This is a genomic window from Sphingomonas sp. MMS24-J13, assembly GCF_044905095.1.
Taxonomy (GTDB): domain Bacteria; phylum Pseudomonadota; class Alphaproteobacteria; order Sphingomonadales; family Sphingomonadaceae; genus Sphingomonas_I.
In genome coordinates, this window is sequence record NZ_CP173258.1 from 57672 (window position 1) to 288357 (window position 230686).

The 230686-nt window shown below is 64.5% G+C and carries 192 protein-coding genes, 1 tRNA gene, 7 pseudogenes and 1 other annotated feature (2 of these 201 only partly in view); of the genes and pseudogenes, 110 read left to right on the top strand and 90 right to left on the bottom strand.

What is annotated here, in order from left to right; genetic code table 11:
• A protein-coding gene (locus tag AB4Z44_RS00285) for a response regulator (protein ID WP_404712096.1) crosses the window boundary here: on the bottom strand, positions 1–381 show its 5' portion. It extends 330 nt beyond the left edge of the window; the window shows 381 of its 711 coding nt (coding positions 1–381); its start codon is at positions 379–381; its stop codon lies off the left edge, out of view.
• 168 nt (positions 382–549) lie between these two features.
• Between AB4Z44_RS00285 and AB4Z44_RS00290 the strand changes: the two genes are divergently transcribed.
• Together AB4Z44_RS00290 and AB4Z44_RS00295 are read left to right on the top strand one after the other, a co-directional pair.
• Positions 550–2151 (top strand): phosphoenolpyruvate carboxykinase, encoded by a 1602-nt coding sequence (locus tag AB4Z44_RS00290; protein ID WP_404712097.1) that lies wholly within the window; start codon positions 550–552, stop codon positions 2149–2151.
• Positions 2152–2178: 27 nt separating this feature from the next.
• Positions 2179–2580, top strand: a complete 402-nt coding sequence (locus AB4Z44_RS00295) for a YybH family protein (RefSeq protein ID WP_404712098.1) — start codon at positions 2179–2181, stop codon at positions 2578–2580.
• Between the two features lie 10 nt (positions 2581–2590).
• Here AB4Z44_RS00295 and AB4Z44_RS00300 read toward each other — a convergent pair whose 3' ends face one another.
• Together AB4Z44_RS00300 and AB4Z44_RS00305 are read right to left on the bottom strand one after the other, a co-directional pair.
• Entirely contained in the window at positions 2591–3025 is a 435-nt protein-coding gene (locus AB4Z44_RS00300; protein WP_404712099.1) for an NfeD family protein, read from the bottom strand.
• A gap of 7 nt (positions 3026–3032) precedes the next feature.
• Positions 3033–3998 (bottom strand): SPFH domain-containing protein, encoded by a 966-nt coding sequence (locus AB4Z44_RS00305; RefSeq protein ID WP_404712100.1) that lies wholly within the window; start codon positions 3996–3998, stop codon positions 3033–3035.
• Between the two features lie 168 nt (positions 3999–4166).
• Between AB4Z44_RS00305 and AB4Z44_RS00310 the strand changes: the two genes are divergently transcribed.
• The gene (locus AB4Z44_RS00310; protein WP_404712101.1) at positions 4167–5132 is read left to right on the top strand and encodes a cation diffusion facilitator family transporter; all 966 of its coding nucleotides are present in this window, start codon (positions 4167–4169) and stop codon (positions 5130–5132) included.
• A gap of 35 nt (positions 5133–5167) precedes the next feature.
• Here AB4Z44_RS00310 and AB4Z44_RS00315 read toward each other — a convergent pair whose 3' ends face one another.
• The 4 genes from AB4Z44_RS00315 to AB4Z44_RS00330 all read right to left on the bottom strand — a co-directional run bounded on the left by AB4Z44_RS00315 (position 5168) and on the right by AB4Z44_RS00330 (position 10435).
• Entirely contained in the window at positions 5168–5815 is a 648-nt protein-coding gene (locus AB4Z44_RS00315) for a FliA/WhiG family RNA polymerase sigma factor (RefSeq protein WP_404714317.1), read from the bottom strand.
• Between the two features lie 185 nt (positions 5816–6000).
• The gene (locus AB4Z44_RS00320; RefSeq protein WP_404712102.1) at positions 6001–6162 is read right to left on the bottom strand and encodes a flagellar biosynthesis anti-sigma factor FlgM; all 162 of its coding nucleotides are present in this window, start codon (positions 6160–6162) and stop codon (positions 6001–6003) included.
• Between the two features lie 158 nt (positions 6163–6320).
• Positions 6321–9674, bottom strand: coding sequence for a glycosyltransferase (locus AB4Z44_RS00325; RefSeq protein ID WP_404712103.1), 3354 nt, complete (start codon positions 9672–9674; stop codon positions 6321–6323).
• Positions 9675–9745: 71 nt separating this feature from the next.
• Positions 9746–10435 (bottom strand): Crp/Fnr family transcriptional regulator, encoded by a 690-nt coding sequence (locus tag AB4Z44_RS00330; protein ID WP_404712104.1) that lies wholly within the window; start codon positions 10433–10435, stop codon positions 9746–9748.
• A 174-nt stretch (positions 10436–10609) separates the two neighbouring features.
• On the opposite strand from AB4Z44_RS00330, the gene murA reads away from it, so the two are divergent.
• Entirely contained in the window at positions 10610–11896 is a 1287-nt protein-coding gene (murA, locus tag AB4Z44_RS00335) for a UDP-N-acetylglucosamine 1-carboxyvinyltransferase (protein WP_404712105.1), read from the top strand.
• A gap of 90 nt (positions 11897–11986) precedes the next feature.
• Here the strand turns inward: murA and AB4Z44_RS00340 are convergent, their stop codons facing one another.
• Positions 11987–12892: a neutral zinc metallopeptidase gene (locus AB4Z44_RS00340; protein ID WP_404712106.1), complete on the bottom strand. Its 906-nt coding sequence runs from the start codon at positions 12890–12892 to the stop codon at positions 11987–11989.
• Between the two features lie 117 nt (positions 12893–13009).
• Between AB4Z44_RS00340 and AB4Z44_RS00345 the strand changes: the two genes are divergently transcribed.
• Positions 13010–13594 (top strand): methyltransferase family protein, encoded by a 585-nt coding sequence (locus AB4Z44_RS00345; RefSeq protein ID WP_404712107.1) that lies wholly within the window; start codon positions 13010–13012, stop codon positions 13592–13594.
• A gap of 44 nt (positions 13595–13638) precedes the next feature.
• Positions 13639–14238, top strand: coding sequence for a DUF4893 domain-containing protein (locus tag AB4Z44_RS00350; RefSeq protein ID WP_404714318.1), 600 nt, complete (start codon positions 13639–13641; stop codon positions 14236–14238).
• Between the two features lie 23 nt (positions 14239–14261).
• Here the strand turns inward: AB4Z44_RS00350 and AB4Z44_RS00355 are convergent, their stop codons facing one another.
• The 6 genes from AB4Z44_RS00355 to AB4Z44_RS00380 all read right to left on the bottom strand — a co-directional run bounded on the left by AB4Z44_RS00355 (position 14262) and on the right by AB4Z44_RS00380 (position 19498).
• The gene (locus AB4Z44_RS00355; protein ID WP_404712108.1) at positions 14262–14645 is read right to left on the bottom strand and encodes a response regulator; all 384 of its coding nucleotides are present in this window, start codon (positions 14643–14645) and stop codon (positions 14262–14264) included.
• 81 nt (positions 14646–14726) lie between these two features.
• The gene (locus tag AB4Z44_RS00360) at positions 14727–15677 is read right to left on the bottom strand and encodes an aldo/keto reductase (protein WP_404712109.1); all 951 of its coding nucleotides are present in this window, start codon (positions 15675–15677) and stop codon (positions 14727–14729) included.
• Positions 15678–15698: 21 nt separating this feature from the next.
• Complete coding sequence (locus AB4Z44_RS00365; RefSeq protein WP_404712110.1) at positions 15699–16775, bottom strand: mannose-1-phosphate guanylyltransferase/mannose-6-phosphate isomerase; 1077 nt, start codon at positions 16773–16775, stop codon at positions 15699–15701.
• A 97-nt stretch (positions 16776–16872) separates the two neighbouring features.
• Positions 16873–17358 carry a peptide-methionine (R)-S-oxide reductase MsrB gene (gene msrB, locus AB4Z44_RS00370; RefSeq protein WP_404712111.1) on the bottom strand — a complete coding sequence of 162 codons (486 nt, stop codon included), beginning with the start codon at positions 17356–17358 and terminating at the stop codon, positions 16873–16875.
• A gap of 50 nt (positions 17359–17408) precedes the next feature.
• Complete coding sequence (locus AB4Z44_RS00375) at positions 17409–18584, bottom strand: ABC transporter permease (protein WP_404712112.1); 1176 nt, start codon at positions 18582–18584, stop codon at positions 17409–17411.
• A complete protein-coding gene (locus AB4Z44_RS00380; protein ID WP_404712113.1) occupies positions 18581–19498 on the bottom strand; it encodes an ABC transporter ATP-binding protein in 918 nt (305 codons plus the stop codon). Before AB4Z44_RS00380 ends, AB4Z44_RS00375 begins: the two co-directional genes overlap by 4 nt.
• A 195-nt stretch (positions 19499–19693) precedes the next feature.
• Between AB4Z44_RS00380 and queG the strand changes: the two genes are divergently transcribed.
• Genes queG through nadB form a run of 3 tightly spaced genes read left to right on the top strand, consistent with a single transcriptional unit; the run spans position 19694 to position 23423 of the window.
• Positions 19694–20854: a tRNA epoxyqueuosine(34) reductase QueG gene (gene queG, locus AB4Z44_RS00385; protein ID WP_404712114.1), complete on the top strand. Its 1161-nt coding sequence runs from the start codon at positions 19694–19696 to the stop codon at positions 20852–20854.
• Entirely contained in the window at positions 20851–21780 is a 930-nt protein-coding gene (locus AB4Z44_RS00390) for an ABC transporter ATP-binding protein (RefSeq protein ID WP_404712115.1), read from the top strand. The genes queG and AB4Z44_RS00390 overlap by 4 nt, the downstream gene beginning before the upstream one ends.
• Before the next feature lie 47 nt (positions 21781–21827).
• A complete protein-coding gene (nadB, locus tag AB4Z44_RS00395; RefSeq protein WP_404712116.1) occupies positions 21828–23423 on the top strand; it encodes an L-aspartate oxidase in 1596 nt (531 codons plus the stop codon).
• Between the two features lie 19 nt (positions 23424–23442).
• Here the strand turns inward: nadB and AB4Z44_RS00400 are convergent, their stop codons facing one another.
• A complete protein-coding gene (locus AB4Z44_RS00400) occupies positions 23443–24249 on the bottom strand; it encodes a class I SAM-dependent methyltransferase (protein WP_404712117.1) in 807 nt (268 codons plus the stop codon).
• 157 nt (positions 24250–24406) lie between these two features.
• Between AB4Z44_RS00400 and AB4Z44_RS00405 the strand changes: the two genes are divergently transcribed.
• The 15 genes from AB4Z44_RS00405 (at position 24407) to AB4Z44_RS00475 (ending at position 38107) form a co-directional block, all read left to right on the top strand.
• Entirely contained in the window at positions 24407–26044 is a 1638-nt protein-coding gene (locus AB4Z44_RS00405; protein ID WP_404712118.1) for a response regulator, read from the top strand.
• A gap of 10 nt (positions 26045–26054) precedes the next feature.
• Complete coding sequence (locus AB4Z44_RS00410; RefSeq protein ID WP_404712119.1) at positions 26055–26852, top strand: DODA-type extradiol aromatic ring-opening family dioxygenase; 798 nt, start codon at positions 26055–26057, stop codon at positions 26850–26852.
• 63 nt (positions 26853–26915) lie between these two features.
• Entirely contained in the window at positions 26916–27371 is a 456-nt protein-coding gene (locus AB4Z44_RS00415; protein WP_404712120.1) for a GspH/FimT family pseudopilin, read from the top strand.
• A complete protein-coding gene (gene gspI / locus AB4Z44_RS00420; protein WP_404712121.1) occupies positions 27368–27733 on the top strand; it encodes a type II secretion system minor pseudopilin GspI in 366 nt (121 codons plus the stop codon). Before AB4Z44_RS00415 ends, gspI begins: the two co-directional genes overlap by 4 nt.
• On the top strand, positions 27730–28461 hold the full coding sequence (locus AB4Z44_RS00425) for a type II secretion system protein N (protein ID WP_404712122.1): 732 nt from the start codon (positions 27730–27732) through the stop codon (positions 28459–28461). Before gspI ends, AB4Z44_RS00425 begins: the two co-directional genes overlap by 4 nt.
• Positions 28458–30488: a type II secretion system secretin GspD gene (gene gspD, locus AB4Z44_RS00430; protein WP_404712123.1), complete on the top strand. Its 2031-nt coding sequence runs from the start codon at positions 28458–28460 to the stop codon at positions 30486–30488. Before AB4Z44_RS00425 ends, gspD begins: the two co-directional genes overlap by 4 nt.
• Before the next feature lie 240 nt (positions 30489–30728).
• Positions 30729–31943 (top strand): serine hydrolase domain-containing protein, encoded by a 1215-nt coding sequence (locus AB4Z44_RS00435; RefSeq protein WP_404712124.1) that lies wholly within the window; start codon positions 30729–30731, stop codon positions 31941–31943.
• Positions 31944–31954: 11 nt separating this feature from the next.
• Positions 31955–32347 (top strand): carboxymuconolactone decarboxylase family protein, encoded by a 393-nt coding sequence (locus tag AB4Z44_RS00440; RefSeq protein ID WP_404712125.1) that lies wholly within the window; start codon positions 31955–31957, stop codon positions 32345–32347.
• Positions 32347–32829 (top strand): nuclear transport factor 2 family protein, encoded by a 483-nt coding sequence (locus AB4Z44_RS00445; protein ID WP_404712126.1) that lies wholly within the window; start codon positions 32347–32349, stop codon positions 32827–32829. Before AB4Z44_RS00440 ends, AB4Z44_RS00445 begins: the two co-directional genes overlap by 1 nt.
• On the top strand, positions 32826–33242 hold the full coding sequence (locus AB4Z44_RS00450) for a nuclear transport factor 2 family protein (protein ID WP_404712127.1): 417 nt from the start codon (positions 32826–32828) through the stop codon (positions 33240–33242). The genes AB4Z44_RS00445 and AB4Z44_RS00450 overlap by 4 nt, the downstream gene beginning before the upstream one ends.
• Positions 33239–33991: an SDR family NAD(P)-dependent oxidoreductase gene (locus tag AB4Z44_RS00455; protein ID WP_404712128.1), complete on the top strand. Its 753-nt coding sequence runs from the start codon at positions 33239–33241 to the stop codon at positions 33989–33991. Before AB4Z44_RS00450 ends, AB4Z44_RS00455 begins: the two co-directional genes overlap by 4 nt.
• Positions 33992–34129: 138 nt before the next feature.
• Complete coding sequence (locus AB4Z44_RS00460) at positions 34130–35275, top strand: serine hydrolase domain-containing protein (protein WP_404712129.1); 1146 nt, start codon at positions 34130–34132, stop codon at positions 35273–35275.
• 157 nt (positions 35276–35432) lie between these two features.
• A complete protein-coding gene (locus AB4Z44_RS00465; RefSeq protein ID WP_404712130.1) occupies positions 35433–36992 on the top strand; it encodes a phytoene desaturase family protein in 1560 nt (519 codons plus the stop codon).
• Positions 36993–37116: 124 nt separating this feature from the next.
• On the top strand, positions 37117–37323 hold the full coding sequence (locus tag AB4Z44_RS00470) for a hypothetical protein (protein WP_404712131.1): 207 nt from the start codon (positions 37117–37119) through the stop codon (positions 37321–37323).
• Position 37324: 1 nt separating this feature from the next.
• Positions 37325–38107: an SDR family oxidoreductase gene (locus AB4Z44_RS00475; protein ID WP_404712132.1), complete on the top strand. Its 783-nt coding sequence runs from the start codon at positions 37325–37327 to the stop codon at positions 38105–38107.
• Between the two features lie 26 nt (positions 38108–38133).
• On the opposite strand, the gene AB4Z44_RS00480 is transcribed toward AB4Z44_RS00475, so the two are convergent.
• Positions 38134–39090 (bottom strand): AraC family transcriptional regulator, encoded by a 957-nt coding sequence (locus tag AB4Z44_RS00480; protein ID WP_404712133.1) that lies wholly within the window; start codon positions 39088–39090, stop codon positions 38134–38136.
• A gap of 224 nt (positions 39091–39314) precedes the next feature.
• On the bottom strand, positions 39315–40370 hold the full coding sequence (locus AB4Z44_RS00485) for an NAD(P)-dependent alcohol dehydrogenase (protein WP_404712134.1): 1056 nt from the start codon (positions 40368–40370) through the stop codon (positions 39315–39317).
• Positions 40371–40470: 100 nt separating this feature from the next.
• On the opposite strand from AB4Z44_RS00485, the gene AB4Z44_RS00490 reads away from it, so the two are divergent.
• Together AB4Z44_RS00490 and AB4Z44_RS00495 are read left to right on the top strand one after the other, a co-directional pair.
• Positions 40471–41373: a LysR family transcriptional regulator gene (locus AB4Z44_RS00490; RefSeq protein WP_404712135.1), complete on the top strand. Its 903-nt coding sequence runs from the start codon at positions 40471–40473 to the stop codon at positions 41371–41373.
• A 102-nt stretch (positions 41374–41475) separates the two neighbouring features.
• On the top strand, positions 41476–42210 hold the full coding sequence (locus AB4Z44_RS00495) for an SDR family oxidoreductase (RefSeq protein WP_404712136.1): 735 nt from the start codon (positions 41476–41478) through the stop codon (positions 42208–42210).
• Positions 42211–42355: 145 nt separating this feature from the next.
• On the opposite strand, the gene AB4Z44_RS00500 is transcribed toward AB4Z44_RS00495, so the two are convergent.
• From AB4Z44_RS00500 to AB4Z44_RS00525, 6 genes and pseudogenes are all read right to left on the bottom strand, one after another.
• Complete coding sequence (locus tag AB4Z44_RS00500) at positions 42356–43249, bottom strand: NAD(P)-dependent oxidoreductase (protein WP_404712137.1); 894 nt, start codon at positions 43247–43249, stop codon at positions 42356–42358.
• Positions 43250–43403: 154 nt separating this feature from the next.
• A pseudogene (locus tag AB4Z44_RS00505) lies at positions 43404–43958 on the bottom strand (N-acyl homoserine lactonase family protein); the annotation flags it as partial.
• Between the two features lie 95 nt (positions 43959–44053).
• On the bottom strand, positions 44054–45301 hold the full coding sequence (locus AB4Z44_RS00510; protein ID WP_404712138.1) for an MFS transporter: 1248 nt from the start codon (positions 45299–45301) through the stop codon (positions 44054–44056).
• Positions 45302–45388: 87 nt separating this feature from the next.
• Positions 45389–46573, bottom strand: a complete 1185-nt coding sequence (locus AB4Z44_RS00515) for a cytochrome P450 (RefSeq protein WP_404712139.1) — start codon at positions 46571–46573, stop codon at positions 45389–45391.
• On the bottom strand, positions 46570–47463 hold the full coding sequence (locus tag AB4Z44_RS00520; RefSeq protein WP_404712140.1) for an MBL fold metallo-hydrolase: 894 nt from the start codon (positions 47461–47463) through the stop codon (positions 46570–46572). The genes AB4Z44_RS00515 and AB4Z44_RS00520 overlap by 4 nt, the downstream gene beginning before the upstream one ends.
• A gap of 10 nt (positions 47464–47473) precedes the next feature.
• A complete protein-coding gene (locus AB4Z44_RS00525) occupies positions 47474–49126 on the bottom strand; it encodes a GMC family oxidoreductase (protein ID WP_404712141.1) in 1653 nt (550 codons plus the stop codon).
• A gap of 181 nt (positions 49127–49307) precedes the next feature.
• On the opposite strand from AB4Z44_RS00525, the gene AB4Z44_RS00530 reads away from it, so the two are divergent.
• Positions 49308–51395, top strand: a complete 2088-nt coding sequence (locus AB4Z44_RS00530; RefSeq protein ID WP_404712142.1) for a nuclear transport factor 2 family protein — start codon at positions 49308–49310, stop codon at positions 51393–51395.
• Positions 51396–51643: 248 nt separating this feature from the next.
• Here AB4Z44_RS00530 and AB4Z44_RS00535 read toward each other — a convergent pair whose 3' ends face one another.
• Both AB4Z44_RS00535 and AB4Z44_RS00540 read right to left on the bottom strand, forming a co-directional pair.
• Entirely contained in the window at positions 51644–52723 is a 1080-nt protein-coding gene (locus AB4Z44_RS00535) for an alpha/beta fold hydrolase (protein ID WP_404712143.1), read from the bottom strand.
• Between the two features lie 114 nt (positions 52724–52837).
• Positions 52838–53911: a hypothetical protein gene (locus AB4Z44_RS00540; protein ID WP_404712144.1), complete on the bottom strand. Its 1074-nt coding sequence runs from the start codon at positions 53909–53911 to the stop codon at positions 52838–52840.
• A gap of 237 nt (positions 53912–54148) precedes the next feature.
• Between AB4Z44_RS00540 and AB4Z44_RS00545 the strand changes: the two genes are divergently transcribed.
• A complete protein-coding gene (locus AB4Z44_RS00545) occupies positions 54149–55105 on the top strand; it encodes a hypothetical protein (RefSeq protein ID WP_404712145.1) in 957 nt (318 codons plus the stop codon).
• 156 nt (positions 55106–55261) lie between these two features.
• On the opposite strand, the gene AB4Z44_RS00550 is transcribed toward AB4Z44_RS00545, so the two are convergent.
• Positions 55262–56122 carry an SDR family NAD(P)-dependent oxidoreductase gene (locus AB4Z44_RS00550; RefSeq protein ID WP_404712146.1) on the bottom strand — a complete coding sequence of 287 codons (861 nt, stop codon included), beginning with the start codon at positions 56120–56122 and terminating at the stop codon, positions 55262–55264.
• Positions 56123–56190: 68 nt separating this feature from the next.
• Positions 56191–56814, bottom strand: a complete 624-nt coding sequence (locus AB4Z44_RS00555) for a YbhB/YbcL family Raf kinase inhibitor-like protein (protein WP_404712147.1) — start codon at positions 56812–56814, stop codon at positions 56191–56193.
• Positions 56815–56901: 87 nt separating this feature from the next.
• Between AB4Z44_RS00555 and AB4Z44_RS00560 the strand changes: the two genes are divergently transcribed.
• Positions 56902–57951: a YeiH family protein gene (locus tag AB4Z44_RS00560; protein WP_404712148.1), complete on the top strand. Its 1050-nt coding sequence runs from the start codon at positions 56902–56904 to the stop codon at positions 57949–57951.
• Between the two features lie 93 nt (positions 57952–58044).
• On the opposite strand, the gene mutL is transcribed toward AB4Z44_RS00560, so the two are convergent.
• Positions 58045–59868 (bottom strand): DNA mismatch repair endonuclease MutL, encoded by a 1824-nt coding sequence (gene mutL, locus AB4Z44_RS00565; RefSeq protein WP_404712149.1) that lies wholly within the window; start codon positions 59866–59868, stop codon positions 58045–58047.
• A 101-nt stretch (positions 59869–59969) separates the two neighbouring features.
• On the opposite strand from mutL, the gene AB4Z44_RS00570 reads away from it, so the two are divergent.
• The 10 genes from AB4Z44_RS00570 to AB4Z44_RS00615 all read left to right on the top strand — a co-directional run bounded on the left by AB4Z44_RS00570 (position 59970) and on the right by AB4Z44_RS00615 (position 71481).
• Positions 59970–61013 (top strand): rod shape-determining protein, encoded by a 1044-nt coding sequence (locus tag AB4Z44_RS00570; RefSeq protein WP_404712150.1) that lies wholly within the window; start codon positions 59970–59972, stop codon positions 61011–61013.
• A gap of 24 nt (positions 61014–61037) precedes the next feature.
• Positions 61038–61916: a rod shape-determining protein MreC gene (mreC, locus tag AB4Z44_RS00575; RefSeq protein ID WP_404712151.1), complete on the top strand. Its 879-nt coding sequence runs from the start codon at positions 61038–61040 to the stop codon at positions 61914–61916.
• Positions 61916–62431, top strand: coding sequence for a rod shape-determining protein MreD (locus tag AB4Z44_RS00580; protein WP_404712152.1), 516 nt, complete (start codon positions 61916–61918; stop codon positions 62429–62431). Before mreC ends, AB4Z44_RS00580 begins: the two co-directional genes overlap by 1 nt.
• Entirely contained in the window at positions 62428–64419 is a 1992-nt protein-coding gene (mrdA, locus tag AB4Z44_RS00585) for a penicillin-binding protein 2 (RefSeq protein WP_404712153.1), read from the top strand. The genes AB4Z44_RS00580 and mrdA overlap by 4 nt, the downstream gene beginning before the upstream one ends.
• On the top strand, positions 64416–65525 hold the full coding sequence (gene rodA / locus AB4Z44_RS00590; protein ID WP_404712154.1) for a rod shape-determining protein RodA: 1110 nt from the start codon (positions 64416–64418) through the stop codon (positions 65523–65525). The genes mrdA and rodA overlap by 4 nt, the downstream gene beginning before the upstream one ends.
• A 220-nt stretch (positions 65526–65745) precedes the next feature.
• Positions 65746–65821: transfer RNA gene (locus AB4Z44_RS00595), tRNA-Lys, on the top strand.
• Positions 65822–66625: 804 nt separating this feature from the next.
• The gene (locus AB4Z44_RS00600; protein WP_404712155.1) at positions 66626–66799 is read left to right on the top strand and encodes a hypothetical protein; all 174 of its coding nucleotides are present in this window, start codon (positions 66626–66628) and stop codon (positions 66797–66799) included.
• Positions 66796–69672, top strand: coding sequence for a class I SAM-dependent DNA methyltransferase (locus AB4Z44_RS00605; protein ID WP_404712156.1), 2877 nt, complete (start codon positions 66796–66798; stop codon positions 69670–69672). The genes AB4Z44_RS00600 and AB4Z44_RS00605 overlap by 4 nt, the downstream gene beginning before the upstream one ends.
• Positions 69672–70454, top strand: a complete 783-nt coding sequence (locus tag AB4Z44_RS00610; protein WP_404712157.1) for a hypothetical protein — start codon at positions 69672–69674, stop codon at positions 70452–70454. Before AB4Z44_RS00605 ends, AB4Z44_RS00610 begins: the two co-directional genes overlap by 1 nt.
• A gap of 142 nt (positions 70455–70596) precedes the next feature.
• Complete coding sequence (locus AB4Z44_RS00615; RefSeq protein WP_404712158.1) at positions 70597–71481, top strand: hypothetical protein; 885 nt, start codon at positions 70597–70599, stop codon at positions 71479–71481.
• 266 nt (positions 71482–71747) lie between these two features.
• Here the strand turns inward: AB4Z44_RS00615 and AB4Z44_RS00620 are convergent, their stop codons facing one another.
• Positions 71748–73595 (bottom strand): winged helix-turn-helix domain-containing protein, encoded by a 1848-nt coding sequence (locus tag AB4Z44_RS00620; protein WP_404712159.1) that lies wholly within the window; start codon positions 73593–73595, stop codon positions 71748–71750.
• Between the two features lie 209 nt (positions 73596–73804).
• Here AB4Z44_RS00620 and AB4Z44_RS00625 point away from each other — a divergent pair, with 209 nt between their 5' ends.
• Positions 73805–74872, top strand: a complete 1068-nt coding sequence (locus AB4Z44_RS00625; protein WP_404712160.1) for an alpha/beta fold hydrolase — start codon at positions 73805–73807, stop codon at positions 74870–74872.
• A 219-nt stretch (positions 74873–75091) separates the two neighbouring features.
• Positions 75092–75403: an alpha/beta fold hydrolase gene (locus AB4Z44_RS00630; protein ID WP_404714319.1), complete on the top strand. Its 312-nt coding sequence runs from the start codon at positions 75092–75094 to the stop codon at positions 75401–75403.
• Here AB4Z44_RS00630 and AB4Z44_RS00635 read toward each other — a convergent pair.
• Positions 75348–76051 (bottom strand): annotated as a pseudogene (locus AB4Z44_RS00635) (IS3 family transposase); the annotation flags it as partial. The gene AB4Z44_RS00630 and the pseudogene AB4Z44_RS00635 overlap by 56 nt on opposite strands.
• Positions 75654–75770 (bottom strand) — a sequence feature (AL1L pseudoknot). It overlaps the preceding pseudogene by 117 nt.
• 166 nt (positions 76052–76217) lie before the next feature.
• Positions 76218–78107: an HNH endonuclease gene (locus tag AB4Z44_RS00640; protein ID WP_404712161.1), complete on the bottom strand. Its 1890-nt coding sequence runs from the start codon at positions 78105–78107 to the stop codon at positions 76218–76220.
• A 419-nt stretch (positions 78108–78526) separates the two neighbouring features.
• Here AB4Z44_RS00640 and zorA point away from each other — a divergent pair, with 419 nt between their 5' ends.
• From zorA to AB4Z44_RS00675, 7 genes are all read left to right on the top strand, one after another.
• A complete protein-coding gene (gene zorA, locus AB4Z44_RS00645) occupies positions 78527–80374 on the top strand; it encodes an anti-phage ZorAB system protein ZorA (RefSeq protein WP_404712162.1) in 1848 nt (615 codons plus the stop codon).
• Positions 80375–80377: 3 nt separating this feature from the next.
• Positions 80378–81154, top strand: a complete 777-nt coding sequence (locus AB4Z44_RS00650) for a flagellar motor protein MotB (protein WP_404712163.1) — start codon at positions 80378–80380, stop codon at positions 81152–81154.
• Positions 81151–82521: an EH signature domain-containing protein gene (locus AB4Z44_RS00655; protein ID WP_404712164.1), complete on the top strand. Its 1371-nt coding sequence runs from the start codon at positions 81151–81153 to the stop codon at positions 82519–82521. Before AB4Z44_RS00650 ends, AB4Z44_RS00655 begins: the two co-directional genes overlap by 4 nt.
• The gene (locus AB4Z44_RS00660) at positions 82518–86150 is read left to right on the top strand and encodes a DEAD/DEAH box helicase (RefSeq protein ID WP_404712165.1); all 3633 of its coding nucleotides are present in this window, start codon (positions 82518–82520) and stop codon (positions 86148–86150) included. Before AB4Z44_RS00655 ends, AB4Z44_RS00660 begins: the two co-directional genes overlap by 4 nt.
• A gap of 1140 nt (positions 86151–87290) precedes the next feature.
• A complete protein-coding gene (locus tag AB4Z44_RS00665; RefSeq protein WP_404712166.1) occupies positions 87291–89945 on the top strand; it encodes a hypothetical protein in 2655 nt (884 codons plus the stop codon).
• Positions 89946–89947: 2 nt separating this feature from the next.
• Positions 89948–90355, top strand: coding sequence for a hypothetical protein (locus AB4Z44_RS00670; protein ID WP_404712167.1), 408 nt, complete (start codon positions 89948–89950; stop codon positions 90353–90355).
• 97 nt (positions 90356–90452) lie between these two features.
• Positions 90453–90938: a hypothetical protein gene (locus AB4Z44_RS00675; protein ID WP_404712168.1), complete on the top strand. Its 486-nt coding sequence runs from the start codon at positions 90453–90455 to the stop codon at positions 90936–90938.
• A 283-nt stretch (positions 90939–91221) separates the two neighbouring features.
• Here the strand turns inward: AB4Z44_RS00675 and AB4Z44_RS00680 are convergent, their stop codons facing one another.
• Positions 91222–91665 (bottom strand): RES family NAD+ phosphorylase, encoded by a 444-nt coding sequence (locus AB4Z44_RS00680; protein ID WP_404712169.1) that lies wholly within the window; start codon positions 91663–91665, stop codon positions 91222–91224.
• Between the two features lie 292 nt (positions 91666–91957).
• Entirely contained in the window at positions 91958–92389 is a 432-nt protein-coding gene (locus AB4Z44_RS00685; protein WP_404712170.1) for an RES family NAD+ phosphorylase, read from the bottom strand.
• 345 nt (positions 92390–92734) lie between these two features.
• Here AB4Z44_RS00685 and AB4Z44_RS00690 point away from each other — a divergent pair, with 345 nt between their 5' ends.
• Positions 92735–93403, top strand: coding sequence for a hypothetical protein (locus AB4Z44_RS00690; RefSeq protein ID WP_404712171.1), 669 nt, complete (start codon positions 92735–92737; stop codon positions 93401–93403).
• 1203 nt (positions 93404–94606) lie between these two features.
• Here the strand turns inward: AB4Z44_RS00690 and AB4Z44_RS00695 are convergent.
• Complete coding sequence (locus AB4Z44_RS00695; RefSeq protein ID WP_404712172.1) at positions 94607–94810, bottom strand: helix-turn-helix transcriptional regulator; 204 nt, start codon at positions 94808–94810, stop codon at positions 94607–94609.
• 414 nt (positions 94811–95224) lie between these two features.
• Between AB4Z44_RS00695 and AB4Z44_RS00700 the strand changes: the two genes are divergently transcribed.
• The 3 genes from AB4Z44_RS00700 (at position 95225) to AB4Z44_RS00710 (ending at position 97736) form a co-directional block, all read left to right on the top strand.
• Positions 95225–96148, top strand: coding sequence for an ArdC family protein (locus AB4Z44_RS00700; protein WP_404712173.1), 924 nt, complete (start codon positions 95225–95227; stop codon positions 96146–96148).
• 61 nt (positions 96149–96209) lie between these two features.
• On the top strand, positions 96210–97130 hold the full coding sequence (locus AB4Z44_RS00705; protein ID WP_404712174.1) for a HEPN domain-containing protein: 921 nt from the start codon (positions 96210–96212) through the stop codon (positions 97128–97130).
• A 282-nt stretch (positions 97131–97412) separates the two neighbouring features.
• The gene (locus tag AB4Z44_RS00710; RefSeq protein WP_404712175.1) at positions 97413–97736 is read left to right on the top strand and encodes a DUF736 domain-containing protein; all 324 of its coding nucleotides are present in this window, start codon (positions 97413–97415) and stop codon (positions 97734–97736) included.
• 38 nt (positions 97737–97774) lie between these two features.
• Here the strand turns inward: AB4Z44_RS00710 and AB4Z44_RS00715 are convergent, their stop codons facing one another.
• The 3 genes from AB4Z44_RS00715 to AB4Z44_RS00725 form a co-directional block, all read right to left on the bottom strand.
• Positions 97775–98347, bottom strand: a complete 573-nt coding sequence (locus AB4Z44_RS00715; RefSeq protein ID WP_404712176.1) for a MucR family transcriptional regulator — start codon at positions 98345–98347, stop codon at positions 97775–97777.
• 112 nt (positions 98348–98459) lie between these two features.
• Positions 98460–98726, bottom strand: coding sequence for a conjugal transfer protein TraD (locus AB4Z44_RS00720; RefSeq protein WP_404712177.1), 267 nt, complete (start codon positions 98724–98726; stop codon positions 98460–98462).
• Complete coding sequence (locus AB4Z44_RS00725) at positions 98695–99015, bottom strand: conjugal transfer protein TraD (RefSeq protein WP_404712178.1); 321 nt, start codon at positions 99013–99015, stop codon at positions 98695–98697. The genes AB4Z44_RS00720 and AB4Z44_RS00725 overlap by 32 nt, the downstream gene beginning before the upstream one ends.
• Positions 99016–99187: 172 nt before the next feature.
• Between AB4Z44_RS00725 and traA the strand changes: the two genes are divergently transcribed.
• On the top strand, positions 99188–102070 hold the full coding sequence (gene traA, locus AB4Z44_RS00730; protein WP_404712179.1) for a Ti-type conjugative transfer relaxase TraA: 2883 nt from the start codon (positions 99188–99190) through the stop codon (positions 102068–102070).
• Between the two features lie 51 nt (positions 102071–102121).
• Here the strand turns inward: traA and AB4Z44_RS00735 are convergent, their stop codons facing one another.
• The 10 genes from AB4Z44_RS00735 to AB4Z44_RS00780 form a co-directional block, all read right to left on the bottom strand.
• A complete protein-coding gene (locus tag AB4Z44_RS00735) occupies positions 102122–103711 on the bottom strand; it encodes a TolC family outer membrane protein (protein ID WP_404712180.1) in 1590 nt (529 codons plus the stop codon).
• 13 nt (positions 103712–103724) lie between these two features.
• The gene (locus AB4Z44_RS00740) at positions 103725–104228 is read right to left on the bottom strand and encodes a hypothetical protein (protein WP_404712181.1); all 504 of its coding nucleotides are present in this window, start codon (positions 104226–104228) and stop codon (positions 103725–103727) included.
• Between the two features lie 7 nt (positions 104229–104235).
• The gene (locus tag AB4Z44_RS00745) at positions 104236–104637 is read right to left on the bottom strand and encodes a toxin-activating lysine-acyltransferase (protein ID WP_404712182.1); all 402 of its coding nucleotides are present in this window, start codon (positions 104635–104637) and stop codon (positions 104236–104238) included.
• 82 nt (positions 104638–104719) lie between these two features.
• Positions 104720–108946, bottom strand: a complete 4227-nt coding sequence (locus tag AB4Z44_RS00750) for a hypothetical protein (protein ID WP_404712183.1) — start codon at positions 108944–108946, stop codon at positions 104720–104722.
• 39 nt (positions 108947–108985) lie between these two features.
• A complete protein-coding gene (locus tag AB4Z44_RS00755) occupies positions 108986–112675 on the bottom strand; it encodes a hypothetical protein (protein WP_404712184.1) in 3690 nt (1229 codons plus the stop codon).
• Between the two features lie 2 nt (positions 112676–112677).
• Positions 112678–113244 (bottom strand): hypothetical protein, encoded by a 567-nt coding sequence (locus tag AB4Z44_RS00760; protein WP_404712185.1) that lies wholly within the window; start codon positions 113242–113244, stop codon positions 112678–112680.
• Positions 113245–114639, bottom strand: coding sequence for an HlyD family type I secretion periplasmic adaptor subunit (locus AB4Z44_RS00765; protein WP_404712186.1), 1395 nt, complete (start codon positions 114637–114639; stop codon positions 113245–113247).
• The gene (locus AB4Z44_RS00770) at positions 114636–116759 is read right to left on the bottom strand and encodes a type I secretion system permease/ATPase (protein ID WP_404712187.1); all 2124 of its coding nucleotides are present in this window, start codon (positions 116757–116759) and stop codon (positions 114636–114638) included. Before AB4Z44_RS00770 ends, AB4Z44_RS00765 begins: the two co-directional genes overlap by 4 nt.
• Positions 116760–117478: 719 nt before the next feature.
• Positions 117479–118699 carry a tyrosine-type recombinase/integrase gene (locus AB4Z44_RS00775; protein ID WP_404712188.1) on the bottom strand — a complete coding sequence of 407 codons (1221 nt, stop codon included), beginning with the start codon at positions 118697–118699 and terminating at the stop codon, positions 117479–117481.
• Between the two features lie 339 nt (positions 118700–119038).
• Positions 119039–119287, bottom strand: coding sequence for a hypothetical protein (locus tag AB4Z44_RS00780; protein WP_404712189.1), 249 nt, complete (start codon positions 119285–119287; stop codon positions 119039–119041).
• A gap of 589 nt (positions 119288–119876) precedes the next feature.
• Between AB4Z44_RS00780 and AB4Z44_RS00785 the strand changes: the two genes are divergently transcribed.
• From AB4Z44_RS00785 to AB4Z44_RS00795, 3 genes are read left to right on the top strand one after another with little or no spacing between them, the layout of a single operon-like run.
• A complete protein-coding gene (locus AB4Z44_RS00785; RefSeq protein WP_404712190.1) occupies positions 119877–121547 on the top strand; it encodes a ShlB/FhaC/HecB family hemolysin secretion/activation protein in 1671 nt (556 codons plus the stop codon).
• Positions 121548–121597: 50 nt separating this feature from the next.
• Positions 121598–124234, top strand: coding sequence for a filamentous hemagglutinin N-terminal domain-containing protein (locus tag AB4Z44_RS00790; RefSeq protein ID WP_404712191.1), 2637 nt, complete (start codon positions 121598–121600; stop codon positions 124232–124234).
• Positions 124235–124236: 2 nt separating this feature from the next.
• Positions 124237–124890, top strand: a complete 654-nt coding sequence (locus tag AB4Z44_RS00795) for a L,D-transpeptidase (RefSeq protein ID WP_404712192.1) — start codon at positions 124237–124239, stop codon at positions 124888–124890.
• A gap of 60 nt (positions 124891–124950) precedes the next feature.
• Here the strand turns inward: AB4Z44_RS00795 and AB4Z44_RS00800 are convergent, their stop codons facing one another.
• The 4 genes from AB4Z44_RS00800 to AB4Z44_RS00815 are packed head-to-tail and all read right to left on the bottom strand — an operon-like array spanning position 124951 to position 127466.
• The gene (locus AB4Z44_RS00800) at positions 124951–125742 is read right to left on the bottom strand and encodes a hypothetical protein (protein ID WP_404712193.1); all 792 of its coding nucleotides are present in this window, start codon (positions 125740–125742) and stop codon (positions 124951–124953) included.
• Between the two features lie 22 nt (positions 125743–125764).
• Positions 125765–126130 (bottom strand): DUF6152 family protein, encoded by a 366-nt coding sequence (locus tag AB4Z44_RS00805; protein ID WP_404712194.1) that lies wholly within the window; start codon positions 126128–126130, stop codon positions 125765–125767.
• A 12-nt stretch (positions 126131–126142) separates the two neighbouring features.
• Entirely contained in the window at positions 126143–126559 is a 417-nt protein-coding gene (locus AB4Z44_RS00810; RefSeq protein ID WP_404712195.1) for a DUF6152 family protein, read from the bottom strand.
• A gap of 13 nt (positions 126560–126572) precedes the next feature.
• Entirely contained in the window at positions 126573–127466 is an 894-nt protein-coding gene (locus AB4Z44_RS00815) for a hypothetical protein (RefSeq protein ID WP_404712196.1), read from the bottom strand.
• Between the two features lie 224 nt (positions 127467–127690).
• On the opposite strand from AB4Z44_RS00815, the gene AB4Z44_RS00820 reads away from it, so the two are divergent.
• Genes AB4Z44_RS00820 through AB4Z44_RS00830 form a run of 3 tightly spaced genes read left to right on the top strand, consistent with a single transcriptional unit; the run spans position 127691 to position 131175 of the window.
• The gene (locus tag AB4Z44_RS00820; RefSeq protein ID WP_404712197.1) at positions 127691–130147 is read left to right on the top strand and encodes a TonB-dependent receptor; all 2457 of its coding nucleotides are present in this window, start codon (positions 127691–127693) and stop codon (positions 130145–130147) included.
• A gap of 32 nt (positions 130148–130179) precedes the next feature.
• Complete coding sequence (locus AB4Z44_RS00825) at positions 130180–130662, top strand: DUF6644 family protein (RefSeq protein WP_404712198.1); 483 nt, start codon at positions 130180–130182, stop codon at positions 130660–130662.
• 18 nt (positions 130663–130680) lie between these two features.
• Positions 130681–131175 carry a DUF6644 family protein gene (locus AB4Z44_RS00830; RefSeq protein ID WP_404712199.1) on the top strand — a complete coding sequence of 165 codons (495 nt, stop codon included), beginning with the start codon at positions 130681–130683 and terminating at the stop codon, positions 131173–131175.
• A 4-nt stretch (positions 131176–131179) separates the two neighbouring features.
• Here the strand turns inward: AB4Z44_RS00830 and AB4Z44_RS00835 are convergent, their stop codons facing one another.
• The 3 genes from AB4Z44_RS00835 to AB4Z44_RS00845 all read right to left on the bottom strand — a co-directional run bounded on the left by AB4Z44_RS00835 (position 131180) and on the right by AB4Z44_RS00845 (position 134138).
• Positions 131180–131698 (bottom strand): MarR family winged helix-turn-helix transcriptional regulator, encoded by a 519-nt coding sequence (locus AB4Z44_RS00835; protein ID WP_404712200.1) that lies wholly within the window; start codon positions 131696–131698, stop codon positions 131180–131182.
• A gap of 132 nt (positions 131699–131830) precedes the next feature.
• Positions 131831–132613: an HAD-IIA family hydrolase gene (locus AB4Z44_RS00840; protein ID WP_404712201.1), complete on the bottom strand. Its 783-nt coding sequence runs from the start codon at positions 132611–132613 to the stop codon at positions 131831–131833.
• 52 nt (positions 132614–132665) lie between these two features.
• On the bottom strand, positions 132666–134138 hold the full coding sequence (locus AB4Z44_RS00845; RefSeq protein WP_404712202.1) for an aldehyde dehydrogenase: 1473 nt from the start codon (positions 134136–134138) through the stop codon (positions 132666–132668).
• Between the two features lie 173 nt (positions 134139–134311).
• Here AB4Z44_RS00845 and AB4Z44_RS00850 point away from each other — a divergent pair, with 173 nt between their 5' ends.
• The 6 genes from AB4Z44_RS00850 (at position 134312) to AB4Z44_RS00875 (ending at position 142849) form a co-directional block, all read left to right on the top strand.
• A complete protein-coding gene (locus AB4Z44_RS00850) occupies positions 134312–135475 on the top strand; it encodes a cell wall hydrolase (protein ID WP_404712203.1) in 1164 nt (387 codons plus the stop codon).
• Positions 135476–135598: 123 nt separating this feature from the next.
• Positions 135599–135892 (top strand): MarR family winged helix-turn-helix transcriptional regulator, encoded by a 294-nt coding sequence (locus AB4Z44_RS00855; RefSeq protein ID WP_404712204.1) that lies wholly within the window; start codon positions 135599–135601, stop codon positions 135890–135892.
• 86 nt (positions 135893–135978) lie between these two features.
• Positions 135979–136536 carry an isochorismatase family protein gene (locus AB4Z44_RS00860; protein ID WP_404712205.1) on the top strand — a complete coding sequence of 186 codons (558 nt, stop codon included), beginning with the start codon at positions 135979–135981 and terminating at the stop codon, positions 136534–136536.
• 2 nt (positions 136537–136538) lie between these two features.
• Positions 136539–137783, top strand: coding sequence for an MFS transporter (locus AB4Z44_RS00865; protein ID WP_404712206.1), 1245 nt, complete (start codon positions 136539–136541; stop codon positions 137781–137783).
• Between the two features lie 113 nt (positions 137784–137896).
• Complete coding sequence (locus tag AB4Z44_RS00870; protein WP_404712207.1) at positions 137897–139816, top strand: alpha/beta fold hydrolase; 1920 nt, start codon at positions 137897–137899, stop codon at positions 139814–139816.
• A 540-nt stretch (positions 139817–140356) separates the two neighbouring features.
• Positions 140357–142849, top strand: coding sequence for a TonB-dependent receptor (locus AB4Z44_RS00875; protein ID WP_404712208.1), 2493 nt, complete (start codon positions 140357–140359; stop codon positions 142847–142849).
• Between the two features lie 244 nt (positions 142850–143093).
• Here the strand turns inward: AB4Z44_RS00875 and AB4Z44_RS00880 are convergent, their stop codons facing one another.
• Positions 143094–143900, bottom strand: coding sequence for an energy transducer TonB (locus AB4Z44_RS00880; RefSeq protein WP_404712209.1), 807 nt, complete (start codon positions 143898–143900; stop codon positions 143094–143096).
• A gap of 116 nt (positions 143901–144016) precedes the next feature.
• Here AB4Z44_RS00880 and AB4Z44_RS00885 point away from each other — a divergent pair, with 116 nt between their 5' ends.
• The 5 genes from AB4Z44_RS00885 (at position 144017) to AB4Z44_RS00905 (ending at position 148629) form a co-directional block, all read left to right on the top strand.
• Positions 144017–144913: a nickel/cobalt efflux transporter gene (locus tag AB4Z44_RS00885; RefSeq protein WP_404712210.1), complete on the top strand. Its 897-nt coding sequence runs from the start codon at positions 144017–144019 to the stop codon at positions 144911–144913.
• A complete protein-coding gene (locus tag AB4Z44_RS00890) occupies positions 144910–145176 on the top strand; it encodes a metal-sensing transcriptional repressor (RefSeq protein ID WP_404712211.1) in 267 nt (88 codons plus the stop codon). The genes AB4Z44_RS00885 and AB4Z44_RS00890 overlap by 4 nt, the downstream gene beginning before the upstream one ends.
• Before the next feature lie 129 nt (positions 145177–145305).
• The gene (locus tag AB4Z44_RS00895; protein WP_404712212.1) at positions 145306–146418 is read left to right on the top strand and encodes a phospholipase effector Tle1 domain-containing protein; all 1113 of its coding nucleotides are present in this window, start codon (positions 145306–145308) and stop codon (positions 146416–146418) included.
• Positions 146419–146551: 133 nt separating this feature from the next.
• Positions 146552–147892, top strand: coding sequence for a cytochrome P450 (locus tag AB4Z44_RS00900; protein ID WP_404712213.1), 1341 nt, complete (start codon positions 146552–146554; stop codon positions 147890–147892).
• Between the two features lie 8 nt (positions 147893–147900).
• A complete protein-coding gene (locus AB4Z44_RS00905; protein WP_404712214.1) occupies positions 147901–148629 on the top strand; it encodes an inositol monophosphatase family protein in 729 nt (242 codons plus the stop codon).
• Positions 148630–148902: 273 nt separating this feature from the next.
• On the opposite strand, the gene AB4Z44_RS00910 is transcribed toward AB4Z44_RS00905, so the two are convergent.
• The gene (locus AB4Z44_RS00910; protein WP_404712215.1) at positions 148903–149286 is read right to left on the bottom strand and encodes a hypothetical protein; all 384 of its coding nucleotides are present in this window, start codon (positions 149284–149286) and stop codon (positions 148903–148905) included.
• Positions 149287–149354: 68 nt separating this feature from the next.
• Between AB4Z44_RS00910 and AB4Z44_RS00915 the strand changes: the two genes are divergently transcribed.
• On the top strand, positions 149355–149870 hold the full coding sequence (locus tag AB4Z44_RS00915; protein WP_404712216.1) for a PadR family transcriptional regulator: 516 nt from the start codon (positions 149355–149357) through the stop codon (positions 149868–149870).
• Between the two features lie 142 nt (positions 149871–150012).
• Here the strand turns inward: AB4Z44_RS00915 and AB4Z44_RS00920 are convergent, their stop codons facing one another.
• From AB4Z44_RS00920 to AB4Z44_RS00930, 3 genes are read right to left on the bottom strand one after another with little or no spacing between them, the layout of a single operon-like run.
• Positions 150013–150720, bottom strand: a complete 708-nt coding sequence (locus tag AB4Z44_RS00920; protein WP_404712217.1) for a nuclear transport factor 2 family protein — start codon at positions 150718–150720, stop codon at positions 150013–150015.
• Positions 150720–151430 carry a nuclear transport factor 2 family protein gene (locus tag AB4Z44_RS00925; protein WP_404712218.1) on the bottom strand — a complete coding sequence of 237 codons (711 nt, stop codon included), beginning with the start codon at positions 151428–151430 and terminating at the stop codon, positions 150720–150722. The genes AB4Z44_RS00920 and AB4Z44_RS00925 overlap by 1 nt, the downstream gene beginning before the upstream one ends.
• Complete coding sequence (locus AB4Z44_RS00930; protein ID WP_404712219.1) at positions 151427–152167, bottom strand: nuclear transport factor 2 family protein; 741 nt, start codon at positions 152165–152167, stop codon at positions 151427–151429. The genes AB4Z44_RS00925 and AB4Z44_RS00930 overlap by 4 nt, the downstream gene beginning before the upstream one ends.
• Before the next feature lie 110 nt (positions 152168–152277).
• Here AB4Z44_RS00930 and AB4Z44_RS00935 point away from each other — a divergent pair, with 110 nt between their 5' ends.
• Together AB4Z44_RS00935 and AB4Z44_RS00940 are read left to right on the top strand one after the other, a co-directional pair.
• The gene (locus AB4Z44_RS00935) at positions 152278–153258 is read left to right on the top strand and encodes a helix-turn-helix domain-containing protein (protein ID WP_404712220.1); all 981 of its coding nucleotides are present in this window, start codon (positions 152278–152280) and stop codon (positions 153256–153258) included.
• Between the two features lie 147 nt (positions 153259–153405).
• Positions 153406–153711 (top strand): hypothetical protein, encoded by a 306-nt coding sequence (locus AB4Z44_RS00940; RefSeq protein ID WP_404712221.1) that lies wholly within the window; start codon positions 153406–153408, stop codon positions 153709–153711.
• 28 nt (positions 153712–153739) lie between these two features.
• On the opposite strand, the gene AB4Z44_RS00945 is transcribed toward AB4Z44_RS00940, so the two are convergent.
• The 3 genes from AB4Z44_RS00945 to AB4Z44_RS00955 form a co-directional block, all read right to left on the bottom strand.
• Positions 153740–155158 (bottom strand): CapA family protein, encoded by a 1419-nt coding sequence (locus tag AB4Z44_RS00945; protein ID WP_404712222.1) that lies wholly within the window; start codon positions 155156–155158, stop codon positions 153740–153742.
• 257 nt (positions 155159–155415) lie between these two features.
• The gene (locus tag AB4Z44_RS00950; RefSeq protein WP_404712223.1) at positions 155416–156957 is read right to left on the bottom strand and encodes a sensor histidine kinase; all 1542 of its coding nucleotides are present in this window, start codon (positions 156955–156957) and stop codon (positions 155416–155418) included.
• Positions 156954–157619: a response regulator gene (locus AB4Z44_RS00955; protein ID WP_404712224.1), complete on the bottom strand. Its 666-nt coding sequence runs from the start codon at positions 157617–157619 to the stop codon at positions 156954–156956. Before AB4Z44_RS00955 ends, AB4Z44_RS00950 begins: the two co-directional genes overlap by 4 nt.
• Positions 157620–157925: 306 nt before the next feature.
• Here AB4Z44_RS00955 and AB4Z44_RS00960 point away from each other — a divergent pair, with 306 nt between their 5' ends.
• The 7 genes from AB4Z44_RS00960 (at position 157926) to AB4Z44_RS00990 (ending at position 168648) form a co-directional block, all read left to right on the top strand.
• Positions 157926–159539: a serine hydrolase domain-containing protein gene (locus tag AB4Z44_RS00960; protein ID WP_404712225.1), complete on the top strand. Its 1614-nt coding sequence runs from the start codon at positions 157926–157928 to the stop codon at positions 159537–159539.
• Between the two features lie 85 nt (positions 159540–159624).
• The gene (locus AB4Z44_RS00965) at positions 159625–162306 is read left to right on the top strand and encodes a TonB-dependent receptor domain-containing protein (protein WP_404712226.1); all 2682 of its coding nucleotides are present in this window, start codon (positions 159625–159627) and stop codon (positions 162304–162306) included.
• Positions 162307–162665: 359 nt separating this feature from the next.
• Positions 162666–165167 (top strand): TonB-dependent receptor, encoded by a 2502-nt coding sequence (locus AB4Z44_RS00970; protein ID WP_404712227.1) that lies wholly within the window; start codon positions 162666–162668, stop codon positions 165165–165167.
• 110 nt (positions 165168–165277) lie between these two features.
• The gene (locus AB4Z44_RS00975; RefSeq protein WP_404712228.1) at positions 165278–166252 is read left to right on the top strand and encodes a hypothetical protein; all 975 of its coding nucleotides are present in this window, start codon (positions 165278–165280) and stop codon (positions 166250–166252) included.
• Positions 166249–167190 (top strand): hypothetical protein, encoded by a 942-nt coding sequence (locus tag AB4Z44_RS00980; RefSeq protein ID WP_404712229.1) that lies wholly within the window; start codon positions 166249–166251, stop codon positions 167188–167190. The genes AB4Z44_RS00975 and AB4Z44_RS00980 overlap by 4 nt, the downstream gene beginning before the upstream one ends.
• On the top strand, positions 167190–168116 hold the full coding sequence (locus AB4Z44_RS00985; RefSeq protein ID WP_404712230.1) for an SMP-30/gluconolactonase/LRE family protein: 927 nt from the start codon (positions 167190–167192) through the stop codon (positions 168114–168116). Before AB4Z44_RS00980 ends, AB4Z44_RS00985 begins: the two co-directional genes overlap by 1 nt.
• Positions 168117–168465: 349 nt before the next feature.
• The gene (locus tag AB4Z44_RS00990) at positions 168466–168648 is read left to right on the top strand and encodes a hypothetical protein (RefSeq protein WP_404712231.1); all 183 of its coding nucleotides are present in this window, start codon (positions 168466–168468) and stop codon (positions 168646–168648) included.
• Positions 168649–168924: 276 nt separating this feature from the next.
• Here the strand turns inward: AB4Z44_RS00990 and AB4Z44_RS00995 are convergent, their stop codons facing one another.
• Both AB4Z44_RS00995 and AB4Z44_RS01000 read right to left on the bottom strand, forming a co-directional pair.
• Positions 168925–169098 carry a hypothetical protein gene (locus tag AB4Z44_RS00995; RefSeq protein WP_404712232.1) on the bottom strand — a complete coding sequence of 58 codons (174 nt, stop codon included), beginning with the start codon at positions 169096–169098 and terminating at the stop codon, positions 168925–168927.
• Positions 169099–169224: 126 nt separating this feature from the next.
• The gene (locus AB4Z44_RS01000) at positions 169225–170982 is read right to left on the bottom strand and encodes a DUF885 domain-containing protein (RefSeq protein ID WP_404712233.1); all 1758 of its coding nucleotides are present in this window, start codon (positions 170980–170982) and stop codon (positions 169225–169227) included.
• Positions 170983–171218: 236 nt separating this feature from the next.
• Between AB4Z44_RS01000 and AB4Z44_RS01005 the strand changes: the two genes are divergently transcribed.
• The 6 genes and pseudogenes from AB4Z44_RS01005 to AB4Z44_RS01030 all read left to right on the top strand — a co-directional run bounded on the left by AB4Z44_RS01005 (position 171219) and on the right by AB4Z44_RS01030 (position 178743).
• The gene (locus tag AB4Z44_RS01005) at positions 171219–173783 is read left to right on the top strand and encodes a TonB-dependent receptor (protein WP_404712234.1); all 2565 of its coding nucleotides are present in this window, start codon (positions 171219–171221) and stop codon (positions 173781–173783) included.
• A 78-nt stretch (positions 173784–173861) separates the two neighbouring features.
• A complete protein-coding gene (locus AB4Z44_RS01010) occupies positions 173862–175067 on the top strand; it encodes a cobalamin-independent methionine synthase II family protein (protein WP_404712235.1) in 1206 nt (401 codons plus the stop codon).
• 186 nt (positions 175068–175253) lie between these two features.
• Complete coding sequence (locus tag AB4Z44_RS01015) at positions 175254–175988, top strand: SDR family oxidoreductase (RefSeq protein WP_404712236.1); 735 nt, start codon at positions 175254–175256, stop codon at positions 175986–175988.
• Positions 175989–176123: 135 nt separating this feature from the next.
• Positions 176124–176318, top strand: a complete 195-nt coding sequence (locus tag AB4Z44_RS01020; protein ID WP_404712237.1) for a hypothetical protein — start codon at positions 176124–176126, stop codon at positions 176316–176318.
• A gap of 69 nt (positions 176319–176387) precedes the next feature.
• Positions 176388–177072: pseudogene (locus AB4Z44_RS01025) on the top strand (extensin family protein).
• 78 nt (positions 177073–177150) lie between these two features.
• A complete protein-coding gene (locus AB4Z44_RS01030) occupies positions 177151–178743 on the top strand; it encodes a tannase/feruloyl esterase family alpha/beta hydrolase (RefSeq protein ID WP_404712238.1) in 1593 nt (530 codons plus the stop codon).
• Between the two features lie 857 nt (positions 178744–179600).
• Here the strand turns inward: AB4Z44_RS01030 and AB4Z44_RS01035 are convergent.
• Positions 179601–180458 (bottom strand): LysR family transcriptional regulator, encoded by an 858-nt coding sequence (locus tag AB4Z44_RS01035; RefSeq protein ID WP_404712239.1) that lies wholly within the window; start codon positions 180456–180458, stop codon positions 179601–179603.
• A 101-nt stretch (positions 180459–180559) separates the two neighbouring features.
• Here AB4Z44_RS01035 and AB4Z44_RS01040 point away from each other — a divergent pair, with 101 nt between their 5' ends.
• From AB4Z44_RS01040 to AB4Z44_RS01050, 3 genes and pseudogenes are all read left to right on the top strand, one after another.
• Positions 180560–181567: a zinc-dependent alcohol dehydrogenase family protein gene (locus AB4Z44_RS01040; RefSeq protein ID WP_404712240.1), complete on the top strand. Its 1008-nt coding sequence runs from the start codon at positions 180560–180562 to the stop codon at positions 181565–181567.
• A gap of 24 nt (positions 181568–181591) precedes the next feature.
• Positions 181592–181837: pseudogene (locus AB4Z44_RS01045) on the top strand (SDR family NAD(P)-dependent oxidoreductase); the annotation flags it as partial.
• Entirely contained in the window at positions 181836–182012 is a 177-nt protein-coding gene (locus AB4Z44_RS01050) for an SDR family NAD(P)-dependent oxidoreductase (protein WP_404714320.1), read from the top strand. The pseudogene AB4Z44_RS01045 and the gene AB4Z44_RS01050, both read left to right, overlap by 2 nt.
• A gap of 834 nt (positions 182013–182846) precedes the next feature.
• On the opposite strand, the gene AB4Z44_RS01055 is transcribed toward AB4Z44_RS01050, so the two are convergent.
• The 8 genes from AB4Z44_RS01055 to AB4Z44_RS01090 form a co-directional block, all read right to left on the bottom strand.
• Positions 182847–183347: an OmpA family protein gene (locus AB4Z44_RS01055; protein ID WP_404712241.1), complete on the bottom strand. Its 501-nt coding sequence runs from the start codon at positions 183345–183347 to the stop codon at positions 182847–182849.
• A gap of 13 nt (positions 183348–183360) precedes the next feature.
• The gene (locus AB4Z44_RS01060) at positions 183361–184596 is read right to left on the bottom strand and encodes a diguanylate cyclase domain-containing protein (RefSeq protein WP_404712242.1); all 1236 of its coding nucleotides are present in this window, start codon (positions 184594–184596) and stop codon (positions 183361–183363) included.
• Positions 184593–185111, bottom strand: a complete 519-nt coding sequence (locus AB4Z44_RS01065; RefSeq protein ID WP_404712243.1) for a YfiR family protein — start codon at positions 185109–185111, stop codon at positions 184593–184595. Before AB4Z44_RS01065 ends, AB4Z44_RS01060 begins: the two co-directional genes overlap by 4 nt.
• 277 nt (positions 185112–185388) lie before the next feature.
• Positions 185389–186963, bottom strand: a complete 1575-nt coding sequence (locus AB4Z44_RS01070; protein WP_404712244.1) for an alpha/beta hydrolase — start codon at positions 186961–186963, stop codon at positions 185389–185391.
• 117 nt (positions 186964–187080) lie between these two features.
• Positions 187081–187650, bottom strand: a complete 570-nt coding sequence (locus tag AB4Z44_RS01075; RefSeq protein ID WP_404712245.1) for a DUF308 domain-containing protein — start codon at positions 187648–187650, stop codon at positions 187081–187083.
• Positions 187651–187768: 118 nt separating this feature from the next.
• Positions 187769–188413 (bottom strand): NrsF family protein, encoded by a 645-nt coding sequence (locus AB4Z44_RS01080; protein WP_404712246.1) that lies wholly within the window; start codon positions 188411–188413, stop codon positions 187769–187771.
• Complete coding sequence (locus AB4Z44_RS01085) at positions 188400–188903, bottom strand: sigma-70 family RNA polymerase sigma factor (protein ID WP_404712247.1); 504 nt, start codon at positions 188901–188903, stop codon at positions 188400–188402. Before AB4Z44_RS01085 ends, AB4Z44_RS01080 begins: the two co-directional genes overlap by 14 nt.
• 189 nt (positions 188904–189092) lie before the next feature.
• Complete coding sequence (locus AB4Z44_RS01090) at positions 189093–192485, bottom strand: acyl-[ACP]--phospholipid O-acyltransferase (RefSeq protein ID WP_404712248.1); 3393 nt, start codon at positions 192483–192485, stop codon at positions 189093–189095.
• A 250-nt stretch (positions 192486–192735) separates the two neighbouring features.
• Here AB4Z44_RS01090 and AB4Z44_RS01095 point away from each other — a divergent pair, with 250 nt between their 5' ends.
• Positions 192736–193308 carry a TetR/AcrR family transcriptional regulator gene (locus AB4Z44_RS01095; RefSeq protein ID WP_404712249.1) on the top strand — a complete coding sequence of 191 codons (573 nt, stop codon included), beginning with the start codon at positions 192736–192738 and terminating at the stop codon, positions 193306–193308.
• An 80-nt stretch (positions 193309–193388) separates the two neighbouring features.
• Here the strand turns inward: AB4Z44_RS01095 and AB4Z44_RS01100 are convergent, their stop codons facing one another.
• Positions 193389–194141: a class I SAM-dependent methyltransferase gene (locus tag AB4Z44_RS01100; protein ID WP_404712250.1), complete on the bottom strand. Its 753-nt coding sequence runs from the start codon at positions 194139–194141 to the stop codon at positions 193389–193391.
• 526 nt (positions 194142–194667) lie between these two features.
• Here AB4Z44_RS01100 and AB4Z44_RS01105 point away from each other — a divergent pair.
• The gene (locus tag AB4Z44_RS01105) at positions 194668–195276 is read left to right on the top strand and encodes a hypothetical protein (protein ID WP_404712251.1); all 609 of its coding nucleotides are present in this window, start codon (positions 194668–194670) and stop codon (positions 195274–195276) included.
• A gap of 126 nt (positions 195277–195402) precedes the next feature.
• Here the strand turns inward: AB4Z44_RS01105 and AB4Z44_RS01110 are convergent, their stop codons facing one another.
• On the bottom strand, positions 195403–196125 hold the full coding sequence (locus AB4Z44_RS01110) for a Crp/Fnr family transcriptional regulator (RefSeq protein WP_404712252.1): 723 nt from the start codon (positions 196123–196125) through the stop codon (positions 195403–195405).
• A 175-nt stretch (positions 196126–196300) separates the two neighbouring features.
• Between AB4Z44_RS01110 and AB4Z44_RS01115 the strand changes: the two genes are divergently transcribed.
• Both AB4Z44_RS01115 and AB4Z44_RS01120 read left to right on the top strand, forming a co-directional pair.
• A complete protein-coding gene (locus AB4Z44_RS01115) occupies positions 196301–196615 on the top strand; it encodes a hypothetical protein (RefSeq protein ID WP_404712253.1) in 315 nt (104 codons plus the stop codon).
• Positions 196616–196749: 134 nt separating this feature from the next.
• Positions 196750–196980, top strand: coding sequence for a hypothetical protein (locus AB4Z44_RS01120; protein ID WP_404712254.1), 231 nt, complete (start codon positions 196750–196752; stop codon positions 196978–196980).
• 156 nt (positions 196981–197136) lie between these two features.
• Here AB4Z44_RS01120 and AB4Z44_RS01125 read toward each other — a convergent pair whose 3' ends face one another.
• Positions 197137–199365, bottom strand: coding sequence for a hypothetical protein (locus AB4Z44_RS01125; RefSeq protein WP_404712255.1), 2229 nt, complete (start codon positions 199363–199365; stop codon positions 197137–197139).
• A gap of 309 nt (positions 199366–199674) precedes the next feature.
• Here AB4Z44_RS01125 and AB4Z44_RS01130 point away from each other — a divergent pair, with 309 nt between their 5' ends.
• Together AB4Z44_RS01130 and AB4Z44_RS01135 are read left to right on the top strand one after the other, a co-directional pair.
• Positions 199675–201030: a spinster family MFS transporter gene (locus AB4Z44_RS01130; RefSeq protein ID WP_404712256.1), complete on the top strand. Its 1356-nt coding sequence runs from the start codon at positions 199675–199677 to the stop codon at positions 201028–201030.
• Positions 201031–201201: 171 nt separating this feature from the next.
• The gene (locus AB4Z44_RS01135) at positions 201202–202590 is read left to right on the top strand and encodes a hypothetical protein (RefSeq protein WP_404712257.1); all 1389 of its coding nucleotides are present in this window, start codon (positions 201202–201204) and stop codon (positions 202588–202590) included.
• Positions 202591–202607: 17 nt separating this feature from the next.
• Here AB4Z44_RS01135 and AB4Z44_RS01140 read toward each other — a convergent pair whose 3' ends face one another.
• Genes AB4Z44_RS01140 through AB4Z44_RS01150 form a run of 3 tightly spaced genes read right to left on the bottom strand, consistent with a single transcriptional unit; the run spans position 202608 to position 205807 of the window.
• Positions 202608–202808 carry a hypothetical protein gene (locus AB4Z44_RS01140; protein WP_404712258.1) on the bottom strand — a complete coding sequence of 67 codons (201 nt, stop codon included), beginning with the start codon at positions 202806–202808 and terminating at the stop codon, positions 202608–202610.
• A gap of 50 nt (positions 202809–202858) precedes the next feature.
• Positions 202859–204295: an MFS transporter gene (locus AB4Z44_RS01145; RefSeq protein WP_404712259.1), complete on the bottom strand. Its 1437-nt coding sequence runs from the start codon at positions 204293–204295 to the stop codon at positions 202859–202861.
• Between the two features lie 45 nt (positions 204296–204340).
• The gene (locus AB4Z44_RS01150; RefSeq protein ID WP_404712260.1) at positions 204341–205807 is read right to left on the bottom strand and encodes a sulfotransferase; all 1467 of its coding nucleotides are present in this window, start codon (positions 205805–205807) and stop codon (positions 204341–204343) included.
• A gap of 166 nt (positions 205808–205973) precedes the next feature.
• Here AB4Z44_RS01150 and AB4Z44_RS01155 point away from each other — a divergent pair.
• Both AB4Z44_RS01155 and AB4Z44_RS01160 read left to right on the top strand, forming a co-directional pair.
• A pseudogene (locus AB4Z44_RS01155) lies at positions 205974–206933 on the top strand (NF038122 family metalloprotease); the annotation flags it as partial.
• Positions 206934–207068: 135 nt separating this feature from the next.
• A pseudogene (locus AB4Z44_RS01160) lies at positions 207069–207173 on the top strand (PEPxxWA-CTERM sorting domain-containing protein); the annotation flags it as partial.
• Positions 207174–207289: 116 nt separating this feature from the next.
• Here AB4Z44_RS01160 and AB4Z44_RS01165 read toward each other — a convergent pair.
• The gene (locus AB4Z44_RS01165) at positions 207290–208180 is read right to left on the bottom strand and encodes a glyoxalase (RefSeq protein WP_404712261.1); all 891 of its coding nucleotides are present in this window, start codon (positions 208178–208180) and stop codon (positions 207290–207292) included.
• A 122-nt stretch (positions 208181–208302) separates the two neighbouring features.
• Here AB4Z44_RS01165 and AB4Z44_RS01170 point away from each other — a divergent pair, with 122 nt between their 5' ends.
• The 4 genes from AB4Z44_RS01170 (at position 208303) to AB4Z44_RS01185 (ending at position 211541) form a co-directional block, all read left to right on the top strand.
• On the top strand, positions 208303–209055 hold the full coding sequence (locus AB4Z44_RS01170) for a dienelactone hydrolase family protein (protein ID WP_404712262.1): 753 nt from the start codon (positions 208303–208305) through the stop codon (positions 209053–209055).
• A 48-nt stretch (positions 209056–209103) separates the two neighbouring features.
• On the top strand, positions 209104–209418 hold the full coding sequence (locus AB4Z44_RS01175) for a hypothetical protein (RefSeq protein ID WP_404712263.1): 315 nt from the start codon (positions 209104–209106) through the stop codon (positions 209416–209418).
• 27 nt (positions 209419–209445) lie between these two features.
• Positions 209446–209838 (top strand): nuclear transport factor 2 family protein, encoded by a 393-nt coding sequence (locus AB4Z44_RS01180; RefSeq protein WP_404712264.1) that lies wholly within the window; start codon positions 209446–209448, stop codon positions 209836–209838.
• Between the two features lie 566 nt (positions 209839–210404).
• Positions 210405–211541, top strand: a complete 1137-nt coding sequence (locus tag AB4Z44_RS01185) for a nucleoside hydrolase (protein ID WP_404712265.1) — start codon at positions 210405–210407, stop codon at positions 211539–211541.
• Positions 211542–211565: 24 nt separating this feature from the next.
• Here AB4Z44_RS01185 and AB4Z44_RS01190 read toward each other — a convergent pair whose 3' ends face one another.
• From AB4Z44_RS01190 to AB4Z44_RS01205, 4 genes are all read right to left on the bottom strand, one after another.
• Positions 211566–212321, bottom strand: a complete 756-nt coding sequence (locus AB4Z44_RS01190; RefSeq protein WP_404712266.1) for an energy transducer TonB — start codon at positions 212319–212321, stop codon at positions 211566–211568.
• A gap of 421 nt (positions 212322–212742) precedes the next feature.
• Positions 212743–214293, bottom strand: coding sequence for a phosphate ABC transporter substrate-binding/OmpA family protein (locus tag AB4Z44_RS01195; RefSeq protein ID WP_404712267.1), 1551 nt, complete (start codon positions 214291–214293; stop codon positions 212743–212745).
• 4 nt (positions 214294–214297) lie between these two features.
• Positions 214298–217252 (bottom strand): tubulin-like doman-containing protein, encoded by a 2955-nt coding sequence (locus AB4Z44_RS01200; protein ID WP_404712268.1) that lies wholly within the window; start codon positions 217250–217252, stop codon positions 214298–214300.
• Between the two features lie 163 nt (positions 217253–217415).
• Positions 217416–218291, bottom strand: a complete 876-nt coding sequence (locus AB4Z44_RS01205) for a methyltransferase domain-containing protein (protein WP_404712269.1) — start codon at positions 218289–218291, stop codon at positions 217416–217418.
• Positions 218292–218432: 141 nt separating this feature from the next.
• On the opposite strand from AB4Z44_RS01205, the gene AB4Z44_RS01210 reads away from it, so the two are divergent.
• From AB4Z44_RS01210 to AB4Z44_RS01225, 4 genes are read left to right on the top strand one after another with little or no spacing between them, the layout of a single operon-like run.
• Positions 218433–219215, top strand: coding sequence for a double zinc ribbon domain-containing protein (locus tag AB4Z44_RS01210; protein ID WP_404712270.1), 783 nt, complete (start codon positions 218433–218435; stop codon positions 219213–219215).
• A gap of 47 nt (positions 219216–219262) precedes the next feature.
• Positions 219263–219520: a glutaredoxin 3 gene (grxC, locus tag AB4Z44_RS01215; protein ID WP_404712271.1), complete on the top strand. Its 258-nt coding sequence runs from the start codon at positions 219263–219265 to the stop codon at positions 219518–219520.
• Positions 219520–220350, top strand: a complete 831-nt coding sequence (locus AB4Z44_RS01220; RefSeq protein WP_404712272.1) for a carbon-nitrogen hydrolase family protein — start codon at positions 219520–219522, stop codon at positions 220348–220350. Before grxC ends, AB4Z44_RS01220 begins: the two co-directional genes overlap by 1 nt.
• Positions 220347–220802: a DUF1178 family protein gene (locus tag AB4Z44_RS01225; protein ID WP_404712273.1), complete on the top strand. Its 456-nt coding sequence runs from the start codon at positions 220347–220349 to the stop codon at positions 220800–220802. Before AB4Z44_RS01220 ends, AB4Z44_RS01225 begins: the two co-directional genes overlap by 4 nt.
• Before the next feature lie 35 nt (positions 220803–220837).
• Here the strand turns inward: AB4Z44_RS01225 and AB4Z44_RS01230 are convergent, their stop codons facing one another.
• Together AB4Z44_RS01230 and tyrS are read right to left on the bottom strand one after the other, a co-directional pair.
• Positions 220838–221533, bottom strand: coding sequence for an EI24 domain-containing protein (locus tag AB4Z44_RS01230; protein WP_404712274.1), 696 nt, complete (start codon positions 221531–221533; stop codon positions 220838–220840).
• A gap of 81 nt (positions 221534–221614) precedes the next feature.
• Positions 221615–222847: a tyrosine--tRNA ligase gene (gene tyrS, locus AB4Z44_RS01235; protein WP_404712275.1), complete on the bottom strand. Its 1233-nt coding sequence runs from the start codon at positions 222845–222847 to the stop codon at positions 221615–221617.
• Between the two features lie 140 nt (positions 222848–222987).
• On the opposite strand from tyrS, the gene AB4Z44_RS01240 reads away from it, so the two are divergent.
• Together AB4Z44_RS01240 and AB4Z44_RS01245 are read left to right on the top strand one after the other, a co-directional pair.
• The gene (locus AB4Z44_RS01240; RefSeq protein ID WP_404712276.1) at positions 222988–223296 is read left to right on the top strand and encodes a hypothetical protein; all 309 of its coding nucleotides are present in this window, start codon (positions 222988–222990) and stop codon (positions 223294–223296) included.
• A 76-nt stretch (positions 223297–223372) separates the two neighbouring features.
• On the top strand, positions 223373–223948 hold the full coding sequence (locus AB4Z44_RS01245; protein ID WP_404712277.1) for a TMEM175 family protein: 576 nt from the start codon (positions 223373–223375) through the stop codon (positions 223946–223948).
• Between the two features lie 38 nt (positions 223949–223986).
• Here the strand turns inward: AB4Z44_RS01245 and AB4Z44_RS01250 are convergent, their stop codons facing one another.
• The 3 genes from AB4Z44_RS01250 to AB4Z44_RS01260 all read right to left on the bottom strand — a co-directional run bounded on the left by AB4Z44_RS01250 (position 223987) and on the right by AB4Z44_RS01260 (position 228067).
• On the bottom strand, positions 223987–224292 hold the full coding sequence (locus AB4Z44_RS01250; protein WP_404714321.1) for a hypothetical protein: 306 nt from the start codon (positions 224290–224292) through the stop codon (positions 223987–223989).
• Positions 224293–224409: 117 nt separating this feature from the next.
• Positions 224410–225654 (bottom strand): spinster family MFS transporter, encoded by a 1245-nt coding sequence (locus tag AB4Z44_RS01255; RefSeq protein WP_404712278.1) that lies wholly within the window; start codon positions 225652–225654, stop codon positions 224410–224412.
• A gap of 58 nt (positions 225655–225712) precedes the next feature.
• On the bottom strand, positions 225713–228067 hold the full coding sequence (locus tag AB4Z44_RS01260) for a TonB-dependent receptor (protein ID WP_404712279.1): 2355 nt from the start codon (positions 228065–228067) through the stop codon (positions 225713–225715).
• Positions 228068–228208: 141 nt separating this feature from the next.
• Here AB4Z44_RS01260 and AB4Z44_RS01265 point away from each other — a divergent pair.
• Together AB4Z44_RS01265 and AB4Z44_RS01270 are read left to right on the top strand one after the other, a co-directional pair.
• Positions 228209–228822 (top strand): annotated as a pseudogene (locus AB4Z44_RS01265) (TetR/AcrR family transcriptional regulator).
• Entirely contained in the window at positions 228822–229676 is an 855-nt protein-coding gene (locus AB4Z44_RS01270) for an alpha/beta fold hydrolase (protein WP_404712280.1), read from the top strand. The pseudogene AB4Z44_RS01265 and the gene AB4Z44_RS01270 overlap by 1 nt, the downstream one beginning before the upstream one ends.
• Before the next feature lie 24 nt (positions 229677–229700).
• On the opposite strand, the gene AB4Z44_RS01275 is transcribed toward AB4Z44_RS01270, so the two are convergent.
• Positions 229701–230138 (bottom strand): ArsR/SmtB family transcription factor, encoded by a 438-nt coding sequence (locus tag AB4Z44_RS01275; protein WP_404712281.1) that lies wholly within the window; start codon positions 230136–230138, stop codon positions 229701–229703.
• An 11-nt stretch (positions 230139–230149) separates the two neighbouring features.
• Here AB4Z44_RS01275 and AB4Z44_RS01280 point away from each other — a divergent pair, with 11 nt between their 5' ends.
• Positions 230150–230686, top strand: partial view of a glucose 1-dehydrogenase gene (locus tag AB4Z44_RS01280; RefSeq protein WP_404712282.1) — the 5' portion only. The gene runs 210 nt beyond the window's last position; 537 of the gene's 747 nt are visible here — the first part of the coding sequence; it begins with the start codon at positions 230150–230152; its stop codon lies off the right edge, out of view.

The following is a 230686-nucleotide window of genomic DNA, read 5'->3' on the forward strand; positions in this document are numbered from 1 at the left end:
GGTGCGGCCCGACATGTCGAGCCTGCGCAGGATCGCGCGAATGCGCGCGATGAGCAGACGCTGGCTGAATGGCTTGGTGATATAGTCGTCGGCCCCGAGCGCGAGGCCGAGCGCCTCGTCCAGCTCGTCGTCTTTCGATGTCAGGAAGATCGCGGGCATCATCGGAATCTTCTCGCGCAGCCGGCGGAGGAGTTCCATTCCGTCCATGCGCGGCATCTTGATGTCGAGCACGGCGAGATCGGGCGGATTATCGATCAAGGCTTTGAGTGCGAGTTCGCCATCGGTGTAAATTCGGACGACGAAGCCCTCGGCTTGAAGCGCGATCGACACCGAGGTCAGAATGTTGCGATCGTCGTCGACGAGCGCGATCGAAGCGGCCATCCCACTCGGATAGCCGCTTAGCGCTTTGCGCTCAACTGCGTGGCAGAACGGATGTTACGCGGCACATCAGTTTGACGAATTTCATCATCGCCCCTATTCGCCAGCCTACAGAGGGGCTCCAGCTTATCGGGGGGAGGCCCGGTCCCTAACCTCAACGGAGGCTGTTTGATGTCGAATCGTGTTCCTAGTCATGGTCTGGATGCTCAGGGCTTCGAGACGCCGTCCACCCTGCACTGGAACCTGGGCACGGGGCCGCTGGTCGAGGCAGCGATCCGTCGCGGCGAGGGGCACCTCGCCAAGGATGGTCCGCTGGTGGTCAAGACCGGCAAGCACACCGGCCGTTCGGCCAAGGACAAGTTCATCGTCCGCGATGCCGAAACCGAGAATACGGTCCATTGGGGCGACGTTAACCGGCCGATGACCGAAGAGGCGTTCACCGCGCTCAAGGCCGATTTCCTCGCCCATATGGCGACGAAACAGGATCTCTTCGTGCAGGATCTGTTCGGCGGCTCGCAGCCGTCGCACCGCGTCAACGTGCGGGTCATCACCGAGCTCGCCTGGCACAGCCTGTTCATCCGCACCCTGCTGGTGCGCCCCGAGATCGCCGAACTGGCGGACTTCCTGCCCGAATATACGATCATCGATCTGCCCAGCTTCCATGCCGCCGATCCCGCCAAATATGGCGTGCGTTCGGAAACCGTGATCGGCGTCAACTTCACCGAGAAACTGATCCTGATCGGCGGCACCAAATATGCCGGCGAGATGAAGAAGTCGGTCTTCTCGATCCTCAACTATGTGCTGCCGCCGGTCGGCGTGATGCCGATGCACTGCTCGGCCAATATCGGCCCCAACGGCGATACCGCGATCTTCTTCGGCCTGTCGGGCACCGGCAAGACGACGCTGTCGGCCGATGCCAGCCGCACGCTCATCGGCGATGACGAGCATGGCTGGTCGGACGAGGCGGTCTTCAATTTCGAGGGTGGCTGCTACGCCAAGATGATCAATCTCTCGGCCGAGGCCGAGCCGGAGATCTTCGCGACCACCAAGCGCTTCGGCACGGTGCTCGAGAACGTCGTGATGGATGAGGAGACGCGCGAAATCGATCTCGACGACAATTCGCTCGCCGAGAATAGCCGGGCTTCCTATCCGATCGATTTCATCCCCAACGCCAGCAAGGACAATCTTGGGCCGGTGCCCAAGAACATGATCTTTCTGACCGCGGACGCTTACGGCGTGCTGCCTCCGGTCGCGAAGCTCACCCCCGATCAGGCTATGTACCACTTCCTCTCGGGTTACACGGCGCGCGTCGCCGGCACCGAGATCGGCGTGGTCGAGCCGTCGGCGACCTTCTCGACCTGCTTCGGTGCGCCGTTCATGTCGCGCCACCCCACCGTCTACGGCAATCTGCTCAAGAAGCGCATTGCCGCCGGCGGTGTCGATTGCTGGCTGGTCAACACCGGCTGGACCGGCGGCGCCTATGGCACCGGCCGCCGCATGCCGATCAAGATCACGCGCGCGCTGCTCAACGCCGCGCTCGACGGCAGCCTCAAGACCGCCGAATTCCGCATCGACGAGAATTTCGGCTTCGAGGTTCCGGTCGCGGTGCCGGGGGTCGATGCGCAGATCCTCAACCCGCGCGAGACCTGGGCGGACAAGGACGCCTATGACGCCACCGCCAAGAAACTGGTCGGCCAGTTCATCGACAATTTCGCGCAATACGAAGATGCGGTCGATGAGGGCGTGCTCGAGGCGGCGCCCAAGGCGGCCTGATTTGATCGCCTCGTCCTGCTTTCTGTCGTGACGGAATCGGACGAGGCGCAGATTCGGGCATTGCGAGGCCGGCACAACCTCGCCCTCGCAATGCGCGATCTGGACGGCGCGATGGCGATCGTCGCTGCGGATGCCGTGCTCGTCGCCGGGAATGGCGGCATTCTCCGCAGCAAGGCCGAGATCCGCAAAGCCTGGCGCAGCGAATTCGCCCGATCGGACTATGTCCGCTACGTCCGCACACCCGAGACAATCGAAATCGGTGCGCTGCCCGATGAGGGCCGCGCTGCGGAAACCGGGCATTGGGAAGGATTGGTCCGCGGCATTGGCGGCGATGCCAGGCTGTTCGGCCGGTATCTGGTCCATTGGATCAAGACGCCGAAAGGATGGCGCACCATTGCGGATGTCTATGTGACGCTGGGCGGTTCCTAGCCGCAAAGGGTCATTCGGGCTCGTCGGCCTCGACCATCAGGCGTCCGCCACTGGCCCCTACGATCTGGACCCGATCGCCGACATCGGCGTCCGGCCCGGTTGCGATCCATTCGCTGTCGCCGACCCGCACCCGGCCCTCGCCATGCACGATCGGCGCGGTGACGATCACCTTGCGCCCGATCAGGCGCGCGGTGCGCTCGTTGAGCAAAGGGTCGTCCGAGATCATCAGCGTCCTCGCGATGAAATAGCGACCGACGAGGACCGACGCGACCGAGGAGAAAGCGAACAGGCCGAGCTCGACCGGAAGGCCAGGATCGACGGTCAATGCGACGACGGCAGTGATGAGGGCCGCAATCCCGAACCAGATCAGATAGACGCCGGGCACGACGAATTCGGCGATGATCAGCACCATTCCCGCGATCAGCCAGGCCCAGTTGGTGGTCATGGAGCGATCACCGCGCGCGTGGGTCCAGCGCCGAACCCGATCGCGGTGCGCTCGGCGGGTTGGCGCCGTCGCCGAGCGCGTCCTTGACCAGTGTACCGATGCCGCCGAGCGTGCCGATCAGCTGGGTCGCCTCGACCGGGAACAGGATCGTCTTGGCGTTCGGCGAGGTCGCGAACTGGCTGACCGCCTCGACATATTTCTGCGCGACGAAATAGTTGATCGCCTGCGATCCGCCATTGGCAATCGCGTCGCTCACCACCAGCGTCGCCTTGGCTTCCGCCTCGGCCGAGCGTTCACGTGCCTCGGCATCGCGGAACGCGGCTTCGCGACGACCCTCCGCTTCGAGGATCTGGCTCTGCTTCTGGCCCTCGGCGCGCAGGATTTCGGATGCGCGCGCACCCTCGGCCTCGAGGATGACTGCGCGTTTCTCGCGTTCTGCCTTCATCTGGCGGCCCATCGCGTTGACGATATCGGCCGGCGGCCGGATGTCCTTGACCTCGACGCGGGTGATTTTCACGCCCCACGCTTCGGTCGCCTGGTCGACCACCACCAGCAGCCGGGCATTGATCTCGTCGCGCTTCGACAATGTTTCGTCGAGATCCATCGACCCCATCACGGTGCGCAGATTGGTGGTCGTCAGCTGCATGATCGCGACGTAGATTTCGGAGACTTCATAGGCGGCCTTGGCCGCGTCGAGCACCTGGAAGAACACCACGCCATCGACCGATACCATCGCATTGTCGCGGGTGATGATCTCCTGTCCGGGTATGTCGAGCACCTGCTCCATCATGTTGATCTTGCGGCCGACGCGATCGATGAAGGGGAGGATGAAGGTGAAACCGGGGCGCGCAACGATGGTGAAGCGGCCGAAGCGCTCGATCGTATATTGGTAGCCCTGACGGACTACGGTCACGCCCGAAACGACAACGAAGATCGCCAGCAGCACGAGCGCTGCGAAGAAATATAATATCATCGAACGTCTCTCCCGGATCTTCATGGCGATAATGCGCGCGCCCCCCGGGACTTCCAACCGGAATCGGTGATCGAATCCTGCGCCGAGTTGAGCGACAGGCGCTTTCCCCCGGGCGCCAAGCGGCGCTAAGAGGCGCGCAGCGGCCGGCGCCGCCAGGACAATGCCGATATGACCGACGCCGCCCATCACCATGCTCATCACGGCCACGATCATGATCACGGTCATCACCATGGTCACGATCATGGACACGGCCATCACGATCACACCGCGGGTGCCAGCGAACGCGCGCTGAAGATCGCTTTGTGCCTGAGCGGGCTTGTGCTCGTGGTCGAGCTGATCGGCGCCTTCACCTTCAACAGTCTGGCGCTGCTGTCCGATGCGGCGCACATGATGACCGATGTCGCTGCGCTGGCGATCGCGCTGATGGCAGTGCGGATCGGCACCAAGGCGGCCGACGACCGGCGGACGTTCGGTTACAAGCGGCTCGAGATATTGGCCGCGGCGTTCAATGCGCTGCTACTCTTCGCCGCCGCCATCTACGTCACGGTCGAGGCGGTCGGGCGGCTGCGCCATCCCGAGCCCGTCGCGGCGTTCGGCATGCTCGGCGTCGCCGCGATCGGGCTGGTCGTGAATCTGGTCGCCATGCGCGTGCTGATGGGCGGGCGCGGCGAGAGCATGGCGGTCAAGGGTGCCTACCTCGAAGTCTGGGCCGATGCGATCGGATCGGTCGGCGTCATCATCGCCGCGATCCTCATCCGCGTGACCGGCCAGCTGTGGATCGATCCGCTGGTGGCGGTCGCGATCTCGCTATGGATCGTGCCGCGCACCTGGTCTTTGCTCAGCGATACCGTCAACGTGCTGCTCGAGGGCGTTCCCAAAGGCCTCGATCTCGCTGAAATACGTCGCGCGATCGGCGCGGCCGAGGGGGTGTGCGACGTGCACGATCTCCATGTCTGGTCGATGTCGACCAAGGACATCAATGGATCGGTCCATATCGCCATTCTCGAAGAGACCGATGGCGAGCAGGTCCGGATCGCGGTGGCGCAGCTGCTGGAGGAGCGCTTCGGGATCGGGCATGCCACGATTCAGGTGGAGCGCGAGGCTTGCGTCGCGGGGGCAGGGGTACACGCCTAGTTTTTGCCGTCATCCCCGCCTTCGCGGGATTACGGTCAATTTGCCCAGTCCTTGAGGGCCGTCCTCAATCGATCCAGCCCCGCTTTCTTGATCTGGCAAACCCGCGCGCCGCCGACGCCCAGCACCTCGCCAATCTCCTCGAGGTTCAATTCGTCGACGAAGTAGAGCTGGAGCACCATCGCCTCACGCTCGGGCAAAGCGGCGATGTGGGATGCCAGCGTCTCGGCCAGTTGCTCGCGCTCGATCGAGACGTCCACCCGATCCGCGATATCGGCAAACCACATCGACTGATCCGAATAGGCCTCGTCGAGCAATTCCTCCCGCGCCGGCGTCGACGAATCGACCATCGCGCGAAACTCGGCAGGGTCCATTCCGATGGCGGCGGCCAGTTCGCTCTCGCCGGGCGAGCGGCCATGCGTGCGTTCGAACTTCACAGCCGCTTCGTTAAGCGCGCGGCGCCGCGCCATCGCCGATCGGTGGAGCGTGGCGTGGCGCCGGAGATGATCGATCATATGGCCGCGGATGCGCATCGATGCATAAGTCGCGAAAGCGTGGCCGCGATCTTCATAGCCATTGGCTGCTTCGATCAGGGCGATCATGCCGATCTGGGTCAGATCCTCAACCTCGATCGCCGACGCGACATGGCCATGGACATGCCAGGCGATCCTGCGGACCAGCCCCATATGCGTGCGGACAAGCGTCTCGGCAGCGGTACGATGCTCTGCCTTGCGGCAAACATCCTCGTCGTTCGGGTCGATGGCCGAATACGGGGCCTCGAATGTCACAGCACGATCTCCCGGCTACGCTGGGCACCCGCCGATCGACGGGGTCAGCGCATGGGAATGTCAGACCTTTGTAAAAGAGTGGTTTAACCAGACGCGGTCTGGAGATCGAACGCGATCATGGCGCGGGCGATCGCGCGCGGATCGATCCGGTAAGCGCCGGTCGCGATCCGGGTGCGAAAAGCAGCCACCTTATCCCGATCGACCGGACCGCGCTGGACGCTGTCGACACTACGAATATCCTGCATTCCGTCTGCCTGCGATGTTGCCACTTTGTCGGTAACGGCACGCAGGCGAGACTATTAAATTTTTAATAACGAGATCTTTATGGGCAGTTAAGATATTGGAATAGAAAGAAACCTTCGTCCGCTGCCGCGAGGCCGGAACGAAAATCGGCCGGTTCGGCTCACGCGGACGGCGTCGCCACCCGCCCCGATCGCTCCAATTTTCCCCAGCCGACCCATGGTCCCCGGATTGCGGCGGAAACCGCGCGGACCACCACCGAATACATGATCTGGCGGTAGACGAAGCGTTGCGCCAGCAGCAGGAACAACGGGAAGCGCTTTTCGCGCGGTTCCAGCCGATAGGCGATCCAGCCGCACAGCGCGTCGATCGCGGTGAAGGCGACCCAATAAACTCCCATGCGCAGCACATCGCTCTGCGTCTGCGCCCAACCATGCTGCTGGATGCGCAGCCCGGTCGCGACGATGCTGACCGCCAGCGCCAGATCGATCAGCGGCGAGATCAGGGCAAAGCCGATCTGGAACAGCCAAGCCTGCGGAATGCCGACGAGGGCAAGCCCCGCCGGGCGGCGTTCGCGCAGGATACGACGATGCTTCCACAGGCACTGGAGCGTGCCGAACGCCCAGCGATAGCGCTGCTTGGCAAGCGATCCAAAACTTTCCGGCGCCTCGGTCCAGGCGACCGCATCGATATCATATTCGACCAGCCAGCCTTTGCGCTGGATCGCGATCGTGAGATCCTGATCCTCGGCGAGCGTGTCGTGCGGATAGCCGCCGACGCTGTCCAGCGCCTCGCGCCGCCACGCGCCGACCGCGCCCGGCACAACCGTAATCGCGTCGAACCCGCTCAATGCGCGCCGCTCCAGATTCTGCGCGGTCACATATTCCACCGCCTGCCAGCGGGTGACGATGTTGATGCGATTGCCGACCTTGGCGTTGCCCGCGACCGCGCCGATCGCCGGATCGGCGAACCAGCGCGACAGGCGGGCGATCGTGGTCGGCTCGAACTGGGTGTCGGCATCGAGCGCGACGATCACGGCGCCCGAGGCGAGTTCCAGTCCCCGATTGAGCGCACGGGCCTTGCCGCCGTTCTCCAGCGTCAGCAGCCGCACGCGCGGATCATCGGCATAAGCCGCCGTCACGATGGCGCTGGTATCGTCCTTCGATCCATCGTCGATAACAATGACCTCGATCTGGACATCGGTGCTTTCGAGCACGCGGCGCACCGACTGCTCGATCACGCGCCCCTCGTTGTAGGCCGGGATCAGGACCGAGACGAAGCGCGTCGGATCGACCGGTGGCGGCACCGGCAGGTTGCGCTTCATGTTCGATCGCAGTGCCAGGATGGCGAGCAGCACCGCGCGTGCGGTGCCGACGAAGATCGCGGTGAAGAACAGGAATTTGAGCGTCTGGTTGAGCCCCGCCAGGATCAGGAAGACCGCCACGTCGAAGCGCACCGCAACCAGATCTGATCCGCTGATCGTCGGATTGACGGTTTGCGGGGTCAGGTTCGCCAGCGTCGATACCGGCACGAACGTGTAGCCGAGCGCGCGCAGGCGATCGATGATGATCGGCAGTGCCTGGATCGTCTCCTCGCGATCGCCACCCGAATCGTGGAGCAGGATGATGTTGCCCGATTTGACGTCGTCGCCATCCTCGACCGCGGTGATCGTGTTATCGATGATCGCCTGCACGCCGGGGCGCTGCCAATCTTCCGAATCGACGTGAAGGCCGATGTTGAGATAGCCGGCCTTCTGCGCCTCGAGCACCGGACGGAGTTCGTCGTCGGTGGTCGGCTCGGCGTCGCCGAAATAGGGGATGCGCGCCATCCGCATCGCCCGGCCGGTATAGGCCTCGATCAGCCGCTGGGTGGTGTTGAGTTCGATCTGCGCACCGCGCGGCGATACCAGCGCCATGTTCGGGTGGGTGTAACTGTGATTTCCGATCTCCGACCCCTGCTTCAGGATGTCGTTGAGGATCATCGGGTGGGCGAGCGCATTCTCGCCGATCACGAAGAAGGTCGCGGGCGCATTCTTCTGGCGAAGGATGTCGAGAATGCGCGGGGTCCATTTGGGATCGGGGCCATCGTCGAAGGTCAGCGCGACCATATGCGGTTTGTACCCGGTCCGACGGACCAGATAGGGCGTCGGATATTGGTTGTAATGCTCGTCGCGGATCAGCCCGGGCGCGTCGATCGTGACGGTGCGATTGCCGTCGGTCGGCACGCTTTCGATCCGCACGATCTCACCATTGCCCTGCACGTCCACATTGCCGATCGAGCGGAGCGGCCCGAAGGCTGGTGGGCGGTTGCCGGTACGGATGGCGGCGAAATCCTGCCACGTGCCCGGATCCTCGCCGCCGAGCCGCCACAAGGCGACGCCGAACGCGCCCGACGCCTTGATCACGCGCAGCTGGTTCCACGCGCTCGCCGCATCGAGCATCCAGACATGGCGCAGCGTACCGTCATCGTCGTGATAATCGAAATGGGCGTTGCCGCTGGCCGGATCGAATGTGGTGACCGAATTGTTGTCGTGCGCGATCAGCCAGGCGTCTTCGTTGCTGAGTTCGTCGGCATCGCCGCTGCCATCGGGCCAATCGTAGGCATAATTGCCGATCGCGACGATCGCCTTGTCGCGGCCGACTGCGGCGATGCTCTGCTTGACGCGCTGGACGAACCAGGGCTGCGACGCGATCGGGCCGGCGTCTCCGCCGATCGAATGCTCGTCATAGGTCATCAGGAACAATTTGTCGGCGACCTTGGCATAGGCCTTGAGGTTCCACGAATCGTCCTCGACAGGCACCGCCAGGGTGACCAGCTGATCGGTGAAGCGCTTGTTCGCCTGGGCGATGAAGCTGCGATAGTCGGCCTGTGCGGAGGGCGGCAGTTCCTCGAAATCGAACACCACGCCGGCCGCGCGCTCGTTTGCCATCATGCTGGCGACCTGATCGAGCAGATGCGAGCGCGCCTTGGGATCGTGAAGCAGCTTGGCCGTATTGGGGCCGTCCCAATTCCCGTCGGCGATGTTCTGGACGACCGGCAGGATCAGGGGGTGATGCTGGCTGGTCGCCAATACCGCGCGCAGCCCCTTGTCGGGCTTGTAGGTGAATATGTTCTGGGGGCCGACCACGGTCGAAATCACCGGCGCGACCCAATCGAGCTGATCGATGTGGCGCGACAGGCTGGCGCGGCTGCTCTCGGTCCAGGGCACGTAGAAGCCGACTGTGACCTGGCGCCCCGCGACCGGGGCTGCGCCCTTCTTCGGGCCGGGCAGCCAGGCGGCGACCTTGGTGACGCGCCGGTCGACGACACGGCGGATATGCGCAACCTGGGCATTCAGCGAGCGCGGCTGCTGGCGTTCGATGCCGAGTTTGAGCGGATCGGGCGCGGGGACGTTGAGGATGGTCGCCCCGAATCCGATCGCCGCGAGCACGATCAGAACGATCAGGCCAAGCAATATCCGCTTCGACCAGCGCCCGCGCCGTCCGCTCGCATCATAGAAAACAGGCGCTTCGTTCACGCTCTCATCTCACCCCAGCCCACCAGGCGAGACGCCGTGGGTCGGCGGCGCTTAGCACAGGCTGAACGGCGTCAGCTACGCGTAGTGAGCCAGTTTGGCTCCAATCGTTCCTTGCGCGGGACATGATTGGCGACGCGTGAGAGCCGCGCCGTATCCAGAATGCGGATGGCGCCGGACGATCGCGCGATCAGGCCTTGCTCGACCAGAGCGCGCATCGTGCGATTGACATGGACCGCGGTGAGGCCGGTGGCATCGCCGATCTCCTCCTGGGTCATCGGCACCGGGATTCGATCGCCGGCGGCGGGATCGGCCATCTTCGCGCGATTGGCGATCCAGAGCAGCAAGGCCGCGACCCGCCCCTTGGCGGAGCTGCGGCCGAGCGACGTCAGGCGATCGGTCAGCAGCACGCGATCGACCTGCAGCATCGCGAACAGCAAGGCCGCCAGCCGCGGCTGTTCGGCGAAGAGACGGCCCAGGCGGGCCTTGTCGATCAGCTGGACCTCGCAATCGGTCAACGCCACGATCGCATCGGGCGCCTCGGCAAAGGCGAGACTGTCGCCGCCCAGCAGATCGCCGCGCAGATGGAAGCGGATGATCTGGCGACGTCCATCCTCCAGCAGCATCGAACAGAACAGCCACCCGCGCCGGACAACGAACATCTCGCCCGAACTGGCACGTTCGGCCCTTATGATCGTGCCTTTCCGGTAACTCCTCTCGCCGGCAAGAAGACCGTCGAGCGCCGTATGTTCGTCAGCAGTCAAAACACAAAAACGACCGAGATGCTCGGCCAGGCAATTTTCCGCCATTCGTACAAATTTCCCCAACCCGGACGGGGGTCTAGCGCGGTCGGCGGGTGTCCGGCTTTAACACTGGTCAAGCTGCCGTGGCTTGCGCGCCACGCTTGCGCGGCCCCGTGCAACGGATAAAGCGTGAGCATGGACAGGATCATCATTCGCGGCGGCAAACGGCTCGAGGGACGGGTGCCGATATCGGGTGCCAAGAATGCGGCGCTGACGCTTTTGCCGTGCGCCATTCTCACCGATCAGCCGCTGACCCTGTCCAACCTGCCGAGGCTGGCCGATGTCGATGGCTTCGGCCATCTGATGAACGGGCTCGGCATTTCAACCAGCATCGCCGGCGCCAAGCGCAAGGGGGTCGTCGGCCGTGCGATGACGTTGAAGGCTGAGACCATCGTCTCGACCACCGCGCCCTACGATATGGTGCGCAAGATGCGCGCGTCGATCCTGGTGCTCGGGCCGTTGCTGGCGCGCGAGGGCGAGGCGACGGTCTCGCTGCCGGGCGGCTGCGCCATCGGGAACCGGCCGATCGATCTCCACCTCAAGGCGCTCGAGGCATTGGGTGCCGATATCGAGATGACCGCCGGTTACGTTCGTGCGACCGCGCCCGGCGGCCGGCTGAGCGGCGGGCGGATCGTCTTCCCGATCGTGTCGGTCGGCGCCACCGAGAATGCGCTGATGGCGGCCGCGCTCGCCAGGGGCGAAAGCGTGATCGAGAATGCGGCGCGCGAGCCCGAAATCGCCGATCTATGCCGCTGCCTTGTCGCGATGGGGGCCGAAATCGAGGGGATCGGCACCGAACGGCTGATCGTCCAGGGCAAGGACAGCCTCCACGGCGCCGACTATCGCGTCATGCCCGATCGGATCGAGGCGGGCAGCTATGCCTGCGCGGCCGGCATCACCGGCGGCGATCTGCTGCTCGAAGGTGCGAACGCCGACGATATGGGTGCGATCCTGTCGGGCCTGAGCGAGGCCGGGTTGCAGGTGACCCACGAGGCCGGCGGTATCCGCGTGAAGGCCGATGGCCCGCTGCGCCCGCTGTCGCTCTCGACCGCGCCTTACCCGGGATTCCCGACCGATATGCAGGCGCAGTTCATGGCGATGCTGGCGCTGGCGAACGGCACCAGCGTGCTGACCGAGACGATCTTCGAAAATCGCTACATGCACGTGCCCGAGCTGGCGCGCATGGGCGCCGACATCCAGGTCCATGGCCGCACGGCGATCGTCAAGGGCGTCGAAAAGCTCACCGGCGCACCGGTGATGGCGACCGATCTGCGCGCCTCGATGAGCCTGATCCTCGCCGGCCTCGCCGCCGAGGGCACGACCGAGGTGCTGCGCGTCTATCACCTCGATCGCGGTTACGAGCGGCTCGAGGAGAAGCTTTCTGCGGTCGGAGCGGACATCGAGCGCGACGGGGAAGGGTAATTACGCCGTCATTCCCGCGCAGGCGGGAAGCCGTAATCTCCGGCGGTCGAGACTATGGATCCCCGCCTGTGCGGGGATGACGCCCGCAGCTTACCGGTCGATCGACCCCGAAAACGTGTCGCATTGCGCGGGATCGCCGCTGTCGATCCCGCGCTTCAGCCACCCCATGCGCTCGGCCGAGGTGCCATGGGTGAAGCTGTCGGGCACGGGCGTGCGTCCGGCCGAGCGCTGGAGCGTGTCGTCGCCGATCGCCTTGGCCGCGCGCAGCCCTTCCTCAACGTCGCCCGGATCGAGCCGGTCGCGATTGTTGGCCGCCCACACGCCGGCATAGCAATCCGCCTGCAATTCCATCCGGACCTGGAGCGCATTGGCGTGCGCTTCGTCGCCCGCCTGCTGCTCCTGCCGCACCTTGGCGGCGGTGCCGGTCAGATATTGAACGTGATGGCCCACTTCATGCGCGATCACATAGGCCTGCGCGAAATCGCCGCTCGCCTTGAAACGGTTCTGCAATTCGCTGAAGAATTCGGTGTCGAGATAGACGCGCTGGTCGGTCGGGCAGTAGAACGGACCCATCGCCGATTGCGCCGCACCACAGCCCGACTGGCCACGTCCGCTATAGAAGATCAGGCTGGGCGGCGTGTAACGCGCATTCTGCGCCGCGAACAATTTGGTCCAGGTATCCTCGGTCGAGGCGAGCACCTTGCACGAGAAGGTCGAGGCCGCATCGACATTGCAGGCATGTTTGGCGCCCGATTGGCCGACCTGAGTCTGCTGCTGGGGGGACAGTGCCTGCTGGCTGCCGCCGCCGAACGGGTTGAACCCGAAGATCATCATGCCGATGACGAGCAGGACGATCCCACCGATGCCGAAGCGGCTGCCGACCAGGGCGAAGAGCATGCCGATCCCGCCGCCCCCGCCGAAGCCGCCACCACCCCCGAAGCTCTGCCCGCGCTGGTCGCCGACATTGTCGCTTTCCCGATAATCGTCGAGACGCATGCGAACTCCTTCTCTTCAGGCGCGGCATATAGGCGCAACTTCCAGAATGCGTAGCGCCCCGAAACGGTTGCAGCGCCTGGCTGGACAGCGGTGTGTTATTATAGTAACACGCTAAATATGATCGGGTGTGGATCGATTTACATCCTGGCGGGGCAGGCGCTGTGGAGCCTGTGGCTGATCACGTGGGTTGCGGCGGCTTTGTGGGCGCGCCGCACCGTGTCCGCAGCGCCCGGATCGACCTTTCGCCGGCAATTGCTGATCGCCACCGCCGGCTTCATCTGTCTCTTCGTCGAATCGCGCTTTCGCTGGCATGTCCTGTGGACGGTCAGCGGCATTTTCGGCTGGCTGCTGGTGGCCTTGGTCGTGCTCGGCTTCGGCTTCGCGTGGTGGGCGCGGATCCATCTCGGTCCGCTCTGGTCGGGCGGCATCGTCCGGCGTGAGGGGCATCGCATCGTCGATACCGGGCCCTACGCTCTGGTGCGGCATCCCATTTATACCGGGCTCATGACCAGTGCGTTCGCTTTCGCCGTCATAAAGGCGACGCCGCTGGCCTTGCTCGGAGCTTGCCTGATCACGCTCGGTTTCGCGCTCAAGGCGAGGATCGAGGAGCGTTTCCTCGCGGCCGAACTCGGCGAAGCGGATTATGCCGCCTACCGCGCGCGGGTGCCGATGCTGGTGCCGTTCGCGACTGCGGGCGGCTGATTTTCAAGGCGGCATTTTGCGACTAGGGGTCGTGCGTGACAAACATGCACACTTGGCTCCGATCGCGCCCTGCGCTGCTGCTGGGAGCGCTGGCGCTCTGCTTTTCGTGCGGCGCGGCGCCGAAGGACTGGCATCGGCTGATCACCGATCATGATCGCACCCGGCTGCACAATTGGCGGACCGAATGGACCGCGGCTCTGACCCATGCGCGCAACGGCGGCGCAAGTGCGAAGATCGCCGCCGAGGGCGCGTTGCTCGATCCCGATTCGGCGATCGACGGTGCACCGCCGCCGGATGGTCTCTATCGGTGCCGCGTGGTCAAAATCGGTGCACAGGGTGCCGGCGGGCTGGAATTCGTCGATTATCCGGGGTTCCAGTGCCGCATCGCCAATGGCCGCTTCGCCAAGCTCGACGGGTCGCAGCGGCCGCGCGGGCACCTCTATCCCTATGAGGGCGGCCGACTGCTGTTTCTCGGCTCGATGGCGCTGGGGGACGAGATGCGGACCTTGCCTTACGGACGCGATCCCGATCGCGACATGGTCGGCATCATCGAACGGATCGGCCCGCAGCGCTGGCGGCTGGCGCTGCCCAGCCCGCGTTGGGAATCGATGTTCGACGTGATCGATCTGGTTCCGGCGCAATAAGCCGGCCGCCCTCCAGAAGGACTTCAGCCCAATAAAGCCGCCAGACCACGCCCGAGTTGCGACTGGATGTAAGGCTTCACCAGCAGCGGCACAGTCTCGAATCCCGCAATTCGACGCCCATCGAATCCGGTCGTGAGCAGGAACGGTTTGCCTGCTGCGGCAAGGGCCTCGGCGATCGGCGCGCTCGATCGGCCATCGAGATCGATATCGAGCAAAGCGACGTCGAAATCGCGCCGGGCGCAGGCTTGGAGCCCTTCTTCGACCGAGCTGGCGACCTCGGTGACGATGCCGCCCAGCACCTCGATCATGTCGGTCGCAGCGAAGGCGACGAATGGCTGGTCCTCGACGATCAGGACACGTGTGCCTGCAGGCAGCGACGCCCCTGTCTGGCCAAAACGCTCGTCCATACCCGATCCCGTCTCACATGCGCACCAACCGTCATCGGACGGTTCCGCGCCAGTCCCCTATCGCGGCGCCGACGGCGAGGGTCAACGTCCGGCCTGGGTCAACCGGTCGAGTTGGTCGGGCGACAGCATGAGATCGAGGGAGGCGAGGACCTCGTCCAGTTGCGCGATCGAGGTCGCACTGGCGATAGGCGCGGTAATTCCGGGTTGCTCTGCCAGCCAGGCCAAGGCGATCGCGGTCAGGCTGGCGCCGGTCTCTGCGGCAACCTCGTCCATCGCAGCCAAGACCGGCTTGCCCTTGCCTTCGAGAAACTTGATCGCCTTGGCGCCGCGCGAGCCCGCGCCGACATCGCCGGCCGAGCGGTATTTGCCGGTGAGGAACCCGCTGGCGAGGCCGAAATAGGGAACCACGCCGATATTCTCGGCGACGCACAGATCCTGCAGGATCGCGTCATATTCGGCGCGGCTGACCAGATTATATTCGGGCTCCAGCACCGTGTAGCGGGTCAGGCCGTTTGCATCGCTGACCGCCAGCGCCTGCCTGAGCCGGTCCGCCTTGATGTTAGACGCGCCGATCGAGCGGACCTTGCCCGCCTTCACCAAGGCGTCGAACGCGCCGAGGGTCTCCTCGAACGGCACCTTTTCGTCATCGAGATGCGCGAAATAGAGATCGACATGGTCGGTACCGAGCCGCTGCAGCGAATTGTCGATCGCCCTGGCGATATGACCGGCCGAAAGGCCGCCGACCCCGTCGATCGGCAGGTGGCCGACCTTGGTGGCGATCTGGACCCGATCGCGATTGCCACGCGCCTTCATCCACGCGCCGATCACGGTTTCGGATTCGCCGCCCTTCGAACCCGGGCCCCACGCCGAATAGACGTCCGCCGTATCGATCAGCGTGCCGCCCGCTTCGACGAAACGGTCGAGCAGGGCGAAGCTCGTCGCCTCGTCGGCCGTCCAGCCGAAGACGTTGCCGCCGAGCATCAACGGTATGGTTTCGATCCCGCTGCCGCCAAGCGGCCGTGCCTGCTTCATCGCGTCGTTTCCTAGCTTGGCTCAAAGCGCCCGATCGAGCGTGATATGGCCTTTTTCCTGGAGCGCGGCGACCGCGCGCTTGACCTCCTGGCTCGATCCGCGTGGCAGGATGAGGACCGCATCGGGCGTGGCGATCACGATCAGGTCCTTGACCCCCACGGCTGCGACGAGCGGCCCTTCCGAGCGGATCATGCAATCCTTCGTATCGATCGCGACGACCTCGCCATGATGGACATTGCCGTCATCGTCGCCGAGCGAGATGGTGTGGAGCGCATCCCAGCTGCCGACATCGGACCAGCCCATCTCGACCGGCACAACCATGACCTTGTCGGCCTTTTCCATCACCGCATAATCGACCGCCTGGCCCGGCGAGGCGGCGAAATCGTGCGGATCGGGGTAGAAGCAATTGCCCTCGCGTTTGCCGCCCTCGATCGATTTGGTGACGGCGGCGAGCATCTGCGGCTCGTATTGCGCCAGCGCGTCGAGATAGGCGCCCGCGCCGAACAGGAAGATGCCGCCGTTCCAGCTGTAGCCGCCCTCGTCGAGATAGGCCTGCGCCGTCGCCTGATCGGGCTTTTCGATAAAGCGATCGACCCGGAATACGCCCGGCGCCAGTTCGCCGCCACGCTTGATATAGCCATAGCCGGTCTCGGGTGCGTCGGGGGTGATGCCGAAGGTCGTCAGCCAGCCTTCCTCGGCCAGCGGCATCGCCGCCGTCACCGCGGCGCGGAAGGATTCGACGTCGCGAATGACGTGGTCGCTCGGCATCACCAGCATCAGCGCTTCGCGCGGCAGCATCAGGGCGGCGGCAGCGATGGCAGGCGCCGTGTTGCGGCCGACCGGCTCGAGAATGATCGATGCGTCTTCGATTCCGATTTCGGCCAGCTGGGATTCGATCATCGAGGCATGCGCCGCATTGGCGACCACCAAAGGTGCCGCGAACCCGGCGTCGGCCGGCATACGCCGTGCGGTCAGCTGAAGCATGGTCTCGGCATGGGTCAGGCTAAGAAGCTGCTTGGGGCGACTTGTGCGCGAGAGTGGCCACAAGCGGGTGCCGGAGCCCCCAGAGAGAATCACGGGGGTAATGAGGCGCTGCATTCTTCCTCCATGGGCGGCCGGACCGGAGCCGCAAGGAAGCGCGGCGCCTGAAGACGCAATAGACCGGCAAGGCGTTAAAGCGTGTTACAGCGCGCGATCAAGCCCGCCCGGGCGAGAAACGTAGCGCCACCCCATTCATGCAGTAGCGCAATCCTGTCGGTTTCGGACCGTCCTCGAAAACATGGCCGAGATGCCCGCCACAGCGGTGGCAATGGACCTCGGTGCGCGCCATGCCGAGCGTCGCGTCGTTTTGGGTGAGAACCGCCTTGGACAAAGGCTGCCAGAAGCTCGGCCAGCCGGTGCCGCTGTCGAACTTGGTGCGCGATGAAAAGAGGGGAAGGGCGCAACCCGCGCAGGTGAACATGCCCGCGCGATGTTCCATGTTGAGCGGGCTGCTGAAGGGCGCTTCGGTATCGGCATGGCGCAGCACCGCGTAAGCCTGCGGCGAGAGGCGCTTCTTCCATTCCGCATCGGGCAGATTGACTTCGTAGCGCGCCGCCGCCGGGCTGTTGCCGGCCCACAGGATAGCGATCGCCGCGGCCATGCCGCCAGTCCCGATCGCTTCGCGCCTCGAAATCCGCATCGTTCTTCGCCTCTACCCTCGATAGGCAATACGAATGAGACGGGGAAAAGTTACCCGCGTTTGCGACGCAACCCGCCCGATTTCAGCACGGTCAGTCGAAATAGTTGCGCGCCGATGCGGATCACGACCGCGATACAGACGATCTGCCAAAGCAAGGCGATCAGGTGCGGCCACAAGGCCGGCTGCTGCGCCGCGCGCGCGAGCATCGCGTAGGGCGAACTCCATGGCACAACCGCGGCAATGATGCCGAGCGCCCCATCCGGGTGCGGCAAGCCCACCGAGGCGAGGCCGTAGATCAGCAATTGCGCCATGGTGAGCGGCATCGACAGCGTCTGGACCTCGCGCACGCTGTTCGCCTGCGCGCCGATGCCCAGGAACAGCGCGCCGACGAGCAGATAGAGCATCGCGAAATAGAGCCCGGCCAGCACGACGAAGGCCGGCCAGCCCACCGCGGGGGTCGGGATCGCACCGGGATGGAGTGCGATCAGGCCGAAGGCGGCGCCCATGCCGGCCCAGGCCGCGATGCCGGTCAACGACACCGCCAGCATGCCGGCGAGCTTGCCGGCGAAGATGGCGTCGATCGGCGCCGCGGCAGCGAGCACCTCGATCACCTTGTTGGATTTCTCCTCTACCAGATTGGAGAGCAGCACGCCCGCCAGGATCACGATCAGGAAGAACAGGCCAAGCTGTGCTCCACGTGCGAGATCGCGCAGATCGTCCGACTTCGGTGCCGGCGCGACGGCGGACTGATGCACCGTGACCCAGACCGATGGAGGCAGGCGATCGCCCAGCATCGCCATCTGGCGCGCCTGATCGATGATCGCGGCGATCCGTCCGGCAAAAGCCTTTGCCTCGGGGCCGGTCAGGACCGGATGATCGAAACTGCCTGACAGGACCGCGACGGGTTCGTCGTCGGAATCGAGCAGCCGCTCCGGATTGGCCGGTGGAGAGGCGATCTTGAGTGAAGGCAGCCGATCGCGCCCGATCTGCGCAGCCAGCCGCTCGCGCGCCGCCAGCAGGGCGGTGCCGTCGTGCGGCTTGGCGATCGCGATCACCACCGGCGCGTGCGATGGTCTGTCGTCCTTCAGCGCCAGGGTCGTGAAGCCTGCCGTGAAGAGGGCCGGCAGCAGCGGCCCGATCAGGAACAGCAGGAATGTGCGTGAGAAGACGGTCGCGACATAATCGCGCCGGGCGATGACGAACGCCGAACGGATCAGCCGCCTCATGCGGCCTCCTCCGCGTCCGGCTCGGGCGCCGCGCCGACGATGTCCACGAAGGCGTCGTGCAGGCCGGGGCGTTCGATCGAGAGCGTCTCGATGCCGGCGTGGCCGTCGATCAGGGCCGAGAGCAACCGCTCGATCCCGTCGGGCGGCAGATCGAACCGCCAGCAGCCGTCGCTCCGCTCGGCATTGGCCGGCAAAGCGGCGCGCCAGGGCCCGTCCTCGGCGCGCGTCCGGAGCGCGACCCGCGGGGCGAGGCGGCTCCGTGCTTCCTCGACCGTGCCTTCGAAGCGCACCTGCCCGCCGGCGATGATGGCCACCCGTTCGCACAAACGCTCGGCATGCGCGATCACATGGGTCGAAAACAGGATCGTGGCGCCTGCAGCCGCTTGGGCGCGTATCAGGCTTTCGAGCTTTTCCTGGTTGATGGCATCGAGCCCAGAAAAGGGCTCGTCGAGCACGATCAGCTTCGGCTGGTGGATGATCGTGCCGAGCAATTGCACGGTCTGCGCCATGCCCTTGGAGAGCGACTTGACTGGGCGATCGGCCGGAAGATTCTGTTCTGCCAGCAACCGGCTCGCCCGGCGCCGTCCTTCCGCCAGCGGCAGGCCCCGCAACGCACCGAGAAAGGCGATCGCCTCGCGCGCGGTCATGCTCTGATAGAGGCCGCGTTCCTCGGGCAGATAGCCGATCCGGTCGGCAACGGCGAGCGGATCGGCCGATCCGAGCAGCCGGCGCTCGCCCTCGTCCGGATCGATGATGCCGAGCAGCATGCGCAACGTGGTGGTCTTGCCCGCACCGTTGGGGCCGAGAACGCCGTAGATCGATCCGGCCGGCACGGCGAGATCGACGCCGTCGACGGCAAGGCTGCCGCCGAAGCGCTTGACCAGACCTTTAGCCTCGACCGCGAACTCGCTCATCTGCTGACGCAATATTCCCCCTTACAGTCTCCGGAAGGAGGCTAACGCCGACCGGCGCTTCCGGTCGCATAGATACGCAACATTTAAAAATATGCGAGCGACCGACCGGCAGGGTTCCTGCTCGGGATGGCTCGTCGACGGATCCCAATCGGCACGGGCATGACGGCGTGGAAAACGGCCTCTATCATGCGGCCCATGTCCTCCCCCGGTCTCGAGGCCCGCATCAAGGCCGAAGCGCGTGCGCTCGGTTTCGCCGCGTGTGGGATCGCGCGAGCCGATGCGGCGCCCCAAACGCATGCCCGGCTCCAGGCGTGGCTCGCAGAGGGTGCGCATGGCGATATGCTGTGGATGGAGGAAAGGTCGCAGCAGCGCGGCAGCCCGGCGGCGCTCTGGCCCGAGGTCCAATCGGTGATCATGTTCGGCATGAGCTATGCGCCGGCTGTCGATCCGCTGGCGCTGGAGGGCGAGGCCGAAGTCGGCCGCATCTCGGTCTATGCGCAGGGACAGGACTATCACGACATCGTCAAGAAGGCGCTCAAGCATCTCGCGCGCTGGTTGGTGGCGGAAGCGCCGGGCAGCAATTTGAAGGTGTTCGTCGATACCGCCCCGGTGATGGAGAAGCCGCTGGCCGAGGCTGCCGGGATCGGCTGGCAGGGCAAGCATACCAATCTCGTCAGCCGCGACGATGGCAGCTGGCTGCTGCTCGGCGCAATCATGACGACGTTGGTGCTCGAGCCCGACAAGCCCGGCGATATGCGCTGCGGATCCTGCTCGGCCTGCCTCTCGGCCTGCCCGACCGATGCGTTCCCCGCGCCGTACCGGCTCGATGCGCGGCGCTGCATCTCGTACCTCACGATCGAGCATAAGGGGCCGATCCCCGCCGAATTCCGCACCGCGATCGGCAACCGCGTCTATGGCTGCGACGATTGCCTCGCGGTCTGCCCGTGGAACAAGTTCGCCGTTGCCGCAGCCGCCAACCGCGCCTTCGCCGCCCGCGCCGAACTGGTCGCGCCCGAACTGGCCGATCTGCTCGATCTCGACGACGCCGGCTTCCGCCAGATCTTCGCCGGCTCGCCGATCAAGCGAATCGGGCGCGACCGGATGGTGCGCAATGCCCTGATCGCCGCGGGGAACAGCGGGCTCGAAACGCTCGTGCAGCCGGTCCTCCGCCTGCTCGACGATCCCGCGCCGGTGGTACGCGGGGCCGCCGCATGGGCGCTGTCGCGGCTCGACCTCGCGCGTTTCACCGCCGAACGGGCAGTGCGGGTTGCAGGCGAGAAAGACGATATTGTCCGGTCCGAATGGCTGTCGTGCTTTGCGCCAAGCGGCTCGGCGGTCTATGCGCCCGCTCCATGAGCGATGCGGCAATCTCGATCCAGGGCCTCAACAAGACATATGCGGGCGGCAAGGTCGCGCTGACCAATGTCGATCTGGAGATACCGCGCGGGCAGATCTTCGGGCTGCTCGGCCCCAACGGCGCGGGCAAATCGACCACGATCAACATCCTCGCGGGCTTGGTGAACAAGAGTTCGGGCAAGGTCTCGATCTGGGGCTTCGATATCGATCAGCATCCGCGCAACGCCAAGCGCTCGATCGGCATCGTCCCGCAGGAGATCGTGTTCGATCCCTTCTTCGAACCCTATGAGATGCTCGAGCTCTATGCCGGCCTCTACGGGATCCCCAAGGCCGAGCGCCGATCGATGGAATTGCTGCGCGCGGTCCATCTGGAGGACAAGGCGCATGCCTGGGCGCGTTCACTGTCGGGCGGCATGAAGCGCCGCCTGCTGGTGGCGAAGGCCCTGGTCCATAATCCACCGGTGCTGGTGCTCGACGAGCCGACCGCCGGCGTCGACGTCGAACTGCGCCAGCAACTCTGGGAATATGTCCGCCAGCTCAATGACGAAGGCGTGACGGTCGTCCTCACCACCCACTATCTGGAGGAGGCCGAGGAGTTGTGCGATCGCATCGCGATCATCAATCACGGCCAGGTCGTCACCAATCTGCCGACGCGCGAGCTGCTGGCGATGGCGCAGGAGAAAGCCGTTTCGGTCACGTTCGACCGCGACATCACCGCCATTCCGCAGGCGACCTGCTTCGAGAAGATCGAACTCAAGCCCGATAATCGCACGCTCGTCATCACCTACTCGAAGGACAAGGTGAATGCGGGCGAGGTGCTGAAGGCGTTGCAGGATGCGGGCCTGATCATCGTCGACGTTTCGACGCAGGAGCCCGATCTGGAGGATGTCTTCCTCAATCTGACGCGGGCCCCCGCGACGGTCTGACGAGTTAGCCGTTCGCCACGCGACGAACGGCAAGAGGATGGATTGAGTTGGCCGATCACCGTTACGACGTCATCATCATCGGTTCGGGTGCGGCCGGGCTGACCGCGGCGCTCAACCTCGCCGACACGCGCAAGGTCGTCGTGCTGGCCAAGGGCGCCTTGTCCGAAGGCTCGACCGCTTATGCCCAGGGCGGGATCGCCGCGGTGCTGGAGCCGGGCGATACGTTCGAAAGCCATATCGAGGACACGATGGTGGCGGGCGGCGGCCTCAACAATCGCCGCACCGTCGAGTTCGTGATCGAACATGCGCCGCAGGCGATCGAGCGATTGGCAGCGCTGGGCGTCCCATTCAATCCGGGCGACGGGCCCTCGGGCGATCGCTGGCATCTGACGCGCGAGGGCGGACACAGCCATCGTCGCATCGTCCACGTCGACGATGCGACCGGATCGGCGGTGCAGCAGGCGCTGGAGAAGGCCGCTGCCGCGCATCCCAACATCACGCTGGTTACCGACATGGCGGCGATCGACCTCGTCACCGGGCGCCATGCCGAGCGTTATTCGGGCGATGGACGGGTGCGCGGCGTCTATGCGCTCCACCGGCCGAGCGGAAAGGTCGCGCTCTTCACCGCGCGTGCGACGATCCTGGCGACCGGCGGGGCAGGGCGTGTCTACCAGTTCTCGACCGCGCCGCGCGGCGCATCGGGCGACGGTATCGCGATGGCGTGGCGGGCGGGCTGCCGCGTGTCGAACATGGAATTCAACCAGTTCCACCCGACCGCGCTCTACAATCTCGAGGTCAAGAATTTCCTGATCACCGAAGCGATGCGCGGCGAGGGCGGGCAACTCAAGCTGCCGACCAACCATCGCCGCTTCATGCCGCGCTTCGATTCGCGCGCCGAACTGGCGCCGCGCGACGTGGTGGCGCGCGCGATCGATCATGAGATCAAGCGGCTCGGGCTCGATTATGTCCATCTCGACATCAGCCACAAGCCGGCCGAATTCGTGATGGAGCATTTCCCGACCATCTACGCCAAATTGCTGACCTTGGGCATCGACATCACCAAGGAGCCGATCCCGGTGGTGCCGGCGATGCACTATACGTGCGGTGGCGTGGTGATCGATCTCGACGGGCGCACCGATCTGCCCGGCCTCTATGCGGCGGGCGAAGTGACCCAATCGGGGCTGCACGGCGCCAACCGGCTTGCCTCGAACTCGTTGCTCGAATGCTTCGTGTTCGGCGAGGCGGCAGCGAAGCATATCCTCGCGCATTGGGACGAATTCCCCGATCCCGGCGTGATCCGCGAGTGGGACGAAAGCCGCGTGCGCGATTCAGACGAGGATATCGTCGTCCAGCATAATTGGCGCGAGATCCGCCGCTTCATGTGGGACTATGTCGGCATCGTCCGTACCACCAAGCGGCTGGAGCGCGCGCTCCATCGCGCGACCCTGCTTCAGCAGGAGGTCGACGATTATTACGGCAATTACCGCATCACATCGGACCTGATCGAGCTGCGCAATCTGGTAGTCGTCGCGACGTTGATCGTGCGTTCGGCGCTGGCGCGGCACGAGAGCCGCGGGCTCCATTACACGCTCGATTATCCGGAGATGCTGCCCGAGGCGGTTGATACGATCCTTGTGCCTTAGGCGGGGTCAGGACGAACATTCACTTCGGTTTCACGAACCGCAGCGTCATCCGATCGCTCTCGCCGATCGCGAGATATTTGGCCCGATCGACCTCGCCCAACTCCAGCGAGGGCGGCAGGGTCCACACGCCCTTGGGCCAATCGTGCGTGTCCTTCGGGTTCGCGTTGACCTCGCTCTCGCCGTCGAGCCGGAAGCCGGCGGCGGTGGCAAGGCGTACCACCGTGGATCTCTTGACGTAGCCGCTCGTCTTCTCGCGCTCGGCCGAGGCGTTTTCGGGCAGGCGATGGTCTTCGATACCGAGCACGCCGCCGGGCTTCAGCGCCTTGAACGCCGCCGCGAAGAAGGCCTTCGCGACGCTGTCGTCGGCGACGCCGCTATCTTCGGGCATCAACAGATTGTGGACGTTGCGGAAGGTCAGCACCGTATCCGCCACGCCGGCCGGCGCCAAGGTCGCGGTCGTGGGATCGAACGGGATGACCTGCGCGCCGGCACCGCCGGGGATCGTCGCCAGCATCTTCCTGGCCCCCTCCTGCGAGCGGGTGCTTTTGCCCACCGCTGCGATATAGGTGCCGTGGCCGCTCAACAGCGGCACCAGGATGCGCGTGAACCAGCCGCCGCCGGGCGAATATTCCACCACCGTCTGGCCGGGTGCGACCTTGAAGAAGGCGAGCGTCTCGGCGGGGTGACGGTAGGCGTCGCGCGCGCGCTCGCTTTCCAGCCGTGCCGGATTGGCGACGGCCGCGCGGATCGCTGCGCTCGGTTCGGACGACGCGGCGGACGAGATGACCGATCCGGCAATCAGAACGGCGAGGCCGATATGTTTCATGGGCGAATCCCTCCGGCGTGTTGGCTGTTGGATCCACCATGCCCGCCCGCACGATCAGGCGGAAGTGCCGCAATTTTCTCCGCAACAAAGCAGTTTCTCTTAACGCGCCATTGAGGTTAGTCTGCGGGGATTTTTCTGCCCGGGGGAAAAGGCAGCCATGTCCGGTTTCTTCAACGAGCTCCTTTCAGGGGGGTATGCGCCCCACGGTTATTGCCTGTTGTGGCAGCCCGAGCTGATCTGGACCCACGTTATCGCCGATCTGCTGATCGCGACCGCCTATTTCTCGATCCCGCTCGCCCTCATCAGCCTCGTCCGGCGACGGCAGGATATCGAATTCGGCGGGGTGCTGTGGCTGTTCGCATTGTTCATCTGCGCGTGCGGATCGACCCACGTCATGGCGGTGTGGAATCTGTGGCACGGCGATTATGGCGCGGAGGCGCTGATCAAGGCGGTGACGGCGGCCGCGTCGGTGCCGACCGCGATCCTATTGTGGCCGCTCATCCCCAAGGCGCTGGCGATCCCCTCGCCGAGCCAGCTTCAGCTTGCCAATGCCGAACTCGCCGCAACGGTACGCGAGCGGGACCGCGCGCTCGCCAATCTGACCGGTGAGATCCTCCAGCGCGAAACCGCCGAGGCGGCGCTCGTCCAGGCGCAGAAGATCGAGGCGATCGGCCTGCTGACCGGCGGCATCGCCCACGATTTCAACAATCTGCTCCAGGCGATCAGCGGCAATCTCGATCTCATCCGGCGTCGCTCGGACGCGCCCGATCGCGTCGCCCATTGGGCCGAGAATGCGATGAAGGGCGTCGCGCGCGGCACGCGGCTGACCGGCCAGCTGCTCTCTTTCTCGCGCACCCAGCGCCTCGAATTGAAGGCGATCGATCTCCACCAGCTGCTCGCCGGCATGGGCAGCCTGATCCAGAGCAGCGTCGGCCCCAAGACCGAATTGATCACCTTCCTCGATCCGCAGCCTTGCGTCGCGCTCGCCGACCAGACCCAGCTCGAACTCGCACTGCTCAACCTCACGATCAATGCGCGCGATGCCATGCCCGATGGCGGCCGCCTGATCGTCTCGACCCGTATCGTCTCGATCGAGCGCGACGAGGATCTCGAACCGGGGGATTATTGCGAAATCGCTGTCGCCGATAACGGGGCCGGCATGAGCGAGGAGGTGCTCGAACGCGCGCTCGAGCCCTTCTACACGACCAAGGGCTTGGGGCGGGGCACCGGGCTTGGGCTCAGCACGGTCTTCGGCATGGCCCGGCAATCGGGCGGCACGCTGCGGATGACATCGCAGCCGGGCAAGGGCACGACCGTCACCATCCTGTTGCGGCGGGCCGGATCGGCCGATCTTCCGGCGGATGGCGAGAGCGAAATCAGCACGATCGGTCTGCCGCGCGCGCCGCGTCACGGCATCGAGGTGATGGTCGTCGATGATGACGACGATGTCCGCCGCGTCATGACCGAGACCTTACGCGGACTGGGATATGCCGCGCCCGCTTATGCCAGCGGCGCGTCGGCGCTGCGCGCCTTGCGCGAGCGCAAGCCCGAACTGCTCGTGCTCGATTTCGCCATGCCCGATATGGACGGTGCCGAGGTGGCCCGGCAGGCGCGCGAGCTTCAGCCCAATCTCGATATCATCTTCATCAGCGGCTATGCCGACAGCGCCAAGCTGGATGCCGTGATGGACGATCCGTCCGCGCTCCTGCGCAAGCCCTTCGACGTCGCCGATCTGGCACGGATGATCGCGGAACGGCTGACGCGCGGGGCTTCACACGGGACGTCGATCACCTAAAATAGGTCCGATGGATACCGACCCAGCTCTGCCCTCGCTCTTCATCCCGCATGGCGGCGGCCCATGTTTCTTCATGGACGATCCGCAGGGGATGTGGACCCCGCTCGCCGATTACCTGCGCGGGCTGCCCGCCAGCCTGGCCAGGAAACCCAAGGCGATCCTCGTCGTCTCGGGCCATTGGGAGACGCGTGGCTTCTCCTTCACCGGCGGCGAAAATCCGCCCTTGCTGTTCGACTATTACGGCTTCCCGCCGCACACCTATGAGCTGCGCTACGATGCGCCGGGCGATCCCGATCTCGCCAAGCGTGCGGCCGCGCTGCTGGTCGATGCCGGTTTCGCCGCCGGGGTCGATTATGAGCGCGGCTGGGATCATGGCGTGTTCGTGCCGCTCAAGGTCGCCTTTCCCGACGCGGACATTCCGGTGGTGGAGATGTCGCTCGATCGTTCGCTCGATCCGGCGCTGCATATTGCCGCCGGCCGGGCGCTGGCGCCCTTGCGCGACGAGGGCGTGCTGATCGTCGGGTCGGGGATGAGCTTCCACAACATGCGCGCTTACGGCGATCCGCGCGCGCTGCCCTACAGTCAGGCGTTCGATCAGTGGCTGACCGGCGCGGCAGCCGCCGAACCCGCGGAGCGCGCCAGGCTGTTCGCGGGCTGGGCCGATGCGCCGGCAGGACGCGTCTTGCATCCGCGCGAAGAGCATCTGATCCCGCTGATGGTCGCGGCTGGCGCGTCGAGCGCACCGGGCGAGCATGATTTCGGCGGGACGGTGATGGGCACGCGGATTTCGGGCTATCGCTTCGGCTGAATCTCGCCCGGGCCGGTTCAACCTCTGGTGGCTGGAAGGGACGATCGGCGATAGACCCGAGGGATGATCGCACCAGATCCACGCGAAAGCGGCCTCACCTTGGTCGAGATGCTGGTCGTGCTTGCGATCGTCGGGGTGATGGCGGGCACGGTGGTGCTGAGCGCCGGTGCGGGCAGTGGACGCGGGGCCGAGGTCGAGGCACGGCGGCTCGCGGCGCGGCTCGAACTGGCCGCGGACGAGACGATGGTCACCGGCCGGCCGGTCGCGTTCGTGGGCGGCAGAAGCGGCTATCGTTTCCTTGTGCGACAGGCGGGGCGATGGCGGGACGAGACCGCGCCTGCCCTGGAGCCTTACACTCTCCCGTCCGGCCTGACGCTCGAAGGTGCCGGCGCCGCTCCGGTCGTGATCGGGGCCGACGGCGGTGGTAGCCCCCTCGATCTTCGGCTCGTTCCGGCCAGGGGCACGGGCTGGGCGATCGCTTTCGATGGCGTGGCAGCCTCGGCGAAGGCGGGGGGATGAGCCGTGCCGCTGAAGCGGGCTTCACTCTGCTCGAGGCGCTGGTCGCGTTGGCGATCGTCGCGATCGCCGGGGTGAGCGTGATCGCCGCAGTCGAGGGGCATGTCGATCGCGTGCATGCGCTCGAAACGCGGGCAGCCGCGCGCTGGGTGGCGGAGAATAGACTTGCGGAACTGGAGGTTGGTGGCAAGGATCGCGGCTCGGGTGAGGATCGGGTGGAAATGCTGGGGCAGCAATGGCAGGTTGCGGTTACGCACCGAGGCAGCGCCGATCCCGATCTCGATCATGTCGAGATCGCGGTGGGCCCCGTCGGCGCGAGCCCACTCTACCGGCTTGACGGCTTCCTCGATCGGGGCCGGCGATGACGCCACGGCAGGCGCGGATCGGCGCCGATATTTTCACGGGGCTGGTGGTGGTGTCGGTCGGCGTCGCGCTGGCGGGGCTCACATGGCGGTTGCTCGGCGATCCCGGCACGCGGTTCGGCGCCAGCCCGGTCGCCGCGCGCCCGACGCCCCCGGTCGATATCGCGCCCCTGATCGCGCTGGCGCCGTTCGGGGCCGCGCCGGGTACGTCGATGCAGGCGTCCGACCAGCCGCTCACGCTACGCGGCATCCTGCTTGCCGAACCGCGCAGTGCCTCGACCGTCCTGATCTCGGTCGGCGATGCCGCGCCGATCGCGTTCGGGATGGGGCAGGCGGTCGGCGGGGCGACGATCGATTCGATCGCGATCGATCATGTCGTGCTGCTGAGCGGTGGCGCACGCACGATGCTGGGCTTTCCGCGCGCGACTGGTGGTGCCGCGCCCGTGTCCACGCCGCCCGTCACGACCCCGGCGCCGCCGAGCAGCGCGCCGTTGCTCGACAGTCTCGGCGCGGTCGCCTCGGGGGCCGGGCTTGCGGTCAACAATCCCAATGCGGCGATGCGGATGGCCGGGCTGCTGCCGGGGGATCAGATCGTCGCGATCAACGGCGCGCCCGCGCTCGAACTGACGCGCAACCCGGCCCTGCTCCAGCCGATCGTCGCCGCCGGATCGGCGCGGATCGATATCGTCCGCGCCGGCCAGAAGTTGACGCTCTCGGTGCCGATCCGATGAAGGCGTTGCTCCCGATTCTCGCGCTCGCCGGCGCCGCGGTCGGGCAGGTCCCGCCGCCGACCCCATTTCAGCCTGGGGCCGATGTCGTCGTCAACATGCACGATGTCGATATCGCCGCGGTCGCCGATCAGATTTCGCGCATCACCGGACGCACCCTGATCCTCGATCCGCAGGTGCGCGGACAGGTCACGGTCACCTCGGCCGAGCCGCTCTCGAATGAAGCGGTGTGGGATCTGTTCCAATCGGTGCTGCGCGTCCATGGTTTCGCCGCCGTGCGCAGCGGGCGGGTGTGGCGGGTGGTGCCCCAGGCCAATGCGGTGCGCGACGTCGGCGGCGGTTACCCCGGCGCGCAGGTGACGACGCGGCTGATCCGCCTGCACAATGTCGCGCCCGAGACGGCGGCGCGGATCTTCCGCCCGATCGTCGCACAATTCGGCAGCGTCGAGCCGCTGACCAATCCCAACGCGATCGTCGTCACCGATTATGCCGACAATATCCGCCGGATCGAGGCGCTCGCCCGCGCGCTCGACGGCAGCGGTGGCACCGCGTTCGAGACGATCACGCTCGCCCGCGCCAGCGCCAAGGAAGTCGGCCAGGCGATCCAGAGCCTGTTCGGCACGGCCGAGAGCGCGCCCAAGGTCGCGGTCGACGAGCGCAGCAATGTCGTGCTGGTGCGCGGCGATCCGCGTTCGGTCGGCGAAGCGAAGCACATGGCCGAGCGGATGGACCGTCCCGGCGGCGCCACCCCGATCACGCGCGTCATCCGCCTCAAGAATGCCGATGCCGAAAGCGTGACCGATGTGCTGCGCGGATTGCTCGGCGGGCAGGATCAATCGCCCAACCCGATCGCGCGGACCCTCGCCAACGCCAATCCGACGATCGGCGCGGGGGCGATCGGTACCTCGATCACGAATACGCCTTCGACCCTTGCGACCAATCCGGTGACGGGGGCGACCACGACCGCGACGACCACCTCCTCGACGACGCTGCCGCTCTCCTCGTCCAGCCCGCAATCGACCGGTTTCTCGACCCCCGATCTCGCCGTCCAGTCGGCGCCCGAACTCAACGCGATCGTGGTGCGCGCGACGCCCGCCAACCTCGCCCAGATCCAGTCGATGGTCGAGCAACTCGATGTCCGCCGCCCGCAGGTGATGATCGAGGCGGCGATCGTCGAGATCACCGGCGACAAGGCGGAGGCGCTCGGCGTCCAGTTCGGGCTCGGCAAGAACCTGCCCGGTGTCACCGGTGCGACCAGCAGCTTCACCAATATCGATGTCGGCATCCGCGACGTGCTGGCCGCGCTCAACGTGCCGCTGGCGGCGGTGGCGAGTTCGAGCGGCTTCACCGGCGCGATCTCGTCCGGCGACAGCTTCCAGCTGCTCGTCCAGGCGCTCGGCACGTCGAGCAAGGCCAATCTGCTCTCGACCCCGAGCATCACCACGCTCGACAACCAGCCCGCGCAGATCGTGGTCGGCCAGAACGTGCCGTTCCGCACCGGCAGCTATACGACGCTCGCCGGCGGCACGACCGCGCCCTTCACGACGATCGAGCGGCAGGATGTCGGCCTGACCTTGCGCATTATTCCGCGCATTCATGACGGCGAGGTCGTGCGGCTCGACGTGAGCCAGGAGGTGTCGTCGCTGACCGACCCGGTCTCGGGCGCGGCCGATCTGATCACCAACCGCCGCTCGATCCAGACGACCGTGCTGGCGGACAATGCCCAGACGATCGTGCTCGGCGGCCTGATCTCGGACGATCGGATCAATTCGAAAAGCCAGGTTCCGGTGCTGGGCGACATTCCGATCATCGGCAACGCCTTCAAGAGCCGGAAATTGTCGCAGACCAAGCGGACCTTGTTCGTGTTCCTGCGGCCGACGATATTGCGCACGGCCGAACAGGCGGCGGTCGCGACCGCGGGCAAATATGCGCGGTTGCGCAGCGCCGAGGCGGATTTGTCGGATAATAGCAGCCTGTTGCTGGATCCGCCGAAGGCGCGACTGACCGTCGAGATCTGGGGCGTCTATTGAGGGCAATCGCCAGCGTCCTCCACCCGTCACCCTGAACTCGTTTCAGGGTCCACCGTGCGTGCCGCACTGCCCGTGCGGGTGCCTGGTGGATGCTGAAACGAGTTCAGCATGACGGGTAGGCGATGCGATCGCCGCTATCGTTCCGGCCCCACCCTTCGCAAGCGATCAAACCGCCTTCGCTCCCCGCCAAGCCGGTCCACCGCCCCCTTCCTAGGGGTCGGACGAAGCAAGGAGAGCGGCGTGAGCGAGCAGCTGAACGAAGAGGTCGAGGCCCGCGGTTCGCACTTTCCGGTGCGCGGCAGCTACGAGGCGGCCTTCCGGCCGGTGGTCGACGCGTTCAAGGAGAATTTCGTCCACGAGGACGAGACCGGCGCCGCCTGCTCGGTCGTGATCGACGGCAAGACCGTGGTCGACATTTGGGGCGGCTATCGCGACGGGGCGCGCACCGATCCGTGGGATGCCGCGAGCACTGTGTGCATGATGTCGGTCGCCAAGGGCGTCACCGGCATCTGCTTCAACATGGCGGTCGATCGCGGGCTGATCGATATCGACCTGCCGGTCGCGCATTACTGGCCCGAATTCGCGCAAAACGGGAAGGCCGACATCCCGGTGCGCTGGCTGCTCGATCATCGCGCGGCAATCCCGGTCCTCACCAACGATCCGATGTGGCCGGGCGGTTTCTACGATCGCGAAGCCTATGTGAAGGCGCTCGAGGTGCAGGAGCCGCTGTGGGAGCCGGGCACGCAGGCGGCCTACCACGTCCATAACCAGGGCTTTCTGCTCGGCGAAGTGCTGCGCCGCGCCACCGGCAAGACGATCGGCCCCTTCCTGCGGTCCGAGGTCACGACCCCGCTTCATGCCGAATATTATATCGGCGGCATGACGGCCGACGAGCAGAGCCATGTCGCCGAGGTGATGCCCAATCTCGGCGCGCGGCTGTTCGCGGCCAAGGATGTCGAGATGCCGAAGGATCCGGTGTGGGACGGCACGACCCTGCGCCCGCTCGCCTTCCGCCAAAATCCGGACGAGCCTTGGTACGACACGCTCAACTCCAAGATCTGGCGCGAGGTCGAGATCGCCAGCGGCAACGGCCACGGCAATGCCCGCGGCGTGGCCCGCATATACGGCGCCACGGTGGGTGAGGTCGACGGCGTTTCGCTGATGTCGCGCGGTGGCATGGAAGCCATGATCACCGAACAGCACAACCAGACCGAATTGCTGCAGGAACGCCCCTATCATCAGGCGCTCGGCGTGCTGCTCAACTCGCCGGTCGCGGTCTATATGGGCCCCAATCCGCGCTCGTTCGGGCATCACGGCATCGGCGGATCGATCGGCTTCGGCGATCCCGATGCCAAGCTCGGTTTCTCTTATGCCTGCAACAAGATGCATGCGGTCGGCGATAACGGCCCCCGCGCGCGCCGGCTGATCGACGCGCTCTACAGCGCTGTAAACTGAAGGAATTCCAAATGGGTCAGGAAACCTACGACAAGGGTCTCGAAATCCGCAAGGCCGTGCTCGGCGAGGAGTATGTCACCAAGGCGCTCGCGCGCGCCGACAGCTTCAACAAGCCGCTGCAGGATCTCGTCACCGAATATTGCTGGGGCGCGGTCTGGGGGCGTGAGGGCCTGTCGAAGCGCGATCGCTCGATGCTCAACCTGGCGATGATCTCGATCCTCAATCGCTCGCACGAGTTGAAGGCACATGTCCGCGGCGCGCTCACCAACGGGGTGACCAAGGAAGAGATCAGCGAAGTGCTGCTGCAGGTCGCGATCTACGGCGGCGTGCCGTGCGCGGTCGACAGCTTCCGCATCGCCAACGAAGCATTTGCCGAGATCGAAGCGGCGAATAAGGAGGGGTGATGGACGATATCCAGCGGCTTCTGATCGAACGCGCGTGCGAGCGGCTCGTGCTGCAGTTCGCGCAATATAACGATTACAAGGAGAATGACGCGCTCGCGGCTTTGTTCACCGATGATTGCGAATTTGCGCGGCCGCTCGATCCGACCCACCCTTATTACGGGCGCACGGCGGTGGGAAACATCTTCCGCAACCGCAAGCCGATCATGACCCAGCATGTCATGACCAACATCCTGATCGAGGTCGTGTCGGAGGACGAGGCGCGCGGCCGCAGCTACGTCACGATGATCTCGAACCCCGATCCCGATCGCAGCACGCCCAAGGAAGGCGGCGGCATCTTCTTCGGCGCGTTCGACGACGTGTTCGTGCGCACCGCGGAGGGCTGGAAATTCAAGAAGCGGATCGGCTCGGTGGCGCTGCACCAGGGCGGGCACATCCCGCAAATGCCTCCCGCGACCGACGAGGAGAGGGGCATCACGAAATGAGCGTCACCGCGAAGAACGCCAACGAGCAGCTCGTGCTCGATTTCTTCACCGGCCTTTCGACCGGCGATCTCGACAATATCCGCCCGTTCCTCAACGATAAATCGGTGTGGCAGCCGATGGTGAAGGATATTCCCGGCGCCGGCGAATATAAGGGCAATCAGATCATCGACGATTTCCTCGGCCCCGTGCGCGGGATGTTCAACGAGGGCGATCCGAAGGTGTTCGTGAAGGCGTTGATCTCGGATGGGGATATGGTCGCGGTCGAGAGCTACAGCGTCGGCGGGCTGCCCGACGGGCGCGAATATCGCAACGATTATGCCTGGATCTTCCGCCTCAAGGACGGGAAGATCGCGCGGCTGCACGAATATATGGACAGCCATTATGTCGCCCGCCTGTTCGGCATGACGTCATGACCGATCTCGCCGGCAAGCCGATCCTGATCTCGGGCGCCGGGCGCGGGCTCGGCGAGGGGCTGGCGCTGCATCTCGCCAGCCTCGGCGCGATCGTCGCGGTGTGCGATATCAACGGCGCGTCGGCCGAGAAGGTCGCCAATGCGGTGCGCGCGGCGGGCGGTACGGCGGAAAGCTATGCGGTCGATCTGTCGAAGCAGGCCAACTTCAAGGCGACCGCGGCCGATTTCGCCGGCAAGCATGGCAAGCTCTACGCGCTGATCAACAATGCGTCGGTGCTGGTCTACGAGCGGATCGAGGCTGTGACCGAGGATACGCTCCAGCGCATGCTCGATGCCGGCCTCAAAACGGTGTTCTGGGGCGTGCAGGCCTTCCTCGAAAACCACGAGGACGGCACCGACGGGCGGATCATCAATTATTCCTCGCCCGTCGCCTATCGCGGGCGGCCCAACACCGGCGCCTACACCGCGATCAAGGGCGCGGTGGCGGTGCTGACGCAGGTGCTGGCGGGCGAGCTCGGCCCGCGCGGGATTCGCGTCAATGCGATCGCGCCTGGCTCGGTGCCGACGCCGGCGACGCTCGGTTTCGTCACCGAGGAGGAATATGCCAAGCGGGCCGCCTCGATCCCGCTGCGCCGGATCGGGCGGGTGGACGACGTGACGAAGGCGGTGGCCTTCCTGCTGAGCCCGGATGCGGAATTCATCAACGGGGCGATGCTGGCGATCGACGGCGGCATCATCGCTGCGGGGTAGTTGGCGCCTGCCCTCCATCGTCACCCCAGCGAAGGCTGGAGTCTCGGGAGAGTAGCGGGCGCTCTTATCCTCCTGAGATCCCAGCTTTCGCTGGGATGACGATCAGGGGGACGGATCGGTTTTTGGGAGAGTGAAGCCATGAGCGGCTTTTCGCAGGAACGGCTCGATCACCTGAAGACGGTGATCGAACAGGATGTCGCCAAAGGCGCCTATTTCGGTGCGGTGCTGAAGGTCGCGCGCGGCGGCGCGGTCGGCTTCGACGAGGCGATCGGCGCGGGCGATTCCGAGGGGACGAAGCCGCTGGCGAAGGACAGCGTCTTCTCGATCTTCTCGACCAGCAAGGCTTTCACCAACATCCTGATCCTGCGCGCCATCGAGATGGGCCGGTTCGCGCTCACCACGCGCATCGCCGACATCATCCCCGAATTCACCGGGTCACCCCGCGACCGCGTGACCTTTTTCCACCTGCTCACCCACACTACCGGTATGCCGGGTGTGTGGATGCCGAAGCCCGGCATGTATCTCGACAATTTGCAGGAATTGCTCGAGGCGGTGGTGGAGAATGTCCATGGGCTGGTCGAGCCCGGCCAGCGTTGCGATTATTCGCCGCTCGCCAACCATGTGCTGATGGGGGAGGCGCTGCGCCGCACCGATCCCAAGGGCCGCCGCTTCCGCGATATATTGCGCGAGGATCTGTTCGAACCGCTCGGCATGACGAGCACCTCGATGGGGCTGCGCCCCGATCTGCGCGATCGCCACGTCAAGCCCGATATGCGCGGCACCGTGCCGATCAAGCATCTCAGCCGTACGCTTCCCGGCGACCATGCCTTGTTCGAGGATCCCGATGTCGAGGCGCCGCATGTCGGCTGCGCGTCGAGCGTCCCCGATCTGTCACGCTTCGCCGAAATGCTGCGCCGGGGCGGCGAGCTCGATGGCGTGCGCATCCTCTCGCCGCGCACGATCGCGGTCGCGCGCAAGGTGTGGACCGCGGACATGCCCAACGAACTCTATCGCGGCGTCGCGGTGCGTTCGGGCTGGGAGCCGGGGCCGGCTTATATGGGTCTCGGCTTCAACGTGCGCGGCACGAAGATTTTCAACCACCAGCTCGGCACGCTGACCTCGCCCGAGACGTTCGGCAATTATGGTGCTGGCAGCGCGCTCTTCTGGGTCGATCCCGAACTGGACGTGAGCTTCGCCTGCCTGACCGCAGGCGTGATGACGCAGGCGGCGAATATCGAGCGCTTCCAGAAGCTGTCGGACATCGTGGTCTCGGCGTGCGTGTGACACGAACGCGAGCGCCAACCGGACTCCCTCTCCCCGGCGGGGAGAGGGTTGGGGTGAGGGGGAGCGGCGGCGTCAGCCGACGCGTCCCACCTCACAGCCTGGAAACCCTCACCCAACCCTCTCCCACAGGGAGAGGGCTTTTCTGGAGCGCTTGAGCATGGCCGACGCCGACATCATCGCCATCGGCTCGGGCCATAACGGGCTCGTCGCCGCGGCCTATTGCGCGGTCGCGGGCAAGAAGGTGCTCGTGCTGGAGCGCAACCCCTGGTTCGGCGGCGGGGTGGTCACGCGCGAGCTGACCCGGCCCGGCTTCCGCCACGATCAGCATTCGATGAGCCACATCTTCATCCAGGGCAATCCGCTGCTGGTGCATGACGAGCTCGGGCTCAAGAGCCGCTACGGGCTCAAATATCTCTTCCCCGAAACCCCGATGATGTCGGTGTTCGAGGATGGCCGAACGCTCAAACTGTATCGCGACAGCGAGAAATCGGCCGCCGATATCGCCAAATTTTCGGCCAGGGATGCCGACGCCTTCCGCAAGGTCTCGGCGCAGGCGGCGCAATGGCTGCCGATGATCCAGGCCTCGCTCTACACGCCGCCGATGCCGGTCGGCGCGGGCAACATGATGCTCGATTCGAGCCATGAGGGGCGCGAGTTATGGCGCGTCATGCAGATGTCGAGCCACGACCATCTGTGCGAACTCTTCGAGAGTGATGAGGTGCGGATGCACTTCGCGCGCGTCGCCGGCGAAAATCTCGTCTCGCCCGACGAGAAGGCGACCGGCATCGGCATGTACGTCTTCCTGGGATTCCTCGAGAAGTTCGGCTTCGGCGTCGCGCAAGGCGGCAGCGGCAGCCTCACCAACGCGCTGATCGCCTGTATCGAGGCGCATGGCGGTCAGGTGATCGCCAACGCCGAGGTGCGCGAGGTGCTCGCCTCGGGCGGCCGCGCAACCGGGGTCGTGCTGGAAGACGGCACGCGCCATATGGCCAAGGACGCGATCATCGGCGCGATCCACCCGCATCTGCTGCCCGAGCTGGTGCCGAGCCTGCCCGCACCGGTCGCCGCCGGTGCCCTGCGCACCCAGATCACCGACGCCGCCTGCATCACCGTCCATGCAGCGCTCGACGCCCCGCTCAGGTTCAAGGCGCCCGATGTCGACGCCGTGATGATCGAGCTGATGCCCGAAAGCTACGAGACGCTCCGCCGCGCGTTCGACGATCTTCGCTATGGCGGCTTCGTCCGCACGCCGCTCGTCGGCCTCGGCTCACTCTCGCAATTCGACCCGAGCCGCGTGCCCGAGGGCAAGGCGATCCTGCACGCATGGGATTATGTGCCTTATCATCGCCCCGACGGCGCGAGCTGGGACGATACCAAGCGCGATTATGCCAAGGTGATGATCGATCGCATGGGCGTCTTCATCGAGAATATCCCCGACGCGATCCTCGATTTCCACGTCGATTCGCCGGTCGATATGGAGCGCACCTCGCCGAGCTTCCTGCGCGGCGATCTCCACGGCATCGCCACGACGACCTACCAGTCGGGCGCGCATCGCCCGACGCCCGAACTCGGCCAGTATCGCGTGCCGGGCGTCGACCGGCTGTTCCTGGTCGGCCCGTTCCAACATCCCGGCGGCGGCGTGTTCGGCGCGGGCCGCGCGACCGCGCAGGTGCTGCTTGAGGATATCGACATCGATATCGAGGATGTGCGGGTATGATGCCCAAGCTGGCCCACCTCCAGCGTCATCCCAGCGAAGGCTGGGATCTTGGGAGATTAGAGAGCGCGCTTGCCTCCCGAGATGCCAGCCTTCGCTGGCATGACGATATGGTTGGGGGTGCCTCGTGAAAATCTACTCCGCCGACAAGAGCGAGCTGATGACGATCAGCAAGATCGAGCGGAAGGGCGACGATCTGGTGCTCAAGGGCAAGGTGTTCGGCACCATGCCGATGACCGCGCGGCTGACGCCCGAGGAAGCGCGCGCCGCGCTCAAATTGCTCACGCCGAAGCTGATTTTCTTCCTGCTCACCCTCCCGTTCCGAAAGGGCTGACATGCCGAACCATCAGGACCGCGCGATCATCATCACCGGCGCCGCGGGCGCTATCGGCTTCGCCACCGCCGAGATCCTCGCGTCGCAGGGCGCCAGGCTGATGCTGGTCGACATCACCGGCGATGCGCTGGAGGCGCGCGGGGCCGAGCTGCGCGCGACCGGCGCCACCATCGAAACCTTCCGCGCCGATTGCAGCAAGGAAGAGGATGTCATCGGCTATGTCGATGCGACCGTCGCCAAATTCGGACGGATCGACGGCTTCTTCAACAATGCCGGCGTCGAAGGCGCAATCGCGCCGATCCACGAATATCCGATCGCCGAATATGATCGTATCATGTCGGTCAACCTGCGCGGCGTGTTTCTCGGCCTGCATTATGTGCTCAAGCAGATGGTCGCGCAGGGCAAAGGCGCGGTGGTCAACACGGCCTCGATCGGCTCGGAACGCGGTCTGGCGGGTGGTGGGCCCTACAATGCCGCCAAGCACGGCGTGGTCGGCCTCACCCGTACCGCCGGCAGCGACCTCGGCCCGCTCGGCATTCGCGTCAATTGCGTCGAGCCCGGCGTGATCGAGACACCTTTGCTCAACGAGATCCTGGTGCAGATGTTCAAGGGCGGGATCGAGGAGGGCCTCAGGACTCTCGGGCGCGTGGCGACGCTCGATCGCTGCGGCAAGCCGGCCGAGGTCGGCCATGTCGTGTCGTTCCTGCTGTCCGACGAGGCGTCATTCGTGAACGGATCGGCCTGGCCGGTCGACGGTGGCGCGCTATCGACGATCCGGCATTGAATAGATCCTCCCCGTGCCGGGGAGGATTAGGAATTCAGCCGCGCGGCGCGTCTCATCCCCGCCCGATAATCCCGCGGCGACACGTCGAACCGGCGCCTGAACGCCCGGCAGAAGCTGCTGAGATCGTTGAACCCCACATCGAACGCGACGTCGGTGATCGCCACCTTCGGCCCATCGCGCTCCAGCCGTTGCGCCGCCAGATCGAGGCGCTTCTCCTGGATGAACGCGCTCGGCGTGGTCGCCATCTCGGCGAACAGCATCTGCACGTAGCGCGGGCTCACCCCCATCGCGCGCGCGATCAGGCGCGAGTCCAGATCCGGGTCGCACAGATTGTCGCTCACCGCCGCGAACAAGGCGCGGCGGCGCTCGTCGCGGCGTGATACGTCGGCGGTGACGATCCGCTCGGACGAATAGGCCATGTCGAGCAACGGCCAGATCACCTCGTCGAGCGTATCGGCCCAGTCGCAATCGTCCGACTGAAGCTGCGCCCACGCATTGCGGATGAAGCTTGAAAAGAGTGCCGATGGCCCCGTGCGCCCTGGCATCTTCACCCCCGCCATCTGCCGCAGGCGGGGCATGCGCGCCTCGGTATAGGCCAGAGGTAGCCGCAGCACGAGCACCTGGGTCGGCTCGACGAAGCTGGTGTTCATCGGCATCGACGGATCGAACAGCATGAAATCGCCTTCCTCCAGAACGCTGGTGCGCCCGGCGGTGACGTTGGTGCTGCGGCCGATATGCTGGAGCTGGAGATTGAGCACTCCGGCTGCCTGATCCTCGCCCCCGATGATCTGGGCGGGGGAGGAGGTGGGGGCAAGGATTTCGAGATTCTTGAGGCGGCGCCACTGCATGCTCGCCTTGAAATCATGGCCGCCGAGCGCCTCGATCCTGACCGGCGCGACCATACGCACGGCCAGATCGTTCCAGAAAGGCAGCCGGTCGCGCGGCGCCATATTGTCGGTGCTGAGCTTCTCGAGCAGCGCCATTCCAGTCTCTCCCGCCGGCCGGTTCGGGCCGATCCTTATGCGGGGTATCGTAGGTCAAGCGGAGCGGGGGTCAAGCCGGTGCGCGGTGGCTTGTGGGAACGGGCGGGGGAGCTCCGTTCGTGTCGAGCGAAGTCGAGACACGTTAGGCAGCGATCGTGCTGTCGCTAAGCGCCCCTCGACTACGCTCGGGACGAACGGGAGGGAGTCGCTCCCTCCCGCCTACCTCACTTCAACGAAGCCATATCGATCACGAACCGATACTTCACATCGCTCTTCAGCATGCGCGCATAGGCCGCCTCGATATCCTGCATCGCGATCATCTCGATCTGCGCGGTGATGCCTTTTTCGGCGCAGAAATCGAGCATCTCCTGCGTCTCGGGGATCCCGCCGATTGCGGAGCCCGCAAGCGAGCGGCGGCCGAGCAGCATCGGGAAAACCGAGGGCGAGGGGTGCGGCTGTTCGGGCGCGCCGACCAGCACCAGGGCGCCGTCACGCCGCAGCAGGGTGATGAACGCGTCGAGGTCGTGGCTGGCGGCGACGGTATCGACGATCAGATCGAAGCTGCGCGTATGCGCGGCCATCGCCTCCGGATCCTTCGAGATCACCACCTCGTCGGCGCCGAGATCGAGTGCGTCCTGGCGCTTGCTCTCCGACGTGGTGAAGGCGACGACGTGCGCACCGAGCGCATGGGCGAGCTTGATGCCCATATGGCCGAGCCCGCCGATGCCGACGACGCCGACCTTCTTGCCCGGGCCCGCATTCCAATGGCGCAGCGGCGACCAGGTGGTGATGCCCGCGCACAGCAGAGGCGCGACGCCGGCCAGATCGGCCTCGCCATGGTTGACCTTGAGCACGAAATGCTCGTCGACCGTGATCGCCGCCGAATAGCCGCCGAGCGTATTCTCGCCATAGCCGTCGAGCCAGCCGCTATAGGTTTGCTGGAAGCCGTGCGGGCCCTCGCAATATTGTTCGAGGCCGTCGTGGCACGAGGCGCAGACGCGGCAGCTGTCGGTCATGCAGCCGACGCCGACAATATCGCCGACCGCGACCTTGCTCACCTCGCCGCCGATTTGCGTGACGCGGCCGACGATCTCGTGGCCCGGCACCGACGGGAAGCGGATGCCCTCCCACTCGCCGCGCGCAGTGTGGAGATCGGAATGGCAGACACCGCAATAGAGGATGTCGATCAGCACATCCTTCGGCCCGGGCTCGCGCCGCTCGATGACGGTTTCGGCGAGCGGGCTCTGGGGGGTCTGGGCGGCAAAGGCCTTGGTCTGCATGGGGGACTCCGTGCTGGGGGGCTTGGACGGAGGCTGAATTAGGCCGCGCGCGCTCCAGCGACTATCCCGCATAATGCGCATGCGTTAGTGGCCAAAGGCCATGAATGACCGTCCCACCCTCGTCGAACTCTCGGCCTTCACGACGATCGCACGCCATCGCAGCTTCCGCGCCGCCGCCGACGAACTCGGCGTCTCGCCCTCGACCTTGAGCCATATGATGCGCGGGCTGGAGGAACGGCTCGGCCTGCGCCTGTTCAACCGCACCACCCGCAGCGTCGCCGCGACCGAGGCGGGCAGCCGATTGCTTGGCAGCCTCAGTCCGGTCCTGACTGGGCTCGACGAGGCGCTCGCCGATATCCGCATGCTCAACGAGCGGCCCAACGGCACGGTGCGGATCAACGCCTCGGCGCGCGGCAACGAGATCCTGCTGCGGCGGATCGTCCCCGAATTCCGGCGTCTCTATCCCGACGTCCATCTCGATCTCGTCACCGATCAACGCTGGGTCAACGTGATCGCCGAAGGCTTCGATATCGGCGTGCGGCTGGGCGAGGCTGTGCCGCAGGATATGATCGCGGTGCCGTTCGGCGGCGACGAGCGCTTCATCGCCATCGCCTCGCCCGCTTATGTCGCCGCGCATGGCGCACCCAAAGTGCCCGACGATCTCGCGCGGCACGATTGCATCCGCTTCCGGCTCGGCAGCGGCAAGCTCTATCGCTGGGAGTTCGAGCATCGCGGGCAGGAATGGGCGATCGACGTGACCGGGCCGATCACGGTCGGCACGATGGAGCAGGCGGTCGCTGCCGCGGTGGCCGGCGTCGGCATCGCCTTCGTCATCGCCGCGATCGCCGAACCCGCGATCGCGCGCGGCGATCTGGTGACCCTGCTCGATGACTGGACCCCGCCTTTCCCGGGCTATCATATCTATTATCCGAGCCGCCGCTTGCTGCCGAGCGGGGTACGCGCGTTCGTCGATCTGGTGCGCGCGATCGGCGCCGACGCCTGACTGGTGGCTGGATTTCAGCAGTCTGCTGCGAAACGGGCCGATTATCCTCGTCCGGTACACCGCCCATATGCGGATGCGACGGGGCGCAGCGAAGGAAGAGACATGAAACTGGAAAACCTGACCGGCAAGACGGCGATCATCACGGGCGCATCAAGCGGGATCGGCGAGGCGACCGCGCGGCTGCTTGTGGCCGAGGGCATGAAGCTCGCGCTGGTCGCGCGGCGCGCGGATCGGATCGCGGCGCTGGCCGAGGAATTGGGTGACGCGGCGTTTGCGGTGACCGCGGATGTCGGCAATGCCGATGACGTGAAGCGGCTGTTCGGCGAAGTCGGCGAGCGGTTCGACGGGCTCGACCTGCTCGTCAACAATGCCGGGGTGGGCATCTACGGCAAGTTCGGCGAGTCCGATCCGGCCGACTGGAAGACCCAGATCGACGCCAACATCTACGGCGTGCTCCACTGTACCCATGCCGCCTTGCCGCTGTTGAAGGGGCGGCCGGGGGCGATGGTCGCGACCGTGTCTAGCATCGGCGGCCGCTACGGGATCGAAGGCTGGGGCGTCTACAACGCCACCAAGTTCGCGGTGATCGGTTTCCACGATTGCCTGCGCAAGGAATATGGTGAGGAAGGCATCCGCTTTACGGTGATCGAGCCGGGCTCGGTCTGGACCGAATGGGGCGACAAGACGCCCGACGGCATGCTGGAGAAACGCCGCGCGGCGCTGGATGCGCTGACAGCCGAGGACATCGCCAATGCGATCGGGTTCGCCTTTGCGCAGCCGGCGCGGGTGCTGGTGGAGGAGATGCTGGTACGGCCGGTCAGGCAGGTGATGCCGTAATCAAATCCTCCCCTGCTTTGCAGGGGAGGGGGACCGCGTCGCGTAGCGACGTGGTGGAGGGGCGGTCCGGCTGGGTACAACGCTCGTGGCACCGCCCCTCCACCATCGCTGCGCGATGGTTCCCCTCCCGCAAAGCGGGGAGGATCTAAGCCTTCCGCTCCGGATCCAGCCCGGCATCGACCTCGACGATCCGCGCGATCGAGGTGAAGTCCGAGCCCTCGCCATATTTCTCGGCGGTGCGCTCCAGCAGCGAGAGCGCGATGCTGCCCAGTGGGATAGGCGTCTCCAGCGCCGCCGCCTCGTCGGCGCACAGCCGCATATCCTTGAGGCTCAACCCGGTCGCGAAGCCGAAATCGAACGTGCGCGGCAGCACCGAGCGCGGCCATTTGTCCTGCGTCGCCGAGTTGCGGCCGGTCGACTGGTTGAGCACGTCGATCATCAAAGCGGGGTCGAGCCCGGCCTTGATGCCCATCGTCACGCCCTCGGCGGTGACCGCGATCGCGACCGCGCCCATCAGATTGTTGATGAGCTTCATCGTCTGCCCCGCGCCCGGCGTCTCGCCCATGTAGAAGGGCTTGCCCATGCGCAGGAACAGGGGCTCGATCTCCTCCCACTGCGCCTTGGGGCCCGCGACCATCAGCGACAGCCGCCCCTCGCGCGCGGGCTTCACCCCGCCCGAGACGGGGGCGTCGAACGAGGCGATGCCGAGCGGGCGCAACGCCGCGTCGAGCTTCTGCGCGAGCTGCGAGCCCGAGGTAGAGAGATCGACGATCACCTTCACCCGCCCACCCGAGGCGACCCCGTCGGGGCCGATCAACGTATCCTCGACGATCTTGAGGCTCGGCAGGCTCGCGAAGACCACGTCGCACGCGGCGCCGATCTCCTTCGCCGAACCGGCGGACTTGGCGCCCTGTGCGACCAGATCGGCGACCGCCGCCTCGTTCACGTCGTACACGATCAGCTCGTCGGCGGCGCCCACCAGGCGCCCCGCCATGCCCGCGCCCATCCGGCCAAGACCGATGAAGCCGATGCTCGTCATAAACACTCCTTGATTGGACGCGCAGGGGGAAGATCGACCCGCACGATATCGGTCGCGCCGGCGACCGGGGGAACTGCGAAAGCACGAGCGGATCGTGCCCGGGGATGACATGATCGAGATCGCCACCCAGATCGAGCAGCCGCTTGAGGCTGGCGAGATAGGCCGGAACGTCGATCACGATCGGGAAGGGCACCGCGCGGGTGATATTGGCATAGAGGTGCGCCGCATCCGAGGCGAGGATCACCGGCCCGCGCGCGGTCGCGACCTCGACCGCCTGCAGCCCCGCCGTATGGCCGCCGAGATGGTGGACCTTCACCCCCGGCGCGATTTGGGACGTGCCGGCGTGGAAGACGACGCGATCGCCGAACAGCATATGGATCATCTGCGCGACCGGCGCGGCATCGAACGGCGCGCGCACCACCCGCTCGGTCATCGCGCGCCCGGTGCAGAAGGCCATTTCGGCGTCCTGGATATGGAAGCGCGCCTTGGGGAACAGGGGCAGGCTGCCGGCATGATCGAAATGCATGTGGCTGACGATCACGTCCTCCACCGCCGCGATATCGATCCCTGCCTCGGCCAGCCCCTGATCGACCGGGCGGAGCAACGCGCGTCCGCGCCGCGCGGCGGTGGCGGCGTCGAAGCCGGTATCGACCACGATCGGCGCCAGGCCCTCGCGCACGATCGCCCACACATAATAATCGAGCGGCATGTCGGTCGCGTGATCGTCGCCGCCGATGAAGTTCGCCGCGGCCTTGCGCGTATGGTGCCCGTAGCGGATGGCGAGGATGCGGTGGTGGATGTCGCTCACGGCGCGGCCCTGCGGCGCGGATGGGTCTCGATCAAGCCCAGTGCGAGGATGGTTGAGATCACCGCCAACACGCCCATCAGCACCAGCGGCGCATCGAGCCCGAAGCGATCCGCCAACAGCCCGGCGGCCGGTGGCCCGAAGAAGCCACCCAGCACTTCAGCCAGTCCGCCGACCAGCCCGATCGCGGCCCCGAGCGATGAGGCGGGTACGCTCTCGGCCGGGATCGTCGCCATGAAGATCGGGAAGATGCCCGACGCGCTCCACCCGATCAGCAGCAATATGCCGGCCATCAGCGGATCGGGCGGGCCGAAGGCGACCCCCAGCGGGATGATCAGGGCGACCGCGGAGAAGAAGACGACCACCGGCTTACGCCCGATCCGATCGGACAGAGCCGGCAAAGCCAGCCCGAAGATGGCAGAGCTAACGCCGAGCGCACCGATCAGATAGCCCATCGTCTCGGGGGCGAAATGGCGGATCTGGGTGAAATAGAGAGGCAGGAACGCCCAGGCGATCACCATCCACGAGACTTCGCAGATCGCGATGCCCAGGCAGAGCATGACGTTGCGCACGCGCAGCAGCGCCATCTGCGGCATCCCCCCATGCCCTTCCGCCGCGAGCGGACGCGCGACCTTGGGCTCGCGGATGAAGCGCGCCATCAGCAGCGCCATGAGCAGTCCGGGCACGGAGGCGACGTAGAAAGCCGCGCGCCAGCCATGGCTGTCCGCGACGGTGACGAGCAGGACGGGGGCGGCGATCAGCCCGATCAGGCTGGTGATCGTCGCCTGCATCAGCCCGGCATTGAGCCCGCGACGATGCTCGGACGAGGTCGTCGCGAGCAGGGATTGGCTCAGCGGAAACACCGGCCCCTCGGCCAGCCCCATCGCCAGCCGCGCGACCAGCAGGCTGAGGAAACCCTGCGCGAAGCCCGACACCATCGCGGTCAGCGAGAAGAGCAGGACCGCCGCGATCAGAAACGGCTTGCGCCGCCCGGCCCGGTCCGAGATCGCGCCGATCGCATAGCCCGACAGCCCCCAGGTGATCGACAGGCACGCCGCCAGCAGCCCGACCTGCGTGTTACTGAGGCCGAACTCCTTCTGGATGAACGGCATCAGCGTGGTGAGCGCATTGCGGTCGATGAAGACGACACCGAACGTCACCCCGAGCAGGAGGAGGAGACCGTTTTCGTAGGTAAGGAGGGTCGGCCGCCTGCCGCCCACTTCGTCATGCTGAACTTGTTTCAGCATCCACCAAGCCTCACCACAGACAGTGCGGCACGCACGGTGGACCCTGAAACGAGTTCAGGGTGACGGTTGTTTGCGGCAACCTCAGCCTCACTCACCGAAGTGCAGCTTCACCGGCAGACGGGTCGGGCCGTGGCCGACGGTGGTCATCCACGGTTCGGGTTCGCCGGCCTTCTCGATGCTCGTCACCTCGCGCGCGATCGCGCCGAGCAAAGCCTGCGCCTCGATCTGTGCGAGGGTACGGCCGACGCAGGCGTGGACGCCATAGCCCCAGCCGACGCTGTGCTTCAGGTCGCGCTCGACCCGATATTCGTCGGGTGCGTCCCAGAAGCGCGGATCGCGGTTGGCGGCGGCGAACATCAACCCGCAGCGCGTGCCGGCGGGGATCAGATAATCGTCGATCTCGACATCCTGCGCGGTGATCCGCCCGGCCATGCGTGATGGCGAATCCCAGCGCAGGCTCTCGTCAAAGGCGTTGCGGATCAGCTTGGGATTGGCGCGCACCTTGGCATATTCGTCGGGAAACAGGCTCCATGCCTGCAGCGCATTCGCCATGGTGATGTAGGTCGTGTCCGCGCCGGCGGAGAGCACGGTCTGGAGCAGCAACTTGGCTTCGGCTTGGGTGATCTGGCCGCGATCGGCGGCGTCGAACAGCAGCACGCCGATGCCATCCGGATCGAGCGCGCCGCGATCGCAGGTGCGGTCGAGCCAGGCGATGACGGGGGTGAAATCCTCGACCATCGCCTCGTCGAACAGGGCGTTCTGCGGGCCCATCGTCGCCCACACCATGTTGCTGAAGCCGTGCATATGCTCGCGCCCCTCGTCGGGCAGGCCGAGCGCGTCGGGCAGCACCTGGAACACGAAGCGCTGGGTGATTTCGCCGACCGCATCGATCACCTCGCCGTCGCGCGCCTTCAGTTCAGCGACCAGCGCATCGGCCTCGGCATTGAAATGCTCGCGCAACCGATCGAGCACGCGCGGCGAGAGCGCACCGCCGATCACGGTGCGCACGCGCGTGTGCGCCGGCGGATCGTCGGTCAGCAGGATTTCCGGCCGCAGCGAAGTCGGATCATGCCACGGGCGCGAGGTGGACGAGAAGCTCTTCCAGTCCATCAGTCCCTTCGAGACATGCTCGTGCCGGGCGATCATCACCGTGCCGTCGGCGAGCCGCACCGCCGGCGCATGCTCGCGCAACGCATCATCGACCGCGCGCGCCTCGCGCACCGCGTCGTGGGTGAAAATGTCGTACGGATAATCGGGGACGGGCTTGCTCATGCGCTTTCCTCCGCGGCGACGCCGGTGAACTTGCAGTCGGCGCCCTTGCCGGTGATGTAGCCCGCGCTCGGATCGGCGAAGTGGCTGCCGATGACGAGCACGTTGCTGTCCGAATAGCGTTCGACGAAGCCGATCCGCGTGGCGCGCCCGGCCTCCTTGTCGAGATCGAACCGGGCGGTGCGGTGCGGCATCTTGCACTGGATCGGGTGGTGCATCAGGTCCCCGGTGATCACGCCTTCCTCGCCCTGCGAGGAGATGCGGACGTGATAATGGCCGGGCGTGTGGCCGTGGCTCGGCTCGAGCCGGATCTCGGGGGTAACCTGGATGTCCGCCTCGACGATGTCGGCGAGCCCCGCCGCGACGATCGGATCGATCGAGTCGACCAGATGGCGGATGTCATGATCGCCATGGGCGCGGAATTCCTCCCACCCTTCCTTCTCCTTGCGGCCGAACAGATAGCGCGCGTTGGGGAAGGTCGGCACCCATTGGCCGTCCTCGAACATCGTGTTCCAGCCGACATGATCGTGGTGGAGGTGGGTGCACAGCACGATGTCGACATCCTCGCGCTGGATGCCGAGCGAGGCGAGATCCTCCATGAAGCTGGTCTGGAGATTGGAGAACACGTCGAAGCCGCGCTCGCGCCCGTTGCCGATGCAGGTATCGACCATCACGACCTTGTCGGGCGTCTGCACGACGAAGCCCTGGAAGTTCATCCGCTGCTCGCCATCGGGCGAGGCGTAATGCGGGTAGAGCCACTCGGTCGCGATCACCTCCTCGGGCACCGCATCCTCGATCGTCATGTTGATATGATCGTGGAAGTCCCACAATTCGACGATCGTGGTGACGGTGACATCGCCAACCTTCCACGAACGCATATGCTCGACGGCCATATCTCTCTCCCTACGCCGCTTTTTTGCGTGCGACTGATTCCGGTGGCAGCACGGCGGCGGGCAGGGCCGGCCGGCCGAGAATGAAGTCCGCCGCGCGCTCGGCCACCATCACCGTCGGCGCGTTGGTGTTGCCGCCGACGATCGACGGAAAGACCGAGGCATCGGCCACCCGCAACCCCTCGATCCCGTGGACCTTGAGCGTATGCGGATCGGTCACCGCCTGATCGTCCAGCCCCATGCGGCACGTGCTGACCGGATGGTGGACGGTGTAGCCGGTGTTGCGGATATAGTTTTCGAGATCTGCGTCGGCGGTCACAGCCGGCCCCGGCGCGACCTCGACCCCGTGATAATGCGCGAAGGAGGGGGTGGCGAAGACGCGCCGTGCGATCTTGAGCGCGCGCACCAGCGGATCGATGTCGCTCGCTACGCTCAGCAATTGCGGATCGATGAGTGGCGCCGCGCGCGGATCGGGGCTTGCCAAAGTCAGCGTGCCCCGACTCTTGGGGTAGAGCGCGACCGGGCTCAGCGCATAGCCATGGCCGACCGGGAGCGGGAGCTTGGTCGTCAAGCGCTTGGCGGGCTGGAACACGAACTGGACGTCGGGGCGATCGAGCGACGGATCGGTGCGCAGGAAGGCGACCGATTCGAACACATTGCCCGCGAACGGGCCTTTGCGCGCGAACAGATATTGCAGCACGTTCCACATGCCGCGCGGCAGCGCCTTCCACGATACGCCGTAGGAGGTGGCAACGTCGGTCTCCATGTGGAGCGGGGAGGCGACATGGTCGTGATAATTGCGCCCCACGCCCGGCAGATCGTGCGCGACGCCGATGCCCATATCCTGCAGATGCGCACCCGGCCCGATGCCCGACAGCAGCATCAATTGCGGCGACTGGACCGTGCCGGCGGACAATATCACCTCGCCGCGCGCCATCACCCGGCGGCCGTCGACCAGCTCGATGCCGATCGCGCGGCGTCCATCCATCAGGATGCGCGCGGCCCAGGCATCGGTGAGGACGTGCAGGTTAGGGCGCTTCGCTGCCGGCGCGAGCATCGAGCGCGCGGTGCTCTCGCGGATACCGCCCCGGATCAGCCCCTGGCGGAAGCCATAGCCTTCCGAATTGGCGCCGTTGAAATCGGGGCAGAAGCGATATTGCATCGATCCCAGGGCTTCCTGGAATTCGTAGTTGAGCCGGTTGGGATTGCGCACATAGCTTACCCCGATCGGTCCACCCTTGCCGTGGAAGACCGAGGCCGGGAAATCAGCATTATTCTCGCTGCGCGTGAAGTAGGGCAGCACCTCGGCATAAGACCAGCCGGGCGCGCCATTGTCGGACCAGTCGTCGAAGTCCGTCGGATGGCCGCGAAAATAGACCATGCCGTTGATCGATCCCGATCCGCCGAGCACGCGCCCGCGCGGCACGCCGATCCGGCGTCCGTTCATGCCCGGCTGCGGCACGGTCTCGAAGCGCCAGTTGAGCTTCTTGGTGCCGATCGCGGCGGCGACGCCTGCGGGCACCTTGATGAAGGGATGGTTGTCCTTGCCGCCCGCTTCGAGCAGGCAGATCGTACGATTGCTGCCCTCGGCCAGCCGCGCCGCGAGCGCCGCGCCGGCGGTGCCGCCGCCGACGACGACATAATCGAACGTCAACGGATCAGGCATTTTTGCTGTCGCTCCCGGACCCGTTCATGTCGTTACCCTCTCGCGCAGGCGACCAGCCCACGATTTATTTCCGTTTGGGAATAGCGGGGCGGGGGCGGACCGGCTTGATAGGGAGCGAAGTGAGCTTGCCTTCAGGCGAAGGCTTGGCCCGGCGAAAGACCGGGAAGAATGGGAGAGCGCGATGGTGTCCGTGGCACGCAAGATGGCGATCCTGCTCGCGCTGGCGGGGATGCCGTTCGCGGCGCCGGCAATCGTGCAGCCCGCGCCCACGATCGACAGCCTCGCGCGCGATGTCGATCGCGCCGAAAGTCTGCGCGCGGTGAAGAACGTCCAGCGCAGTTGGGCGCAATATTCGCAATTCGGGCTGTGGACCGAACTCGGCAAGCTCTACGCCCGGGACGGCAGGATGCTGTTCGAGGGCCATACGACGATTGGCGGCGATGCGATCGCGGCGTCGCTGCGCAAGATCCATGGCGAGGGCAAGGAAGGCCTGCCGCCGGGCACGCTCCACTCGACCCTGATCGAACAGCCGCTCGCCAATCTCTCCGCCGATGGCGAGCATGCCAAGATACGCTGGTACGGCTTCTTCCTGCAGGGCGACGGCAAGGGCGCGGCGAGCATCCAGGGCGGCGTCTACGAGAACGATTATGTCCGCGAAGGCGGCAAGTGGAAGATCGCACTGAGCCACTTCACCCCGCAATATGCAGGGCCGTACGAAACCGGCTGGAGCAACTGGAAGGGGCAGGATCTGGGCTATGTGCCCTTCCACTTTACCTCCGACGAAACCGGCATCCCGATCCCGCCCGCGACCGGGCCTGCGCCGAAATCGGGCGCGACGCTTGCCTCGCTCCAGAAGCGGATCGCGGCGCTCAACGACGAGGACAAGGTCCGCAACCTGCAGAATGCCTATGGCTATTACGTCAACCGCAAGATGTGGGACGATGTCGTCGATCTTTTCGCCGACGAGAGCGCGATCGAGATCGGCGGGATCGGCGTCTATGACGGCAAGGCCGGCGTTCGGCGCGCGATGGAGCGGATGGGTCCGCAAGGGCTGACCCACGGTCAGCTCAACGATCGACCCCTGTTCGATACGGTCGTGACGATCGCGCCCGGCGGCACCGAAGCGCATGCGCGCGGGATCGAACTGGGCATGCTCGGCGAGGCCGACAAGGGCGGGGGCTATTGGGAAGTCAACGTTTTCGACAACCGTTTCGTCAAGGAAGGCGGCGTCTGGAAGATCCGCGAGATGCGCATCTTCCCGCTGATGCGCACCGATTATTATCAGGGCTGGGGCAAGAGCCGGCTGGTCGAGGCGGCGCCGACCGGCCGCCTTGCGCCCGATCATCCGGTCCCCGCTGCCGATCGCGGCCCGCAGGATCGGCTCATCCCGCATTTCGCCGGGGCGAATCCCGCGACCGGGCAGCCGATCACGACCGCGCCAGCCGGCATGACCCTGGTCGCGACCACGCCGCTTACCGGCGCGATCGCACCCGCTCCCGCCGAACGCCCGGCCTCGCTCGCCGAACTCCGGCGCCGCCTCGCCGTCTCGACCGCGTGGGACGGGGCCGAGAACGTCTCGACCGCCTACGGCATGTATGTCGACGACAGTCAGTGGCGCGACATGGGCGCGATCTTCGGCAAGCATGGCGCCAAGCAGGTGCCGTTCGCGGGCTATTATCTCGGCGTCGAGCGGATCACCAATGCGGTCATCGCCGAATATGGCGAACCCAAGACCACCCCGCGATCGGGCATCCCGTTCCACTGGCGCATCCAGCCGGTGATCAACGTCGCGTCGGACGGCCGATCGGCGAGCGTGCGCACCTACCTGTTCCACCCGAACACGTCGAAATCGCCGACCGGACCGCTGACCGGGCTGTCGGTCGGCATGTATCAGGATCAGATGGTGCTGGAGGACGGCATCTGGCGCATCTGGAACCTGACGTTGGACGAGCCCTATTTCCAGACGGCAGGCTGGAAGGGCGGCTGGTCGGGCGCGAAAGACCGCCCCGGCTACAAGGTGCCCGAACTCCCGATCCTCAAGACCTACCCGCCCGATATCCCGATCGCGATCATGGGCAAGCGCGAGGAGCATTTCCGCGGCGGCAGCGGTGAGACGATCGAATGGCCCGGCATCCTGCCGATGTGGTTTCCATATCGGAACCCGGTGAGCGGCCGCGTGCCCGAACATTACATCACGGATTGCGGCCCGTGCGAGCATGCGCCTGATCTCAGCATGACGAAGCATGGCTACCTGCTCCCGCCGAACTGAATCTCCCCTTCCGCGTGGGTATCCACGAATGTCGACTTTTATGGGAGCCCTTAGGAAGAGGCTGCGTTGATAGAACCAAATTGATCGTTTTTCTTCGTCATGCTGAACTTGTTTCAGCATCCACCGTGCCACACGCGCGGACAGGGCGAATTGCCTGGTGGATGCTGAAACAAGTTCAGCATGACGGGTAGATTACGCAACCGGCTGCGCCCAACCAGCCAAATACGATCGCCCTCTGGTGTCAGGCCCTACCGCTCCGTCCGCGCCAGCAGATCCGCCAGATCGGCCTTCCAGTTCACCGCCCACGTATGCGTGCCATGCCCGTGCGTATCCGCCGTCTCCGGCACCAACCGGAAGCGCGCGTTCGGCATCCGCTTCACCGCCTTTTGCGCATAATCGAAATTGCGCGGGTTGATGAAATCGTCGGCCGAATTGATCCACGTCATCGGCGTCGTGATCGTCTCCAGCTTCGGCCACGGATCGTAGGTGCGTGACGCATCGACCTGGTAGATCAGGTCGTTGGCGTCGAGGCTCGCCATCGCTTGCGTCACCTTGCTGCTCGCGAACGCCGCGGCGCGCTCGCGCTCGGGATAGAGCTTCTGGTAATTGAGCGGCGCGGCGCCGGCGATGAAGAGCATGCTCTCCGCCGTGCGCAGCCCCTGTTGCGGCTCGCTTTTATACTCGCCGCCGGCCCACGCCGGATCATTCTTGATTCCGTCGATCAGCAATTGCCGCCACATGCGGTTGAGCCCGGCCAGTTCGATCGGCTGGCAGGCGAGCGGCATCAGCGCGCGGGCAAAGTCGGGATGGGCCTCGCCCCAGACGAAGCCGTGCATGCACCCCATCGAGGTGCCCATGATCAGCCGCATCGTCCGAATGCCGAGCCCGTCCTTCAACAGGCGATATTGCGCCTCGACCATGTCGGCATAATCGTAGCGGGGGAAGCGCATGCGCAGCCCGTCCGACGGCTTGGACGAGGCGCCGTGGCCGATATTGTCCGGCAGGATGATCCAATATCTGGCGATGTCGAGTGGCTGGCCGGGGCCGTACAATTCATCGGCGAACTGGGGCGAGAGAAACTGCTTTCCCGTTCCGCCCGTGCCATGAAGGACCATCACCGCATTGTCGATCATGCCCGATGCGTCGCGATGGGGCTGGCCCAGGATCGTGTAGTGGATGCGCAGGCTCGGCAGCGTTTCGCCGGTCTTGAACCGGAAGTCGCGGATCGTGAAATCCGCCTCGTGCGTCGGCCATGTTTTGGCGGCGACGGGGGCGGCTGGGCCGGCGAGGGTCGCCTGGGCGGCGAGGAGCGCGAGTGCGAGCAACATGGCGCGCATTCTGCCCGGATCGGGGCGCCCGCGCCAGCAGCAGCACGCGGGCGCCCCTCACATGCAAAGCGCCGCCGCTCCGGTGGAGCGGCGGCGCCATGCTTGCCACTGCGCTTAGCGCTGGAAGGCGGTGCCGAACAGGCGGCTCGGCTTGCGCCAGCCTGGGCGGACGACGATCTGGCCGTCGTCCTTCGCGACGACGGGAGCCTTGTTCCGGGCCGCGATCGGCTGGGCTTCGGGCACGATCTCGCCGCGTTCGATCGCCTGACGCTCGCGCAGGTCGAAGAAGCGGGCATGCGCCAGCCGCTTGCGCAGCGAGTGCGACGGATTGTCCTCGGTCGGCCCGCGATAGGCGGCGCGGACGTGACGGCCGAAGCGCGACAGATCGAAGCCATTGTCGAGGACCATCCGTTCCTCGCCATCGTCCGCGCGAGCCAGAACCGGCGCGGTGGGGGCGGCGGTGACAGTGTCGGCCGCAGCCGCGTAGCTCGGGCTGTAAGCCGGGGCGACGACCGTGGTCTCGGTCGGTTCGGTGGCGAGGATCAGTTCATCCTCGTCCTCCTCGCGGCGGCGGCGACGGCCGAGCAGGAAGGCGCCCGCGCCGAGGACGATCACGCCGAGACCGATCGCACCGCCGACCTCGAGCATCTGGTCATTCTCGTTCTGCACCGAGGTGCGCGTGGTGGCCGTCGTGGCGGCGGCTGGCGGGGTCGCCGGAACCAGCGCCGGGGCTGGCGTCGGTTCGGGCGCCGGAGCAGCCTTCGCGACGGGAGCCGGTGCAGGAGCCGGGGCGGGAGTTGTCGACTTCGTGGTCGAAACCGTGCTGCGCGTCGTGGTGGCGGCATGCTTCACCGACGCGGAGCGCCTGGTGGGCTGGCTTGCGCGCGCGGACGCATCGGCATCGGGCGTATGGATGACGGGCGTGCTGCGCGTTGCCATCGGGGCGGCCACCGGCGCGCTCGGTTCCACCGGGGCAGCCGTCAGGCTGGCGGTAGGCTCGGCGGGCGCCGACGCGTCGGTGGCGGGGGCTGCGGACACGACCGGGGGCGGAGGCGCTGCGATCGTCGGCGCGGACGGATCCGGCGCGGCCTGATCGGCGCTCTGCGCGAAAGCGGCGGTGGAGGACAGAGCCAGAACCGCGGCGATGGCGGTGAGGCTCGAGCGGAGGGGTGTGTGCTGCTGTCTCATGCGCAATAAACCCGCAACATTCGGGTTAGGGCGCGCCGCGAGCGGCAAAGCGTTCCACAATTGCGATCAAATGCTGCGTTAATCTCAAATTCATGCTTGCATGTTGCCCAATTACATCATTCGTTAGTTTCTGAAGGAGCTCGGCGGGGCAAGGAGTACCCTTGCCGTACGGCCTTGCGCCGCTAGGATCATGCTCGAACGCGCCGGTGGTAGAGCGCAGCATGGAGGGGATCGGCGATGTGGAAATTGACCCTGGCTGCGCTTTCAATGCTCGGCCTCAGCCAATCCGCTCTGGCGGGCGATAAATGCGATCGGGCCTGCCTCGAAGGCTTCGTCGATCGCTATATCGCGGCGATGGTCGCGCACGATCCGGCCAAAGTGCCGTGGGCGGCGCGGGCGCGCTTCACCGAGAACGGGCAGGAACTTCGCATCGGCGATGCCTTGTGGGGCACGGCCAGCGCGCCCGGCCGATACAAGCTTTATGCCGCCGATCCGGACATGGGGCAGGTCGGCTTCTACGGCACGATTTTCGAGAATGGCACGCCGGTGCTGCTGGCGCTGCGGCTCAAGATCGAAAACCAGGTCATCAGCGAGGCCGAGACGATCGTCGCCCGGCCGACGCGCGGCAGCCCGATGGGCAATGCCGGCGAAACGCTCGAGAAAAAGGCACCCCGTCCGCAATTCCTGCGCACCGTGCCGATGAAGGAGCGTATGTCGCGCAACGATCTGATCAGGGCCGCCGACAGCTATTTTACCGGGCTCGCCGCCAATGACGGCAAGAACACCGCCGCCTTCGCTGCGTCGTGTTTGCGCTGGGAGAACGGCATTCAGACCAACAGCAACCCCACTCTGATGCCGACGCGGCCCGGTAGTATCAACTTCATCGCGATGGGCTGCGAGGAGCAGCAGAAGAGCGGCTATTTCTCGTTCGTCACCGAGATCCGCAACCGCCGCTATCCGGTGGTCGATGTCGAGCGTGGGCTGGTTTTCTCCTTCGCCTTCTTCGATCATTCGGGCCGGGTGCGCGACATCCACCTCACCAACGGCCAGACCGTTCCGGCCGGCGTCACCGCGCCGACAGCTTGGGAGATTTCGGAATTGTTCGAGGTCGACAAAGGCAGGCTCGACCAGATCGAGGCGGTGCTGAATGCGGTGCCGTACGGGATGATCTCCGACGCGTGGGATCGGAAATAGCGCAAATTCCTCCCCGAGATTTCTCGGGGAGGGAAACCACCGGCGTAGCCGGTGGTGGAGGGGCGGCGGTTGCAAACCGCCGTCTTCGCCGGCGGCCCCTCCATCATTTCTGCGAAATGGTCCCCCTCCCCGGCAAAAGCCGGGGAGAAATTCAAGTCAGTCCAGATGCGACCGCAATGACTCGATCAGCGCGGCATTCACCTTCGTCGGCGTCGCCGCCATGATCGCGGCGTGCCGCGCTTCCATCGCCTCGCGCCACTCGCCGTGGGTGATGACGTAGAGTGTGTTGGTGCGGATTGCGTCCACGATCATCGCGCCGACCTCGTCGGGCTCCATCCACAGGTCCGACACCACGCGTTTCGACAATTTTGCCTCGGATTCGCCGAAGCCGCTGCCGTCACGCAGATGCGCCGGGCGGTTCTGCCCGGTTTCGTGGATGTTGCTCTTGATCGGGCCGGGGCAGAGCACGGTCGTGCCGATTCCGAACTGCGCCAGACCGTCGCGGCTGCTCTCGGTCAGCGCGATCACGGCGGATTTGGCGGTCGCGTAGATCGCCATCGTCGACGGCATCGCCACCGTCCCTGCGAGCGAGGCGGTGTTGACGATATGGCCTTCGCCCCGCCCGCGCATGCGCGGGAAGAAGGTCTGCAGCCCGTTGATGACCCCGCCGAGATTGACGCCGATGCCGAAATCCCAATCGGCGAAGGTCGCCTTCTCGAGCGGGCCCTCCAGCCCGACACCGGCGTTCGAAACGAGGATGTCGACCGACCCGAAATGGGCCTCGGCCTCGTCCGCCGCGGCGGCATAGCCGGCACGATCGGTGACATCGAGGCGGATGCCATGGACGTTGCGCGCCTCCTGCCGCTCGGCGAAATAGTCGAGCGCGTGGTCGAGATGGTCCTGCCGCAGATCCGCCAGCACCACCTTCGCGCCGTTGGCGATCAGCTGGCGGGCGATGCCGAAGCCGATCCCGCTCGCGCCGCCGGTGACAAACGCGACCTTGCCTTCGATCTCCATGCACGCTCTCCGTTCCGATTTTATGCGTGCTTCCTAATCGCCCTTGCTTTGGCGGAAAAGGCGTGCGGTCAGGCGGTCGCCGCGCCGGTGACGCGTTCGGTCCCGATCTGGGCCGCTTCCCCACGCGAATAGGTGCCCACCAGCAGACCGGCCGCCAGGACGTGGCCGGCCATGGCCTTCAGCAATTCGGATCGACCGGGAGTGGCATCCAGATCCGGCCGGCGCGAGAGCGCGAACAACTGGAACACATAATCATGCTGGCCATGCCCGGGCGGCGGATCGGGCGGGAGCCATCCCTCGACGAAACTGCTGCGCCCGACATCGCGCCCATCCGCCTCGCCATCGCCATCGGGCCGGATCGCGCCTTCCGCCAACCGCCCCGCATCGGCGGGCAGGCCCCACACCAAAGCGTGGACCAACGGATTGATCGCCGGCGCGTCGGGATCCTCGACCAGCAAGGCGAGGCTCGCCGTGCCGGGCGGGAGCGGACCCCACACCAAAGGCGGCGACACGCCTTCGCCGTCCGCCGTGAAGCGCTCTGGCAGGCGCGCGTCGAAGGCAAAGGCCGGGCTCATCAGATCGATCGTGGCGTTTTCGATGCGCAGATCGGGATCGACGATCGCGAGCTTGGCGTGGCCCGCGCGGATGTTTCGCATCAACGCACCCAGCCAGGCTGGAACATGTTCGAGCATCTTGGTCTCCTCGGCCCTAACAACCCCCGAACCTCGGCAAATGTCCCCCAGCTTGCAGGGAATTGGCCGCACCGCCTAGGCGGTGTCATGGAGCTCAAGCCCACCCGCCTTCACGCGATCCAGGCCGCCGATCTTTACGGTGATCTGGAGGCAGCGCCGGTCAAGAGCTGGACCGATCCGCTGCCCGGGCTGGCGGTGGCGCTCGCGGCGACCTTGGCGGCAGGCTATCTCTCCGATCACTATGGCGCGCCGCTGACCCTGATGGCGCTGCTGATCGGCCTGGCGCTCAATTTCCTGAGCGCGGACAAGAGGCTGGCGCCGGGGCTCGCGCTTGCCTCGCGCACCTTGCTGCGGTTCGGGATCGTGCTGGTCGGGCTACGCGTGACGCTCGGCCAGATCGTCGGGCTGGGGCCGCTGGCTCTACTCGCCGTGATCCTGATCGCCGCGGCGACGATGGCGACAGGCGTGTTCGTCGCCCGGCGGCTGGGCTTCTCGTCCGCGTTCGGGGTGCTTGGCGGCGGCGCGGTCGCGATCTGCGGCGCGTCGGCGGCGATGGCGTTCGCCAGCCTGCTCGGCGAGCGCAAGATCAACCAGGCCGAACTCGCGCTGACCCTGGTCGGGATATCGGCGCTAAGCGCGTTCGCGATGTTCCTCTATCCGATCATCGCGCACCATATCGGCTTCGACGATACGCAGGCGGGCTTCATGCTCGGCGCTGCGATCCACGATGTCGCCCAGTCGCTCGGCGCGGGTTATTCCTTTTCGCAGGGCGCTGGCCAGACCGCGGCGATCGTCAAGCTGACTCGCGTGGCGTTGCTGGCGCCCGCGATGGCAGTGGTGGCATGGTTCTTCCGGGCCGACACCAAGGGCACCTCCACCCCGGTCCTGCCATGGTTCGTGATCGGCTTCTTCGCGCTGGCGGGGGTCAATTCGACTGGAATCGTACCTGGGGTGGTATCCGATTGGGCGCAGCGGCTGGCGACGGGGATGCTCGCGTGCGCGGTGACGGCGACGGGGATGCGATCGCCGATGAATTCGCTGCTGGGGCAGGGAGCAAAGCCGTTGCTGGTGATCGTGGTCGCGACCGCGGTGGCGCTGGTGCTGGCGACGGGGGCAGCGTTGCTGCTGATCCGCTGAACCCAACTCCGTTCATCCCGAGCGAAGTCGAGGGATGTTGCGCAACGTGTCTCGACTTCGCTCGACACGAACGGCTCCTTGCTTTGGCCGCCTCTATTTCCGCCCGAACAGCTTCTCGATATCGCCATGGCCGAGCTTGATCCAGGTCGGGCGGCCATGGTTGCACTGGCCCGAATGGGGGGTGACCTCCATTTCGCGGAGCAGAGCGTTCATTTCCGCCACCGACAGGATACGGCCCGCGCGGACCGAGCCGTGGCACGCCATCGTCGCGGCGACATGGTCGAGCCGCTCCTTGAGGCTCAGCGCCTCGTCATAGGCGCCGAGTTCGTCGGCGAGATCGGTGACGAGGCCCTGCACCTCGCTCTGGCCGAGCAGAGCGGGGACGGCGCGGACCAGCATCGCCTTGGGGCCGAAGCGTTCGAGCTCCAGCCCGAATTCGGAAAGCTCGGCCGAGCGCGCCTCGAGCCGGTCGCAGGCGGGCTCGTCGAGTTCGACCACTTCGGGCAGGAGCAGGGCCTGCGATCGAACCCCGCCCTCGCCGAGCGCCTTGCGCATCCGCTCGAGCACGAGCCGTTCGTGCGCGGCATGCTGGTCGACCAGGATCAGCCCGTCCTCGGCCTCCGCGACGATGTAGGTTGCGGCGACCTGCCCGCGGGCGACACCGAGCGGGTGGTCGATCGCGGGCGGGATCGGGGCGGTGGCGGCTTCGGCGCGAGCGAGCGGCGGGGCGTAGGCGGCGCGATCTTCGAAGACCGAGTTGGGATTGAGCTCCGCCCCTTCAGAGGAGGGGGAGGCGGTGGGGCGGTAGGGCTGGGGGAAGAGCGAGAGGTTTGAATTGGACGCACGGCCCCACCCCAACCCCTCCCCTGAGGGGGAGGGGTTTTCGGTCTGCCAGGCCCCAAGCGCGGCGACCGATGGCCGCTGGGCGCTTCTATGCCCCGCCGCATCCAGCGCGGCCCGCAGCCCGCCGACGATCAGCCCGCGCACGAGCCCGGCTTCGCGAAACCGCACCTCGGTCTTGGCCGGGTGGACGTTGACGTCGACCTCCTCGCCGGGAATGTCGATGAACAGGGCCAGCACCGGGTGGCGATCGCGCGCCAGCAGATCCTGATAGGCTGCGCGCACGCTGCCGATGAGCAGGCGGTCTTTCACCGGGCGGCCGTTGACGAACAGATATTGGTGGTCGGCCACCCCCCGGCTGAAGGTCGGCAGCCCGGCGACGCCGCCGAGCGTGATGCGCTCGCGGACATGATCGACCGCCACCGAATTGCGCACCAGCTCGCGGTCGATCAATGCCGCGACGCGCTCGGGCCGGCTCTCGCCCGGCTGGACGGCGAGCGAGCGGCGGCCATCATGCTCGAGCGTGAAGCCGATCTCGGGGCGCGCCATGGCGAGGCGGCGGACGATATCGAGGCAGCCGGCATATTCGGCGCGCGCGCTGCGCAGGAACTTGGCGCGCGCCGGCACGCGGGCGAACAGCCCCTCGACCTTGACCCTCGTGCCGGGGGGCAAAGCCGCCGGGCCTTCGGCTGCGACGAGTCCATTGTCGACCGTGCGCAGCCAGCCTTCGCTCCCGCGCACCCGGCTTTCGATCGTCAAGGTGGCGACGCTGGCGATCGAGGGCAGCGCCTCGCCGCGAAAACCGAGCGTCGTGACGCGCTCGATCGCATCGTCGGGCAGCTTGGAGGTGGCGTGGCGTTCGAGCGCGAGCGCCATTTCGGGCGGCGTCATGCCGCAGCCGTCGTCGACCACCTCGATCCCGCCGATACCCCCTTCCCACAGGCGTATCGCGACCCGCGTGGCGCCCGCGTCGATCGCGTTTTCGACCAGTTCCTTGAGCGCCGACGCGGGGCGTTCGACGACCTCGCCCGCAGCGATACGATTGACCAAATGCTCGGGGAGCCGCCGTATTGACATGGATAAGGGTCTAGCCCAAGCGAGCGCCTTCCGCGACCCGGTATCCCCTATATGGTTGACGATTCCCCCCGGTCGCGTGGGCACGGACGGACAGTTGAGATATGGGCTTCATGCGTTGGCTTAAATTCATGTCGCAGGACATGGCGATCGACCTCGGCACGGCGAACACGCTGGTTTACGTGCGCGGGCGCGGCATCGTGCTGGACGAGCCGTCGGTGGTCGCGATCGAGACGATCAACGGGGTGAAGAAGGTCCGTGCGGTCGGCGACGATGCCAAGATGATGATGGGCAAGACGCCCGAGCATATGGAGGTCATCCGTCCGCTGCGGGACGGCGTGATCGCCGACATCGACATCGCCGAGGACATGATCAAGCATTTCATCCGCAAGGTGCATGGCGGCAAGAAGCGCCCCTTCACCTGGCCGGAGATCATCATCTGCGTGCCGTCGGGATCGACCAAGGTCGAGCGCCGCGCGATCCGCGATGCCGCCTCCAATGCCGGCGCCAGCCAGGTCTTCCTGATCGAGGAGCCGATGGCGGCCGCGATCGGGGCCGACATGCCGGTGACCGAGCCGATCGGATCGATGGTGGTCGATATCGGCGGCGGCACGACCGAAGTCGCGGTGCTGTCGCTGCGCGGTCTCGCCTACACCACCAGCGTGCGCGTCGGCGGCGACAAGATGGACGAGGCGATCGTCTCGTTCGTGCGGCGCACGCACAATCTGCTGATCGGGGAATCGACCGCCGAGCGGATCAAGCAGCAGCATGGCACGGCGCGGATGCCTGCCGATGGCATCGGCGAGCGGATCCTGATCAAGGGGCGCGATCTGGTCAACGGTGTGCCTAAGGAGATCGAGATCACCCAGGCGCAGATCGCCGAGGCGCTGAGCGAGCCGGTCTCGGCGATCGTCGAGGGTGTGCGCATCGCACTCGAGAATACCGCGCCCGAACTGGCCGCCGATATCGTCGATCAGGGCATCGTGCTCACCGGCGGCGGCGCGTTGCTCCAGGGAATCGACGAGATGTTGCGTCAGGCCACCGGGCTTCCGGTCACGGTCGCGGACAATCCGCTCACCTGCGTCGCGCTCGGTACCGGGCGCGCGCTGGAGGATCCGATGTTCCGCGGCGTGCTGCATACGGCGTAAGGCCGGGAAAGGGGGGCTCGGCCCATGGCCCCGCCGCGCCATCGCGACCGCGGTTTCTCGCGGCGCATCCAATATGGTCTGTTCTTCGGCTATGTCGCCGCCGCGGTCGGGATCGTCGTCGGTCTCGCGCTGATCCTGATCGCGCGCTTCTATCCGCTCGCCTTCGAAGGCGTGCGCGGCGCGGCGCTGGATGCGTCGACCCCGGTCGCGATCCTCGGCCGCCCGATCGCGCGCGGCGCCGACGATATCGGCGGCGAGATCGGCGCCTATTTCAACGCCGCCAGCCAGAATCGGAACCTGAAGGCGCAGCTGGCGGCGGCGCAGCGCGAGCTGATCGACAGCCGCCGGCTGGCGTTCGAGAATGCGCGGCTGATCCGCCTGCTCAAGCTGATGGAGGCGGGGAGCCGGCCGGTCGTATCGGCACGGATCGTCGGATCGGGGCTGTCGGGCAGCCGCCGCTTCGCGACGCTCGCAGCGGGCAGCAGCGACGGCGCCCACCCCGGCATGCCGGTGCGGGCCGCCGAGGGACTGGTCGGGCGCATCGCCGAGACCGGCAGCCATGCCGCGCGCGTCGTGCTGCTCACCGATGGCGGCTCTTCGGTGCCGCTGCGGATCGTCCGCACCGGCGAACCCGCGCTGGCCGAAGGCCGAGGCGACGGCACGATCGAGGTCCACGCCACGATCGCCGGCACCCAGCATTTCCGCCGCGGGGACCTGCTCGTCACCTCCGGCGTGGGCGGCGTGTTCCCGCCCGATCTGCCGGTCGCGGTGGTGACCTCGATCAGTGGCGAGATCGCGCGTGCGCAGCCGCTCGCCGATCCGGCGAAGCTCGATTTCGCGATGGTGCTGCCGATCGCCGCCTCGCCCCCACCGCTCGCCTTGCCGGCGGGACGGCCGCGCTGATGGCGGTCGCCGATCCCGATCTGCTGGCACGGCGCCGCTCGGCGCGATTGTGGGTCGTGCCGGTCGTCTCGACGATCGCGGGCTCATGCGTCGGGCTGCTGCCGGTCGTCGCCACCGCGCCGACTCTGCCCTCGTTCGGGCTGCTGATGGCGCTCGGCTGGCGGCTGCTGCGGCCGGAAATGTGGGCGCCGTGGATGGCGCTGCTGCTGGGGCTTGCCGACGACCTGATCGGCGGCGCCCCGCTCGGCACCGCCGCCACGCTCTGGACGATCGCCTTCCTCGGGTTCGACATCGTCGATGCGCAGTCGATGTGGCGCGATTACTGGCTGGACTGGTGGCTGGCGAGCATCGCCATCCTGGTGTGCGGGCTGGGCGACTGGCTGATTGTCGGCTTCGTCGGGGGTCGCGCCGCGCCGGTGTGGGCGATCCTGCCGACGCTCGCGATCGGGATCATCGCCTTTCCGGCCGTGGCGTGGATCTGCACCCGGCTCGATCGCTGGCGACTGAAACGATGAGGCAATTGTTCGGGCGGCGGATCGTCACCGAGCAGGCGCTGGCCTACAGCTTCACGCGCCGCGCGATCCTGCTCGGCGGCGCGCAATTGGGCGTCGCCGGGCTCCTGTTCGGGCGGATGGCGTGGCTCGCGATCGCGCAGAAGGACAAATATGACCGGCTGGCCGAGAGCAACCGCGTCCAGAGCCAGATCCTGCCGCCGCGGCGGGGCTGGATCGTCGATCGCCACGGCAAGCCGATCGCGGTCAACCGGCCGAGCTTCCGCGTCGATCTGATCCCCGATCGCCTGCAGGATCCCGATCAGGCGATCGACGAGCTGCGCCAGATCCTCTCGCTCAGCCATGACGACGTGAAGCGCATCAAGGATGCGCTCGACAAGGCGCCCGGCTATCAGCCGGTGCCGGTGATCGAGGGGCTCGATTACGAGCGCTTCGCCCGCGTCACGCTGCGCCAGGCCGAACTGCCCGGGGTCGCGCCGACGAGCGGCTTCTCGCGTTATTACCCGCAGGGCGCCGCCGTCGGCCATCTGGTCGGTTATGTCGGCCCGGCATCGGCCGACGAATATCAGAAGACCCACGATCCCTTGCTGATCACGCCCGGCTTCAAGGTCGGCAAGGAAGGGCTCGAAAAGACGATGGAGGCGCGGCTGCGCGGCCAGCCCGGCGCCAAGCGCACCGAGGTGACCGCGCACGGCAAGCTCGTCGCCGACCTGACGACCCGGCCCGAGAAGATGGGCGGCACGCTGCCGCTCACGATCGACGCCGGGCTGCAGGAATATGCGGCGCGGCGGTTGGGGCCCAACAGCGGATCGGTGTCGGTGATCGACGTCCAGACCGGCGGGCTGCTGGCGATGTGCTCGATGCCGTCCTACGATCCGAACATCTTCTCCGACGGGATCAGCACCAGCGAATGGGCGATGCTCTCGGCCAACGATCATCTGCCGCTGATGAACAAGACCGTCCAGGCGCTCTATCCGCCCGGATCGACGGTCAAGCCGATGATGGCGCTGGCGCTCCAGCAATGGGGGGTCGATCCGGCCGAGCAGGTCCATTGCAGCGGCGCCTATCGCGTCGGCAACGGTTTGTTCCACTGCTGGCGCCATTCGGGTCATGGGCCGATCGACATGCACCGCGCGATCCAGCAGAGCTGCGACGTCTATTTCTACACGATGGGCCGGCGCATCGGCATCGACAAGATCGCCCCGATGGCGCGCGCGCTGGGGCTGGGCGAGAAGTTCGATCTGCCGCTGCCGATGCAACGCTACGGCACCGTGCCCGATAGCGCGTGGAAGCTGCGCCATTACAAATCCGCCTGGTCGACCGCCGATACGGTCAACGCCTCGATCGGGCAGGGTTATGTGCTGATCAACCCGCTCCAGCTGGCGGTGATGGCGGCGCGGATCGCCACCGGAAGCACGCTGGCCCCGCAGCTGATCGGCGGCCGCGCCGCGCGCAATGCGCCGTCGCTCAACATCCCGCCAAGCCATATGGCGGTGGTCCATGGCGGCATGCGCGACGTGATCAATTCGGGCGGCGCGGGCACCGCCGCCAGCGCGCGGCTTCAGGTCCCCGGCGTCGAGATGGCGGGCAAGACCGGCAGCGCGCAGGTGCGCCGCATCTCGATGGCGGATCGCCGCGCCGGGCGCACCAGCAGCGAGGCGCTCGCCTGGAAATTCCGCGATCATGGCCATTTCATCGGCTTCGCCCCGGTCGAGCAGCCGCTTTACGCGGTTTCGGTCACGCTGGAGCATGGCAATCACGGCGCCGCCGCGGCGCAGGTGGCGCGCGACGTGCTCACTTATCTGTTCGCCCCCGATCGCGCGATGGCGACGCTCGCGACGATGGAGCAGGGTTGGGGCGGCGATATCGCGACGCGGATGGCGGCCGATGTGCGCCACTGGCAGGAGGCGCAGGCGCCGGCTCCGGCGCCGATCGACACGGTCGACGACAGCGCGCCCGGCAACGGCCAGGATGGGGACGTACCCGAATGAGCGACCGCTCGCTGGTCCCGGCCGCCCTGGCGCGCATCCCGTGGGGGCTGCTGCTGCTCGTGATCGGGCTGACCGGCTTCGGCCTGGTGGTGCTCTATTCGGCCGCGGGCGGAAAGCTCATGCCGTGGGCGCTGCCACAGGGGATCCGCTTTGCGGGCTTCCTCGGCGGGGCGCTCGTCCTGTCGCGCATTTCGGAGGATCAGCTCAAGGCGGTGTCGCTGTGGGCCTATGTCATCCTCGTCATCATGCTGGTGGGGGTCGAGGGGCTGGGCGTGGTCGGCGGCGGCAGCCGGCGCTGGCTCGATCTCAAGATCATCCGGCTGCAGCCGTCCGAACTGATGAAGCCCGCGATCGTGCTGGTGCTGGCACGCTTCTATTCGATCCTGCCCGCGGCCGAGATTCGCGGCCTCTCCGCGATCTGGCCGGCGGCCCTGCTGGTGGGCGTGCCGTTCGCGCTCGTGCTGGTCCAGCCCGATCTCGGCACCGCGCTGATGATCGCCTTCGGCGGCGTCGCGACCATGTTCCTGGCGGGCGTGCCGGTGCGGCTGTTCGCGGTGGGGATCGCGGCGGCGATGGCCCTGACCCCGGTGGCGCTCCATTTCATGCACGATTACCAGCGCAACCGGATCGAGATCTTCCTCAATCCGGAGAGCGATCCGCTCGGCACCGGCTATCACATCATCCAGTCGAAGATCGCGATCGGATCGGGCGGGGTGGCCGGCAAGGGCTTCCTCCAGGGCACGCAGAGCCATCTCGATTACCTGCCCGAGGGGCACACCGATTTCGCCTTCGCGACGATGGCGGAGGAGTGGGGGCTGATCGGCGGCGGCGGGATCATCCTGGCCTATGTGTGCATCATCGGCTGGGGCATGAACGTGGCCTTCCGCGCGCCGACCCGCTTCGGCCGCATCGCCGCCGCGGGGCTTTCGACCACGATCTTCTTCTATGTCGCGATCAACCTGCTGATGGTGATGGGGCTGGCGCCCGTGGTGGGCATCCCGCTGCCGTTGGTGTCGTTCGGCGGATCGGCGATGATGACGGTGCTGATCTGCCTGGGCTTCCTGATGGCGATCGATCGCCAGCGGATGCGGCAGCGGTATCGGTAGGGGCGATTCGTCACCCCCGCCTCCGAGCCGGGGTCCCGCTATCCTTCCAGCGGCACAAAAGAAGCGGGCCCCCGGCTCAAAAGCCGGGGTGACGGGTAGGTGCAAGACCATGCCCGATCCGATCTACACCCAAAACCCGTTTTGGGTGTTTACACGGCGAGCACCCCTTGCTAACGGGCCGCCTCCCAGCGGTTACCACCCGCTACGCCCACCAGGCAACGGACGCATAGCTCAGTTGGTAGAGCAGCTGACTCTTAATCAGCGGGTCCTAGGTTCGAGCCCTAGTGCGTCCACCACCTTTTCAATGACTTAGCAGTGGAAAATGCACGTCGTTGGACGCCAAGGTAGCGCTCTAGGTAGCGTTCTTCATGCGACGAGCTGAGACGTGGATGAGCCTAATGGAATTCACGCCGGTGCAGTTGGCTAGGGACCACGGCTCAACTCGCCTTAGATCGTGGTCCCTTTGGTGGCCCGAGCTGGGTTGAGACACTCTGGACCTTGTGAGCAGCGCGCCGCGACGCTGTGGCTATAGCGACCAGGGTTACGCGCCGCTCTTGAGGAGCAGCACGCTGCGGTCGGCAGAGTGTGCCCCGCGGGTGTCTCCAGCACGGCGGTCGTTCGCCGGCATCGAACCCCCGCCAAAGGCAGGACTCGAACAGCATGTCCTCACGTGATTCGGAGCGTGCGACGGGCCGACTGGAGCTGCTTTCGGCGGTTCTGTCGGCGCCCGAAAGCAGCCACTCATTCATGAGGCTATCGACCGCTTGATGAGCCCGACCAAGCCGACGGACCGGCCGGCATTGGGACAAATCTGACATTCCTTAGCTACATGTCGAACGTCAGGTCTTGTCAGGACCCGACATTTACCACGTGCCGACGGGAATCGCAGATCCGGATGCCGCTGAACCTTTTTGTTCCAGACGCTGCCGGTCACCGGGGAGGCCGGAAGCGCGTCGGGACTTTAGACACAGAAACCCGTTAACGCCGAAACACAGGTTTCAGTGTTAACTGATTAATGGCTTTCCCTCTTTCAGTGTCACTCCGCGGATGCTACGGAGTCACTAGGACGCGGCAGGGGCTGCGTCCGCCGGGGCCGACACATGCCAAATAAGGAAGTCGGCGAACCTCATGCGACCGAGTTGCAGACGCTTAACTTCAAGGTGTCCGACGCCTTCAAGCGCTCCTACAAGGCCTACGCCGCGCAGCGCGGCATGACGATGCTCGACCTCCTCAAGGAGGGATTCGAACTCAGCCGTGAGGCAGACCGCAAGTGACCGCCAGGCGTCGCAAGGCCGGGGAACGGGTCGCGTCCACTCCAGTCGATTCAGGCTGGCTGACCCAGTATCCCACCGGCGACGTGCGACCCGAAGGGCTGGTCCAGGTCGAGGGCTACGATCCGACCGGCCGGCCGCCGCACGAAGTCTCCGCCCTCGAGAAGGCGGCCGGCTACGGCGCCCGTGCGGTTTTCTTCGAGGCCGCCACCGACGGCGGCAACGGCGCGCCCCAGGCTTTCGTCTTCGTCGCGAAGGACGGAGACGGCTCCGACGAGCGGTTCGCAGAGACACACCAGCGTCTCTGGAGCTGGGGAGGCGTCCCCCTCGTCTACCGCCACGTCGCGGGCAACGTTCAGCTCTTCCGCTGCGCGCATCGACCCGACTTCGCCGAGAAGGGCCGTCTCGTCTGCAGGCCGTTTGACATCCTTCGCATCGGTGCCGACGTCGCCAATGCGGAGGCCTGGTGGGACGCCCGACGGCTCAGAACCGGAACGCTCTGGGACGATCCCGCCGTCGCCGACGAGCTGCTCTCGTCCGACGACTCCGCGCCCCGCCGGCTCGTCGCCGCCGTCAGGAACCTCCGGGCGAAGCTGCTAGCCGACAGCGCGCTCGACCGCGGGCTTCAGCGGCGCCTTCTGATCCTATCGCTGCTCGTTGCCTATCTCGACCAGCGCGACGCCCTACCAGACAACTTCTTCCCGACCTTCCTCGAAGGAGCCGACACGTTCGCGGCCGTCCTCGCCGATGGCCCGGCCCTGCTGAAGATGCTCGACGCCCTGAAGATCCTCTTTAACGGCGACGTCTTCTCGCTCGAAGAGCAGGAGTTGGCGGCGATCGGCGCGACGACGGAGCTCGCCGAGTTCAGCCGCCTTGTGGAGGCCCGCGAGGAGCGGTCCGGCCAGATGAGCCTCTGGGCGCTCTACTCGTTCCGCGACCTTCCGGTCGAGGTCATCAGCAACATCTACGAGCTGTTCGTGTCGGACCCCACCGACAGCGTCTACACGCCGCCGGCGCTCGTGCGCTTGATCCTCGACGAGGTGCTCGACGACAAGCGGATCGACTGCATCCTGGACGATGGCGAAGTCGCCCTCGACCCGGCCTGCGGATCGGGCATCTTCCTGGTCGAAACGTTCAAGCGGATCGTCCTGCGCTGGCGCGCCCGCAACGGCTGGGCGCGGCCGGGTGTTGAGACGCTGCGCGACATCCTCAGGCGGGTCCACGGCGTCGACAACGACCCGGGCGCGATCGAGCTCGCGACCTTCAGCCTCTGCCTCGCGATGTGCGATAGCCTGACGCCCGAGGAGATTCGGGCCACGCCGGAGCTGTTCCCCAAGCTACTCGGCTCGAGTCTCACCCACTCCTGCTTCTTCACCGCAAAGGACGACGGACTCCTCTCGAAGGACGTGGCCGTGCTCGTCGGCAATCCGCCCTTCAAGTCGGGGCTCAAGACGAAGGGAGCCAAGATCGCGTACGCTCGATACGTCGAGGAACACGGCAAGCTCCCCGACCTTCAGGTCGCCTACCTCTTCCTGCACGAGTCCATGAAGCTACTCCGGCGAGGCGGCATCCTCGGCATGCTCCAGCAGTACAACCTGCTCTACAACGAAAAGCCCGACTTCCGCAGGCTATTCCTGGCCAGCTGGAACGTTCGCGAGGTGCTGGACTTCGTGTCCGTTCGCGGGCTCTTCTCCAAGGACACGAAGGTCGTGACCATCGTTGCGGTCGCCGAGCCGCCGTCCCTCGACGGAAGCATCCTGCACGCCGTCTTCCGCAGGACCGCGCGCGCCGACGCGAGCCAGCGCTTCGACATCGACAGCTACGACCTCCACCGCATTCCCCGGATCGCGGCCGCGACCGATCACACCCCGGACCTGTGGCGGTCGAACCTGCTCGGCGGCGCGCGCACCTACGCGTTCGTCAAGCGGCTGCGGGAGATGCCGTCGCTCGCAACCCACGCCAAGGCGATGGGGTGGGATTTCGGAGAGGGGTTCATCGAGGGGCAGGACGGCAAGGCCAGCAATGCCGACCACCTCTACGACCAGCCCCTCCTTCCTTCTGAGGCTCTCACCCTAAACGGCATCGACCGCTCCCGCCTCGGCACGGTGGAGCGCAAACCCATCGAGGGGCCGCGGAGCGCCGCACGCTTCACGCCGCCGATGTTCCTCGTCCGCGAACACGCCGATCTTCCTAACTTCCTCTGGACCGACGGATACGTCACCTACAAGAACCAGATCGTCGGCTTCGCCGCCAACCGCGTCGCCGACCTGAAGCCGGTCGCGAGGTGGATGCGCGAGGAGGCGGTGGCTTTGCGCGCCTTCGTGGCGGCGATCAGCGTGAAGATGCTGTCGCAGAAGGCGACCACGCTATCCGCCCGCGACGTCTACGACTTGCCGTTCGATCCAGATGCGGACGGCCTCGGTCTTAGCGATAACGAGTTCCGCGTCGCGCACGACATTGTCGACCATTATCTCGACTACGTCCGCCTCGGGAGCTCCTCGCAGCTCGCGCATCGGCGGGCAGCGGACGGCATCGAACAGTTCGCCGCAGCCTTCGCGGAGCAGGTCAACGCCCTCTATCCGAAGAATCCGCTCCGACCATCGGGGTTCCTCGACCTCGGCGGCACCGTTATCCAGGCGTTCGCGTTCGGGGATGCCGAACTGGACTGGTCGCAGTCGGAGCAGCTCACAGGCCGTCTCGACGCACTCCTCTGCGCCGCGCGAGGGTCGTCACTGACCATGACCCGCGTGGCGCGGGTCTACGACACGTCTTTCGTGTTCCTGCTGAAGCCGGACCGTCTGCGCTACTGGCTGCCCTCGGTGGCGCTCAGGGACGCGGACGACGTCCTGGCCGACCTTCGCGACCAAGGCTTCTGATGCTCGCCGACGAAACGGCCGCCGGACCGGTTGGCAGCCTGTCGCCGACCCTCCACCATCCATCGGCCTGGCTCGAGACGGTCATCGACTTCATCTACGGCCAACTCGCCGGTTGGCGCGACGATCACGGCCGACCGCCGGTCACCGCAGAGACGCGGCTGACGGCCCAGCTCTGCCAGTTCCTCAACAGCGCGACCAGCGCGGCCGGGCTAGATATGATCGTGTTCCAAGCGGAGGTGCCCGATGCCGTAGCTGGCGGGCGCACGCTCGACTTGGTTCCCGGTCCGCGCGGGTGCGTGATATGGATCGATGGCCGCAGACACTCGCTCTACGACCCTATCCTACCCATCGAATGCAAGCGCCTCCCAACCCCCGTGGCCAAAGATCGCGAGCGGCGGGAATACCTGCACACGCAGAAGAGGACTACCGGCGGCATCCAGCGCTTCAAGAGCGGCGCCCATGGATCAGCGCACGGCGTCGGGGTCATGATCGGCTACGTCCAGACCGGAACGTTTGGACAGTGGCTAGCGAGCATCAACAGGTGGATACGCGTGTTGACTAGAGCGGGGATCGCGGGCTGGTCGCACCGCGACGGTCTAAGGCGCGTCGCCGGCGACGCTACCCTGCGCATTGCCCGGCACCGGTCGAAGAACGCCCGGACCAGCGCCGCGCCGATCACGCTGCATCATCTCTGGATCGACATGCGAGCGGCGCCCGCCGCGGCCGCTGCAACCGGTCGTGCGACCAACGGCACCAAACTTGATCCCCGGGGCAGCCCATAGGCCCCGCCAGAACACGATCCACTGCGATCTCGCCGGGTCCGCCAGCCGGAAGAGGGATGCCATCATGCAGCCGGGGCGCATGGGGATGATCGGAAACTCATAGACGCCGGAGAAGAAGGTTCATCGCCATTACGTGTCCGCTTTGAACGGTACGTTCGCTCTGCTCGGGGAAGAAAACACGCTCCCGTTCCAGAAACACCTTATCTCGATGTCAACAAACTTGCAGCAGTTCAAGAATAGCATTCCACCTGAAGGTGTTCCGATGACACAAGCCGTATTTGCTGACGCGAAATGCACTCTCGTGATCGAAATGGATGAACTTGCCGGTTGCCTTCCTCACATTGCGGAACTCTTCAACATTCCCGCAAAGGATTGTGGCGTCCTCATCTCCGGTTCGGATGCCTGCTTTACAATTCTTCGGGCGAAACTGGAGACTAACTCCAGATGGATCCGCATTATGGGTGGAAGCATGGCTGTGTCCCCACGAGCTTCGGCTGTGGCGCTACGGGTAGTCAACGAGCTCGGTCTGGAGGGCTGCGAACGCCAATTGATCGAAGTGCCGGGCGACCTATGGCAGGTCGCAAAAACTGAAATGCTTGGGCAGATGCCGGACACTCTTTTTCACGGTACGAGCACAAAGTTCCTCCAGAACATCAGGCAGATCGGGTTAAGCTTGAACATGCCGTCGAATTGGGACCTCGGTATTAATGGCGGTGCCCACCGCGGTACGCCAGTGGTTTCACTAGCAGCGGAAGCTAATGTCGCTGCGATGCACGCCTATGAAACGGCGGAGAAGATCGGCGGCGATCCAACGGTCCTCCAGGTAACGACACCGTCAAATTTGTTTGCCGACCACGACGTGATGCTGATGATCGGGGCTATCGACGGCACAGATCAAACTGCAATGGAGATGTCCACCGCGGTTGGTCTATTTGCCACTCCCGATCCAGTGCCACCCGACGCTCTCATCGCCGCTAGGGCTCCTACGCGGAGAACCGCATGGGATACGTGGAAGATTCTGTCCTAACCGAGGCAACAAAGCGCTTGTCAGGTTTCGGCATAACCGGCCGTTCGCACTGCCGTCGCTGAACGGCGTGAGTTGGTCGATTTCTGCCGGTCGGCGCTCAAACGCGAAGACCCAGGAGCGGCCATTCATTGTCGCACCCGCGCTTCCCCAAAGCGGACGCCCACTCACCTTTACGAAACAGCCGATTTCAAGCTGGTCACAAATTCGTGTTGGCTTGAGAGTCTAGAGAAACTGACGCTGTGCCGTCGTTCACGCTCGCGAAATGCTCAATGGCAAGAGGTGGGTGGCGCCGCTTGCTTGCAAAAGTCGGGTCTGGTCCCGCCCCGGACCCAATAGCCGATCCAGCCGCTGTCGCGCAGGTATCGTTCGATGGAGGGGTCATCGAGGAGCGGCCGCAGGGTGGGATTGGCCAGTATCGGCGATCCGTGTCGCGTGTCGGGGGTACGGGCGGCAACGAACGCATCGAAGAGTGCCGCTGCATCGGCCCGTCGCCCCAACTGTGTCAGCAGCTCGATCCGCAGAGGCATGCAGCAGTCGGCCGGAAGCGCCATGAGAAGCCGGGTCGCGGCTTGCTTGTCTGCCGGGTCGCCTGATGTGAGAGCCCGATAGGCCGCGATCCCGGCCTTCCGCTGGGCTGGGCTTTCGACAGGCATCAGCTGCTCGGCCGCAGCCCAATTCGCTGTCCACATTGCCTTGCGATGGAGCAAGCCCGGCAACGCGGGCGCGTTTAGCTGCTTCACCCGTTCCAGGGCCTTGTCGGCGACCGGCCACCGCCCGGTGACTGCCGCGGCATGGAACAATCCGACTTGCGCGCTCACCAGATCCGGCTTTTGCAACGCCATCGCCCGATACAGCTGGAACGCCTCCTCGAACCGCCCGGCCTGTAACAGCAAGTCGCCCAGATAGCTGTCGGCAACATCGGCGTAGAGCGGTTCCAGCGGCGTTGCGCGGAGCAGCACGCGCTCCCGCTCGAAAATGCGAGTGCGATCCAATACCAGATATTTACTGGTGTAGCCGTCCTGGGCGTCAGGGCGCAGCGCAATCAGCTTCTCCGCGGCAGCGAGCGCCTCCTGGCGCAATGCTGCGTCCTCGCGTGGCTCGCCGAAATAGAGCGTGGCGGCGTGATGGCTGAGTGCAAACCAGCCCGGAGCGAAGTCGGGCGCGCGCTTCGTCAACTCGCGGGCCACTCTGAGGCCTTGGGTCGACTGCCCGCGATAGCCCAGCTCACACGTGCGAGCATAAGCAGACAGAATGTCGACCGGGATCATCCCGCCGCCATCATTAGCCCCAGCCACCGTGCATTGCGCAACCATGCCGACGATTTCAGCCGTTCGTGTCAGGCCACCCGGCTCGCCGGTCGGACTCGTGATCGCGCCGCTCCACACCACCTCGTCGCTCGCGGAATTGATCAGTCTTGCATCGACCCTGATGGCGCCGGCCCGTTCTTCGACCGATCCGGTCAAGGTAAGCCGGACGCGTCCTGCAGCGGTGGGCACGTTCTGGCTTGTCAACGCGCTCAGGAGGCGCTCGTCGAACCCCCGTGCCGCCCCCGAGATGCGGAACGGTTGAACGTTCACGCTATATTCCGGACCCTTCGCTGTCGGACGCCAGGACAAGGCGAGGAGCGCGACGGCGATGACCAAAACCGTGACCGCCAAGGCTGCGAGCCACCTTGGATGCGCGACGAGCCTGATCCGCGCCCGCGGCTGGTCTTCGACAGCCGACGGACCCGATTCAGGTGCGGGCAGGACGAGCCGATAGCCGAGCTTCGGGATCGTCTCGATGCTGAATGCCCCGCCCGCGATACCTACGGCTGCTTTACGCAGCATCCAAATCGTGCGGTTGATCGAATCCTCGCCGACGACAGCCCCGTTCCAGCAGGTGCGGATCAGTTCCTCACGGCTGACCGTTACGCCTTCTGCACGAGCTAGCGCGATGAGCACCTGCATCACCCGGGGCTCAAGCGTGCTCTGGGTCCCGCTCGCCGCCACGATCTTGCGCGAGCGCGGCACGACCGCCAATGGCCCCAGCCGAAACGGCTGCTCCAGTGCAAGATCGACAGGCTGGTCCGCCATGTTCGCGCGCACCTCGACCTTCAGAGGATCAGCCGACAATTCCCTCTCCACCTTCGTCAGCTGACATAGCATGCCAGGCTCGCGCGCAATGCCTATTCGATGTGACCCAGCCGATCGGGTCTGCAAGGCACCGGCAAAACGGAGGACAAGGTTTTCATCAGAAAACCATCAGGTCGCCGCCATTTTCATCGGCCGACGAGGGCGACAGTCTCCGCGCACGGCACACGGCAGATCGAGGAGGCTGAGGAATGTTCAGGATCATGAGCCGATGGCTCGCCGTCGCACTACTGGCAACGATCATTGCCTCGGCCAGCGCCGCACCGTCCGACGTCGCCATATCGGGCGATGGTCCGCCGGTCGACGAGACGCTGCTGCCCTATGCCAATGCATCGGATTCGGTTGCGCTGCCCGATGGGCGGAAGCTGCACATCGTTTGCATGGGCAAAGGTTCGCCAACGGTGATCCTCACTGCTGGCGCCGGCGATTTCGCGGGTACTGGATGGAGCAATATCCAGCCGGAGATGGCAAAGATCACCCGCACCTGCGCGTGGGACCGGACCGGTTTCGGCCTTAGCGACGGAACGATGGCGGAGGTGACCGTCGCATCGACGACAGCCGACCTCGAGGCGGCATTGGCCCTAGGCGGGATACGAGCGCCCTATGTGATGGTCGGTCATTCGTTGGGCTCGTACGAGAGCTTGCTGTTCACCGATCGGCATCCAGACAAGGTGGTGGGGTTGGTGCTCGTCGATCCGAGCATTCCCGACCAGTTCGCGCAGCTCCAGCCGGGTCAGCCGGCCCCAGACGCCGCCAAGAACCCTGGTGTGCAGCTGTTGCGCAAGTGCGCCGCGGAGATTCGGGCGGAAACCGCGAAGGCGGGCGGCCCGGACCCGGATCGTTGCTTTGCCTACCCGCATTCCTGGCCAGCCGTCCTGCGCGAGGCATTGATCGAGAAAGGCGGCAATCCCGCGCAGTATGAGGCCATGGCGTCGTACCAAGAGAATACGATCGTCAGCATGCGGCAGGTGGTCAACCCCTCGCGCAACTATCGCAAGATGCCGTTGATCGTATTGACCGCGGGCGATCGGGCTGTGCTACCGCCCGGCGCCCCGCCTCCAACCGACGAACAGAAAGCCCGGATGGCAGCGATGGACACGGTGATAAACCGCAGGCAGGCGGACTTAGCCGCGCTTTCTACCCGCGGCACAATCACGCAGGTGCCGGGCGCCAACCACTACATCCAGCGTACGAGGCCGCAGGCTGTCCTTAACGCGGTTGCCAAGGTCGTTATGGAAGTGCGCGCGTCCAGGCAATGACTTTGTACACGCCGATCAATCGGTTGGCCGCTTGCCCGCCGGAAAACGTTCAAGGTGTATAAAGGAATTTCAAGTGTGATTAAACGAATATTCACAGCGGCTACGATCCTATGCACAGACTTGACTCATGCTCAGCCGCCTGATCGGTCGCTTATCGCTTACGTTGACAACTCCTCGGACGCAACGTTGCCCGATCACCGCAGGCTCCACTTCGTGTGTATGGGTAAGGGGTCGCCAACAGTAATCCTCACAGCCGGTGGTAATAGCTGGTCGGGAGAATGGAGCCGCGTTCAGCCCGCAGTTGCCCGGATCACGCGCGTTTGCTCCTGGGACCGGCCGGGTTTTGGCCTGAGCGACGGAACCATCGCCAAGCCCACAGTCGCCACCACTACGTCTGATCTTGAGCGCGGATTGGCGGCGATCGGGCTGAGTAGGCCGTTCATCATGGTCGGGCAGTCGCTCGGCGCCTACGAAACGCTGCTGTTCGCCGACAGACGTGATCGAGCGGGCACGGTGCAGCCTTGTCGCTGATCGTGGTGCGCACGGGCTTGCCGCGGATTACCCCTTGGATACCCATCTCGCGCATCAGCCGCTCCACGGAGCAGCGGGCAATCGAAAACCCTTCACGCGCCATCTGCCGCCACACCTTGCGCACGCCGTAGACCGCGAAGTTCTCGGCGAACACGCGAGCGATCTCGGGCTTCAGATCCCGATCGCGCTTCGCCCGCTCGGATAGCCGGGATGGATCGTGTCGCTGCGCGACACGCTCGTGGTAGGTGGATGGGGCGATCGGCAGGACCCTGCAGATCGGCTCGACCCCATGGGCTTCACGGTTATCATCGATAAACGCGATCATCGCTTGAACGGGCGGTCGAGCTCCGCCTGCGCAAAATAGGCGGACGCCTTGCGCAAAATCTCGTTGGCCTGCCGTAGCTCACGGACCTCGCGCTCGAGCGCCTTCACCTTGTCGGCAACCTCGCTCGGGACACCGGCACGCTTGCCGCTGTTGACCTCGGCCTTCTTCACCCACTCATACAGCGTCTGGGGAACGCAGCCGATCTTCTCCGCGATCGACACCACCGCTGCCCATCGCGAGGGATGATCCCGCTCGTGTTCGAAAACCATCCGTACCGCGCGTTCGCGAACTTCCGGCGCAAACTTGTTCGTTGTCTTGCTCATACAGGCTCCACCTTCTCAGGAGTTGGAGCCTCCGGCAAACCCGGGGCGGTTCAGATCGCCGCTTATCTCGGTCGTGAGACCCACTTGAGCACAATCGTGCCCCCTCCGGTGACCGGCAATAACCGCAGGTCGCCACGGTCGGCTAGCGGCGCCGAACCTGACAGCCTTAGCCCTTGCCGCCCCGCTCATGGAATGCCTTCCGGTGCCAAGCAAGATAGGGTGCATGGTGGGAAGACACCGCGATAGGGCGATCAGGATCGCAGCCTAGCGTGAGCAGATCGCTCTTGCTTATGTCGGGGCCGACCAGCATCTCGCCCGCATCGCTGAACGAGATCAGGAAGCGGTCGAACAGTGCGTCGACATTGGCGACGAGTAACAGCCCGTTGAAACGGTCGAGCCGTTCGACATTGGAAGCCACGCGCCAAGGCTTGATATGAGATGCGCGCAGGACCGGACGGATCGCACAGTCGGTAACGCAGCAGCGCGCATCCCACTGGTCGAGCAGGGCGTCGCGAAATATTCCCTGCCCGACCCGAGCCTGGATAAGCTGCTCCTTCTGGGTCGCGGTGAGCGCGGGATTATCAATCACCTGCTGCTCGGCAAGGAGATCGAGTCGGTCGCGGATTTCCGGGGTCAGCCAATATTTTCGGGCGACGCCGAACGTGCCGGTCAATGACGGGGTTAAGCCAAGCCGGAGGCAAAACTGGTGATACTGATCCTCGAGCGCAGGTTCGAGCATTGGAGAGTGATCGAGAATTGCATTGATCGCATTATTTGTCAGACGCCCGTTGCGATCCTCATTCGCGGAGTGCTTTGCAAAGCTGTTGGCAGTATAGCCGATGAAGCGCGACGGCGCGAACGCGATGCCCTCCGGTGTCGCATAAGGCAGAAAACAGGTACCACGCTTGATAAGGCTTAGATATGCCGCGGCGTCATTAGACTGTAGATTGGCACGAACTGCATCAAGCGTCGCCACGTTAGTGAGCAGCTGCTCGAGATCAGTGATAAACCCAATTCTTGCCCCATTCGCCGCTGAACCGCGGGCCGCGTCGCATAATTCGCTGAAGCGCGCGGTGGTTCGGCGAATGCGTTCTGGCGGATCGTCGAGGCTTGCGACCAAGAACCACCGACGCGCTGCGGCCAAGCCGGTGGCCTCCACTGGCACAGGTTCGAGCCCAGTCAGCTCAGCGAACTGCTGCTCACGAATATCCGGTTCAGATTGGCGGCCTCGGAGCCAACCCTGACGCAGCAGATGCAGCCCTCCGCTCGCGTCCCGCGCGATGCCGGAAAGGCGATTATGATCACCTGCGACCGGCGGCGCATTGATCTCGACCGCCCATTTGGAGCCGGTCGGATCAATACCAAGCTTTGCATCCACCCCGGCTGCGGTTGCGCGCGCGCGCAATCGCACAAGATCCCCAGCGATGCTCCGGGCAACGCCATCGGCAGGACCAGCATCAAGCGCCTTATGCCAGCGCAGAAACGCATTCCTGGAAACGTCCGAATCGGTGACGAAATGCATCTTTGCCGGGATGAGGCCGAGCGTCTGCGCGAGCGCATCATAGCCGGGTTCGAAAGCGCCGATCTTATCGCACGACCAGTCGACCAGCTGTTCAAACGACATGGCTAGCCCGACCGCTGCCGGCATGACGGCGGCGAAGGGCGAGAGATGATTGTCGTTAAGACGCAGATCGTCATAAAGGCGGCGCGTTGCCGTGCCGTTGATCCGAACTGTATCTAGCTTGACGCACAACTCACTCGCAGCGTCGATCCCAACGGTATAGGCCAACTCCGTAGGTGCGTCAGCGCGCGGATAGATACGCACCCAGGTATAGGGTTTAAAACGCTGTGCCATGTCGGTCGGCCGCGAGAGCTTGCGTATGTAACCTTCTGGAAAGAGCCGGGCCTGCACAGCGCGTGCCCAGTCGGCGGTCGCTTCGTAGGCTTCGACCAGCGCGACATAGGCAGCATCCTGCACCTGATCGCCGCTCGTACGCGGCTGTCCGCCTAGTTTGCCCAGCAGCTCGAAATGCTCGGCGCGAATCCCGTGATCCATTTAGCTCTCCCCCGATCGCGATATGTGAGTTTCGCCAATGAATGCGCAAGGCCGGCTTCCTGGCCTAGATGCCCAGTCTCAATGTCGACTTCGACTCCGTAAGCGACCGCCATGCCGAAGCACCAAAATTGAAGCGGCTGGCAAAGCGAGATCGAACCAAAATGGAGGCTTTGCGAAAAGACCTCCGGCATTTCGCGTGCGTCTTTGTGACATCTTGGTTATCAGATGCGCGAGGGGCCTGAACCGGGGGAATAATGGAATCGCATGTCAACCCGGTGAACCGGGCGGTCGTACTCGTCTTTGGAAATCCGACGACAGCGTTATGGATATCGCTAGCACTGCTGCTTTGGTGTGCGCTCATCGTCGTGCGCAATTATGCGCGTTTCCACCGACCGCTATCAGCCGCTCTGAAGCTCCGGGTGGCAGCATTCAAGCCCATTCTCGAAGCTGATGAATCCGATGCCGCGCAGCAATTGTTCGCCAACACCTTCTATGAAATCGACGCTGCCATGGTCGCAGGCGGTCGCGAGTCCCACGAGATCAGGCAGGCCTGGAGCCAGTTCCGCGAGACGATTCTCGACGAATCCGAAGTCCCGATGCGCGCCACGATGCGTGCCGATGGCTATTTCCTCCACCTTGGTGACGACACGCGCATCCTTGCATGGTGGGCGAACATCTTTGTCGCGGTCGGCCTCACATTTACTTTTCTCGGGATCGTCGCTGCGCTGACCAGCACGGTGACGGCGCTTAGCGCCGCGAACGGCGCCGCCAACATGACACCGGCACTGATCAACCTGTTGACGATTACGTCGGTCAAATTCTGGACATCGATTTCGGGCGTGCTCGCCTCGATCATCCTGCGCGTGTTCGACCGACGCTGGCATGCTGCGAACCAACGTGAGTTGGAATGTATCGTGGACGCCGTCGATCGCGGCACGCTATTCTCGCCGCCGCAGCGCATTGCCGCCGAACAATTGCGCGAGACCAGAGAGCAGACCGCAGCGCTGAAGAGTTTCAGCCACGAACTCGCAATTGCTATTGGCGAGAGTCTCGAACGCCAGATGCAGCCGATGGTCAATGTGCTCGGCGGCATCCAGACTAGCATCGACGATTTCAAGAATGGGAGCTTCAACCAGATCGGCAAGGAGCTCGGCGAGGCACTAAGCCGGAACGCCGGTACCGAGATGGCTCAACTCGGGACGGCATTGGGCGAGATGACGACCAAATTGTCGGCGATGCACGAGCAGATCGAGGGATCGGGTCGCGCGGCCAACGATCAGATCGCGCAGGCGGCGCGCGACTTCGCAATTGCCTCGGAGCGCATGTCACAGACCTTCGGCGCGCTGCACGAGCGGATTGATGCAACCGGGACCAGACTGACCGAATCCGCGCAGACGGCCAGCGCCGGCGCGGTCGAGCAATTCGCACAGGCTACCCAAGGGATCCAGACCGCGTTCGACCAAATGCGCGGCGAGATCGCTGACATCGGCAGTCGACTGACTGCTGGCGCCGACGCGGCCGCAAGCCGCAATGCCGATGTGCTCTCTCGCGCAGCTGACGCACTCGAGGTCGCAACCTCGCGCGCCGGCACTGGGCTCGCCCAAGCGATCGATGATGCGGTCGCCAAGGCCGGCGAAGAAAGCGCGAAGGCTATCTCATCGGCCTTCTCAGCATTCGGAGCACGCTTCGAAGATGCAAGCGCGGGGTTGGTGGAGACGCTGCGTTCGACCGCAGGAAGGATGGAGGCGCTTGCGTTGAGCATCGAGCGGTCGGCCCAGGCATCGGACTCGCATGCCAGCAAACTCACCGATGCCGGCATCGCCGCCGAAGGCGTCGCGGCTACCCTTAACCGGGCCGCTAACGACCTCCAGTCAGCGGCGGCGCCGATCCGCAACGCGACAGAGACAATCGGATCCGCGGTCACCCGGGTCCAGGATGCATTGGCGCGCCAAGCTGAAATCTTAGGCCAAAACCAGATTTCGATCGCGGCGATTGCCGAGCGCCTGACCCAGACCAGCGATGCCGCGGGCAAGGCATGGAACGATTATCGCGCCCGGTTCGAGGACGTCGACAAGGCGCTGGCGAACTCGCTGGATCAGATCAGGACCGCATCAGGCGATCACGCCACACATCTAAACGAGCAGGTCGGACGCATCGACAATGCGTTGGCCGGCGCAGTCGACAAGCTCTCGGCAGCGCTCGAACCACTCACCGAGCTGGCCGACCAGATCGAGGATCTGCTCGGCAAGATGCGGGTTCAGGCTTAAGAGATGGACAATCGCGGTGTCCGGCGCAGTCGGTCCGAGGAGGAGGAGGAAAGCTACTTCGTGTCGATGTCCGACATGATGGTCGGTTTGCTCTTCATTTTCATCATTCTGCTTCTCTATTTCGCGCTGCAATTTCACCAGACGACGGACACCTTGACCAGCGCTGGCCAGACCCGCCGCGAGATCCTTGAAACGCTCAAGGAGCGTCTCGATAAGCGCCTCAGGCCGTACAACCTTACGGTCAGGATCGACGCCGAGACCGGGGTACTCAGCCTTCCCAACAGCATCTTATTCGACACCGGCCAGTTCGTGCTGTCGCAGCAAGGTCGTCAAGCGGTCGGCATCGTATCGGACGAGCTTGCGGCCGTGTTGCCCTGCTATACGGACAAGGCGCCGGGCGGACCGGAATGTCGCGGCAAGCCGATCGCGGCCAACAAGATCGACGCAATCTTCGTCGAGGGCCACACGGACAGCGATCCCCTGACGGGCGGGGGGTTCCTACATGATAACATGGACCTGTCAGCGCTCCGTGCAACCAATACGTTTCGGCAGTTGACCGATACGCATCCTGAACTCGAACGACTGGTCAACAGTTCGGGCCATCAGCCGGTGCCGATCCTCGGGGTGGCGGGCTATGGCGAGCGCCGCCCGGTGCCGGATGCCGCGGGCACGCCGGACCAGATCAAGGCACAGAATCGGCGAATCGACCTCCGTTTTCTGATGGTGACTCCGAAGAGTGCGGATGGCGCGGCGATGAGCCACATCCTCGACCGGCGATGAGCGCGCTCAAGCTCGCCTGCGGACGCGCCTCTGGTGCTGCGGCTCTGCCCCGACGCGGCGATCGCATCGAGATTGAACGCGCCGAGCAGCGGATCGGAACGCAAGCGACAGGCAAAAAACACGTGGCAGAGCCTTGGGAAGGCTTTCTCACCCGCATCAGAAACAAATTGCCAGCGGGCCTCAAGCCCAAGGATCTGAAACGCCTGCTCGACGGAATCTGGGCTGACGATACGCTCGAGGACGTTGCAAGGCCCCTCCTTCACCATAGCGTAGATCGACAGCGCAAGAGCGTCGACCGCTCGATCATCACGACCTATTTGCGCAACTTCCCGTTGGATCATCCAGCGTTCGACGATCTGACCAAAGCCAGCGCGATGGTCGCTGGCCGCCATGAGTGGCCGTGGCAGTCGCGCGGCACGGCATGGGCTCTTTGGGAGCCAGACGAAGGGCCGCCCCGGTTGTCGCAGGCACTTTTAGCGACCGACGATCCGTTCCGACTCCTTCGGGATGTCGGTCTCGATGGCGATCTTGCGACGGGTGTATTCGTCGAGGAGGCCCTACTATCAGCCTGCGAGGCCGCGGCAAGTCAGCGCGACGATATCGCGCAGCAAAGCGGTCGTCGGTTAATCGCGTTGTTCGAGCGCTTCCCCGCTACTCCCGAACTCAATGCCGCCCTAACGTACGCCTTGCTTGCGCCCTGGACGACGAGCGCTTGTACCGACGCCCATCAGCGGCTCATCAGCGGCTTGCTCGTTCAGCGCAACGGCGATCCGCGCTTGGCGCCGCAGCGCTGGGCTGCGCTGCGGCGGACCTTGCTCGATATGTTTCCCGACGCAAAAGCCGACGAGGCGTTTGCGGTGCTTCGACGGTGGCTGGTTCGCGCGACCGTGCGCGAGTTTTTCGCGATCGTCGCCAAGACCGTCGAGCGTCGTGACCAGTGGCGAGAGCGCACAGAATTCTGGCTTGCCTATCTCGATGCGGGCTTCATCACCGACGCTTGGTTTGCGTTCGGTTCACAGGCCGAGCGGCTCGCGCGAAAGTTCATGGACCAGCAGACCGGCGATCCCGCGATACTCGAGGGAGGCGGAGCAACGTCGGCGCAATCCGCATTGATCTTCTCCATCGGCGACATCCGCATTGCCGAATGGAGCGATAATGGCAGTTGCCGTTTCTGGAGTGCAGCTGACAACACAGCGCCTGCCTTGTACCAGCGCCGTTATAACGGCCCATCGCTCAGGGCGATGGCCGCAGGCGAAGGATTCAAGGCAATCCCGCACAATCCCCCTAACGGTTGGCAGCCCAAATTCGCGCGGCACGTCTATCGCACCGCGGGCGTCTCCCATCCCAAGCATGGAGCCGGCTGGTGAGCGACCCCGACGTCCACTTCGAGGCAGCGCCTGACGGCGATGGCGAAACGATCCGACTTGTCCAGTTCGCCCGTAGACGGTTACTGGGCGGCACTACGAAGACGTTCGTTCCCGTCGAGCAATGGGTATCGGAGGCACCTGCGCGTTCGCGTCCCGCGGTTGCGCGCCTGTTGCAGGCGATCGGTGACGACGAGCACGCCGCAGACGGCATGGCAATGGTCGTGTCAGGCGAGGCCTCCCTGACCGTGCACGCCGCGCTCATTGCCAAGCTGACCGAAAGCGAGGCGTCAAGCCTGGGACTGCCGCCCGTCGCGCGGTTGGCTCTCAACCTGCAATCGATCGGTGTGGCTCATCAAAGCGATTTTCGTATTGAGACCCGCTGGACCAAACCAAACGGACTGCCGGCACCCGTCAGACTGGTAGGCTCACGACTTAAGTTTGAAGCCAAGGAATGGCGAGTCTCAGATCCGATTTGGACAACACTATGGCTGGTTGACCGCCTTAACGGCGCCACGGGCGAAAGCGAGCGCCAATCGGCGTTGGCCGCGCTACGCCAAGCCATTGGCGACGATGATCGATCATTAATCAAGCCCGACGGATTCATTGAACGGCTTCGACTTAGCTACGCGGCAGGCTTCTCACTCGACCTGAAGGCTTCGGCTACTGGGTTCGATTTCGACCCGGTGCTGTTCAGCCCAGATCGGATGCGCGAAACCGAGGACGGCATCGTTCTTGACGAGGCCGCCGATGGTCTTCTGGCGCCCTCCCAACAGGAGATGTTCGCGCGGCGTTTCCGCCAAAGTGATGGAACGCGACGGGCCTATCTGCTCGAAGCTGGGTCGATCCTGTTTCTCGATCCGTCGTTGCAGAGTGCACTCAAAATCGTGCGCGAGGCGCAATCCGGTGGTGCTGAGCAGCGTCGAGAATTCGCGCGTAGCCCGCAGCGCAAAATCGCCGAGGCATTGGCGAGCGAGGGGGTCGATACTGCGCAGGCGAGCGCACTGTTCGTCGAGACCCAGCAATTTTCCAACCGCGTGTCCGGAATCGACATCTGGCGAAAGCCGGTGCTGCCCTGGATCAAGCCAAAGCCAAACAGCTGGCTGCCGGAGGCGTTCGGCTTACGGATCGGCGATCCACCCGACGAAACCATGATCGCCCTCACACCTGATCAGGTGGAGCCGGTCATGCTAGCTGTCGAGGAAGCGATACGCGAGGATCGTGCGACTTTCTCGATCGACGAGACAGAATTGCCCGCGACCGAACAGGCCCGCGCCGCGCTGACCGATCTCGCGGAAATCGTCCGTGCGGCCCAAGCCGACCCAAACGGCGAAAACACATCGCCGCCGGTCGCCGCTCAACGCTACTTTCTTCAAGTCCGCGACAATCTTGAAGATGTCGCCTACGCACCGCTGGCGGCCGCACCATCGCAACCCGATGAACCTCCCGCCTCGTTACCCGCCACGTTGAAATCCGACCCAAAGCCTCATCAGGTTATTGGCTTCAATTGGCTGGTATCATGCTGGCGCGCTGGCATGCCGGGAGCTCTGCTCGCCGACGACATGGGCCTCGGCAAGACTTATCAGGCTCTCGCCTTTCTGGCGTGGCTGCGGGCGGCGCAGCCCGCTCCCAAGCCGGTGTTGATCGTCGCGCCGACCGGCCTGCTCGCCAACTGGAAGGCCGAGATACAACAGCATCTCGCGACGGATGCTCTTGGACCCGTGGTCAGCGCCTACGGCGGCGGCCTCGACCGTGCCCGTGCGGAGAGCGGGCGGGATATCGAGCTTGGCCGCGCTGCGATCGACAGCGACATATGGGCGCATGCCGGAATCGTGCTGACGACTTATGAAACGATGCGCGATTATCACCTGAGCTTCGCGCGGCAGCCTCTTGCTGCGATCATCTACGACGAGGTTCAGAAGCTCAAGAATCCGGCCAGCCAAATGACGCGTGCCGGGAAGACGTTGAACGCGCGCTTCCAACTGGCGATGACCGGGACACCGGTCGAAAACCGACTGCAAGACCTTTGGTCTGTGTTTGACGTCATTCATCCCGGACTTCTCGGTTCAAGCAAGGCCTTCGAAAGCACCTATCCGTCTTCCGAGTCTAACAGGCTGCGCGAACTCAATGGACTGCTGACAGAGCCGCAGGAGGGGCGGCCTCCGCTGCTGCTGCGCAGGATGAAAGACGACTGCCTGCCGGGACTTCCTGCCAAGCATATTCACGTCCTACCGGTGCCGATGCCGCCGACCCAAGCTGCGAGCTACGGTCGTGTCATTCAGCGGGCCATGGCGGCGCGGGGGACCGGCAAGCGCGGGAACATGCTTGAGATCTTGCACATGTTGCGAGGCGTCTCGCTTCATCCTGTCGCGCCGGAGGATGCAGCCGACGGTTATTTTGATCAGTCGGCGCGCCTCCGGTCTACATTCGACACACTCGATACGATCAAGGCCAAGGGCGAAAAGGCGCTTATTTTCTGCGAGAGCCTGGCGATGCAGGCACTGCTGGCGAGCGAGATCCGCCGCCGTTACGGCTTGGACCACGACGTCCCGCGAATTCATGGTGGTGTCACTGGCGATGCCCGACAGATCGCGGTCGAACAATTCCAGCGCCGGCGCCCCGCGTTCGATGTCATGATCCTTTCGCCCAAAGCCGGCGGTGTCGGCCTCACCTTGACCGCGGCGAATCATGTTATCCACCTGTCGCGCTGGTGGAACCCGGCGGTTGAGGATCAAGCAACCGACCGTGTGTTCCGAATCGGCCAGACGCGTGACGTCCACGTTTATTTGCCACAGTCGATCCATCCCGACCCGATCCTCGGGCCCACTAGCTTCGATCTCAAACTTGATGCGTTGATGACGCGCAAGCGCGCGCTGAGCCGCGGCCTCCTGATACCGGGCGAGGATGAGGCCGACACCAGCGCATTATTCGAAGAGGTTTTGGGTGGTAGCGAGAGCGACGCCGGTAGCGAAAACTCTGACTTCTCGGCGGCTTCTGGGAAAGCTGTTCTCGCTGTCAGTCCGGCGCCCGGAACCCCTCTGGCAATACGCGTCCAGACGACGCCGGCGCAGCCGACCCGAACGTCAGAACCAACTTCCGACACCGTGCCTCCCACTCGGCCGGTTTTGTCCGCCGTGCAGACGGCAGCGCCGCCGGCCGTCGTCACAGCCGGACGTTATGTCTTTGAGCCGAACAAGGTGCGGGACTTTGCGATCTTCCTGACCCCGATCGCTGGAGAGCATATCGTCGAGTTGTTGATCAAGGATCCGTATGCCTGTGCGCGGTCGCACAACCGACAGCATGTGGTTGATTTCGCCAAGCGTCTAATCGGAGCGGCGCGACGGATTGACGCCGTGATCTTCCATACCCTCGACGCCGACAGCGTTGAGAATTTGGCCGAAAGTGATTTGCAGCAACAGGCTGATCTTGAACGGCGCTGGAGAGCGAGCTTCCCGTCTGCCCCGACGTTGCGCCACGTCCAGATTTCTAAGCGCATCAACCGAAATTTTCACGCACGGGAAATGTTCGCGCGCTTCGCCTCGGGACGAACGATCTTGTGGGATTTGGACAACGGGATCGATGGTGTGATGCGAACTGATCGGCGATGCGTCGTTGGCTGCTTTCCGCAGTGAAGGTTCGTGCGACTAACCGGCTCCGATCCTCGCGTTTTACATAAAATTGCTACTCGCGCGGGCAGAGGGTCGTGGCGGATGCCGAATTTCGGTCCTTGTCCGGCAGGCAGCCGATCTCAGAAGCTGACCCCCGTTCATCGGCTGCCTTGGGGGGAGCCCGAATGACCTACTCTGGGACATTCTTGGCATCCCCAAGCCGTGTTGGGAGGGCGGCTTTCAGCCCGGCATCGGACGTTCCGAATACGGCGAGCAGCGGTCGGCAATCAGAGATGCTGGCCACCGTCTGCCACTTGCTTAGGCAGATACGTTGGATGGCTTCCATCCTTGAACCGACTTGGCGGAAGACACCTGTTTGTCAAACATTGACGCGGAAACTGGCCGCTTTCGATTTGTCGCGGCAAGATGCAGACTTTCCAGGCACTTCAACGTTGCGGAGGTTCAGCCAGCATTGCAATGTGAAGCTGGAACCCCGTCAGTCTGTAGAGTGATGCCGCATCACTTGGAACCACGATCGCTGGGCCGGGGCTCAGCGTTTGTATTGTGCAGCGTCGTCATGTCCCCGCTGGCGATCATAACATTGCTGGCAATGGTCACCGTTTCCGCTTGTTCGCGGTGGGTCGGAGAGCATGCCCCGCTCTATAGTATTGCTGGCATTCTTATTTTCGAAACTCTGTTCGCTATCTTCGCCCTGCTCGTCGCCCACACATGGCTGCGTTAGTCATTGCAATAGTACAGGCCGTTGTCGGATATTGGTTCCTCGGCTATGACCGGGTGAACGCCGAACGCGCCGTCATGCTCGCGCTCGGCCGAGTTCGTGTCGCGGGCAATCTGCCAACGCCCAAGACGCCTGTAAAATTGGTCAAGACAACGACAAAAAGCAAGGCAAGAGAAAAGGCAAGCTACCGGACAAATATGGTCATAATGGTATTATATAATAATATTTCCAAATCTACCGACTAGCCCTGACGGTCTTTCTATTATAGATATATCGAAATAGCTAATTCGGCGGTCAAGAACAAAAGCTCGGCTTTCTAACGATATGTACTGCGTCGCAAACCATGAGATTCGCGGGAGGCATACATTATGGGCGCTCGATCTGGAATTTTATTGATATCTTGTACTGCATTTTTATCAGGCTGTGTGTCTCCTTTCGCGCAACCGCTCAATTATGACCCGGCTGCCAAGAACGCTGTGGGCACGATCACACTCTCCGATCCGAAACTTTACACGCGCGAAATGCTCGTCAGCGAGCGCAATCAGGACGTCGCCTGGATCAATCAACTGATCAAGGACAGCGAGGATGTAACCAAGGTCAAGTTCGCTCCAGACATGTTGCGCGAAGCCGAGCAGATCTCGGCCTTTGCCGCCTCGCTGGGACTCAAGGTCGATCCAGCAGCCGCGCTCAACTATAATCGGGCCAAGGGCGCCGCGGACAAGCAACAGCAGATTGAAGACCTGAAAATCCAGTTGCAGCTCGAGCAGATAAAGCGCGACGCGGAGCTTTTACGTGCGAAATATGCGGACCAGACGGATCCGGTCAATCAGGACTTGGGAAAACTCGGGACCGAGGCGGTTGGTCAGGCTGCCTCGGGCGTGACCGCACCTTCGACTGCCGAAATCAGATCGTCGATCGACGCACTTCTGAGCGCGGTGACGGCACGGCTGGATAAGGCTGGCACCCCCGCCGCAGAAGCCAATGTCTCGGTCAACCCAATTGACGATTTTCGTGATCGAACCGCCTATCGCGATCTCCTGAAAAGTGCCCGAAATGCTGCTGCGCTTGATGAATCGCACGATGCCAACGCGCAGGTGCTGCTTCGCCTCAACTTTCAGGCAATGGTCGTGCCGGACCCAGACCTTCCCCGGTCTCTGGGTGCTGTTCAACTCAAGGTCTTAGCGCCCGAGATTCGGCCGAGCGACCAGATCCTGATGCAGGACAGTTTTCTCGCTCAATGGCTCCGTTATGAGAACTTCTCCAAGGACCAGCGCAAGGACGATGGAACGTTCAAATCGGACGGCGAAATCGCTCAGCTTGTTGGGACCGGGCTGTTCGACGTTCGCAGCGAATATGGTGTTCCAGGTCTTTACCCGCACATCGAGAGCGCTTCGGGTGTCGCGTTTACAGTGTCTGCCTTGTACGACTATGCCCGCTGGACGGATGTCGGATCGTACGACGAGGACAAATATAGTCAGCAGGCATCGAATATTCTGTCGGTCGCCGCAGCGAACAACGCTCAGCTTAATCAGCTCCGACTAGACCTTTGCGAAGGAAAATATACGCCGGCCGCGCCCGGGGCGGCCGACACAACCGATTGGATGAAGGTCAACGGATATGCGGAGATTTCCTCATATCGCCTGCAATCGTACGCTTATAAGCTGCTCGCCCGCGACATCGCCAGCTGGGCTGGTAAGAACCCTCCCGATCTGGATGCGCAAACCGTCCGCCGTGCGTTGCGTGCCGGTGAATATCTAAGATCGTTGGAGACTGTGCTTGGCACGTCTTCTAACTGCCAAGCCTATGTAGCGGGACGCAGAAGAAATTTCGGCTGGAGTGCAATCTCAAAGGGAGGGCTGAATTTCGACGCGAACAAGGTCCATATCTACGACGTCGGGCCTCGAGAACAGGTTGAACGGGTGTCGACGGTCGCGCGCTCGGCAAACAGCCTCTCGCTTGCCGCGTCACTCGCTGCCTCCGACCCGGGTTCCGGTGCCGCGGTTGATGCGGCCGGTGGCTATTCACGACAGGCGATGGGCCGTGCCTCGGTCATTGAGCGCGTCCCGACAGCCGTTGGCTATGCGGTCGCCGGCGATCAAACATTTGGATGGGTCCTTGGCCCTCGCGCGACGATCGACGCGCGCGGAAAAGTAAAAATCGAGCAGTTATTGAAGCCGTTCGATCTAAGCGTCGACGTCTCTGTTCCGAGCTGGTGGGAAAGTTTGAAGCTTCAGGTTAGGCGCGTCTGGGCGCCTTCGCCTGCGGCGCTAGTTCACGGCGAATTGTCGGTGTCAGATCAGCCAATCTCGCCCGGCGACGAGAATGAGGATCAGGTTCAACCGCGCATAGAAGCGGTCAAAAACGATACCGAACGGGACTATGTAATTACTGTTCCGCTGCCGCATCGGGAAGCTGACTACCGGAACATCACGCATCTGCTCGTCGCGAAGGGCAGTTTGTCGGTAAAGATTCGGAGCGCAGATGGCGTCGTGAACGCCTGCAACAATATGTGGTTGGTCGTTCGCGGTACGAACGTCTACCGCGCCCAAAATGTCTATGTGCTTGGTCAGAAGATCGACCAATCCCAGTTTTCAATTCTTTCGGATATGGATGGGATAGAAATTGCCGTTCCGGCGATCGCAATCAAAAGGGAGTTGCTAGGCAAACAGCAAGTCGAAGTGGCAACCCCGTTGGGGTCGGATGTCTTCCCGATCGACTATCGACCCGAACCAAGTGGAGATGCCTGCAAGCCTCCCAAAGCCGCGAATAGCGACAAGCCTGCCGACCCGACCGCGCCGGTCATCGACAAAGTCGTTACCAAGCTCGACTTCGTCATTCCGGGGAAATTTACGATCACGGCGACAGGCAAGAACCTTTCGAAAGTGAGCAAGGTGCTCCTGAACGGTGACCTCAAAGCCGCCCTCACCGTTGAGGACAAGGATGCGACCCTCAAAATGCTCTTCGATGCCTCGGAATCCGGAATTGCCGCGAGCGACAACGTCCCGCTGACGCTGTTCGACGACAAGAACAAGCCGCTTGGCGATCCAATCCCCGTGCGCATCCAGCGTGAAGGAAAATGACAATGGCTACAGGCAAGGGAGTTACGCAACAGACCCCGATTGACAGCTGGGAGATCAATGACGCTGGAAGCCCGCCACCCGTCGCACTCTTCAGTCACGCTGCCAATCCCACGATCCAGTCGGGCGCAAATGTGTTCTTCTCGCTTCCGCTCGACAGCGCCGGGATGACGGCCCATGTCTGGTTGCAAGGTTCAGTCAAAGGGATCGTGGACCTCGCAAGACCGCGCGGCAACATGACAAAGCTTGCCGAGGTAAGGCTGACGGAGCGGGTCAATGAGGTGTTTGTCCGATTGCATGCGCTTCCAAAAGCGCAGGCTAGTGCAGCCATCACGGATTTGCAGAAGCAATTTGGCGACATTCGCCAGGCCGCGGATAATGGTTCTGGGCGATTGACCGCCAGATCACTTTGAACGCGACGAGCGTCCGTTCGCCTTGGTATTTTCTTGCAGATTTCTGCCAAAGCACCTTGAGGCCATCATGCAAACCTGTCGTTCAAATCATGGGAAAATGCTGCAGCTCGCAATGTTCTTGGGCCTCTTTCTCTCCTTGGCTTGTTGTGCGACAGGCAAAGCCGACGAACCGGTGCCCGCCGCGCGACAATATCGCACCTATGTGATCAAGCCGGAGGACGTGAAATCTGTCGTCAAAGTCAGGACCAAGCTGTTTCACGAATATCTCTTGAATTCGGCAATCGCGTCTGGCCAGTCTCTCCCTGAATATAACAAATGGCTCTCTGCCGTCACGTCTGCTGTGCGGTCGGGAAGTGCCCCGCCGAGCCGCGAAAGTCCCCTGACAATCAATGCGCAGTTAGAACTGAAGCCCTTTCTGAAGCCAATGCCGCAAACCAGGGACCTTGAGGCGCTTGGCGCCATCAGGGAGCAAACCGAACTCGGAAAGCTCGGCGGAATTCTGGTCGATGGATTCAAGGACCAAGCGACAGCGATCAGGGCAGCTGGTGCCAGCGCGATTGCGGATGACATAGGCACGCCCTGACCCAAGCGTATTGTCATCAACTTACGTAGCGGCCGTTCTGGCGCGGGCTTTGGAACGGCTCGAGTTGGTCGGTTCCTGCCCCGCACCTTCGCGGTCACAAACGTCAGGCGTCCACGCCCGTAGTCGGCTATCACAGACCGGCCATTGTTCATCTCGGCCTTGGGGCCAATTCGGATCTTGCGGTTCCCAAAATTTCCTAGGTAGGCGCTGAGTCGTCGGACAGCTGGTGCAGATGTTTCCTAACATCGAACGCCGATTGGTCGGCGCGCTGAGCTCGCTCAGGCTACCTGACTGAGCACCCGCCAGAGCCCAAGCACCCAAGCTCGAAGATCACGACATGCGCGAGTTCAGGGCGAGAGCGGGACGAGTATAGCATCGCTTGCGCGCCGCTGTGCCTCGCGGAATCCGAAATCGCCCAAGTGGGCGGTACCTGGCCGGCTTCTCTCAGATCCTGCCAAACGATTGATGCGGAGGGTATCCCACGAGCGTCTGCTACCCGCGCAGCGGCTAGCCAAATCGAAACGAGCACTCGCTCGACGCCGTCGCTTAGATAACGCTGGATCGCCACACTCGCTCCTTCGGCGGTGAGAGAAGCGTAGGCCGCAATCTGGCCAGAATGATGAAATCGCCCCTCCGGAGCTTGTGCTCCGGTCGCGGGAACATCGACGAGGCCTCGCGGCAGGAGGCGCCAAACGGGGCCGTCGTAGGGCAATATCGGCATCTTCATTCGAGCTATCGATTTTGATTAGAACTTGGGGCCGCTTGTGAAGGCGCCGTGCCCCAGAAGCAACGTTCGCGGTTACGGCGCGCGCCCGTGATCGGCTTCACGGCGAACAAGACCCAGAACCGGACGTTCACGCCTATTGGCGGGCTATTCGGAAACCGCCATTTGTTTATATCAGCCGTACGGCTGCTTCCGGAAAGCGCTGCCCGCCGAATGGGCTCAGCTTGTCGGTGAGTGATCGGGCAGCTTCTGTGACGATGCTTTCTGAAGAGCGAAAGCCCGACCGTCGCCGCAGTTAGCTCACCTGACTGAGGCACTTGGGTTCGAAGACCACCACATGGGAGAGGTCGGGCCGCGAGCGGGACGAGTATAGCATCGCTTGTGCGCCGGCTTGCCTCGCAGCATCCGAAAACATCCAAGTGGGCGATACCTGTCCGGCCTTTCTCAGGTCCTGCCAAACGACCGACGCGGATGGTATCTCGCGCGCGTCTGCCACTCGTCCGGCCGTCAGCCACATTGGAATGAGCACGCGCTCGACTCCGTCGCTCAGATAACGTTGGATTGCTACGCTCGCTCCTTCAGCGCTGAGAGAAGCGTAGGCCGCGATCTGTCCTGAATGATGAAATCGACCCTCCGAAGCTCTTGCTGCTATCGCGGGGGTATCGATGAAAGCTCGCGGCAGAAGCCGCCAAACGGGGCCATCGTAAGGCAACATCGGCAACGTCATGCGATTTATCAACTCGCGTCATCGAACTAGAGCCCGCGCATGACGGCAAGATAGCTCCAACGCAACGCTCGCAGTTGCGGTGGGACCTGGCCTGGCCGGCTTCACGGCAAATAGACCCACAGTCGGTCATCCGCGGCTGCCGATCGGCATCTCGGAACCGGACGTTGGCTCAGTCCCGCTTGGCGACTGGAATTGGGCCGTAAGCGGACTGGCAGCTTCCAGGATCGATGGACGCTGTAGCTGCCGTTCCTCGGCAGCCTGACGTCAACGGCAGCTTTCGCCCCCGAAGCAGACATTGCGTTTCGCCGCCGCAATGGCAGAGATGCATGTTATTGGAGGGGTAGCATGTTCAGCGTCGTTGGTTGGCTCGGGTTGATTGCCGCAGGCGTTCCATCGCCTACAGCAGCATCGAGAGAGGCACCAACCGCAGTTACCTTGATGCCGCCCGATCAGGCTCGCCAAGTTGTCGTCGGCTGTGGCTTGCCAGATCAGCACGTCAGTGTCGCATATGAGCAGGATATGCAGGAAGACGTGATTTGGATCGCGCGCGATCAGTCTCCGCTACCTGAACATACACTCGCTTGTGTGGCTCGCGCCTCTCTGCAAACGATCTACTACGTCTATTTTCGAGATGCAGCCGAGCAGTCGCGTTATGGCTCGATCTATTCGAAGATCGAGAATGAGGTGGAGGTAAGAGAAGCAAGAAAGTGGCTGTCCGAAAGAGGGCGACTCTCTGCGATACCGTTGCCGGAGAAGGACCGCTTGGCGAACTACGTCAAGGCTGTTGAGATATTTTGCGGCGTCAAGGAGGGGGCGCTTCTGGTCGCACGTGATAACGAGTTCATCACCTTCACGCACGGTGGCTTAGGTCGCATCACGAGCAACGGCATCGAGGGTGCCGCTGCCACCAACGAGCAATACGAGTGCGTGACGAGGGTGATGTCCGCTGCCGATCTTAGATCGCGTGGTATCTTCTTCGGCTTCATCGGCAACGCGGCAGCGAACGCCCGCTAACCACCGAGGCTGTGTGAAAACGTTTCGCCGCAACCGAAACGAGCAATATCGGAAGCCTCGAGGCGCATCTAGCATCAGAACAGAATCGAAATTGCCCCGATTGCGAATCAATCTTTCGCGGCGAGTCGACGGAACCGCGTTTTCACACGGGCTCCACCCACGTCGTGCCGTTCCCAATCGGCAAAGCGGTCGCTACGATCAGATAGGCAGCAAGCGCCCACTATCGGTCATTCGGTCGAGGCAAAACGGCCTCACGAGCGAGCCGCTCCATCTCGCCCGATCGAAAGCCCCATTGGCCGTCAATGCGCGGTCCCTTAATCACGACCGTGTATAGGCCGCGCTTCTCATTCCGCTCGGCTGCCGAAGCGTGGTTAATCGTCACTTGATGACCGGCAACGGCCTTGAGATCAGCTTCGGATAGGTTGGCGATGACGCTGGGAGTTAGGCGTCGCCCGTTCATCAACTGTCCTACCACAGCGAAGACCGACTTCATGTGATCTGGCCAATCCGCAAGGGAACGCTCACTCATGTTTAAAGAAAGACATCCGAGAGCGGATCAGTCAACGTCCGCTCCCACCCAATAGCCGACGCCAATTGCCTCGACACAACGAGCTTAGCCGGAACGGCTGAGATTGGGTGGAAAGCGGCCGTTCGTCACGGCACCCGCGTCAGGGCCGAGCGGGCTATAGCTGCCCCGATGTAAGGACCATCCCCGTCTAAATCGGGCTGCGGTTCGTCGAAGATGATCCAGGTCTCCTCAACCGCGGAAACTAACATTGTGGTCGCGTTCACCCGCTTCTGGTTCGGCGCCGACACGCCAAAGTCCGGGTAGGCCGAGACAGTCCCAATCGCACCGCCAGCCCAAAAGTGATCGGGAGAAACCTGAACGCGTTCGCCAGCTCGAAATCTCATGAACTGGAGGATACACCGCGAACCCGAATGTCCGCAATTGGGGCGTTAGCTGCCGTTCGCCATCGAGCTGAACGTCGGTCCGCTTTCGGGCGCTGCCGCGGCAACGCTGAATGTCCGACTTTGGGGCGCGTAGCTGCCGTAGAAGCCGCTGTGAATGAATGGCCAGTAAGGAGACCTTCCTGCTCCAAAGCGGCCGGACAGCTCTCCCCCATTTCGACATTCGCCGGTCCGCTCTCGATCGCCGATGGTTCCCGCTTCGATGATAACCAAGCGCGCGCTGTCGATCGCGACTCAATCGGTGACGCTGAAAAACATCGGATTCTTTAGCCATTGGTTGACGGCGGATTCGCGCCACCCGGCGCAGCGCTCGGACAGTTTTATCTGCTTCGGGAACTCGCCGCGTTCGATCTTGCGGTAGAGCGTCGAGCGGCTGAGCCCGGTCCTGTCGAGCACCGCCTTGATCCTGAGGATGCGGTCTTGCGTGTCGGTCGTCATGGCACCTTTCCGTCCAGCGTGAGAGAGCTTGAGCCGAGGATGACGCGTTCGCGATCGGAGCCAATGGCGCTCTGAAGCGCCGTCCGGTCCTGCGCAGCCAGCAGGGGCGTCCGAGCGCTTCACGATCGAAGCTTCCCGGTCGGATGCGTGGCGTGATGGCCGAACGTAACGTTCGCATTTGCAGTCACCGCTGCGCGGTGGCGTTGATGGTTGGGCCCGGCGGGCCTGGCGGGGGCGGCGTCGCTGCCCTCTAGTCCCGCCGCGGCAGGCGGCAAGCCGCAGCATCGCTGCGGCTCCTCCACGATGTTCCGGCCCATCCGGGTGCCTCCTGCCTCGATCGGCGTGACTGCCGGTCCGCTCCTGCCGCCGCCCCCGCCATTCCGGCCGGGCCGCGCTGGCTTGAGGAGTGGAATCATGGTCGAGGGTAAGTGCGATCGGCAGAGCCTCTATGCGCAGGTGACCGCGCGCGTGATCGCCGAACTGGAGGCGGGGCGGGTGCCGTGGGTTCAGCCGTGGGACAAGGCCAGCTGCGGCATCGCCATGCCGCACAATGCCGGCACCGGACGCGCTTATAGCGGGATCAACATCCTGATCCTGTGGAGTGCGGTGGTCGAGGGTGGTTATTCCTCGCAAGGCTGGATGACATATCGACAGGTCGAACTGGCCGGCGGCCATGTCCGCAAGGGCGAGAAAGGCACGACCGTTTGTTATGCCGATCGCTTCACCCCGAAGGACGAAGCGGAGAAGGCGCGCGACGAAGATCGCGAGGCTCGCACGGTCGCGTTCCTCAAGCGCTTTACCGTCTTCAATGTGGCGCAATGTGACGACCTGCCCGAGCGCATGACGCAGGTTGCCGCGCCGGCTCCGGACGAAGAGCTGGTGCCGCATGCCGATGCCCTGATCCGCGCGACGCGTGCAGACTTCCGCATCGGCGGCGACAAAGCCTTCTACGCGCCCGCGGTCGACATGATCGCGGTTCCGTCCAAGGTAGCCTATCCCGAGCCGATCAACTGGTATCGCACTGCACTGCACGAGCTCGGCCACTGGACCGGTCATGCCAGCCGGCTGGCCCGCGATCTGGCCGGGCGCTTCGGCAGCAAAAGCTATGCGCGCGAGGAGCTGGTTGCCGAGATGGCGAGCGCATTCACCTGCGCGTCGCTGTCGATCCAGCCGACCGTACGCCATGCGGACTATATCGGCGCATGGCTTGAGGTACTGCGCGAGGATGAGCGCGCCATCTTTCGCGCGGCGAGCCTCGCCAGCAAGGCGGCGGATTATCTGCTCGCCTTCCTGCCCGAGCGGCAGGCGGCTTCGTCAGAGGACGAACCGATGGAATGACCCGGCGCGGACCGGATGGGCCTTGCCATCCGGTCCGCGCCTGCGACACTTGGGAGAAGTGATGCGCAGCGATCTCGACCATCTGCCCGAGCGGCAACAGAGCGAACTGGAGCGCGTGCGCGCGATCCTGCTCGAGGAGTTCGACCGCGCGATCGCGACGGCGACCCAGCCGCACCGGCGCAAGGGCCAGATCTACAAGATCATCCTGTTCGGCTCCTATGCCCGCTCGGACTGGGTCGACGAGCCCGACAACGGCTATCAGTCGGACTTCGACCTGCTCGTGATCGTCAGCCACGAGGACCTGACCGACATCGCCGATTATTGGTATGTCGCCGAGGACCGGATCGCGCGCGACCTCGCGATCGGCCGGCCGGTCAATCTGATCGTCCATGCGCTCGACGAGGTGAACGCCGCGCTCAAGCGCGGCGAGTATTTCTGGATCGATATCGCGCGCGACGGCATCGCCCTCTACGCGCTGCCCTGTCACGAACTGACGACGCCGATGCCGCTCACGCCGGCCGACGCCTTCGCGATGGCGAAAGGGTATTTTGATCACTGGGCTTCTTCGATCGAAGAATGGATTGAGATGGCGGCCAGTGCCATTGCTCGCGGCCATACCGGTGGCTGGCCGGCCAACGCTGCATTTCTCCTGCATCAGACGACCGAGCGTGCTTACGCGTGCTTCTTACTTGTTCACACGCTCTACTTTCCCCGCTCGCACAACATCAAGTTCCTGCGCTCGCTGGCCGAGGACAAGGCGCCGCGTCTGGTCGAGGCGTGGCCGCGCGACACGCGAAAGGATCGCGCCCGGTTCGAGCGGCTGAAGCGGGCCTATGTCGAGGCGCGCTATTCGGCGAGCTACGAGATCACGGCTGAGGATCTGGACGCGCTGGCGGGATCAATCGCGCGGCTGCGCGATATCGTGGTGGCGCTCTGCACCGAGCGGTTGGCCGCACTGGAGCAAGCCGCCGGGATCGGGTGATGAAGTCGATGGGCAGGAGGCAATGACCTTCTGAACCCCAAGCGATCAGGATCCCCGTCTTCTGACATCCGCCCGCTGGGCCGGTCGGTGCCGCCCGCAACCGGCGCTCTGTCGCTATTTTCCCCGACCGCTGCGCGGCCTTCCTCGCGACCCAAAATAGCGCCTCGCGCCGGCCCTGCGCTTCGCTCCGGCCTGTCGGTGCGGCCGACCCCTGTGCCCGGCCCGATCGTGGCGGTGTCGACCGGCAATCACGCTCGCCCGACACGCAAAAGGACTACGCACATGCCTGCCATCGGATATGTCACCCGCGATACCAGCGGCGCCTACAAGGGCCAGCTCAAGACGCTCAGCATCCGCGCCGAGATCGCGATCCTTCCCAACGCCCGCAAGGCGCACGATACCCAGCCCGATTATCGGGTCGTCTCGGGCGATGTCGAGATCGGTGCCGGCTGGAACCGCCGCTCGGAGACCAGCGGGCGCGATTATGTCTCGTTGAGCCTGGCCGCCCCCGAGTTCGGACCACGTCGCCTCTACGCCAATCTCGGCCGCGCCGCCGGCCAGGACGATGACGACAGCTTCGCCGTCATCTGGAACCCGGCGGATTGAAGAAGAAGCGCGCCGCGAACGCGGCGCGCTTCTCTCGCTCAGGCTTCGGCCGGCGCCGCCGCCCTGGTCCGCGGCGCCTGCTTCGGCTTGGCGGCAGCGGCAGCAACCGGCGCTGCCTTTGGCGCCGCTTTCGCAGCGGGCTTTGCCGATGGCGCGGCCACGGCTTTGGCGGAGCGTCCCTTCGAGCCCAGCCCGATCTGCTGGGCGACGACGCGGCGCGCCTCGGAATATTCGGGCGCGACCATCGGATAATCGGGCTTGAGCTTGTAGCGCTCGCGATATTGCGCGGGCGTCAGGCCATGGCCGGCGAGATGCCGCTTGAGCATCTTGTAGGGCTTGCCGTCGATCATCGAGACGATGTGGGTGCGCGACGCTAGCGACTTGCGCACGGTGACTGCCGGAGTGAACTCTTCGGCGGCCGGTGCGTCCTCGGCCGTGGCGGCAGTCGGTTCGACCAGCTTGCCACCTGACAGTTCGAGCACTGTTGCGTGCATCGTGCGCAGGAAAGCTGGCACATCGTCCGCCTGGACGCGGTTATTCTGATTGCCGAGCCAGGCGATGGTGAGTTCGGTTGCCAGCTCGACCGGATCGAGGCTGTTCTCGTCGGACATGGATGTCTCCAACATTGGCGCATGCCTGACATGCGCGGCGGGGGGAGGCTGTGATTAGTCGATAATGGTACACGATACATTAGCGCGGACATCAATATTACAGGCAAGGCCGTCAGCCTCCCGAACTTTCATCGAACGCCCGTCGGCCGCGTCGCTGCCAAAGCATGATCAATGGCGCGCGATCTTCAGCGCCGCGCAATCGTGCGGCGGCGTCGACCAATATCCCGAATATCACTGCCCGATCGTCATCGACGAGATCGACCAGACCAGCTTTTACAATTAGCCCGCCCAGTTCGATCAACTGGCGGGTGCGTTCGCGCCGTTGCACGACCCAGTCCCTCTTATCCTCACGCGCGATCTTCGCCGCGCGGCGATGCACCGCCGCTCTCGCGCGCCGCATTGCTCCTGTCGCCTGTCGCAGCCCCGCCAACAGACTTGGACGCAGCGCGAAAGAAGATCGCGCCGCGCTCGCGCCACGCCTTCCTGACCGCGACATCTCTGGTCTCGATGGCGGCCAGCAGAGCGCCGGCCAGCTCCTCGATTGGCAGCGCATCGGCTCTGGTGGCGACGACCAGCTCGCCCAGCTGGACGAGCTTGCGCCGGTGCAGTTCGCCGGCTTTGTCCTGCAGCGCCTTCAGTTCGCTGTCATAGTCACGCGGTCTACGCATCGATTTCGCCCTTCCAAATATCGTAAGGACGGACCAGTTAGAGAGCGCGTCGATCAGCGTAAATAGAGCGGAACATCATGGGACGACGACGTCCCGATAAAGATGAAATCTTTTGAGGGCGCGCTTATACGTCGTGCCGACGTCGCTTGTGAGGTGTAAGTGGATCGCCGCCATGGCGATCTACCACTTCTCGGCCAAAGTCATCAGTCGCGCCAATGGGTCGAGCGCGCTGGCGGCCGCAGCTTATCGTTCAGCCTCGCGATTGCACGACGAGCGGCTCGATCGCCATCATGACTTCTCCAACAAGGCTGGGGTCGTTCACTCCGAGGTGATGCTGCCCGAAGGCGCGCCGAAGGAATGGGGCGACCGTGAGAAACTGTGGAATGCGGTCGAGGCGGCCGAGCTGCGCAAGGACGCGCAACTGGCGCGCGAGGTCGAGTTCGCGATCCCGCGCGAGTTGGACCAGACTGAAGGCATTCGGCTCGCGCGCGAGTTTGTGGCTCGCGAGTTCGTGGCACGCGGCATGGTCGCCGATCTGAATGTCCATTGGGATATCGGCGCCGACGGCGAGCCCAAGCCGCATGCGCATGTGATGCTTGGGCTGCGCGAGGTGCGGGCCGATGGGTTCGGCGCCAAGGTGCGCGACTGGAACCGGGCCGATCTGTTGCAGCACTGGCGCGAAGCCTGGGCCGATCATGTCAACCAGCGGTTGGCCGAACTCGATATCGACGCGCGGGTCGATCATCGCAGTCTCGAGCGCCAAGGGATCGATCTCGAGCCGCAGCACAAGATTGGTCCCGCCGCGGCGCGGATGGCGGGGCAGGGGCTCGCCTCTGAACGGCTCGACGAGCATGCCGAGATCGCGCGCCGCAATAGTGAGGCGATCTGCGCGAACCCGGGCATCGCGCTGGACGCGATCACGCGCCAACAGGCGACGTTCACGACGCGTGATCTGGCCAGGTTTGTCCATCGCCACAGCGACGGCAAGGACCAGTTCGACCGGGCCATGGCGGCGGTTCGAGCGTCGCGCGAGCTGGTCAGGCTTGGGCGCGATGGGCGCGGCGAGGAACGGTTCACCAGCCGGGATATGCTTGGCGTCGAACAGCGGCTCGAGCAGGCTGCGGAGCGGCTCGCCACGCGCGAGGCGCATCGGGTGCCGGCGACGGTCTTGGAGAGGGGGGATGCCGCCGCCGGGCGTGCGCCCCTACAGCTTGGTCGCGAGCAAGAGCAAGCATTACGCCATGCGCTCAGCCCCAAGGGTCTGGTCAGCATCGTTGGCTATGCCGGCACCGGCAAGTCGACCACGCTGGGGGTGGCGCGCGAGGCATGGGAGGGTGCCGGCTATCGGGTCACCGGCGCAGCGCTGTCGGGCATTGCCGCCGAGGGTCTCGAGCAAGGCTCGGGCATTGCGTCGCGCACCATTGCGAGCCTCGAGCATCAATGGGGTCAGGAGCGCGAGCTGCTGACATCCCGTGACGTGCTCGTGATCGATGAGGCGGGCATGATCGGCTCGCGTCAGATGGAGCGCATCCTGTCCGAAGTGGATCGGCGGGGCGCCAAGGTCGTGCTGGTCGGCGATCCGCAGCAGCTCCAGGCCATCGAGGCTGGAGCGGCGTTCCGCAGCATCGCCGAGCGCCATGGCGCGACCGAGATCAGCGAGGTGCGCCGCCAGCATCAGGACTGGCAGCGCGATGCCACGCGCTGGCTCGCGACCGGGCGAACAGGGGAAGCAATTGCGGCCTATGCCGAGCATGGCAGCGTGCATGCGGCCGACACGCGGGAAGCGGCGCGAGCGAGTCTGATCGACCGCTGGGATGCCGAACGGCAGGCCAGCCCCGGCGGGTCGCGCATCATCCTCACCCACACCAATGACGAGGTGCAGGCGCTCAACCTCGCCGCGCGCGAGCGGTTGCGGGTGAATGACGAACTGGGCGAGGATGCGCACGTCGAGACCGAGCGTGGGGGTCGCACCTTCGCCACTGGCGACCGCATCATGTTCCTCAAGAACGAGCGTGATCTCGGGGTGAAGAACGGTACCCTTGGGCGGATCGAGAGCGTGAGCTCCGCCCGCATGGCGGTGCTGCTCGACGATGGTCGAGCGGTCGCGTTCGACATCAAGGATTATGCCGAGCTCGATCATGGCTATGCGGCCACGATCCACAAGGCTCAGGGGGTTACGGTCGACCGCGCCTATGTCCTCGCCACGCCTGGGCTCGACGCCCATGCGTCCTATGTCGCGCTGTCGCGCCACCGGGACGGTGTCGAGCTGCATTATGGCTGTGACGACTTTGCCGATCAGGGCAGGCTGGTCCGCACGCTCGCCCGCGAGCGCGCCAAGGACATGGCATCGGATTACACCCGCGACTTTGCCGAGCGGCGCGAGATCCGGACCGAGGAGCTTGCCGCCGAGAGGAAGGCGGAGCCATCGCGCTCCGGCTCAGCCAGGCTCGAGATGACCGCAACCGAGCGCGCAGCGTCCGAACCGACGCGAATAGTCGAGCGGGAAGACTCTCCTGCGTGGGAGCCGGCGGTGACCCGTCACGCGCAGATTGTTCGCGACATGCGGCATGCGCACAGTGTTGGCGATCCATACACCGTCGAGCAGCGTCGCGAGCTTGCCGCCAGCCGAGCGGCACTGGATGCGATGCGGCCGCAGGCTTCGGTCGATCTGGAGAAGGCGTTCGCGAACGATCTCGGGCTGATCCGGCAGGCAGCCGAAGGGCGAACGGCAGCCACTGTTCGCGCGATGCAGCTCGAAGCCGAGATCAGGGTCGATCCCGAACTTCGGGCCGACACGTTCGTCCGCCGCTGGCAGGCGCTCGAGCGGCAGCGCAGGCTCCTGCTGCGCGATCAGGAGACCCGCCGTGCCAACGCGGTCGGCGGTCGTATGATCGGCATGGCGAAAAGCCTCGAACGCGATCCACAGGTGGAGTCGATCCTGCGCAATCGCAAGGCGCAGCTGGGCTTGCCTGAGGTGCCCGGGCGCAGCGTTGGCCAGAGCCTTGTCGAAATGGTTGGAAGGGGACGCAGTAGAGGCATGGGCATCGGGATGTAGGGCCCGGCGTCATTCAAATTTGGGAAATGTGACCACCCTGTTCGGCCTCGATCAGTTATCTATCGGCTGACCGGAGACGTTGCTGATCGTCCCGGGGACCGGCGCAATCGGAACTGTGGTTACCGGAGCGAGCACCGGTTGGTCTTGCGGCACCGCGACCACCGGGTGCGGAGCCGACGAAGGAGCGGGGAGTGGCTTCGACCCAACTCCAGGCTTAAATGAACCGTCGAGCGCGCGAACCACGCGCTCCACCGGCAAGGCACCCTTGTTTTCCACTTTCTTGAGGTGCGCAGCCGGGTCGTAAGCCGGGATGCCGGCAACGATATCCCGCGCATCAAGCCGGCCGATATAGCGCAGGACGAGCGCAGCGGCCAAAGCAGCGTCGTGCTGAGCACTGAGCTTGGCCAGTTCGGCGTCGCGCAAGGTCTCCTCGGCGACAAGGACGTCGAGCGTGGAGCGCTCTCCCGCACGATACTCCAGCCGCATGCCCTTGAAGGCGATAGCCGCGGCATCGACCTGGGATGACTGCCGGTCGATATTGGCCGTATAGGTCACCAACTCGTTCCAAGCGTTGGCTACATTCTGCACCATCGTGCGGCGCGCTGCTTCGATCGACAGGCGATCGCTGCCATTGACCTCAAGTGCCTGGCGGATTTCCGAGCTTAGCCGGCCTGAGGAAAAAATCGGGATGGATAGAATGGCTTGGCCGGTGAGGGCTCGATCGCGGTTGCGCTGGTTGAACGGATCGAGCGTGGTCGAATAGCCGTAGGTTCCTCGCAACGTAATAGTCGGCCGCTCGCCGGCCCGTGCGATACGCACATCGTTACGGGACACCTGTTCTGCGAACAACGCCTGTTGAAATTCCGGGCTGGCGTCGGCGGCGATCTTAAACGCCAGATCACTGCTCCCCGGCACGCCCGGGAGAGGCGGTTCCGGGCTCAGATCGCCGGGCATGTGACCGACGACCGTCGTATATTCGGTGCGGCTCGCGCGAAGCTGGTTCTCGGCCAAGGCCACGCCCGCTTCCTCGGCGAAAACCTGCGCCTGTGCCTGTGCCACATCGGTCTGCGTCACCTCGCCAGCTCGCTGCCGGGCGCGCGTTTCCTTCAACTGCAGATTGAGGGCGTCCAGATTGGCATGCCGAACATCGAGTGCCTGCAAATCGCGGCGAACGTCCAGATAGGCCTGGATGACCGAGAGAACCATGTTCTGCTCGGTCGCCCGCAACGCTTCGCGTGCTGCGCGGATGCGCTCCTCAGCACCATGAACGGCCAACGCCGTCCGGCCGCCGGTGTAGAGCGGCTGATCGACGACGACTTCGGCTCGCCCCAGGTTGGAACGGGTGGTCGTGGCGGCGAGCGGCACGTCTCCGGAGAAGCTGTCCCGGAGCCGATCCTGATTGTAATTTGCGCTTGCCTGGACCTGTAATGTCGGCCCGTAGCCCGACCGGGCCTGGACATAGGTCTCGTCGGTCGCGCGCAGCTGGGCTCGCTGGGCCTGAAGCGTCGGGTTAGACTGATATGCCGACGCGATCGCCTCAGCCAGCGTCTCCGCCGACCCGTCGCTTGTGGCGATCGTCAGGATACCGAGCCCGAGCAGCCGAATGGCGGTCCTGCCAGCCGCGTGCGTGAAAATGGCCATGGAACCGGCGTGGCTAGCTACGGGTGACCACGCCGGCCTCACAGCCCAGCCCCTGCGCCGACCCGAGCACATCGCCCAGCCCATCGATCGCGAAGCTTCGCGGCCTAGTGCGCGGGCTCGGACGAACGGTGACGACGTGGGCGCCACGCAACATCGACAAAGGTATCATCACCTTCCCGCCGGTCGGATTGTCCAGGCTCCTGCCCTCCAGCCGAGCCCCGGTCTGGACAAGTGCCGGATAGACGTCGTCCCACGCGCGAACCGGCCCGTTGTCGATCTTAAACGAGGCCTCTGTCGTGTTCAGGTGCGAGGCGAACTGGAAGGTTACCGCACCATGGGCGTAGCTGACCATCGGCTTGCGCTGCCTGCCCTGGAATACCAGGCAGGTTCGATCCTGGGTGAACTTGTCGCGCGTGACGCGAATATTCCAGGCAGGCACCTGGAAATGCTGCGTCGACGTTTGGGAAGTGCCGAACGGCCAAAGGCCGCTCGCGAGAGCGAAGAATGCCGCGATCATGGCCGCTTCAATTCATGTGGGCCGGAGCGGGTTCGTAGGAAGCGACCTCGCGCTTACCCCCGGAACCAATCCGATGGAACTTGAAGCTGCGATCCGGAAATACGTTGCGCGACAGATCGAGCAAAATCTCCTCCTGCGCCCCAAAAGGGGCCACCAGCTCGATCAGCCACAGATTATCGCCGCTCTTCCACTCATCGGCGCGCAATCGATAGCCGCCGGCCTCCAGGCGCTCGTCGGCTTCGTCGGAGACGAAAGCCCATATCGCCACTGCAGCAGGCGTGCTCGGCCCATAGAAAAGTCGGAACTGCTCCAGCATGAGCGGCGGCATGCAGAACCATTCGAGGTCCCCGATAAACAATTGCTTGTGGACGGGCGACTGAGTCAGCAACCAGGTTATCTCGCCCAGCATCTGCGCGACGGTCTTCGGCCCCTCATTAAGCTGCTGGGGTGGCTGTAAAGTCATTGTTTATTCCATCGTCAATTATGTTGGATCACGCCGCAATGAGGGCGCTCGGCTGCGGGACCGGCATTCGCGCCGAAGCGCTAGCAAGCATTTCCGCGCCGGCGTCGTTCGGATTGCGTTGCCATATCGCAGGCGTGCCGCCGGAGGGAGCCTGGAATGCGGCGAGCGATTGTCGCAGCAGTTGCTGGCGCTGGATTGACGCGGCGTCGCCGCCGGCCGCGGCGATCCTGGGAGTATTGCCCGTTTCCAGCGACGAAGCCGCAAGCGGTGTCCCGAGCTGCGCAAGGGTCGTACCGACGACCAGCGGATCGCGCCACCATTCGGACGAGATCGTACCGGATGCCGAAGCGCTGACGATGCCGGCATTTGGTCCGTCGAGCGAGCCGCGCGCCGATGCGACGCTTTGCAGATTGGGCGCCGCAATCGGATTCGACGGTGCCTGCGCGGTAGCGGTCGGGCTGCCTCCCGCAGGGGAGGTAGTAGACAGATTGCCAACCTGATCCACGGGATTCGGTTGCGCCACCGGATCGGGCTGAGCGGGATCGGAACCCTGGGGATCTTCCTTGAACCCTAGAGCAACATCATAAATGCCGCGCACGGTTCCGTCGGAGAACGTGACCGACGATACGCCCAAAACCTCGTTTCCGCTTCCCTTTGCAAAGTCTGGCCGCACATCGCTGCCCGCCAGCTGAATGCTCTGGACCCCAGCCTGCGTCAGCGTTTCGGTTTCGCCATCGCCCGAGTTTCCGTCGCCGTCCTGGTCGCGCCAGAGCAGGAAGTTGCCGAAGGACGTATCCTGGCTGTCGATGACGCCATCTCGATTGGTATCGAAAGCGGCGACGCCGTCCAGCCCGGTACGCGTGTTAGGCAGCGCGCCAACGAACGAAACCTCGCTCGTCGGATCGATCCGGCCATCACCGTTGCGGTCATAGCCGAGCAGGGCATCGTTCGGTGCGACCCAGCCGATCGTGCTCGGACTTCCCGTCCGTGCCGTGTCCACGGCCACTGGGGATGATTGCGGATCGATCAGGCTCGGGCCGTCATGATCGAAATCGACGACGAGTGCCTGCAGCCTGACGCCCTGTACGGACGATCGGCCTACCAGAGCGCCCGAGGACTGAGCGGCCGTTGCGATAGTCGCGCTATCGGCGCTGGAATTGCCATGTGCCATCGCCGCATGGCGTTGTGCGACCTTCACCGGATCGAGATAATCCGCCCACAGCGAAGACGCGGCAGTGCTGATCGACGTCGCGCTTCGATTGCTGCCGAAATCAGCCTGAGCCGGACCCGCCGTGGCGTCATCGTCATCGCTGGAGAGCATCGCCAGCGACGACCGCCCCAAAGCGGTGTTGCGGGTCGCCAGCTGTTGCGCGGCATAATCGGTCAGTTCGCCGAGCGTTACCGGAGCCGAAAGATCGACGTCGGGGCCGGCTGTGATCGCCGGAGCACCATTCATCAGCTGGCGGGCAAGCGATACGTCATAGGCCGTGCCGGTAGAGCCGTCGGCCCAGGTGAAGTTCGTCGTGTTATGCACGACGCTGTCGAACGTATCGCTGTCGTCGAACCCTGTCGGCGCACCCTTCAGCGAGATCGATCTGATGCCCATCGCCTGCAGGCTCTGCGCCTCACCCGCCTCGACCCGGCCATCGACATTGCGGTCGACCCAGATCAGCAGCTTGCCGAAATTCTCGTCGCGCGCGTCGAGGATGCCGTCGCCGTTCGTGTCCCAGCCGGAAAGTCCTTCAAGATCGGTCGTCGCACCCGCTTTATCGCGGATAAACGAAATGTCGCGGCTGTCGTTGAGCGCTCCATCGCCATTGCGGTCATAGGCCAGGATGCCATTGTTCGGCCCGACCCAGGCCGTCCGGAACATGTTCCCTGCGGCGTCGACGCTTACGATATTCGAGGAACTCACGGGTGCGAGTTCGAGCCCATCGCCCGTCAGGTCGAGCACGATCGGCGGAAGCGGCCCTTGCCCGCCACCACCGCCCCCACCGCCGCCGTAATGGCCATGAATCTGGTAAACCGCCCAAGGGAGATTTGCCTTCAGCAGATCGGTCGTGTTGCCGCCCGCTTCGATCGAGAAGGCGGTTGAATGTTTTACTTGACCGGTGTCCATGTCCTCGGTGACGACCGCGCCGCTCGCAATGAATATCTTGTCAGAGACCTGGCTGGCGGTGAGCGAAGGATTGTTGAGATCCTTCAATCCAACCCAGATGTTATCGCCTACCACTTCATAAATGACGTCGTCGGCAGCGACCGTCGATCCAAAAACGATCGTATTAGATCCGCCCGCGTCGTAGATAGTATCGACACCGTCGCCGCGCTCATACAGGAACTGATCGTCGCCCACAGAGGTGTAGATGGTGTCCGATCCGGTTCCGCCTTCGACGATGGCTCCCTTGGTGGATTGGACACCGCCCGCCGGCCTGATCACATCATCGCCACCATATCCGAAGATGATGCTGCTGACGGTGCTGTAGCCGGAGAAATTATCATTGCCGTCGGTCAGGATGTTGCCGCCATCCAATTGGGTGACGTCCACCTGCGATCCGGAAAGGTCGATCGTCTTGATGACGTCGTTGCCGGATTGGAAATTGTTGGAGACCGAGAGCTGGCCTGACTCGCCCCGGATACCGAAGCGAAGCGTTCCGTTGTCATTCCAGGCATAGAGATCATTGAAGGTCACACCGGCCTTGACCTGGATCACGTTGGAGGCACTATTGTTGTCGTAAACCGTTGCCCAGCCATAATTGTGGCCGAACACATAGGTGTCGGAGCCCGTCCCGCCATACATATAGTCGGTACCAGCTCCACCATCGAACGTGACGTTGAGGCTTGTTCCGGAGCTTGAGAACGCGTCGTTGCCGGCGGTACCGATGAACTGCTCGATGCCGGCGATCGTCTGGGTGACCTGCGACGAATTGGTCCGCGCCAGCGTCGCGGTGCCGTAAGCGAGATTTATCGAGACGCCGGCCATTCCCGATTGCGAGAAATCGAGCGTGTCGAAGCCGTCGCCACCATTGTTGACGTCGGCACCGTCGTTGCCGTCGATCCAGTCGTCGCCCGCACCCGCCTGAATTACATTGTTTCCGCTGTTGCCGCCGAGTTCGTCGCCATAGGCAGAACCGGTGACGTTCTGGATATTGGCGTACGTATCCCCGGTCGCGTCGCCACCGATCGCAGTTCCCGACGCAAGGTTGACATATACATCCTCGGCCGAACCGACATAGCTCGCCGTGTTGATCCCGCCCGCACCATTGAGCTGGTCTGCGCCGGCACCGCCTTCGAGAATGTCGTTGCCGTTGCCGCCGGTCAGGATATCGTCCCCGGCCAATCCCTTAAGCGTGGTCGAGCCATTCGGTCCGATCAACGTGTCGTTGAAATTGGAGCCGGTGATGTTCTCGATCGACGTCCAGGTATCGCCATAAACATAGCTCGTCGTGGCATTCGTCGTTCCACCGCCACCGACGCTCCAGATGATCGTCGCGTCGTCGGTCTTGATTGCCAGCAGGCCATTATTATCCAGCGACAGGAACGAGGCCCCGCTTCCCACCGTGTTGGAAGCCCAAACCGCTGCGTTGGCCGAATTGTAGACGACCAGGTTTCCGTCGCCCTGCAGGACCGCCCGTCCGGCACCGTAATTATAAACGTTATTCGCCCACATGACGCCGCTTGGGCCATACAGGACGAGATTGCCGTCGGTCTGGTAGACGAACGTATAGCGACCATCGGGAGAGACGATCGACCAGCCCGACTGGAGCGCGTCGCCAGCCGCGCGTACCGTCACGCCGTTGGTGTTGGTCTGGCCGCTCAGATCGACATAGACGCCGCTTGTGAAACGCTCGAACGACGCCGTGTCGACGCCGTCGCCGCCATCGAGAGAGTCGCTTTCGCCGCCTCCGTCCGGATCGACGATGAGAATGTCATCGCCGCCTTCGCCGTAGAGGTAATCGTGCCCGCTCCCGCCGACGAGAACATCGTTCCCCGCGCCGCCGAGAAGCAAGTCGTTCCCCTCGCCGCCAGAGAGATAATCCCGTCCGGCGTCCCCCTGAACATGGTCATCGCCCAACCCGCCGATGAGGACGTCGTCGCCGTTGCCACCATGGAGATCGTCGTTACCCGGGCCGCCGTCAAGCCAGTCGGCACCATCCTGACCCGCGAGAAAATCAGAACCCGATCCTCCAAGGAAGATGTCATCGCCGCCTTGGCCGTTGCTGCTGGAATCGTCGTTGATCGAGGTAGCGACCGTCACGCCGCGATAATCCACCAGGTCATTGCCGCTGGTGACAGTTTAAGTCGTATTGTAGCCAACCGAGGCACCGAAATTGGCGATCAGCGCACTCTGGCCGGTCGCATCCCAATTCCCCGAGCCGCCGGCTTGGTAATCGGATGGCATATCGGACCAGTTCTGGATGGAGGCCCCGGTCGCCGGACGGAAAATCGGTTGTTCAAAAAAGCCGAAGGCATCGGTAGCTCCGTTGCCGACGACACGTAGCACGAGACCGCGATAGGCCGCGTTGCTCGGTGCCGTTACGATACCGTTGATGCGGTTGTAATTGGCCGGGTCGCCCTGCGCCCCGCCATAATCACGACCGTTGCCCGGCAACAAGGTCGAAGTGATATATCCCGCATTGGCATCGAACCAATCTACCCAAACTTGAACATAGCCCCTGTGCTGCGCGGCCAGAACTGAGACCTGATAGTTCGCCCCCCCTTGCGCGCCCAGCAAGTCCGACCTCGTATCCACGATAGAGTTGGTGGCGCTGGTTCCCTGAATTTCCATCCAGAGCGAGTCATTGCCACTCCCCGACCAGCCGTAACCGAAATTTGTCCCCCAGGCCGGGCTCGGCGCATTGGAGCTCGAGAAATTCCAGGACCGCAAGCGATCCAGAAATCGTGGATTGGCGAGATCGTTCGTCGTTGTCTCGTCGTGGCTCTCCGGCCGCGTGAAGAAGGTGAACGGGTCGGCGCCCCCCACGGCATGGTTTCGCAACAAAAGCCGCCGATAAGCAGTACCCGCGGGGGCGAGCGCTAAACCCCGGAAGAGGTCGTAATTGTTGAGGTCACCCGAGCCGCTACCATAATCGCGACCGCCACTCCCGATGTAAGCATAGGATATCGTGTTCCTGTTCGTATCATCGAACTCGAGATAAACGTCCGCCAAGCTGCGATGCTCCGCCGCCCATACCGAGGCTTCGTACAGATGCCCCGCGATAGAAGGCATGTATTCCGAGCGATAATCGATGAGACCGATATTGTTGGAGCTGGAGGGCGGCGTCCCACCCATGTGCGACCACAGCACATCGTTTCCGCTGCCGGACCAACCCGGCAAATTGACGCCGGACTCGACCGGCCCGTAATTGACAGCGCGTTCCCAACCCGCCGCTCCCTGCTGGAAGCGCGGATTATAGACATCGTTGCCGTTCGGCCCATCCAGCTTCTGCGGCAGGAGCGAGAAAGTCCCAGTCGACGCCCCGCCTCGCGCGGTTATGCTGACGGAGCCATCGGTGTGGCTGGCTACGGCAATATCCTCATAATGCTCCGCCGTCTGCGTTGCAGCGACGCCAAAGCTCTGCACGAAGCCGGCCATGCCGCCGTAGAAATCGGAGGGGCCGAATTGGTCGAGCTTGAGCTCGGTCGCGCGAGCGATCGTGGTGATCCAGCCCGCAGCGAAGGTCGACACGCTGATGGACGATATGATCCGATCGACCTGCGCCTTGTTGGCATTATAAAAAGAGACGTCACCGCCCTGGAGCGGCAATTGCGTCATCGATATGGCGCGCGTCATGAAAGCCTGATTCGCGCCGTAAAAATCTTTGTCAGTCGGTGAAAGGTTATTCCATGACGATGATATTGCAGCGTCGACAGCTTGTTGTTCCGTGAGATATTTCTCATAATCACTTGCGACCTGAAGGTCACCGAGTAACTCCGTGGCCGACTGCCATTGTCCGTTCTGGATGGCCCGCTTTAAAAATATATCACCGCCAATAATCTTAGTTTGCGGCAATGCCCACAGCACTCCTTTGTCGACAGCCTGATCCGCAGACGCGACATCTTGCTCGACGCCATTCAGTTTTACGTAAATCTGCCCGTTCGAATACCCGTACTTTTGCGTGGGAGAGTAGCCGTTCGCTACGAACGCCGCGCCCACCGGCTTACCGGTGACCTGCTCAATGATGCCGTTAAGTGCATCGCGCGCCGCGGAAGCCATACTGTCGGCAAGAGCTAGGTCACCTCCGCCTGACGCCGTTTCAACGCCAATGCCGTAGCGCGCAAAGGGTATTTCGAGGACAGTTTCAGCAGACGCGCTTGGGATTCGCGGCGTATGATGACCAAATAAGCTTCCAATAAGATCGCCCACAATATAGCCGACGAACGCGCCTACGGCAGCGCCAACGGGCCCGGCAAGTCCAGCCCCAACGACGGAAGCTTTTGTACCCAAGTACGCTCCAAGGGCACCTCCGAGCGAAGCTAGGGTGGCCTCAGCGGCAGTGTGCGGTTGCACCACCAGCGATGCCAACTGGGTGCCTATAAAGCCACCAATACTTGTTGCATTGCCGAAGCTTGACGCGGAAACGGAGCTTAGCGCGGCGTTTATCGACGCGCCCGCTGCAACCTGCGTCGCAACGTATGAAAGCACATTTCCTACTGCGAACGAGAAACTTTGCGCAGCAAATCCATGCAAGCCAATTGCTTGCGCCAACTCAGCTGAAAGGTATCCCGAAACAGCTCCAATACCGGCATTTATACCAAATGACGATAGATTATTATTGAAATCTGCCCATATAGATCCTGTTCCAACCGTCTTTATGCCAATTACACCACCATTGGGATAGTAGCCAATTTTGAATTCTGCTTGCGCAATGGATAGTGCAGCAGCTGACAATACCGAGCCGGCGGCCGTGCTTAGGACAAGGCTGCCGCCACCTAGCAATCGTCCCAGTGCTGAGCCAAACTGATTTGCCGCAAACGCAAAATCCTGCTCGGCTTGCGAAGGCTGAATATGCCAGGAGGTCTGGGAACCATCCGAAAATAGGACTAAGACGTTTCCAGCTGAATCTGTCGAAGAGATTGAAACGATCGATTTGCCTGAGCCAACCTGATCAAGCGCTATCGGAGTAACCGCTCCGACACGAGCTCCCTTTTTTAAAGAGACACTGTCTCCGATGGTTTTGGACGGCCCCGATCCTGACTGAAATGTTTCGTTATAATTTAGCTTTATTCCATTTTCGTTTTGAGTTATTTGAACAGAAAGGTTATTTATTTCACCGCCTTTTGTCGTTATTCCGTTGACTGAAAAGCCCCATCTGCTTGGCGAAGTGCCAGTATAGGAAAAATCGTCGGTTGAAATCGAGGTCCAATCTACTCTGGAAACATCAATGCCAGTCACGAGTAAGGCAAACGAGTCTTTGTAATATTCAGGATATTTTATGTTTGTAGCATTGCTCGGTGAAAGATCGGCAAGCCTCGTCTTTATATATTGCTGTGCAGCTTGCTGAAACTGCGAGGAGGAGCCGAATTGCTGATAGAGCGATTCTAAGTTATTTCCCATAGTCGGATCGATGTTGGAAAACGAAACACCCTCCGATTTGGCAAAGAGGAATTGCTGAGTGTAGGTATATGCTTCTGCTGCCAGCCCGATATCCGCATACTGACTCGGTAGCATGCTCGCGTCTCCGCGCGGCATCCCAGCTTTTGTTGTGGCATGTATAAGTTCGTGAAAGATTTTTGTACCATACTGCCTTATGGCAGTTATATCACCGGAGTTAATGGCCGTTTCAAATTCATTCTTGTTTAGAGTGATTGTAATCGTCCCGTCTGCCGCCTTGGGGCTTGTGTAAGTTCCAGCTAGGTCGGACAGCTCTACAAAGACGGTACCATTGCTGTTTGCTGTCTGGAAGAGCGAATACTTACTCCACTCAGCAAGCGCGTTTTTGAAGTTCGCACCATACGCATTTATAGCCGCGCTAAAATGAGCCAATGTTACCTCCAGGACGTGATTTTGAGTGCGCGGGCGGCACCGTCGCTTCCGACAGCAGCCTCAACCGAGAAGAAGCATGCCTTCGGGAGCCTTTTTATCCGGTAAAAAATATTATTCCGTGGTGCATGAATGTCACCGACAACAACCGAGTCCGGGTTGCTTTCTTTCTTATCAAAGCGCTGGAGACCTAATGATCGCTCAAGAGAAATCAACTTTATCCCGGCTTCACGTGTGCTAATAAACAACGACATTCGCCCACAGCGGCGGATTTTTTCGCACTTTATGTCTATGCCGAGTTTCGGATCGACACGAGAGCCATCAAACAAAAATGAAGCCCATTTATTTTTGTAGTCAACCGACGCCGTACCGTCGAAATTAAAAAGCACCTTTGGTGCCGAATTAAGGGGGAAACCACCTAGGCATGCGGACGGCTTCCTGATGGCGCTCGACAGATGCAGGAGTGGCGTAGTGTCGTTAGTTTCCTGCAGTGTCTCGATAGGCTGCGATAAAGCGAGCGTACCCAACGTAACTACCACGAGGAATATGCAGGAATATCTGAAATTCGCCATTTATCGCTCTCTTCCAGCTTCTCCGAGGCCTCGGTAAACGGGTGACCATAGATACTCGACGACGCGTCGCTTGCCGGTAACTATCTCTGCGGATACGGACATGCCCGCAGAGATGGGTGCGCGACGACCTTCGACAAAAAGATTGCTGTTAGTAACATCAATTCTAATTGGAAATACCAGTCCTCGTTGCTGATCCAATGTTGCATCTGCTGATACTCGGCCGACAACACCCTGCAGAACGCCGTATCGAGTGAACGGATAGGCTTCGACTTTAATAGTGGTGTTCATTCCAGTGCGAACGAACCCAACGTCTTTATTCAGCAAGAGGGCCTCAATTACTAATGGTTCTCCGTCTGGAACTATAGTAATTAGGGGCTTTCCAATATCGGATACCTCCCCGACGTTCGTGACAGTGATTTCCTGAACGGTCCCCGAGACCGGGGCGGTCAACTTCTGCAGCCCTCGCTTCTGATTGGCCTCACGAACAACGTTACCTCGTGTCATTACGACACCCTCGGCATCAGCACGCTCTTGAGCGGCTTTGCCGACAAACTCTTCACGCGCTTCGGCAGCTTCCCCATTTATCGCCGCGACTTGCGCCTTAGCTTCCGCCAGTTTTGCGGTCTGCGCCTGCAAATCCTGTTCGGCGGCGACATAGGCCTGCTGCTGCTGAAGCAGTTTCTGGCGCGCGCCGAAGCCTTGCGCGGCAAGGCCCTGTTGAAGATCGAGCGCTTCCTTGAGCAGCGGCAGCGTCCGTCTCAGCTTCAGGATTTCGGCCTGCGCAGCCACGACGGTCGCCTCGGCACCGGCGCGGCGTTCCGATATGGACGTCAGCTTGGCCCGATATTCACCGACCCGGGAGGCGACGAGTTGGCGTTCGGCCTCGATCGCCAGATTGTCCGCACCCGCAGGTGCCGCAAGGCCGGCGCCGCTACCGGTCGCGTAGCCAAGCAGTGCATTGTCGCGTGCGCGCGTCAGCATGGCCGTCGATAGCTCGGTTCGGGCGGTCGCGGCTTCGGCCTCCGCCACTGTAGGATCGAGCTCGATCAGTACCTGACCTTTAGTGACGTGTTGTCCTTCACGCACATGGATCGCGCGGATGACGCCTTGCTCAGCCGCTTCAACCGACCGCAGCCTGCCCTCCGGTACCAGCCGCCCTTCCGCCACGGCTACGGTGTCGACCTTGGCAACACAGGCCCACACGATCGCAACGATCGCCGCGATGATGATCGTCCAGGTGATGGCCCGACCGATCGGCGACGGCGGTGTCTCGGTTACTTCCAGCGCCGCCGGCAGGAAATCCCGCTCGTTCCAATCTCCCACGCCGGTCTTCCGACGCTGCGTCTCGGAACGCCACGCTTCCGCGAAAACGCGCGCATGGTGCATCATGCTCATGCGGCTGCCCCCTGCATTTGCATACGCCACATGGTCGCATAGCGGCCGCCCGCCTGAAGCAGGCTGTCGTGCGAGCCTTCCTCGACGATGCCACCGTTATCGATGGTGATGATCCGGTTCGCCATGCGGATCGCCGAGAGGCGGTGCGCGATGATCATCACCGTGCGGCCGCGCACGATCGAACGCATGTTCGCTTGGATGATCGACTCGCTCTCCGCATCGAGCGCCGATGTCGCCTCGTCAAGGATGAGGATCCGCGGATTGTTGATGAGTGCGCGTGCGATCGCGATGCGCTGCCGCTGGCCGCCGGACAGATTGGCGCCGCGCTCTTCGATCAACGTGTCATAGCCTTCGGGCAATTCGAGGATGAAGTCGTGCGCGCCTGCCATTGTCGCCGCAGCCATCACCGCATCGATCGAGAGGCTCGGATCGGCCAGCGCGATATTCTCCCGGATCGTGCGATTGAAGAGCAGATTCTCCTGCAGGACGACGCCGATCTGACGGCGCAGCCAGGCCGGATCGACCAAGGCCAGATCGACGCCATCGACCAGGATGCGGCCACTTTCCGGCACGTAAAGGCGCTGGAGCAATTTGGTGAGGGTCGATTTGCCCGATCCGGATGGACCGACGATCCCAAGCACCTCGCCCGGGTTGAGCGCGAGGCTGACGCGGCGCAGCGCTTCGCGGCCGCCCGGCCGATAGCGGAATGTGATATCGTCGAACGCGATGGCGCCGCGGATCTGGGGCAGCGCCGATCGCGAGGCCGAGAATTCGGCCTCGGTGGGGGTATTCAGGATATCGCCCAGGCGCGACAGGCCGACGCGTGCTTCCTGGAATTGCTGCCACAGATTGGCGAGGCGAAGCACGGGCTCCGACACGCGCGCCGCCAGCATGTTGAAGGCGACCAGCTCACCGACGGTCATCTTGCCCTCAATTGCGAGCTTGGCGCCGAAGAACAGGATCAGCGCGGTCGCGAGCTTGTTGACGAGTTGGATCGCCTGGCCACCGATGATGTTGAGGCGCGCGGCGCGGAAGCCGGTTGTGACATAGGCGGCCAGCAGACGCTCCCACCGGCTCTGCATCTGCGGCTCGACCGCCGCGGCCTTGAGCGTCTGGATGCCCGACACGCTCTCGACCAGGAAGGCCTGGGTCTCGGCTCCGCGCTGAAAGCGCTCGTCGATCCGCCGTCGCAGCGCCGGCGTGATCAGGAGGCAGATCAGCGCATAGGCGACGATGGACAGCAGGACGATCAGCAGCAGCCGCGGGGAATAGAACCACATCACCGCCAGGAAGATCGCGGTGAAGAGCAGATCGATGGCGAGCGTGACCGAGGACGAGGTGAGAAATTCGCGGATCGTGTCGAGTTCACGCACACGGGCTACGGAATCGCCGACGCGCCGCGACTCGAAATAGGAGAGCGGCAGGCCGAGAAGGTGACGATAGAGCTTGGCGCCGAGCTCGACATCCACCCGGTTGGTGGTGTGGGTGAACAGATAGGCGCGCAGACCCCCGAGCACGGCTTCGAACAGGATCACGCTCACCAGGCCGACGGCGAGCACGTTCAAGGTGGTGATGCCCTTATGGACCAGCACCTTGTCGATCACGACCTGGAAGATCAGCGGTGTGACGAGCGCGAACAGCTGCAGCACGAGCGAGGCTGCCAGCACCTCGCCGATCAACCCGCGATATTTGACCAAGGCAGGTATGAACCAGGAGACGTCGAACCGTCCGGCCGCCGCGCCACCGGCGCGCGTCGTGACCAGCACCGCCTCTCCGGTCCAGAGCTGATCGAGATCGCCGAGCGGAATGGCTTCCGGTGCCTGCGCGCCGCGCTGGATCAGCACCATCTGGTCGCGAACGCCGCAGATCAGCAGGAACTCGCCGTCGGGCTGTGCCGCGATGATCGGCAAAGGCACGCGGCTCAGCTTAGCGGGCGATAACCTTCTGCTGCTTGCGCGGGCACCGAGCCGGCGGGCCAGCCTGACCAATTGATCGGAATCGATTCGCTCGCCGCCCGCGGCATGGCGCAGCTGCTCGATATCGGCCGGGAGCTGGAGAAAACCGAGCAGGAGCGACAGGCACGCAAGACCGCTGTCACCACCGCCCGACACCTCTCCCACGCTTCGTTCCCCCGGCAATCGATACCTTGCTAGCGGATGAACGGGTCCGCGTCATCGCCGGATTGGCGCCATTTTGGAGGCGATCTCTTTGTCGAGGCCGTTGGCGAAAGCTGGCCTCAAAAAATCAGAAAAGGTACTCGGAAGCCAGAATTGCGGTGTCTTGACTAGGCATGTGAATGGGTGATCCCGCGAGTTCGAGACACAGCGAGTAGGAGCCTCTGCTTCGGCATGTCGATCGCTCCGACGGCTATAAGGTTGCTGCGTCCACGTGCTGCCGTCACTCTCCAAGAATCGGTTGACTCGATCAGGCGCAGTTTCAGAGCGCTTCATCGCTTCCCGATCAAGGATGGGGTATCGATAAGGGTATGAGCAAACCGAAAGGATAAAAAGATCAGGTAAATCAATATTTATAGACCAAATCGATCTTCAATAAAATCCTGTCCCCGGAACCACTTAGGCTGAGGGGAGGGAGGAAATCGTCTCAAACAATCCCTGTATCTGGCTATGCCGACCGAATTCTGGAAACTTCCGTCATTGCTGCAGACTTGCAGCAATTCACTTGAGCTCAAAACGTCCCCCGCGCCTCGGGGGTACAAATCGGGGTGGATTACAGGATAGCCTGCCACGTTAGGCCCGTTGGGCGGTGCAGTGCCTGGGGCCACCGACATAGCTGCCGCCTCTGGGAAGGGCGACCATAGGACAGAGCGCTCGGAATGCCCTCAACCTTTCTGCTTGATGCGGGCCAGACGAGCCACCTCCTTAGCCCAGGCGTTCAGCGCAGCTCTCTTTTCCTCAAAATAGTGGTGCCGTTGGTACACCCCCACGATGCCAGACCGGGATCCCGAGATGTGGTTTAGAACCGACTCGGTCACCTCAAGGCGAACGCCAATCCTTTGAAGCCCTGTCGCCATCGTGCGCCTGAGATCGTGTAGTGTCCAATGCGGTACCGGCTCCCCAACCCGGCGCTCTAACTCCGCACGAATACGCGTCATCGCCTTGCTAAACCCACTGGGCCCCGCTTCCCAATTTCCGCGGGCCGGAAGAAGCTTTTCGCTGCGGCTGCTCGATAGCAGGTCCTGGACGATGGAGGCCGCTTTGGTGGACAGAGGAACGAGATGGGTCGTCCCGTTCTTCGCTCGATCCTTCGGGATCGTCCACAACTTGGCCTCCAAGTCGAACTCGACCCCGTCGGCTTCAAACACCTCGTTGCGCCGCTGTCCCGTGAGGATGAGCAGCTGAATGGCAGGGCCGAAGGGGCGCAGTTCGTCACCCAGGACGTGCCAGAGCGCTCCAAGCTCGCGTTCGGATAGAACGCGATCCCGTGCTTTCGGGGCCGGCGGCCTGCCGGCATCTCGGCAGGGATTGCCAGGCAGCCGATCCAGCCGCGGAAGCGCCCACGTGTAAAAAGCCGAAAAATAGCCGAGCACGTTGCGAGCCATGACCGGCGCATGTTCGGCAATCTCGTCAATGAAGCCGGTGATCTCGCTGCGCGTGATGGCGTCGGCTGCTCTATCGCCAAATTCCGGAAGGATGTGGCGATTGAACACGCGCTCGATCTCGCGCACGTTCCGCAGGTGAGATTTGGCGCGCTTGTACGCTGGCCACAGCGCCCGAACGGTGTGACCGCCACTGCCGCGTTTCTGGCGCTCGGGCAGGGCGCGCACCGCATCGGCTTTTGTTTCCACATCCGACAGGATCTGACGGGCCTGCTTGCGCGCATCGGCCAACCGGAAGCGTTCGGAGAAGCGCCCAAGCGTAATATTGCGATCCCGTCCGACAACGCGCTTGCGCAGCATGAACGTTTTTGCTCCAGACACGCCGACCCTGACCCGCAGGCCGGGCACAGACAGGTCCGGATATTCGACTTGCCCGGTGGTGGGCGTGGGGAGGCTTTTGATCTTCGCATCACTAAGGACCATCGGCGGCCTTGCCGCGCCCATGCGCGATGCCTCTCGTGTCCGTGGGGAGTGACTTCCGAGGGGAGGGGAAGGCATTTCGGTCTCGCGCATACCCGCTGAATTCCTGTCAGTTTGCGCTACCTTAGGTAGCGTTTGGCTGAAAATAGGGTGAAACGTCGCGGAACATCATGAGACTAAGTCTCTGAAAAATATAGACCGGGTGGGACTGTTTGGAACGAAACAAGAACACTCTTACTCAGCGGGTCCTAGGTTCGAGCCCTAGTGCGTCCACCATATTTTCAAATACTTAGAGCCTTTTTATGGATTGCTGGAAAACTGTGTCCGATGGGTGTCCGATGCAGCTTGATGACGCCGAACGGCTTATTGTCGTTCGGGAATCTCCGGTTTGACCTCAACTATGCGATGACTGAGCACCCCTAGTGCAAAGATCGCGGCGCCCTGAACGAGCAACTGCGCTGGCGACGAAACGGACTTGCAGATCCGATCCTTATAGGCTCCGAGCAAGGCAATCAGCAGCAGGCCGCAGCCGCAGCCGAGACGCTTGTGTCCGGGCGGCAGCACGATGAGTGCGGGGACGAACCCCGCCAGAATACGGAACCCGCCAAGCAAGGGTATCGGCTTCAAGTGATTGGGAACGGTTGGATGCGGCCGGGCGACGAAACCCAGGCGCTCGGCACCATTGGGCGGCGGGGCCGGTGTTCATCGACGAGACCTGGGCGTGCACCAACATGGCTCGCCGCGGTGGTCGCTGCCGCCGCTGCGAAAGGCTCCGCGCCAGCGTGCCGCACGGGCGTGGAAGACTGCCACCTTCGTCGCCGCTTGCGCCGCACCGGCCTGGTGGCACCGATGGTGCTGGGTGGCCCGATAAACCGGCATGCCTTCCGTGCCGAGTGTGCCTAATTCTTAGCAAATTGCGGATATGATGCACGCTGATCGAAAATCGCTCTAGATACTATTTGGGCTGTTAACGATTATATCTTTTCGATATATTTAATAAACAACAATTAACTACAATTAAAATGAGCTTAATACTTGAACGAATACATGTTTATTATTGAATGTTTGGAACATTTATCGATCTGAAGTGTCCTATATGTGGATTGTCGGTCATCTAAAAAATGCCGCTACACTCTCCTGCTCCTATGTGCCGCTGCACGTGGAACCGCAGCTCTGACGTCGGCGGTGTTTTGAGGTGGGTATGCCGAAATTGAGCAACATTGCGGCTGCGCTGCTGGTCGTGAGCCAGGGCGCGATGGCGCAGCAGCCCCCCACTGCCGGGCAGCAGATTCAGCAGATCCCCCCGGCCCCCGTCCCTGACAGGGCAGCGCCGGATATCCGGATCGAGCGTGGGGCCGCACCGCTGGCCGGTGTCGCGGCCGGGGCCAAAGCGCGGATCGCCACGCTGCACGTGACCGGTCAAACTTTGTTTTCCGAAGCTACGCTGATCGCAGCATCCGGCTTCGCGCCCGGCGATCTCGATCTGGCCGGCATGCGCCAGCTCGCCGCGAGGATCGCCGCGTTCTACAACATCCGCGGCTATATCCTCGCCCAGGCCTACGTGCCCGCGCAGGACGTTGCCAATGCCACCCTCACGATCGCGATCGCGATCGTCGAGGGCCGTTACGGCGCGGTCAAGCTGAACAATCACAGCAGGTTGCACGACAAGGTCGCCACCAACCTGCTCGGCGGGATCGAGCCTGGAGATCCGGTCGCCATCGCCCCGCTCGAGCGCAGGCTGCTGTTGCTGTCGGATATTCCGGGCACCCGGGTGCGATCGACCCTGAGCCCAGGCGGTTCGGTCGGCACGTCCGATCTGATCGTCGATGTCACCCCCGGCCGATCGATTTCGGGCGATGTCGAAGGGGACAATTCCGGCAATCGCTACACCGGCAGCTGGCGGCTCGGCGGCACGATCAATCTCAACAACCCGACCGGCCATGGCGATGTCGCGAGCCTGCGGCTGCTGACCTCGTTCTCCGGGCTGTTTTACGGGCGGGCATCCTATCAGACGCTGTTCGGCGCGACGACCGTGGGCGTCGCTTACGCCCATATCAATTACAGTCTCGGCAAGGAGTTCAAGAGCCTCGATGGCAAGGGCTCGGCCGATATTGCCAGCATCTATGCCAGCCATCCCTTGATCCGGTCGCGCAATGCTAACCTCTATCTGGTCGGCGACGTCGATCTGAAGCGCTTCCACGACAGGATCGGCAGTATCGATACCAACTCGCGCAAGCATGCGGCGGTCCTGGCGCTCGGACTGAATGGTGACGAGCGTGATTCCATCGGCGGTGGTGGATGGAGCAGCTATTCGATCGGCGGATCGGTCGGCCAGCTCGACATTCGGAGCCCGATCGAACGCGATCTCGACGCCCTGACTGCACACAGCAACGGCACCTACGGCAAGCTGCAGGGCAGCGCCGCGCGCCTGCAACGGATCGCCGGCCCGCTCTCGCTTTATGCGGCGGTTCGCGGACAATTCGCATTCGACAATCTCGACACGTCCGAAAAGATGGAATTGGGCGGCGCTTATGGCGTGCGCGCCTACCCCGAAGGCGAGGCCTATGGCGATGAAGGCTATATCGCCACGATCGAGGCCAGGCTTGCCGTATCGCAGCTGACGCCGCGCCTGCCGGGCCAGCTCCAGTTGATCGGCTTCGTCGATGTCGGTGCCGTCACGCTGGCCAAGGATCCCTGGTACACCGGCACCAACCACGCCCATCGCAGCGGCTATGGCGTCGGGCTCGACTGGAGCGGCGGCGACGGTTGGGCCGTGAAGGCCAGCTATGCACGCAAGCTCGGCAGCCAGGGCGCGACCTCCGCGCCCGACAGATCCGGCCGCTTCTGGTTCCAGATCGCCAAATTCTTCTGATCCGGCGTCAGCCTCCCCCGACTGCTTTTCGTCCAGCAAGGACAAGTTCCATGACCCATATGTTCCAGTCCCGCGCACCCTCGAACCGTCTTGCCGAGCGCAGGACGCGTGGTCGCCGGTCTTCGCTGCGCGGATCGACCGGGCTGGCCGGCATGGCCCGGCTCGCCGTCCTGAGCGCGCTTGGCTCCATGGCGTTCGGCTCGGCGGCCATCGCGCAGGGCCTTCCCACCGGTGGCAATGTTTCGGCGGGTGCGGCGAGCATTGCTGGCAATGGGGCGACGCTGACGATCAATCAGTCGAGCCAGTCGGCGGCGATCAATTGGCAGAGTTTCGATATTGCGGCCGGCAAGTCGGTGGTGTTCGTTCAGCCCAACGCCAATGCGGTCGCGCTCAATCGCGTGATCGGGCCGGATCCGTCGGTGATTCTCGGCAATCTCTCCGCGAACGGCAAGGTCTTCCTCGTCAATCCGAACGGGGTCCTGTTCGGCCAAAGCGCGCAGGTCAATGTCGGCGGGCTGGTCGCCTCGACGCTCAGGATCAGCGACGCCGATTTCATGGCCGGCCACTACAGCTTCTCGGGCGAAGCGGGCGGCAGCGTGGTCAATCAGGGCGCGATCAGGGCCGACGGCGGCTACGTCGCCTTGCTGGGCGCAAATGTCAGCAATGAAGGCGTCATCCAGGCGCGGCTCGGTACCGTGATCCTCGCTGCCGGCGAGGCCGTGACGCTCGATATGGCAGGCGACGGTCTGCTCGGCGTTGCGATCGACAGGGGCGCAGTGAATGCGCTGGTGCGCAACGGGGGGCTCATCCGGGCCGACGGCGGCACCGTCATGATGACGGCCCATGCCGCCGGACAATTGCTTCACAGCGTCGTCAACAATAGCGGCATCATCGAGGCCCGCACGCTCGAGGGGCGGGGTGGATCGATCAGCCTGCTCGCCGATATGGAGAGCGGCACGACGAACGTCAGCGGGACGCTGGATGCCAGCGCTCCGAATGGCGGCGATGGCGGTTTCATCGAAACTTCGGGCGCCACCGTCACCATCGCCGATGGTGCCGCCATCACGACCGCAGCGAGGGCGGGGCGCACCGGACGCTGGCTGATCGACCCGCAGGATTTCACCATTGCCCCGATCGGCGGCAATATTTCAGGCGCGACGCTTTCGGCGCTGCTGGTGACGAACAGCGTCACGATCAGCACGTTGCCGGGATCGGACGCAACGGTGGCCGGCACGCCGCCTGTCACCAGCCTGCACACCGCCGTGGTCGGCAATGGCGACATCCTGGTCAACGATGCGGTGGCATGGGTCGCCGCGCCGAATACCACGACCCTCACGTTGAACGCGGTCCGCGACATCAACGTGAACGCGCCGATTTCCGCCACCAACGGCAATGTCGTCCTGTGTTGCGGGCGCGACGTCAATCTCAATGCCGCGATCACCACCGTCAACGGCAGCGTGCTCGTCGGTGCCGGGCACAATATCAATCTCGCCACGATGGCCGCCGTGACGACGACGGATGGCAACATCACGTTTTGCGCCGGCGACGATATCCTCGTGGCCGGCGCGCTGACGCTTACGCGCGGCACCACCATTCCAGCGCAGAGCCTCGGCCTGCCCGTTGGCCTGGTGTTCATTGCCGGCACGAGTGGAACCGGGCCCGGCATTGCCGGCGGCACCGTCATCTTCGCACCGCTGGCACCGCCGATTACGGTCACCGGGCCAGCCGCGCCGGTTTCGCTCAACTATAATCCGGTTTCCTATGCCGCGCCGACCGATTTTTCGGGTAACTTCACGCTGACCAACGGCGCGGTCCTGACCCAGCACATGCTGGTCTTCCCGAATGCCGACAAGGTTTTCGACGGTACCGCCAACGCTGTGCTGGCCGGTTTCAACAGCACCGCGATTTCGGGCCTGCCCACCGGCGTGACGCTGATTGCAGGGCCCGGTGCCACCGCGGTGTTCGATGATCCCGCAATAAGCGGCGGAACGGGCGTGACGTTCAGCGGCTACAGCCTGGGCGGGAGCGACGCCTCGCGATATGCGCTTGCGGGCGGATCGTGCTGTGTCGCCACATTCCGGACGACGGGGATCATTGCAGCGCCCCCGGTTACCGTCCCGCCGGTGGTGGTCCCCCCGGTCGTAACGCCTCCCGTCGTGGTCCCGCCGGTCGAGACCCCGCCGGTCGTCGTCCCGCCGGTGGAGGTGCCGCCGGTGGTGACGCCCCCGGTCGAGACACCGCCAGTCGTCGTCCCACCCGTTGAAGCGCCGCCAGTCGTCGTTCCACCGGTGGAGACGCCCCCTGTAGTGACGCCTCCTGTCGAAGTGCCTCCGGTGGTAGTCCCGCCGGTTCAAGCGCCGCCCGTTGTCGTCACGCCGATCGTGACGCCGCCTGTGGTCACGCCGCCGATCGAAATGCCGCCGGTGATCTTGCAGGTTGCGGAAGTCGTCGGCCCAAGTGGCGCGACCTTGATCCGCCAGAATGCAAACGTCCCCGTCGGTCCGGCCTTCGCCGGGGGCATCCAGCTGGCGATGATCGGTCAAGGTGTGCGGATGCCGGCTGAAACGCCGCTGCAGGCTGTCACCATGGCCCCCCGCGAGACGTTGACCCAGGTTCAGGAAATTCCGGCTCCTCGTCCACCCGTTGTCGCTTTGCCGGCCTATCGGCCCAAACAGGATCGCCATTGATCATGCGGATGGCCGGTACCTGCGGCGCAAGCCTCCTGCTTTGCCTCGCCGTCAGCCTGGCGAGCGGCCGGGCCGCCGCCGCGGCGCCAACCGTTTCTGCCGACTTTGCCGGCCGGGCAGCATCGGCCGAAACGCGCGAAATGGCAGACCGGATCGTGGCTTCCGGCGACAATCAGGGGCTTCCCTTCATCATCGTCGACAAGATCGCCGCGACGGCATTTGCGTTCGCCGATCACGGTCGGTTGCTCGGCGCATCGCCAGTGCTGCTCGGCCTGACGGTTGGAGACGTCTCGCCCCCCGGTATCGGCAGCCGCAAGCTCCGCGACATAGGCCCTGGCGATCGCATCACCCCCAGTGGCCGTTTCGTCGCCAGCCTCGGTGCGGATCTCGGCAAGCAGGATGTGCTGTGGGTTGATTATGACGCGGCGATCTCGCTCCATCGCGTGTTTACGGGAAAGCCGTCGGAGCGCCGCCTTGCGCGGCTGGCGACACCGGCCGCCGGCGACAATCGCATATCCTACGGCTGCATCAATGCGCCGGTGGAATTCTACGACAGGGTCATTCATCCGCTCTTCTTCGGAACGAGCGGGATCGTCTATATTCTGCCCGACCGGCAATCGCTCGCAGAGGCTTTTCCAGGTCTCTTCCGGACCTGAACAATCAAGCCGCCGTGACGCCTGGCTATGGGGTGGAATTGGGAAGCGAGGGCGTGCCGCTCAATTCTGCGCCTTCAGAAACTCCACCTTGCCATTCGCGTCGATCGGGTTGCGATCGTTCTGCGCGCAGATGAATTCCAGCTGATCGAGCCCACGCTGGCGCTTGAACAGATAGGTCGAATGCCACGGCGCAATGAGCGCGTTGGGATCCTCGAAGGTGTTCTCGACGATCAACTTGTCCTTGTTCTTCGGGTCGAGATGGATGCGTTCGGTCAGCTTCACCTTGTCGCTGTAGGTGATGCCCCATCGCCCCATCGTGCCGCCTTCGCGCAGGCCGACGGTGGTGACGACCAGGGTGTCGCCCTCCCAATGGCCGATCGATGTGCCGTTATAGGTGGGATCGGGATCGTCGGGCAGCGGGCGGCCGTCGGTGAAGATCCGGCGGACCTGCATATAGGCTTCCTGGATCACCGTGACCCGGCCGGGGGTGAACAGGAATTCCACATCGTAAGGCTGGGTCATGATGCCGGGCATGCCGGGCGGCTCGCACGCCGATGACCGTCGCTCGACCTTTAATTGCGCCTCGGGATCGCCGCTTTTGATCAGCGTCTGGATCTCGTCATAATGCGTCTTGTACTTGCTCTTGAGCTGCGGGAGCTCGGGTTTGGGGCCGCCACCCAGGATGGGCGCCCAGATGCCGCGCCAGTCGGGCAGCTTCTGGAGCGCGGTATAATCGACATGCTCGGCCGATGCCGGCCACACCTTGTCCGGCACGATCGTCGGCGGCATCTGGGCGGCCAGCGGGGCTGTGGCGAGCAAGGCGCCAAGCGCCAGCATCATGCGTCGTGTCATTTCCGCCTCCCCGCCGACACGTTTATTTGTTCTCGAGCACCCGGCCGTCGGCCAGCTTGACGCTGACCAGCGATCCGCCCTGCTTGCCGTTGACCAAAGGATGATAGGTCACCGTCACCTTGTCGCCCGGCTTCATCGACGACCGGCGCCAGCCGGCGGCGACCAGGTTGTTCGGGCTGGTCATTTCGATCGCCCAGTCGCTCGCCTTGCCGCTGTCGTCGGCAATATCGACGTGCATCCAGCTATGCGGGTTGGTCCAGCGGAATTCGGTGACCGTGCCGGTCATCGTCACATTCTTGTCCATGTTGAACATGGCGAAGCTGTGATGAGCCGCTGCCGGCCCCGCGACCGCGCAGAGTGCCAGCGCGATCCAATATCGACGACGCATCTGCCATTCCTCCTAGTTTGCCGTCGGCACGTTGATCGGTTTGCCGTCGGTGCCATGCTCGCCGCCGAGCACATGCCCGTCGGGCAGCACCACCGAGTTGAACAGTCCGCCCTTCATGCCGTTGCGCAGCGGATTGATCGTGATCGTGACGACATCGCCCGGCTTGACGCTGGTGCGCCGCCAGCCCTGCCGCGTAAGATTGTTCGGGCTGTTGAGCTCGATTCCCCAATGTTCGGTCTTGCCGCCCGGGCCGGCGGCATCGATTTCGATGAACGAATGCGGGTTGGTCCATTGGAATTCGGTGACCGTTCCCTTCAGCACTACCGTCTTCGTCTGATCGAACATCGCAAAGCTGTGATGCGCCATTCCGGGCGCGGCCAGCAGGGCCGCGAGCAGCCCCGCGGAAGCGACGGATTTCGATTTGGTCACAGGCGCTTCCTTTTCATCGCGGATTCTTCTCTTCATGCTCCTTGAGCGTTTCCTGCCCGCGATCGGTACCGGGCAGGTTGGCGTTGCGCGCCTCGGTGCATTCGACTTCGCCGATGTCGCTTTCCAGCACGCGATCCCAGCGCTTGGTGTTGCGCCACTCGCCCTTCCACATCTTCGGATCGGTCATGATATATTCGATCTCGAGCGTGTTGCCCTTGTTGATCTGGCGGATGCGCTCGACGATCTGGAATTCGTCGCTGACCGGCAGGCCGACGTCGATCCAGTGATGATCGGCCTCGAAGCCCTTGGTCGTGACGACCAGCGTATCACCCTCCCACTTGCCGATTGATTCGCCATTGTAGGTCGGCACGTAGAGGTCGGGATCGGTGTGCGTGCGGCCGTCGAGATAGATGGCGCGGAAGCTGTTCGTGAAGCCCGCGGTCATGTAGATCACAGTCGGCAATTGCACGAACATGATCGGCCAGACGCGCGTCATGATCATCGGCATGCCGGCCGGATAGCATTGGCCGATGCTGTCGCGATAATTCTGGCCTTTCGCGCGCGCTGCGGCACCCTCGACCAGCGCCTTCTGCCCCGGTTCGTAGAATTCGGGATAGGGCGGCCCGAACATGAATTTGTTGAAGCCTTCGTGCAGGTCGACGAACCATGTGCCCGTCATATCGAAGGGCGCCTTGGGGCGCTTCTTGGCGAGATTGGCCGGATCCAGCGCGCCAGCCAGGCCCTTATGCTTATGCTGGAGTTGATCGAGCTGTTCCTGCGTCAGCGGCTTGCTGCGATCGCGCGTCTGCGCATGCGCAGGGCCGAGCGCCAGGGATCCGCACGCGAGCGCCAGCAGCCACCCGGCCGTCCTGAGGCGGTGGGATGGTCGTCGGGTCGTGGCAGCCATCTTGTCCCCTCCTGCGCCGCAGGTTTCTATCCTGCCGTGCGGCCGTTCGCCGGGGAACGCCGATCGGCCCTGGCGAGCGATGGACGCTCAATCGCCGCTCTATTTGATAGTGTCAATCTAGATGTTTGATGATGTCAAAAAGATATGTTAGGCAGACGTCGTCGCATCGATCGCGACACGTGCACCTCGAAAAGAGGGCCGAGAACATAACGGGGGGATAGACCATGCGGGCATTCGCGCTTCCGATTCTCGTCGCCGCTTTGTCGGGTACGGCTCTTGCCGGACCGGCTTATGCGCAAACCACCACCAAGCCTGTGGCTGCAACCAGCGATGCCGATAAGATCGCCGACATCGTCGTGACCGCCGAGCGCCGCGCGGAGAACCTGCAGGATACGCCGTTGTCGATCATTGCGGTGTCGCAGGCGACGATCGAGGCCAAGGGCATACAGGATCTGCAGGATCTGTCGCATTTCACACCTAACCTCAGCATCTCGCCGACGCGTGGGACGGGCAACGCGGCCGCCAACTTTGTCATTCGCGGCATTTCTGGTGGCGGCGGCGCCACCGGTGAGCGTGGCGTCGGTCTTTACATCGACGGCATCTACATGCCGCGAACGAGCGGCGCGGTGTTGCGCGTGCTCGATGTCGATCGGATCGAAGTGTTGCGCGGGCCGCAGGGAACCTTGTTTGGCCGCAACTCCACCGGCGGCGCGATCCGTATCTTCAGCAAGCAGCCGGTCGACAATTTCGAGGGCTCCATCGAGGGCACGATCGGCAATTTCGATCATCACGACGTGATCGGTCTGATCAACGTGCCGCTCGGCAAGGGGTGGGCGCTGCGCGCTCAAGCCGCCTATCTGGACGAGAACGGCTATGTCAGCCGCGGCACGCAGGAACTCGGCGCACAGAAGGATTATGTGGGCCGAGTCCAGCTCCGGGGCGAACTCACGCCCGATCTCAAGGCGACCGCCGGCTTCCTCTACAATCGCACCCGGGCGAATGCGACGCCGTTCGTCGTGCAGGAATTCGATCTGCGCCCCGGCATCGATGGCATCATCCAGGGCAATTATGGTGGCTGGCTCAACGATGCATTCAAGGCGGCGGGCCAGGCGCCGATCGCGCCCTATAATGATCCCCGCATCGTCAAGGGCAATTACCACGCGCCCGACGTCTGCTTTCTCGACAATTTCAATCCCGATTATGGTGCGGCCTGCAACCAGAAGAATAACGACACCTATTGGCAGGCCGATCTGAAGGTCGACTGGCAGCTTGGCACCAATGTCAGCCTCCACTCGCTCTCGGGCTATTCCAAACTGAAACACCGCGGGCAGAATGATCAGGAGGGCATCGGGTTCGAGGTGCGCTACGATCGGATCGACTCGAAGGTCTTCTACCAGGAACTCCAGCTCAACGCGGCGTTGTTCCACGACAAGATCGATCTGGTCGCCGGCGGCAGCTATTTCCATGAGAATAGCGGCCAGCCGTACAATTATATCGTCAACCGCCGTGGCACTGCCAACTATCCCGCCAACCCGGGAACCCCGCCCAATTCGGACGGCGGCCTCTACACGCGCAGCATCACCGACATCTTCCAGAAGTCGGATTCCTGGGGCGCCTTCGCCAGCGCGACCTGGCATATCGTGCCCGGGCTCAACCTGACCGGCGGCCTGCGCCGGGCGTGGGATCACAAGGATTATACGCAGAACCGGTATCAGCCGGCCGCCACCCCCTATCAGGCAGCCGATTTCCTCGTCACGCCGGGGACGACCATGTCGAGCGCATCGAAGAGCCAGCCGTTCCACGCGCTCGATTATCGCGCGACGGCCGATTACCATTTCAACGACGATATCATGGCCTACGCCACGATCTCGAAGGCTTACAAGGCTGGCTCCTTCAGCGCGACCCTCGCCAGTGGCGGGGGTACGAACCAAGACAGCATCGTCAGCACCATCCCGAACGAGAAGGTGCTCAATTACGAGGGCGGTCTGCGCATGACGCTGTTCGACCATCGCCTGCGCATCAATCCGACCGGCTTCGTCATGCACTGGACCAACCGCCAGGCGGCGCTGCGCGTACCTTGCGGTACGCCCCCCCTCACGGATCTGGTGCCGGGGAGCCCGGCCTGCCCGGTCGGCTTCCTGCCGCTGCTGCAGGACCAAGGCGACGCCTGGATCCATGGCGTCGAGTTGGACAGCCAGCTCAGGCTCTTCCGCGGCTTCACGATCGACGGCAATCTCGGCATCACCGATTACAAGTTGCACAACCAGCCGGCGGGCGTGACCCACCTGTTCCCGGACATCCCGAAAACCAGCTACAGCCTCGGCGCGACCTATTCGCTCGATGCGGGCATCGGCCGCGCGACCTTCAACTTCAACTATGCCTATGTCGGCAAGCAGTCGGTCTATCCCGACGACAGCGCAGATTCGGGCTACATCCTGCCCTCCTACGGGCTTGTCAATGCGCGCATCCAGTTCAAGCCAAAGTTCGCGCCGCTGACCCTGACGCTCTATTCGAACAACCTCTTCGACAAGGTCTACGCGACCTACGCGCAGCGCTTCGGCGGTGGTTTCTGGGATTCGGGCGCCGGCACCGGCGTCTTGGCCGCCCCGCCGCGCAACATGCTGAGCGTCGTCCGTGGACGGCCGCGCGAAGTCGGCTTCACCGCCAAGTATGAATTCTAGGCGGTCGGCAGCAGCGAAACGGGAAGATCGTCATGGGCCAATGGTTGGCGGCTTCGGTCGCGTGGATCGAGACGCTCCGCCTGCATAACGTGATGCAGACGGTCGATTGGGCGGTGCCGGCGGTGCAGTGCGTGCATCTGCTGGCGATCGCGGCGGTCTTCTCCTCGTCGCTGATCCTTGCGATGCGGGCGGCGCACGTATCGGGTATCGATTGGTCGCCCGCACGCTGGGGCGAGCGGCTGAATGCCTGGGTCGGCATCGGGCTGGCGATCCTGCTCGTGTCGGGCGCAGTGCTGATCGTCGGCGAGCCCGAACGGTCTCTGCTCAACGCGGTCTTTCAGGCGAAGATGGCGCTGCTCATCGTGGCGGTCGCCGTCTTCCTTCTGCTCAGCCACCGTCTCGCCCGGCTCGATCCGCCCGATCGCGCCACATGGGTCGAGCGCTCGTTGGCCGGCCTGCTCGTCCTGCTGTGGCTGGCGATCATCGGTTGCGGTCGCTGGATCGCTTACGCCTGAGCTTCGTGGGAGCAAGAGATGAACGACCTTCTCGAAGCCATCGGCGCGAGCAGCATCGGCAGCTTCATGGCAGCCAGCCCGCTCGCCTTTCCGTGGGTGGAAACCGTCCATGTCGTGGCGATGGCGACGGTGGTGGGCGTGATCGCCGTCGTCGATCTGCGCCTGATCGGGGTTGCCTCGACCAGCTATTCGATCTCGCGGCTGACGAAGGCGTTGCTTCCGCTGACGTGGAGCGGCTTCGCGCTGGCGCTCGTGACCGGGCTGCTGCTCTTCTCGTCGCAGCCGGTGACCTATTTCAACAATTTCGCCTTCCGGATGAAGATGGTTCTGCTGGTCGCGGCAGGTCTCAACATGGTGGTGTTCCATCTCGTCACGATGCGCGGGATCGCCTTGTGGGATCGGGATGCTCCAGTTCCCGGCGCAGCCAGGGCCGCCGGTCTGCTGTCGATCGCGATCTGGGTGCTGATCGTGATCTGCGGCCGCTGGATCGGCTTCACCACCTCGCCATTCTAGGCACTTAATCCCGATCGGCGTCGGTTCGGGCCCGCAGAGTATAGCCCTGTTCGAGCTCGAGCAGCCGTTGTGCATTTCGCGCGACCGCCGACAGGACTTCCGCCGCGCGATCGAGGTCATCCTCCGCGATATCGCCGACGAGGAACGCGTTGCGCTCGCGGGCGAGTGCCAGCATGCGCGCATATTCTGCGGTGCCTTCGTCCGAAAGCGTGATGATGATGGCCGGGCCCCCGGGCCGCCGCTTTCGGTCGAGCAGTCCACGGGCAACCATGGTCTTCACGGTTCGGCTGAGCTGCCCGCGATCGAGAGCCACCAGATCGGCAAGCTGGTTGAGCGAGAGCGGGGCATGCGCCCCGACCTGCGTCATGACCCGCCATTCGATATCGGACAGGCCGAATTCGCGTCGGTTGGCGAGCGCGCGGCTGCGCCGTAACAGGTCGAGCAATCGGGCAATGCGCAACGTGAACAGCATGTTCGAAGGACTGTCTGGAACGGCGCCCTCGACAGGGTCTTCCGATTGCATGGGACGGGGGCTGCTCAATGCCAGGCTTCTTCCAAAAGATGTTGCGGCTGGATCGTAACAGAAATCGCGCCGCCGTCATGACGCTAACGAGACGTTTGCGGTGCAGGACGTCTGCTTTCAGCAGATCCGGCGTCAGATCAACGCGACGACATCCGCGATCGAATCCAGCACGCGGCTCGGCCGATATGGGTAACGCGCGATGTCGCTCGCCTGGGTCGATCCGGTCAGTACCAGGATCGTCTCGAGCCCGGCTTCGATGCCTGCCACGACGTCGGTATCCATGCGGTCGCCGATCATGACCGTACTCTCGGCATGCGCGTCGATCCGGTTCATCGCGCTGCGGAACATCATCGGGTTGGGCTTGCCGACGAAATAGGGTTCCGCGCCGGTCGCCTTGGTGATCATCGCCGCGATCGAACCGGTGGCGGGGAGGGGGCCTTCCGGGGAAGGCGAGGTGACGTCCGGGTTGGTGGCGATGAAACGCGCGCCGGCCTGCACCAGCCGGATCGCACGCGTGATCGCGGTGAAGGAATAAGTGCGCGTCTCGCCGAGCACGACATAGTCCGGATTGGTGTCGGTCAGCGTATAACCGATCTCGTGCAGCGCGGTGGTCAGCCCCGCCTCGCCGATGACGAAGGCCGATCCGTTGGGAAGCTGCGAAGACAGGAAGTCCGCTGTCGCCAGCGCCGACGTCCAGATCAATTCCTCGGGCACGTTCAGACCCGACCGCACCAGCCGCGCCGCCAGATCGCGCGGCGTGAAGATCGAATTGTTGGTGAGGACCAGGAAACGCCGCTCGCGCTCGATCAGGCGGGCCAGGAACTCGGCCGCGCCGGGCAGCGCATTGCCCTCATGGACCAGCACGCCGTCCATGTCGGTGAGCCAGCATGCGGGCGGCCGGCGTTTCCTGGTCATCTCGGTCTCCGGCAAATGGGGTGCCCGCCGCGCGGACGCGGCGGGCACGGGATCAGGCGAAGTAGATCGTCTTGGTCTCGATATAGGTTTCGAGGCCCTCGATCCCGCCCTCGCGGCCGAGGCCGGATTGCTTGAAGCCGCCGAACGGCATCTCGATGTCGACGATCATGCCGTTGACGGTCACGCTGCCCGTGCGCATCTGCCGCGCGACCGCATAGCCATGCTCGGGATCGCCGGTGTAGACCGCGCCGTGCAGGCCGTAATCGGTGGCATTGGCCTTGGCGATCATGTCCTCCTCGCCGTCATAATCGATGAAGGAGACCACCGGGCCGAAGATCTCCTCGCGCGCGATCGTCATGGTCGGCTCGACATCGACGAACACGGTTGGCTCGATGAAGAAACCACGATTGAGCGAGGCGGGGCGGCCGCCGCCCATCGCGATCTTCGCACCCTCGGCGCGGCCCTTCTCGATATAGCCTTCGACACGATCGCGCTGGCGCTGCATCGCGAGCGGGCCCATGCCGCTATCGGCCGCGAACGGATCGCCGACCTTCACCTTGCCGACCGCCGACGTATAGGCCTCGACGATCTCGTCGCGGCGGCTGCGCGGGGTCAGCACGCGCGTGAGTGAGAAGCAGACCTGTCCCGTGATCGGCATCGAATACGGTACCAGGCTCGGCAGCACATTCTCGATCTTGGCATCCTCGAGGATGACGGCGGCCGACTTGCCGCCGAGCTCGAGGCTGACGCGGGCGAGGCGATCGGCGGCGGTGCGGGCGATATGCTTGCCGGCGGCGGTCGATCCGGTGAAGCTCACCTTGTCGATGCCGGCGTGGCGGATCAGATAATCGCCCACTTCGCGTCCGGCTGGCAGCATGTTGAAGACGCCGGCAGGCAGCCCGGCCTCGGCGATGCATTCGGCCAGGATGTGCGCGTCGATCGGGGTTTCGGGCGAGGGCTTGGCGACGATCGTGCAGCCGGCGGCGAGACCAGCCGCGACCTTGTAGCAGAGCAGGACCAAAGGCGCGTTCCACGGCGTGATCGCGGCGACGACGCCGGCTGGTTCGGCCACGACGCGCACCTTGCCGCCGCTGGAGCGGGTGCGCTCGTCGACGAACGGATAGGTGTCGCACAGCCCGGCATAATAATCGAACAGGCCCGGCACCTGATAGGATGCCTTGCTCGTGAAGCCGATCACCGCGCCGACCTGACCGGTCCAGGCCTCGGCCAATTCGGGCATGCGCGCCTTGAGCAGGGCCGCGACCTTGCGCAATTGCGCGCCGCGCTCCTGCGGCGAAAGGCGCGGCCAGGGGCCCCTGTCGAAGGCCTCGCGTGCGGCGGCGACCGCCAGATCGACATCGGCGATCGTGGCTTCGGCATATTGGAGCAGCAGTTCTTCGTTATGCGGTGCCACCACGTCGAGCAGCGCGCCGCCGGCACCCGGCGCACGCCATTCGCCGCCGATGAACAGGCCGGCGTTTCCGCGCGCCTTGATGCCGTGCAGGGTGCGATTGAGCTGTTCCATCTCCGCGTCTCTCTTTCGTCAGTGCGCGGCTGGATGCGCCGCATCGTCCGCCGGCACATGTGAGGGCGGGTGGGCGTTAGTCAAGGCGGTGCATCGTCCTCGCGTCGGTCGTGCGGGAGCAACCGGCCCCGAGCCTCGTTGAGGGTGCGGCAGGATGTTGAAAAGGGGCCTGGGTGACAGTTTCGGATAAGGACGGGCAAGCGACGGTGATCGCGGTCATCGTGGCGATGCTTGCGGTCGGCGTCGTCCTGGCGCTGATCGGAATGGACGAGCCGGGCCAGAGGCAGCCGCAGGCCGTCGCCGCCAGGCATCATCCGGCTGCGCTGCTGACCCCGCCCGAAGTGCCGCCGACGATCCTGGCCGAGGAGGCGCCCGATCTTGCGCGTGCGTCGAACGCAGCGATCCCGCTTGCACCCGATGCGCTGCTGCCTGCCAACCCATTCCATTATGCGGGCACGAGCCAGGATCGCGCGGCGGCCGAGGCCTGTCTCGCCGTGGCGGTGCTGTTCGAAGCGGGGGACGATCCGCCTGGAGAGCGCGCGGTCGCGCAGGTCGTGCTCAACCGGGCGCGTCACCCGGCTTTTCCCAAGACCGTCTGCGGCGTGGTCTTCCAGGGATCGGAGCGCCGGACCGGCTGTCAGTTCACCTTCACCTGCGACGGCTCGCTGGCGCGGGTGCAATCGGCAGCCGCCCTGGGAAGGGCGCGAACGATCGCCCGCGACGCGCTCGACGGCGCGGTCTACAGGCCGGTCGGTACCGCGACCCATTATCATACCGATTGGGTCGTGCCTTATTGGCGATCGAGCCTCGAGAAGATCGCGATCGTCCATACCCAGATCTTCTATCGCTGGCCCGGGGCCTGGGGCACGCGCGCCGTGCTCAACGGGCATATCCAGCCGGGCGAGCGGCCCGATACGCGGCTGGCGCGCTTCGTCGATCTCAAGACGGGGCCGGATTCGCCGATGGCGGAGGCGCAGGCGGCGTTGCCGGTCCCACCGGGCCTGACGGTGGCAAACGTGCCGCCCGCCAGCCTCAACGGTAATATCGTCCGGCTGAAGGACGAGGATGCGGGCCAGTTCGTGGTCGAGCTCAATCCCGCCACTCCGCCCGCCAGCTATGCGGTCACCGGCTTCAATCTTTGCGGCGAGAAGCTGGAATGCATGGTGTTCGGCTGGACGAGCGCGAGCCAGATCCCGCGCAGCCTGCCGGTGCTGCCGTGGATGATGAAATCGCTCGCCTTCGTCTATCGGCGCAGCCGCGCGCTCGGCCTGTCGCAGGGTTATTGGGATTGCCAACGCTTTCCGCGCCCTTTGCCCGCGCAGTGCCTTACGCCTTAACGCCTGACGCCGCAGCATGTCGGATCCTGGACGGCGGCCCGTCACCGTCACTGCCCGGCTTGGGCAGTGACAGATTTTAGAAGGGAAACTTGCAAGTTTATCTGTATTTACTACATTGACGGTATGAGCGCTGATCCGGCCGAATCTCCGTCTGTCCAGACCCTTGTCGAGGAATTGCTGCGCTCGACCGGGCAGCTCGTCCGCCGGCTCCGCACCGAAACCAATCCGGGCGAATTGACCTGGTCGCAGATCGCGGCGCTCGCCCGACTTGATCAACTCGGCCCGATGGCGACCGCCGATCTGGCGCGGATCGAGGGGGTCAAGCCGCAGTCGATGGGAGCGACGCTCGCCGGCCTCGAACGCGACGCGCTCGTATCCCGTGAGCCGCATCCGACCGATGGCCGGGCTCGACGATGACGAAAAGCGCGCGCTGGCCGCCGCCGTCGCGGTGATGGGCCGGCTCGCCAATGCCCCGAAAACGCCTTCTACGCCGGAGCGAAATCATGGCCGTCACCATCCTCGATCCTGTCACCGCGCTGATCGTCATCGATCTGCAGAAGGGCATCGCCGCCATCCCGTCGGTCCATCCGATTGGCGATGTGGTGGCCAATGCCGCGGCGCTTGCCGCCGGCTTCCGCCGGCGCAACCTGCCGGTCGTGCTCGTCAACGTCGGGGGCATGGCGCCGGGCCGCAACGAGCAGAGCATGGCTGGCTTCCAGTTTCCCGACGGATGGATGGACCTGTTGCCCGAACTGGATGTGCAGCCTGGGGATCATCTCGTCACGAAGCGAACCTGGGGCGCCTTCACCGGCACCGGCCTCGAACGATGGTTGAAGGATCGCGGCGTGACACAGGTCGTCGTGGTGGGCGTGGCGACCAGCGCCGGCGTCGAATCGACCGCGCGGCAGGCGCACGAACTGGGCTTCCACGTCATGCTCGCCACCGATGCGATGACCGATCGCAGCATCGAGGCGCAAGACAATAGCGTCACCCGCATTTTTCCGCGATTGGGCGAGACCGGCACCACCGCCGCGATCCTCGACCTTCTCCCGGCCAACTGACGGTGGCCGCCCTCGCCGGGGAACTGGGGCCGCGCGGCGCGTTCCGCTCGCTGCGGCATTTCAATTACCGGTTGTGGTTCGCCGGCTCGCTCGTTTCTAACACCGGCACCTGGATGCAGCGCACTGCGCAGGACTGGCTGGTGCTGACCGAACTCACCCACCACAATGCCGCCGCTGTCGGCGTGGTGATGGGGCTTCAGTTCGGGCCGCAATTCCTTCTCCTGCCCTGGACCGGCTTTGCGGCCGATCATTATGATCGCCGCAAATTGTTGATGCTGACGCAGGGCGCGCTGGGCGCGCTGGCCCTCATCCTCGGCCTGCTGACGGTCATGGGTTGGGTGAAGCTGTGGGAGGTCTATCTCTTCGCCTTCCTGTCGGGCTCCGCTGCCGCCTTCGATGCACCGGTGCGGCAGACCTTCGTCAACGAGCTGGTCGGCGAGCGCGATCTCGCCAATGCGGTCGCGCTCAATTCGACCGCGTTCAACGGCGCACGCATGGTCGGGCCGGCGGTGGCGGGGCTGTGCATCGGTGCGGTCGGGACGGGCTGGGCGTTCATCCTCAACGGGCTCTCGTTCGTCGCGGTGCTCGGCTCGCTCGCGCTGCTGCGGCGGGCGGACCTCCAGCCAAGCATCCGCGCGACACGCAAACCGGGCAGCCTGATCGAGGGCTTTCGCTACGTCGCCGGCCGGCCGGATCTGCTGGCGATCGTGCTGATGCTGTTCCTGATCGGCACGTTCGGGCTCAACTTCCCGATCTTCGTCGCGACGATGGCGGTCGGCGTCTTCCACGCCGATGCCACCCATTATGGCCTGCTGAGCTCGATCATGGCGGTCGGCACGATCACCGGCGCCTTGCTTGCAGCCGGGCGCGAACGGCCGCGATTCGGGTTGTTGACGATCGGGGCTTGCGTCTTCGGCGTCGGCTGCACCCTTGCGGCTTTCGCGCCCTCTTACTGGTTCTTCGCCGCAGCCTTGGTGGTCATCGGCGTCGCGGCGCTGACCTTCACCAATTCGTCGAACGGTCTCATGCAACTGACGACCGCGCCGGCGATGCGCGGGCGCGTCATGGCGATCCGTCTGGCGGTCGCGCTCGGCGGGACGCCGATCGGGGCACCGCTCGTCGGCTGGGTGGCGAACGATCTGGGGCCGCGCTGGGCGTTGGGGGTGGGAGCGGCGTCCGGATTCGCAGCGGCACTGGTCGGGGCTCTTCACGCTTTCCGGGAACGTCGCGAAGTCGCGCAGGAATAGATCGACGCGAAGCCGCCGCGGCGTGGGCATGTCCAAAACGGCGATATCGGCTAGTGGCGCGGGTCGACAGCGGGTCTAAGTCTCGCAGCCATATCCTTATGCGGGGGGGGATCATGCGGAGGCATCTTTACGCTGCGATGGCGGCTATATTCGCGAGTTCGCCGGCTTTTGCTGCAGCCTCGGCGCACGAACTTGCGGCCGCTTTCGGTGCCCGCCCGGCGGTTTCGCAGGTCAGTCTGTCGCCGGATGGCAAGCGGCTGGCGTTCGTGACGCCGCTGGCGGGGCAGGGTGGGGCACTCTACGTCGTTGCGACGACCGACGGTGCAGAGCCAAAACGGATTGCCGTCGCATCGGGTGCGCCAGAGCGGCTGGCCGAATGCCGCTGGGCCAGTAATTCCAAACTGATCTGCCTGATCCATGGCCAACAGCCCCTCCTCAAATCGGTGGCGGCACCGGGCGGCGCCTGGGGTGTGCCGTTCGAGAAGCTGGTGGTGGTGCCCGCCGATGGCGGCGATGGCGTGCGTCCGCCCCAGCAACTGCCGCTCGGTGAAGGCGTGGTCGTCGATTGGCTGCCGGGCGAGACGGATAATGTGCTCGTCGGGTTTCCCGCCGGACGGCCTTACGGACCGTTCGATTATCATCTCGCGCGCTATGATCTCACCAAGGGCAAGGCGCACGGCTGGGACGATTATGTGCGGTGCGATGGCGGCTGCCTGACCGACGGTCTCGGCCAAATCCGCATAGACGCTAACGAGATCAGGTCCGGAACCATATCTTACCGCTATCGGGGCGTGGACGGCGATTGGCGGCCGTTCGGCAGCTATCGCCCACTCACCGGTGAAGGTTTCGCTCCGGCGGCGGTCGATCCGACGGCCAATCTGGTCTGGGGCTTTCGCAAGCTGAATGGCAGGCTCGCCGTCTTCACCAAGGCGCTGGACGCCGCAGCGAACGAGACGGAGGTTTACGCGCGCGCCGATGTCGATATCGACGGGATCGTCAGGCTAGGGCGGAAGCGGCGCATCATCGGGGTCAGCTACGTTACCGACGCGTTGCATTTTCTGTATGCGGATCCCGATCTCGCGGCCCTGGCGGACTCGCTCGCCAAGGCGTTGCCGAGTACACCTATCATCCGGTTCGTGGATGCGAGCGACGATGAGAGGCAATTGCTCATCCTGGCAAGCAGCGATGTCGCGCCGGGCCGATATTATCTGCTCGATCGAAACACGCGCAAGCTCCAGCGGCTGATGGACATTCGCCCGCAACTCGACGGCATGCCGCTCGCCCCGATGAAGGCGATCACTTATCCGGCGGAAGACGGAACCGCGATTCCCGCCTACCTCACGATGCCTACCGCGGTTGTGCATCCCGGCAAGGCGATCGTCCTGCCCCATGGGGGGCCATCGGCACGCGACGAGTGGGGTTTCGATTGGCTTGCGCAATATTATGCGGCGCGGGGCTATGCCGTCCTCCAGCCCGAATTTCGCGGCTCCGATGGCTATGGCGACGATTGGTTCCGGGATCAGGGCTTCGCCGCTTGGCGGGCCGCCGTATCGGATATCGACGCCGGTGCGCGCTGGCTGGTCGGGCAGGGCATTGCCGACAAGGGCCATCTTGCGATCGTCGGATGGTCCTTCGGCGGCTATGCCGCATTGCAGGCCGCCGCGACGGCGCCCGATCTGTACAAGGCCGTCGTGGCGGTGGCGCCCGTCACCGACGTAGGCATGATCAGGGGCCGACTGGTTCACTACATGGACCGTGGCGCGCTCAACCAGTTCGTTGGCAGCAAGATCGAAGACGATGCATCGCCGATCAATAATGCCGGGCGGATTGGAATACCTGCGATGCTGGTTCACGGGACGTTCGATCTGAATGTCAGTTACGAACACTCGCAGCGGATGCAGGCTCGCCTCAAGGCAGTCGGCAGGCCGCCGACTTTCCTGAGCTTCGACAGGCTCGATCACCAACTCGACGATAGTGCCGCGCGCGCAAAGCTGCTCGAAGAAAGCGACGCTTTCATCGCAAGGGTCTTCTAGCCGGTCAGCAACTGCAGTCGCGCTTGCGCCGATGTCCTAGGATGATGCGGGAATGCCGTTCCATACGACCGGAACGGCAAGCTGGTTGTTCTCGATCGGCACAATCGATCCTGCCATTTGCGCGCGTGTCCAGTCCGCATTAGCCCAAGTTGAGCAGAGCGTCGGCACGACCGCTACTGGGGAAGACTGCAGGGGGTGTCAGGCGCTTGGCGTCAGTGCCGACACGATCCGCATGCGCACGAGGCCACGCAAGGATCAGTCTCGCAGGCTGTGGGTCTGGAAGTAATACCCATGATTTAGATCATTGATTAATCAATGAAATCCATTGCCCAATCGGATGTATTTTAAATCCGATAGGAACAAGCCGGGATGTCGGTCGACGATATAAATCGCTGGTTACAATCGATTTGATTGTGGGCCGCGATCCGTTCGGTTGGGGCGGGTTGGCCACGAAATCGTGGCGCTTGCACAGTCGAGATACTGATAGAAATAGGGGAGTGAAGGATGATTAGGGAAGTAATTCTTGCTTCGGCATCTGCCTTGGCGCTGCTTGTCGGCGCGGGGCCCGCGCTGGCGCAGAATGCTGCCGGCACCGCCGCAAAACCGGCATCCGACGACAGCGGGATTGCCGATATCGTCGTGACCGCGACGCGCCAGGCAACCAACCTCCAGTCGACACCGATCGCGGTGACCGCGGTGACGGCCAAGGCGCTCGAAGAACGCGGCATCACCAGTATCGGCGATCTCACCTCGACCGTCCCCAATTCGCAGTTCCGCCGCGTCCAGGGTGCGTTCGGCCCCGGCGTGTCGGCCTTTATTCGCGGCATCGGATCGGGCGACACCAGCCTCGCTGGTCAGCCGCCGGTCGCCTTCTACATCGACGATGTCTACTATCCGGTGCTGCTCGGGGCGAACTTCGACCTGCTCGATGTCGATCATGTCGAAGTGCTGCGCGGGCCGCAGGGCACGCTCTTCGGCCGCAACTCGCTCGCGGGTGCGATCAACGTCGTCGCCAGGCAACCCAACACGCATGACGCGTCCGCTTATGTCGAGGCGACCACCGGCTCGTACAAGCGGATCGATCTGCGCGCGGGATTCAACCTGCCGTTGAACGATACTATGGCGATCCTGGTCTCGGGCCTCTCCAAGAAGCGCGAGGGCTACCAGAAGGAACTCGATTTCACCTGCCAGATGAACAAGAACGGCACGCCCCAACTCGCTGGCAGCTTTCCCTACGTCAATCCGCTCGGCAACGCGACCAAGCTCGATTCCGGCGATTGCGTGATCGGCCATTACGGCGGTGAGGACGTCCGTGGCGGCCGCGGCAGCTTCCTGTGGCAGCCGACGCCATCGATCAAGATCACCGTCACCGGCGATTATCTGCGCGACCTGTCCGAAAACCCGGCGGACTCGGTCGTCGATGTCGATCCGACCCGCGCCAACGCCAACATGAAGAGCCAGGCGGCCTATTTCGGGCTCACCATCGACAGCCGGTTCATGACCGGCGATCCCTATACCACCTATGCCACCTACACCGATCGGATCGCGGCGTGCACCGTCATCCCCGGCAACACATATTATAACGGTTCGGTCAACGAGCGCGGCCAGTGCACGCGCGGCGGCTATTCGCTGCCCAACCACAACAATCTCGCCAACTGGGGTGTCGCCGGCAAGCTCAACTGGGACCTGGGCAACCATATCGCGCTGACCGCGGTGTTCGCACATCGTGATCTCAATGAGACGCACACCTTCGACACCGACGGCACGCCGCTGGTCGTCGAGCATGTGATCAATCACCTGATCGAGAAGTATAACCACGCCGAGGTTCGCCTGTCGGGCACGTCGAAGCTGATCGACTGGGTCGGCGGCGTGTTCTACTTCCATGCCAAGGGCGATCAGCATGCCTCGCTCCAACAGCCGAGCTCGGGCCTGCAGCGCGCGCTGCACACGACCTATACGCCGGACTCGAAGGCTGTGTTCGCCAACGCGACCATCCGCCCATTCGGCGAGAAGCTGAGCTTCGTCGGCGGCCTGCGTTATGCCGATGACAAGATCGCGGTGAATTTCTCCAACATCTCCGACGTCAGCTACCTGACCACCGCGTCGGACATCCTGTTCAAGGTGACGCCGGAATCGAAGAAACTGAGCTGGAAGGCGGGCGTCAATTATCAGGCTACGAGCACGATGCTATTCTATGCATCGGCCGCCACCGGTTATTCGTTGCCGGGTTACAATACCCGCCCGCTGCAGAAGACCCAGGTCGAGCAGAGCGATGCCAATTCGGACATCGCCTACGAGCTCGGCGCCAAGCTCGACCTGTTCGATCGCAGGCTGCGCCTGAACGTCGCCGGCTTCTACACCAATTTCAGCAGCCGCCCGACCACCATTTCCGGCGCCGAGGCGCTGCTCAACGATGCCGGCCAGCCGCAGGTGGGCAACCAGGCGCTCATCCCGCTGCCCGGCGGTCCGGCAGGATCGACCCAGTGCAGCCCGACCCTGGTCGCGGCCAACACCGGTATCGTCTGCCTCGGCCGCACCTATTTCCGCAACCAGCCCGCCAAGATCCGCGGCGGCGAGGCCGAATATACGCTGAACCCGATCGAGAATCTGCTGATCAACGGTTCGGTCGGCTGGTCGAAATTCACCGCACCAGACATCGCCGCGCGCACCGTCAACCGTCGCCAGAGCAACCCCTTCTGGACCGCCAGTTCGGGTATCCAGTACAAGATTCCGCTCGACAGGATCGGCGGTTCGATCACCCCGCGAGTCGACTGGACGTATGAAGGCAGCCAGATCGTCAGCGGCACCTCGACCAAATATAACGGACTGCTGCCGGCCAAGTCGCTGTTCAACGGGCGCATAACCTACGACAACACCGATCACAATTTCTCGATCGCGGTCGGTGTCATCAACATGTTCAACAAATTCTATTACATCAACGTGTTCGATTATCAGCCGCTCGGCTATCCGCAGACCGACGCCCAGCCGGCGGCGCCGCGCCAATGGTCGCTGACCGTGTCGAAGAAGTTCTGACCTCTTTCCTTCCCGAGCCTCGCTCGGGGAGGATCCTGTTACTCGCCCGTCAATCTACGCTTATTCGGGCACGGATCGGCAGGGGCGGGAGCATCGAATAATTCTTTACGGGCGGGTGCGGACTTCGGTTCGTCGCAACGTCTATCAGGCACCGGACGGGGTTAAACGCTGACCCCACGGTGCGCCCGCTCCCCAGTGGCTCCCCCCGGGGCCGGGAGCGGGCCGCAGCCGGCCCAGGGGCGCATCATCGCGGCAATGTCCACCGAAACCGCAGGCTCTGCCACGTCACTGCGGGTTTTCCGTTGTGATCGACCAGCGGACGATATTTGCCGCGCGTGCGGATCATTGCGCACGCGGCCGTGTCGAGCGCGTCCGAGCCCGAGCTCTGAATGACCCGGCAATCCTTGATGTTACCGTCGGTCTCGACGCGGAAGATCATGAATACGGTCCCCTGCTGTCTCGCGCGTAAAGCCTCCTGCGGATAATCTTCATTGGTAAGCCAGGTGCTGGGGCCGGGCTTGGGCGCGTCCGGATCGGGGTGGACGTCGTTGTTCGCTTCGGCCGGATCGATCTTCCATGCCCGCAAACGATCGTCGACGCATTTCTGGACCGCATCGACAACATCAGGCGCGCCGCCAAGAGCGACGGTGAGCGATGTTTTGCCACCGCTGATGGTAAGGTCCCGCGCGGAAAGGAAGGGGGCCAACGTTGCGCGATCGATCGAAGCGCCGATGACCCAGGCACTGCCGCTCGTCAGCCCTTGTACGATCTGAATATTTGCGGGCGGCGTTCCCGGAACCGAGATGGTGCCGCGGCCGCCTATCTGATCATGCAAGGCGGGTGGCATGGCGACGAGAATTCGGTTTTGCCCCAAGACTCCGCGCACGAGGCTTACCGACAGGCGGTTCGATCCCGACGCGAAGGCGCGAGTCATCGTGCATTCGGCCGGGCCGATGTTCAGGCTCCATGGGGTCGTGGGCATCCACGGGTCGGCGGCGCGCGCAATCGTGGGCATGGCTAACAGCAAGCAGCCAAGCAGGACTTTTGGCATTATCACATCCCCCGGACGTTTCCCGTTGATCAAAGTGCAACCCATCATTTCACTATGCAAGCCATATCCCCTCCAGGGGGATAGGAAAACTCAATGAGGCATGCTAGGCGCCCGCCATGACTTCGCTCACCGATCTGCTCCAGCAAAGCGCCGCGCATGCGTGGCTGTTCATTCCCAGCGCGATCCTGCTCGGCGCGCTCCACGGGCTCGAGCCCGGCCATTCCAAGACGATGATGGCGGCATTCATCGTCGCGGTGCGCGGCACGGTGAAGCAGGCGGTGCTGCTGGGGATCGCGGCGACGATATCGCATACCGCGATCGTGTGGGTCGTGGCCCTCGGCGGCGTCTATCTGTTCCGCGGGCTGAGCCCGGACTCGTTCGAACCCTACCTCCAGTTCGCCTCGGGTCTGCTCATTATCGCCATAGCCCTGTGGATGCTCTGGCGGATCCGGCGCGAGCATGGCCACGACCATCATCACGAGCATGACCATCATCATGGGCATGAGCACCACGATCATCACCATCATCACGATGATCACGATCACGATCACGATCACGATCATGACCACCACCCCCATCACGATGACGACGACGAGACGCTCGATCATGTCCTCGACGTCACCGACGGCGGCTATCAGGACGCGCACGAACGCCAGCATGCCGAGGATATCCGGCGGCGCTTTTCGGGGCGCACCGTAACCACTGGCCAGATCATCCTGTTCGGCATCACCGGCGGGCTGATCCCATGCCCGGGCGCGATCACCGTGTTGCTGCTGTGCCTGCAGTTGAAGCGCGTCGTGCTCGGGTCGGTGCTGGTGCTGTGCTTCAGCATCGGGCTGGCCGTGACGATGGTCGCGTCGGGCGTGATCGCGGCGCTCAGCGTCAAATATGCCGAGAAGACCTTCTCGGGCTTCGGATCGATCGTGCGCAAGGCCCCTTATGTGAGCGGTCTCGTGATCCTGTGCGTGGGCATCTATGTCGCGTCGAGCGGCTGGCTGGCGCTGCCGCGATGAGCCACGCCGCCAACCCCGATCTCCTCAATCGCCTGCGCCGCGCGCACGGCCATCTCGCGGGGATCATGAAGATGGTCGAGGACGGCGAGGACGGGCTCAAAATCGCACAACAGATGCAGGCGGTCGTCTCCGCGCTCGAGAAGACCAAGACTTTGATCGTCACCGATCATATCGAGCATCATCTGGAAGATTTGATCGGGCCGCTGCCGATCGCGTTACGCGGCGAACTCGCCAAGCTGGGCGAGTTCGCCAAATATCTGTAATGGATCCCGCTCTTACGGGGATGACGGGGCAATCCGAGCTTGGCGGCCCAATTGCTATCAAGTTTCGATCAAGTTCCGCTTGCCTTTCCGGCCACGCATATCATGCTTGTCCCCAAAAGCGGGGATGCCATGGCGACACACGTCATATGCCTGGATGGCACGGGTCAGCAGAAGATCCAGTCGTCGCCAACCAATATCGCGCGGCTATTCGATAGCCTTGGCGGCACAGCCCAGGATGCCGGCAACGGATCCTTCGAGGTTTCGATCGGCGGCGCCAACGGCAAGTATCTGCCGGGAGTCGGTTCGCCCGGAAGCGGCACCTTGTCCGTGCTCGGCAACCTCTTCGGCGACGGCATCGCCGAACTCATCATCCGCGGCTACACCTTCCTCTCGCGCGTCTACAAACCCGGCGACGGGATCGTCATCACCGGCTTCAGCCGTGGCGCCACCGCTGCGCGGGCGCTGGCCGGGCTCGTGGTCGCGCGGGGTCCGCTCGACCCCACCCGCTACGACGTTTCGAACAAGGAACTGGCCTATCAGCGCGCGGTTGCCGCCTGGTATCTGTATCGCGGAGGACGGGGCGATCTGGCCAACCAGGCGCGCCTGCATCTGATCGGAAGCCTGACGACCCCGCTGCCGGCGCTGGCCGACGGTGATTTCGTCGGAGCAACGAAAATCGCCGCGATCGGCGTGTTCGATACGGTCAGTTCGCTCGGGCTGCCGCATATCGGCGCCGACGGGCCGGTTTTCGATTTCTCGATCTGCGACACCACCCTCAGCGACAAGGTCGGCAAGGGCTTTCACGCGCTGGCGGCCGACGAGACGCGCGAACTCTTCACCCCGACCTTCTGGGCGGCGGCCGCGAATGTCGAGCAGCAGATCTTTCCGGGGTGCCATTCGGACGTCGGCGGTGGTTATCCCGAGCGCGGTCTCGCCGATTGCGTGCTCGAATGGATGGTCGGCCGATTGCATTCCGTCGCGCCGGTGTTCGATCTTTCGCGGGTCCATGGGATCGCTCCGAACATCATCGATCTCGCGCACGATGAGACCCGCAAGCTGCCTTACATGTTGACGCCGAGCCGGGCTCGCGCCTTCCCGAAGGAGGCCTTGCTCAACCCCTTGGTCGGGCAGCGCCTTGGCCGGACCTGCACGATCGTGCCGGGCTTCGTGTCGCACACCTATACCCCGCGCGGGCGATATGCCGATGGAACCGAACTGATCCTGGCCGCGCAGGCGCACTGAAGGGAAGGGGCAGCGCGCGTGGGAAGCGGATCCACCTGACGGCCGGGCATCGCGTGCGACCGCTCCATTCCCACCGTGCCGGGGCGAACTGAAGTCATTGCGTTCCGAACGCTCATTGGAGGCGAGGCGGCTTATGTCCTGGATCATGAACCTGTTGCACGCAGCCGAGATCGAGGCCCACATGATCGGCGAGGGCGCACTGGCCGGCGCCGAACTGGCGGGCCAATTCGCGATGGTGTCGGGCGATGCCAGGGAACGTTTTGTCGCGGTACTCGGCGATCCCGCGGGCCAGCGTGCGCTGTTCGCATCTTTGCGTGCGTTCAAGCCCAATCTGGCGATCGAAAGGACATTGGTGACGTCCTATCCGTGTGAAGGCACGGTGATCGTCACGCGCGCCCAGGACGTGCGCGAGGTGCTCGATCGGCAAGGCGATTTCGCGGTCGTATACGAACCCAAGATGCGCAAGATCACCGGCGGCGCCAACTTCTTCCTCGGCATGCAGGATGGCGACGATTACCAGCGCGACACGTCGGTCATGCGGATGGCGGCCGCGCGTACCGATGTGGCCGATATCATCGTGCCGCTCGCGCGGGCCGAGGCGCAAAGGATCGTCGCGGCGAGCAATGGCACGATCGATCTGCCGGCGGCGCTCACCACCGTCGTACCCGCTTTGATGGTGCAGCAGTATTTCGGGATCGATACCGCGTCGCTCGCCGATCTGACCGAGTGGGCGACCGCGATGTTCTGGTATCTGTTCGTCGATCTCGCCGGCGATCCCGCGATCGAGGCGCGCGCGCTCGACGGCGCGGCCAAATGCCTGGTTGCGATCGACGCCGCGATCGCGAAGACCGAGCAGAATCCGGAGGGCCCGGTCACGGTGCTGCGCAGGGCGATCAAACTACGCGATGCGGGTACGGCGGGGCTGCAAGGCACGGGCATCCGCGACAATATGATCGGCCTCGTCATCGGTGCGATCCCGACCATCTCGAAGGCGTGTGTCCAGGCGCTCGACGGCCTGCTCGATCGGCCCGACGCGCTGGCCGAAGCGCAGGTGGCGGCCGCGCAAGGTAACGAGGCGGCGGTCGGCCGGGCGCTGTTCGAGGCGCTGCGCTTCAACCCGGTCAACCCGGTCATCTATCGCCGCGCGACCCGCGATTGCGTCATTGCCGAAGGTACTCTGCGCGAATGCGCGATCAAGCAGGATGCGATGGTGCTGGCGTCCAATCTCTCGGCGATGTTCGATCCCGCGGCAGTGGCCGATGCCGACGATTTCCGCACCGACCGGCCGTGGGACATCTATATGCTGTGGGGCTATGGCCTCCACCGTTGCTTCGGCGATGCGATCAATCAGGCGATCATCCCGGCCTTGATGACGCCGCTGCTGGCGGGCCGCCCGTTGGCGCGCGCCGAGGGAGACGCCGGGCATCCCGACAAGATGACGCCGTTCCCGCAGCATTTCACGGTGGCGTTCTGACAAGCGGCATGCAGAGCCTGGATGAAACGACCCTTCTACGCCTTATCCGTCCGGCGGCGGATCTGGCATCATCTTTTGCGGCACGCCGGCATAGGTTGCGGATCGAAGAAAAGGGACCCGGCGATTTCGCATCGGAGGCCGATCGTACTGTCGAGAACGCGATTCGCGCTGCGCTGCGCGCCGAGTATGGCGAGGTGGCAATCATCGGCGAGGAAGCGGGCGGGACTTTGGATGCGGCCGCGTCGGGGTGGGCGATCGATCCAATCGACGGTACGTCGAACTTTCTGCGCGGCCTGCCCCTGTGGGGTGTGTCGATCGGGCTGCTAGATCGCGGTACCTCGGTAGCGGGTGTCGTCGCGCTGCCAGAATTCGGGACGACGATCACCGCTATTCGCGGCGAGGGTGCGCGTTTGAACGGCGTTCTTTTGCCTTTGGCTCCGCCGGCGATCGGCGGGAAGCTGATCGCGCTCGGCGAAAACGAATTCGAGCCCGGCACCCAAACTGATCGCCGCGCGGATGCGCTCCGGCGCGAAGGCTACGCCGTCGTGCGCTATCGCTGCGCCGTGTTCGCGCTGATGAGCGCCGCACTCGGCCGGCTCGACGGCTATATCGAACATGGCTGCTGCCTGTGGGACATCGCCGCTGCAGCGGTCATCTGCCGCGAGGCGGGCATGGCTGTCACGGCGTCCGAAATCGCCCCGGGCCGATACGCTATCGATGCGCGCCGGGGTGGTTGAGACCCTTCTGAAGAAGCGAACGAACTCCAAGCACGACGAAGCACTAAAAGCTCTTCTCGTGCCGCGAAGGGTGCCTTAATTAGCCGCAAGCCGCCAGCAGCGAAACGAATGGGGTGCGTCCGCCGGTCGCGGGGAGCCCGCGCGGTCGATCGGATCGGCGATTGCCTTGCCGCTTGCGACATCGAGCACGCGGATCGAGGGATCACCACGCGGCTGTGTCTATACAGGTTCTCAACTACGCTCGCACCCCACTCGACGCAAACGGTGCAAGATTTAAGGTCGCCGGCCGGGAAGCCGCAACTGCGCTCCAAGCACCACCAGCGGCACCAAGGTCAGCAGGAAAAACAGATGATACCAAAGCGGCAGGCGCGCGCCGATCTGGATGTGGCTGGGCAGGAAGAGCGCCAGCATCACCAGCCCGACGATCCATGGCGCCATCCGGCTTGCCGGTGCGATCAGGCGCGTGACGAAGCCGGCGCCCAGCGAGGCGATTACCGCCAGCGATAACCGCGCGATCTTCATAGGCAGGGTGAAAAGCAATGTCGGCTCGGCCTCGCGATAGCCGGGTATGCCGTAGCGCACGCCGATATCGAGGATCGTCGCAACCACGGCCCACGTCACCAGTCCCGCGATTACGCCCAGGAATGTCCGCACCACGGTCACCCTCCACCATCCTTGCCGATTTATTCCGATTCGATTAGTTTAATTAAACTATGAAAGCAAGATTGATCATTCTCGGGATGCTCCATCGCGGCGATCTCCACCCCTATGAAATCAAGCGCCGGCTCGAGGCGGCGATGGTCGAATGCTATCTCGATCTGGATGTCGGCACGCTCTATTATGCGATCCGCCAGCTCGAGAAGGATGGCGGGATCGAGGCGGTCGCGCAGGAGCGCGTCGCGCGCGGCGGGGTGCGGACGATCTACCGCATCACCGACAAAGGGCGCGCCGAATTCCAGGCGGGTTTCTTCCGCCAGTTCGAGGATGATGGCCCGGCGCCGCAGGCGCATTATGGGGCGATGCTGTTCCTGCACTGCGTCGATCCCGGCCGGCTGGCTGAAGCGATCCGCACTCGCATATCGCGGCTGGACGATCTGATCGCCAAGCTGGGGCCGATCCGGGAGCAGATGGGGCCGACGCTGCCTTTGGGCGGCGATTTCCTGTTCCGCCATATCGAGCGCCAGCGGCGCATGGATCGGGAATGGTTGGGGGAATTGCTGGAGGCGGTGGAGGGTAGTTGAAGCGCAGCCGCGTCAATAAATTACCCGTCGTGCTGAACTTGTTCAGCATCCACCGCGCGTGCCGCACCGTCCGTGCAGGTTGCCTGGTGGATGCTGAAACGAGTTCAGCATGACGAAGAAGGTAAATGCGTCAGCCTTCACCTCACTTCGCCGGAGGCGGCGCGGGATACGCCCCGGCCTCGCTCATCTTCGGCGCGAACACCTTGCCCGTCACCGGATTGGGGTAGTGGAACGGCACGATGTAATAATTCGGATAGGTCAGATAGACGACCGACGGCGGCAGATCCGGCGGCGGCGCGAAGCTTTCCGGCCGCGTATTCGGAACCGCGTCATGCCCCCAGCCGGCCCAGGACGAATACATGGTGAAAGGCCCATGGAGCTTGGAAATCTTCCACACCCCATTCTCCTTGCGATATTCGTTCTCGTAGAGCGGAATCCCCCAGCCGCCGTTGCTCATCACGAAGGCGCGCATGCGCTGCTTGCCGTGGATCCCGTCGGGGTCGACATCGGCGATCGGCTGATATTGCATATGGTTGATGATGCTGCCCTCCTTGATCCCGTCGGGACCGAAGGCCTTCTGCATATATTCCAGCACGCGCGGTTTGCCGACGAAGATGCCGCGGCCGCCAATCTCGAGCGTCGCATCGTCGGTGAACAGTTCGGAGAGTTGCGTCCACTGCGCCTTGTCGACGAAGTAACCGTAAGCGCGCTGGACGCGCTCGATCGCGTTGGCATCCTCCAGCCGGGTGATGCGCTTGTCGAGCGCGGCGAGCCTCTCGGCGGCGCTCTCGGCGTGCGCGGAGGTGGCGATCAGGGTGCCCGCAAGGGCAAGAGCGGCAATCCTTCGCATCACTTCCTCCCCAATACGCTGTCGGCGGGTGGCGTCACCGGGATCGGCTTGCCGGTGACGGGATGCACATAGTCGAACGGCGGAATGTAGACCCCCGGATAGGATCGGTAGACTTCGGTCGGCGGCCGATCGGGTGGGAGTAGTGCGCTCGGCCCTTCTGCCGGGATCGCCGATTTGGTCCAGCCGAGATCGTAGTCGGTGAAGCCGGTGACGTAGAAGTGGAGCTTGGCGATCTTCCACACGCCACGCTCCTTCGCATAATCATTCTCGTACGTGCCCTCGCCCCATTGGCCATTCTGGTTGGGCCGGGCGAGCTGGACCATGCCGCGCCAGCGCGCCTTGGCGGTGAGGCCGTCGGGCGCGACCGTGATGATCGGCTGGAGCTGCATATGCTCGTTGAGCCAGCCTTTCTGCTGCCCTTCGGGCCCGAGCAGCAGCAGCGCGCGGCGGATATGATCCTTGCCGATATAGACGCCGCGCTGGCCATATTCGAAGCTGCCGGTCGCGGTGAAGAGGTCGGCGACCTCGCCCCACAATCCCTTATCGAGATAATAGCCGTAGGCCGCCTGCAGATTCTCGATCGCGTCGAGATCCTTGAGCAGATCGGCGCGGTGCTGAAGCTGCGCGAGCTTGACCTCCAGCTCGGCATTGCTCTGCGCGTAAGCGGGCAGGGCGGCGGTCGCGAGCAGCGCGGCGAGAACGAGCTTCATGGCCGTTTCTCCGCATGGATCTTGCCCGTCACCGGATTGGGGTAGGAGAAGGGCGCGAGCTGCGGATCGGGGAAGGGCTTGTACGCCACGGTCGGCGGTCGATCGGGCGGATAGGCCTTGGCGACATCGCTCCGCCAATCGCCGTTCACCGGCTTCAGCCGCGCCCAGCCCTGCTCGAACGGCGCCACGAAGTTGACGAACAGATGAAGGCTGGCGATCTTCCAGACGCCCCCATCGTTCACATAGCCGTTCTCATAGACGCCGGTCCGCCACGACGCGCTCTGCTGGAACTGGCCGAACATGCCGAGATCGCGCCAGCGCGCCCTGGCGGTCATCCCGTCCGCGCTCACATTCACCACCGGCTGGAGCTGAAGCCATTCGCCGAGCTGGCCCCATTGCAGGCCCGGTTTGCCGCCGCCGAGCCGCTGGAGATAGTCCCTGATGCGCGCCTTGCCGGCATAGACCCCGTCCATGCCGATCTCGACCGTGCCATTGTCCGCGAACAGGTCGGCCGCCTCGTCCCAGAGGCCGCGATCCATGTAATAGCCGAAAGCGCGCTGGAGCTTCTTGATCGCGCGGCTGCCCTCGAGCCGGTCGACCTCGGCCGAAAGCGCTTCGATCCGCGCATCCAGCGAAGTGCCCCGCGCCGGGGCGGCCAACGCCGACCCCGCCTGAAACAGTCCGAACAGGATCGCGACGCACGCCGCCACGCTTGGCGCTTTCGCTCGTTTCCGCATTCTCTCCGCCCTCGTTGTTGCGGGAGTCCACACCGGCGCGCTTGCCCCCTTTATCGCTTTTACCTAGTCTGAAGCATCCGGGGAGGCCTTGATTGCGCTAGCGTGTAGAATTGTCGCAGCTGGAATCCATAACCACCGAGGAGAGCACCGCGCTGCTGGATCTGAGCGCCGTGGAGCAGGAAAGCCGCGCCTCGGCCTGGGTGGAGGCGGTGCCGTCGCTGTTCCCAGGGCTTTCGGTGCGCCGCATCGACGACCATGCCAGCAACGGCGATATTCGCCGCATCGTCATGGGTGGCGGCTCGTTGTGGGCGGTGCGGTCGCCGTCGTCGGGGGTGAGCTATACACCGTCGCGGCTGGTCGAGACGCCTGGCATCAGCTTGCTGATGCAACGGACCGGCAAGACTCTGGTCAACCAGCAACGGCGGACGTGCGCGCTCGACGCGGGCGACATTTGCGTCCTCGACGAGCAGTTTCCCTTCACAATGGAAGGCGAAGGGAGCGGCGAGTTCGTTTTCCTGCGCATGCCACGCCTAACCGTGCTCAACCGCAACCCGCATCTGGAGCACCAGACCGCGGTTGCGTTGCTCTCGGTCGAGCCGGCGGTGAGTCTGGTCGGCCAGACCTTGGCGGCGATCCTGCTGACTGCACCCTTCATGCGCGAGAGCCAGCGTCGCGCAGCGGTGGTGGCGATGATCGAATTGCTCGGCACGATCGAGGCGCGCGGCGAAGAGGGGGCGGGATCGGCCTGGTGGCGGGTGCAGGCGGCCTTGTCCTATATCGAACTCAATTTCGCCACGCCGGGGCTGAGCGCCGAGGATGTCGCGCAGGCGCAGAGGATCAGCCGCCGCCGGCTCGATCAATTGCTGCGAGAGGCGATCGGGCTGACCATCACCAGCCAGATCTGGAAGAGGCGGCTCGATCAGGCGGCGGCGGACCTGGCCGATCCGTCGCGCGCACAGGTGACTGCCGCGCAGATCGCCTTCGCCAACGGCTTCGAGGATGCAGCCCATTTCACCCGCGCGTTCCGGCGGAGTTATGGCCACTCGCCGCTGCAGTGGCGCAATTTCTGTAGAGGTGAGACGCCCCAATAGATCCTCCACGGCCCGGGCAGGAGTCTTTGAGGCCGCATTTTGCCTATCGTTGCCGCGAAATTTCCGCGACCGGTCGCGCGTGCAATTCTCATGAGATGTGGCTTTCCGACAGCAATGGCCGTCGCCCCTTTCGAAAGAATGCCTGCCATGCAGATGTTTCCCCAGCCCAAGCCCCAGCCGGAGCCCGAATTCCCGCTCGTCGAAAACGCGTTCGCGCCCGAATTGCTCGTCACAGGGGCGGCGGGGATGTCGCTGATCAACGGGCTGCTCACGATCACGTTCGAGAGCCTCCATTGCGATCATTCGAAGACGCCGCCGCCGGTCGAGCGCGTCGTGGTCGGGCGGCTGGCGATGCCGGCGGCATCGGCGCAGGCCTTGCTGGTCGGGCTGCACCATTTCCTCGGGCAGCACGGCCTCAATCCGCTGCAGCATCCGCAGGAAACGCGCCAGTAATCTGGCAACAATGCGCGGTACCGCGGCTTCAATGCGGCCGCGGCGCGCTTGTTTTGTCGAGGCGGATCACCCCGATCCCCTTTTCGATCGCGATCGTCGTGCCGAACGGGGCCGACAGGCGCTGCAGGCGGGCGAGGATCTCGGCGCCAATGGACGCGTCCGCCATGTGCGGCACGCCGCGCCCCGCGCCCTGGGCATGGACGCCCAGATCGATCGGGTAGAGCAGGATTTCCGCAATCATGCCGTCGCGAAAGCGCGATACCGCGATCACCGTTTCATACAGGTTCGGATCGCTGAATTCGTTCGCATTGCGTGCCTGCAGCAGTTCGGGCGTGGTGACGCTGCCCGGCTTCACGCCGAATTGCCGGAACATATCGGCCGGCACATCGTCGAGCGAATTGTTCATCATCGCGAAGTTGCCGAGCGAATAGAAGATCGGCTTGCCCTTATAGATCTCGATCCCGCGCAATTGATGCGGGCCATGGCCGATGAAGATGTCGGCGCCGGCATCGATCGCCTTATGCGCCAGATCAGGCGCGAAATTGGCCGGGGTCTGGCTGGCATTGCCCGGCTCGTGATTGTGGAGCGAGAAGATCACGAAATTGCCGTTCTGGTGCGCCTGCCGGATCGACAGGAGATTGGCGTCGGTATCCGCGCGATCGAGATCATAGGTGACCGTGGCCGGGCTGACCGGCGCCGCCGTTGCGCGAAAGACGCGACTGCCGATCTTCACCGGCGCCCCCGCCTTGATGCCCGCGATCCGCGCCAGTGCCGCCAGATCGCCGTCCGAGACGAGCGCGATCTCGGTCGAGCGGATGACGTTCGCCCCGGCGCGGCCCGGCACGCTGCCGACCGGATCGGCGGCGGGCGACATGGGGGTGAAGCTGGTCGTCGCGGAGACGAGCCCGATGCGCCCCTTCGCCGCATCCAGATAACGCGGCGCGCGTGCTGCACTCATCGATGCCCCGGTGCCCGCATGGACGATATCGGCCGCGTCGAGCAGGTCCATCGTCGCGGCCATGCCTTCCACACCCCAGTCGGTAGTGTGGTTATTGGCCTCGCTCACGATGTCGATGCCCATTCCCGCCGCGTCTTTCGCGACGCGCGGATCGGCCAGCATCCACGTGCCGCCGGATTCGGCCTGGGGTGCGCCGCGGAAGGTGGCCAGATCGAACGCGCTCGTCTCGAAATTGGCGAAAGTGACGTCGGCGCCGCGCAGGATGTGCAGCATATCGGGCGACTGCTTCTCGATCGTCGCCAGCATCGGGCGGAGGTAGATGAGGTCGCCGACGGCGGCGAGGGTGAAATTCCCCGCCAGCGGCGCGTGCGGCACAGCTGCGATGGTCAGGCGATCCTTGCTATCCTGCGCGATCACGGGGTGGGGCGCCAGAAAGGCTGCCGCACCGGCAATCAGCAGGCCAAGGGGGCGATGGGTCGCGCGGCGCATCAGCTTCGGCTCCGGGGCTATCGGTCGAGGTAGCCCGGAAGCCTATGGCGATTGGCTGTCACCAGCCTGTCATCATCCCCGGATGGTCGGCCCTGTAAGGCCCGCGGCAAGCGCGCCGGTCGCCGCCGTGGCCCGGTCCGGCCTCAGCATCGCGCGTGCGCCCCGAAGATTGCTGAAGACAGCAAGGCCCGGCCCGCACGATCGGGACGATCGGATGTCTTTTTTACTGCTCAGACGATGCGGTTTGGCGGGAATCGTTACCGCGAAATTTCGAAACCTTGCAATGCGCCCGCCGCGGCCTGGAACTGCACCTCGGCGCGAACGCCTTTGCCGTCGGGACCGGCCGCCAGCGTTACGATCGCGTCCATGCGCGCCGCAAGCGAGCGGACGATCGGCAGGCCGAGGCCGGTGCCGGCCGGCCCGTCCTGACCCTGCAGGCGTGTGAACCTTTCCCAGGCGCGGTCCCTGTCCGCTTCTGGAATGCCCGGGCCGTCATCGATGATGGCGATCACGGCCCGGCCGTCGCGCCGGCCGACCTCGACCGAGACGAGGCCATCGGGGCGATTGTAGCGAATCGCATTGTCGATGAGGTTGCCGATCAGTTCGGCCGCCATTAGCGGCTCCCCCAGCGCGATGAAGGGGCCGTCGGCTGCCTCGTCATAGCCGATGTCGAGATCGGCGGGCGCGCGGGCCATGGCGGTGGCGAGCGCCTCCTGCGCGACCACGGTGAGATCGAACGGACGCATCAGGCCCGGCGGCCGCTCCTCACTGCGCGCGAGCACGATCAATTGGCCGAGCAATTTCTCCAGCGTGCCAATCGCATCGGGAATGTCGATCAGCGCCGCTTTGCCCTCGGGCGAGGCCGGGCCATAGCGCTCCAGCACGTCGAGGTGGACGCGCGCGATCGCGAGCGGGGTGCGCATCTGATGCGATGCATTGGAGGTGAATTCGCGCAGCGATCGGGTGACCTGCTCCAGCCGTGCCATCAGCTCGTTGAAGGCCGAAATGAACGGCATGGTCTCGCGCGCGGCGGCGGGGGGCGCGGCAAGGCGGAAGGCCAGCGACGGGTCCTGCTGGGCGGTCTCGATCTGGCGCGCCAGCTGGAGCAGCGGACGGAGGCCCCACAGGATCGCGGCCCAGAACAGGCCGATCGATACCAGCAGGGTACCGGCCGCATAGAGCAGCACGTTGAGGAAGGTCCGGCGCTCATAGGCGCGGCGATCGTCGATATAATCCGCGATCTGGAGCGCGATCACCCCGTCGAAACCGGCGGTCCGGCGATATTCGACAGCGATGCGGGCGGGCCGGCCGTGAAACAGGCCGGTGCGCAGATAGGCGGCCTGGATAACGCCCGCGGCATCGCGCGGATCGGCATAGCCGCGCACGAGGCGCGTATCGCGATAGGCATTGGTGAAAATCGTGGGCGGATGGCGATCAATCCGGTCGGTCGCGGTGGCGCTGTAATCCGCCGGCGGGCGCAACGCGGGATCGCCGGCGATCAGCCGGTCCCCCAGATAGACGCTGTAATGGACCTCCGGGCGTGCGCGCCGGCGCAGCAGCTTGATGGTCAGCGGAATGATGCGTCCCCGCAGATCGGGTGGGCTGTTGTAAGCGAGACTGAGCGTCCGCACCGATCCGATCAACACCCGATCAACCGTGTTCGCCTCGGTATCGTGGGTCACCCACAAAGTGATACCCCCGAAGAGCATCACGAGCGCGGTGAGCGGCACCATCACCGCGCCGGTGAGCCGTGCGCGCAGCGATCCGCGTCTCTGCATCACGCCGGCGGGCGTTGTCACGCCGTCTCGATGATATAGCCCAGCCCGCGCACGGTGCGGATCGCGGGCCCGTGCGGCTGGAGCTTGCGGCGCAACCGACCGACATGGACTTCGAGTGCATTGGGCGCGACCTCGTCGTCGAAGTCGAATATCTCCGCCGCCAGCCTTTCCTTGGCGAGAATCTTGCCCGGCCGGCCCATCAGCGCCTCCAGCACCGCCATCTCGCGTCGGCGCAACGCCAGCATTTCGCCGTTGAGCCACGCCGTGCGACTCGACCGGTCGAGCGTCAATGAACCGATCCGGATAATCGGGTTGGGCGATCCCAGGCTGCGGCGGATCAGCGCGCGGACCCGCGATTCCAGCTCACGCGGATCGAACGGCTTGACCATATAATCGTCGGCTCCGTTGTCCAGGCCGATGATCCGGTCCTCGGTGCAGCCGCGCGCGGTCAGGATGATGATCGGGGTCGAAACACCGCGGCGGCGGAGCGATTTGAGTAGATCGAGCCCGTCGATATCGGGCAGCCCCAAGTCGAGGATGATCGCGCCATACGGCTCTTGCTGGACAACGGCGAGCGCGCTGTCGCCGGTGGGGAAGATATCGACCGCGAAGCCGGCGGCATGAAAGGCGGCCGCCATGCCGCGCGCCAGCCGTTTATCGTCTTCGACCAACATTAACCGCATAGGTTCATACCTCGCTCGATTTCTGTGATCCTCTCCTTAACGGCCCGTTAACGACTTTTATGTCGGCACACGCTGCAAGGCGAATCCCGGCTGGCCGAAAGCACCAGCTGTGTGATTGTTATCACACATATCGATGCCTACCCGACAATGCAGCGGTGTGACAGGTTCGTGACAGGCTCGCCGGCTAGCACCCCAATGACGCTCTGCGAACGCCCCCTTCCGAGGCTGCGCAGGCAGGGCCGGGGAGTGGCGAACGGGTTCGGGGACGAGGCGAGTGATCGCCCGTTCCACAAGGGGTGATGTATCATGACCGGCCTTCCTTCCGCCGCAAAGGCGGCCCTGGTGCTCTGTGCTTCGGCAATGGCGGTCGCATCCGCCGCACCGGCTGCGACCGATAAGTCGGCGGGGCTCGATGCGATCTTCGCGCACTGGAACGGCAAGACCAGCCCGGGCTGTGCGGTGGCGGTGTCGCTGAACGGCGCGCCGATCGCGTTGCGCGCTTATGGCATGGCCGATCTGGAACGCGGCATCCCGGCAACGCCCAATTCAATCTATGAAGCGGGGTCGGATTCCAAGCAGTTCGTGGCGGCGGCGATGGTGATGCTGGCGCGCGACGGCAAGCTTTCGCTGGACGATGATGTCCACAAATATCTGCCCGAGCTTCCCGATTATGGCGCCAAGCTCACCCTGCGCGACATGCTGCATCATATCAGCGGGTTGCGCGACTGGGGTTCGGTCGCTGCGGTCGAAGGATGGCCGCGCAACAGCCGCACCGCCGACAATCAGGACGTGCTCGATATCACGGCGCGGCAGAAGGAACTGAACTTCGCCCCAGGCACCCACTATCTCTACAGCAACACCAACTTCAATCTGGCCGCGATCATCGTTGCGCGGGTGAGCGGCCAGTCGCTCGCAGACTTCACCCACGACCGGATCTTCGTGCCGCTGGGCATGACCCACACGACGTGGCGCGACGATCATAGCCGCGTCGTCCCTGGCCGGACCGGCGCTTATGACGCCTCGCCCTCGGGCTATCGCAACGATCAGGTGATCGAGGACGCCTATGGCAATGGCGGGCTGCTCACCACGGTCGGCGATCTCGTCAAATGGCAGGCCGCGCTCGACACCAGCACGTTCGGCCCCGGCTTCACCGACGAGATGCAGCGCCCTGGCATGCTGCGCAACGGCACGAAGATCGCGTACGCGCTGGCGCTGGTGAACCTCGATCATCATGGCGAGCGTGAGGTCAGCCATTCGGGCTCGACCGGCGGCTATCGCGCCTGGATGGCCCGCTATCCCGATCGCAAGCTGGCCGTGTCGCTGCTGTGCAATGCCAGCGATGCCGATACGTCGACTCTCGGCCGGCAGGTGGCCGATCTCTATCTCCCCGCGCATCCTGCTAGGCCGTTCGTGCCGACCACGCCGCTGCCAGCCGGCACCTGGGCCGATCGCCTGACCGGCTATCCCGTCCGCTTCGAAACCGACGCGCAGGGCCGGCTTCGCGCCAACGGGCGGGTCGTCACGCCGGTCGGACCGGGGCGCTGGGCGTTGCGCGAGGATGTCTTCGCTTTCTCCGGCCAGACTTTGGTGCGCGAAAGCCGAGAGGGCGAAAATCTGCCCGCCGACAAGGTCGATGCCGTGACCGATCTCGATCCGGCACCCTATCTCGGCCGCTATTGCGGGGTCGATACGCAGGCCTGCGTCACCGTGACCGCCGACGGCAAGGCGCTGCGCTTCAGCGGCCCGCGCTGGCACGATCATGCGCTCAAGGCGGCCTATCGCGACGTTTTCGTCGGCGATGGCGCACCGCAATCGTCCGAGATCGTGCTCAAGTTCAAGCGCGACGCAGCAGGCCGGATCGACAGCATCCGTCTCGGCGAGAGCCGCGCTTTCGACCTGCTCTTCCGCCGCACGAACTGAACATCATCGGGCGACAGGGGCTCAAGCTCCGCCCCGTCTGGATCCTGAAATCGCAGAAAACCGCACCTCAAGTTGGGAAACAATCATGTCCGTCCATCGTGATCGTCTTCGCCGCGTCAGCCTTCTTGCCAGCGCCGCCGCTCTCCTGGCCCCTGCGGCGGCCATCGCCCAGACCGGCGACGGCGCCGCCGATCCCGCGGTGCCCGCGGGGACCGAAATCGTCGTGACCGGCTCGCGCATCGACAAGGCCGGCTTCCAGGCGCCGACGCCGACCACCGTGCTCGGCGCGACCGATCTGCGCCAGGGCGCACGTCCCAGCATCGCGCAGACGCTGAACGATCTGCCGCAATTCCGTGCGACGCAGACGCCCGCCAGCACCGTCGCCAACACCAATTCCAGCGCGTCGGCGATGGACCTTCGCGGCCTGGGCGTCACCCGTACGCTGACGTTGCTCAACAACCGCCGTTTCACCGGCGCGGCCGATCTCAACACTATTCCGCAGGGGCTGGTAAAGAAGGTCGAGGTCGTCACCGGAGGCGCCAGTGCCGCCTGGGGGTCGGGCGCGATCGGCGGCGTGGTCAATATCATCCTCGACGACGATCTGACCGGCCTGACGCTCGGCGCGAAGAGCGGCATCTCCAGCCGCGCCGACGGCTTCCGCTACGGCTTCGATGCCTCGTACGGCACGAAATTCGCCAATGATCGCGGTCACTTCATGATCGGCAGCGAATATCAGCAGGATGAGGGCATCCTCGATCGCAACTCGCGCAAGAATGTCGGCAGCACCGCCTTGTTCTCGCCGGTCGGCGGCGCGCATCAATATATCCTCGCGCGCGACGTCAATTACTCGACCTTCGGGCTCGGCGGCCTGGTCACGTCGGGCAGCCTCGCGGGCAAGACCTTCAATGCCGACGGCACGCTGCGCGCGTTCCAATATGGCAGCATGGTCAGCGGCACGTCGATGGTCGGCGGCGAGGGCGTCTCCTCGACCGACGAATATGCGCTGACCAACCCCTATCAGCGCGTCAACGTCTATGCGCGCAGCAGCTTCGAGGTGGGCGACGCCAAGCTCTGGGTCGACGGCAGCTTCAGCAAGATCTGGGCGACCTATCCTTTCTATGCCGAGACCGGCACCTACACGATCTCCGCCAGCAATCCGTTTCTGTCACAGACGATCCGCAACCAGCTTGCCGCCGCGCGCGAGACCAGCATCAAAGTCGGCCGCGTGTTCGAGGATTATGGCTACCGTACCTTCGGTTATTATCGCCGCAACATCGAAGGGGCGGCCGGGGTCGACGGCACGATTGCCGGCAAATGGCGCTACAGCGTCTATTACAACCATGGCGAATTGCGGAACATGCAGAGCTACCGCAACCAGATCACCGGCGCGAACCTCACTAAGGCGCTGGATGCGGTGACCGACAGCAGCGGCAATATCGTCTGCCGCGTTGCGCTGACCGATCCGACCACCGCCTGCCGGCCGCTCAACATCCTCGGCACCGGCACCGCCAGCCAGGCGGCGATCAACTATGTGTTCGGTAACAAGGCGCGCGCGGTCTACACCACCAAGCTCGACAGCACCGGCGCCAGCCTGCGCGGCGACGCGTTCGATCTGTGGGCGGGACCGGTCTCGATCGCGGTCGGTGGTGAGGCGCGTTGGGAGAAGCAGGTCACCAACAGCCTCGACGCCACGTCGGCGGCGTCGGGCTTCAGCCGCTTCAACTTCTCGCCGCTCAACGGCGGATTCAACGTCCAGGAGGGCTTCGGCGAAGTCGCGGTGCCGTTGCTCGATCAGCCGTACAGCAAGCTCGATTTCAGCGGTGCCGCGCGGTACAGCCATTACAGCACCAGCGGCGGCATCTGGTCGTGGAAACTCGGCCTGACCGATCGTATCTTCGACAATCTGCTGTTGCGCGCTTCGCGCTCGCGCGACATCCGTTCGGGCAGCCTGGCCGAGCTTTATACCACGCTTACCACCAGCTTCACGACGGTGGCCGAGGGTGGCAAGACCTACAGCATCACCCGTTATGGTGGCGGCAATGTCGGGCTGAAGCCCGAGATCGGCACGACGACGACGATCGGCGCGGTCTTCACGCCGAGCTTCATCCCGCGCTTCAACCTCTCGGTCGACTATTACAGCATCAAGATCCGCGGTGCGATCGTCTCGCTCGCCGCGCAGGACATCGTCTCGGGCTGCGCATCGGGCAGCACGTCGCTCTGCAGCCAGATCGTTCGGGATTCGACGGGCGCGCCGACGACGATCTACACGACCTACATCAACCTCGCCGAATACAAGACCCACGGCATCGACGTCGAGGCCTCGTACCTGCTGCCGATGAGCGAGATCGGCAATATGCCGGGCTCGCTCCGCTTCCGCGCGCTTGCCACCTACGTGCCCGAGGTGAAGATCAACAATGGCCTGACCTCGGTCGATCGTGCGGGCGACGTCGGCGACAATGTCACCTTCGGCACGCCGAAGTGGCGCGGCACCGGTGCGGTTACCTATCAGGGCAAGGATCTGTCGATCGATGCGCGCGTCCGCTATGTCGGCGGCGGCAAGTTCGATCATACGCTCGATATCGCCAACAACGATATCGCCGCGCGGGTCTATGTCGATGTTGGCGCCCAGGTGAATATCGACAAGCTCACACTGTTCGCGAACATCGACAATCTGTTCGATCGCGATCCGCCGCTCACTACCTACGGTTCGATCCATTACGATCCGATCGGCCGTTATATGACGGTGGGTGCGAAGCTGCACTTCTAGTATCCGGCCCGCCACATCGGGAATAGAGAGGGCCCGGCGATCGCAGGATCGCCCGGCCTGCTCATATCTGGCGTCGGACGGCGCCGGCCCCTTCCATTTGCGACAATTCACAACGCTAGCTCGATCAACGCTTAGTTGCTCGGGCTGGCGTACCCGGCTGTCGCAGACATCGAACAAGTCCGCGTGCAAAAGCGGCTGTCGGTGGCGGTCCGTCGCGACACGGATCGAATGGAAGGGGATGATCGGCAACCGCCCGACGGGCGCACATCCTCCTCTCTCTGCAGCGAACGAGAGATCCGGCGGCCATTGGCGAGCCGGAACGAAGGGGAGAGGGGATTATGCATATTCCGATGGGAAGGATGGCCAGCGCGCACTTCGGCGCATCTGCGCTGGCGATGATGGTTACGGCTCTGGCGGCGGTCCCCGGCCATGCCCAGACGGCACCCGCGACCACCCAGCCGGTCAACAGCACCGACAAGACCGAGGATGCGCCCGCAGCCGCAGCCGGCGTCCCCGAAATCGTCGTCACCGCACAGTTCCGTCAGCAGAGACTGCAGGATACGCCGCTCGCGATCACGGCGGTCAACGCCGCCTTGCTCGAATCCCGCAGCCAGACCCGTCTCGTCGATGTGACCCAGCAGGCGCCGAGCGTGCAGCTCCAGCCGACCATCGCGGGCGCCGGCAAGGGCATGACCGCCTTCATCCGTGGCCTCGGCCAAGGCGATATCAGCCCCGCGGTCGAGCCGGGCGTCGGCATCTATGTCGACGATGTCTATTTCGCGACCTTGACCGCCTCGATCTTCGATCTGGTCGATCTGGATCGCATCGAGATCTTGCGCGGGCCGCAGGGCACGCTCGCCGGCATGAATTCGGAAGGCGGCGCGATCAAGCTCTACTCGCGCAAGCCCGAAGGCCATGGCGGCTATATCGAGGCGACGCTCGGGGACTATAATCGTCGCGACGTCAAGGCGAGCGCGGACTTCACGCTCGTCCCCGACACTTTGTTCGGGCGCCTGTCGGGCATCTACCGGTCGAGCGACGGCTATGTGACGAGGCTCGATTACGCCTGCACGCATCCCAGCGATCCCTACGTGGTCTCGGGTGCGCTCAAATCCTCGACCGTCAGCAAGGGCTGCAAGCTCGGCACGATGGGCGGGCAGGATACGAAGGCGCTGCGCGGCTCGCTCCGCTGGGCACCCAGCGATCGGCTCGAGGTCAACGTCATCGGCGATTATACCCGCGACGATTCGGAGGCGCAGGCGACCACTTTGCTGCGCGCAGCGGCCAATCCCGCGACGACGACCGCCTATCAGGGCGTGCCTTACGACAATCGGTTCGTCCCCTACGGCGTCAATCGTGGCGATACGGTGAAGAACGATCCGTACATCACCTACGCCAATTTCTACGATCCCGGCGTCACCTACGCGGCGCTCAACGCGTCGGGCGCGCCCAACCCCGCCAAGCCCAACGGCCCGTTCCAGGCGCCCGCGATCGCACAGGTGCGCGGCTGGGGCGTGTCGGGCACGATCGATTACAAGTTCAGCGACGACCTCTCGTTCAAGTCGATCACCGGCTACCGCAAATATACCAGCCCGGCCGGCGATGACGGCGACGGTTCGCCGGTCGCCTATATCCAGGAATCGCAACTTTTCCGCCATCGTCAGGTGAGCGAAGAGGCGCGCCTCAACGGCAAGCTGTTCGACGGGCGGATCCAGTTCACCATCGGCGGGATCGTCTTCCATCAGCGCACTGAATATTACGACAAGAACGATACGCCGTTCGCCGGCTTCGGCACACCGTCGATGCCGACGTTCGCCTTCATTCAGGACGATTTCGTCACGCTCAACCAGCAGGCGGGCTTCGGCAACATCACCTGGAACGCAACCGACAAATTGACCTTCGAAGGCGGCATCCGTGCCACCCACGAGAAGAAGGAATACACGTTCGGCCGCTATGCGTTCGACGGCAGCGGCGAGCCCTACACGCCGCTCAGCAACCCCGCCAACCCGCTCAATGGACGGGTCGGCAAATATGCCGGCACGATCGTCGATTATCGCGCGGTCGCGTCCTACAAATTCACCCCCGACATCCTCGGCTATTTCCAGTTCGCGACCGGCTTCAAGGGCGGCGGCATCGGCCCGCGGCCTTACTTCCCCGAACAGATTCTGGGCTTCGGGCCGGAGAAGGTCCATTCCTATGAAATCGGCGAGAAGGCCGATCTGTTCGATCGCAAATTGCGCATCAATGCCGACGTCTATCACATGGATTTCTCGGGCTATCAGGGGACGCCCAACGTGTGCGTCGACGCCAGCGGCAACGCGCTGCCGGGCCTGCCCGGCACGCCTGGCCTCTGCGGCGAGATCCTCAATCTCGGCGACGCGAAGTTGAACGGCGTCGAGGGCGAGATCACCGCCCGCCCGGTGAACGGCCTGAGCATCGAGGGCTCGATCAGCTACAACGATTTCAAGTTCCAGAATCCGAACATCAAGACCAACGAGTTCAAGAAGGGCGATACCCGTCCCGGCATCGGCAAGTTCAAATATAGCGCGGCGATCCAGTATGAATTGCCGGTCGGTGCGTTCGGGACGCTCACCCCGCGCGTGGACTTCGTCCATACGCCTGGCTTCTGCGGCAGCCTGGCGGCCTTGTGCGTGACCGATCCGATCCGCCACGTATCGAGCTACAATCTGGTCAACGCGCGGATCACGTTCCGCTCGGCGGATCGCAACTGGAGCCTTGCGGTCGCGGTCACCAACCTCACCGACAAACTCTATTATTACAACAAGATCGTGACCTCCTACGCCGCCGGACAACCGGGCGCGCCGCGGCAGTTCGCGGTTACCCTGCGCAGGAATTTCTGACGCAGGCGACGTGCCGCCAGACCTTGGCTCCTCTCCTGGTCTGGCGGCATGGTACGAGAAGCGGCAAAGAGGGCGTCGAAGCCGGCTTCAGCCGGACAGGGGAGGGTGTGATGCGAAGAACCGCCTTGTGGGGCAGCGCGCTGGCGCTGGCGATCGGGGCGACCGCGCCCGCTTCGGCGCAGGCGCCGGGCGCCCGCAGTGCGGTCATCTCCACCGCCTGCATGCGCGATTGCCTGATTGGCCATGTCCGCGCCTATATGAAGGCGCTGCTGGCGCGGAACCCCGCCGCCCTGCCGGTGGTGGACGACATCATGTTCACCGAGAATGACGTCGCCATGCCACTGGGTGAAGGCCTGTGGGGCACGATCGACTATGTCGCGCCGACGGGGCTCGAGGTAGCGGATGCCGAGACCAAGCAGGCGGCGTGGTTCGGCGTCGTGCGCGAACATGGCAATCCGGCCTATCTCGGCCTGCGCATCCACGTCACCGACGACGGCAGGATCGACGAGGTCGAAAGCGTCGTCCACCGCAAGACCGGATTGCCCGCGCCGTTCGGCGATCCCGACAAGGTCGAGCACGATCCCGTCTTCCAGGATGTGCTGCCGATCGAGCAGCGCCGGCCGCGCCAGCGGCTGATGGCGGTGGCGGATAGCTACTTCAACACGGTCGAGCAGAATGACGGGCAGGTGTTCGCGCCGTTCGACGACGAATGCGGCCGACTGGAGAATGGCATCAGCACCACCGCCGCCAAGAACGGGATGGGCGCGGCCAGCATCGCCAGCGGGTGCGAGGCGCAGTTCAAGCTCGGCATCTATCGCATCAACAAGCGCGTGCGCGAGCGCCGCTTCCCTCTGATCGACGAGGAGCGCGGAATCGTCGTGGCGACCGGCTTCTTCGATCATGCCAATGCGTTCGACCAGTACAAGCTCACCAACGGCAACACGATGAAGACCGCGCTCAAGTGGCCCAATTCGATAACCTTGCTGGAGGCATTCCGGATCCGCGACGGCAAGATCCATCGGGTCGAGGCGATCTTCACCTACGTGCCTTACTTCATGCATAATCCGTGGGAGGACCGGAAGTGAGCCGCGCTGCGATGCTTCTGGCAGCGGCGTTGCTGCTCGGCACGCCGGTCGAAGCGGCCAAACCAAGGCCCGCGGAAGCGGCACCGGCCGGCTGCGGCACCGCTTGCCTCGGCAAACTCGCCGATGCTTTTCTGGCCGGGCTGATCAGTCGCAAGCAGGGCGCCGACGTGCCCTGGACCGATCGCGTCCGTTATACCGAGAATGGCGTCGGCATGACGGTCGGCGACGGCATCTGGGCGACGGTGACCGCGCGCACGGCCACGCCGCTGGTGATTGCCGATCCCGCGACCGACAGCATCGTCTGGATCGGCGGGATCGAGGAGCATGGCCAGCCCGGCTGGCTCGCGCTGCGCCTCAAGGCATCGGGCGGGCGCATCGCCGAGGCCGAGGCGATCATCCGCCGCAAGGAGGGGCGACCGCCTTATGCAGATCCAACGGGCTTCGCGCGCGACGGAAGCTTCGGCCAGGGAGCAGGCGCGCGCCTGCCGCGGGAGCGGCTGATCGGACTGGCGCAGGGCTATCTCAACAGCATCGCCGCCAATGACGGCACATTGCTGACCCGTATCGCGCCCGGCTGCGAGCGGACCGAGAATGGACTGACCACGACGAGCGGCGGCGCGTCGATGGCCAAGCTCGCCACCGGCTGCGAGGGCCAGATCAAGGCCGGCCTGTTCCGTGACGTCGATCGCCTGCGTGGGGTGGCTTTCCCGGTGGTGGACGAAGAACGCGGGCTGGTCGTCGCGATCGGCATGCGCGATTATTCGGGTCGCATGGCGACGCTCACCACCACCGGCGGGCAGAGCTTCCCTGCCGATACCGCCTTCCCGCACTCTTACGCCTTCGCGATGGTGTTCAAGATCAGTGACGGTGCGATCGCACGGATCGAGGAGATTTCGACCGACGTGCCTTATTACATGCCTGCCTGGAAGGCCCGCTGATGCGCCTGCTATCGCTTCTCGCCGCGTGCAGCTTTGCCACGGCGGCAGTCGCCGCCGATGACGTGCGGATCGACGATGTCCACGTCTATCCCGAAAGCCTGTCGGCCGATCGGGCAGGGCGGCTCTATATCGGCAGCGTCAAGGGCGTGGTCTTCCGCACCGCGCCCCAGGGCGATCTGGCCGAGCCGTGGATTCGGCCCGATGCGGACAACGGTATCCTCGCGCTGCTCGGCGTGCTGGTCGATGAGCGCGCGCACACTTTGTGGGCTTGCTCGTCGCCGATGCCGTTCCGCGTGCCGCCCGCGGCCGGCACTTCGGCCTTGCTCGCGTTCGATCTCGCCACCGGCAGGATCAAGGCACGCTACGAATTCCCCGCACCGGCATCGGCCTGCAACGACATCACGATCGCACGCGACGGCACCGCTTATGCGACCGACACGCCCAATGGCCGCATCTTCGTCCTGAAGCGTGGCGCGAAGGCGCTGGCGCTCTATGCCCAGGACGCGAAGCTGAAGGGGGTCGACGGCATCGCCTTTGCCGGCGACGGCACGCTCTACGTCAACAATGTCCAGGCCAATACGATGCTGCGGATCGATCGCAAGGCAGATGGTGCTTTTGCAGGCCTGACCGAACTCGCGCTCTCGCAGCCAGTGAAGGGCCCGGACGGACTGCGGTTGCTAAGCGGCAATCGCTTCCTCCAGGCCGAAGGTGGATCGGGCAAGATCACGCTCGTGACGATCATCGGGGATAAGGCGACGATCACCGATCTGCGCACCGGGCTCGATTCCTCCCCTGGTGTCACGCTGGCGCGGGGCCGGGTCTATGCGGTCGAGGGCAAGATCCAGTATCTGTTCGCCCCAGGCTTCAAGGGCAAGGAGCCGGGGGCGTTTCTGGCACGCGCGATCGAGTTGCCGGGCGGGAAATAATAGGGCTGGGCCCCAAATAACGCGGTTCGTGTCGGGCAGCTTCGAGCCTGGCGAGGACCCGTATCGAAATACCAAAGTCGTTCCCCGCCTTCGATCTGCTTGCCCTGCAGACGATATCGCAGGTTCCGGCCGAATGGGGCCGGACCGCCGATGCAATCTCGAAGCTTGACCGCGCGCCCGCATTGCGAGATTCGGGGCTGGTGTATCTCCTGATGGATCCGGCTTTCGATCGGCTGCGTCAGGACACGCGTTTCGTTACGGTTCTTAAACAGCCAAGCTTTGGCTGAGCATTGTCCATCAAAGCAAATGATGGCATGCCTCGGCCTGCTGGACCCTGGGGGATTTATCCATGAAGAAGATCATCGCATTCACGATCGGCGCCGTTGCAGTTCTCGGCCTGTCGGCCTGCAGCAAGACCGAGACCAACAACACCTCGGTCACCATCAACGACACGGCCAGCAACGAGACGCTGGCGGATAACGTCACCGAGACGAGCAACACCGGTAACACTGCTGGCGACAGCAGCAAGTAAGACGCGCGGGCTCGCCGAGCCCGTTCGTTCGAACATGAGGCCGGGGTGGCGGATGCGCCGCTCCGGCTTTTTGTTTATCCGCCGGCTCTTTCGCGGGGCCGACGGGTTTCGATTACTCCCCGGCCTTCCCCTTCTGCAGAAGACCATCAGGGGATCACGTCCTGCACGTCCAGTTCGCCGCGATCGTCGCGCTGAACGCAAGGGCCGACCAGGCCGAGAGTTGGCCGCCGCCATGATCACGGGGGTCCCCGGAAAGCCGGCCTGCGATCGTTTCGGCTATTTCATGTCTTTCCGCAAAGTGGCGACATAGGAAATGAAGTCGGCGGGTTTCCATCCCGATCGCCACAGACGCTCCGCATTCTCCACACCGGCAGCGTGACGCTCCGAATTGTCATCGGCTTTCTGCGCGAAGAAATGGCTGCGGACGGTGCGTAAGTGTTGGCTCGGCATGACAAAATCCCCGGAACCCATCACGGGATGGGCAGGAACAACCTAGGGCAGAAAGGTTAATTCATCGGAAAGGTAACTTTCGCACATTCGGTTGTATGGTTGATTTGGATCAATTGCAGACGGGCGTCAGCCTGCCGTTTGCGCAGCAATCCAGTCATCGATCTTGCGCTCCAGTACCGTCATCGGCAGCGAACCCGTCATCAGCACTTGCGCATGAAATGCCTTGGGATCGAACCGCGCGCCCAAGGCCGCCATCGCCTTCGTCTTCAGCCGCGCGATCGTGAGCTGGCCCACCTTGTACGCCAGCGCCTGCCCCGGAATGGCGATATAGCGTTCCACCTCGGCGGTGGCGTCGGTCATGCTTTCGGGGGAATTATCGAGCATATATTGGATCGATCGTTCGCGGCTCCAGCCATTAGCGTGGATGCCGCTGTCGACCACCAGCCGCATCGCGCGCAGCATCTCGTCATTGAGTCCGCCGATCCGCTGCCATGGATCGGTCTCCATGCCGAGATCGGACCACAGGCTTTCGGCGTAGAGCGCCCAGCCTTCCTGGAACGCGGTGTTGCCGTCGAAGCGCATGAAGGCGGGCAGAGCCGTATTCTCCTGCGCGAGGCTGATCTGGAAATGGTGGCCGGGCTCGCCTTCATGGAGAAATAATGTCTCCATCTCCCAGGTGAAGCGTGAGGGCAGATCGTAGCTGTTGTAGAAGAAGACGCCCGGCCGCGCGCCGTCGGGGGTACCGGCATTGTAGGATCCGGCCGCCGCGGTCTTCGCTTGCCACGCCGGTACCGCGCGGATTTCGAGCGGAGTCTTGGGGAAGGTCGAGAAGAGCTCGGGCAGGCGCTTCTCGACCCGCGCCTTGATCGCGAAATAGCCGCCGCGCAGTTCGGCATCGTTCTTCGGCTGGAAACGCGAAGAGGCGCGCAGATAAGCGAAGAAGTCCTTGGCGCTGCCCTTGTAGCCCACCAACTGCTGCTCGCGGGCCAATGCGGCGCGGATACGCGCGACCTCGTCGAGGCCAAGCTGGTGAACCTCGGCGGCGGTCATCGGCAGGGTCGTGTTCGCTTCGATCCGATACGCATACAGCCGGTCGCCATGCGCCATGCCCGACAGGCCGACGCTGTCGCGCGCGGCGGGCAGATAGTCCGCCTTGAGGAAATCGCGCAGCCGGGTTTCGGCCGGCAGCAGCACGTCGCGGACCTGCGCGGTATACGCTTCGCGCAGCCGGGCCTGTTCGGCGGCGGCGATCCCGGCCGGGAATTGCTTGACCGGCCCCATGAAACTCGATCCCTGCACCCCCTGATCGATCTGCGCCGAAAGCTGGTCGATCACGTTGCGCACGATCAGCCTGGGCTGGACGATGTTCGCCTTCAGCCCCTCGCGGAAGCGAGCGACCGCCTGATCGAGCGCCGCGGCATATTGGCGGTTGCGCTTGAGGTTGTTGTCGTAATCCGCCGTCGTGCGGAACGGCGCGGCACCGCGGCCCGAAGCGAGTTCGGGATACCAGAGATGGATGCCGAAGAAATGATCGATCGGCCGCAGCATCGTCATGCGCAGCAGCACCGGATCGTCGAGCAATCTGAGGCTGTTCTTGGTCTGCCATTCGAACGCGTCATAGGCGATCCGGTCGGTCGTGTTCAGCCGGGCGCGGTCGATCGTGTGGAGCGCGTCGAGATCGTGATGGCCCGCCGCGCGATCGGCGGCGTAGGAGGCGAGGGTGAAGAGATCGCCGATCCGATCGGCATAGCGCATATCACCGCGCTGGAGCGCCTCCAGCGGGTTGCGTTGGAGTTCGGCCTCGTCGCTCGCCGCGAACAAGGCGAATAGCCGGTCATGTTCGGGCGTTGCCGCGGATTGGGCGGCAAGGGGGGCGGCGAGCACCGATAAGGCCGCCGCAAGATATCGAAACGGCGTCGAGGCCAATAAACGCTTCCCTTGGATCGCGACTGCCATCGCGCGCCTGCCCGGCAAAAGCAACGCCGGCCTCCGCGCACCGGCCGAAGGGCACCCGGACGCCCGCCAACGTAATGTTCCGGGTGAGGCAAGTTTTGCCAGCGCACCCAACCTAGTCCGGCAGAGCAAAAATGGCCCAGCCAAGAATTGGGAGTGAGGGGAAGATGAAGATCGGATTGGCGGCAATGTCCGCTTCGCTGATGGCGTTGGCCGTGGCCCAGGGTGCTTTGGCCCAGACAGCGGCACCGACGGGCAAGCCCGACGACGACAAGGGCATCGCCGATATCGTCGTGACCGCGACGCGCCAAGCGACCAACATGCAGGATACGCCGATCGCGATCACCGCGGTGACGGCCCAGACGCTCGAGACGCGCGGTCTCAAAAGCACCGCCGACCTTTCGAACATCGTCCCCAACGCCACCTTCCGCCGCGTGCAGGGCGCGTTCGGCCCCGGCGTCTCCGCCTTCATCCGCGGCATCGGCCAATCGGACACCAGCCTCGGCAACGAGCCGGCCGTCGCTTACTATGTCGACGACATCTATTATCCGCTCTTGCTCGGATCGAACTTCGACCTGCTCGATCTCGACCATATCGAGGTGCTGCGCGGCCCGCAGGGCACCTTGTTCGGCCGCAATGCGCTCGCGGGTGCGATCAACATCGTCTCGAAGCAGCCGAGCCTGACCGATAGCTCGGGTTACGTGCAGGCGACGACGGGTTCCTATAACCGCCGCGATTTCCGCGCGGGCTTCAACGTGGCGCTCACCGAAACGCTCGGCGTGTCGCTGTCGGGCCTGTCCAAATATCGCGACGGCTATCAGAAGCTGCTCGATTTCCGCTGCCAGATGATCAAGAACGGCACGCCGCAGCTCGCCGGCACCTTGCCGTTCACCGATGCGATCAACACGCCCTCGCTCAATGCCAGCCCGTCCAACTGCACCGTGGGCCGGCTGGGCGGCGAGGATGTCCGCGCCGGGCGCGGCACGATTTTGTGGAAGCCCGCCAGCAACATCAAGCTGACGATCAACGGCGATTATACGCGTGATCGCTCCCCCAACCCGGCCGACCAGTTGATTACGGTCACCGGCCCGGGCGGCGTCAACGTCCAGTCCGAAACCAACTATTTCGGCGTCGCCTATGACAAGCGCTTCGTCACCGGCAATCCCTACACCGCTTATGCGACCTATAGCGATCCGGTCGGCTCGGGTGTCGTGATCCCGGCTTATGCCGCGAACGCCGCTTACCCCGGCAGCCCGGCGACGCCCGCCAACACCTTCTACAACGGCTTCGGCCCGCAGCGCGGCGGCGCGCGCTTCCCCTATACGCCTTCGGTCGTGAACTGGGGCGTATCGGGCAAGCTGGTGGTCGGCGTTACCGACAGCATCGATCTCACCGGCATCGTCGGCTATCGCAAGCTGATCGACACCCATGGTTTCGACGTCGACAATTCGCCGATCACGCTGGAGCATACCCTGCTCCACATAGGCGAGGATTATAAGACCGCGGAATTGCGAGCATCGGGCAAGTCGTCGCTGATCGACTGGGTGGTCGGCGGCTTCTATTTCAAGGGCAGCGGCTACACCCACGCCATCACCTATTCGCCGCAGAGCGCGGTCTACAAGGTGCAGGCGATCTCCTACGATCCGCAGAGCAAGGCGGTCTATGCCAACATCACGGTCAAGCCGTTCGCGCGGCTCGATATCACCGCCGGCGGGCGGTATTCGGACGACAGCAAATATGTCGATTATTCGAACGATGCCGATACCAATGTCGGCAACACCATCTTCCAGGTAAAGCCGCACGCCAAGCGCTTCGACTGGAAGTTCGGCGCCGATTATCACCTCACCGACGCCACCCTGGTCTACGCTTCGGCATCGACCGGCGCGCGGCTGCCCGGCTACAATGCGCGCCCGCAGCAGCAGACCCAGGTCGGCTCCTATCCGGGCGACGAGACGCTCGCCTATGAGCTCGGTTTCAAGACCGATCTGTTCGATCACCATCTGCGGCTGAATGCCGCAGGCTTCTACACCGACTACAAGACCCGCGTGACCGGCGTGAACGGTGCCGAGGCTAACGTCCAGCTCACCGGATCCCCGACGCCGGGCACCTGCGTGCTGATCCCGCTGCCCTCGGGTGGCCCGGGCGCGACGCAATGCCGCTCGACGCCATACAATGCGGCGACCGACGGCCCGAACAATCTGGCGGGTGGCATCGGCATCACCTCGATCCCGCGGACCTATTATGTGAACACGCCGGGCAAGGTGAAGGGCTTCGAACTCGAGGCCGAGGCGCATCCGATCGACAATCTCGCGCTCAACGCGGCGGTCGGCTACTCGCACTTCGACTCCCCCGATCTGAAGCTCGCGACGCGCGCGAACGATCGGCTTGCCGGCATTCCCGAGATCAACGCCTCGGCAGGCATTCAATATACGATCCCGGTTTCGTCTCTCGGCGGCACGGTCTCGCCGCGGCTCGACTGGTTCTATACCGGCAGCATCACCGAAAGCTCGGCCCGCAACGATTATAACCAGCCGGCTTATTCGACGTTCAATCTGCGCGTCACCTACACCAACGAGAAGCACAAGTTCACCGTTGCGGCGGGTGCGACCAACCTTTTCAGCAAGCTCTATTACCGCAACTTCTTCGTCTATCAGGATATCGGCTTCCCCAACGTCAATGCCCAGCCGGCCCCGCCGCGCGAATGGTTCCTGGAGGTCGGCAAGCGGTTCTGATTTTCGGGGGCGTCCCCTGGCGAGCCCGGCCGGTGGCCGGGCTCCGTTTTTCGCCGTTGAGCAAAGAGGAAGTTTCGAATGAGGCGTTCGACCGATCACATCCTGAGCAGCCATGGCGGCAATCTCCCGCGCCCGGCCGAACTCGATGCGTTGCTGGCCAAGGCCGACGAGCACGCGCACGAGATTGCGGTCGAGCTACCCAAGGCGGTGCAGTGGGTGGTCGACAAGCAGATCGAATGCGGCGTGGATATCGTCAATGACGGCGAATATGTGAAGGCGGCCAATGGCGGCGCCTACACCAATTATATCGACGGCCGGGTCACCGGCTTCGGCTCGCGCGAACGGCCCGAAGGCGTCGAGCCCAAGCGCGCGTTCGTGGCCGAACGCGACAAGCGCGATTTCCCCGGCTTTTATGAAAGCGGCCTGTGGTTTGCCGGCTCGGGCGGCCCGATCCGCCCGGGCTTCGCGACGCCGGGCGGCATGCCGTTCCGCCCCAGCCGCCGCGAGCGGATCTGCGATGGGCCGCTCGTCTATACCGGCCAGGCCGAGATCCAGAAGGATATCGATGCGCTCCAAAAGGCCCTCATCGGCAAGGAGGGCGCCGACGGCTTCATCGCCGCGCTCGGCCCGCTCAGTATGGGCGCCGGCACGCGCAACCTCCATTACAAGGACGAGCGCGACTACATGTTCGCGGTCGCCGAGACGATGCGGCAGGAGTATAAGGCGATCACCGATGCCGGGCTGATCGTCCAGGTCGACGAGCCCGAATTTGCGACCGCATGGATGTTCTACCCCGATTGGTCGGTCGAGGAATATCGCACCTATCTCGAATTCTGCGTCGAGGTGATCAACCATGCGCTCGAGGGCATCCCCGAGGAGCAGGTGCGCTTTCACATGTGCTGGGGATCGGGCCACCGCCCGCACACCAACGACATCGAATTCCGCCACATCGTCGATCTGCTGTTCAAGGTGAACGCGCAGGCCTATTCGTTCGAGAACAGCAATGTCCGCCACGCGCACGAATATCGCGTGTTCGAGGACGTGAAGCTGCCCGAGGGCAAGATCCTCGTTCCCGGCGTGGTCGGCCATTATACCGATCTGGTCGAGCATCCCGAACTGGTGGCCGAGCGGCTGGTCAATTTCGCCAAGCTGGTCGGCATGGAGAATATCCACGCCGGCACCGACTGTGGCATCGGCTCGCGCGTCGGGCATGAGGAGATCGTGTGGGCCAAGCTCAAGGCGATGGCCGAAGGCTGCCGCATCGCGAGCAAGCGGCTGAAGTAGGGTTCTCCTTCCCTTGCGGGAAAGACCGCGCGCTTCGGCTAAGCGAACGCTAAAAGCCCTCTCCCTTGAGGGAGAGGGTTGGGTGAGGGGGATCCGAACCGCGAGGGCGGAATGCTCGCGCTGCGCGCTCGCACCCTCACCCCAACCCTCTCCCCCAAGGGGAGAGGGAGTTCTGACGAGGTAGAGATGAGCAAACCCGTACTTCTGGTCACCGGCGGCAGCCGCGGCATCGGCGAGGCGATCGCCGTCCAGGCCGCGCGCGAGGGCTATGCCGTCCTGCTCACTTATGCGGGCAACAAGGATCTCGCCGACAAGGTCGTCGATCGCATCCGTGCGGCCGGCGGCACGGCGGAGGCGGTGCAGGCCGATACCGCGCGCGAGGCCGATATCCTGCGCATGTTCGCGGCGGCCGACGCACTCGGCACGCTGAAGGCGCTCGTCTACAATGGCGGCGTCACCGGCCCTGTCTCGTCCGTCGCCGACGTCACCGCCGAGACGCTCCAATATGTCACCGACGTCAACCTCGTCGGCGCGATGATCGCGTCGCGCGAGGCGGTGCGGCGCATGTCGACCGAGCGCGGCGGGCAGGGCGGCTCGATCGTGATGCTGTCGTCGCGTGCCGTGGTCTATGGCTCGCCCGGCGAATATGTCTGGTACGCGGCGTCGAAGGGCGGGGTCGACGCGCTCGTTACCGGCCTGTCGCGCGAGGTCGGGCCCGAGGGCATCCGCGTCAACGGTGTCTCTCCCGGCCCGATCGACACCGATATCCACCCGCCCGGCCGCAAGGAACGGATCAGCAGCGGTTTGCCCCTGCGGCGCTTCGGGACGCCCGAGGAGGTGGCCGAGGCGGTGATGTTCCTGGTTTCGGACAAGGCTTCCTACATTGCGGGTGCCAATCTGGCGGTGGGCGGGGCGCGCTAACCGTCCCCCACCTCCGTTCGTGTCGAGCGACGTCGAGACACGGTTCCGAACGCTGCGCAGCGTCCCTCGACTGCGCTCGGGACGAACGGGTCGGGGTGGATTCCCTTTCGCTCGGAAACCCCTTAGGGAATCCGCATGGCACGGGGGCGGCGCAAGCGAGAGCAGTTCATCTTTCGGGCATGGACGCCCGAGGAGGACGCCAAGCTGATCGATCTCTGCCGCCTCGGCGCGACCTGCGATCTGTGGCGCACGGTCTTCCCCGATCGCCGCTTCGGCGAGGTCGCCGAGCGCCGGTTCGAGCTCAAGCCGGCGATGCCGCCGCTGCTTTAGCCCCGCATCGGCGCAACGCCGGGGCCGCCCGCGCGTCTCACCTGTGTGTCCCTCGCGCGCTTTCTCTGGATGCTGTTCCTCGGCCTGCTGCTGGCGGGGCTGGTCCAGTGGCTGCTCTCGGTGCAGCGCCGTTATCCGGAAGACCTGCCCTGGACCCCGCTCGATCTGCGTGCGCCGATCGGGCTGTTCACCGGGGCCAAGCTCGCCGCGCTCGATAGCGATCCGCCGCTCTGCCACCGCCTGCTCCGCGAGGCCGCGGTGGGTTTCGCCGCCCTGCCGCCCCGGAAGGAGGGCGCGCATTGCGGCTGGCGTGATGCGGTCCGCCTGACCCGGGGCGGCACCCCGCCCGCGCATCGCGCTCGCCTGTCCGCTCGGGGCGGGGGTCGATCTGTGGATGCGCAAGGTGGTCCAGCCGGCCGCGGCCGATCTGCTCGGCAGCCGCGTCACCGGGGTTGCCGATTTCGGCAGCTATGCCTGCCGTCGCATCTATGGTCGTGCCGAGGGGCATTGGAGCGAGCATGCCGCCGCCAATGCGATCGACATTGCCGGCTTCCGCCTCGCCGACGGACGCCGCATCACCGTCGCGCGCGATTGGGACAGAGGCGCGCGCGGCGCCTTCCTCCACCGCGTGCGCGACGGCGCCTGCCGGCTGTTCGCGACGACGCTCTCGCCCGATTACAATGCGGCCCACCGCGATCACCTCCACCTCGATCAGGCGGCGCGCGGCCGGTTCGGCGGCAGCGTGTGCCGCTGAACGCCGGCCGATGACTATCCCGCCGCGCGGCGCTATCGTCGCGGAATCGGGGAATGAGCCCGCATGTGAGGGGATGGGATGATGGCGGCGAAACGGATCAGGCGCGGCACATGGCTCGGCGCGGCGGCAATCGGTGCGGCCTTTGCGCTCGCGAGCCCGGCCATGGCCAAGGATTGCGGCGCGATGACCGGCCTCGCGCTCGACAAGGGCAAGGTCACCGCCGCGACGCTCGTCGCCCCCGGCACCTTCCAGCCGCCAGCCGGCTTCGGCCCGCCGCCGGGTATCGCCAATTCGAGCTACAAGGCGCTTCCCGCCTTCTGCCGCGTCCAGGCGACGCTCACCCCGACCAGCGACAGCGACATCAAGGTCGAGGTGTGGCTTCCCGCCGCAGGCTGGAACGGCAAGCTGGTCGGCATCGGCAACGGCATCTGGGCGGGCAATATAAGCTATGCCGAAATGGCCCTGACGCTGGCCGCGGGCTATGCCGTCGTCGCCACCGACACCGGCCATACCGGCACCGGCCTCACCGCCGAATGGGCGGTCGGCCACCCCGAGAAGGTGGTCGATTTCGGATCGCGCGCGATCCACCTGATGACCGTCACCGCCAAGGCGGCGATCAAGGACTTCTACGGCCAGGCCGCCAAATATTCGCTGTGGAACAGCTGCTCGACCGGCGGGCGCCAGGGGCTGATGGCGGCGGCGCGCTACCCCGAGGATTTCGACGCGGTCTCGTCCAAGGCGCCGGCCAATCCGATGACCGATCTGATGACGCAGAGCATGTGGGCGGGCTATCAGGCGCATCGTACGCCCGGCTCCGGCATGACTCCCAGCCTGCTCGCCTTCGTCCACAAGGCGGCGGTCGCGCAATGCGATTCGGTCGACGGCACCACCGACGGCCTGATCGCGCGCCCCGGCGCCTGCCGCTTCGATCCCGCCATGCTCGGCTGCCAGCCCGGCCAGACCAGTACCTGCCTCACCCCCGATCAGGTCGCGACGATGAAGGCGCTCTATGCCGGCGTCCTCGATCCCAAGACCGGCAGGCAGATTTTGCCCGGCTGGCCGGTCGGCAGCGAGATGCAGATGGCGGTGTTGATGATGGGTAAGGAGCCCTTCCCGGTTGCGACCGATTACTTCCGCCTGCTCGTCCACGGCAACCAGCCCGGCTGGGACTGGATGGCGATGGACTATCCCGCCGAGATGCAGGCCGCCCGCGCTTATGGTGCGAAGATGCTCAACGTCACCGCGCAGGATCTCCAGCCCTTCTTCGCGCGCGGCGGCAAGTTGCTGCTGAGCCATGGCTGGACCGACGGGCTGATCCCCGCCAGCAACACGATCAAGTTCTATGGCGAGTTGCAGCAGGTGACCCCCAAGGCCGCGCAGGAGAGCCAGCTCCGCTTGTTCATGGTCCCCGGCATGGACCATTGCGGCGGCGGCGAGGGCGCGTCCAATTACGACACGCTCGGCACGATCGACGCGTGGGTGAGCGGCGGCCCCGCGCCCGACCGCATCATCGCCACGCGCGGCGGCGCCGCCACCGGCCCCGCCATGCCCGGCGCACCGGTGCTGCCGCCCTTGTCGCGTCCGCTCTGCCCGTTCCCCGCGATCGCGAGCTACAAGGGATCGGGCAGCAAGGACGATGCGGCCAGCTTCAGCTGTACGATCGTGAGCTGATCGCCCCGCGCGGCATTCCGCCCGCGCCACACGAAAACCCTCAACCATCCCGGCGCAGGCCGGGATCTCCGCCGGCGCGGATCCCCATCCGATGGCGGGCCGCTCCACGCCATTTTCCCTGTTATTGTGAAATAACAGGGAAAATCCGGCTTTTCCCGCCGGCGATCGGCGCCGCAATCCTGCCCAAACTTTTGCAAACGCTCGATAATTCTGGCGTTTTCCCTGTGCATCGAAACAGGGAAAACGTGCCACGGAAAATCGTCGGATCAGGGAAGGGAAGTGCGCGGAACAGGGAGCGTAAGGGGGAATACAGCGCCGCATCCGTGCGAGACGTTCAGCTACAGTCCGCAGTGATGGAGGCCGTTCTGCCCTTATCAAATGCCTATTCTATCCTCTTTGGCGGCACAGTCGCTCAAATAGTGCGAGCAGACGTAGATCATCGATGCCGTAAATGGTGCGCTATCGAAACCTGTGCCTGCCAAAATTCGGAGCAGTATAGCAGTTTTACGGACGATGTTGTCGATTTTCTGATCCAGGGTTTCCTCATTGCTATGAGGTAAGCCGAACTTGCCACGCCTTCCGACCCATTCGGGCGCGGTTGAGGCGGTGCCATCATAGGTTTTTGTCGTGCAAATGAATTACAAGCGACGTGCTCGTTGTCATGCAATTGCATGACACTTGCTCAGCGCCCGGCGCCCCGGTGTTTGGCCCCCAAGCTCTCACCTATCCCTGATATGAAAGCCTCGTGTGGAGAGAGCGCCCTGCCGCTGCCGACGGGACCGCCCTGCACATCTGTCATGTCGCCAGCGCTTTCCCGAAGGCGGCAGCTCGTACGCGAGCATCGGACGTTCGCGGCATCATCTGACTTCAGCGCTTTCCACGATCAGGTCGACCAAGGCACGCAGCCGCGGCAAGCGCCTCAGGTCGCGGTGATAGCCCAGCCAGGTGTCGCGAGTGGGCGGAGCACTGCCAAGGTCGACCTCCACCAGTCCGGGCGTGGCGGCGCCCAGGGGCTTGGGCAGGACCGCGAGCCCTGTGCCCAACACGCATAACTGCGCCTGCATCTCGCGGCTGTTGCTGCGCCCGACAATGCGTGCGCTGGGCAAGCTCTCCATCAGCCAGCCCACGTCGGGCATCCCGCCAAAGCCAGTGTCCATCACCACCACCGGCACATCATCGCCCAGCGGACCATATCCGTCAGGGGCATAGAGCGCATAGGGCACCGTCATCAGCCGGCGCGCAATCACCTCGTGCTCATCAAACGGGGCGATGCGCAGCACTAGGTCTGCCTCGCGCCGCGCCAAACTGTAGACGCGCGGATCAGTGAGCGTTTCGACCACCACACCGGGGTGGCGCAGGTGGAACGCCGCCAGTATGGGCGCCAGTACGACCCGGCCGAACCAGTCCGAACAGGTCACCCGCAGCATGCCCTCCAGCCGCTGCTCGCTGCCCGCCAGTTCGCGCGACAGCGCCTGTGCCTCGGTCTCCATCCGCTCGGCATGGCGCAGCATCAGCACGCCTTCATCGGTCAGCACGAAGCCGTCAGCGGTGCGCTGAAACAAGGCACTCCCCGTAGCTTCCTCCAACGCGCGCAGCCGGCGTCCCATGGTCGGCTGCGATTGCCCCAGCCGCCGCGCCGCGGCGCCCAGTGTGCCTTCGCGCGCAATGGCGAGGAAAACCGGCAGGTCACTCCATTCGAGCGGCGCAGATGGCATGACGAACACCTCAACATTTATGAATGGCGATCATGCGGCATCGTTGATTTTCATTCAAGGATGATGGTCTCATTATCAGGCCACCGAAAAGGAGATGCCCGATGAACGCTGCACCCACCACGCTCGCTGCCTTTGCCGACATCGTCAATGGCCCCCTCAACCTACGCACGGTCGCCCGCCCCAAAGCAGGCGCAGGCGAGGTCCTGATCCGCGTCCACGCCAGCGGAACCAATCCGCTCGACACGAAGATCCTCGCTGGCGAGGCAGCCCATGCCTGCCGGCCGCTGCCCGCGGTGCTCGGCATGGATGTGGCCGGAGTTGTCCAAGAAGTTGATCCCGGCGTTACGGCCTTTGCCGCAGGAGACGAGGTCTACGGCCTGATCGGCGGTGTGGGCTCCTTGCCCGGTACCCAGGCGCAGCATGTCGTCGCGGATGCCCGCCTGCTGGCGCACAAGCCCACCAACCTGACGATGCGTGAGGCGGCGGTCCTGCCGTTGGTTACCATCACCGCATGGGAAGGGCTGATCGACCGTGCGGCCATCCGCCCCGGCATGAAGGTGCTGGTGCAAGGTGGCGCAGGAGGCGTGGGCCACGTGGCGGTGCAGATCGCGCTGGCCAGAGGCGCTCGCGTCTTCGCCACCGCATTTGTCGCAGACCATGATTACCTGCGTGGGCTGGGTGCCGTTCCGATCGACGCCAGGCGAGATGTGGCCGACTATGCTGCCGAGTACACCGAAAGTCGCGGGTTCGATGTGGTGTATGACACCGGCGGCGGGGCGATGCTCGATGCCTCGTTCCAGGCGGTGCGCCGCTTTGGCCATGTGGTCAGTTGCCTTGGCTGGGGCGCGCATGCGCTAGCCCCGCTGTCGTTCAAGCAGGCCACGTATTCCGGCGTGTTCACGCTGCACAGCCTGTTGGCCGACGAAGGGCGTGCCCATTACGGCGAGATCCTGCACGCGGCCTCCAACATGGCCGAACGCGGTCGCCTGCTGCCCCGGCTCGATCCGCGCCAGTTCACAATGGAGCAGATTGGTGAAGCCTATGACGCGGTGACCGGCCGCAACGGCGCCAAGCGCGCACAGGGCAAGATCGCCATCACCGTTGCCTGAACCATTGCCTCAAGGAGACACGTCATGACCGATATTTCTAGTAAAGTTTGGCTGATCACCGGGTGTTCATCCGGCTTCGGGCGCATCCTGGCCGAGATGGCGCTGGCACGCGGCGACCGCGTGATCGCAACAGCCCGCAAGGTGGAGCAGCTTGTCGACCTCACCGCCGGGCGCCCTGGTCAATTGTTGACGCTGGCGCTGGATGTAACCGACCCGGCATCCTTCAGCGCCGCCATGGCACAGGCCGAGGCTGCATTTGGCCGCATTGATGTGCTGGTCAAAGGGCTTTGGCCTTTACAACGCCAGCAAGTTCGCGGTCGAAGGCCTGTCCGAAGCCTTGGCACAGGAGGTCGCTCCGTTCGGCATCATGATGATCATTGTCGAACCTTGCGCCTTTCCACCGCTTTACTCGGTCGCTCGATTGCCAGGGGAGCAACTCGCCTAGCCGCCTACGAAGCCACGAGCGGCGCGACGCGCGACTTTAGCGCGGCGAACGATGGCGCCCAGCTGGGTGATCCGCGCAAAGGCATGACGTTGCTCATGAAGGCCATCTTCGCCGAACAGCCACCACTACGCCTGCCGCCAAGCCGGGATGCACTTGCGCGGATTGACGGCAAGCTGGCGGCGGTGTCCGCAGACTTGGCCGCCTGGCGCGCGTTGGCCGAGCAAACTGCGCACGACGGGCCTAGCCCAGATCAGGCCACCGCATTCCTACGTGAGGCTTTCACCAACTGACGGCGCATCAACAACCGAGGTCGAGCGCGTGAACCTCGGCCCTCTCGGCCGCGAGCGCCTGCGGGCCTCGAATGGGGTTCGAGATGTCAGACAGGCAATTCCTGGCTGTCGGCTCCCGGCAGAACTGGTCGTCTATAGCCGTGGGCTTGGACGTCCTGCTCTGGGTCGTAAGCCGACATATCGAGCGTTGGATCGGAACGGCGTATTGAGGTCGCAGGCGGTCATTTGCGCCATTCGGTTCGTAACGGCAGCTACAGTCCGTTCGTATCGCCTAAGCTGCCAAGCCGCTCCCCACTTAATCCCCGTCGTTCAGCCGCGTCGCTGATGGCGCACGTTATGCTAGCATTGCTGCTGCGGAAGCAGGGCCGTGGTCTCATGGTCCCAGGCGGGGGCGTGGACTTGGAGGGCAACGCGACCGCAACGCTGCCAGAGGGTTGGGCGGCGCGCAGTGCGCGGCGTTCGGGGGCAAGGGCGCGCGAGGGCGATGGTGGGGGACCGGCTCGGCGCTGCTCTTCCCGGAGGCCCCCCTCCCACGCCGTCGACCTCAGGCTACAGCCTCCGGCGTGACGATGATCACCACCCGTCGATTCTCGCGCCGCCCCTCGGGCGTGGCATTGCTTTCGACCGGGAACCGGAAGCCGAGCCCCCGGACGATCAGGCGATTGCGCTGCATCCCGCCCTGGGCCAGCGCATCCGCGACGGCGGCAGCGCGCTCGAGCGAGAGCTTTTCGTTGTGCCTCGCCGTGCCGGTATTGTCGGTATGCCCTTCGACCCGCGCGCTGACGATGCCGACGTTCACCAGCGCGGTGGCGGTGTGGGCCAGCGAGTCCTTCTGCGCCGCCATCAGGCGGCTTTCGTCGGTGGCGAACAGGAAGCGGTCCGCGATCCCGAACTCCCATTGATCGCCTTTGGGCTGGAAGCCGATCTGGCGGAGCACCGCCTGCTGCTCGGCGGTGAATCCGGAATGCGGTTGCGCTGGCGGCGGCACCGTACGGCAGGCCGCCAGGAAGATCAGCGCGAAGAGGGCCAACTTTAGCCGGGACACGATCATATCCTTCTTACGTTCGAATGGGTGTCGGATGCTGTGCCGGCGAGCGCCGCGAGCGCTTGTGCGCATACATTGCCGCATCGGCCGCATGGAGCAGACCGGCGGGATCGGGCCCGTCGTCGGGAAAGACCGCGATGCCGATGCTCGCCGTCAGCACCACTTCCGATCCATTCGGTAACACGATCGGTTCGGTCATGGCTTCGGCGATATGCGTGGCGAGGGTCGTCGTCTGGGTCCGCCCCGCCGGCGGTGCGACCAGGATGGCGAATTCGTCCCCACCGACCCGGGCGGCGAGGTCGCCATGGCGGAGCCGCTTGCGCAGGCGCGCCGCGAATTCGGTCAGCAGGACGTCACCGGCAGCATGGCCGTGGCGATCGTTGATCGCCTTGAAGTCGTCGGCATCGATGTAAAGGAGGCCCAAGGTCGTGCGGGCGCTGATGGCGACAAGCATTGCGGATTCGAGCCGCTCCTCCAGCAGCGCGCGATTGGCGAGCCCGGTGAGGGGATCGTGCATCGCCCGGTGCGCCAGCGTTTCGTTCTCGCTCCTGAGATGGGCCTGCCAGCTTTCCAGCTCCCCAAGCAGCGCGTTGAAGTCGCGGCCGAGCATGTCGATCTCCGCAATCGGTGCCGGAGGCGCCCGGAGGTGCAGCGCCCGTTCGATCCGCACGCGATGCGCGACGGAGGCGATGGCGCGCAGCGGTTCCATGACGCGGCGCTGCAGCCGGATCGCGACGATGTTGGTGAACCAGATCGCAATCAGCAGGCAGGCGAGCGCGCATGCCAGCCCCAGCCCAAGATAGGCGCTGAGCCCGCCAAATCCCGCATAGACCTGCACCTCGCCGATCACGCGGCCATCATGGCGTATCGGCACCCGCACGGGCGCGGACCAGAAAGCGGCGGCAAGGCGCTCCCTGAGCCGGGCAAGCATCCTCGTTTGCGGCAGGCGTTGTGCAGCGACCCGGAAGCCCCGCGCGCCGGTCACGACGATCGCGCGAACGTCGTTCCGGTCGGCGAGAGGCGCGATGGCGCTCTGTGCCGCCTCGCGATCCCTGAACACGATGGCGGGTTCGGCCACGTAGCTCGCAAGATTGCCGACAAGCTGCAGATTCTGCCGCACATAATTGTCGATCACGATGCCACTGGTCAGCATCGCCCCAAGCCCCGCCAGCCCCAGCGCGAGCAAGGTCAGGCGGAATTGCATCCGCGCCATGACGCGGCCGAGCGTCGGCAGCACCGTATCGTTCATCGGTGTGCCTCGCGGGAGAGCCGCAGGACCCGCGGATCGATCGTCACGCCTCCGCGCGAGACTGCATCGAGGTTGAGCTCGAAGCTGGTGCGGCCGGGGCCGACCTGCAGGCAGAACATGGCGCCGCTGCGGCAGGCGGGATCGTCTTCGGCAATGGTCAGGATCGGGGCATTGCGGGTGGCGGCCAGCAGGCGAGCCGCAGGAGCCGGCGCCAGCGCGCCCAGATAGACGATGTCGCATTGATCGGCGATTTGCCCCGCCGCGATCGAGGGCGGCAGCGCCCGCACCAACAGCTCCTGGTTCAGCAGGCTATTCGGCGTTTTCGTGACGAAACGGGCGACACCCGCAAGGCACAGGCGGAGCGGCATATGGGGCGTCGGCCAGCGGGTGAAACTGGCGATGCCGGTGAGCATGTCGGCGACCGCCTGCTCCGCCGCACCATCGGCGATCGGGGTGCTGACGGGCTTATAGCCGGGTGGCGACATTGCCAATGCGATGGCCACGAGTAGCAGCACCCCGGTACACCTTACCTTCCCCTGTAGCGGAAACGCTCACTAACCTCGTGCACGTTACCGAAACGATACCTACGGTCGCGCATGTCAAGGCAGGGGCCGCAGAGCAAGTGCACTGACATCATTCGTTGGGATGACGCTGAAATTCAGGCGACGCTTTACGCGACCTGCTTGCGCGCAGCGTGATGGCTGAGCTCCGCCCGCCCAACGCGGATTACGGACTACTTCACTGTATACCATCCAGCCGGCTGGATCGGCCTCGCGCTTCCGGCCACTGCCTTCAACGGCGTGTAACCGGCCTTTGGGGACGCGCCACCGCGTACATCGCGTTCGTGATGTCCTTCCACAAAGCGAGGCGATCGCCTCCTCGTGCGTAGAGATCGGCGACTCCGTGCGTGGCGCCCGACACGAAGTTGAAGTCCGCCCGCCCGCCGACCTTTCGAAACGCTGCCTCCAGCCGGTGAGCCGCGCCATCGAGATAATAGGAGTCGGCGGTTCCAACCGTCAGGTGCACCTTGCCGTCGAGATCGCGCTTCAGCCGCGGCCAATCGGTCTCGATCCGATGCGCGATATCGTAATGGTCGCGCCAGTAGGCGACGACGGCGGGATCGACCGCTCCGCTCTCCCGGTCGAACATGAAGGCGGGCGTGCCGTCGGCGCGGCGTGGCGAGAATGTCCAGTCGAAAGACCGCAACTGCCCGCCATTCCAGCCTAATATCGTCTCGGCCTTCGCATATTGCTCGATCGTCGCCAGCACCTTGTCATGGTCGCGCTCGATCGGGCGCGGCATGCCGTTCGCATCGCGATACATGTTCGCGCCCGGCGCGTAGAGATCGACCCCGAGAAAATCGTGGAAGTCACTGGGATCGGGCGAGGTCGGCCAGCTGCCGCCGAAGAGCGTCGGATACCGCACCATCGCCCACAAAGCGAACCAGCCGCCCGAGCTGTGCCCCGTCAGGAAGCGGCCCGACGCTTTCGCGTCCATCCGGTATCTTGCTTCGAGCGCTGGTATCACTTCGCTCACCAAAGCCAGCCCCCACGGACCGTTGTTGACGCTGTCGGCAAACTCGGTCGTGCCCGTCGGCGTGCCGTAATCCAGGGCCACCCAGATCATGGGCGGAATGGCGTGCGTCTCCATCAGGTGCCAGATCTGCGAAAGCAGCTGCCCATCGAGCTTGTGCGTCGTGCCGAAGCCGTTGGCGGTGTAGACGGTCGGATAGGTCGCGTGCGCCTTCGGATCGTAGCCGGGCGGCGTCAGCACCCATGCCGCGATCGCCTGGTTCGTGCCGCGGAAGCGGGTCAGCGCGGTCGACGCGATATACTCCTGGTGCAGATGCGGACGCGACGCCGCGATCTGCTCCGCTGCTCGCGGCGGCAGTCCGGTGGTATCGAACTGGCCGGTTTCCGGCGGGACGACGCGGTCGAGCGGGATCGATGGCACGGACGCTAGCGGGAAGCGGACGGTCACGACCTTGGAAACGAGATCGCCTGGGCCGCGGCCGCCATAATTATAATCGCCGTTGCGATCGAGTACGATCTGCACGCGATATGTGCCCGGCGCGATCGTCGCGAAACCCGTCGGGAAGGCGCGCTGCTGCGTATCGATCGTGACGGAGCGCGCGGCGCCGAACCCCATGACGTCGCACGCCGCGATCGACACCCCGTTCTTGTCGGACGCATCGGTATCCACCGCGTCGGCGTTCGCGTTTTCGGGCGTGGCCGGCTCGGCGAACAGCAGGAGCCGACCGCCTGCATCGGCCGCCAAGGTGGCCGGCAGCGTAACGGTGAACCGTGTTTCCGGCATCGCGGCGCCGAGCAGGGCCGGGGCGAAGATAGGAGCGAGGAAGAGGCGCATCGTTTTCCATCGGGTTGGATCCGGCAGCGTCGGGGCGGATCCGTGCGCTCCGGCATCATGGTCGTTTTCCGCCATCGAACGATCCTCCGGCTTTGGGATGGTACGGACGCCACGCACTCAGGCGGAGCGGCGGCGAGCATCGCTGACGGTCAGCCAGATCGCCGACACGAGGAAGTAGAACGCGCCGAAGGCGGCATAAGGCGCGATGTCGGCGATGCTGACGGGCAAGACGCCGCCCGCCTGTTTGAGCATATAGCCTCCTGCGAGAGCGGACTGGGCGCCGCTCAGGATCATCGCCCATTGCGCCCCGTACGACGTCCAGCGCCTGAGGCCGGTGACGAGCTGGAACAGGCCGGCCAGCACGGCCCACACGCCGAATATTTGCAGAACCGCATGCATGCCATGGCCGAGCGCTAGGCCCACGGCGACGGCCGTCGCGACACTGACGATGACATTGAGCATCTGGCTCCTGTTGCGGGCGAGACCACCGCTGCGGCTGGCGTCCAGATAGTTCGCGATCGCGTCCCATGCCGGGTAGGCGACGAGCATGACCCCCGCCAGCGCCGGCACGCTCCGGGCGATCGTGAAGGCCAGCGCGACCCACACCGCCGAGACGGCGAAGCGGATGATATAATAGGATTTGAGCCAGGTCCGGCTCGATCCCGTGTTCTGGGCATAGGGTGTCATGGCGAGTTCCTCTGGTTGTGACGAAGGCGCGCGTGCCCGATCCCGGACCCGGTCAGCCCTGATTGCGTGGTGAAGGTCGGCGGCGGCGCGGCTGCGGAGCCGCGCAGAGAGAGGTGATCTACAGGCGGAAGTGTCGCGGCAGGAGCCATCGTGCCGCCGCCGCTACCGTGGCGCACCCCACGGAATACCAGACGACGATGTAGAGCGGGTCGTTGATCGGGCAGCAGAAGGCGAAAACGAACGCGCCGCAGGTACCGGCCGCGAAGCCCGAAGCAAGCGCACTGTCGCGCGGATGGGTCGGCGCGGCGTTTCGCATCAGCACGGCCAGCATGGCCATCATCGGCAATGACAGGACGATGATGCACGCAGCGCAGAGGATTCCATGAATCGGAGCGAGACGATCGAGCAGGGTGGGCCCGATTTCGCCGGGCGGTGCGACGAACGCGCCGCCGATCGCCGCGGCGCCCGCGAGGGAAAGGGCGATCACCAGACCCCGCCTGGGTCGCGCGATCGGCGAAAAAGACCGGATCGCGACCATGCAGCCGATTCCCGCCAGGATCGCCAGGCTGCCCAGCTTCCAGAGCATATAGGGCGACGCGATCATCCGCCCCATGTCCGGCCGCATCAGCCCGATCGCCAGGAACAGGACGAGTTCGGTCGTGCCGAGCGCCAGCAACAGAGCGCCCTCGCGCAGCGCATGACGCCGCCGGACCGGAGCGAGATTGGCCGAGAGATCGAGGATCAGGGCATCAGTCGACGTCATGGGTCTTCTCTATGAAAGCAGTCAGGCGCGCGAGCCCACGATGGATGTTCATTTTCACGGCGGAGGCGGACTGGCCCGTCTGCCGGGACGCGTCCTCGATGCTGTATCCTTGCACCTTCACCAGCATGATGGCCTGCGCCTGGAGCGGCCGAAGCTCTTCGAGCAGGCTGGCAAGGACCGATGCGCTGACGACGGACATTTCGTGATCGCCGACCGGCAGGTCATCCGACAGATCTTCGGTCGGGAGACGCCCGAGCGCGCGAAGCTGATCGATCCATTTGCGCTTGGCGATCACCGCCAGCCACAACCCCAACGGATATTGCGGGTCGTAGGTGTGGCGCCGCCGATGGACGGCGAGCAACGTTTCCTGCACCGCATCATCGACATCCCCGTGCGGAAGGCGGCGCTGAAAATAGCGCTGCAGCCAATCCGAGATTTCGCCGAGCAAGCGGCGATAGGCTCCGCCATGCCCGTTCTGGGCGGCAACCATCAATCCACCCCATTCGTCCGGGGGCGTGCTTGGCGATGGCTGCTCACGGTTTCCCCGCGCCGCGCCCGGCGAGCGTTTCGAAACGAGTCTCGAGATGAGGTTCGGGCGCATGAACTCTTATTCGTCGGGAGCGCGGAAAGGGTCACCTGGTCGAATAAAAAATCGGTCACATCATGCCGGAGTCGTCCGCTACGCCACCGCCAGCCGCCCCATCTCGACATAATCGAGCTTGCCCGTCCCCAGCACCGGCAGCGCCTCCACCACGCGGATATCGCGCGGGATCGCCAGCTCCGCGACTCCGTTCGCGCGGCCCCACGCCTGCAGCTCCGCCGCCACGGCCCCCGTCCGCGTCGTGAACAGCACCAGTTGCTCGCCCTTGCGCGCATCCGCCCGCGTCACCGCCGCATGGTCGCTGCCCGGCCATGCCGCCGCCGCATAGCCCTCGACCGCGGGCAGCGAGACCATCTCGCCGCCGATCTTGGCGAAGCGCTTGGCGCGGCCGCGGATCGTGACGAAGCCCATCTCGTCGAGGGTCACGATATCGCCCGTGTCGTGCCAGCCGCCCTCGGGGGGCTGGAGCACGCCCGGCTGGTCCGCCTTCATATAGCCCGCCATGATATTGGGCCCGCGGATCGCGAGTTTGCCGCCTTCGGTAATGCCGGGCATGGGCGAGACCTCCGCCTCGATCCCCGGCAGCAGCCGGCCGACGCTGCCCGCCTGGAAGTGCATCGGCGTGTTGACCGCGATCACCGGCCCCGCCTCGGTCGCACCATAACCCTCCAGGATGCGCAACCCGAACTTGTCGCTCCACGCCTTGCGCGTCTCGTCGCGCACCCGCTCAGCACCGGCGAAGATGTAGCGCAAGGCATAGAAATCGTAATTGTGCGCCATGCGGGCATAGCCGGCAAGGAAGGTGTCGGTGCCGAACAGGATCGTCGCATTGGCGTCGTACGCCAGCGCCGGGATGATCCGGTAATGGAGCGGATTGGGATAGAGCAAGGTTCGGATGCCATTGAGCACGGGCAGCAGGGTGCCGCCGGTCAGCCCGAAGCTGTGGAAGACGGGGAGCGCGTTCAGCACCAGATCGGACGAGTTGAAATCGATCCGCGCCGACAATTGCGCGCAATTGGCGAGCAGGTTGCGGTGGGTGAGGACGACGCCCTTGGGCAGCCCCTCCGATCCGCTGGTGAACAGGATCACCGCCGGGTCGGTCGGCGCGATCCGGCGGCGGCGATGGGAGCGCGCGGCCGAGCGTGACGCGATCAGCGCGCGCAGTTTGGCGCCGAAGCCGATCCGCTGCGCCAGATCCTCCAGATAGAGGATCGCGCGGCCATCGGCCTCCAGCCCGGCGACGATCGGCTCCAGCTTCGCCTGGGTTATGAAGGCGCGCGCGGTGACGATCGTGCGCACGTCCGCGGCAAGGCACGCCGCCTTCAGGTTGGCGAGACCGGCGGTGTAGTTGAGCATCGCCGGCACCCGCCCGATCGCCTGCAGCGCGAAGACGCTTGCCACCGTGCCGCTGATATTGGGTAGCAGCAGCCCCACCGCCTCGCGCGGCGCGCTGTGGCGTTCGAACAGGCGGCCGAGGGCGAGGCTGCCCGCGATCAGGCGGTCATAGCTCAGCGGCTCGCGCTTGATATCCTCGACCACCAGGGCCTTGCCGCCATGGACGTGGCGCGCGTCGAGCAACGCTTCGAACAAGGTGCGGTCGATAGGCGATGTCGCGAAGATCATCGCGCTCATCTCGTCGTAGAGCCGGCGTCCGGCGGCGGCGCGGCGGGCGCGGGCCGTCATCGTGCCGTCGATTGCGAAGCGGCGCGGGGGCAGGATCGTCAGGCTGATCTTCGGGAAGCTGCGCAGCCGCGCCTTGCCGCGCAGCCGCGAGAAGGTCGAGAATTGCGCGCCATCGATCCGCACCGGGATGATCGGCGCATCGGCCTTGTCGGCGACCATGCCGGGCCCGTCGAACACCTTCATCAGCGCGCCGGTGACGGTGATGCGCCCCTCGGGAAAGATGACGAGCGTGTTGCCCTCCTTCACCGCGCGCACCATCGCCTTGGTCGCCATCGGGTTGGTCGGATCGACCGGAAAGGCGCGGAACAGCTTGAGCGCGGGCTGGATCCACCATTTCCGCGTGATCGCGCTATGGACCGCGAACACCGGCTTGCCGGGCAGGAAGGCGGCGAGCAGCAGCCCGTCGAGCCACGACACGTGATTGACCACCACCACCGCGCGCTCGCCTGGCCTGGGCATGTTCTCGGCGCCGTGGAGCTCGATCCGGTAGAGCAGTTTCAGGATCGTGCGGATCGTCGCCTTGATCGCCGTATCGGGCAGCAGCCAGCAGGAGATGAGCGCGACCGCCAGCGTCGAGAAGCCCATCGCGCCGATGATGCCGGGGATGGTGACGCCCATGCCGAGCAGCCCGGTCGCCACGGCTACCACCAGCACCATGACGATCGCATTGACGATATTGTTGGCGGCGATGACGCGCGAGCGGCCGTCGGGCGGGCTCGTCGTCTGCAGGATCGCATAGAGCGGCACGACGAACATGCCGCCCGCGATCGCGAGTGCTGCGAGATCGAACAATATGTGCCAGCTTCCCCGCGTCGCGACGAACTGCGCGATCGTGGCATGCGGCGTGACGATGACGAACCGGCTCGTCACCCGCCACAGATCGAGCATGAAGCCCGACATCAGCAATGCCGCGACCGGCACGTATCGCGCCGAAACCGCCCCATCGAGAAGCTTGTTGACCAGCATCGATCCCACCGCGATCGCGATCGAGAAGACGATCAGGAACAGAGTCACCACCTGCTCGCGCCCGCCGAGATTGTTCGAGACGAGCGGCAGGAATTCGGACACCATCACCGCGCCGATCGCGAAGAACCAGCTGATCCCCAGGATCGACAGCCACACCCCGCGTCCCGAGTGGGCCGCCTTCAGCACCGCCCAGGTGCTGGCGAACGGATTGCGCGTGATCGTCACCTTTGCGACCGGCGGGGCAGGGGGCACGAACAGGCTGGCGAAGAAGCCGACGCACGCCAGCCCGGTCGCGATCAGACCGGCTTCCCACGGCGCCACCACGCCGGCGAGCAACTGCCCGCCGAGAATGGCGAGGAAGGTGCCGGCCTCGATCAGCCCGGTGCCGCCCATGATCTCATGCGCACCCAATTGCTGCGGCATGATCGAATATTTGATCGGACCGAAGATGGTCGAATGGCAGCCCATGAAGAACAGGGCGAGCAGCAGCAAAGGCACCGACTGGAGCCACAAACCGGCCAGCCCGAGCGCCATGAAGGCGATCTCCGCGCCCTTCACCGCACGCATCAGCCACGCCTTGTCCCACGCATCGGCGAGCTCGCCCGCCAGCGCCGAGAAGAGGAAGTAGGGCAATATGAAGATGCCGGTCGCGATCGTCGCCAGAATCGCCGATCGGCCCGGATCGCTCGCGTAGATCGTGAAGTTGGCGAGGAACAACATCGCATATTTGAGCACGTTGTCGTTGAATGCGCCCAGGAACTGGACGACGAACAGCGGCCCGAAACGACGCTTGCCGAGCAGCGAGAAATTGGGTGCGGACATGGCTTGTTCTTGTCCTCTTTTATCGGGCATACACGAATTATCCGTTCGTCCCGAGCGAAGTCGAGGGACGCTCCGCGCTTACGTGTCTCGACTTCGCTCGACACGAACGGAGGATCCACCGCTTCTCCGATTTTCCGGCTACTCCTAAAATGAGCGCTGTTCAATAAAATAATTAGACACTGATCAATTTAATGCCTAACCCATCCCCATGGGCCGCCGATCCGATCACACTCGCGATGAACTCCAGGCGTTGATCCTATCCGGAGGGCAGGCCCTGCTCGCCGAAGTCGGCTATGCGCGCTTCTCCGCGCGCGAGGTGGCCAAGCGGATCGGCTATTCGATCGGGACGATCTTCAACGTCTTCGGCAGCCACGATGCCCTGCTGACCGCGCTGAACAGCGGCACTTTCGTCTTATGGGCGGAGGCTCTCCGCACGAAGCTGGCGGAGGCGGGCCACGATCGCATCGCCGCGCTGGTCGAGGGCTATTTCGATTTCGCCGAGGGCAATCCCAATCTGTGGATGGCGATCTACGATCATCGCCTGCCGCCCGACGTCGAACTGCCCGAAGACTATCGCCGCCTGCGCGCCGGCCTGACCGGCATCATCGAGGCCGAGATCGCCCGCACCCTGCCGCACACCCCGGCCGATAGGATCCCGGCGCTCACCCGCTCGCTCGTCGCCACCGTTCACGGCCATTGCGCTTTTGCTTTGACGGGGACCTTCCGCCTGCTGGGTGAACGCGATCCCCGCGCTGCGGCGCTCGCCCGGGTGCGGGAGACGCTGGCGGCCAACGCGCAACCGGCGATGCCGACGTCAGCGTGAATCGGATGGGGCGCGCGTTGCGGAATGGGCGCCCAACCGCGACGATGCGGTTATTCGACCCGGTGCACCTTCCGCCCATTCTATTCCGGTTTGTTCATGATGGCGATCGTCTGCCAGAAAGGCTGATGGTTGGTGCCGTCGTTGCCGTCTATGAAAGTGGGTTCGGAGAACCCGATCGTTTCCGCCCAAAGCCGTAACCAGTCGCGGTGCAAGAATACATCCAGTATCAAGTCTGGTTGTTCTTTGGCGAACTGATCAACGCGGCGGTGGAAGAGAACGCGATGCGAGGGATCGGCGAGTTCCACGAAGGTAAATACCGTTTTTCCGCCGGGTTTGAGTGCCCGGAAGCTGTCTTTCAGATAAAGAAAGCTTTCTTCGGGAGAAATATGCGTAAAGACCGACCAATGATAGATCATGTCCAAGGCGGCGTCTGCGGCGCGTATCGTCGGTCTGCGGTGAACGAACGCTTCGTATCCGGGGCACTTGTTCAAAAGTTCGGTAATGAATCCGTCGACGATGTCGGTGCCCGTATAATGCCCCTGCCACCCCGATCGCTGCAGCGCCTGCGCCGTCCGGCCGCACCCGCAGCCCAGATCATAGATCCGCATTCCATCGGCCAGACCATAATGGCGCAGGCCTGAGACCTGAACGTCCCCTTGGGACCTGAACAATTCAACGCTAAGGGAACCGACAGCTTCGGCAAAGGCCAGATCCCGGTTTTGGCCATGATGCTTCAGCTTCTCGTCCAGGAGGCGTCGATACGCTGCAACCGAATCATATCGCGTTGCTTTCCTGGATCCGCCGCGAACGAGCCGGGCCGCCGAAAACTTCATTTTGTCCCCCGTTGGCAACCAACGCTATCGAGCCCTTGTGACCAGGTTGCTCGATGACCGCAACCGGGCACCTGCGGACCATCCGAAGGTGGTGGAACTGCGCGCGCTTTCGCTCGGGTCGTGCCGGTGTGACTGGTAGTTGCGCTTGCGCCGGTCGACAGCGCGATCTCGACGTTCTTTTCCCAAATGGCGATGCTCACCTTCGGCGGGGCTTATGCCGTCCTCGCCTGGGTCGGCCAAGTGGCGGTCGATCATTATCACCGGCTCTCGCGTCGGCGACTGGCAACTCGGCATCGTGCACGTGCCGCAGATCGATCCCGGCAGCCTTGACCTGCTGGCGCTCGGGCTGTCGCAGGCGACGATGATCGCCATCCTTCGGTTCGACTTGAGCGTGTTTGCCCTGCTTGGCGGTTGTGGGTTGCGGGTCTTGCGGTCAGGCCGCTGTCATGCGCGCCAGCCTGCCGGCGCTTGCCAACACCGACACACGCCACCTAATCTGCTGGCGAAACACGGGGGGAACAGGCGTATGATCGGGCTATGGATGCTGGCCGCGGCCTTCACCGCGCCACAGTCGATCCGCCCCGAACATTGGCTAGGGGCCGAAGATTATCCCGGCGTCACCCAGGGCACGACCGCGCGGGTCCCGCGGCGGGTGGCGATCGTGGTCGATCCGAAGGGCAGGGCGGCGGCGTGCGAGCCGGTGATGGACCAGAGCCAGGGGAATTTCGATTGGCCGGTCTGCGATGTGCTGGTGAAACGCAGCCGGTTCGCGCCCGCGACGGAGAATGGCCAGCCGGCCTGGGGCGTCTGGACGATGGCGATCAACTTCGCGACGGGAACCGGCACGCCGCAGAACGGCGTTGCCTATGACGTCGTCGTGCCGGTCAATCGGCTGCCGGGGCGCGGCGATCCACAGGCGGTCAAGATCGAGCAACTCGTCGACCAGCAGGGCAAGGTCGAGGCCTGCACCGTGACCGGGCCGAGCCGCGAGCCGGTCCTCGACACGTTGGCGTGCAAGGTCGCGACCATGTTGCCGGTCGCGCAGGTGACGGACCGCGCCGGCGCGCCGGTTCGATCGGTCGTGACACAGACGGTGATGTTCGCGGTCGATCCGGCGAAGGCGCACGGCCATTAGGCCAATCGGCGTGGCAGGGCGATTTGCACGCGGCTGCTCGACGGTGCCCGAAGGCGATGGGCCATGCGGCGCAATGGCCACGGCCGATAATCGGCGGCGCGATCGCCTTACGCCGAACGATCCCGCTCAGGCGGCCTTGCGTATTCGCCGGTGGAGATAATTTTCGTCGAAACCCGCGATCCTGACCAGGGTCGCCGGATCTGAAATGACGAGGCTGCCGCGATTGAGCGTCATCGCGCCGCTCTCGCGAAGTTTGCGCAGAACCCGGTTGATGTGGACCGGGGTCATGCCCAGCGCATCGGCCAGGAGCAGTTGCGAGATCGGCAATTCGAGATCGGTTCCGCTCGCCAGCCCGATATTGGTGGCGCGCGCATAGAGTTTGCACATGAGGTGGGCGACCCGTTCGATGCTTTGCCGCCGGCCCATGCTGGTGATCCACGCGCGCATCGTGCCTTCGTCGATCAGCTGACCGACATACATGGCGCGCGCGACGGCAGGTCGGGTCTCCATGATCGTATCCATTTCGGCGCGGTCGATCGTCGCGACGAGCGCCGGGCCGATCGTCTGGATGCCGTGATCCATTTCGGCGAGCAGCCCGATATGGAGATCGCACGAATCCCCTGGCATCAGGAATGCGAGCACCTGCCGCGTACCGTTCGGCAGGATCTTGTAGCGGTGCGCCCACCCCTCGAGGATGACGAAGACGGGCCCGGGCCGATCGCCCTCGCGGATCAGATCGCGCCGCGCCGGATAGGTCCGTGGCCGCGCGGTCGCGGCGATAAGCGCCGTTACGTCGTCCGTTCCTAACGGAGAATAGCCCCGCAGCCGATCGACGAAGCGATTTTTCATCCGCCTTGATCCCACGTGCGTCGAGAATTTGATATTGTTTAAAGTTATTGTCTATTGTTGATGTAGATAATGTCTGCAGCCGCCTTTTCGGCTAGGGGCAAGATCATCGTCGGCTTTCGCACAGGCTCCGGCGGCTGAGAGTGCAGCATGCTCTCGCCTGACGTGGAGCGGCGACATGGCAGACAGCGTCAATGACAATGATTCCGCGCGTGTCGGCGCTGGATTGCCCGAGCCCGATGCGCATGGGCAGGCCGCGATGCTGCTGGTCGAGAGCTTGATTCACGGGCTCGTCGCCCGCTCGATTCTCAGCGTCGAGGACGCGGTCGAGGTCGTCGATGTGGCGGCGGAGGTGAAGGCTGATATTGCGGCCGAGCTGGGCGACTCGCCGGCGACGATGGAGAAGTCGCTGACGCTCCTGCAGGCGATCAGCGCGAGCCTGCGACGTGACGCGCCAATTGAGGATGGTCCGATCGACAATGTCGGGGATTGATCCCGAAATCTCTGGATCGGCGGCACTTTAGCTCCCATTCGGATGCAATTTGCCCGGCAGTGCATGATCCATGTTGCACATCGTCCGGCCGATTGCCGATAGACTTGGCGCTCATTCAGTTTGGGGTGGGCGACATGAATGATTTCGACACCGAATATTTCCAGCTCCGCGAACGGGAGGAGCTGGCGCGCGCCGAGAGTTCGCCGAATCCGTCAGTCGCGGGGATCCACCGAGATCTGGCCGCGCGTTACGCGGCGCTGATCCGCCGCCGCAATGTCGTTCTGAAGCATTTCAACATGGAGCCCGGGCAACTGTCGCAGGCGAAACCTGAGGTCGGGATTTCCATATCGGCCGCGTCCACCTGATCCGATCAAGCCGGGACATGTCACTGCCCGGTACGACAGACGTAATGACAGCTCCGGCAGGGGTCGGTTAGCCCGGCGGGGGGCGGGAGTTCAGGCCTCTTGGCCGGCCTTCCGACACAGTCTTCCCGGACGACACCTGCATGGTGGTGCAGTGGATTATTCGTTCGTGCCGTCGATATCCTTCGCGTCATCTGCGCGCGGCGAGGGGGGTATGGCGGCGGCGATGTCGATATCGGGCATGGCCGGGGGCGCCCAACCCCGCCAATTGCCCGTCAACACGCTGATTGAAAATCGCGGCAGCGCCAGGCTGCCGGACCAGTCGCGGATATGGTGCCGGCTTGGCGTGCGATCGCGCGAAGGATGGCCTCCGTCGGCCGGGTCGGCCCAGCGATACTGATCCGCCGAATATTGGGCGACGTCGACGTGTCCACCGGGCACGGCGCGCGCATCGCCGAACGCGATCCTGGTGCGGATGCGTCGCCAGGATCGGTTGACCAGCAGCAGGCTCCAGCGCGCGTCCGGCCGCTGCACCGCATAGGCCGATACCAGCGCTCGCCCCTCCCGGTCGCGCAGGATCGAGCGGACGGGGAAAATCCGGTGGGGCCCCCCTGCGGGATCGGTCCAGACCTTGGTGAGCAGGTTCAACGCGCGAAGGCTCGGCATCGTCCACGATGCGCGCCCGTGCCGGTCGGCGAGCCAGAACATGAGGTCGCCCCGCCCGGCACAGCGTTTCTCGCCGCTGATGAGGTCGCTTGGGGTGATCCCGTAGGCGAATATTCCCTGCGCATCACGCTGCAGCAGGCCGCCGAATATGTCCGCCGTCGCCAGTGCGCTGGGCATCTGCACCAGCGGCGCCCCGCCGAACGCCGAATAGCCGAGTTCGGTGATGAACCACGGAATGTCGCTCGGGACGCCGTCGGCCTCGAGCCGTGCGTAAAGGTCGCGCATCTGTGCGGTCTGCGAGCGGAGTTTGGCCGCGGCGGATCCGCACACATTGTCGAACGGGAAATATTCGTAGGAGAAGAAATCGAGCTGATCGAGCGCGTCGCGCGATTTCAGATATTTGATGAAACGGCTCGTCCAGCTCGAGTCGGGATCGGCGTCGAGCCAGGTATCGGATACGCCGTTGACCAGGCTGGGTCCGCCCACTTCGAGCCTGGGATACCGGCTGCGGATGAGTCGGGCGAATTCGAGATAGAGCGCGCCATAATCGTCGGCACCGATCAATTGACCGTCGGGTTCTTCGCCGAGTTCGACACGATCCAGCGCCACCCCGTTGCGTTCCAGCTGTTCGATCAGCGCGAGCATGTTCTCGGGCGTATCGTAGAGGATGCCCACCGGCAGCATCACCGGGCCGCCCGGCATGACCCCGGCCTGCCGCAGCGCCACCGGCGACGGTTGTGCCGCGTCCGGATCGCGGTCGCTTGCGCGATGCCACGGATCGGTCGACGAGACATGCATGGCGGTCTGGTGCCGGGCATCGCGGCCGTGACGCACGGCGTCGTCCAGCTGTCCCGACGGCGAGAGCTGCCCGAGCGCGATTTCGGCCACGGCATAGCCGATCGCGTCGCGTTCGTCCGTCGCGCCGGCCGGCGCGGTGTGTGACGATCGGGTCATCAGCACACGCACGAAGCGCGTTCTGATCGGGGCGTCGGCCAGCCGCAGGGTCGTTACCCCGCCCCGGCCTTCGCTGACGACGCCCCGCGGAAACGCGGCCCAGTGCCCGCTATATTCATCGCGTCCGATCCAATATTGGACCTCGAAGCGGACGGCATAGGGATCGGCCCAATGGATCGTGATGGCGTCGATCGGCCGGGGCTCGGGCCATTCGGCGATCAACCAATCCCGGTGATCCCCGGCAATGCCGGTGAAGCGCGCGTCGAGATAGGGATTGCTCTTCCAGAAGGTCGCCGCATCGCCGTCGTCCAGGCGCGAATAGCCATCGTCATTGGCCTCGTCATGCGTGTCGCCGCGCCGCGCAAGCCTGTAGCCGAAGCCGATACGATCCACCGCGGCCTTGGGATCGCCTGTCCAATACCCTTGCTGGTGCGCCATATCGCTCCAGCGGCCATGCGAACTCCAATGCCAGGCTTCGATTCCGAGCTCGGTGCGCAGCCGATATGAGGTCCGCAGCCCACCCAGGTCGCGCAGCGCCTTGCGATTGGCGGGCAGGAACAGCCGGCTGACCTGCGCCTCCGGTCCGCCATCGACCGCGATGCCGAAAACGTCGGCGGGGCGGAAGGTGCTGGTGGGTGTCCGCCAATCGATCGTGACCCGATCCTGGTAGCGTTTGGTCGCCGCGGCGGGATCGAGCCCTCCGACCAAGGTGGCCGCCGCGAGGCAGGCCAAGACGCCAGCACGTCCCACGTAACCCACCCGTGCCAAGGCTTCCCCTCTTCCGACCCAATTCGATGAAGCGGCGAGCCATCGCCCGTACAGGACGACCAGAGCGCCGCATGTAACGGAAATGCCGCTTTTATAGCGCGTTGTCAGGCGGCGGGCGGATTGGCAAGCCGCGGCAGGTGATGGTTCGTCAACCTTAGGTCGATCCCGCGCCCCATCCGTCAGATGCAGCACGCACTTCCGTCCGGGCTAAGCGTCGGGCCGATCGGCGTGGCACCTCTCGAACGATGGGGCATGCGCCCTGCAATCGACGGCACCCAGATAAAAAAGCCGATCGAGAGGGAGAATGATGTGAGTGGGCCAAATCCTGCGCAGGCGACGATCACCGATCCGCCGCTCCCATCCCGGCGACAGGCTTATTATTCGCTCGCCGTTCTCACCGTGGTGGTGATGTTCTCCACCCTCGATCGCACCGTGATGGCGCTGCTGATCGACCCGATCAAACATGATTTCGCGCTGACCGATACCGAAGTCGCCTTCCTGATCGGGGCGGCATTCTCGATCACCTACGGCATTGCCGGCATCCCGATCGCGCGCATCGCCGATAGCTGGAACCGGCGCAATCTCATCGCGATCAGCATCGGCGTGTGGGGCTTCTGCACGATGACGGGGGGGCTCGCGCAAAATTATGCGGGGCTGATCGCATCGCGGCTCGGGATCGGTATCGGCGAATCCGGTTATGGCCCGGCGAGCTGGTCGATCGTGGCGGATAGCTTCCCGCGTGAAAAGGTGGCGTTCGGGGTCGGCGTGCTTGCGATCGGGGCGATGCTGGGCATCGGGCTCGCGCAATTCTGTGGCGGCGCCATCCTCGCTTTGGTCCGGCATGTGCCACCGATGGCGGTGCCGATGATCGGGATCATCCGGCCGTGGCAATGGGTGTTCATCGTCGTCGGGCTGCCGGGCTTCCTCTGGGCGTTCATGGTCATGACGACGCACGAGCCTGCGCGGCGCGGGGTCGGTGCGGGCCGGCCGGCGCCGGTGCCGGTCAAGCAGGTGCTGCGCGTGCTCCGTGACGATTGGCGCACCTGGCTGGCGGCGATCGGCGGAGCGGGGATGAAGATATTGCTCGCGGCAGGGCAGGCGACCTGGGGCGCGACCTTCTTCCACCGCCGCTTCCACTGGGAATTGTCGACCGTCGGCATGGTCACCGGCGGGATGACTTTGGTGGTCTCGCCGCTCGCGACGATCGTCGGCGGCAAGATCTCCGAATATTGGACCAAGCAAGGCCGCCCCGACGCCAATCTGCGGATCGTCCTTTATGGACTGATCGCGTCGGTGCCCTTGTGGACGCTCTCGCCCCTGTTGCCCAATCCCTGGCTGGTGCTCGCGTGCAATGCATGCGCGATCTTTCTCGGCACGATCGGGATGGGGCCGGGTTTCGCCGCGATCCAGATCGTCGCACCGCCGCGCATCCGGGCGCAGATCAGCTCGCTCAGCCAGTTCAGCACCAACGTCGTCGCCTTCGCGCTGAGCCCGCTGATCGTGGCCCTGTTCACCGATTATGTGTTCCGCGATCCGACCAAGCTGGGATACTCGATCGCGCTCAATGCCGCCACCATGGGTGCGATCGCGATCCTGATCACGTGGCAGGGGCTCAAGCCCTATGCCCGTGCCTGTGCCCGCGCCGAGCGCGGCTGGATCGACTGATGCGGCGGGCTTTGCGCTTCTCCGTAGCCAAAGCTGAACGAGTTGATAGGATTGGCGCCGAATCCGTAGCCGGCGATCGGGGAAAACCCCGGGGCCTGCGCCAAACCGGATCGAGGGGAGAGTGATGAGGGATCTGGTCCTGAAGGGCGGCTGCGTGCCGATGCGGTGGCGGTGATGGCCGACGCCGGCATGACCGACGCGGACGTGCTGCTCGCGCAGATCGACGACGCCTGCCGCCGCCTGCGCATCGCGCAGACCACCTTCGGCCGGCTGGCGGTGAATGACGGCAAGTTCGTCAACCGGCTCCAGCAGGGCGGGAAGGTGACCTTGCAGACGGTCGATCGGGTCCACCGCTTCATCGCCGAGCAGGGCGGGCCATCGGAGCGCAGCCTGCGCTCGCTGATCCGGCGCGATCGCGATCTGCCGCCCGAACATAATTTCCGCTTCTACGACAATCGTCAGAAATATCTGATGTTCGTCAACACGTCGTGCGAGAAGCAGATCATCGCCGATCGCGCGCTCGAGCAATTGATGCTGACCCAGCCGCAGCCGCCGGCGATCCGCCTGTTCGACGGCGGCACCGGCGACGGCACCGCCTTCGCCCGGCTGCTGCGCGGCGCGCACCGGCGCTATCCGTGGCTCCCCTTCTACGCGGTCGCCAAGGAGATCAGCATCGAGAATGTCCGGCTGATGCTGGAGAAGATGCCCGATCGCTTCCAGGAGCATCCGGCGACCGTGCTGGTCGTCACCAACCTGCCTTATACCGAGGCGCCGTGGCTGCGCCCGGATTCGCCGATCGCGGCGAGCCAGATGGTGTGGCACGAGGTGGCGCTCGAGGGATCGACCGCGGGCGATTTCGAGGAGGCGATCGCCGGCCTCCAGCCCTTCCTCGAGCAGAATTGGCAGGTCGAGGTCAGCAGCCGCACCGGGCATCCGGTCAACAAGACCCCGGCGGTGCTGGTGATCTATCGGCGCGACAATCAGTTCGTGCTGGATTCGGTGCTGCCGCGGCGCGGCCTGGCGCGCGCGGAGTTCGATTTCGCGCTGCTGTCGCAGCCCTATCGCGCGCGGGCGCCGATCGATTTCAAGGCGCGCCGGGTCGTCGCGCCGATCGTGCGCGCGCTACGGCCCAACGGGCGGCTGATGGGGGTCCATTCGCACGGATCCGATCCGGGAATGGAGATCATCCGATCGGTGTGGCCGGGTGAAGACCCTTTTACCACCGGCCGCGCCGAATTGATGGACGAGGTCAAGCGCGCGCTGGGGCCGTCGGCGCTCGCCTATCGCTTCCACCACCTCACCGATGCCGAATCCCTGTTCCGCTATCACATCCACACGCTCTCGACCGAGATCGATCCCAAGGGCGAGATCGGCACCTCGACTCTGATCGCGGCATGGAATGCGGCGAGCTACGTCGCGCAGATCGAAGACCGCCGGCTGGCCGCGGTGATGAACCGCGACGATTATCTGGATGTCACCCGATCGGCGCTGCGGCAGCATGGCGGGCTGTGGTTCAACAACGAGACCTATGTCATCTCGCGGCGGGCGGAATTGGGGTAGAGGGTGCTCATGAACGATCATTCCACCCACACCCACGCCGACATCAGCCGGCCATCCTGCCCGTTCTGCAGCGCGCTGTGGACCGATGCGATGCTCGACCAGTTCGACGCGATGACGGGATCGTCCTCGTGCGCGTGCTGTGCGGGGTCGAGCGAGCCGGCCGAGCCGCTGCCGGTGCCGACCGAGGATCTGTGCTGCGCGGCGTGCGGACGGGCCATCTATCTGAAGCCGTCCTGAAACCTTTCCCCTCGGGAGAGTGCGTCCAAGACTATTCCATCTGCCCCATCGCATCGCTCTCGACCACGATCCGGCCGGTCACCTCCGCCCCGGCGTTGCGCGACAGCCGCGCGAATAATGGCGCGCCGGCCGCGGCGATCGCCGCCAGCACCAGCATCGCAATCCGGAACGCGCCGAGATCGGGCGCATGCAAACCAGGGCTCAGCAGGTTGAGCAGCAGCGCCGCCCCCGAGATGGCGGTGGCCTGACCCATCGAATTGACCAGGTTGCCCAGCACCTGCGCGCCGCCCAGTTCGGCCGGCGGCATATCGGCGAAGCGCAAGGTCATCAGCGCGGTGAACAGGGTCGATCGGCACATGCCGACCACGAACAGGATCGCGAACAGGCCGGCGAACGGGATCGCCGGGCCGAGCAGTGCGCACGCCGCCAGCGATCCCGCCAACAGCACGGCGCCGCTCACCAGCATCGATCGGAACCCCCAGCGCCGCAGCGCCTTGCCGCACACCGGCTTGAGCACGAGATCGCCGCCGTTGGTCGCGAGCAGCAACAGCCCGGCCTGAAACGGGCTGAGCCCCAGCCCGATCTGAAGCATCAGCGGCAGGACGAAGCCGTGCGCGGTGAAGGCGATCCGCACGAAGGTGCCCGCGCCGATCGTCGCGGTGAAGAAGCAGGGATGGCGCATCGGGCCGAGCGGCACGATCGGATGCGCCGCGCGCCGCGCATGGCGGCCGGCCAGCAGCGTGAGGACCACGCCCAGCGCGAGGATCGCGCCGCCTACGCGCCAGTCCGCGCCATGGCCGCCGAGCCGATCGAGCCCGACGATCAACGCGCACAGCGCGCAGGCGGTGATCGCAAAGCCGCGGAAATCGAACGGTATGCGCGGCGCGGCGGGCAGCCTCGGAATATAGCGCCGCGCCGCGATCACGCCGATCAGCCCGATCGGAGCGTTGATGAAGAATACCCACGGCCAATCGAGGACGGTGGTGATGAAGCCCCCGATCGGCGGACCGACGACCGGCGCGATCAACGACGGGGTCGAGCTGATCGCCATCGCCGCGACGAGATACGATTTCGGGGTGATCTTGAGCAGGACCAGATTGCCGACCGGCACCATCATGCTTGCGAACGCCGCCTGCAGCGCGCGCGCAATCAGGAGCGCGGGCAGGCTGGGCGCGAGACCGCAACCGATCGAGGCGAGCGTGAAGCCGACGATCGCGCCGGCGAAGATGCGCCTTGGGCCGAATTGCTGCCCGATCCAGCTGCTCATCGGCATCAAGGCGGTCGAAACCAGCAGATAGATCGTGATCGAGCTGCTGAGCGAGGTCGGTGGCACCCCGAAATCGCGCGCCATGCGCGGCAGGGCGGTCACCAGCACCGTGCTGTCGAGCCCGACCATGAACATCGCCGCCGCCAGCACGATGGCGGTCACACGCGCGGCCTTGATGTCGGGGTCGATGGGGCTGGTCACCTTAACGCGATAACCATTAGCGCAGGCAGCAATCAACTCTGCCGGTCAGTCGCCGTTCGCATAGGCATCGATGAACGGCTGCATGAAGGCGCGATAGGGTTCGGCGACGCCGAGCCCGTCGCGATTGATCGGACGCCGCACCTGAAGCGCGCTCGCGGTGGTCACCGTGCGCTCGGTGAGGTGCGGCGTATAGGCTGCCGCTTCGTCGGCGAGGCCGCAATGCGCCAGCAGGCGGGCGGTCCACAGCGCCGGCTCCTCGACCAGCTCGGCATAAGGCACGATCAGCAACCGATCGCCGAGCTGCGCCTTCCAGTGCGCCATCATCGCATCCTCCAGCCGGAAGTGATGGGCGATGTCGGTCAGGCTGTAGCTCCACGCGACGCCGTGGATGAAGAAGGTGCGAAAGCACGACCAGGCATTGTCGAGCGGATCGCGCCGCATCCAGATCAGGGGCGCATCGGGCAGCGCCGCGGCGATCAGCCCCATGCAGCGGCTGACGTCGATTGTCTTGTCGACCACGCGGCCGGTGCCGGGATGACGCTCGGCGAGGAGGTGGAGGTAGAGTTCGGCCAATCGGTCTGGGCTGCCGCCACCAGCGATATAGCGTTCGAGATCATGGCCGGAGACGCCGCCGGCGGCGACCGCGATATGCTGGATGATGTTGAGTTCACCCCCGTCCTGGACGGCGCTGTGGCTGGCGAGGATATGCTCTACCAGCGTGGTACCCGATCGGGGGAGGCCGGTGACGAAGATCGGGCGGCCGGTTTCGCGGACACGGCCTTCGCGCATCCGCCCGAGCAAGGCGGGGGACCAGCCGGTCATCGCCGATTGCGCATTCCTGCTGTTGCCGGCGCGGCTGTACGGCGTCTCCGATCGCAACAATGCGGCGCCCCGGGCGAACGCGGCGGCGGTGGCGGCGGGATCGCCACGATCGGCATGCAGCTTGCCCAGCGCATAGCAATAGCGCGCCAGATCGGCGGCGCCCTGGCGTTCGGCGGCAGCGCCCTCGGCCAGCATCCGATCGCCGATCGCGTCCTTGGCCAGATTGACCGTCGTCGCTAGCGAAAGCCAGGCCGGCCCCCAGCCGGGCCGATGTTCGAGCGCGGTCAGCAGATGATCGCGCGCTTCATCGACCCGCCCCAGCGTCATCGCCGTATTGCCGAGGACATAGGCATGGCCGGCGCGATCGGGCACGTCGGCGGGCAGTTTCGCCAGCAGGTCGTGCGCCTCCCGCAACCGTCCGGATTGGGTCAGCAGGACCACCTTGGCATAATGCGCCTGCGGCCGGTTGCCCGCCCCCGCGACGAACGCGTCGATCGCCCGGTGGGCCAGCGTCAGTTCGCCGCTTACCTGCATGAGCTGCGAGAGCGATCGCCATTGCTCGCCGAGCCGGGCCTTCCCGTCGAGCAGGGCGGCAACGATCCGGTTGATCTCGGCGCGATCGCGGCGGGCGAGCGCGCTCTTCAGCTGCGCCATCCATCCGGCCACCGCCGCATTGTCCATGATCGCCATCGATGCTGATCGGTCCGTTTCCGTAGGCAATAGCAGGTCCGATCCAGAGGCGTCGCTTATCGGAGATGATGGCCGAAGCGGCATCGCCCAGGAAGCGTTGACAGGCCATAAACCTTAAGACAGGATTAACAAATAGTACTGCTGTGGCGCAGAGATTTGGGGAACAATGCTGCTCAAGACCTTTTTGTACTGCAACGCGGCGGCTCTGGCGCTCGCGGCGGGCTCGGCCGAAGCGGCCACCATCAACCTGTTTGATCTTGGCGGCGTCGCCGGTTCTCCGGCACAGCAGGGCTTCACACTCGCTGCGGATTATTGGGGTTCGGTGCTGACGAACAACGTCACGATCAACCTCGGCGTCGGTTTCTCGTCGCTTCCACCCCGCGTCCTCGCGTCCACCGGTAGCCGCCAGGTCGATTATTCGGTCGCCAACTGGGAAACCCGCGTCAACGCGACCAAGAGCAGTTCGACGCTCGATCAGAATATCGTCCTGCCGACTTTGACCGGGGGCAAGGCCAGCTTCATCACCAACGGGGTCGATGCCGCCGGCAATGACGATACCAGCAAGCTGGTCTACAACAATGCCGCCGATCGGAGCGGCCAAACGCTCTTTCTGAACTCTTCGGTGGTCAAGGCGATCGGCGGTTCGCTCAGCGCACCCAGCGCGCTCGACGGGTCGGTCACGTTCAGCAGCGATTATGCGTTCGATTTCAACCCGACCAATGGCATCCATGCCGCCACGATCGATTTCATCGGCGTCGCCGTGCATGAGATCGGCCATGCGCTCGGCTTCGTGTCGGGTGTCGACTATCTCGATTATTACGGCGATCCGAACGGCCCGGGCAAAGGCAGCCTCGGCTACAGCCTGAACGACACGTCGATCTATTCGGCGCTCGACATGTTCCGCTACAGCACTGATCCGACGGGCATCGCGCCGGGTACCGGCCCGTCGCTCGATCTGTCGGTCGGCGGCACCAAATATTTCTCGGTCGATGGCGGCGCCACGGCCCTGTTCGGCAACAAGTTCGCGACCGGCTCCTACAATGGCGATGGCGACCAGGCGTCGCACTGGCAGGATACGCCGGGCTGCGCGACCGGCAACGGGATCATGGATCCCACCTTCTGCTATGGCCAGATGGGCACCATCACCGGTCTCGATCTCGCGGCGTTCGATGCGATGGGCTGGAACCTCAGCGTCGACGCGCTCGCCAACAATGGCGGCTATCGCCAGACCACGGCCGGTATCTTCACCGCCTTCGGCGGCATCGTGCCCGAGCCGGCAAGCTGGGCGATGATGGTGGCCGGCTTCGGCCTGATCGGTGGTGCGATGCGTCGCCGCACCACCCTGCGGGTAACCTTCGCGGCCTGAATGCGCATGCGATCCGGGTGGCCGCACCCGGATCGCATGGCCATCCCATATCGATTTCGAGCGGCATTCGCCGGCCCGCCTCGCCAGGGGGCTTGCGGGGAAGGCCCGTCATCGCGTCATTTCGCGCCGAGGCTGTGGATCTCGGCGATGTAGCCGCCCGGAAACTGCACGATCGCGGCCCGCCGATCGCCCGAAGCCTTGGCAGGTACGAGCACGGCGGCGCCCGCGGACTCCGCTTTCGCCAACGTGGCATCGAGATCGGCGACCTCATAGCCGGTGATATCGCGGCCATAAGGCCAGGGCAGCGCGCCATCGCTCACCGCCACCGACATCTTGCCATAGCCCGATGTCAGCCGGATGCGGCGATAGGTGGTTCCCGGCCTGCCGATCTCGTCGCCCGGCGCCGCCGCCACGTCCGAGACGATGGTGGCGTGGCTGAACGCCTGCCATGCCGCGATGAAGCGATCGGCTGCGTCGGCGGTCAGATAGATGCGGTTCTCGGGTACGGTCGCGAGCGGCGCATAGCTCGGCTTGGTCGTGTGCCAGTAGAATTGCATGGCCACGCCGCCCGGCCATTGCACCAGCACGTCGCGCCCGATCGGATCGGGGAAGGTTTCGACCAGCCGCGTCGCCCCGGCATGCCGCGCGGCCAGCACGGCCTGATCGAGATCGGTGACGAGATAGCCGGTCCGCTCGTCGCCGAACGGATAGGGGATCGGGGTCTTGAAGCCGAAGACCGAAACGATGCCGACCGGCGTCAGCGCGATCTGCGAGATCGTCTGGCTGGGCGTCGGTGTGACCTGGAAGATGCCGCGCTTCGATGTCGTGCCGCCGAACGTCGCGACGAAGCTGGCGACGAAGCGATCGAAATCGGCCTCGGCCACATAGACATGGGTCGAATCATATTGGGCGCCCACCGCATAATCGACGCTGCCGGAGGGCGTCGGCTGCGCGATCGCGGCTGGGGATAGGGTCAGGCCGGCGATGAGGATGCCGAGACGCTTCATGAACGATGTCCTTCAGGTGGAGCCGATCCCATTTCAGAGCATGATCTCTCGCGTCGGGGTAGCGCGGATGCGATAAGGCGCTGCGACGCCCGCCGCGATGGCCCAGTTTCGGGAGACCCGCCTTGATCATTCGCACCGACGAAATTGCGGACCTGCCGATGGCGGATGGCGGCGTCATGCGGATCCATCTGTTCCGGCCGGCGGTGGCAGGACGCTTCCCGGGCGTGCTGTTCTTCTCTGAAATCTATCAGGTGACCGATCCGATCCGGCGGCTGGCGGCAATGATTGCGGGGCAGGGCTATGTCGTCGGCGTGCCCGAGGTCTACCATGACTATGAGCCGGCAGGCACGGTGCTCCATTATGATCAGGCCGGCACCGATCGCGGCAATCTCCTGAAGGTCACCAAGCCGGTCGCGGCGTTCGATGCTGATGCGCGTGCCGGGCTGGCATTCCTCGCCGGGCATGAGGCCTGCACCGGCAAGCTCGCGACGATGGGCGTCTGCCTCGGCGGCCATCTCGCCTTCCGCGCGGCGCTCGATCCGCGGGTGGCGGCGGCGGCCTGTTTCTACGCGACCGATATCCATTCGGGCACTTTGGGCGCGGGCAAGGCGGACGACAGCCTCGCGCGCATGGCGGAGTTGAAGGCGCAGACGATGTTCGTCTGGGGGCGACAGGACCCGCATGTGCCGTTTGCGGGACGCGAGGCGATCCGCGCGCGGCTGGAGAAAGTCGGTGCATCCTATGAGTGGCACGAGGTGAATGCCCAGCACGCTTTCCTGCGCGACGAGGGGCCGCGCTATGATCCTGCGCTGTTCCTGCAGGCGATGGGGTGGACGCTGAGCCTGTTCCAGCGCGCGCTTTATGGGGCGGCGTAATCGGACAGGCAGAAGGGTGGCCCAGAACTGGCGGATTTGCGAGATACTATGGTCAAGGTGGCGCTCGTTCTCACAACTATTCTGATCGCTATACCGGCTTACGCTGATCATACGCCGCCTTCGCAGCTCATTTTGAAAGTAAAGGGGCTGTCCGGAAAGGATGTGGCTGTCGGCCAGAAATATGCGACGTGCGTGAGAACGCCCTGGCTTCCCACCGAAGAGCAATGGGCGCTGAAGGCCAAGGCTTGTGAGCCTTCCGGGCCGATTGCTTCTTCCGGGTTGAAGGCTGCGATGGAGTGGGTCGATCACATCGCACATGAGTTTCCCGGAGCCGAGATCGACCTTCGCATCAGGCGCCGTTGACGGCACGGTACGCCGTCGGAGGTTGAAATGGATGATCAAGCCATAAGGGCCGCGTTGAAGCGTCATTGGGAAGCTTCGGACGCGGGCGATTTCGAGATCGAGCATGAAATCTATCATGCGGACGCGGTGCTCGAATATCCGCAATCGGGGGAGCGTATCCGGGGGCGGGCCAACATTCAGGAAAGCCGCTATCTCCAGCCGAACCGGAAGCGTTTCACGATCCGGCGGATCATTGGCGCTGGCGATCTGTGGATCACAGAATATGTCCTGACTTATGACGATATCCCGTCATATGTGGTGAGTATCATGGAGTTTCGCGACGGGCTGGTGGCTGCCGAGACGCAATATTTCGGCGATCGATTCGCCCCGGGCCTCTCACGCGCGCATCTGGTCGAACTGGCCGGCGGCAGCGCGCGATAGCGGCGGGCGTGTCGGGATTGTTCGCCCTCGGGGACGAACTGGAGGAAGCTGGTTTCTCCCCTGAGCTTCGGCAGGATTATGAGCGACTTCGATTGCACCTCGTCGATGAATAGGAGCGACCATATCGGGGCTGCGGCAAAGGTCGGGGGGCTGGCGCTAGCCGGGTGCATTAGGATTGGGTGCATCGGAATCGGATTTGCCGGCGCTTTCCTTCGATCCCCGGCCTTGACCGGAAAGATGAAAGCCGTGGCGCGCGGGACGCATGAGCAGCCCGCATTTGCGGCGGCTTCCAGTTCGTCGAACGAAATGATGGACTTCATCGCGCAAGCCTATGGTGCGGCCATCGCAGCGGGCATCATGCCCAAGCCCGGCGAGGGCCGATGCCACGGGCGCTTATATCGGCGCCGATCCTGATCCAGCGTCGATAAGCCGCGCGCGACCTCGTTCCTCACCATGGCCCAGCCCGCCTCGATTTGGCTGTGGCTGCGGGTTCATCCGTCTACGGCCTAGACAAGAGGCGCTGCCGCCGCCGATAGTGCGCACCGCTCTTGGGGGGCTTCGATCCTATGCGACGGCTGTGCACCTTGCTCTCGTTCATGGCCGCGTTGGCGAGCTTCGGCGCGCCGCCCGCGGACGCTGCCGAACGCCGCAAGGTCATCATCGACCAGGATGCGTTCGAGGCGGTCAATCTCCAGTCGATCCTGATGCTGCTGCAGGACCCTTCGGTCGAGGTGCTCGGCATCACCACCGAGTCCGGCGATGGCTGGGCGCCGGAGGAGACGGCGCAGACGCTGCGGATGCTCGAGTTGGTCGGACGCACCGACATCCCGGTGGCGCAGGGCGCGATCTATCCGCTGGTCAACACGCAAGCGCGCAACAAGCTGCGCGAGGCCGCTTATAGCCCCATGCCCTACAAGGGCGCGTGGATGGAGAGCTGGCCGAGCTACAACACGATCAAGCGGCGTGAGACCCACGCGCCGGACGTCGTCCCGCCGCTGGACGAGGGCATGCCCTCCATCAAGCCCGATCCCCGGTCCGCGGCGCAGTTCATGATCGACATGACGCGCAAATATCCGGGTCAGGTCACGATCCTGGCGTTGGGCCCGCTCACGAATATCGGGCTCGCGCAGCGGCTGGACGACGGTTTCGCCGGGCGCGTGCAGGAGCTCATTTCGGAAGGCGGCATTCTGCTGCCGCCCGAGATCGACCGACCGGCCGACCAGTTCGCCATGCAGGCGATCTACGCCCCGCGCATGTCGATCAACCATTTCTGGGACCCGGAGGCGACGCGGATCGTCTTCACCTCGCCGTGGCGCCAACTGACCCTGGTGACCAACGACGCCAGCCGCCAGAACCTCGCCGACGCCGGCCTGCTGGCGCAGGCGACCAAATCCGGGAAGCCGGTGGCACGTTATGTCGCGAAGATGAGCCAGCCCGGCTATCCGCTGTGGGACGAGACGGCGGTGGCGGTGTGGCTGGACCCGTCGATCGCCACCCGCCAGACGCGCCTGGCCATGGACGTCGATCTGATGCCGGGCGCCAGTTACGGCGCGCTCCTGACCTGGGCCGCGGGCAAGGGGCCGCATCTGGGCGAACGCGACGTGCGGGTGGTTGTGGGCGTTGACGAGGCGCGGGTAAGGGCGAAGTTCGTTCGAGCTTATCGACAAATAATCGTGCGGAGGATTATCCAGGCCGGCGCATGAATGGGCGACCGTCCCGACGGCCGATCAGTGAATGGACCAATGGATCGTCGTTGTCCGTTGCTCGCTTACAGGCTGCCCGGCCATGTCCAGCGCTGGCGCAAAAAGGCTGCGCCGGGATACGATATTGCAACTCGTCTGATTGAGCAGGTCGGTTGCGCCGGTTGCTTTGCAATCCGCGATCCTGCCATCGGTGCCGATCATATAGGTCACGACCGAGGCGCCCTGCTGCGCTTCGCGCTGGGCCTGCGGAGGATAATCATCGCCACGCAGGCGAAATTCGCGGAGGGTCACCGCGGGGCGCGGGCCGGGTGCATGAATGGCTTCGAGGGTCTTCGTCATTTCTGCTCGCCGCGCAGCGAGGGCGCGCATAAGAGTGGCGTCCCGCCCGGCGAGCCTGGCTGCGTCCGCGCCCTTCTGGATCCATATTTGCCGCTGCGCGTCGCATCGCTCGTCCAGCGCGTCCCGGGCCTGGGCATCTGTGATATTGGCGAGACGGTAATAATCCTTGATGGCGGGATCGGGCCGCGTGAGCTGGGCCAGTCCACCGCCTGTGCATAGATCGTAGAGGGCTGCCGCCTGATCGGCGGTTGCCGCCGGAAAGGCGGGCGCCGGGTTCTGTGCAAGAGCGGGTGCCGTTCCTGCGAAGCAGAGCAGGGGAAGCAGAAATCCTGTTCTTGCCACCACGTATTTTTCTCCCGTCATTTCGCGCAGATGATACGGATTTGATCGTCCTGAGGACATGCCATCACTGGCAGGATCGCCGGAGCCCGGCAATTCCATTCGCCGAAATCCGGATAGGGTGAGGTGACCACCAATGGTACCGGCTCGCCCGACGGCGGCGGTGCATAGAGCGCGGTGATCTGCATATTCACCGGCCGGTGATATCGAACACGGTCGTGGCGACGAGACCGGCAGGGGCCTTGATCCCCAAAAGAATATCATGAAGATATGCCGACGTGCTGGTAAGCCGAACTCAATAAATTGCGATCAAACCGCAAGTATCAACTTGCAAGCGTATCCAAGTATAAGAAAAGTGAGTTATGCACGTGTTAATGCAATCCGCGAACTTCACTCGAAGTTTTCAACGAATACATCCGCGTCGTGCCGATCGATAAAATATGTTGCATTTCAAAATTGACACGGCCCGGTTAGCGCTGTGTAACGGTTGGTGGTCTTTGCCGATCGCGCCTGGTGTACGCCGCTAGCGCTTGATCCAGACTTCGACGCGCCGGTTCTTCTGTTGGCCCACGGTCGTGACATTGTCGGCCACGGGAAGTGCGGTGCCGAAGCCTTCGACGATGCCGGGCGTCAATCCCCGCGTGGCCAGCGCCTCGCGGACATAGTTCGCACGGTCCTGCGAAAGCCTGAGATTGAGCGCCTCGCCCCCGCGGCTGTCGGCAAAGCCGAACAGCATCAATTTGTCAGGTGCGATATGGTTGTCGGTGAGGAACTGTTCGACCAGTTCCGGTTCGCTCAGCGATCGGGTGTTGAAGCTGGATTTGCCGCTGTCGAAGCGGAAGGTCGAGGTCAGCCGCAGGGCTCCGTTCGTAAGCTGGGTATAGCGCGCAGGCGCCCCATCCTGTGCGCCCATCGTTTCCTGCTTGACCGTTCGCGGCACGAAACCGGTGGCTTCTACGACGGCCTGTCCGGCCGGCGATGCGACGAAGGCCAGGAAGCGTAACACGTTCGGGCGCTTCGGCGCGGCCGCCGTGTAGAGATAGAGTTGCCGTGACAGGGCATAATCCTCGGTCGCGATCGAGAAGCGGTTGGGGACGAGCGACTGCGCGCCGGCCGCGGCAAGGGCAACCGGCCGTGCCGAGGCGATCGAATTGAAACCGACGAAACCGATGCCGCCGGGATCGCTCAGCACCGCGCTGCCCAGATCGGTGCCGGATTCGAACCTTTTGGCATCGTTCGCCAGTGTCGCGCCATGACTGTCGAGGATCGAACGCTTGAAGAATTTCCAGGTCCCCGATTTCTCGTCGCGCGCGTAGACCTGCACATGGCCCGGTGTTCCGCCCACCTGGGCCCAATCGCCGATCACGCCCGAAAACAATCCTGCCGCCTGATCCAGCGACAATTTGCGAACCGGATTGCCCGGATTGACCACGATGGCGACGCCGTCGAACGCGATCACATGCTCGGAAGCCGGCGCGGTCATGTCCCCGAGCGCGGCGAGCGAAGCCGCCTGGGCGGGATCGATCCGATCGGACGCCATGGCGATGTCGAACGCGCCCGACGCCAGGCCGGAGAACCCGGTCTCCGTCCCCTTGGCGCTGATCGAGACGGACAAGGTCTTGCCGTCGGCCTCGCACGATATGACGCTCTCGTCCTTGGCCGGCACCGTCGTCGTCGTGGAGGTGCAGCCCAGCGTTTTCAGCCATGCTGCAGCCAGCGCCGGTGCAAGCTTGTCGCCGATCGTATTCGATCCGCCGATGCGTAGCATCGGCTCGGTGCCGCCACTGCTTACGATCGCCGGCAGGGCGACGGTGATCGAGCCGGGCGTGCGCGAGCAGGATTTCAGCCCGAGCAGTGCCCCGCCGACGATGGCGAGCGCCAGAACGCTCCCGCCGACCATCAGCAGGTTGCGCTGCGTGCCGCCCGACGATCCGGATGCGCCCAGCGCGGTGATCAACCCCTTGCCGCATTCGGGGCAGATGAAATCGGTGCCCGGCTGGACGATGATCGGCTGACGTTTGTCCGCCAGGCTGCAATTCCCGATGTTGACACACCGGCCCACACGATCGGCCATTCGATTATCCCCTGATCATCTTGAGCGCGGCGCGGCCCGCCTCGACGAGCGCGCGATAGCGGGGATCCCCCACGTCGCCGTTCACCAAGGGCTTGGCATCCTCGACCGCCTGTTTCACCGAAGCTTCGAGACCCGCCTTGTCCGCTGCTTTGGCCATGCCCTCGTCGACGGTGCGCTTCAGCGTATCGAGCGTCGTGAAATCGACCGCGTCGGCAGCCGCGAACAGATTGGCGCCGAGTGTCTGCGGGACATTGTCGAAGCCGTCGGCATCCTTGCTGAGCAATTGCAGGCCGTTGGACCCGGCCCGTACGGCGCCGAAGGCCTGCGCGAGCAGCAAATAGGCCGTCGCCTCGCGCCGCAGTTCGTCACCCGATTTCACGAACAGCGGCGGATAGGTTTCGAGGCTGCCCTCGGTATGCAATTCCAGCGAGTAACGCACTGGGTTGGCGGCGATCCGCGCGGCATAACGCTCGGCCAGGAAGGGCAGGATCCGCAGGTAACGGAGCGGAAACAGGTTCTTGATCGCAATCATCGTGATCTGGTTGGCGCGATCGTCGCTTTCGATGAACTCCAGATCGCCGGGCTGGGCGTCGCGGAATGCGCTCTTGAGCTGTTCGACGAAGGCGGCCTGATCGGGCGCCTTGGGCAGAATGACGACATATTTCTCGACCAATGTCTGCGCGCCGGTGGGGATACCCGGCCCGGCGCGATTCTTCTCGAGCGCGTTGATCGTGACGAAGCAGCCGGCTTCGGCCACCAGCTTGCTGATGTAGGTCCGCAAGGCGACGGCATCATTGCCATAACGTTCGCGCAGCTTGGTCAGGATCGATACGCCCAGAATGCGATCCTTCGCTTCGGTGACGATCGTGTTGTGCGCAATCTCGGCATTGGCCTCCGACGTCGCTTCGATCCGATCGATCAGCTCGCCCAACGTCAGGCGTGCGGCAAAGGAGGTGAAGGTCGGGTTGGGGCCGATCGCTTCGATCAGGCTGGCGCGCATCTTCGCCGTCTGCGTTCGTTGTTCGGCCTCGTCATGGGCAAGTGTCTTGGTCACGCGCCGGACCAGCTCGGGATCGTAAAAGCGGATCAGATGGCCCTTTACGTCGCCATCGGCGGACTTCAGCCGCTCGTCGATCCCGCTCGAAACGCGTCGCAGCGCCTCCTGCGTTGTCGATACGACATGGTCGACGGTCGCCTTGAGATCGGCGATTTCGGTGCTGATTTCGGCCAGCAGCGGCTTGGCGAAGGTCCATGCCTCGACCCGGGTCTGGCGGACATGAAGCTCCTGGAGGTTGATCGCGAGCGCGTCGAGCAATGTGTCGCGGCTCCCCGTAATCTTGCGTAACAGCCCAAGTTCGGACCAGCGTCGGTGTACGATGCCGATCTGGTCGCGCGTGCCCTCGATCTCGGCCGCAAGGCTGGCGAGCGTGCCATCGACGGCGAGCGAGCGCTCGTTGAGCGCGTCGGCCAGGGCGGCCAGGACGCGGCTGATCTCGGCGGCGGATCGTGCGCCGGTGCGCCAATCGTCGAACAATTCGCGTTCCACGCGACCGCGCACCTCGCGCGCCATGTCGCGTCGCGCCATCGCTTTCGTCCGATAGAAAGCCACGACACCGGCATTGCGGAAGCCCTCGTCGAAGCGCTTCTGCATCAGCTTCGCTAGTTCGTCGGCCCAGCCCGCCGAGGCACCCTCGCGCGCCATGGATTTGAAGGTGGGGACGACATTTTCCCATTCGCCGGTGATCGGCCTCCACTTCTTGAGGACATCGTCGCCGGGGAGAATTGGGACGGACAAGGTGAGATAATCGTCGGTCAGGGCCCAGCGTCCAAGCGTATCGGCCTGACGCACGAAGCTCGCCACGTCGATATTGCGTGGCTGGTCAACGAAGCCGAGCGTGTCCTGCCAATTGTTGTGGCGCAGTTGCTGGATCGATTGCTGGGCGAAGTTGAGACTGAGATATTCCTTGATCTCCTCCTCGGGGATCGCGATGCGCTTGATCCCGAAGCTCAGGAAGCGCTTCGATCGTTCACCGATGCGCGAACCCGGCATGGTTTCGGGCGTGCCGTCACCATTTTCGGCATTTTCCGCACGTTCGAGCGAGCGCCAGCCGACCTGGCCCGCGACGACGATCTTCTGGAACAGGAATTCGGCCAGGACTCCCGGCAGTTCCTTATCGATATCGGCCTGATAACCATTTTCGTTTTCGTTGCCGAAAACATAGGCGCCGTTGAACGCATCCTTGAGCGCGAGGCGATTGCCCGACCCCACGTCGATCGGTGCATAGGCGCCGGTCGAAAGTGCGTTCAGTTCGGTCAGCGCCGAAAAGCCGTTGGCGTGATAGTTACCCGTGTCCCAATTGGGCGGCGGAAACTGATCGGGCAGGAGCAGATAGGGGACGATCCGGTGGCGTTCCGGATTGCTGTACATCGCACGGACCTGCGCGACGGTGTCGATGATAGACCCCGAGCCGGTGCCGCCGGCGAGACCCGCGACGATGTGGAAGGTAAGATCGGTCTGGCCATTGGCCTGAAGATTGCGCACCAGCGACTGGAGCGATCGCTTGAACTCGTCGATCTTGCACGCGAACAGGAAGCGGCCAAGCCGCCGCTTCTGCCCGCCCAGGGCCGCGCCCACGACCGATCCCAGGATATCGCCCCATGTCTGGCGATCCCCGATCCAATCCTTGAGCCCGGGATAGGTCTGGATGTTGGCAAGCCGGGCCTGCAGATCCTCACCGGTGATGGTCAACTGGCTGGCGACGGGAAGCTGGACCGAGGTGCCGAGAATTTTCCAGCTCGGATCGTCGGGCGCCATCATCTCGCGTGAGGAATTGACGTAGAGGTAAGCGATGCTCGCGTCGGGCGCGCTTTCGCTGCGGAATTCAGCGTAGATCAGCTTGCGCAGCGCACGAATGGCCTTGCCGCCCGTACCACCCAGACCGACGATGACGTGATTCATGTGCCGACATTCCCCCCTAAACATCTCTTCGGGGCGAATCGTGACAGTTAAATGACAAAGTCGTGAAAGTTGCGCGTCGGAGCAGGGTCGGGCGCTGCTGACGTCTTTCTCATCCTGTGACTATTCGGAACGGCCAGGCGATCATCCTGAAACTATGCGAGTATCAATCGGACGAATTAGCGCCCGTATCGCGCAGCGCCTGTGCCAGCGAGGTCTTCGCCGATCCGCGCCGCGCCGGCTGCGGTTGATCGGGCCCCGGTGCCCAGCCGGTCATGAAGACCAGTTCGAAATGCTCGCGTACGCGGCCGTCCGCGTCGGCCTGGTTGGCGAAGGCATCGGCCAGCGCCGCCGTTCGCGCGCGGCCGAAGCGGGGTGGGCCTTGGTGGGCGAGCTGGTTGGTGGCGGCCATGCCGCGCAAATCCGAGATCAGGCGGAAGACATGAGCGTAGCCGACATCGAGCGGCTCGGCGTCGGCAACGGTCAGGACGAAGCCGGCGCGGGCGAGCAGGTCGCCCGAGGAGCGCACGTCGACCGCCGGGTGGAAGCGCGCGGGGACGGCGCCGCCCATCGCCTCGTCGGCGGCGGAGACGGCGGCGCGTAGCTTGGGCAGGCTGCCCGCGCCGACGAAGCCAGCGAGGAACAGGCCGTCGGGCCTGAGCGCGCGGCGGCACTGGATCAGCGCGCCGGGCAGGTCGTTGACCGCGTCGAGCGCGCCGGCCGAGACGATCAGATCGAAGCTGGCAGGCTCGAAGGGGAGGGCGTCCTCATCGGCCTGCACGCCCCCGGCCGCGGCGGCGAAGCGCGCGCCGGCATCGCACGCCACCATTTCGATCCCGCGTGCCTGCAAGGCCCGCGTGAGCGATCCATCCGCGCAGCCGAGATCGAGCGCGCGCGCGAACGGGCGGGTGACGATCGAGAGGCGATCGAGCAAGCCGTCGACGATCGCGTCGCGCAGGAAGGCATGGTCGGCGAAGCCGGGCTCGGCGCGGTCGCGGCGCAGGCGACGGAGCGCGCGGTCGAAAATTTCGGGAACGGACACGGCGGGCTTGTGCCTTCTGATCGCGCGCGGGACAAGGGGTGGATGGGGGAGGCCACGACATCGCCTGAAACCGATCGTCACCCTGCACTTGTGTCAGGGGCCACCGGGCGTTCCGCACTGTCGGCGCAAGTGGCTTGGTGGATGCTGAAACGAGTTCAGCATGACGGGTTCCGCAAGGTTGGCCGGGCGCTCCGCCGCGCGTTTGCGCCGATCGTCGCCTTCGCCCTCCCGCCGCGTTGCCCCGGCTGCGGCACGGTCGTGCAAGCCGATCACAGCTTCTGCCTCGCCTGCTGGCAGTCGCTCGATTTCCTCGGCGGGCCGGCCTGTTCGGTCTGTGCCGAGCCGCTGGCGCTCGCCTTCCATGACGATGCGCGCTGCGGCGCCTGCCTCGCCGATCCGCCGCCGTTCGATCGGGTGAAGGCCGCGGTCGCTTATGGCCCGATCGCGCGTGCGCTCGCGCTCAAGCTCAAATATGGGCGGCGGCCGGGGATCGCGGTGACGATGGCGCGGCATATCCGGCGCGTGGCGGGTGGAGCGCTGGAGGGTGCCCTGGTCGTTCCGGTGCCGCTCCACCGCCGCCGCATCTGGACGCGGGGCTACAATCAGGCGGCCTTGATCGCGCGGGCGCTGGTACGGGAGGGGGCGGGCGAACTGGCGCTCGACCTGATCGAGCGCAAACGTGCGACGCCGGTGCTGCGCGGGCTCGGCCGGCTCGCGCGCGATCGGGCGGTGCAGGGCGCGTTCGCGCTATCGAAGGACAGCCGTGCCCGGGTGAAGGGGCGATCGGTCGTGCTGGTCGACGATGTCTTCACCTCGGGCGCGACCGCGCGCGCCTGCGCGCGGGTGCTCAAGCGCGCCGGCGCGACCCGCGTCACGATCCTCTGCTGGGCACGCGTGGTGCGCAATGACGATGAGGCGCGTTGACATGGCGCGGTGCCGACCACAGATCGGACAATTGGTTGGAGCGAGTGATGGCCAAGGTCGAAGTCTATACGAAGATGTTCTGCCCCTACTGCACCCGGGCGATGCGCCTGCTGGGTGAGAAGGGGGTCGAGGTCGAGGAATATGATATCTCGCTGGGTGGGCCGAAGCGCGTCGAGATGCTCGGCCGCGCCAATGGCCGCACCACCGTGCCGCAGATCTTCATCAACGGCGCGCATATCGGCGGATCGGACGATCTCGCCGCGCTCGAACGCGCCGGCAAGCTCGATCCGTTGCTGGCGGGCTGATGCGCGCGGCGATCCTTCAATCCAGCACCGGCATCGATCCGCTGCTGAGTGCGCGTAACATGGTCGAGGCGGTCGAGCGCGCGGCGGGCGAGGGCGCCGACATGCTGTTCACCCCCGAGATGAGCAACCTGCTCGATCGCGACAAGGCGCGCGCGGCGGGCAGCATCGTCGCCGAAGCCGACGACGTCGTGCTGGCAGCCACGCGCGAGGCGGCGGCGAAGGCGGGCCTGTGGGTCCATATCGGCTCGCTCGCGGTGAAGGCCGATCGCGGCACCGCACCCTATGCCAATCGCGGCTTCGTGATCGACGATACCGGCGACATCCGCGCGCGGTACGACAAGATCCATCTGTTCGATGTCGATCTGCCGACCGGCGAGAGTTGGCGTGAATCGAACAGCTATGTGCCGGGCGATCGGGTGGTTGCGGTCGATACGCCCTGGGGACGGCTGGGCCTGTCGGTCTGCTACGATCTGCGCTTCCCCGATCTCTATTTCGCGCTGAGCGATGCGGGCGCGACGATGCTCGCGATTCCCGCAGCGTTCACGGTGCCCACGGGACGCGCGCACTGGCATGTGCTGCAGCGGGCACGCGCGATCGAATCCGCCGCCTTCGTGATCGCGGCGGCGCAGGTCGGGCATCATGCCGACGGGCGCGATACGTTCGGCCACAGTCTGGTGATCGATCCGTGGGGCGACGTGCTGCTCGATATGGGCGAAGAAACCGGGCTGGGTTATGCCGAGATCGATCCGGCGAAGATCGATGAGGCGCGCGGCCGTATTCCGGTGCTGGCGCACCGCCGCGCGCTCGGCGCGGTCGAGGTCGCGCGATGATCGTATTCGATCTGTCGTGCGACGGCGGGCATGTGTTCGAGGCGTGGTTCGGCTCGACCGACGATTATGAAGGCCAGCGCGCGCGCGGCCTTGTCACGTGCCCGATCTGCGGCGCGAGCAAGGTGGCCAAGGCGGTGATGGCACCCAATGTCGCGCCCAAGGGCAATATGCGATCCGCGGCACCCGTGCCGATGCAGGGCGGAACGCCGACACCGGCGCAGATGAAGACGTTGCTGGCCGAACTGGCGCGCGCGCAGGCGAAGGCGCTCGAGGGATCGGAGCATGTCGGCACCCGCTTCGCCGACGAAGCGCGCGCGATGCACGATGGCGACGCGGTCCAGCGCCCGATCCACGGCCAGGCCACGCGCGAGGAAGCGAAGGCGCTGATCGAGGAAGGGATTCCGGTCGCGCCGCTGCCGCTGCCGATCGTGCCGCCCGAGGTGAGCCACTAATAGCCGTCGCCCCTGCGGAGATAGGGCCGCCGGCATCAATCTTGCCGCCTCCGATGAAACAGATGCGCGGTCATCGCGGCGCCGATCACCGGCGCCAGCAGGTTTGCGACCGGCACCAGGAATATCGCGGCGACGGCAATCCCGATCAAAGCCCGATCGCCGCGCGTCGCCTTTAACCACGCCAGCCGCGCTGTGCGATCGGTGTGGCGCGTGGCCACCATCTCGCCGAAATCGCGCCCGACGGCGAGGCCGTTGACGAGCAGGAAGGCGATCAGGGTCCCAACCCCGGTCAGCAGCAGGAGCAGGTAGATCGGCAGCGCCACCAGATTGTAGAGGATCAGCCGCGCGCTCGATCGGAGGCCCAGCCACGCCCCGCCCGCCAGTCCGATCGGACGCGCCGTCGCCAGCGCCGCCGGATAGTGCCGCGCCTCGACGACGGCCACGATCCGGTCCGAATAACCCGATATCACCCCCAGCGCGATGGCCGGGAAGAGCAGCCAGATCGCCAGCGCGGTCAGCACCAGAGCGCCGAGCCCGCTCGTCGACAGTCCGAACGAACAGGATTCGACCGCGCCGATCCAGCCGCACGGATCGGTTCCGTCGAGCAGCCAGGCGATCCCCAGCCCTAGGCCGGCGAAGATCAGCAGGGTGACGATCAATGATCGCAGCAGGATGGTGATGATGCGCGGATCGGCCAGATCGCCGATCGCGAGGGTGAATATACGGAACACCAGCGGTCTACCAATGGGCCGCAAAGGAGTTCCCCGGCAGGCCGAAACCCACCGGACAGCATCATTTGCGACGAGCCGGGCTCAGCCCCGTTCGAGCAATCCGTGGCGCTTCTTGCCGAGGCTGATCTTCACCGGCGCATCCTGATCGAGGATGATCTCATAACGCTCGTCCTTGATCGGGATGTCGTTGAGCCGCACCGCGCCTTCGGCGATCTTGCGCCGCGCCTCGCCGTTCGATCCGGCGAAGCCCAGCACGGTCAGCGCCTGGACGATGCCGATCTGGCCCTCGTCGATGCGCAGGCGGGGCAGGCTCTCGCCCGCGCCGCCGCCGGCGAAGGTCTGCTCGGCGGTGGTCTGCGCCGCCAACGCCGCTTCGCCGCCGCGCACCAGCCGGGTCGCCTCGGTCGCGAGCACCACCTTGGCGTGGTTGATCTCGGCGCCTTCCAGCGCTTCCAGCCGGGCGATCTCGTCCAATGAGACGTCGGTGAACAGGCGCAGGAATTTGCCGACGTCGCGATCGTCGGTGTTGCGCCAGAACTGCCAGTAATCGAAGTGCGGCAGCTGATCCTCGTGCAGCCACACCGCGCCCGAGACCGACTTGCCCATCTTCGATCCGTCCGATTTGGTGATCAGCGGGGTGGTGACGCCGAACAGATCGGCACCGTCGATGCGGCGGCCGAGCTCGATCCCGTTGACGATATTGCCCCACTGGTCCGATCCGCCGAGCTGGAGCCGGCAGCCGACCCGGCGCGACAGCTCGAGGAAATCGTAGGCCTGCAGGATCATGTAGTTGAATTCGAGGAAGGTCAGCGGCTGCTCGCGCTCAAGCCGCAGCTTGACGCTGTCGAAGGTCAGCATGCGGTTGATCGTGAAGTGCCGCCCCACATCGCGCAGGAACGGGATATATTCGAGCCGGTCGAGCCAATCGGCATTATTGACCATGATCGCGTCGGTCGGCCCGTCGCCGAACTTGAGCAGCCGTTCGAAGATGCGGCGGATCTGCGCGATGTTGGCGTTGATGCCGTCATTGTCGAGCAGCTTGCGCGCCTCGTCCTTGCCCGACGGATCGCCGATCTTGGTGGTGCCTCCGCCCATCACGACGATCGGCTTGTGCCCGGCCTGCTGGAGGCGGCGCAGCAGCATCACCGAGACGAGATTGCCGACGTGGAGCGAGGGCGCGGTCGCGTCGAAGCCGATATAGCCGGGGATGATCTGCTTGGTCGCGAGCGCGTCGAGCGCCGCCGGGTCGGTCACCTGGTGGATGTAACCGCGAGCGGAGAGCGAGCGGAGCAAATCGGACTGGAATTCGGTCATGGCGGCGCGCCGTTAGCATGGCGGCGGCCTGCGGCAAACTGTTGGCGTTTCGCGGAACCCGTCATTCCCGCGCGACGATCGGGGCACCACAAGCGGGCAAAGCCGTTGATCCGTCAAAACACACCCGAAAGGCGCACCAAATGAAATCGCTCTCACTTGTCCTACCACTGGCTTTGATCGCCACCGCCGCCACCGCCTCCTCGTCCGCGAGCTGGAAGGCTTCCGCCGCCGCCGGCCGCGCCGCCTGCATCAAGGCCGCCGATCTCAAGGGGGCCACCGCGTCGGGCCCGATCATCTTCAGCGATGCGGTATTGCGCGACGCCTGGCTGGTGCGTGGCACCTACAAGCAGCGCTTCATGAAAGGCGCGAAGGGCACGATGCTGTGTCTGGTCGACCGGCGCACGCATCGGGCGGAAGCGGTCGAGGCCCAGGACTGGTCGGCGCGCTGACGAGCGCGAAAGCGATTGCCTCACCGGTCAAGCGCCCGCAAAGATCGGACGGATCAACGGCGGGGACGACAGGATCATGAAAGCAGGACGGCTCGAGGCCTTCACCGATGGCGTGGTGGCGATCATCATCACCATCGCCGTGCTCGAGCTGCCCGTGCCGCATGGCCATGATCTGGCATCGCTGCGGGCCAGTGCGCCGATCCTGCTCGCTTACGCGCTGAGCTTCGCGAACGTCGGCATCTACTGGAACAACCATCACCACATGCTGCACGCGACCGACAGGATCGACGGCAGCGTGCTGTGGGCCAATCTCTTCATGCTGTTCTGGCTGAGCCTCGCGCCGTGGGTGATCCGATGGCTCGACGAATCGAGCTTCGCGGCGATGCCGACCGCGGCTTACGGCCTGATCTTCGGCATGGCCGCGATCGGCTATATCTGGACGCAGGCGCGCATCATCGCGGTGAACGGGCCGGGATCGGCGGTGGCACACGCGGTCGGCGGCGACATCAAGGGCAAGATCAGCCTGACGATGTATTTCGCGGCCATCCCGATCGCGTTCGTCGCGGCATGGGTGTCGGATATTTTCTACGTCGCGATCGCGGTGCTGTGGCTGATTCCGGATCGGCGGATCGAACGGGAGCTGACGGCGTGAGATAGCGCGCTCTTCCCGCGGGGAGAGCGCGCCAGGTCTTACTTCGTCTCGACGGCGAACAGGGTCACGCCGGCATATTTCGCGTCCGACGGGTTGAAGAGCGACTCGACCGTGAAATTGCGCGGGACGATGCTCGGCACCTGCAGCCCGGCCAGCTTGAACGTGCCGAGCTTGGTTTCCTTGGGCGGCTTGCCGTCCCGCTCCACCGTTACCGCATCGACATAGAGCTCGCCGTGGCGGGTGTAGAGGATATGCGGCGCGAGTTTCACGACCATGCGATTGTAGGTGGCCTGCACGCACTGCTTCAGGGCGATGGCTTCGAGGAGGATTCGGCTTGCTTCCATCTCCGTGCTTTGCATCGGCTATTTCCTCTCGCCAAGACTCTTGTGCGTCGCAGCAAGCTTTTTCAACACAAGATTGAGCCGACGTTCAGCCTACGCGCCCGATATGGCGGCTTCGCGTCAGTCCACCCACTCCGTGGCCAGATGCCGCCCCGCGAGCGTCATCAGCAAGGCCGCCAGGAGATAGAATCCGAGCGCAATCAGGATCGCAAAACGCAGCGCCTCGCTCCCGAAGCCCGGTGTCAGCCGGTCCGATAGTGCGCCGATGAACAGCGAGCCGAAGCCGACGCCGATCAGATTGTTGATCAGCAGGAAGCTGGCCGAAGCCGTCGCGCGCATCGGGGCGGGGACGAGGTGCTGGACCGCGGTCAGTACCGGGCCGAGCCAGATATAAGCGAGCCCCTGCGGGATGAGGAACAGGATGAAGGCAAGGGGGGCGGAGTTGGCGACCACGCCGGCGGCGAACAAGGGTACCGCGGTCAGGAATGCCAAAGCGGGCAGGCGGGCGTAGGCGGCGCGGCTCCGGCTGCCCAGGCGATCGCCGAGCCAGCCGCCGGCCAGCACGCCGACGACGCCCCCGATCAGGAACAGCGCGCCGAAGAAGCGGGAGGTTGCCAGCAGGTCCAGCGCGAAGGACCGCCGCATCAGCGACGGCAGCCAGAACGCCAGCCCATAGCCCAGCATCGAACTCGACGCCGCGCCCAGGGACAGCAGCCAGAAGCTGCGCTTGGGGAAAAGGATGCGTGCGACCGTGCCGAAGCTGGCGACGGCGCTGCGTTCGGTGCGGGGCCGCACCGGATCGCGCACGGCGAGTGCGAAGACCGGCGCGAAGACGAGCCCGGCCAGCCCCACCGCCAGGAAGGCCGCGCGCCAGTCGACGAGAGCGGCGACATAGCCCCCGAACAACACGCCGAGCCCCGATCCGAGCGGGATGCCGAGCGAATAGACGGCCAGGGCGCGTGCCCGCTGGTGCGGCGGGAAGGTCTCGCCGATCAAGGCATAGGAGGGCGCGACCCCGCCCGCTTCGCCGAAGCCGACGCCGAGCCGGCAGAGGAAGAGCTGGACGAACCCCGTCGCCATGCCGCTCAGCGCGGTGAAGCCGCTCCACACGGCAAGGCTGGCGGTGATCACCCATGATCGGCGGGTGCGGTCGGCGAGCCAGCCGAGCGGCACTCCGAAGGTCGAATACAGGATCGCCAGCGCCAGCCCGCCGAGCAGCCCGAGCTGGGTATCGGTCAGCGCCAGATCGCTCTTGATCGAAGCGGCGAGGATGCCGAGGATCTGCCGGTCGATGAAGTTGAACGTGTAGACGATGAGCAGCATCGCCAGCACGAACGCTTTGCGGGCGGGGGTCTGCGTGGTCATCTCGTTTCCCCCAATGCCCCCGTCATGCTGAAACACGTCCAGCATGACGGGAAGCGGATTACCGGAACTTCGCCGTGAACGTGGCCAGCACCTGCCGCGGATTGCCGTAGAACGCCGTCGCCACCCCTTCCTTGCCGAGGGTCGGCGTATAGCCGCCCTGCGCATTGAGGATCGGAACGCCGGCGACGGTCGAGGCGATATATTGGTAGCCTGCGGTCTTGTAATGCTTGTTGGTCAGATTCTTGCCGTGGACGCCGATCGAGTAACGGTTGTCGGCGAAGGTGTAGACCAGGTTGGCGTCCAGCAAGGTATAGCCCGGCTGATCGAGGAACGGGCTCGCCGTTTCGAACTGGTGGGTCAGGCTGCGATAGGAGACCGTGGTCGAGGCATTGATGATGCCGGAGCCGGCCGGAAGTGCCGCGCCGAGCGTGCCCGAGACGGTCCATTTGGGCGTGTTCTGGAAGGTGCGGACGGCCGAGACGTCGGTGCCCGTCGGCCCGATGAACTTCTTGTACTTCGCGTCGATGTAACCGAGCGTCCCGTTCAGATAGATGTTCGATCCCGCACCGGCGAAGCCGCGCGACAGGATCGCGTTGGTCTCGAGCTCGGCACCCTTGATATGCGCCTTGGCGGCGTTGGTGGTGATGCCGATGAAGGTCGGCACGCCATTGACCACCGCGCCGACCGAGCCCGGAATCTGCACGTCGTTATAATCGGCGTAGAAGCCGTCGGCAGCGAAGGTCAGCCGGTGATCGAGCAACGCGCCCTTCCAGCCGATCTCGTAGCTCTTCACCGTCTCGGGCTTGAAGCGGAGATAGTTGTAGATCTCCTGGTAGCTGCGCACCCCGTCGCCATTGGTGTCGGGGGCCGACGCGCCCGAACCGCGCGGATCGAAGCCGCCGCCCTTGAAGCCCTCCGAGAAGGAGGCGTAGACCATGTGATCGGGCGTGATCTTGTAGGAGAGCGAGGCGCGCGGGGTGAATTTCTTGAATTCGGCGCCGCCCTGGAAATTGGTCGCGGGATTGCCGAACGGGATCGGGTTGCCGCCGAAATCGGGGGTCAGGCCGATATAATTCGCCTTGAAGATCGTCGAGTTGCGCTTGTCCCACGTATAGCGGCCGCCCACCGACAGGCTCAACTGGTCGGTGATGTCGTAAGTGAAGTCGCCGTAAACCGACGATGTGTTGGTCTTCACGTCGCCCGAGGTGAAGGCGTCGAGCCCGGGCAGGGTGGTCGAGAGCAACACGCCGAACGCGGTGCTCGCCTCGGCCGCCAGATAATAATAGCCGACGATGCCGTTCAGCCGGCTGCTCTTGTAGAGCAGCTGGAATTCCTGGCTGGTCTGGTTGTTGCGATAGATCGCCGGCACGTCGACGTCGGCGGCGGGCAGCGCGTCGAAATCGATCGGGGTATGCGACGTATCCTTGCGGTACGCGCTGATGCTGCGCAGCGTGACATGGTCGGTCAGATCGGCCGAGATCGACATCGAGAGGCCGCCGCCCTTGACCCGGTTCTGCGGATTGTTGAGCCCGGCCTGCGTGTCATAGACGTTCGACAGCACCGGCGTTCCCGATACCAGGCCGGGGATCAGGCGATGGCCGTTGCGCGGGTTCGACTTGTCGTCGCTATAGTCGCCGGTGATGCGCACGAAGAGCCGCTTGTCGGGCAATTCGAACTCCAGCGTGCCGCGCCCGGCCCACACATCCTTGTTGTAATTGTCGATGTTGAGATTGAGGTTCTTACCGAACCCGTCGTGCGACAGCCGCGCCACCGACGCCCCGATCTTGAACAATTCGCCCAGCGGCGCCGATGCACTGACGACGCCGTCGGCCTCGTTATAGGAGCCATAGGTGCCGCGCAGATCGAGTTCGAAATGGTCGGGCAGCCGCTTGGTGACATATTTGACCGCGCCGCCGATCGTGTTGCGGCCATAGAGCGTGCCCTGCGGCCCGCGCAGCACCTCGATCCGGTCGACATCGTAGATGTCGAGCACGGCCGCCTGCGGACGGTTGAGATAGACGTCGTCGAGGTAGATGCCGACGCCCGCCTCGAACCCCGGCACCGGATCCTGCTGGCCGACGCCGCGGATGAAGGCGGCCAAGGTGGAATTGGTGCCGCGCGCGGCCTTGAGCGTGGTGTTGGGCGTGGTCGTCTGGATATCGGTGAGGTCGATCGATCCCGTGCGGGCGAGCTTCTCGCCCGAATACGCCGTGACCGCGACCGGCACGGTCAGCAACGTCTCCTCGCGCCGGCGGGCGGTGACGACGATCTCCTGGCCCGACGTGTCCGGCGCGGCATCTGCCTGGGCGGCGGGGGCGGGCGTGGCATCCTGGGCCACGGCGGGGCTCGTCAGGGCGATCAGGCTGGCACCTGCCGCGAAAGCCTGCCGACGCGAAAATCCAATGACGCCCATTTCGTCCTCTCCTGATAGGCAGTGCCTGTGCGGCGCTTGCGCTTGGTTGGGACAGGTTATACTGAAACCTGAACCAGTATTCAAATAGGAAAGTGAATATTGCTGGGCGAGGATGAAAAGGAAGGGGCGCAGCCGGCGGCCGTGACGGGCGCAGAGGCTAGCGCCGCGCGTCCGCCGAAGACGGCGCGCGGACGGCGCACGTTGCGCGCATTGCTCGATGCCGCGGCGGAGGAATTCGGCGAGAAGGGCTTCCACGAGGCCGGGATCAGCCGCATCACCCAGCGTGCGGGTGTCGCGATCGGCAGCTTCTATACCTATTTCGACAGCAAGGAGGCGATCTTCACCGCGCTCGTGCGCGATCTATCCGATCAGGTGCGCGATTTCGTGGCGCCGCGCATCGCCGGCCAGGCGGATCAGCTTGCCGCCGAGCGCACGGGACAGCAGGCCTTCATCGAATTCGCGCGGCTCCACAAGGAGATATACCGCATCATCGACGAGGCCGAGTTCGTCGATCCGGCCAGCTATCGTGCGCATTATACCAACACCGCGACGCGCATCGCGGCGCGGCTGGACGCGGCGGCGGGGCGGGGGAAATCACCCCCGGCGATGCGGAGATCCGGGCCTGGGCGATCATGGGGATGAACGTGTTTCTGGGGATGCGGTACGGGGTGTGGGGGCAGGATGTCGATCCGGCCGAGGTGGCGCGGGTTTGCGGAGACCTGATCGCCCATGGCATGAGCCCACGCGAGGATTGATGCCCTACCGCGATCGATATTGGCAAGCCGCCGACGGACTGGCCCTGCATGCGCGCCATTACAGCGCCGCCGACGGGCGCGCGCGCCTGCCGGTGATCTGCCTGCACGGCCTGACCCGCAACGCCAGGGATTTCGAGGCGCTCGCGCCATGGCTCGCCGCGCGCCAGCGGGCGGTGCTGGCGGTCGATGTGCGCGGGCGCGGGCTGTCGGATTGGGATCCGAGGGCGGATTATCGTTTGCCCACCTATGCCGACGATATCGCCCGGCTGATGGAGGCGCTCGGGATCGCGCACGCGATCTTCGTCGGCACATCGATGGGCGGGCTGATCACGATGGAACTGGCGGCCATGCGGCCCGATCTGATCGCGGGCGCCGTCATCAACGATGTCGGCCCGGTGTTGGCCCCGGCCGGGTTGATGCGGATTGGGTCCTATGTCGGCCAGAAGCCCGACGTGAAGAATTGGGCCGATGCGGTGGCCTATGTGCGCTGGCAGAACGGCCACGCCTTGCCGCATTATGGGCAGGCCGATTGGGAAAAGATGGCGCGACGGCTGTTCCGCGAGCGCGATGGACGGGTCGCGCCGGATTACGATCCCGACATCTCGAAGCCATTCGCCGATGCGCCGCTGGCGGTCGACCCGTGGGAGCGGTGGGACGCGCTGGCAGGGGGGCGGCCGATATTGCTGTTGCGGGGCGGCGAATCGGATCTGCTTGCCGCGGACGTGGCGGCGAAGATGATCGGCGGGCATGCCGGGGCGGCGTTGCGGCTGGTGCCGGGCGTGGGCCATGCGCCGATGCTGGATGAGCCCGAAGCATTGGCGGCGCTGGAGGCGTTCCTCGATAGCGTCCCCTGAATCCCCGTCCTTCCGGGCGGATCGCTAGGCGGGTTGTCTGTCCTTTACGTAAGCGCCCAAAATGGCTGGGATGAGCCCGGGGAAACGTTCATCCACCTCGGCACAGCGCGATGTGTTCCGCATCTCCACGCCCTGCCGCTCGGACCGGATCAGCCCCGCTTCCCGCAGCACCTTGAAATGCTGCGACAGCGACGATTTCGGAATCACCCGATCGCCCATGCTGGCGAACGCCTGGCAGGTCTGCGCGCAGCCGGCCCCGGCGATATCCGCAAAGATCGCCGCGCGCACCGGATCGGACAGCGCATGGAGCACCGCGCCGGGCCGCACATCGTCGATCGAAGGGTGAAACAGGGGCCGCATGATTTTTTTGAAGTAGGGGGTCTTGAACTGGAGTTCAATAGTTCCATTTTCCTGAACTATGGGACAAGGCGGCCATCCCGGCCGCCGTCCCCAGCAGATCAAGGATCAGGATCATGTCGAAACTCGCAGGCAAGGTCGCCGTCGTCACCGGCGCATCGAAGGGCATCGGCGCCGGCATCGCCAAGGCGCTCGCCGCCGAAGGCGCCGCGGTCGTCGTCAATTACGCATCGAGCAAGGCCGGCGCCGACGCGCTGGTCGAAACGATCGCCGCTGCCGGCGGCAAGGCGATCGCGGTGAAGGCCGACGTGTCCAAGGCCGATCAGGCCCAGGGGCTGATCGATGCGGCGGTCAACGAATTCGGCCGGCTCGACATCCTCGTCAACAATTCGGGCGTCTACGAATTCGCGCCGATCGAGGCGACGAGCGAGGAGCTCTATCGCAAGATGTTCGACGTCAACGTGCTCGGCCTGCTGCTCGCCACCAAGGCGGGCGTCCCGCATCTCGGCGAGGGCGCCAGCGTGATCAACATCTCGTCGGCGGTGACCAGCCTGTTTCCGGAGCAGACGGCGATCTATTCGGGCACCAAGGGGGCCGTGGATGCCATCACCGGCGTGCTCGCGAACGAGCTCGGCCCGCGCAAGATCCGCGTC

Coding starts and splice junctions, on each gene's coding strand:
- AB4Z44_RS00290 (WP_404712097.1), top strand. CDS start 550: ATGTCGAATCGTGTTCCTAGTCATGGTCTGGATGCTCAGGGCTTCGAG.
- AB4Z44_RS00300 (WP_404712099.1), bottom strand. CDS start 3,025: ATGACCACCAACTGGGCCTGGCTGATCGCGGGAATGGTGCTGATCATC.
- AB4Z44_RS00305 (WP_404712100.1), bottom strand. CDS start 3,998: ATGATATTATATTTCTTCGCAGCGCTCGTGCTGCTGGCGATCTTCGTT.
- AB4Z44_RS00310 (WP_404712101.1), top strand. CDS start 4,167: ATGACCGACGCCGCCCATCACCATGCTCATCACGGCCACGATCATGAT.
- AB4Z44_RS00315 (WP_404714317.1), bottom strand. CDS start 5,815: ATGGGGCTGGTCCGCAGGATCGCCTGGCATGTCCATGGCCATGTCGCG.
- AB4Z44_RS00320 (WP_404712102.1), bottom strand. CDS start 6,162: ATGCAGGATATTCGTAGTGTCGACAGCGTCCAGCGCGGTCCGGTCGAT.
- murA (WP_404712105.1), top strand. CDS start 10,610: ATGGACAGGATCATCATTCGCGGCGGCAAACGGCTCGAGGGACGGGTG.
- AB4Z44_RS00340 (WP_404712106.1), bottom strand. CDS start 12,892: ATGCGTCTCGACGATTATCGGGAAAGCGACAATGTCGGCGACCAGCGC.
- AB4Z44_RS00345 (WP_404712107.1), top strand. CDS start 13,010: ATGATCGGGTGTGGATCGATTTACATCCTGGCGGGGCAGGCGCTGTGG.
- AB4Z44_RS00350 (WP_404714318.1), top strand. CDS start 13,639: ATGCACACTTGGCTCCGATCGCGCCCTGCGCTGCTGCTGGGAGCGCTG.
- AB4Z44_RS00355 (WP_404712108.1), bottom strand. CDS start 14,645: ATGGACGAGCGTTTTGGCCAGACAGGGGCGTCGCTGCCTGCAGGCACA.
- AB4Z44_RS00360 (WP_404712109.1), bottom strand. CDS start 15,677: ATGAAGCAGGCACGGCCGCTTGGCGGCAGCGGGATCGAAACCATACCG.
- AB4Z44_RS00365 (WP_404712110.1), bottom strand. CDS start 16,775: ATGCAGCGCCTCATTACCCCCGTGATTCTCTCTGGGGGCTCCGGCACC.
- msrB (WP_404712111.1), bottom strand. CDS start 17,358: ATGCGGATTTCGAGGCGCGAAGCGATCGGGACTGGCGGCATGGCCGCG.
- AB4Z44_RS00375 (WP_404712112.1), bottom strand. CDS start 18,584: ATGAGGCGGCTGATCCGTTCGGCGTTCGTCATCGCCCGGCGCGATTAT.
- AB4Z44_RS00380 (WP_404712113.1), bottom strand. CDS start 19,498: ATGAGCGAGTTCGCGGTCGAGGCTAAAGGTCTGGTCAAGCGCTTCGGC.
- queG (WP_404712114.1), top strand. CDS start 19,694: ATGTCCTCCCCCGGTCTCGAGGCCCGCATCAAGGCCGAAGCGCGTGCG.
- AB4Z44_RS00390 (WP_404712115.1), top strand. CDS start 20,851: ATGAGCGATGCGGCAATCTCGATCCAGGGCCTCAACAAGACATATGCG.
- AB4Z44_RS00400 (WP_404712117.1), bottom strand. CDS start 24,249: ATGAAACATATCGGCCTCGCCGTTCTGATTGCCGGATCGGTCATCTCG.
- AB4Z44_RS00405 (WP_404712118.1), top strand. CDS start 24,407: ATGTCCGGTTTCTTCAACGAGCTCCTTTCAGGGGGGTATGCGCCCCAC.
- AB4Z44_RS00410 (WP_404712119.1), top strand. CDS start 26,055: ATGGATACCGACCCAGCTCTGCCCTCGCTCTTCATCCCGCATGGCGGC.
- AB4Z44_RS00415 (WP_404712120.1), top strand. CDS start 26,916: ATGATCGCACCAGATCCACGCGAAAGCGGCCTCACCTTGGTCGAGATG.
- gspI (WP_404712121.1), top strand. CDS start 27,368: ATGAGCCGTGCCGCTGAAGCGGGCTTCACTCTGCTCGAGGCGCTGGTC.
- AB4Z44_RS00425 (WP_404712122.1), top strand. CDS start 27,730: ATGACGCCACGGCAGGCGCGGATCGGCGCCGATATTTTCACGGGGCTG.
- gspD (WP_404712123.1), top strand. CDS start 28,458: ATGAAGGCGTTGCTCCCGATTCTCGCGCTCGCCGGCGCCGCGGTCGGG.
- AB4Z44_RS00440 (WP_404712125.1), top strand. CDS start 31,955: ATGGGTCAGGAAACCTACGACAAGGGTCTCGAAATCCGCAAGGCCGTG.
- AB4Z44_RS00445 (WP_404712126.1), top strand. CDS start 32,347: ATGGACGATATCCAGCGGCTTCTGATCGAACGCGCGTGCGAGCGGCTC.
- AB4Z44_RS00450 (WP_404712127.1), top strand. CDS start 32,826: ATGAGCGTCACCGCGAAGAACGCCAACGAGCAGCTCGTGCTCGATTTC.
- AB4Z44_RS00455 (WP_404712128.1), top strand. CDS start 33,239: ATGACCGATCTCGCCGGCAAGCCGATCCTGATCTCGGGCGCCGGGCGC.
- AB4Z44_RS00460 (WP_404712129.1), top strand. CDS start 34,130: ATGAGCGGCTTTTCGCAGGAACGGCTCGATCACCTGAAGACGGTGATC.
- AB4Z44_RS00465 (WP_404712130.1), top strand. CDS start 35,433: ATGGCCGACGCCGACATCATCGCCATCGGCTCGGGCCATAACGGGCTC.
- AB4Z44_RS00475 (WP_404712132.1), top strand. CDS start 37,325: ATGCCGAACCATCAGGACCGCGCGATCATCATCACCGGCGCCGCGGGC.
- AB4Z44_RS00480 (WP_404712133.1), bottom strand. CDS start 39,090: ATGGCGCTGCTCGAGAAGCTCAGCACCGACAATATGGCGCCGCGCGAC.
- AB4Z44_RS00485 (WP_404712134.1), bottom strand. CDS start 40,370: ATGCAGACCAAGGCCTTTGCCGCCCAGACCCCCCAGAGCCCGCTCGCC.
- AB4Z44_RS00490 (WP_404712135.1), top strand. CDS start 40,471: ATGAATGACCGTCCCACCCTCGTCGAACTCTCGGCCTTCACGACGATC.
- AB4Z44_RS00495 (WP_404712136.1), top strand. CDS start 41,476: ATGAAACTGGAAAACCTGACCGGCAAGACGGCGATCATCACGGGCGCA.
- AB4Z44_RS00500 (WP_404712137.1), bottom strand. CDS start 43,249: ATGACGAGCATCGGCTTCATCGGTCTTGGCCGGATGGGCGCGGGCATG.
- AB4Z44_RS00510 (WP_404712138.1), bottom strand. CDS start 45,301: ATGCTGAAACAAGTTCAGCATGACGAAGTGGGCGGCAGGCGGCCGACC.
- AB4Z44_RS00515 (WP_404712139.1), bottom strand. CDS start 46,573: ATGAGCAAGCCCGTCCCCGATTATCCGTACGACATTTTCACCCACGAC.
- AB4Z44_RS00520 (WP_404712140.1), bottom strand. CDS start 47,463: ATGGCCGTCGAGCATATGCGTTCGTGGAAGGTTGGCGATGTCACCGTC.
- AB4Z44_RS00525 (WP_404712141.1), bottom strand. CDS start 49,126: ATGCCTGATCCGTTGACGTTCGATTATGTCGTCGTCGGCGGCGGCACC.
- AB4Z44_RS00530 (WP_404712142.1), top strand. CDS start 49,308: ATGGTGTCCGTGGCACGCAAGATGGCGATCCTGCTCGCGCTGGCGGGG.
- AB4Z44_RS00535 (WP_404712143.1), bottom strand. CDS start 52,723: ATGTTGCTCGCACTCGCGCTCCTCGCCGCCCAGGCGACCCTCGCCGGC.
- AB4Z44_RS00540 (WP_404712144.1), bottom strand. CDS start 53,911: ATGAGACAGCAGCACACACCCCTCCGCTCGAGCCTCACCGCCATCGCC.
- AB4Z44_RS00545 (WP_404712145.1), top strand. CDS start 54,149: ATGTGGAAATTGACCCTGGCTGCGCTTTCAATGCTCGGCCTCAGCCAA.
- AB4Z44_RS00550 (WP_404712146.1), bottom strand. CDS start 56,122: ATGGAGATCGAAGGCAAGGTCGCGTTTGTCACCGGCGGCGCGAGCGGG.
- AB4Z44_RS00555 (WP_404712147.1), bottom strand. CDS start 56,814: ATGCTCGAACATGTTCCAGCCTGGCTGGGTGCGTTGATGCGAAACATC.
- AB4Z44_RS00560 (WP_404712148.1), top strand. CDS start 56,902: ATGGAGCTCAAGCCCACCCGCCTTCACGCGATCCAGGCCGCCGATCTT.
- mutL (WP_404712149.1), bottom strand. CDS start 59,868: ATGTCAATACGGCGGCTCCCCGAGCATTTGGTCAATCGTATCGCTGCG.
- AB4Z44_RS00570 (WP_404712150.1), top strand. CDS start 59,970: ATGGGCTTCATGCGTTGGCTTAAATTCATGTCGCAGGACATGGCGATC.
- mreC (WP_404712151.1), top strand. CDS start 61,038: ATGGCCCCGCCGCGCCATCGCGACCGCGGTTTCTCGCGGCGCATCCAA.
- AB4Z44_RS00580 (WP_404712152.1), top strand. CDS start 61,916: ATGGCGGTCGCCGATCCCGATCTGCTGGCACGGCGCCGCTCGGCGCGA.
- mrdA (WP_404712153.1), top strand. CDS start 62,428: ATGAGGCAATTGTTCGGGCGGCGGATCGTCACCGAGCAGGCGCTGGCC.
- rodA (WP_404712154.1), top strand. CDS start 64,416: ATGAGCGACCGCTCGCTGGTCCCGGCCGCCCTGGCGCGCATCCCGTGG.
- AB4Z44_RS00600 (WP_404712155.1), top strand. CDS start 66,626: ATGCCAAATAAGGAAGTCGGCGAACCTCATGCGACCGAGTTGCAGACG.
- AB4Z44_RS00610 (WP_404712157.1), top strand. CDS start 69,672: ATGCTCGCCGACGAAACGGCCGCCGGACCGGTTGGCAGCCTGTCGCCG.
- AB4Z44_RS00625 (WP_404712160.1), top strand. CDS start 73,805: ATGTTCAGGATCATGAGCCGATGGCTCGCCGTCGCACTACTGGCAACG.
- AB4Z44_RS00630 (WP_404714319.1), top strand. CDS start 75,092: ATGGGTAAGGGGTCGCCAACAGTAATCCTCACAGCCGGTGGTAATAGC.
- AB4Z44_RS00640 (WP_404712161.1), bottom strand. CDS start 78,107: ATGGATCACGGGATTCGCGCCGAGCATTTCGAGCTGCTGGGCAAACTA.
- AB4Z44_RS00650 (WP_404712163.1), top strand. CDS start 80,378: ATGGACAATCGCGGTGTCCGGCGCAGTCGGTCCGAGGAGGAGGAGGAA.
- AB4Z44_RS00655 (WP_404712164.1), top strand. CDS start 81,151: ATGAGCGCGCTCAAGCTCGCCTGCGGACGCGCCTCTGGTGCTGCGGCT.
- AB4Z44_RS00670 (WP_404712167.1), top strand. CDS start 89,948: ATGGCTACAGGCAAGGGAGTTACGCAACAGACCCCGATTGACAGCTGG.
- AB4Z44_RS00675 (WP_404712168.1), top strand. CDS start 90,453: ATGCTGCAGCTCGCAATGTTCTTGGGCCTCTTTCTCTCCTTGGCTTGT.
- AB4Z44_RS00680 (WP_404712169.1), bottom strand. CDS start 91,665: ATGAAGATGCCGATATTGCCCTACGACGGCCCCGTTTGGCGCCTCCTG.
- AB4Z44_RS00685 (WP_404712170.1), bottom strand. CDS start 92,389: ATGACGTTGCCGATGTTGCCTTACGATGGCCCCGTTTGGCGGCTTCTG.
- AB4Z44_RS00690 (WP_404712171.1), top strand. CDS start 92,735: ATGTTCAGCGTCGTTGGTTGGCTCGGGTTGATTGCCGCAGGCGTTCCA.
- AB4Z44_RS00695 (WP_404712172.1), bottom strand. CDS start 94,810: ATGACGACCGACACGCAAGACCGCATCCTCAGGATCAAGGCGGTGCTC.
- AB4Z44_RS00700 (WP_404712173.1), top strand. CDS start 95,225: ATGGTCGAGGGTAAGTGCGATCGGCAGAGCCTCTATGCGCAGGTGACC.
- AB4Z44_RS00705 (WP_404712174.1), top strand. CDS start 96,210: ATGCGCAGCGATCTCGACCATCTGCCCGAGCGGCAACAGAGCGAACTG.
- AB4Z44_RS00710 (WP_404712175.1), top strand. CDS start 97,413: ATGCCTGCCATCGGATATGTCACCCGCGATACCAGCGGCGCCTACAAG.
- AB4Z44_RS00715 (WP_404712176.1), bottom strand. CDS start 98,347: ATGTCCGACGAGAACAGCCTCGATCCGGTCGAGCTGGCAACCGAACTC.
- AB4Z44_RS00725 (WP_404712178.1), bottom strand. CDS start 99,015: ATGCGTAGACCGCGTGACTATGACAGCGAACTGAAGGCGCTGCAGGAC.
- traA (WP_404712179.1), top strand. CDS start 99,188: ATGGCGATCTACCACTTCTCGGCCAAAGTCATCAGTCGCGCCAATGGG.
- AB4Z44_RS00735 (WP_404712180.1), bottom strand. CDS start 103,711: ATGGCCATTTTCACGCACGCGGCTGGCAGGACCGCCATTCGGCTGCTC.
- AB4Z44_RS00740 (WP_404712181.1), bottom strand. CDS start 104,228: ATGATCGCGGCATTCTTCGCTCTCGCGAGCGGCCTTTGGCCGTTCGGC.
- AB4Z44_RS00745 (WP_404712182.1), bottom strand. CDS start 104,637: ATGCTGGGCGAGATAACCTGGTTGCTGACTCAGTCGCCCGTCCACAAG.
- AB4Z44_RS00760 (WP_404712185.1), bottom strand. CDS start 113,244: ATGGCGAATTTCAGATATTCCTGCATATTCCTCGTGGTAGTTACGTTG.
- AB4Z44_RS00765 (WP_404712186.1), bottom strand. CDS start 114,639: ATGAGCATGATGCACCATGCGCGCGTTTTCGCGGAAGCGTGGCGTTCC.
- AB4Z44_RS00775 (WP_404712188.1), bottom strand. CDS start 118,699: ATGGGCGCGGCAAGGCCGCCGATGGTCCTTAGTGATGCGAAGATCAAA.
- AB4Z44_RS00785 (WP_404712190.1), top strand. CDS start 119,877: ATGCCGAAATTGAGCAACATTGCGGCTGCGCTGCTGGTCGTGAGCCAG.
- AB4Z44_RS00790 (WP_404712191.1), top strand. CDS start 121,598: ATGACCCATATGTTCCAGTCCCGCGCACCCTCGAACCGTCTTGCCGAG.
- AB4Z44_RS00795 (WP_404712192.1), top strand. CDS start 124,237: ATGCGGATGGCCGGTACCTGCGGCGCAAGCCTCCTGCTTTGCCTCGCC.
- AB4Z44_RS00800 (WP_404712193.1), bottom strand. CDS start 125,742: ATGACACGACGCATGATGCTGGCGCTTGGCGCCTTGCTCGCCACAGCC.
- AB4Z44_RS00805 (WP_404712194.1), bottom strand. CDS start 126,130: ATGCGTCGTCGATATTGGATCGCGCTGGCACTCTGCGCGGTCGCGGGG.
- AB4Z44_RS00815 (WP_404712196.1), bottom strand. CDS start 127,466: ATGGCTGCCACGACCCGACGACCATCCCACCGCCTCAGGACGGCCGGG.
- AB4Z44_RS00820 (WP_404712197.1), top strand. CDS start 127,691: ATGCGGGCATTCGCGCTTCCGATTCTCGTCGCCGCTTTGTCGGGTACG.
- AB4Z44_RS00825 (WP_404712198.1), top strand. CDS start 130,180: ATGGGCCAATGGTTGGCGGCTTCGGTCGCGTGGATCGAGACGCTCCGC.
- AB4Z44_RS00830 (WP_404712199.1), top strand. CDS start 130,681: ATGAACGACCTTCTCGAAGCCATCGGCGCGAGCAGCATCGGCAGCTTC.
- AB4Z44_RS00835 (WP_404712200.1), bottom strand. CDS start 131,698: ATGCAATCGGAAGACCCTGTCGAGGGCGCCGTTCCAGACAGTCCTTCG.
- AB4Z44_RS00840 (WP_404712201.1), bottom strand. CDS start 132,613: ATGACCAGGAAACGCCGGCCGCCCGCATGCTGGCTCACCGACATGGAC.
- AB4Z44_RS00845 (WP_404712202.1), bottom strand. CDS start 134,138: ATGGAACAGCTCAATCGCACCCTGCACGGCATCAAGGCGCGCGGAAAC.
- AB4Z44_RS00855 (WP_404712204.1), top strand. CDS start 135,599: ATGAGCGCTGATCCGGCCGAATCTCCGTCTGTCCAGACCCTTGTCGAG.
- AB4Z44_RS00860 (WP_404712205.1), top strand. CDS start 135,979: ATGGCCGTCACCATCCTCGATCCTGTCACCGCGCTGATCGTCATCGAT.
- AB4Z44_RS00870 (WP_404712207.1), top strand. CDS start 137,897: ATGCGGAGGCATCTTTACGCTGCGATGGCGGCTATATTCGCGAGTTCG.
- AB4Z44_RS00880 (WP_404712209.1), bottom strand. CDS start 143,900: ATGCCAAAAGTCCTGCTTGGCTGCTTGCTGTTAGCCATGCCCACGATT.
- AB4Z44_RS00885 (WP_404712210.1), top strand. CDS start 144,017: ATGACTTCGCTCACCGATCTGCTCCAGCAAAGCGCCGCGCATGCGTGG.
- AB4Z44_RS00890 (WP_404712211.1), top strand. CDS start 144,910: ATGAGCCACGCCGCCAACCCCGATCTCCTCAATCGCCTGCGCCGCGCG.
- AB4Z44_RS00895 (WP_404712212.1), top strand. CDS start 145,306: ATGGCGACACACGTCATATGCCTGGATGGCACGGGTCAGCAGAAGATC.
- AB4Z44_RS00900 (WP_404712213.1), top strand. CDS start 146,552: ATGTCCTGGATCATGAACCTGTTGCACGCAGCCGAGATCGAGGCCCAC.
- AB4Z44_RS00905 (WP_404712214.1), top strand. CDS start 147,901: ATGCAGAGCCTGGATGAAACGACCCTTCTACGCCTTATCCGTCCGGCG.
- AB4Z44_RS00920 (WP_404712217.1), bottom strand. CDS start 150,720: ATGCGAAGGATTGCCGCTCTTGCCCTTGCGGGCACCCTGATCGCCACC.
- AB4Z44_RS00925 (WP_404712218.1), bottom strand. CDS start 151,430: ATGAAGCTCGTTCTCGCCGCGCTGCTCGCGACCGCCGCCCTGCCCGCT.
- AB4Z44_RS00930 (WP_404712219.1), bottom strand. CDS start 152,167: ATGCGGAAACGAGCGAAAGCGCCAAGCGTGGCGGCGTGCGTCGCGATC.
- AB4Z44_RS00940 (WP_404712221.1), top strand. CDS start 153,406: ATGCAGATGTTTCCCCAGCCCAAGCCCCAGCCGGAGCCCGAATTCCCG.
- AB4Z44_RS00945 (WP_404712222.1), bottom strand. CDS start 155,158: ATGCGCCGCGCGACCCATCGCCCCCTTGGCCTGCTGATTGCCGGTGCG.
- AB4Z44_RS00955 (WP_404712224.1), bottom strand. CDS start 157,619: ATGCGGTTAATGTTGGTCGAAGACGATAAACGGCTGGCGCGCGGCATG.
- AB4Z44_RS00960 (WP_404712225.1), top strand. CDS start 157,926: ATGACCGGCCTTCCTTCCGCCGCAAAGGCGGCCCTGGTGCTCTGTGCT.
- AB4Z44_RS00965 (WP_404712226.1), top strand. CDS start 159,625: ATGTCCGTCCATCGTGATCGTCTTCGCCGCGTCAGCCTTCTTGCCAGC.
- AB4Z44_RS00970 (WP_404712227.1), top strand. CDS start 162,666: ATGGCCAGCGCGCACTTCGGCGCATCTGCGCTGGCGATGATGGTTACG.
- AB4Z44_RS00975 (WP_404712228.1), top strand. CDS start 165,278: ATGCGAAGAACCGCCTTGTGGGGCAGCGCGCTGGCGCTGGCGATCGGG.
- AB4Z44_RS00985 (WP_404712230.1), top strand. CDS start 167,190: ATGCGCCTGCTATCGCTTCTCGCCGCGTGCAGCTTTGCCACGGCGGCA.
- AB4Z44_RS00990 (WP_404712231.1), top strand. CDS start 168,466: ATGAAGAAGATCATCGCATTCACGATCGGCGCCGTTGCAGTTCTCGGC.
- AB4Z44_RS00995 (WP_404712232.1), bottom strand. CDS start 169,098: ATGCCGAGCCAACACTTACGCACCGTCCGCAGCCATTTCTTCGCGCAG.
- AB4Z44_RS01005 (WP_404712234.1), top strand. CDS start 171,219: ATGAAGATCGGATTGGCGGCAATGTCCGCTTCGCTGATGGCGTTGGCC.
- AB4Z44_RS01010 (WP_404712235.1), top strand. CDS start 173,862: ATGAGGCGTTCGACCGATCACATCCTGAGCAGCCATGGCGGCAATCTC.
- AB4Z44_RS01015 (WP_404712236.1), top strand. CDS start 175,254: ATGAGCAAACCCGTACTTCTGGTCACCGGCGGCAGCCGCGGCATCGGC.
- AB4Z44_RS01020 (WP_404712237.1), top strand. CDS start 176,124: ATGGCACGGGGGCGGCGCAAGCGAGAGCAGTTCATCTTTCGGGCATGG.
- AB4Z44_RS01030 (WP_404712238.1), top strand. CDS start 177,151: ATGATGGCGGCGAAACGGATCAGGCGCGGCACATGGCTCGGCGCGGCG.
- AB4Z44_RS01035 (WP_404712239.1), bottom strand. CDS start 180,458: ATGCCATCTGCGCCGCTCGAATGGAGTGACCTGCCGGTTTTCCTCGCC.
- AB4Z44_RS01040 (WP_404712240.1), top strand. CDS start 180,560: ATGAACGCTGCACCCACCACGCTCGCTGCCTTTGCCGACATCGTCAAT.
- AB4Z44_RS01050 (WP_404714320.1), top strand. CDS start 181,836: ATGTGCTGGTCAAAGGGCTTTGGCCTTTACAACGCCAGCAAGTTCGCG.
- AB4Z44_RS01060 (WP_404712242.1), bottom strand. CDS start 184,596: ATGAACGATACGGTGCTGCCGACGCTCGGCCGCGTCATGGCGCGGATG.
- AB4Z44_RS01070 (WP_404712244.1), bottom strand. CDS start 186,963: ATGCGCCTCTTCCTCGCTCCTATCTTCGCCCCGGCCCTGCTCGGCGCC.
- AB4Z44_RS01075 (WP_404712245.1), bottom strand. CDS start 187,650: ATGACACCCTATGCCCAGAACACGGGATCGAGCCGGACCTGGCTCAAA.
- AB4Z44_RS01080 (WP_404712246.1), bottom strand. CDS start 188,413: ATGACGTCGACTGATGCCCTGATCCTCGATCTCTCGGCCAATCTCGCT.
- AB4Z44_RS01085 (WP_404712247.1), bottom strand. CDS start 188,903: ATGGTTGCCGCCCAGAACGGGCATGGCGGAGCCTATCGCCGCTTGCTC.
- AB4Z44_RS01090 (WP_404712248.1), bottom strand. CDS start 192,485: ATGTCCGCACCCAATTTCTCGCTGCTCGGCAAGCGTCGTTTCGGGCCG.
- AB4Z44_RS01100 (WP_404712250.1), bottom strand. CDS start 194,141: ATGAAGTTTTCGGCGGCCCGGCTCGTTCGCGGCGGATCCAGGAAAGCA.
- AB4Z44_RS01105 (WP_404712251.1), top strand. CDS start 194,668: ATGATCGGGCTATGGATGCTGGCCGCGGCCTTCACCGCGCCACAGTCG.
- AB4Z44_RS01110 (WP_404712252.1), bottom strand. CDS start 196,125: ATGAAAAATCGCTTCGTCGATCGGCTGCGGGGCTATTCTCCGTTAGGA.
- AB4Z44_RS01115 (WP_404712253.1), top strand. CDS start 196,301: ATGGCAGACAGCGTCAATGACAATGATTCCGCGCGTGTCGGCGCTGGA.
- AB4Z44_RS01120 (WP_404712254.1), top strand. CDS start 196,750: ATGAATGATTTCGACACCGAATATTTCCAGCTCCGCGAACGGGAGGAG.
- AB4Z44_RS01140 (WP_404712258.1), bottom strand. CDS start 202,808: ATGGCCCGTCCGCACGCCGCGCAGCACAGATCCTCGGTCGGCACCGGC.
- AB4Z44_RS01150 (WP_404712260.1), bottom strand. CDS start 205,807: ATGGCGATCATGGACAATGCGGCGGTGGCCGGATGGATGGCGCAGCTG.
- AB4Z44_RS01165 (WP_404712261.1), bottom strand. CDS start 208,180: ATGAAGCGTCTCGGCATCCTCATCGCCGGCCTGACCCTATCCCCAGCC.
- AB4Z44_RS01175 (WP_404712263.1), top strand. CDS start 209,104: ATGGTCAAGGTGGCGCTCGTTCTCACAACTATTCTGATCGCTATACCG.
- AB4Z44_RS01180 (WP_404712264.1), top strand. CDS start 209,446: ATGGATGATCAAGCCATAAGGGCCGCGTTGAAGCGTCATTGGGAAGCT.
- AB4Z44_RS01185 (WP_404712265.1), top strand. CDS start 210,405: ATGCGACGGCTGTGCACCTTGCTCTCGTTCATGGCCGCGTTGGCGAGC.
- AB4Z44_RS01190 (WP_404712266.1), bottom strand. CDS start 212,321: ATGGAATTGCCGGGCTCCGGCGATCCTGCCAGTGATGGCATGTCCTCA.
- AB4Z44_RS01195 (WP_404712267.1), bottom strand. CDS start 214,293: ATGGCCGATCGTGTGGGCCGGTGTGTCAACATCGGGAATTGCAGCCTG.
- AB4Z44_RS01200 (WP_404712268.1), bottom strand. CDS start 217,252: ATGAATCACGTCATCGTCGGTCTGGGTGGTACGGGCGGCAAGGCCATT.
- AB4Z44_RS01210 (WP_404712270.1), top strand. CDS start 218,433: ATGCTGAAACGAGTTCAGCATGACGGGTTCCGCAAGGTTGGCCGGGCG.
- grxC (WP_404712271.1), top strand. CDS start 219,263: ATGGCCAAGGTCGAAGTCTATACGAAGATGTTCTGCCCCTACTGCACC.
- AB4Z44_RS01220 (WP_404712272.1), top strand. CDS start 219,520: ATGCGCGCGGCGATCCTTCAATCCAGCACCGGCATCGATCCGCTGCTG.
- AB4Z44_RS01225 (WP_404712273.1), top strand. CDS start 220,347: ATGATCGTATTCGATCTGTCGTGCGACGGCGGGCATGTGTTCGAGGCG.
- tyrS (WP_404712275.1), bottom strand. CDS start 222,847: ATGACCGAATTCCAGTCCGATTTGCTCCGCTCGCTCTCCGCTCGCGGT.
- AB4Z44_RS01240 (WP_404712276.1), top strand. CDS start 222,988: ATGAAATCGCTCTCACTTGTCCTACCACTGGCTTTGATCGCCACCGCC.
- AB4Z44_RS01245 (WP_404712277.1), top strand. CDS start 223,373: ATGAAAGCAGGACGGCTCGAGGCCTTCACCGATGGCGTGGTGGCGATC.
- AB4Z44_RS01250 (WP_404714321.1), bottom strand. CDS start 224,292: ATGGAAGCAAGCCGAATCCTCCTCGAAGCCATCGCCCTGAAGCAGTGC.
- AB4Z44_RS01255 (WP_404712278.1), bottom strand. CDS start 225,654: ATGACCACGCAGACCCCCGCCCGCAAAGCGTTCGTGCTGGCGATGCTG.
- AB4Z44_RS01260 (WP_404712279.1), bottom strand. CDS start 228,067: ATGGGCGTCATTGGATTTTCGCGTCGGCAGGCTTTCGCGGCAGGTGCC.
- AB4Z44_RS01270 (WP_404712280.1), top strand. CDS start 228,822: ATGCCCTACCGCGATCGATATTGGCAAGCCGCCGACGGACTGGCCCTG.